This window comes from Bacteroides sp. AM32-11AC, assembly GCF_003603515.1.
Taxonomy (GTDB): domain Bacteria; phylum Bacteroidota; class Bacteroidia; order Bacteroidales; family Bacteroidaceae; genus Bacteroides; species Bacteroides uniformis.
Genome location: NZ_QTNH01000008.1, coordinates 7,470 through 230,821, shown reverse-complemented (window position 1 = coordinate 230,821; position 223,352 = coordinate 7,470). Strand labels below are relative to the sequence as shown.

Here is a 223,352-nt window from a genome sequence, read left to right as displayed (position 1 = left end):
ATTCGCTGCTGATGCAGCATGAAATTTAACGAAGTATTGTTGCAAAATACGGATAACTTATTAGTTCATAGTGATGAACACTTTGTTTCTGCAGTACAAAACACTTCGTTCATGTAGTATAAAACGTTTTGTTTGCACAACATAAAACAAGGTGTTTATATAGTATGAAACAAAGTGTTCACTATAATGGAACAAAGTGTTCGCCCTAATGAAACACATTGTTCTACACGTCGAAATAAACCGTTCTGTGTGTTGAAACAAGCGGTTATATTGGGGGAAACAAAAAGAAAGCTGTCTTTTCCTGATTTCACTAGACACTTTTTTTCTTTATAAACGTCATCAGTAGACGGTTCTTTCATTTGCATACTGATACAGTAGTCCCTTCTTCCGGACTTGCGAGCCTATGCTTACTTGTTCGATGCCTTGTTTCTACTGAGACAAAGTGAGAGCAAACTTTACCCTCACCTTTTTGAAATTGCCCTTACTCACCTCTGAAAGTCCGATGAATAAAGACTTTTAGGTAAGCAGTGAGGGCGGTGAGGGTAGAAATGCAAAATAAATATTTTCAGCCTTGAGCCGGGTTATATATTCTGTAGATAGTCGGTTAGGTCTTCTTCGGAAGAGAGGTTGAGGGATTTGCGCAGGCGGTATCGGTTCATATTGATGGTTTTGGGGGTGGTGCCGGTCAACATGGATATTTCTTTGGTAGACAGGTTCACCCTTAGCAGGGTGGCAAGATATTTCTCGCCTTGTGTCAGTTTGGGATGAATCGCTACCAGTCTTTGGAGGAATTCATTGCTTTTATCATCGATGTTTGTCAATAGGGCACTGTTGGTTTTGTCTCCGCTTTGGCTCTGGCTGATGAATGCGTTGATTTTCTTCAGGTGGGGCGTGATGGCTTGCGCGTCCATCTTATATCCTTCTTTCACCATTCCGCGTATTTTGTCCAGCAGTTCATTGCGGCTTTTCAGGAATACGGCGAAGCTGGTTGCCTCCTGCCGACTGGTAGCCAGGGCATTGTGTACATTTTGAAGTTCCAGCTCTTGCTGATGCATCTTCAGTTCGGCCACTTCTTTTTCGGACAGTTGCAATTGGTAGCGTGCTTCTATCAGTTGCAAATCTTTTCGGCGTTTATACCATTTATATAGAAAGATGCTGAAAGCTATTCCCAGAATAAGTACGCTGCCCAAAAGCCACAAATTGCGTTTCAGTAGCTCTATCTTGTAGGTTTGTTCCTGCATTTCAGTAGCATATTTTTGGTCTTGGTATCTTTTGTAGGAAATTTCCTGCTCGATGTTGCGTAGCTTGTTGCTACTTTGCAGTTCCTTGCCCAGGTGGTACCTCTTGTTCAGATACTTATAGGCTTGGGCATAGTCACCTATAGCTGCATATACCATGGACGAATATTCGTAATTGTCGCAAATCAGTTCGCGGGCTCCGATGTTGTGGGCATACTCGTAGGCTTTATGCAAGGCTTCCAAGGCTTTGGAGTATTGCTTGTCATAGTAATACTGTTTCCCCATGTTGTTGTAGTTTTCGCCAAGAGACCATTGGGCATCCAGATTCTTGTTGATGGTGATGGCTTCCTGGATGAAAGAAAGTTTCTCTTCCGTATTTCCCCGGTACAGACAGAGGTTGTTCAGGTTGGTTGCAATCTCTTTCAGGTTTCGTTGGGCACGGTTGATGGCCAGCGCACGCTGGAAGAAACGCTCGGCAACGGTAAATTCACTCATGAAGTGGTGCATTACTCCACGTTCGTTATAGCATCCGGCCACAGAGGTGGAATCGCCGATGGATTTGAAGATGGAGGTTGCTTTGTCGTTCAGTTCAATGGCTTTGTTGTAATCGCCTAGTTTGCTGTATACACGCCCCATCAAGGAGCAGAGTTGTGCCATTTGTTTTTTGTTGGTGGGATGGATATATTTTTGGGTGTCATAAAGATTCTTGATACTTAGGTCGAAGTTCCCCAACAATTGTTCGGCTTGACAGTAGAGAATCATAGCTTGTGCGCGGACCTCACTGGGCTCATCTTCGGGAAACAAGGCAGAAGCCTGAGCTGCATAGTAGGAAGCTTGTTTGGGGTTGTTGTACAGGTATTTCTGTGCTTGGTCAATCAATTTCTGTGCTTGCTGCATGTCTTGAGCTTGCAGTGGGGCAGCTGCTGACAGAAGACATACGAGTAGTAGACATAGGTTTTTCTTCATGGCATCGTCTTGTTTCTGCAAATTTAATTAATTCTTCTTAGAAGTCCGGTTTCCCTCCAAAAAGATTTATCTTTGTGCCTCAAAGATAGCGATATATATGTTATTACCTTATTTGAATAAAGATTTGATAGAGGCAGGATGCGATGAGGCCGGTCGCGGCTGTCTGGCCGGTGCGGTCTATGCCGCTGCTGTTATTCTGCCAACGGACTTTAAGAATGAACTTTTGAACGACTCCAAGCAGCTGACGGAAAAACAACGCTATGCCTTGCGTGAAGTGATTGAGAAAGAGGCTCTGGCATGGGCGGTGGGCGTCGTCTCTCCCGAAGAAATTGACAAAATCAATATTCTCAATGCCTCCTTTCTTGCCATGCATCGTGCTGTTGACCAACTGAATGTCCGTCCGCAACATCTGCTGATAGACGGCAACCGCTTTAAAAAATATCGGGACTTGCCGCATACTACCGTAGTGAAAGGAGACGGGAAGTACCTTTCCATCGCTGCCGCCTCCATTTTGGCAAAGACCTATCGTGATGACTACATGAACCGCCTTCACGAGGAATATCCGTATTATGACTGGAATCGTAACAAGGGGTATCCCACCAAGAAACATCGTGCCGCCATTGCTGAGCGGGGCACTACACCCTATCATCGCTTGACGTTCAATCTCTTGGGGGATGGGCAGTTGTCGCTGAACTTCGGACAATGATGCTGTTTAGAACCACTTAATCCTTCTGAACCATACGAATGTCACTGCTGATAATATTGCTGACAAAAGTATGATGAAAATAAACGCGTGCGGAAAACTCTCCAGGTGGATGTCCACATTCATGCCGTAGAAACTGGCTATCAACGTGGGAATCATCAGTGTAATGCTGAGGCTTGTCATACGTTTCATGATGGCATTCACATTGTTGGAGATGATGGAGGCGAAGGCGTCCATGGTTCCCGTCAGAATATCACTGTAGATGTTCACGGTATTGTATGCCTGCTTCAACTCGATGACCACGTCTTCCAATAATTCCAAATCCAGATAATTGGTGTCCTGAAAGATGTTTTTCAGCCGTCCTATCATCACTTCATTGCCACGGATGGAAGTGTTGAAGTAGACCAGCGTCTTCTGCAGCTTCATCAGTTGCAGGAGGTCTTCGTTGCGGATGCTTTTCTCCAGCTCTTTTTCGGCGGTGGCCACGTCGTTGTTTATCTGTTTCAGATACTTCAGGAACCAGACGGCAGAAGAGTAGATGATTCGCAGAATCAAATCCAGTTTATTGTTGACGACTATGTTCTTCCGGCGTGTGTGCTGGATGAAGTCCGGTATCAGCTCCGTGTGGTGATAGCAGACAGAAACGATGATTCCGTCATTGGTGATAATGCCGATGGGCACGGTGATGAACGGCACGCCGCGTTGGTTGCTCTGCATCGGGATGCGGAGGATGGTCAGCAGCCAGTTGTCTTCTGTTTCCGTACGCGGGCGCTCGTCCACGTCGGCTATGTCTTCCAAGAATGATTCGGGAACTTTCAGCTCTTCGGTAAGGAATTTGAAATCATCGTTGTCCGGGCATTCTACGTTGACCCAGCAGTTGGGTTGCCATTCGGCCTTTTCAGTGAAGCCGTTTTCACTGTAGAGATACTTTCTCATTGTTTGCCTCCTTTCAGGTTGGAACAGAGGCATTGCAGTCAACGTCTCCGTTCGTTTTATTGGTGAATACTATTGCACGTTCGTGGGTTTGAATCGTCCATATTTCTTGTTTTTTATTTTTTAAGCGTGGCAAAAGTACATAAATCATTTGAAACAGTACGCTTTAACAGCTGTTTTTTGTACCTTTGCAGCGCAAAAACAGGTTCCTACTATAAAGAACGTTTGTATCATACAAAAAGATTATACAATTAAATTCGATTAATATTATGAGTAAGAAAGCCCTTTTAATGATTCTTGATGGCTGGGGCATCGGCGATCAAGGCAAAGATGATGTGATTTTCAATACACCTACTCCGTATTGGGACAGTCTGTTGGCAGCTTATCCGCATTCCGAGCTTCAGGCAAGCGGTGAAAACGTTGGTTTGCCCGACGGACAGATGGGTAATTCTGAAGTAGGTCACCTCAATATCGGTGCCGGACGCATTGTTTACCAGGATTTGGTGAAGATTAACCGTGCTTGTGCCGATGGCAGCATCCTGAAGAACAAGGAAATTGTTTCTGCTTTCTCATATGCAAAGGAAAACGGCAAGAATATCCACTTTATGGGACTGACCAGCAACGGTGGCGTGCACAGCTCTTTTGACCATTTGTTCAAACTCTGCGATATTTCCAAGGAATACGGTATCGAGAATACCTTCATCCACTGTTTTATGGACGGTCGTGATACCGACCCGAAGAGCGGTAAATGCTTCATTGAGCAGCTGACTGCCCATTGCGAGAAGTCTGCCGGCAAGATTGCTTCCATCGTGGGACGTTTCTATGCCATGGACCGTGACAAACGTTGGGAACGTGTGAAGGTTGCCTACGATTTGTTGGTAAACGGTGAAGGGAAGGTCGCTACGGATATGGTCCAGGCTATGCAGGAGTCCTACGACGAAGGCGTTACGGATGAATTCATCAAGCCGATTGTGAACGGTGGCTTCGACGGTACCATCAAGGAAGGTGATGTTGTAATCTTCTTCAACTACCGTAACGACCGTGCCAAGGAATTGACCGTTGTCCTCACCCAGCAAGATATGCCCGAACAAGGCATGCAAACCATTCCGGGCCTGCAGTTCTACTGCATGACTCCGTATGACGCCAGCTTCAAGGGTGTACATATCCTTTTTGATAAGGAGAATGTACAGAACACATTGGGCGAATATCTTGCTGCCAATGGCAAGACCCAGCTGCACATTGCCGAAACAGAGAAGTATGCACACGTGACTTTCTTCTTCAACGGTGGCCGCGAGACTCCCTACGATGCTGAAGAGCGCATCCTGGTTCCTTCTCCGAAGGTTGCCACTTACGACTTGAAGCCTGAAATGAGTGCGTACGAGGTGAAGGACAAGTTGGTTGAAGCTATCAAGACCCAGAAGTTCGATTTCATCGTGGTGAACTACGCCAATGGTGATATGGTGGGACATACCGGTATCTACGAAGCTATCGAGAAGGCAGTGAAAGCCATCGACGAATGTGTGAAAGACACCGTTGAGGCTGCCAAGGCAAACGATTATGAAGTAATCATCATCGCCGACCACGGTAATGCCGACCATGCTCTGAATGAGGATGGTACTCCGAATACTGCCCACTCTCTGAACCCCGTTCCTTTCGTTTACGTTACTGCAAACAAGGACGCCAAGGTTGAGAACGGTGTATTGGCTGACGTAGCTCCTTCTATCCTGCATATCTTGGGTATGGAGCAGCCGGCCGAAATGACTGGTAAGGATTTGATTAAGTAAGGCGTCAAAGCCGTAACAATATTTAGACGCGGATTATACGGATTCCACGGATGCTCTTAAAGTTGAGTCTGTGCAATCCGGATAATCCGCGTCTTTTTTCAATAGAACGATTATGATACAGATTGGTGATGTTGTGGTTTCTTTCGATGTTTTGCGCGAGAAGTTCTTGTGTGACTTGGATGCCTGCCAGGGGATTTGCTGCATTGAGGGCGATGCCGGTGCTCCCGTAGAGCTGGACGAGGTGGAGAAACTGGAAGAGGTGCTTCCGCTGATTTGGGACGAGCTTTCTCCCGAAGCCCGTACCGTGATAGAGGAGCAAGGTGTGGTCTATACCGATTGTGAAGGTGACCTGGTGACTTCTATTGTAAACAACAAGGATTGCGTCTTTACCTGCTATGATGATAAAGGCTGTTGCTATTGTGCCATCGAAAAGGCTTACCGTGAGGGTAGGACCAACTTCTACAAACCTATATCCTGCCATCTCTATCCGATAAGGGTGGGGAACTACGGACTCTATAAGGCAGTGAACTATCATCGTTGGGATGTCTGCAAAGCCGCTATACTGTTGGGGCAAAAGGAAAATCTGCCCGTGTACAAGTTTCTGAAAGAGCCGCTTATCCGTAAGTTTGGTGAGGACTGGTATGCAGAGCTGGAATTGGTAGTGGAAGAGATGAAAAAACAAGGAATCCTATAGTTCTTCCGTGCGGAGACGGGCCTCTTCTTTGGAGGAGAAGAGGGATAAAGGAAAAGCCCCGGTCAGCAGGATTATCCTGCCCGTCCGGGGCTTCCTCGTTGTAAGATGTGAGGTTGGTTATTTATTATTTATTAAGCGTCAATATTTGCATACGTTGCATTCTTTTCGATGAAATCGCGGCGCGGGCCCACGTCTTCACCCATCAGCATGGAGAAGATATAGTCGGCTTCGGCTGCATTTTCAAGATGCACCTGCTTCAGCATGCGGTTTTCCGGATTCATGGTGGTTTCCCACAACTGTTCCGGGTTCATTTCACCCAAACCTTTGTAGCGTTGGGTGTGTACTGCGTTTTCCGAACCGCCGCCGTAAGTGTCGATGAACTTCTGGCGCTGCTGGTCTGTCCAGCAATACTCTTTCGCCTTGCCTTTGGTGCAAAGGTAAAGGGGAGGAGTGGCGATGTACAAGCAACCCTGCTGGATAACTTGCGGGAAGTAGCGGAAGAAAAGCGTCATAATCAGCGTGTCGATGTGAGAACCATCGACGTCGGCATCGGTCATGATGATAATCTTCTTGTAGCGCAGCTTGTCAATGTTCGCTTCTTTGCTGTCTTCACCGTCCACGCCGAAACGGATGCCCAGCGCCTGGATGATATTGTTTACTTCGTCGCTCTCGAATGCCTTGTGCCACATGGCCTTTTCCACATTCAGAATCTTACCGCGAAGCGGCAGGATAGCTTGGAACGCACGGTTACGGCCTTGCTTTGCTGAACCGCCTGCCGAGTCACCCTCGACGAGGAACAATTCGCATTCTTCTGGGTCCTTGCTGGAGCAGTCGGCCAACTTACCGGGCATGCCACCGCCGGACATCGGCGATTTGCGTTGTACGGATTCGCGTGCCTTACGTGCGGCGATACGTGCCTGGGCGGCAAGAATCACCTTGTCTACAATCAGCTTGGCTTCCTTCGGGTGTTCCTCCAAGTAGTAGGTGAGGGCTTCGCCCACAGCCTGGTCTACGGCACCCATCACTTCGTTGTTACCCAGCTTTGTCTTGGTCTGTCCTTCGAACTGAGGCTCTGCCACCTTGATGGAGATAACGGCAGTTAATCCTTCGCGGAAGTCGTCGCCTGCAATCTCTACCTTGGCTTTCTCCAGCATCTTGTTGTCTTCGGCGTATTTTTTCAATGTACGGGTCAGTGCACGGCGGAAACCTGCCAAGTGGGTACCCCCTTCAATGGTATTGATGTTGTTTACGTAAGAGTGTACATTTTCGTTATAAGAAGTGTTGTACATGATGGCTACTTCCACCGGTGTGCCTTGCTTCTCGGTGTTGATGTAGATTACATCGTTCATGAAGTGTTCGCGTGAGGAGTCCACGTAGCGCACAAATTCCTTCAGGCCTTCTTCCGAGTAGAAGATTTCCTTCTTGGCATTTCCCTCTTCGTCCTTTACGCGAAGGTCGGTCAGTGAAATCTTGATGCCTGCGTTCAGGTAAGCCAACTCGCGCATGCGGGTGGCAAGAATATCATAGTTGTAGACTGTTTCCGTAAAGATGGTATCGTCCGGCCAGAACTGCTGGCGTGTACCGGTAATGTCTGTTGTGCCCACTTCCTTGACGGAGTAGAGCGGATGTCCGCAGGAATATTCCTGCTGATAGATTTTTCCGTTACGGAAAACCTGGGTAGTCATGTGTGTAGACAAGGCGTTTACGCAAGATACACCTACACCATGCAGACCTCCCGATACCTTGTAGGAACCTTTGTCGAACTTACCTCCGGCATGCAGTACGGTCATTACAACTTCCAGTGCGGATTTCTTTTCCTTTTCGTGATAGTCTACCGGGATACCACGTCCGTTGTCTTGTACGGTGATGGAGTTGTCCTCGTTAATGGTGACTTCGATGTGGTCGCAATAGCCGGCAAGTGCCTCGTCGATGGAGTTGTCCACAACCTCGTACACCAGGTGGTGAAGCCCTTTGCTGCTAATGTCGCCAATATACATCGCGGGACGCTTTCTCACTGCTTCCAAACCTTCCAGTACCTGGATGTTTTCGGCAGAATAGCTCCCGTTATTGGAGTGAATCTGTTCTTCAGTCATAATCTTTTTTCCTTATTGTAATAACAGAGCAAATATAGTGAAAATCCTCGGGATATGGTGCTAAACAAACGGATAAATTCGGGTAGTTTACAGCTTTTTAGCACAGAAAAGAAACTTGTGTGGAAGCAGGTAAATAGAGAGGTATAAATGAGAAAGGCCGGACTAAAAAGTCCAGCCTTGTAATATCTTTTGTGTAACAGTCAACTTAAACCAGCTTGTTGATATAGATAGCCAATTTTGACTTCAGGTTGTTAGCCTTGTTCTTGTGGATTACATTAGTCTTAGCCAATTTATCCAACAGTTTTGTGATACCCGGATACATCGCTGTTGCTGCAGCTTTGTCTGTAGTAGCACGAAGCTTACGAACAGCGTTTCTCATGGTCTTGCCATAATATCTGTTGTGAAGTCTTCTTGTTTCTTCTTGTCTGATTCTCTTCAGTGATGATTTATGATTTGCCATCTCGACTAATCTTTTTTAATTCGTTTATTTTTTTATTTTGTAGCCCGTGGGGGAATCGAACCCCCCTTTCAAGAATGAAAATCTTGCGTCCTAACCGATAGACGAACGGGCCATCCTTTGGTGAGCGTTTCCGCTCTTGCAAAGAGCCTTTATTTCTCGTTTGCGGATGCAAAGGTAGAAACTATTTTTGAATTACCAAAACATTCGCAAGAAAAAAATATAGCTTTTTGTTGCTTTTTGTCTTAGGGTGGAATTTTATCTGCTGAAAATCAGTGTGGTATGTGCTTTTATTTTTTTACACTCCTTACCTTATTTTTTTATTCTTCTCCTTTTGTTTCTCTTCTTTCGGGCTTTTTTTGTAGCTTTGTTATCAGATTGAAACCAGATAAAGAAATCGGGAATGTTACAGAAAACACTGGGAATTGTGCTGCATACCTTGAAATATAAGGATACATCTCTCATTGCAGACATCTATACGGAGGTGGCTGGCAGGGCTTCCTTCATGGTGTCCATACCCCGTTCGCGCAAGGCGGCGGTGAAGCCGGTACTCTTCCAGCCGCTGGCATTGGTGGAACTTGAAGCCGATTTCCGTCCTAATGCCACTATATATAAGGTGAAGGAGGCGAAGTCTCTTTATCCTTTCGCCACGCTTCCCTACGATCCCTACAAATCTGCCATCGCTTTGTTTCTTTCGGAATTCCTTTATCGCGCCGTCCGGGAGGAGGCAGAGAACCGTCCGCTGTTTGCTTATCTGTATCATTCCGTCATCTGGCTGGATGAATGCAGGGAGGGGTTTGCCAATTTCCATCTGGTCTTCCTGATGCGCCTTTCCCGTTTTCTCGGTTTGTATCCCAACCTGGAGGATTATCATGCCGGAGATTACTTCGATTTGCAGAATGCTTGTTTCACTCCCTTGCGTCCGCAGCTCCATTCCAATTACATCGCTCCCGAGGAGGCGGCCCGCCTGACACAGCTGATGCGCATGAATTATGAAACGATGCATCTTTTCACCATGAACCGGTTGGAGCGTACCCGCTGCCTGAACATTATGAATGAATATTATCGTCTGCATCTGCCGGATTTCCCGGTATTGAAATCACTTGAGGTATTGAAGGAGCTTTTTGATTGATTATCGTCGGTGTAACGGCCCAATAAGTGTGCGCTGCCTTTATTATAGGAGTAGGGAGTTTTACTTACTGCTGTAAGGGTCGTTACGATAAGCTGTAACGGTCGTTACAATATAGGGTAACGACCGTTTCAATATAGGGTAACCGTCGTTACATCATTAGGTAACGGCTTTTACATCTTATGGTAAACGGTCGGTAAATATAATGCGTTGATAGATAGTGTATAATCTCTTGTGGGGGAGGATATGGATTGGTATGTAAAAAGCCGTGTTCAACAGACTTTGGACGCTGAGTCCCTCTGTTGAAGCACGGCTTATATGATAGGGGAAGTGTATTTCTTTATCCCAGCAACTCTTTTACTTTGGCTGAGATGGCGCGGCCTTCGGCAAGTCCGGCAAGTTTCTTGCTGGCTACACCCATCACCTTGCCCATGTCCTTGCCGCTGGTGGCGCCGACTTCGGCTATGATTTCCTTCAAGGCTGCCTCCAGTTCTTCGGCGCTCATCTGCTTGGGCAGATAGGTTTCAAGCACCTTTACTTGTGCCAGCTCATCGTCTGCCAAGTCCTGGCGACCTTGCTGTACATAGATTTCAGCGGCGTCTTTGCCTTGCTTGGTCAGTTTTTGGATAATCTTCAAAGCATCTGCATCGCTCAGGGTATCGTTGGCTCCGGGAGCGGTTTTGGCTTCAAGGAATACTTTCTTTACGTTTCTCAATGTTTCGAGAGCCACTTTGTCTTTGGCTTTCATGGCTGTTTTAATGTCTTCGCTGACTTTTTCAAATAAATCCATATTGTTATAGGTTTACTCCTGTTCCCCCGAAGGGGAGGAGGATGGTTTTACATATCGGGAACGGAAAAATCAGAAGGTGATGACTCCCCCTGCACCGCCTTCTGCCTCTTGCGCGGCTTCGGTGGCGAGCTGCCCTTCCTGCTCTGCCTTCATCTTGATGCTGTTCAGCGTGCTTTTGTCACGCAGATAGGTCGGAGAATTCTCTACCATGCTGATGATGTCGGCGTTGTCCATGTCTTCGGGATTGAAGAGATAGATATGGCGACGGCGGCTGCGCTGGGAACGGGCATTGGCATCCTTGCCATAGTACACTTCGCGGCGGTTGCGTCTCTGTTCCTCTTCCTCCTCCAGCTCGGCAAGGCGTTGCTGTTCTTCGGCGGTGCGCTGGGTGATGCGGTCGTCCATCTCCTTCATGTGGATGTCCTGGATACCGAAACCGGTGGCAAGCAGGGTGATTTTCACTTTCTGTTCCAGCTTGTCGTCAATGGCCATACCGAATTTGGTTTCGAAGTCGCGGCTGAAACGGTTCATGAACTCCTTCACCTCGTCCATCTCGCTCATCATCAGCTTGTATTGTGCACTGTAAGAGATGTTGAGGAGTACTTTCTTGGAGTTGAAGATGTCGTTGTTGTTCAGCAACGGCGAGTGCTGCGCGTTCTTGATGGCTTCGCTGACACGGTTGTCACCTTCGCCGTAGCCGGTACTCATGATGGCTACGCCGCCGTCCTTCAGCACTGTTTTCACGTCGTTGAAGTCGAGGTTCACCTTTCCATGCAGGGTGATGATTTCGGCAATACTCTTGGCGGCTACCGAAAGGGTGTCGTCGGCTTTGTCGAACGCGTCGTCCACGGACAACTCGCTGTATATCTCGCTCAGCTTTTCATTGTTGATGACCAGCAGGGCATCTACGTGCTTGCTGATTTCCTCTACGCCATCCAGTGCCTGGTCTATCTTCTTGTCGCCCTCCCAGCGGAAAGGGATGGTGACGATGCCGATGGTCAGGATGTCCATTTCCTTGGCGGTTTGTGCAATGATGGGTGCGGCACCCGTACCGGTACCACCGCCCATTCCGGCAGTGATGAATACCATCTTGGTGCCGTCGTTCAGCATATTCTTGATGTCTTCGATGCTCTCTTCTGCTGCCTTGCGGGCACGGGCAGGGCGGTTTCCGGCTCCCAGGCCTTCTTTTCCAAGCTGTAACTTCACGGGCACGGGAGAGTCCTTCAACGCTTGGTTGTCTGTGTTGCACAGTACGAACGTCACGTCGTGTATACCTTCCCGGTACATATGGTTCACGGCATTGCCGCCACCTCCGCCTACACCGATTACTTTAATGATTTTCGGTGAATCGGTCGGGAAATCGAATTGTACTATATCTTCCATAATAACTTAATTTTCTGGCACATTATCACATTATTACTTCATATCGTCGTCCGAGAAGATTTCGTTGGAAAGCTTGTTGAAAGTCTTTTCGAACCAGCTGGGGCCTTCTTTCTTTTTCTTCTTCTTTTCTTCCTTTTCGCGCAGTTCCCTTTCTTTGCGCTCACGCTCCTTGCGTTCTTTCTCTTCCTTCTCGCGCTGTGCCTTGGCGGCGCGTGCGGCGGCTTCCTGCTCTTTCAGCGCTTCGTCGTCAACGAATATGTCGACCGGTTTGGGAGGAACATTGGAGGCAGGCTGCTGCACCGGCTTCACCTCTTGCAGGCAGCAATTCTCGTTGCCGGCAGCCAGCAGGCCCAGCAGTGTGTTGTGCATGCCGTCCTTCTTGGGCTCGTCGCTGCGTGTGTGGACGGTGGTCTGTACGAACTTGGCGGTCTTTACCTTTTCAATCTTGCTTACTCTATGGAAGGCTTTCTCAAGATTCTTCAGATTGGCTCCTCCACCGGTGAATACAACACCGGAGAAAAGTTTGTCCTCGTAGCCGGAAAGTTGCAACTGGTTCCATACGTTGGCAAGAATTTCTTCTGCACGTGCTCCGATAATATTGTTCAGCAGGGCCAGTTCGAAGGTACGGCCGTCTTCCGACGTGCATACGGCAGGGGTCTCGGCGTCTTCTTCCTCCTCGTAGAGGGCATCACCGTATTGCAGTTTCAGCTTCTCGGCATCTTCCTCTTCCATTTGCAGGGAAGTGATGTCGTGGGTAATGTTGTTTCCACCCAGCGGCAGTACGCTGAGGTAGCGCAGGATATTGTTCTTATAGACCAGCACGGTGGTGGTGTCGGCACCGAAGTCCACCAGTGCACAGCCCGAACGCATCTCGTTTTCGGTCAGCACGGCTTTGGCCAACGCAGTGGGAGCCACGAGCAGGTCGTCGGCAATTTCCACTTTGGCTTGCTCGAAGCTGTGTTCGAGGTTCTTCTTCAGCGAGGCACGCGCTACGATGTTGAGGAACTGCCCGGTGATGTATCTTCCGGCAACTCCTACGGGCTCCACATGCAGCGTGTTGTCTATCTTGTATTCTTGCGGGGCTACATCCAGCACACTCATGTCTACCAAGGGTACATCACGGTTCTCGTCGCAAATCTCGTCTACCAGTTCTTGCGAAATGATGCTCTCTTCCTCCAGCGTACGGCTTACCGCATTCCTCACCGTGCGCAATGATTGTCCGCCGATGCCTACATATACTTTGGCGATGGAGTTGTTCAGCTGGCCTTCCAGCTTGTTGATGATGGAAGTCAGCGCTTGTGCGGCCTTGTCAATGTTGTAGATGGCCCCTTTGTGTATAAACGGGGATGCATCTTCGCGTGCATAAGCCAACACCTGGATACTTCCGTCACTGCTCTTCTTTCCTGCGATACCGGAAATCTTGGAAGAACTCAACTCGATAGCGGCGATGAAATCTGTTGTTGCCATATCTATTTATTTACTATTTTACTATTTACAATTTACTATTTGCTGCGCTTTGATAAAGAAGGACTATTAGTAAATCCCTTTCTCTACTCTCTCTTTGTGCAGATGATTTGATTATCAAATTCAACGCTGATACGGGAGTATTTGTTCCAACCCACCTGGTTCAATCCTCTTTCGTAGAATGCCTTTACACGTTTCAGCTTCTTCTCGAATCCGGCAATCTTGCCTAAATAGATAAGATGGTCGCCGACACGGGGCACTAACTCGATGTTCTTGCCGGGCAATACGTGAATTTGCTCTATCTGTGCATTCCAAAAAGAATTCTTTTGCAAAAATACACCAAACTTATATAAATCCCTCATGGCAAACGACTTTTCTACATTTCCGGTTACAACGGCGAGGTGTGCAACGCACTTTGCATCGGGGGGCATCACGGTACCTTTGTTGTCCAGATAGTAGTTTTCGCCGTTGGCGCTCATCACGCGCAGGATGGGGGTGCGCTGGGTCACTTCGATGCAGAGCTTGCCGCTCGGGGTTTTGTAGCACTCCACCTGGTCGATGAGGGGATGCTTGGCAAGTTCGCGCTCCAAGGTCTTGGTACGCACGCGTTCCAGGTCTTTCCCAATGGGGCTGATGCCTTTCTTTTCCAGCAGGGTAGCTACTTCCTTCTTCGTGATGAAGCCGGCATATACCGTGTCTTTTATCACCAGTTCCACGTCTTGGCACACCTGCGAGGTGGGCTTGCGGTTGAAAGCTGTGACAGCCACTACCAGGTAAGCAATGACAAGCAACAGAACGATAGAAAGTAGAATCCTTTTAACCATGATATTTTTCTGATAATAGTTGGGTGATTTGGGGCGCATAGTTGTCCAGGTCTCCGGCTCCCAGCACTACCAATACTTCGGTGTGCTTTTGGGCGAGGAGGCTGAGGACGTCTTCTTTCCTACAGATGCATTTCTCGATGCCGGGGCGGAGGTTGTCATAAATCAGCTGACTCGTCACGCCGGGAATCGGTTGCTCGCGGGCAGGGTATATCTCTGTCAGAATCACCTCGTCGGATAGGGAAAGGCTGTCTGCAAAGTCACGATAGAAGTCGCGAGTACGGGTGTACAAGTGGGGCTGGAAGATGACGGTTATCTTCTTGTCTTGGTACAACTCGCGGACGGACTTCACGCTTTGGGCTATTTCGGCAGGGTGGTGGGCGTAATCGCTGAGGAATACAATCCGGTCGTTCTTCAGCTTGAAGTCGAAGCGGCGGTCCACTCCGCGGAAGCTTGCCATGCCTTGCTTGATTTCTTCGTCGGTGGCACCGCTGAGATGGGCGAGTGCCATGGCGGCAACACCATTCTCGATGTTGATACTGACGGGAACCCCCAACTGAATATCGTTGATGCGGGTGTCAGGCGCCACGAAGTCGATGAAGATTTCACCGTTTCCGATGCGGATATTCTCGGCATGGAAGTCGCCTTCGTTGCGCGAGTAGGTATAGGTGGTGACGCCCGGTTGTACGTCGGCTTGCATTTCCAGTCCTTTGTGCAGAATCAGGGCGCCGCCCGGCTGGATAAGCGTGGTGTAGTGGCGGAAGCTTTCGAGATAGGCTTCTTTGGTGCCGTATATATCCAGGTGGTCGGGGTCGGTGGCAGTAATGACACTCATCCAGGGCGATAGCCAGTGGAAGGAGCGGTCGAACTCATCCGCTTCGATAACGGTATAAGGGCTGGTGGCGGAAAGCAGCAGATTCGTACCGTAGTTCTTCGAAATACCTCCGAGGAAGGCGATGCAGCCCACGTGTGACTGGTGCAGCAGGTGGGCAGCCATGGTGCTGGTGGTAGTCTTGCCATGCGTACCTGCCACGCACAGGCCTTTGCTGCTGCGGGTTATAATGCCTAATACTTGGGAGCGCTTATGTATGTCGAAACCGTTTTCACGGAAATAGGTCAGTTCTGCATGCTCTTGCGGCACGGCGGGGGTATAGACCACGAGCGTGCTTGCCTTGTCTTTGCACTCCTCCGGAATAAGGTTGATATCCTCTTCGTAGTGTATCTGTGCTCCTTCCGTAATCAGACGTTCTGTCAGTTCGCTCGACGTACGGTCGTAGCCCGCTACTGTCTTTCCTTTAGAGAGGAAATAGCGTATCAGAGCGCTCATGCCGATGCCGCCGGCACCGACGAAATAAACGGAGCGAATGGCTTCAAGCCTCACCCCCTGCCCCTCCCCCGTAGGGAGGGGAGATGAGTTACTATTGCTTATATTTTTATTCATATTCAAATTTTTTCTTCAAACTCTTCTTCCAAAAGTATGATATTATAAAAAGAACGATAGCAGTACTATCTATTCCCCCCTCCCTACGGGGGAGGGACAAGGGGAGAGGCTCTTCAATACCTCCTTCGCAATAATTGTCGCCGAGTCCGGCAACGCTAGCTTGGCGATATTCTTGCTCAAGTCTTGCAGCTTCTCGGGGTTAGCGATTGTCTCCAACGCCACCGGCAGCAGCTTCTCTTTCGCTTCCACATCCTTCACATAGATAGCTGCATCCTTATCCACCAGCGCCAGCGCATTCTTGGTCTGATGGTCTTCGGCCACATTGGGTGAGGGAACCAGGATGACCGGCTTGTGCAGCAGGCAGAACTCGGAGATGGAACCGGCTCCGGCACGTGAAATCACCAGATCGGCAGCGGCATAGGCGTTTGCCATATCCTTAATGAAGTCCGTCACATACAGATTCGGAATGGCACTGATATGCGGGTTACGTACGGCTTCTCCCGTAGTGGCTGTAATGGCTTCTCTGACTTGGTCAATGTATATCTTGCCAGTCTGCCAGATAAACTGTACGTCGGGGTGGGTACGAATGATATCCAGGCCGGCGGTCAGTGTCTGGTTGATGGTACGCGCTCCAAGACTACCGCCCAGAATGAGGATAGTCTTCTTTTCCGGGTTCAATCCGAAGTACTTTACGGCGTCTGCGTGCAGGATGGAATGTCCGAGCAGGTTCTGGCGCACCGGATTACCTGTCATGATTATCTTTTCTGCCGGGAAGAACTTTTCCATGCCTTCGTAGGCCACGCAAATCTTGCATGCCTTCTGTGCCAGCAGCTTGTTGGTGACACCGGCGTAGGAATTCTGTTCCTGTATCAGTGTGGGAATACCCATCATGCCCGCCATTTTCAGCGTAGGACCACTGGCATAGCCACCTACACCGACGGCCACTTGTGGGCGGAACTCCTTGATGATGCTCCGTGCTTTCCACTGGCTCCGTATCAGTTTCAGCAGTACGGAGAAGTTCTTCCACAGATGTTTACGGTCGAATCCGGCAACGGGTAAGCCTATAATCCGGTAGCCTGCATCGGGAACACGCTGCATCTCCATTCTTCCTTCGGCACCTACGAAGAGAATCTCTGCGTCGGGACACAACTCTTTTATGGCGTTAGCGATGGAGACGGCCGGAAAGATATGTCCTCCGGTACCGCCGCCGCTGATGATAAGCCTCACCCCCTGCCCCGTAGGGAGGGGGGTAGAGTTACTTCTGCTTGTATAATTGTTCACATCTTTGTTCATATTCTTGTTCTTCTTTATTTTTCTTATTGGTATCCTCTCCATTACTCAATCATTCTTTCCTTCCCTCCCTACGGAGGAGGGGTTGGGGGAGAGGCTGTTATTCAAACTCCGCATCACTGTTCAGCACCTTTGCCGTCGGCTCGGCGGCTGTTTGTGCCTCGCTGTCGACCGGTTGTTCCGGGCTCTCTGCATTTCCGGCATCCACCAGCATCGGCACTTGCGCATCATGCATCCGCTGTTCCTCCAGCTTGGCTGTATAGCGGCTGACACTCAGTATCATGCCGATGTAGGCACAGTTGATGAAAGTGGATGTACCACCCTTGCTGATGAGTGGAAGCGGTTGTCCCGTGACGGGTGCCAGACCTACGGCAACCATCATGTTGAACAGCGCCTGCGTGACGAGCAGCAAGGCTATTCCGGTAATGAGGAAAGCGGGGAAAGTGCGGTCGCATTTTTTGGCGATACGGCCCACTCGCACCAATAGGCAGACATAAAGGAACACAACGACTATTCCGCCTACCAGTCCCAGTTCCTCGATGATGATGGCATAGATGAAATCGGAGAATGCCTGGCTCAGAAAGTCACGCTGTACGGAGTTTCCCGGACCCTTGCCTACAACGTTGCTCGTAGCTACGGCAATACGGGCATGTGCCACTTGCCCGTCGCCGTCGATGTCGAATTTGGCGGCAGGAACTTCCTCCTTGTTGGTAAAGTCTGCAATACGGGATTTTACAGTGGTGAAGCGGTGCCCCATCGGTATATTTTCCAATGTCTTGTCTGGCGTGGCCAGCAGGAAGGCGACAAAGACTGTTACGAATGCCACAATTCCCCCTCCCAGTATCAGCAGTTTCCTGGCAGATACCCGTCCGATGAACATCATCAGGTAGACCGTTCCGAAGAGCAGCATTCCCGTCGAGTAGTTTTCTGGCAGGATAAGGCCACAGACAATGCAGGTAATAATCATGATGCGCTTAAAGGCTTTCGGACTTGCACCGTCTTCATCCTGCCCTTTCGAGAGGATAAAGGCGGTAACGATGACAACGGCCATCTTCGCTATTTCTGACGGCTGGAACTGAATGCCCATGAAGGTCATCCAGCGGGCTGCGCCGTTTACGCGGTCGCCGGTAATGAATCCCATCAGCATCACAAAAGCCAGCAGTCCGATGGATATCGGAAGCAGGAATACCGGGAACACCTGAAACCATTTATAGGGGATGTTGTGTACCAGTACTACAATGACGGCGCCTACCATCAGGAGGATGCTGTGTTGCGTAATCGGTCCCCAATGGTCGCCACTCTTGTAGGTCAGCGTACTGGCAGCACTGAATACCTCTGTGATGGAGATGAGGCAAAGGAAAAGGAAAATAATCCAAATCACTTTATCGCCTTTGAATATGCTCTTTAATAAATCCAATGCTTCGCAAATTAAAAATTAATAATTAAAGAATTACAAGTTGCCGTTCTTGTTACGGAATTCGTAATAGGACTGTTACGGCATCTGTATCTTATAGTGCTCTGACACATGCTTTGAACTGATCGCCGCGGTCCTCATAGCTCTTGAAGAGGTCGAAGGAGGCACAGCAAGGACTGAGCAACACGGTTTCACCTTTCTTTGCCAGCTTGAAGGCTGCTTCTACGGCATCCTGCATGCCGGTCTGCACGTCGGCTACGGGCAGTCCCAGACGGTCGAAGAAGGCGTGCAGCTTTTCGTTGTGCAATCCCAAATAGACCAGGGCAGAGCACTTTTCGCGTACGAGGTCTTCGATTTCCGTGTAATCGTTTCCTTTGTCTTTACCGCCGAGGATAAGTACGGTTTTGCCGGTCATGCTTTGTAGGGCATACCAGCAGGAATTTACGTTCGTAGCCTTGGAATCGTTGATGAAGCTCACGCCGCGTACGGTGGCTACTTTCTCCAACCGGTGTTCCACTCCCTTGAAGTCGGACAAGGCTTTGCGGATATATTCTTTCCGGATGCCGGCTAAATTGGCCGAGATGCCGGCGGCTAACGAATTGTATAGGTTGTGTGTGCCGTGCAGCGCCAGCTCCTCTTGCTCCATATTGAAGGCTATCGGTTCGTTGATTTCCACTTCACCGTCTTCCACGTATGCGATGGCCCCGTCTTCCTTGACGGCAGCGAACGGGTAGAGATGGGCGCGCAGGCCATGCTTGTCCAGCTCGCGCTTGATGATGGGGTCGTCGTTCCAGAAGATAAAAGCGTCTTCCGGTGTCTGGTTTTGGGTGATGCGGAATTTGGCGTCCACATATTTCTGCATACAGTGGTCGTAACGGTCCAAGTGGTCTGGTGTGATGTTCATCAGTACGGCAATGTTGGCACGGAAGTTATACATATTGTCCAGCTGGAAGGAACTCAGCTCAATGACGTAGTAATCATGCTGCTCCGTGGCTACCTGCAAGGCCAGGCTGTTGCCGATGTTGCCGGCGAGGCCGACGTTCAGGCCTGCACTCTTGAAGATGTGATAAATGAGCGAGGTGGTTGTAGTCTTTCCGTTCGAGCCGGTGATACAGACCATCTTTGCGTCAGTGTACCGTCCCGCAAACTCTATCTCAGAGATGATGGGCGTACCTTTTTCCTTTAATTTCATAATGAGCGGAGCGTCGTTGGGAATACCGGGGCTTTTCACTACTTCGTCAGCATTCAGAATCAGCTCTTCTGTGTGGTGTCCCTCTTCCCAGGCAATGCCGTATTTATCCAGCAGTTCCTTGTATTTGTCTTTGATGGCGGACATGTCGGAGACGAACGTGTCGAATCCTTTCACTTTGGCCAGTACGGCAGCGCCTGCGCCGCTTTCGCCAGCTCCTAATACTACAATTCTCATAATGTACTAATATGATTAATGTGCCAATGTGCTAATGAGCTGCGCTGTCGTGCCGCATGGCAATTAGCACATTGGCACATTAGCATATTGAATAATTATTATCTAATCTTTAATGTTATAATCGTTATCGCTGCCAATACAATCGTCACAATCCAGAAGCGGATGGTGATTTTGGATTCGTGGAACAGCTTGTCCGGTTTGGTGAATACTACGCTGCATCCCGGCTCTATCAGGCTCATGGAAGTGCGGAAGTGGTCGTGTATCGGTGTTCTTTTGAAGAGACGTTGTTTCACGCCTTTCCGCTTGCCTGCCTTGTAATAGAGGCGTTGCAGGATGACCGAAAGGTTCTCCACCAGGAAGATACCGCAAAGGATGGGTATCAGCAGTTCCTTGTGAATAATGATGGCGTATACTGCGATGATTCCTCCAATGGTCAGACTGCCCGTATCGCCCATGAATACCTGGGCCGGATAGGCATTGTACCACAAGAAGCCGATAAGTGCACCGATGAAGGCACAGATAAAGATTACCAGTTCTTCCGAGCCGGGAATGTACATGATATTCAGGTAGCCGGCATATTCAATGTGGCTCGATACGTAGGCGAGTATTCCCAAGGTCAGTCCGATAATGGCAGAGTTCCCTGCCGCCATTCCGTCCATTCCGTCATTCAGGTTGGCTCCGTTGCTGACGGCGGTAACTACGAAAATCGTGATAATCACAAACAGTATCCAACCTGCTGTCTGGGCATGTTCACCCATGAAGCCCACTAGGTCGGCATAGTCGAAGTTGTTGCTCTTGAAGAATGGGATGGTGGTCTGTGTTGCCTTGATTTCCTTGGCGGCATGCACCACTTCTATCTGTCCGTCCGGTTTCTCTATTTCTATGTTCTCGCGGATAACCACCTGCGGACTGAGGTAGAGAGTCAGTCCGACGATAAGTCCCAAGCCTACCTGACCGATGATTTTGAACTTACCGTGCAGGCCTTCCTTGTCCTTCTTGAATATCTTGATGTAGTCGTCGGCAAAGCCCAGCGACCCCAGCCAGATTGTGGTAATCAGCATCAATATCATATAAATATTGCTCAATTTGCCCAGTAGTAGGCAAGGAATGAGTATGGCAAAAATAATGATGACACCGCCCATGCTGGGTACTCCCACCTTGTTTACGCCGAACGGGTCGATGCTGGCATCACGTTGCGTTTCAGTAATCTGCTTGCGTTTCAGTAGATTGATGAACTTATCTCCCCAGATACTCGAAATGAGCAATGCCAGAATGATTGCCATCAACGAACGGAAGGATGTATAGCCAAACATGCCCGCACCGGGGAAGTCATATTTGTCTAACCATTGAAATAAATAGTATAACATGATGTTAATTATTTAATTGTTTAATGTGCCAATATGCTAATTGATAGTCTGGTATATCTGCTGGTAAAGGAATGAATATCCTACATGACGCATGGCAATTAGCACATTGGCATATCAGCACATTATCTCATTTAATATCTCTTTGTCGTCAAAATGGTGTTTCACGCCTTTAATCTCCTGATAATTCTCATGCCCCTTGCCTGCAACGAGAATCACGTCTCCCGGCTGTGCCAGCATGCAGGCTGTCTTGATGGCTTCGCGGCGGTCGGTGATGCTGATAGTTTTCTGCATGTCGTCTTTATCCAGTCCCGCCAGCATGTCGTTGATGATGTCCTGCGGCTCTTCAAAGCGCGGGTTATCGGAGGTGATGATGACCCGGTCGCTCAAGCGGGCGGATTCTTTGGCCATGATGGGACGCTTGCCTTTGTCGCGGTTGCCGCCGGCGCCCACAACGGTAATCACTTTCCCTTTTCCTTCCAGCACTCCGTGAATGGCGTTCAATACATTGACCAGGGCGTCTGGAGTATGCGCATAGTCCACAATGGCGGTGTAGCCTTTCGGTGAACGGATGGCATCGAAGCGGCCGGTTACCGGATGCAGCGTGCTGAGGGCAACCAGTACATCCTCTTCTTTCTTGCCAAGCAATACGGCAGTACCGAATACCGCCAGCAGGTTGTAGGCATTGAACTTTCCGATGAAACGTACTGCCAGTTCGTGATTGTTGAAGTCGAGCAACATTCCCTCGAAATGAGACTCCAAGACTTTGCCTTTGAAGTCGCTAAGACTACGCAAAGAGTAGGTGTATACCTTCGAACGGGTATTCTGCGTCATCACAAGTCCGTTCTTGTCATCCAGGTTGGTCAGGCTGAAAGCTCCTTTTGGCAGTTCGTCGAAGAACTTTTTCTTGGCTTTGAGGTAGTTCTCCACCGTTTTATGATAATCCAGATGGTCGCGGGTCAGATTAGTGAAAATACCGCCGGCAAACTTCAGACCGCTGATGCGCTTTTGGGCAATGGAATGGGAACTGACTTCCATGAAGGCATACTTGCAGCCGGAATCGGCCATTTCGCCAAGCAGGCGGTTCAGGGTTATCGGGTCTGGGGTGGTGTGTTCGGTCGGTACGGGCTGGTCGTCGATGTAATTGCATACAGTGGAAACCAGTCCGACCTTGTAGCCGAAATAGCGGAAAGTATTATATAATAAGGTGGCAACGGTTGTTTTTCCGTTGGTTCCGGTCACGCCGATGAGTTCCATCTTGGATGTAGGGTCACCATAGAAAGTGGTAGCCACTTTCCCTACGGCATCTTCACTGTCTTTCACCTGAATGTAGGTGATGCCGGCCTTAAGCTCTTCCGGCAATTCTTCACACAATACTGCAACAGCCCCTTTATCGATGGCAGCCGGAATATAGGCATGCCCGTCGGTCTGTGTACCACGCATGGCCATGAACAGATGTCCGGTTCCTATCAGGCGGGAATCTATATTCACCCCCGTTATCTCCATGCTTGTACTTCCGGCAATCCGGACCGGCTGTATTGTTTGCAACAAATCACTTAATCTCATACCTTATTATATATAATGTATATCCAAATCTTGTTTATTCTCATATTAACGTAGTGTCAGGGTTATGGTTTGTCCTTTCACTATCCGGCTGCCGCTTGCTATGGACTGGTTCCTTACCCGTCCCACTCCGTTTAGCCTTACTTTCAGTCCTTTACTCTCTAAAAGGTAGACAGCATCTTTCGCTCCCATACCGACCACACTGGGCACAGTGCCCGAGGCCGGTTCCTGGTCTTGCAGGATGACTGCCGACGGAGCTGCTTGTGTATGCCCCCACTGTTCCTTTTTCTTTTGTCCGGCGAACTGTTTCTGAACGGGCACTTTCAAATCGTTCAATACAAGGAGTGCTTCATTCATCTCGCCGGCTTTCACTGGAGGAATCACATTGGTGGTACTGTCTATGGCACTGCGTATGTCAAAACGCAGGTCTTTGGCATAAACTCTTTCTGCTATTTTCCCAAAGACACTACCTGCCATCAGACCGCCTGAAGCTGGTAACCCGGGCTTCTGGATGGAAACGATGCAACTGTATTTAGGTGCTTCCGAGGGGAAATATCCGCAGAAACTTACAAGGTAATTCACCCGTCCCGACTTATATCCGGCGGCTCCTTGAGAAATCTGTGCCGTACCCGTCTTGCCCGATACGGAGAACTGCTTGCTGCCGGCGGGTTTTGCCAATCCTTGCGATACCACTTTCCGAAGGATTTCGCGGATTTGTGTCAGGGTATGGTCGGAACATATCTTGGGATTGATTACTTCCGTAGGATATTCTTTCACTACCTCACCGTCCTTTACCGCTGCTTTCACAAATTTGGGGCGTACCATGACCCCATTGTTGGCTATGGCATTGTAGAAGGTCAGTATGTTCATAGGAGGTACCTGGGTCTCGTAGCCGATACTCATCCACGGCAAAGTCGTTTTGGCAAAATAACGCTCTTTAGGCCCTTTGATGTTGGGTTTCCCTTCACCAGGAATTTGCAGATGAAGCGGCTGGTCGATGCTCATGCGCTTCAAACCGTCCACGAACTTCTGCGGATTATCCTTGTAGTGCTTGTCGATGAGGTAGGAGACACCCACATTGGAAGAAACTTCCAGAATACGTGTTACATCTATCTTTCCGTAACCTCCCCGGTGCCAGTTGTGGTCCCTCATCTTGCTGCCGTACATATTCATAATACCGTTGCCCGTGTCTACCTCGGTATCCGGGGTTATCTTGCCGTCTTCCAGTGCCACCATAATGGAGGCTGTCTTGAAGGTGGAGCCCGGTTCCAACATATCGCTGATGGCATTACTGTTCATTTCGTAGTAATTGCCGTCTCCGGCTTTCATCATGTTGACAATGGCCTTTACTTCTCCGGTAGCCACTTCCATCAGTACGGCTACCCCGACATTGGCATTGATTTCCTTCAACTTGTCCACCAGGGCCTTCTCACAGATGTCCTGCATGCCTACGTCGAGGGTGGATATGATGTCACAACCGTCTACCGGGGGAAGGTCTACGATATTCAGGTATTTGTTCATCACCTTCTGACGGTGGGTAATACCGTTCCGTCCTTTCAGCAGGGTGTCGAAGGCCAGTTCAATGCCGTTACGGGCTCCCATGGCTGTATCGGCATAGAGACGGCCCAGGGTTTGGGCTGCCAAAGAACCGAACGGCTTTTTACGCTGGTTGTATATCTGTTCGTGGAACCCCCCTCTGTACTTGTTCATCTTGAATACGGGTAACCGCTTGGCTTCCTTATACTGAATGTAAGAGATGCGCCGGTTGCGGTTGGGAAGAATGTTGTAGTTCCGGCTCTTCATCTCCCGCCCCTTGCGCAGATGGCTTTTGAAGGTGGCGGCGCTGATGTCCGGAAAAATCTGATGAAGCCCGATACAGATGGAATCGAAATTGGCTTTCCAGATAGAATCCTTGCGCTGCTGATCCTTTTTGCGGCGCTTCTCGTCCCTTTCGCCGGACATGAAGTCCATATATATTTTATATTCCGGCAGCGAACTTGCCATCAGTTTGCCATCCGAGGACAGGATATTTCCCCGGTTGGGCTTCACCGTTACATTCTCTTTTACGAAGCGGTCGGCTACATCGTGCCAGTACTGTCGCTCGGCAAACATAATCATGGCACCTTTTACAACAATAGCTATCCCCACCAGCCCCATGAGTAGGACGACGAAGAAGTAACGGGTCATTATGTTTTTTTTATTTACAGCCAATGTTATTTACGATTTAACGATTTACGATGTACTATTGAAATTACTTTAATCCTCAATTCTCCATTATTTTAGTAAGTACGGTGGATTAGTGGAAGTCTGCAAATCGCTTTCTTTGGTGGCGATGTATTCCTCGATGCGCGATTGGCGGCTCCGCTCCATTAATTCCGAACTGCGTGTCAAGGCATCGTACTTGATGTCTATCAGCTCTTTTTTAAGATTGTCTATCTCTATCAGTTGCAGTTGGCATTCGTAACGGTTGTTGATGTAAATAATGATAAGCACCATGATAAGGAACAACAATCCGGCTTGGCGGCGGAAGAAGTCTGTGGCCAGAATGTCGCCTCCGATGATGTTCTTCAGTGAGGTGCGTTTTTTCACCTTTTCCGTATTCTTTTCTTCTTGCTTCTTTTCCATTGCTAGTCATTAATCATTCATTACTCTTTCTGCAATTCTCAGCTTGGCGCTGCGCGAACGCGGATTGCGCTCTATCTCTTCCTCGTCCGGTACAATCACTTTGTTGTTGACTAGCCGGAACGGGGTCAATACGTTCCCGAAAAAATCTTTTTCGGCCTTGCCTTCCACGTTGCCGGTTTTCATGATATTCTTCACCATACGGTCTTCCAGGGAGTGATAGGTTATCACCACCAGGCGGCCTCCCGGCTTTAGCGCTTCTGTTGCCGCATACAGCATTTCTTTCAGTGCTTCCATTTCCTGGTTTACCTCAATGCGCAATGCCTGGAATACTTTTGCCAGTTCTTTCTTCTCGCGTTCGCGGCCGAAGAGTGGCTTGACGATTTCCAGAAATTCGCCGATGGTGGCAATTCTCTGCGTAGCCCGTGCCTTAACGATGACAGATGCCAGTTTCCGGCTGTTCTTCAGCTCGCCGTACAGATAAAAAATATCGGCCAGCTTTTCTTCTTCGTAGGTATTCACGATGTCGGCAGCGGTTAGGCCGGCACGCTTGTTCATACGCATATCCAGTGCCCCGTCGAAGCGGAAGGAGAATCCCCGTTCGCTGTCATCAAAGTGATGGGAAGATACGCCGAGGTCGGCAAGTATGGCATCCACTTTTTCGATGCCGTGATAGCGTAGGAAGTTGTGCAGGTAGCGGAAGTTGCTGCGTACGAATGTAAAATGCGGGTTGTTCACAATGTTACGTTCCGCATCCTCGTCCTGGTCGAAGCTCAGCAGCCGGCCGCCGTCTTCCAGGCGGGACAGTATCTCGCGCGAATGTCCTCCTCCACCAAACGTTACGTCTATATACGTGCCGTCCGGACGGATGTTCATTGCATCTACGCTCGGCATCAGCAATACGGGGATGTGATATGTTGTTTCTTCTTTCATCATCTGTTGTTTATAGCTTATTTTCGTCACAACAAATATTTTCGTCTCCCAGCAGTTCTTCAAGAGCCTCGCTGAACTCGTCGGGGTTCATGAATGGTTGGTCGGCACGTTCCTTAGCCCAGATTTCTATTGTGTTGTCCACACCAATGAAGCGGACATCACTTTGTATACCCGCCATTTGCAGGTAACGTTTTGGGAGCAGGATGCGTCCGTTCCCGTCAGGGGTCATAACTTCCGCGTCACTTACGAACTGGCGGAAAATCATTTGTTGTTTGGCGTTCCATTTATTCAGCCGGCAGCGAAGTTGGTTTTGAGTGGCAAACCATACACTTTCCGGGTAGAGCACCAGGCAATCCTGATACACGTCCTTACGCAACACGAGTCTTTCTTCAGAAGCGGCTTGCAGCTGTTTCCGGAAGGTGGCCGGGATGAAAACTCTTCCTTTTGCATCCGCCTTAGCCTCGATATTACCTAAAAATTGTATCATTTCTCACCTTATTATAATAAGCGACGGTAAAAATACACATTTCCCCACAATTCCCCACAATCTTTTAACTAAAATCTTAGGAAGAAGTTTTCAACACCTTGTTGATAGCTTATTCATTTGATAATGAAGCTGCTTTTGAAACGCTTTGCTGGTGGGGGATTCGTGTAGTCTCTTTTGAAAAGATTCGGTTGAGGATGACGGTCTTTGGTTTGAAAGTCGCTTGTTGGTGGAATGGTGTCTTGGGTGGGAAACTTCTTTCCCAGCTTTGCGGATATCTAAACCAAGACTTGGTTTCTCTATCCCCAGGCTTGGTTTGGAAAAACCAAAGTTTGGGATAAAGCTCTTTCTTAACTCTTTCTTGTTTTAGTATTAACTTCTGAAACTTTTTTTGTTAACTTCCCGTCTATTTTGTGAACGTTACTACTTACCGGAAGATGATGGGAGGGAAGAGTGATAATATTCCCCCTGGAGTGGTTGATTATTACATTCATCCACAGAATCCAGGGGGGATAAATGTTTTTTTACTGTATGCTGTTCAGCAAGTCTAGCTTGCCCTCGTTCACCAGTTTTAGAATGAGTTCGCCAAACAATGTGTTTTGCCATGCAAACCAGGCGCGGGTGAACTTGGCGGGATTGTCTTTGTGGAAAGACTCGTGCATAAAGCCGGTTCCGGCTTCTGTATCCATCAACATCTTCACGCAAGTTTTAATCTCTTCATCGTTCTGGCTTGTGAAGGCTTTCATCATGATGCTCATCGGCCAAATCATGTCGTAGCCGATGTGCGGACCTCCAATGCCTTCGCCTGCCGTACCTTTGAAGAAGTATGGGTTATCCTCGCTCCATACGAAACGACGGGTGTTCTGGTAAATAGGATCGTTGATGTCCACATCGCCCAGATAGGGCAGTGCGATAAGGCTCGGTACATTGGCGTCGTCCATCAGAAGGTGGTTGCCGAAACCGTCTACCTCGAAGGCATAGATGGTGCCGTATTTGGGATGGTTGTAGGTAGCGTATTTTCGTAGGGCGGTTTCTACTTCTCCGGCCAGGTCGGTACATTCTTTTGCAAGCTCCGGGCGGTTATTGACTTCAGTCAGAATCTCGGCTGCCTTACGCAGCGAAGATACGGCGAAGAAGTTGGAGGGTATCAGGAATTGGAAGGTGGTGGCGTCATCGGAAGGGCGGAAAGAAGATGCAATCAGTCCGACCGGTTTCACCGGATTGCCCCAGCCGTCGTTGGTCATCGTGTCCAGTGCGCGTTCAGTTACCCGCTGGAAATGGTAGGAACCGCGTCCGTCACGGCGCTGTTGGTCGCGGAAGGTGGTCAGGATGTTTTGGATTGCTTTTATCCACTCGGCATCGAAGATGCTTGTATCACCGGTCGTTTTCCAGTAATGGTAGGCAAGGCGTAGCGGATAACACAGTGAATCGATTTCCCATTTACGCTCGTGCACCTCGTCGTTCATGTCGGTAAGGTCGGTTTTCCAGTGTCCGTCGGGGATGGGGCCGTCGTTGAAGGCGTTGGCAAACGGGTCTACATTAATCAGCTTGAATTGGCGGTTGATGACTCCTGCAAGCATCGTCTTCAGTTCCTTGTCTTCATTGGCCAGCTGTACGTAGGGCCACACCTGCGCACCTGAGTCGCGGAGCCACATGGCATGGATATCTCCGGTGTAGACAAATGTGTCGGGCTTCCCGTCTTTCTTGTCCTTGCGGAAATGGACGGTGGTGTCCAGTGTGTTGGGAAAGCAGTTAGTGAACATCCATGACAGCTTCTGATTTTTCAGCAGCTGCTGTATCCGTTGAATTTGTTCTTCTACGGCTTTGGAACGGAACAGTCGTTTTGATTCTACCGGTCGGTTGTCTTTCTTGATAGCGTCGGAGGCGCATACGTGGTTACTCATGGCCGGCTGTACGGCAAAAACGGCAGGAGTAGCCATTGTCATTGCTGCAAATGTGCAGGCTGTAATGATTGTCTGTTTCTTCATGTTGTTTATTAATTACTCGGTTTTTCTTTAGGTATCTTGGTTTGTGTCCCATGATTGCCCAAAGATAAGCATATTTACTTTTTTATCCGGCCAATTAATAAACAATTCTTAGGTTGCCGTATTCTCTTATCTGAAATCTTTCAGTTCCTGTTGCAGTTTCTGGCGGGTAAAGAAGATGCGGCTCTTTACTGTTCCAAGTGGGAGGTTCAGCTTTTCTGCGATTTCACGGTACTTGAAACCGGAGACATGCATGGAGAAAGGTATCTTGTACTCACGTGGCAAGGCATTGACAATGCGGTGCATTTCCTTCAGGTCGTAGACGCCTTCTGTGCTGTCGAGTGTGAGGTCGTGCGGCGTGTTCAGATGATAGAGATTGTCTGTGGTATCTACAAATGTCTGGTCACGTACCACTTTACGGTAATTGTTGATGAAAATATTACGCATGATGGTATATATCCATCCTTTAAAGTTGGTATCAGGTGTGTACTTCTCTTCATTGTCCAGAGCTTTCAGGGATGTCTCTTGAAGCAGGTCGTTGGCCTCTTCGCGGTCGGAGGTTAATTTATATGCAAAGCGTAATAAGTCGTTTTGAACTCCGAGTAGGTCTTGGGTAAATGTTCTATTATTCATAATGGATGTTTTTTAAATTATTGTTCGTTTTATTGATGATGCAAAGCTACGGATGATTTCTCTTTTTGATAGACGGAAATCAAACTCTCTTTGGGGTAAAATCTAACAATTGGCAGTTTTCGGGTGGCTTTGGTTAGCTTTCAGTGCCTCGGATAGGTGGAAAAGTGGGATGTAGCCAGAGATTGCTATCCTGATTTTTGTAAATAATATTGTCGCAAAGCGTAACGGCTTGAATGAGTTTGTGTACGAAATACAAGGGGCGAGACCATGAAAGGCAGACGCGGGATTGTCCCGGCCTGCCTTTCTCTCTTTTGATACAACTAAAATCTGTACTCTTCTTAATTTATGGAAATCACTGGTTTTATATGCTGAGTGCTTAAACAAAATCCTTCAAGTCTTGTTGTAGTTTTTGGCGGGTGAAGTAAATGCGGCTCTTTACCGTGCCTAAGGGCAACCCTAGCTTCTCTGCAATTTCGCGGTATTTGAAGCCGGAGACATGCATGGAGAAGGGAATCTTGTACTCCCGTGGAAGGGCGTTGACAATGCGGTGCATCTCTTTCAGGTCATATGCGCTTTCTGTGCTTTCAAAAGCGGCGTCGCGCGGCAGGTTCAGGTGATAGAGATTGTCCGTGGTATCCACGAAAGTCTGGTCACGCACCACTTTGCGGTAATTGTTGATGAAGATATTGCGCATGATGGTGTATATCCATCCTTTGAAATTAGTATCGGGCGTATACTTCTCTTCGTTATCCAGAGCTTTCAGGGATGTTTCCTGCAAGAGGTCGTTGGCTTCTTCACGGTCGGAAGTAAGTTTGTATGCAAAACGCAATAAATCGTCTTGAACTCCGAGCAGGTCTTTTTTAAATGTTATATTGTTCATATGTGCTATGTTTTTTTTCGTTAATCTTGATATTGCAAGTTTACGGAAGTTTTCTCTTTCAGGCAGACGGATTTCAAACACACTTTAGGGGAAAAACTATCAATTGACAGTTTTTAGGTGCTATTTGATAGATTTCGGGTGCAGTTTTCTGTCATTTTTTTGCGATTAATTAAAAAGATGAGTTAATTTTGCGCATTCATTTCATCAAAAGAAGAATGGCTGACGACTCTTTATTTTTGATTGACATAGACAAGATACTTCGGGAAAAGGCTCCGAAGAAGTCTAAGTATATCCCCAAGTTCGTGGTTTCTTATTTGAAGCATATCGTTCATCAAGAGGAATTGAATGTCTTTTTGCGGGAGTCGAAAGATAAAGTCGGTGTGGATTTTCTGAAAGCTTGTCTGGAGTTCCTTGATGCCAATATTGTGGTAAAGGGGGAGGAGAATCTGCCTAAAGAAGGGCTTTATACTTTTGTATCCAACCATCCCCTGGGTGGGCAGGACGGAGTGGCGTTGGGTTATGTCCTGGGCTCCTTTTATGGCGGCAAGGTGAAATATATGGTCAACGACCTGCTGATGAACCTGCACGGACTGGCACCGCTCTGTATCCCCATCAACAAGACGGGAAAGCAGGCCAAAGACTTCCCGAGAATGGTGGAGGCGGGATTTGCTTCGGACAATCAGCTCATCATGTTTCCCGCAGGTCTTTGTTCACGTAGGCAGAATGGGGTCATCCGTGACTTGGATTGGAAAAAGACCTTTATCGTGAAGAGTGTCGAAGCCCACCGTGATGTAGTTCCCATCCACTTCGAGGGGCGGAACTCCAACTTCTTTTATAATCTTGCCAATTTTTGTAAGATGTTGGGCATCAAGTTCAATATCGCCATGCTTTACCTGGCAGATGAAATGCTGAAGAATCGCCATAAAACATTTACCATCACCATAGGGAAGCCTATCCCCTGGCAAACTTTCGACAAATCGAAAAGCCCGGCCGGATGGGCGCAATATGTGAAGGATATTGTATATAAATTGTAGAGAGACCGTATTTATATAAAAGAAGAACTACTAACAGAGAAATATGGAAGATGTAATTGCACCGGTAAGCAAGGAGCTGTTGAAAGCGGAGTTGACTGAGGAGAAGCGCCTGCGCATGACCAATAGAAGTCATAACCAGATATATATCATTACTGCCCAAGACTCTCCGAATACCATGAAGGAGATCGGCCGTTTGCGCGAGATTGCGTTCCGCGCTGCGGGAGGAGGAACGGGCAAGTCTATGGATATTGACGAATATGACATCATGGACAATCCGTACAAGCAGTTGATTGTCTGGAATCCGGAAGCTGAAGAAATTTTGGGTGGATACCGTTATATCTTAGGTACGGATGTGCGTTTTGACGAACATGGTGCCCCTATTCTGGCAACTGCCCATATGTTTAACTTTTCGGATAAATTTTTGAAGGACTATCTTCCTACGACCATTGAGTTGGGACGTTCGTTCGTTACGTTGGAGTATCAGTCTACGCGTGCTGACAGCAAGGGGCTGTTCGCGTTGGATAATCTGTGGGATGGTTTGGGCGCACTGACCGTAGTCATGCCCAATGTGAAGTATTTCTTCGGAAAGGTGACTATGTATCCCAGCTATCATCGTCAGAGCCGTGATAAGATTCTTTATTTCCTTCGGAAACATTTTGCGGATAAGGACAACCTGATTACTCCGATGAAACCGTTGCTTCTGGAGTCGGACGAGAATGAATTGGATGCTCTATTCTGTAAAGACTCTTTTAAGGAAGACTATAAGATTTTGAATTGTGAAATCCGTAAGGCGGGGTACAATATTCCCCCGTTGGTGAATGCCTATATGAGTCTTAGCCCTACCATGCGTATGTTCGGTACAGCCATCAATTACGGTTTTGGAGATGTGGAGGAAACGGGTATCCTGATTGCCGTGGACGAGATTTTGGCAGAAAAGCGCATCCGTCACATCGAGTCGTTCATAGCGAGCGAACCGGAGTCGTGCAAGCTTACGTCGGGAGCAAATAAGGTTGTATCATAGGACTATCCGGAAGAATGCTTGTCGTCTGTTATACCGCTGGCAAGCTATTCCCGTTTATTTTCCTGTATAAATCGAGTGCAAATACATCCGTCATTCCGGAGATGTAATCCAATACCGCCTGTATTCTTTCATAGAGTGCAGGCGCTTTTATGTTGTACTGGCCCGATACGCGATTGATGAGCAGTTGCGAATATGCCTTTTCCGGAGAACACACGGCGTCAATCATTAGTTCGAGCAGGGTACTGATGATACGGAAACCGGCAAGTTCAATGTCCAGCACGTCGCGTGAGCGGTAAATCTTCTTCAGGGAGATGTCTGCACAGTGCTTGTAGGCATTGGCAGGTACTTCGGATATATGGTTGATGAGGCTTCCTTCAAATTCTCCTTTCAGAATCTTTTCTTCATTGTCTACAAAGGCTTGCACGCACTCGCCGATAAGCAGTCCGATAACGCTGGAACGCAGATAGGCTATTTGCTCGTTGGTGTCGCTTACTATCTCCATGGTTTTGAGCCGGTGTGCTCGGCGCTCTTTCGAGAAATAAGAGAGAAGTAGCTCTTTGGTTTCTTGTGTAGTCAGAATTTTCAGTTTATGGGCATCCTCGATATCCATCATCTGGTAGCAGATGTCATCGGCGGCTTCCACCAGGTAGACCAGCGGGTGGCGGGCATATTTCAACGGGGCATTGTTCTGCTTCTCCATACCCAGTTCTTCTGCTATGCGGCGAAAACTTTCTTCCTCTGTAATGAAGAAACCAAATTTTGACTTCTTGCCTGCGAGACTCGATGAAAAGGGATATTTCACGATGCTTGCCAGGGTGGAGTAGGTGAGTACAAATCCTCCCTGCCGCCTTCCCTCAAACTGGTGGGTAAGCAGACGGAACGCATTTGCATTCCCTTCAAAGTGAGTAAGGTCCTCCCATTGGGCAGGTGTCAGTTGGCCCTTCAGGGACATTCCTTTTCCCTCGGAAAAAAAGGTGGAAATGGCTCGTTCTCCCGAATGTCCGAAAGGAGGATTTCCCAAGTCGTGTGCCAGGCAGGCGGCCGAAACTATGGAGCCTATTTCGGTGAGGTAGCTGCCTTGCAGTTCCGGGTGGCGGGCAATGAGAACTTTCGATACATCGTTGCCTAATGAGCGGCCTACGCATGATACTTCCAAGCTGTGTGTCAATCGGTTGTGGACGAATACACTACCGGGAAGAGGGAATACCTGGGTTTTGTTCTGCAGACGGCGGAAGGGGGCAGAGAAGACAAGGCGGTCATAGTCACGTTGGAATTCCGAGCGGTTTTCATGGCGTTCCTGGTGAAACTCTTCCAGTCCGAAGCGTTTGGCAGATATGAGCGTATTCCAATTCATCATGATGTTATTTGAGATTTGACGATTTACTATTTACGATTGAAGTTACTATTATTTAACTGCAAATGTATCACTATTTTGTATAAAAAGCCGTATTTTCGCCCAAGTTTATAGTAAAAGGAAGATGAATTGCGAAACTTGAATTACTCGAATTGTAAGAATAGAAGTAGCCCCAATCGTAAATAGTAAATCGTCAAATCGTAAATAACATCATGTTGAACGTACAAATCATCAATAAATCAAAGCATCCGCTTCCGGCTTATGCCACTGAGCTGTCTGCAGGAATGGATATCCGTGCAAACCTTAATGAACCTATTTCGCTGGCTCCGATGCAGCGGTGTCTGGTGCCTACTGGCCTTTATATCGCTCTTCCTGAAGGATTTGAGGCGCAAGTGCGTCCGCGTAGCGGATTGGCCATTAAGAAGGGGATTACCGTGCTGAACTCCCCTGGAACGATTGATGCCGATTACCGTGGTGAAGTTTGTATTATTCTCGTCAACCTTTCTGCAGAAACCTTCGTCATCGAAGATGGGGAGAGGATTGCACAAATGGTGATAGCGCGTCACGAACAAGCTCTTTGGCGGGAAGTGGAAGTGCTGGATGAGACGGAGCGCGGTGCCGGTGGCTTCGGGCATACGGGTAAAAAATGAATGGATATTGTTCCGTTTTACGGGTTAAGAATTTATAATTAAATAGATGAGAATCAGAGTAAAAATAATACTTGCATTGTTGATAGGTACCTTCTGCTTTACTACGTACGGAGTGCAGGCTGCCAATGTTCAAGCTTCTAAGGAGAAAATGAGCGGGTACGGTCGGTCTGAAAAGGCACGGAAGGAATTGAAGAAACGGAAGAAGTCGAAGAAAGCCGACGTTTCGCCCGTAAAGGAGCTTACCCCCGAACAGCAGCGCCGTTACGACTACTTCTTTCTTGAAGCCGCCCGTCTGAAAGTCCAGAAAGACTATGATGCGGCTTTCGATGTCCTGCAACATTGCCTGACGATAAACCCGAACGCATCATCGGCTTTGTATGAGATGGCCCAGTATTATATGTACCTCAAGCAGGTGCCGTTGGGACAAGCCGCCTTGGAAAAGGCGGTGGAGAATGCTCCCCATAATTACTGGTATGCCCAGGGACTTGCCAATCTGTATATGCAGCAAAACGAAACGGAGAAAGCCGCTGCCTTGTTGGAAAATATGGCGGTACGTTTCTCGGATAAGCTGGACCCGCTATACAACTTGCTGGAGATTTACAACCGCCAGGAAGAGTATGACAAAGTTATCGGTATACTGAACAAGCTCGAGGAACGGATGGGCAAGAATGAACAGCTCAGTATGGAGAAGTTCCGCATCTATCTGCAAAAGAAGGACGACAAGAGCGCCTTTCATGAAATAGAAAGTCTGGTAGAAGAGTATCCCAACGATATGCGCTATCAGGTTGTGCTGGGGGATGTCTATATGCAGAACGGGAAAAAGCAGGAAGCTTATGAGATTTACAAGAAGGTGCTGGCCGAAGAGCCGGACAATGCAATGGCCATGTACTCATTGGCTTCTTACTACGAAGAGACCGGACAGAAGGAGCTGTATGAACAGCAATTGGACACGCTGTTGCTGAACAAGAAAGTGGCTTCGGACACCAAACTGAATGTGATGCGGCAGTTCATCGTGCAGAATGAGCAGGCAGGCAAGGACAGTACACGTGTCATTACGCTCTTCAACCGCATCATGGAGCAGGAGCCCGATGAGGCGCAATTACCTTTGCTGTATGCCCAATATCTTCTTTCCAAAGGAATGAACAAGGAGGCAGGGCCGGTTCTGCGCCAGGTTCTGGCGATAGACCCTACCAACACAGCGGCTCGTATGACATTGCTGGGGGAAGCTGTGCGCCAGGAGGATTACAAGGAAATAATGAATTTGTGCGAAGCCGGTGTGGAGTCCAATCCCGATATGTTGGAGTTCTATTTCTATCTGGCCATTGCCTACAACCAGGCGGAACGGACGGATGATGCCCTTGCCATCTGTCAAAAGGCTTTGTCGCACGTCAAGGACGACAGCAAGAAGGAGGTCGTATCAGATTTTTATGCCATTATCGGTGATGCTTATCACACCAAGAATCTGCATGCGGAAGCTTATGCGGCTTATGATTCCGCTTTGGTGTACAATCCTTCAAACATCGGTGCCTTGAATAACTACGCATATTATCTTTCCGTGGAGCGCCGCGACTTGGACAAGGCGGAAGAGATGAGCTACAAGACAGTGAAAGCCGAGCCGAACAATTCCACCTATCTCGATACATATGCATGGATATTGTTTGTTAAAGGTAATTATGCCGAGGCGCGTCTCTACATAGATGAGGCGATAAAGAATGATAAAGATAGCAGTGACGTGGTCTTGGAACATTGCGGAGATATCTATTACATGACTGGCGATGCGGAAGGTGCCTTGAAATACTGGAAGCAAGCCTGGGATAAGGGCAATCGCTCTGATACGTTGAAACAGAAAATACAAAAAAAGAAATATATATCAGATGAAACTAAACCTGCTGAATGATATGGCAAGGACGTGCCGCCTATTGTCCTTGCTGTTGTTGCTGGCTGTGGGGCTTGCCGGTTGCAAGACTTCGCGTCACTCAAGTCCTCTGTCCGGAGAATCTGCCTGCCTTTCCTCCAAAGTGCAGCTGACGGTACCCCATAAAGATGCCACCCTTACTGTGAACGGTACGATGAAGTTGAAGAAGGAAGAATGCATGCAGATTTCCTTTCTGATGCCGATACTTCGTACGGAGGTGGCACGTATGGAAGTCACCCCGGATGAGATTCTGTTGGTAGACCGTATGGGAAAACGTTATGTCCGTGCAACACGTAAGGAACTGAAGGATGTGCTGCCCAAGAAGGCGGATTTTGCCCATTTGGAGAAACTGCTTTATGCTGCTTCCAAACCCAATGGCAAGAAGGTGCTTACCGGCAAGGAACTCGGGATACCCTCTCTGGAAAAGGGAAAGATTGAACTTTCCAACTTCTCGGATAAGCCTTTTGCACTGACTCCTACCCAGCTCTCACAGAAATATAAAGAGGTGGAGCTGGAAGAACTGCTGGAAATGCTGATGGACCTTTGATTAGTTGATAATTGTCAGATAATCCCTCATAACTTATAACTCATAACTTATGAAGCTTCTCCTTCTCTTCTTTCTCCTCCTTTTGCCGGTTTCTCCGCTCCTTGCCCAGTCCAACAAGCTGATTAAGGAACTGGAAAGCAAGCGTGGTGCCTTGCAGAAACAGATAGCAGAGTCGGAAACGCTGTTGATAACCACCAAGAAGGATGTGGGAAGCCAGTTGAACGGTCTTGCTGCACTGACCGGACAGATAGAAGAGCGCAAACGCTATATTCTGACTATCAATAATGATGTGGAATCCATAGAGCGCGAGTTGTCTTCATTAGAACGTCAGTTGACCCGCCTGCAACGTGACCTAAGGGACAAGAAGAAGAAATACGAATCGTCCGTTCAATATTTGTATAAGAACCGCTCCATTGAAGAGAAGCTGATGTTCATTTTCTCTGCCAAGAGCCTGGCACAGACCTATCGACGCATGCGCTATGTACGTGAATATGCTACTTATCAGCGCCTGCAAGGCGAGGAAGTGTTGAAAAAGCAGGAGCAGGTGAACCGTAAGAAGACTGAGCTTCAGCAAGTGAAGGTTGCCAAAGAAGGATTGTTGAAAGAACGTGAAGAGGAGAAAGTCAAGCTGGAAGCGCAGGAGAAGGAACAAAAGTTGTTGGTAGCCAATCTGAAAAAGAAACAGCGGGGCTTACAGAACGAACTGAATAAGAAACGCCGTGAAGCCAATCAGCTCAATGCACGCATTGACCGTCTGATAGCGGAAGAAATAGAGAAAGCGCGTAAGCGTGCGGCAGAAGAAGCGCGCCGTGAGGCAGCCGCACGTAAAAAGGCTGGTGAAAAAACCGAAAAAACGGCAACTGCCTCTACGCCCGCAAAGCCGAAGGCACAGCCTTTGGAAACTTACTCCATGAGTAAGGCAGACCGTGAATTATCAGGGAACTTTGCTAATAATCGCGGTAAGTTGCCGATGCCCATCACCGGCGCGTATATCATTACCAGCCATTACGGCCAGTATTCTGTGGAAGGTTTGCGCAATGTCAAGCTGGACAATAAGGGCATTGATATACAAGGGAAACCGGGTGCCCAAGCCCGTGCCATCTTCAATGGTAAAGTGGCGGCTGTCTTTAAACTGAACGGACTGTTCAATATCCTTGTCCGTCACGGGAATTATATATCAGTCTATTGCAACTTGTCATCGGCCTCGGTGAAGCAGGGCGATGATGTCACCACCAAACAGCCCCTCGGACAAATCTTCTCGGATGGGGCCGACAATGGCCGTACGGTGCTACACTTCCAATTGAGGAAAGAGAAGGAAAAACTGAATCCGGAGCCGTGGCTGAACAGATAATGATAATTTAAATTTTTACTCCTTCCAGCAACTCCAGATACATCCCTATCGCCTCCTCTATCTCCTTGACAAAGATAAATTCATCGGCAGTGTGTGAACGGGCACTTTTCCCCGGCCCCATCTTTAGAGAAGGGAACGGCATCAGTGCCTGGTCGGACAAGGTCGGTGAGCCGAAAGGAGTACGTTTCATGGCAATGGCCTTTTGCACTACCGGATGCTCCGGAGCTACGTGTGAAGAGCTTAGCCGGAAGGAGCGGGCTTTGGCTTCACACGTGATGTGTTTCTGTATTTCATCGAATAGCTCATGATTGCTATAACACTCGTTGCTGCGAATGTCTACGACAAAAGTACAACGGTCGGGAATGACGTTATGCTGTGTACCGGCGTTTACCATGGTTACGCTCATTTTCACGGGACCCAGCAGGGAAGATTCTTTTGGAAAACGGTAATCACGAAACCAGGCAATATCATCCAATACCTTATATATAGCATTATCTCCCTCGCTTCGGGCAGCATGTCCCGATTTTCCGGTAGCAGTTACGTCCAGCACCATCAATCCTTTTTCTGCAATGGCAGGTTGCATCTCTGTCGGCTCGCCTACAATGGCAAACTGTATGGGAGGGAGTTCCGGCAATACGCATTCTATTCCCCCTTTGCCTGATACTTCCTCCTCACACGAGGCAAGATATATCAGATTGTAGGCCTGAGTGGTGCGGCACAATGTCAGGAATACTTGCAGCAGGCTGACTACACTGGCTCCGGCATCGTTGCTGCCCAGCCCGTAGAGCTTTCCATTACTTTCCAGCGTTGGTTTGAAAGGATCTTTCCGCCACCCGTTGACGGGTTTTACGGTGTCGATATGGGAATTCAGCAGCAAGGTCGGTTTCTTTAAGTCGAACATCGGGCTGAGGCACCATACATTGTTGCCTTTACGTCCTGTTGCCATGCCTTGCATTTCGATATAGTTCTGCAGATAATCTGCCGCCTTCTCCTCGTCGCGGCTCAAGGAAGGAATGGCTATCAGTGATTTGAGCAATCCGATTGCTTCGGAAGTTAAAGTCGGTATATCGTAAATCATATTCGGTAAATAAATAATCTGGCCGCAAACTTACGGATAAAAAATGAAAAGGACGCCAAACCGACGTCCTTTCTGTTTTTTCAATATTGTTTAGAAGAAGCAACTGAGTGATATCATCAAGTTGCGGTTTTTGTTGCCTGAATCTTTAATGTTCTCTACCAGTCCCCAGTCATAACCGATGGAAATCTGATATTTCTGACTGAATTCGACTCCGGCTTTTAATCCGAGACCGAAATCAAAACGCTTCATGGCATCATCCCCGAATACATTGGTGGAGTTATCATCAAACTCATATTCGTCAAGAATATCTCCTTCTGCCTTGGCTTTGCCAAAAAGACCGATGGCTAAATAAGGACCGGCATTGCCGAATATGGCAAAGTTCTCATTCACTGCATATTTATAGCCAATGTGTACAGGAATTTCCAGGTAGTAGGGATTGAACTTGATAGAAGCAGCAGAGCCTCCGTCTATTTTGGCTCCTTTCAGCGTAAGTAATGCACCCATATCGAGGTAGACTCCTTCTGAAATTTGAGGCAATCCTACTTCAGCCTTTACCCCAGCATGAAAGCCTATTTTACTGTCGAAACCGGTAATGGAGAAGTTACTGGAGTTCATGCCGACTGTTGCTCCCCATCTGAGGTTGTCTTGGGCATTGATGCTTGCTAAACCTATGGTCAGCATAGCCATTAAAAGCAATACTTTTTTCATGTTCATTGAATTTGATTTAGTTTGTATATCACCACAAATATATAGATATTTAATATATTTCTATTGTTTTAATGGTAAAGAAAGTTTCTTTTGTGGATAATTTGCTAACGGATGGTCGGATACTTTAAAGGTAAAGTTTGAATAATTACCCGCTAATATCAAATTAGTTTCAAATGAAACCACTACCTTTGTACCGTATTTACCAATATCAAAAGTTATGACTTATCATCATTTATCTGTCCTGGTGCATCGCCAGGCAGAGAAGTATGGAGACAAAATAGCCCTGAAATACAGGGACTATGAAACTGCACAATGGATACCCATCTCTTGGAAAGAGTTCTCACAGACTGTACGCCGGACTGCCAATGCAATGGTGGCTTTGGGAATAGAGCCACAAGAGAATATCGGTATCTTCTCGCAGAATAAACCCGAATGTCTCTTTACTGATTTCGGTGCATTCGCCAACCGGGCGGTGACTATACCTTTGTATGCTACCAGCTCACCGGCCCAGGCACAGTATATCATCAACGATGCACAGATACGTTATCTGTTTGTAGGCGAGCAGTTCCAGTACGATGCCGCTTTCAGCGTGTTCGGATTTTGCCAGTCTCTGCAGCAGCTCATCATCTTCGACCGTGCTGTGGTGAAAGATCCGCGCGACATGACTTCCATCTATTTTGATGAATTTATGGCAATGGATGAAGAGTTGCAGCACAATGCCATTGTAGAAGAACGTACAGCAGCTGCCTCAGATGATGACCTCGCCAATATCCTTTATACTTCCGGTACTACCGGTGAGCCGAAAGGTGTCATGCTCCATCATTTCAATTATAGAGAGGCTTTCCGCATTCATGATATCCGATTGCCTTTCATGACAGACCGGGATGTTTCCATGAACTTCCTTCCGCTGACCCATGTATTCGAAAAGGCATGGACCTACCTTTGTATACACCGGGGGGTGCAGGTCTGCATCAATCTCCGTCCACAAGATATCCAAACTACTATTAAAGAGATACGCCCTACACTGATGTGCAGTGTACCCCGTTTTTGGGAGAAAGTCTATGCCGGTGTGCAGGAGAAGATTTCCCAGGAAACCGGTCTGCGTAAAGCGATGATGTTGGATGCCATCAAGGTGGGCAGGACGCATAACATTGATTATTTGCGCCAAGGAAAGACTCCTCCGATGATGCTTCATCTGAAATACAAGTTCTACGAAAAGACCATTTATGCTCTGCTGAAGAAGACGATAGGTATTGAGAACGGTAATTTCTTCCCTACGGCAGGTGCTGCTGTGCCCGATGAAATCTGCGAGTTTGTGCATTCTGTAGGTATAAACATGGTGGTGGGCTATGGTCTGACGGAATCTACGGCTACCGTTTCCTGCTTCCTCAACGAAGGCTATGAGATTGGTTCCGTAGGTACGGTGATGCCTGATGTGGAGGTGAAGATTGGCGAGAACAACGAGATACTTCTTCGTGGTAAGACTATCACTACCGGCTATTACAAGAAACCGGAGGCAACGGCTGCTGCCATCGACCGTAACGGTTGGTTCCACACGGGTGATGCCGGTTATTTGAAGGATAGCCATCTGTATCTGACGGAGCGTATCAAAGACTTGTTCAAGACTTCCAACGGAAAATACATTTCGCCGCAGGCATTGGAAACGAAGCTGGCTATTGACCGTTACATTGACCAGATTGCTGTCATTGCCGATGAGCGTAAGTTTGTTTCCGCTTTGATAGTTCCCGTTTATGGCTTTGTGAAGGATTATGCCAAGGAGAAAGGCATTGCATACAACAATATGGATGAGTTACTGCAACATTCCAAGATACAAGCGTTGTTCCGTGCCCGTATCGATACCTTGCAGCAACAGTTCGCCCATTACGAGCAAGTGAAGCGCTTCACGCTCCTGACCGAACCGTTCAGCATGGAGCGTGGCGAGCTGACGAACACGCTGAAGCTGAAACGCTCTGTAGTGGCAAAGAACTACAAGGGGCTGATTGACAAGATGTACGAGGAATAAAACTTTGTTTTTTTGTTTATAACCGTCCGACCTGGGGTGAATCTTTTTCATTCCGGGCCGGACGGTCTGTTTTTTATCTCCTTCTTCTGAACAGAAAGAAACTACCCCCTGCACTGCGAGAAACTAATCATCTGTACACTGCTGACTGGCAGTTTTTATGCTTCTTATTATTCTTACAACAGCTGTTGTAAGAAAAGAACACAGCTGTTATAAGAAAAGAACACAGCTGTTGTAAGAAACTAACATGACTGTGATAAGAATAATGAGATGCGAGAAAATAGTTAGTTTGTCGCAGTGGAGAGGTTAATTTGTTGCGGTGCCGGGGGAGAGTTCTCTTGTAGATAATGAAAGCCTCACTCTTAGGCGAGGGAGAGAAGGGTGATGCCGTAATCTGCTTAAAACCATGCAATAAAGCACCGGTTCTGCCAGCAGCTTTTCTTCATTAACTTTTATTAGCAAACAAATCTTCCTTTTCCGATAGGGTTGTGGTTGTGCCCCCGGTTTTATATACGAGAGCTTAAAAGAAATCTGCAGAATAAAGACATTTGGATAAGCTTAAATATTAACCGTAACATACTAATAGCCTATGAAGCATACAAAGAAGAAGAAATGAGAGGAACAGCCAATCAGACTGGCCGATCGGGATAACAGATTTCCGAGAATCTGTTTATTAACTTAACACATATTTAATCTAATATTTATTTTCCGAAAAACAGCTTATGAAAAAAAGAATTATGCTGACCTTGGTTTGCCTGATGGCGGCCATTAGCTGGGTAGCAGCCCAAAATTCCCCCATTACCGGTATCGTTATTTCAGCTGAAGACAATGAACCGATTATCGGAGCTTCCGTATTGGTAAAAGGAAGTACTACCGGAGCCGTAACAGATTTAGACGGTAAATTCACTATTACAGATGCGCCCGCAGGTGCCACGACACTGCAAGTGTCTTTCGTAGGTATGATAACACAAGAAGTTCCCATCACTCCGGGAACGATAAGAGTCACATTAAAGAATGATGCCAAGCTACTGGATGAAGTGGTGGTAACGGCATTGGGTATCGCAAAGAAAGAAAAATCACTGACTTACTCTACTCAAGTGGTGAACGGCGACGAATTGGTTCGTGCCAAGGATCCCAACATGATGAATGCGCTGGCCGGTAAGACGGCAGGTGTGCAAATCAACAAGAGTTCTTCCGGTCTGGGTGGTTCTTCCAAGGTCATCATCCGTGGTAACCGTTCTGTAAGTGGTAATAATCAGCCTCTTTACGTGATAGACGGGGTGCCGTTTGGTTCCTCCACCAACGAAAATACTTCAACTACCATTGGTGGTGATAATGACAGTGGTAACTACGACCGTGGCGACGGTATCTCCAATTTGAATCCCGATGATATTGAGAGTATGAATATCTTGAAAGGTCCTGCGGCAGCCGCTTTGTATGGTAGCTCGGCTGCCAACGGTGTGGTAATCATCAATACCAAAAGAGGTAAAGAAGGTCGTGCCAGCATTTCTTTCAATACCAATACCACTTTTGATATGGCTGCCTATGGTATTCCCGAATTCCAGAATAATTATACCGGCCAAACGACCAGCTGGGGCGGTAAGATAAACGGTAGTCCCGACTATACTGACGATTTCTTCAAGACAGGTGTTACCACTATTAACTCTCTTTCTTTAAGTATGGGTTCAAAGGCTATGCAGACTTATTTCTCCTATGCCAATACTTACGGCAAGGGTGTGGTAGAAGGCAACCGTTTGGTGAAACATAACTTTAATTTCCGCGAAACAGCAAATTTCTTCAATAATAAGTTGACGGTCGATGCCAACGTCAATGCCATGTATCAGAAAGGAAATAACCGTACCACTTCAGGAGGTTATTATATGAATCCTTTGGTCGGTTTGTACCACTTCCCGCGTGGTGGTGTAGAGGGTGGTAAAGATTTTAACTACTACAAGGATAACTATCAAGTGTTGAATACCGGACGTAATATTATGGATCAAAACTGGTATAAGACTTCCGGAACCGATATGGAGCAAAATCCTTATTGGCTTATCAACAAAGTGCCTAATGAAGATACGAGGTACCGTACTTTGATAAACCTGAGTGTGAAATACCAGATTAACGATTATTTCAGTATCCAGGCTCGTGGTAGCGCCGACTATATAGTGGATAAAGACAATACCCGTATGTATGCAGGTACCAGCCCTATCCTCTGCGGTATGAATGCTGCCGGAACCGGAACCAATGGCCGTTACAGCTATAATGAGCAAAGTGAACTTTCTACTTATGGAGATGTCCTCTTTACGTATCAACAACAGTTCGAGAACTTCAGCTTTAATGCATCAGTCGGTGGCAGTATCAATGATTATAATGGCAATGGAACCGGTTTCGATTCCTATCCGGGTACACTCTCCATTCCCAATGTATTTACGATGCAGAATGTGACTCTCAATGCAGGCTCTTTGAGTGATTGGAGAAAACATACACAAAGCCAGAGCGTGTTCTTTACCGGTCAGATTGGTTTAAAAGACCAGCTTTTCCTTGACGTGACGGCACGTAATGACTGGACTTCTACCTTGGCCTATACCAAGTATAAGAACAAGGGCTTTTTCTATCCGTCAGTAGGTCTTACCTGGTTGCTCAACGAAACTTTGAAGTTGCCTTCCTGGATTAGTCTTGGGAAAATCCGTGGTGCATGGTCACAAGTAGGTAACGGTTTGGATACCTATCTCTCCAATCCACTTAATACGATTACAAAGAACGGCAGTATCAGCTTTAATACAACTTCTCCTTTTGATGAGTTGAAACCTGAAAAGACGACCTCTCTGGAATTTGGTACTGAATGGCGCTTCTTTGACAGCCGCTTGGAGTTTGACTTTACTTACTATAAGACGAATACAAAGAACCAGCTCTTCACCTTGCCTGCTCCTTCCGGTTCAGAGTACAATACCTATTATGTAAATGCAGGTGACATTCAGAACAGCGGTATAGAAATTATGATGAACGCCACTCCGGTGATGACCAATAGTTTCCGTTGGAAAACAGGTGTCAACTTTGCCACCAACAAGAACGAAGCCAAAGCATTGGCCGGTGAAGCATTGGGATATTTCCAATTTAGTGGCGGTGAGAGTAATAATGTATGGAGCCGTCTGGAAGTAGGAGGTTCGTTCGGCGACTTCTACGGAACAACTTTTGAACGTGACGATAACGGTAAAATCAAGTTTGGCGATGACGGTCTGCCATTGGTGAACAAATCCGATCCTAAAAAGCTGGGTAACTCAAATCCTGATTTCAATTTAGGATGGAGCAATACGCTTACCTGGAAAGACTTCTCGTTGTATTTCCTTATTGACGGACGCTTTGGTGGTAAAGTGATGTCACTGACAGAAGCCGACCTTGACCAGCAAGGTGTGAGCAAGGCTACCGGTGATGCACGTGACCGTGGATATGTGATGCTCGAAGGGCATAAGATATCCGGAGAGCAGGCTATACAAGATTTTTATAATCTGGTGGGCGGACGTGCCGGTGTGACAGAGTACTATACTTACAGTGCCACTAATATTCGTTTGCGCGAACTTTCCATAGGATACAATCTGCCCCAGGCATGGCTGACTAAGATTGGTGTTATCAAGAGTGCACAAATTTCGCTGGTGGGCCGTAACTTGTTCTTCTTCAAGAACAATGCTCCTTATGATCCCGATGGTATGCTGTCTACCAGCAACCGTTTGCAGGGTGTCGATGTGTTTGGTATGCCTACCAACCGTTCGATAGGTTTCAACTTGAAGGTTAACTTTTAAATAGACTTATAATTATGAAGAATATATTGAAATATACGGCAACTGCGTTGCTGGCAGCTTCCATGTTTACCGCATGTACCGGTGCATTCGATGACTTGAATACCAACCCGAAAGGAGTAAGTGACGAAGAATTGAAGCAGGACAACAACTATATAGGCATGCATTTTATTCCGATGATGCAGTCCATCTATTATAATAATGGCGGTGGTACTAATCCGTGGGAATATCAGCTGATACAGAATCTGAATGCGGATATGTGGTCGGGCTATGTAAGTACGGCTACTGCCTTTGCAGGTAATGTAAATAACATTACTTATGCGATGAATGCCGGATGGAATGATAACTGCTGGGATTATGCTTATAATCATGTGATGTCCCAGAGTCTTAAAATTACGCGCAAATGTGAGAAAGACATGGAGACATATTCCCATTTCGCAGCCATCAATACCATTTGTCGTGTGATAGCCATGTCTCGTTTGGCCGATCAATACGGGTGTATTATCTATACTCATTATGGTGAATCGGCTACAGGTGGTACTTATGATTCCGGGCAGGATGTTTACAAGAAGTTCTTTGAAGAACTGAGGGAGGCTGCTGATGAACTGCGTGCAGTGAAGGACAAAGATGTGGCTTCGTTCGCTCCGTTTGACTATGCTTATGGGGGTGACCTCAATAAATGGGCCAAATTGTGTAATACTATCCGTTTGCGTCTGGCCATGCGTATCGTGAAATACGACGCTGCATGGGCAAAGAGCGAGGCTGAGGCTGCCATGAATGATAGTAATGGGCTGATTGAAACCAATGATGCGAATTTTGGTATTGCTGGAAACGGTTATGTGAACCCGCTTTACGGCCTGGCCTTCAGCTATGGCGACTGTGTGCTCAATGCCAATATTCCCTCTCTGCTGGGAGGGATGAATGATGCCCGTTTGGAAAAGTATGCCACAACAAATGCTGACGGTGATTTCTTCGGTATCCGTAATGGTGTGAAAGGTTTGGAAGAGGGCAAGAACTCGGATAATTACAAGGCGATTGTGAGCAAACCTAATCTGGTTGCAACGTCTCCGGCTATTTTGGCTACTGCCGGTGAAACGATTCTTCTGGAAGCTGAAGCTGCCCTGCGTGGTTGGAATGTGAACGGTAAAGGTACTGCTAAGGATTTGTACGAGAAGGGAGTGAAGGCTTCGTTTGAACAATGGGGAGCTGCTGTAGGCGATTATTTGAGTGGCACTACTACTGCTGCTGCTTATGTGGATCCTATTATTCCGGCAGCCAGTATCGAAGGTCAAAGCAAGGTGACCGCTCAATGGGATGAGTCTTTGAGCAACGAGGAGAAATTTGCTAAGATTGCTACACAGCGCTGGATTGCTGTCTATCCCGAAGGTATGAACGGTTGGGCCGAGTTGCGTCGTACCGGTTATCCTAAACTATTCCCAGTGATGGTAAATTACAGCCAGGGTGAAATTGATACTGACCTTGGACCACGTCGTTTGCCTTTTACCATTAATGAAAAGGACAATAATCCTACCGGTTATGCCAAAGCTGTCGAAATGCTTGGTGGTCCTGATAATGCGGCAACCCGTGTATTCTGGGATGTGAACAAATCGAATTTCTGATATCCTTACTGAGTAAAAGGTATGCCGGAGACAGCTTCGGCATACCTCCTTAATCTCTTGAAAGGGAATCATTTTATTTTGATAGATTTCAAATATCTTCAGATAGAGTTTAAACCTCTGTCTGACTATTCTTGCTTAATATTGTAGCTTGATTTATGTTAGCTGAAAAGAACAAGTTTCGTGCGAAAAATTGAATTAAACTTATTTACTGTATATGAGGAATATCATTAAACCTCTCTGCTTGTTGACCGGTCTGCTTTGTACCCCGGCTGTTTGGCTTCATGCCCAAGTAGATGAAAAGTTGAAAGCCGACATCGTCAGTACGGGTTACGTGCACAGTCCGTTGCCGCTCGACGAGACAAAGGCTTTCGAGACATTCGGCTTGAAAAAGAAAGTGTTGGAAACTATGATGCTGTGTGATATGGAGGATTTCTCCAAATGGTCGCACAAGGGCATCGGTAAGATTGGTTTGACTGACGAACGGAGCAAGTCTGGCAAGCATAGCCTGCGTCTGGAAGCTCCTGTCCATCCGGAGGAGATTCTCGGCTGGGGGTTGGGACGCGGTACTTGCATGGCCTCTTATGATATAGGAGGTGTGAACTGGGAAGGTTACAACCGCCTGAAGTTCTATATCTATCCCACGTGCGAAGGAGCACGCAGCATTTACCTGAACCTCTATGTGGAAAATGACGGAGAAATAAAAGTACCCGACATTTACGGTCGGGAAGGATACCACGAAATCAACTTGAAAAACAACCAATGGAACGAATGTTTCGTCGAGATGTCCGGGCTGGCGCGCGACAAGGTGACCAAGATTTCATTTGCTATCGAAGTGTTCGGCAAGGAACGCACTATGGGAGATTCCCTCCGTTTCGATGTGGATGCCGTGGAATTGCAGAAAGTGGAGAATCCGGAAACCGTGAAAGGCTGGATGCCCGCACAAAACCGCATCATCTTCTCTACTACCGGTTATGGCATAGAGAGTCCCAAGAGCGCCATTGTCAATGTGGAAAAGCACGGCGGACAGTTCCAGTTGAAGGATGCCGCGACGCAGGCCATTGTCTATACCGGCCCCATCCGTAAGGAAAAGACCGGTCTGGGAGAGTTCGAGACGATAGACTTTTCCGACTTCAAGACGCAGGGACGTTACGTCATTCAGGTAGGGGATGTCACCACCTTGCCTTTCTATATCCATAAGGATGTGTGGGAGGATTCTGCCTGGCGGATGGTCAACTTCCTGTTTTGCGAACGTTGCGGTTATCCCGTTCCCGGAAAGCACGGGGCTTGTCATAATGACTTGCATGCCACTTACAACGGACATATTATTCCTATAAACGGAGGATGGCACGATGCTGCCGACATGTCCCAACAGACCTTACAGACGGGAGAAATAGCCTATTCCTTGCTCTTGATGGCCGAACGCGCCAAAGAAAAAGGCAATGTCGACTTGTACAACCGCCTGATGGAAGAGGCTTTGTGGGGAATGGACTATGTGATGAAGACCCGGCTGGGCGATGGTTACCGTGCACAGACATGGGGTACCAATCTATGGACTGACGGTGAGGTAGGCACCGACGACGATGCCGGCCGCCGTGAACTGCTTGTCCATAACGGAGCTTTGGAAAACTTCCTGCTTGCAGGAATTGAAGCGTATGCCTCCATGATGGTTGAGAAGGATGAAGCCCTCAGGAGCAATCTGAAAAAGATTGCAAAGGAAGACTTCGGTTATGCCATGAAACGCTTTAATGAGTTGGGCTTTGCCGAACTGATAAAGAAGGGTGGGGGACATGCCGCCATGGCATCCGAAAGCCAGTATCACGCCAATATTTCATGGGCAGCCAGCATGCTCTACAAGCTGACCGGCGAACAGCAGTATGCCGATGAGGCCGTGAAGGCTATCCGCTACACCTTGCAGTGCCAGCGCACCGAACCGCTGAAAGACAAAGACAAGACCTGCGGCTTCTTCTACCGTGATTTGGCCAGGAAGTCCATTGTACACTATACCCACCAGTCCCGCGACTATGCCTATATGGAAGCCCTTGCCGCCCTTTGCGAGACACAGTCCGGCCATGCCGAGTATGAGCAGTGGATTCGTGCCATGAAACTCTATGGCGGTTATCTGAAGAATATCATGAAGTATGTATATCCTTATGGAATGGTGCCCAGTGGCATCTATCACAAAGATGAAGTGAAGGATTCCGCCAACTTCTACGCCGTTCAGGTAGGGATTCGCAGCGGTGCCGATAAGGATTTCGAGGAACAACTCGAAAACGGTATCCGTCTGGATAAAGAGCATTATTTGCGCATATTCCCCGTCTGGTTCTCGTTTAAGGGAAATATTGCCGTACATTTGTCTACCGGTAAAGCTGCCGCTATCTGTGCCAGGGTACTGAAGGACAAGGAACTGAAAGACATTGCAGAACAGCAGCTCTTCTGGGTTGTAGGCCGGAATCCTTTCGGGCAGTCCATGATTTATGGGGAAGGCAGCAACTATCCGCAGCTCTACACGGCATTGCCCGGAGAAACGGTGGGAGAGATACCCGTAGGCATGCAGTCCTATTTCAATGAGGACGCGCCCTATTGGCCACAGTTCAATACGGCTACTTATAAAGAGGTGTGGGGCTCTTCGGCAGCCAGATGGCTGATGTTGGTTTCTGAATTCTAAAGCAAGATGATATGAGTGACAAGACTGTTTATTCACGGCGCAACCTGGCCATCGACATGCTGAGGGCATTGACCATGTTCATCATGATTTTCGTCAATGACTTCTGGAAAGTGCATGACGTACCCCATTGGCTGGAACATGCCGTCTATGGTGAGGATTTTATGGGACTGGCGGATATTGTATTCCCCTGCTTTTTGTTTGCAGTGGGAATGTCCATACCTTACGCCATTGAGCGCAGATATGCCAAGGGCTTCTCGGCAGAGTCCACCTTGGGGCATATCCTTTCCCGCACCTTTGCCTTGCTGGTGATGGGGGCGTTTATAACGAACTCGGAGTTCCGGCTTTCACCGGAAGCTCCCTATCCGATAGGAGTATACTGGTTCCTGATGGCCATAGGCTTTATCGGTGTGTGGAACCAATATCCAAAACCGGCTTCCGGCACTCAGAAGAACCTTTTCCGTGCTTTTAAAATAATCGGAGTATTGGTTCTCCTTTACCTTGCCTTCACGTTCCGCAATCCGCAGGGAGGTGTATTCGGTGCCTATTGGGGAATATTGGGCTCCATCGGCTGGACCTATCTGGTATGTGCCGTAATCTATATCTTCAGCCGTGACCGGTTGCAGTATCTGCTGCCTGCCTGGGGTGCCTTTATCCTGATATGCCTGCTGGGTACGCCTTTGCGCGAGGGCTTTGGTGGTGAGGCTATCCTTGCCTTTCCCGAACGCAACTTCTATCAGGGCATGTTGTCCATCCTGCATATCGGCAACGGGGCTTTGCCCGCATTTACAATGGGAGGTGTCATCCTTTCCATTCTCAGCGCCCGCTATGCCGGCAAGGGTGACGGCTGGAAACTCCGCAATGGGCTGACGGTTGCCGTTCTGCTTCTGCTGGTCGGAATTGGGACACACCATTTCTGGATTGTGGCCAAGATGGGTGGTACTCCTCCCTGGGTGTTCTATGTGACTGCCATTTCCGTGGGGCTCTACACACTGCTCGGCTATCTGGTCAGCCATCAGGTCACAGGTTGGTTCAACCTGATACGCCCTGCCGGAACGGCTACGCTGACCACTTATCTGGTACCTTATGTCTTCTATGGCTTTGCTGATGTGACCGGTGTTGTCCTGCCGGACTGGTTCACACATGGATTCATGGGGCTGGTCAACTGCCTTTGTTTTGCCTTTGTGGTAATCGGCGTTACGTGGGTGATGGAAAAACTGCATGTTAAACTTAAAATTTAGATAGAATGAAAAAGAGCTTTTTACCTGCATTCTTGCTGCTGTTCCTTGCGCTGGGCATGTTCTCGTGCCAGCAGGGAGCTAAGGAAACAACCAAGGAATATCCCATGTTCTGGACGTGGCTGGACTATCGTCCCGGCATGAACTTCGACTCCATCTGCCAAGTGATGAACGACATCGGCATGGATGGAATTATGCTGAATGCGCCGACTCCCGACGATTACCGGGCTGCCATACCGGTTGCCCATAAACACGGAATCGAAGTGTATGCCTGGTTATGGACCATGAATCTGGAACACGACCGTGACAAGATATTGAAGGAGCATCCCGAATGGTTCAGCGTGAATCGTAACGGCAAGAGCCTGGCAGACACTACCGCCTATGTAGGCTATTACAAGTTTCTCTGCCCGGCATTGCCCGAAGTCCGCGAGTTCATCAAGGAAAAAATCAAGGCCTACTGCGAAGTGGAAGGCTTGAATGGCATTGCCATCGACTATCATCGTTTTGTGGATGTGGTGCTTCCCACCACCTTGTGGCCCCATTATGGCATTGTGCAGGACCGTGAATACGCTGCGTGGGATTACGGTTACCATCCGGAAATGCTCAGGTTGTTCAAGGAGCAGCATGGTTATGACCCCCGCGAGCAGGAAGACCCTTCCCTCGATGTGAAGTGGCGCCAGTTCCGTTGCGACCAGATAACCGAAGTGGCCAATATGATTGCCGAAGTGGTGCACTCCTACGGCAAGACAATGGCTGCCTCCCCGTTCCCCACCCCGAAGATGGCTTCACGCATGGTGCGCCAGGACTGGGGCAAATGGAATCTCGACATCGTGTTCCCGATGGTTTACCATACCTTCTATACGGGCGATGCCAGCTTCATTTCCGACTGTACGGTTGAGAATGTACGCGACAAGAACGATATGACTACACTGTACTGCGGCATGACCGCCACCGACGGCCCGATGATGTTCGAATGCATGGATGCCGCTCTCAACAACGGCGCCCAGGGAATTGCCGTATTTACCATTCATGGACTGCGTTCTCCGGAGGTGAAGAGGCAGTTCAAGGCTTATACGGACAGTGTCAGAGTCGTGCGTGCCGCCAATGGCGGGGTGATAAAGGCTACCCATCCCGAAGTGGCGGATCCCGACCCCTTCAAGCATGAAGGCATTATGAAGCTGATGCAGGAACGCATGCAGCAAATCATAGCCAAGGCTGCCGGCAAGGAAGAGCCGGCTCCGCTGGCATTGGGCGAGTACAAGGAGGTGGATTCCTATGACGCGACACGCTGCTACCAAGTGGTGGATGAGAATAGCAAGACTACTTTTGACGTGACATTCTATCTTTACGGCGACGTTGTTTCCGGTTGGGATGTAGCAGTAGCAGACAAGGCTTCTACTAATAAGAAATGAAAGGACGTTTTATGATAGTGAGAGATTACGGGAGCAAACTCCTTCTGCTCTTGGTGTTTTCAATGGTAGGCATGGTTTGTTGCAATGCCCAGAGTGGAAAGAGCTTGTCCGTAAAGAAAGTAATGTGTACGGCTTCACCGGAAGGTGAGGCTGTGCCGTCCTTGCTGGACGAGAACGGGATAGAGTTTCAGCCCCTTGATGTGGTCAACTGGAAAGATTATCCCTACAAGCCGGAAGTGAGTTTCCGCATAGCCCATACGGGGCGCGAAATCCTGCTCCACTACAAAGTGAAGGAAGCCAGTGTGCGTGCAGTGGCCTCCGGAGACAATGGCCGGGTATGGGAAGATGCTTGTGTGGAATTCTTCGTATCTCCCGAAGGTGACGACCGCTATTACAATTTCGAATGTAACTGCGCCGGCAGGCTGCTGATTCAGGGAGGTGCAGTCAATGAGCGCCGTCCTACGGCGAGTCAGGAGGTGCTGGGCATGGTGAAACGTTGGAGCTCGTTGGCCGGCGAACCTTTCGAGGAACGTTTGGGCGAGTGCAGCTGGGAACTGGCCATGGTTATTCCCGTTTCCGCTTTCTTCCAGCATTCCGTCGGTTCTCTGGACGGAAAAACAATGAAAGGGAATTTCTACAAGTGTGGTGACAAACTCCAGACTCCCCACTTCCTTTCTTGGAGTCCTATCGGGCTGGAACGCCCCATGTTCCACTGTCCGGCCTTTTTCGGCACCTTGTCTTTTGAATAAATCTTTAGGGTGTTCTGGTGGAATCATTTGCCGTTAGCATTACTTATTGGATTGACAATTGCGGAATTATGTGTTTTTTTATACCTTTGCACTTCCTAAATTGTAAATGCATATATGATTACCGCAGAACAACTGAAAGATATCAAAGAACGTACCGAGGCGTTGAACCGCTATCTGGACATTGAAGGAAAGAAGATACAGGTGGAAGAAGAGCAGCTCCGCACCCAGGCTCCCGGTTTCTGGGACGACCAGAAGGCTGCCGAGGCTCAGATGAAGAAAGTGAAAGGCTTGCAGCAATGGATTTCCGGCTACAATGAGGTAAAGACCTTGGCCGATGAGGTACAACTGGCTTTCGACTTTTACAAAGACGAACTGGTGACTGAAGAGGAAGTGGACGATGCCTATGTCAAGGCAATCACTGCTGTCGAGGCTCTCGAACTCAAGAATATGCTTCGAGAGGAAGCCGACCAGATGGACTGTGTGCTGAAAATCAACTCAGGTGCCGGTGGTACGGAGAGCCAGGACTGGGCAAGCATGCTGATGCGTATGTATCTGCGCTATGCCGAGACTCACGGCTATAAGGCCACCATCGCCAACCTTCAGGAAGGAGATGAGGCAGGTATCAAGACTTGTACCATCGAGATTTCCGGCGATTATGCCTACGGCTACCTAAAAGGTGAGAACGGTGTACACCGCTTGGTGCGTGTTTCGCCCTACAATGCCCAAGGCAAGCGCATGACTTCTTTTGCATCCGTGTTCGTCACTCCCTTGGTAGATGATACCATCGAGGTGAACATCGAACCTGCCCGCATGTCATGGGATACCTTCCGAAGTGGTGGTGCCGGTGGACAGAACGTCAATAAGGTAGAGTCCGGTGTCCGTCTGCGCTATCAGTATAAGGACCCATATACGGGCGAAGAGGAAGAAATCCTGATTGAAAATACCGAGACACGAGACCAGCCCAAGAACCGCGAGAACGCTCTCCGCCTTCTCCGTTCCATGCTTTACGACAAGGAACTCCAACACCGCATGGCCGAGCAGGCAAAGGTGGAAGCCGGTAAGAAGAAAATCGAATGGGGTAGCCAGATTCGTAGCTACGTCTTCGACGACCGCCGCGTGAAGGACCACCGTACCAACTTCCAGACCAGTGATGTGAATGGTGTGATGGATGGAAAGATAGACGGCTTTATCAAAGCTTACCTGATGGAGTTTGCAGGAAGTGGCGAATAAATTTTCTCCCTTTCATTTGCATTCTTCCCGAATTTCTTCTTACTTTGTTCATCGTTGAACTTTAAACTATAAAACACACCATGGGAAAAAGTAAAAAGAAAGCAATGCACAGCCAGAAGGAAGAGCAACAAGCCAAGAAAGTGATGATGACGATGGGAGTAATAGCCATTGTATTGGTCATCGCCATGTTTGTGGCTTACTCTTACTGGGGCTGATAAAATCACTGGAAACGACATGCCGCAGGAGATAGAACGGAAATTCCTCGTGACGGGAGAATACAAGCCACAAGCGTATGCACACAGCCGTATCGTACAAGGATACATCAGCAGTGTACGTGGACGGACAGTACGGGTGCGCATCCGCGATGAACGGGGATTTCTCACCATCAAGGGTGCATCCAATGAATCGGGAACCAGCCGCTACGAGTGGGAAAAGGAAATTCCGCTGTGCGAAGCGCGGGAATTGCTGAAGCTGTGCGAACCGGGTATCATCGACAAGACCCGTTACCTGGTGCGCAGCGGACAGCACGTCTTTGAGGTGGATGAATTCTATGGCGAGAACGAGGGACTGACTGTGGCCGAGGTGGAACTCTCCTCGGAAGACGAGCCTTTCGTGAAACCTGCATTCATCGGACGGGAGGTGACGGGAGATGTCCGCTACTATAACTCGCAACTGATGAAACACCCTTTCACCACGTGGTAGCAAACCAATTGTATGCCGTACTTGTTTAATCGTCATGGAGAAACTTTACGACTACCTGCCAAGAGAACTGGTCACCTTCCTTTTGGTCACTGTATTCTCTTTACTCATCGGGCTTTCACAGCGTAAAATCAGCTTGAAGCGCGAAGGGGAAACTACGCTTTTCGGTACCGACCGCACCTTCACTTTTATAGGCATTCTGGGCTATCTGCTCTATATCCTCGACCCTACGGGCTATCGTCTGTTCATGGGAGGAGGAGCCATTCTGGGACTGCTGCTCGGACTGAACTATTATGTGAAGCAGTCACAGTACCATGTGTTCGGAGTAACCACCATCATTATTGCACTCATCACCTACTGTATTGCTCCCATTGTGGCCACGCAGCCGTCGTGGTTCTACGTCATGGTCATAGTGACCGTCCTGCTCTTCACCGAGCTGAAACACACCTTCACGGAACTGGCCCAGCGCATGAAGAACGACGAGATGATTACGCTTGCCAAGTTCCTTGCCATCAGCGGCATTATCCTGCCGATGCTGCCCAATGAGAATCTTATTCCCGGCATCAACCTGACGCCATACAGTATTTGGCTGGCCACGGTGGTTGTATCGGGCATTTCCTACCTTTCTTATCTGTTGAAGCGTTACGTTTTCCATGAGTCGGGCATTCTGGTTTCGGGTATCGTGGGAGGCTTGTACAGCAGCACGGCTACCATTTCCGTACTGGCGCGAAAGAGCCGTAAGGCTTCTGTGCAGGATGCTCCCGAATATGTGGCAGCCATGTTGTTGGCGGTCAGCATGATGTTCCTCCGTTTCTTGATATTGATAGGTATTTTCAGCCGGGAGACGCTACTGGCCATTTATCCCTACCTGCTGATAATGTCGGTGGTAACGGCAGCCGTGGCATGGTATCTGCATTCCAAGCGGAAACGGGTGGACGACGGCACGCAGACCACGGAGGACGAGGACAGCAGTAATCCGTTGGAGTTCAAGGTAGCGCTGATTTTTGCCATGCTGTTTGTGGTGTTCACTATCTTGACCCACTATACGCTGGTGTATGCCGGCACGGGTGGACTGAACTTGCTCTCTTTCATTTCGGGGTTCAGTGACATTACTCCTTTCATCCTGAACCTGCTTCAAGGAACGGGCAGTGTGGCGGTGCTGGTGATTACGGCTTGCAGCATGCAGGCTATTGTCAGCAATATAGCGGTAAACATGTGCTACGCGTTATTCTTTGCCGGTGGAAAAAGCCCTTTGCGGCCGTGGATATTGGGGGGATTCGGCTCTGTTATTGCCGCAAATATCTGTCTGTTACTTTTCTTCTATTTTCTCTAAATTGCTTTCTTTTTGCTTTTTTAACTCCGAAAGTCTCGTAAATGCATGAAAAAGGGGCTATTTTTGCCGAATTCATTGTGACAAAACTCGAACGGGAAACGTCTAATACCAAGACAATAAACATGAATAGTCACTAAATATAAAAACGCAATGAGAACAAAATGGACTGTGCTGCTATGGATGCTGATGATTTCGGGACTGCTTGCAGCGCAAAACACGGCAAACACTTCTTTCCAGGTTAAAGGAATTTTGCTCGACTCACTCACCCAGGAAGGTGAACCTTATGCTACCATTAAAATCGTGAAGAAAGAGGCCCCTGCAAAGGCGCTGAAAATGCTGGTAACGGACATGAAAGGCCAGTTCCAGGAGAAAGTACCCGGTACGGGCAACTTCGTGATGACCATCACTTCCGTGGGGCGTACCCCTATCGTGAAGGATTTCTCTGTGAAGGCTGGAGAGAACCTGGTGGACTTCGGCACACTCTACATCGTGGATGCTTCCAATGAGCTGGGACAAGTGGAAATTGTAGCTCAAAAGCCTTTGGTAAAGGCGGACATCGACAAGATAGAATATAATGTGCAGGATGACCCTGATGCCCAGTCGAACTCTGTGCTGGAGATGCTCCGCAAGGTACCGTTGGTGACGGTGGACGGCGAGGACAATATTCAGGTGAACGGGAGCAGCAGCTTCAAGGTGTACGTCAACGGAAAGCCCAACAACATGATGAGCAATAACCCGACCGAGGTACTGAAGAGTATGCCTGCCAACAGCATTAAGCATATCGAGGTGATTACCAATCCCGGCCCCAAGTATGATGCTGAAGGTGTGGGCGGTATTCTGAACATTGTCACCGTGGGTAGCGGACTCGAAGGCTATACGGCTACGTTCAGTGCCAACGTCAGCAACCGCGGTGCAGGCGGTGGAGCATTCGGTACGATAAAGAGCGGCAAGCTGACTGTCAGCGCCCGCTACAACTACAATTATAATGACCAGCCCCGCAACTACAGCAGCGGCAGCCAGCATGTGACGTCGGAAGCTGTTACGGAGAATTCTTCCAATCTGGACTATGACGGCAGTAACAAGGGCCACGGTTCCTTCCAGTCGGGCAGCATGGAGGCCAGCTACGAAATAGATACACTGCGCTTGGTCACTATGTCTTTCGGACTTTGGGGTGGCGGAAACAAGAGCAACGGCTCTACGGACTACATCGCCACCTTTCCGGAGAACATAAACGCCGCTCCCATTTATAGCTATTCGGCTTTCAACCGCAGCAAGTCTTCCTGGTATTCCATCGATGGAGGTGTCGACTACCAGCGTCTGTTCAAGGTGAAGGACCGCATGCTGACATTCTCCTACAAGATAAACACCCGTCCGCAAACGTCGGATTCCTACACGGAATATGAAATAGACAAAGGCTATAATCCCGATTGGGCTGATTATCTGAAACGTCTGAGAAATTTGCATAACGACGGCGAGCAGAACACCACCGAGCATACTTTCCAGGCCGACTATACCACGCCTATCGGCAAGCTGCATACGCTGGAGGCTGGTGCCAAGTACATTCTGCGCAACAACTCTTCGGAGGACGACCGTTTTGATGCAGACGATACCGGAAAGTATGAATACAACAAGGAGCAGAGCTCGCACTACAAGCATCTGAATGATATTATTGCCGCCTATCTGGGATATGGGCTGAAAGTGAAAAGGCTGTCCGGCCGTTTGGGAGTGCGCTACGAGCATACCATCCAGGATGTGAAGTATCTGGTGGGGCGTGGCGAGGACTTCACAAAGAACTTTGACGACGTAGTGCCTTCCGCCTCCATCGGCTACAAGCTGACGGATATGTCCAATCTGCGCTTGGGCTACAACATGCGTATCTATCGTCCGGGAATCTGGTACCTGAATCCGTATCTGAATGATACCGACCCCTCCTACATCAGTCAGGGTAATTCGGAACTGGACAGTGAGAAGAGCCATGCATTCAATTTGAGTTATAGTAATTTCACGCAGAAGTTCAATATTAACCTTTCAGCACGCTATTCATTCACCAACAACAGTATTGAGAATGTAACGAAGCTCATGCCCGATACGGAGATTGAGGGATTGAAGAACCCCACGGGAAAGGATGTGCTCTATTCTACCTACGCCAACATCGGTAAGACCCGCCGTGCCAGTGTGAGTGCTTACGTCAACTGGAACGCTACTCCCCGTACACGTATCTACATGAACATGAGCGGTGATTATTCTTACATGGAGGGCAGTGAGGGCATGCGTAACGACGGCTGGAGCCTCTTTGCCTACGGTGGTGCACAGCAGACGCTGCCCCACGATTGGCGCATCAGTCTGAATGTCTTCGGACAGACGCCGTGGATTATGCTGCAAGGTAAGGGTAGCAGCTTCTTCGATTATGGCTTGAGTGTCAACAAGTCATTCCTAAACAAGCGTCTCACTTTGTCCGCTTTTGCCAGCAACTTCTTCAAGAAGTATATGGACCAGAGCTCTACTACCGAAGGTGCCGGCTTTATACGCGAAAGCAGCTATAAGTATAGCCGCCAACGTTTCGGCATAAGCGTCAGCTACCGCATCGGCGAGCTGAAGGCAAGCGTGAAGAAGGCTGCACGCACCATCAGCAATGACGATGTGAAGAGTGGCGGTAGCGGTTCCGGTGGCGGCGGTGAATAGACTACTACGAATTCATTTACGGATATATCAGGCAGGTGACTGTTCCGTCCATTGTCATGACGATGAGACGGTGGTCACCTGCCTTCTTCAGTGAGGTGACCGCCGAATGGGATACTTTATGGCTCCAGGCTATCCCGCTTCCGTCTGTCCGCACGGCATGGACCACTCCGAATTCGGTAGGGATGAACACATACTCTTCCGTGGTTTCCATGCGGGTGGGGATGAAATTACCTTCATACGGCATCAATGTATTCCAAAGTGGAGTGTAGTTTCCTTTTGAGACATCTGCTGCCGTAATGTTGTTCTTGATTCCTTTTATGTACATGGTCTTTCCATCCGGAGAGAAACCGATTGATTCGCGTCCTTTCGCTTCATCCGATGCCCAGAGGATTTTTCCGTCTTCCGGGTTGAAGGCGCGTACAAAGTAGTCGGAACTGAGCACTATGACCTGTTCTGATGCTTTTCCATTCTTCCGGTAGGGCAGCACTGTGGGCCAGCAGGCTCCCGGAGAGAAGTATCTTCCGCGTTCGGTGTCGAATTCCCATACTTTTTTCCCGGTTTTCCGGTCGATGGCATAGAACATGGCTCCCCAGGTTCCGATATAGATGCGTTCGTGATCTATAGCCGGGCGGGACTCGATGTAGCCGTTCAGTCCGTCGGTAACCCAATTGAGCGTGCCGTTTGCCAGGCGGATGGAGTAGAATTTTCCGTTGCTGCTGCCTGTATAGACATTGCCGTTTGCTACTGTAGGGCAGGCTACAATGGGGTAATCCGTGTTGAATTTCCAACGGGCGGAACCTTGTTTTTTGTCCAGTGCATGAATAAACCCGTCGCAGGAAGTGACAACCACCAGTTGGGAAGTGATGAAGGGAGCCGAGAAAATCTTATTTCCTGTGGCATAAGTCCATACCGTTTCTCCGTTGCGGGCATTCAGAGCATGAACCATTCCTGCCGTATTGGTATAGATATACAGTTCTCCGTCAATGCTTCCTTGTGAGGCAACGTCGGTTACGTCTTTCTGCTTCCACACCTCACGAACGGCAGGATAGGTGCTGTTGATGCTGAAATCAGGGCGGTAGTAGACGGTATCTTTCTTTTCACCCGGAATGTTCGATGAAGCAATAGCTGTTGCATTCAGGCGGACAACATTCCATGCGGGACGGGTTTCCGTTTGGATGATGCGTTCGCAGAAGGTGATGGAATCTTCGTTGACTGTGACGAGATTATAGCCACCTATCGGGTCTTCCCTCCGCAGGGAGGAGCGCCCGATGACTGCCGGAATGCCTTCGGCGTCATAAGCGCGGTTGGTGTGCAGGTGTCCGGCAAGAGTCACCAGTACATTGCGTGTTTTGAGAATATCCGTCACTTCGTACCAGTTACTTAAATCCCGGTTCAGTGGGAAATGGTTGACGAAAATGACCGGCAGTTCTTTAGGGGTGGCCCGTACAATGGAGTCCAACCAGAGTATTTCCTCACGTGGAATGTGGGGAGGCCCCATGCGCAGGCTTGGTCCGGCACCACAACCGATGAAGCGTACTCCTTGCCAATCGTAGCAGAAGTGGGATGCTTGGAAAATCTTGTTGAACATGGTGCAGCCGTTTTCGCTCCAGTTCACGTCGTGGTTTCCCGGCAGCAGCAGATAAGGTTTCCTGAAGCCTTCCAGTATTTCCTGCAGCAGCAGGAACTCTTTTGTATCACCGAATTCGGTGACATCTCCACTGAGAATCGTGAAGTCCACGGCAGGATTGGCATTGATGTCTTCAATGGATTGCCGCAGGTCGTCTTCGGCATAAGCGAAGGAATTGAGGTGTACGTCACTGAGCCAGGCGAAAGTGAACGAGACGCGGTTACTTTGTCCGTAAGATAGTGCGGACATTGCCATCATGCAGATGGCCAATAAGATACGTTTCATGATGATGATTGGTTTGAATTTGCCCAAAGATAGTGATAATTCTTTTATTAATAAATAATATGTATTGGTTCTCAGGGGAATATTGTATTTTTGTTGATAAGGAATGAACGGAAAATATAGTAACCGGCATTGTAACATTTTCAAGTTCTTTGTATCTAAAGAGTGAATTAAAAAGTGTACAGTGATGGAAAAGTTATTTCTGACTTTAGTATTGTTTTGGTTTTCTGTCTGTTCTTTTGCAGAAGATTACTCTTTTTCGGTGATAAAATCGGGTATAGGAAAGAAGTCTGTCATTTTTATTCCCGGCTTTGCGAGTTCGGGAGACGTCTGGAAGGAGGCAGTGGCGGAATTGGGAACACATTATACCTGCTACGTGTTGACTATGGCTGGTTTTGCCGGTGTACCGCCGGAAAAAAATCCATCCTTCGAGGGCTGGAAAAACGAGATTGCGACATTCATTAAGGAAGAAAGGATTGACAGCCCCATACTCGTAGGGCACAGTATGGGAGGCGGACTGGCACTTGCTGTTGCAGCAGACTTTCCCACACTCGTTGGAAAGATTGTCATAGTGGATGCTTTGCCTTGTTTGATGGCTTTGACCCACCCAGACTTTAACCCCGTAGCGGATAAAGACTGTTCTGATATGATTACCCGGATAACTGCCATGAACCACGAGCAGTTTGTCCGGATGCAGCGAATGAGTGTGGCTAGTTTGACAACGGACTCTTTGAAGTTTGACGAAATCGTGGAATGGGGTGCAGCCTCTGACAGAAAGACGTATGCCGCGATGTATTGTGACTTTGCGAACACGGATTTGAGGGAGCGAATCAGAAGTATTGCCGTTCCGGTCCTGGTCTTGCTGGAACCGCATTTCAAGAATATAGCATCTATTGTAAATGAACAGTATAGGAATCTGCACGGAGTGCGGTTAAGGTATGCCGAGCAGGGATTGCATTTCATGATGTTTGATGATAAGGAGTGGTTTATGAATGAGCTAACCGGTTTTATAAAAGAGTGACGAGTGGAGTTTGAGGCTATATATAGGGAATATTGGAGTAAGGTGTTCCGTCTGTGTATGGGATATGTGAATGATTATGGTCTGGCCCAGGATATGGCTCAGGAGACATTTGTTGCCGTTTGGCAGAAACTGTCGTCATTCAGAAATGAGGCAGCAGTCGGTACTTGGATTTTTCGTATTGCCACCAATCGCTGTCTTCGTCAGTTGGAACGGCAGAGCCGCATGGTTCCGGTTACTCTCTCGACCGACCTGCCCGAAGAAGAAAGGACGGGTATCGGTCTGCGGCTTCGTCTGTTGTATAAACTCATTGCCGAACTTCCGGAGATGGACCGCATCCTCATTTCACTCGAATTGGAAGATGTCAGGCAGGCAGAGATTGCCCGAATCACTGGTCTGTCTGAAGGTAATGTCCGGGTGAGGATTCATCGAATCAAAGCATTGTTGACAAAGAAAATAAGAGCGTATGAAGAGTGACATAGATATAAAAGAATTGTGGCGGAAACAGGCTGTCCCATTTGCCGACTGTTCCGGATTATTCAAGGAGGTAAATCACTTCAAGAGAAAGAAGGTTCTTGAACTGATAGTGCTTAATGCGGTTTTATGGATGACCATCTGCTTTGTTGCGTTTGTCTGGATATACTTTAAGCCGCAATTGTTGGTTACGAAGATAGGGATTCTTTTGACAATCGTGGCTATGGGCACTGTTGCTGTGTTCACTCATAAGATGATTCCCTTGTATAGAATTGTGGATGAGGAGCAATCCAACCGGGAGTATCTGAATGAGTTACTTGCCGTGAGGCGTAAGGAGAACTTTATGCAAACCAAGCTGATGAACTTTTATTTCATCTCGTTGTCTGTAGGAATAGGACTTTATATGTACGAGCATATTCAGGAGAGTTCACTACAGTTCAGGGTCGTTGCCTATTCGGTTTTCCTTCTGTGGGTTGGTTTGAACTGGTTTGTTTTTCGTCCCCGAATTATCCGGAGGAACAGACAGAGACTTGATAGTTTGATTGTCCGGGTGGAGAGGATCAAGACGCAAATAGATGAACTTTAGGGTATTGAATTGCCCAAAAATCCCTTTTTGAAGCTTGCACTCTCTGCTGAATAGAGAAGTGCGGGTTTCGGGAGAGTGGAAATGGGCAATATTTTTCAGACAGAAGAACAAAAGAACATATTTATTTCCTCTCTTTTGTCTTTTTGTTCTTCTGTCTGAAAAATAAATCTGCATCATCTGCGTCTGAAAAATGGTGTATAGTCTGTTCCAATACACCCGTTTTTAGCATAAGATGTCATTTGGGAATCGTTGAGAATCCCAGTTTCTCCAGTCCTTTCTGCACATCCGGATGACTCATGAAGAGCTTCCACAGCAGCCCCGACCGGTAATTCTCAATCATCACGGCTATCGGGCCCTGGTCGATGGCGAGGTAGCGTCGGGGATACCAGTTGTCCGTCTGGCTGAAGGCATCATAGAAGCCATAGGGTCCGAAGACTTTATCGCCCATCTCGTAGAGATGCCGCATCACCTGCAGCGACTGTTCCGGGGTATAGACGATGGATGACAAGGCGGCAGTTGGAGAGATGACTCCCTGGTCGTCGCGTTCGTTGGGAGCGTGGGCGGCATATCCGTTGACGGAGTAGCTGGCTGTCAGTCCCCAGCAGTCGGGCCCGAAACCTTTGTAGTGCTTGGGGTTGCGGACACAGTAGGCACGGTTCACAAGCGTCAGGTTACGCATCTCGTCGAAGTAGTTGGCGCAGTATTCATCCTTCAGCCCGATGGGGTCGAGGCCGAGGAACGAGTATTGTGCCCAGAAGAGCGGTCCGGCTTCTGTGCCTTGATAGCGCAGATGCAACTCGATATTCTCCACTTTATGAGGGTCTACAATGGCCCCGTTCTGCGCCCAGCCCTCGTGATAGACTGCTGCAGGCACGCCGTGGGTAGGCGAGGCGGCGGCAAGGATATACATGATGAGGCATTCGTTGTAACCGTGTACGGGAAAGTTCATTTCCCAACCGTATTCCGGACTCCAGTGCCAATAGAGCACGTTCTGGCCGTTCTGGCGGTAGAAGTTCCAGTCCACTTCGCGCCACAGCTTGTCGATGCGGGCGGCGAGGGCTTGCTCGGCGGGCGAACCGTCGATGTAGTACTGGTGGACGGAGAGCAGCGCCTGCATGATGAAGGCTGTTTCTACCAGGTCGCCGCCATTGTCTTTCTGCCCGAAGGGTTTCACCTTGCCCGTATCGCCATACCACCAGTGTGGGTAGGCACCGTGGAAACGGTCAGCGGTTTCGAGGAAGGAGACGATTTTCTCCATTCGTTCCAGCCCTTCCTGGCGGGTGACATAGCCGCGGTCTATACCGGCAAGTATAGCCATGATGCCGAAGCCGCTTCCACCGGACGTGATTACGTTCTGGTCGTTCTCCGGATAGACACCGTCCATGTGGATGCGTTCGCGTGCCAGTCCGCTGTTGGGCTCGGCACCTTCCCAGAAGTAGTTGAAGGTACGGCGCTGTACGGTGTCCATCAAGGCATCGTCGCTCAGCCGGTCTTCTTTGGCGGCGGGGCTTTTGCATTGCGTGAAACCGAGCAACAGCAGGAACAATAATAAACAGTATTGTATTTTCATTGTACCAATGCTTACTTGTTTTTTTATCATTTACTTATCTATATTCATTGCACGGTCAATTCAACAAGTATAGGACAGTGGTCGGAAAGGTAGCTGTTCTCCGGTTTGTCTTGGATAACGCGGTAGCGGTCTATCTTTGCGCCTTTGGTCACGAAGACATAGTCCAGCAGTACGCGTTCCTCCACCGGCAGACGGCCGAAGTCATGGAAAGACCAGGACGGACCGTAGGTGACGGCAGCTGTCTTTGCGGCATTTTCCATTCCTCCCTTTTCCAGCGTTTGCAGAGGTTCTTCACCGGGCGTACAGTTAAAGTCACCAGTGATGATGGCGGGCATGTCCGGTGCTATCTCCTTGATTTTGTCGAGAATGAGTTGCACGCCCTCTTTGCGGGCTGTCTTTCCGTCGTTGTCCAGATGGGTGTTGAAATATACAAACTTTTGTCCGTTGTTCTTTTCCTGCAGTATCGCCCAGGTGGTGACACGGTTGTAGGAAGCGTCCCAGCCCTTGATGCCGATAGTTTCGGGTTGCTCGCTGAGGGAGAAATTGCCGTATTCCACCAGTGTAAACCGGTCGGTCCGGAAGAATATCGGGCAGTATTCGCCTGCTTCCTTGCCGTCGTCGCGCCCCACACCGAGTGCTGTGTATTGCGGCAGCCCGCGTTTTAGGTCTTCCATTTGGTTGTGAAGCACTTCCTGCATGCCCAGCAAGTCGGGGCTGTAGTAGGCTATCATACGGCAGGCGTCACCCTTGCGGTAATTCCAGTTGTTTACACTGTCCGAAGGAATATCCAGGCGGACATTGAACGTCATCACTTCCAGCGGCTGTCCGTTCTGTGCGGAGGGCTGGCTCTTGCAGCTGCCAAGGAGCAGAATGCTGCAAAAACAAAGGAGTAAAGTAGTATATCTCATGTTTTCTTGTTTTTAGAGTGCAATATTAAATATTTTATTTTATTTCAGTGTCAGTCGGGCTGTCTTTTCTGCCTGGCTGCTGCCACCTATCATCACATCGAAATCTCCCGGCTCGGCCACGTGGTTGAGGTCGTAGTCGTAGAAGCGGAGCAGCTCAGGGGTAATCTTGAAGGATACGGTCTTGCTTTCGCCCGCTTTCAGGAACACCTTTTCAAAGCCTTTCAGCTCGCGTACGGGGCGGGTAATGCTGCCTACGAGGTCGCGGATATAGAGCTGCACGACTTCTGCGCCGTCACGTTTGCCGGTATTGGTCACGGTGACTACGGCAGTGGTGGAGCCATTTTGTCCCATGACCGGGGTACTGAGGGCGATGTCGCTGTACTGGAAAGTGGTGTATGAGAGCCCGTAGCCGAAGGGATACAGCGGTTCATTGTCCACATCCAGATAGTTGCTGCGGAACTTCTCGAACCAATTGCCGGCAGCCAGCGGGCGACCGGTATTCTTGTGGTTGTAGAATAAAGGTATCTGCCCTACGTTCTTCGGGAAAGTCATGGTCAGCTTACCGCTTGGGTTCACGTCACCGAACAGTACGTCGCCGATGGCGTATGCCGCTTCACTGCCACCGAACCATACGTTCAAGATAGCGGGCACATGTTCCTGCTCCCAGGTGAGCGTCAGCGGCCGGCCGGTGAAGAGGGTTAGTACAACGGGCTTTCCGGTCTTCAGCAAGGCCTCCAGCAGGGTGCGTTGCACGTCGGGGATGCCGAGGTCGGTACGGCTCGAGCTTTCACCGCTCATTTCGGAAGACTCGCCCAGGGCGGCTACAATCACGTCGGCACCGGAGGCCACCTTCAAAGCTTCGTCCAGCAGTTCCTTATCCGTACGGTTGTCCCGGCTCAGCGATCGGCCGAATAGGGTGGCGCGTTCCTCGTAGGCTACATCACCGATGAGGTTGCTGCCTTTGGCGTAGGTGATGTTCACCCGGCCGGCTGTCATTTCTTTCAATCCTTCGTACAGAGAGGGATAGTCGTCCAGGCGTGCGGCAACACTCCAGGTACCGGGCATGTTGCTGCGGGTATTGCCCAGGGGGCCGATGACGGCGACGGTGCCTTGCTTCTCCAAAGGAAGGACGGGACGAGAAGACTTCTTGCCTTGTCCCTCAAAAGGTTCGTTTTTCAGCAGCACAAAGCTTTCGGCGGCAATCCGGCGTGCGGCGTCGCGGTGCTCGCGCGTGAAGATGTCGCGTGCGGGACGGCTGAGGTCGCAGTATTTGTAAGGGTCATCGAACAGCCCTAACTTGTATTTCGCTTCAAGGATGCGGCGGCAGGCTGCATCCAGCGTCTTCATGGTTATTTTGCCTTCGGTGAGCGACTTTTTCAACGTGCCCACGAAACCTTCGCTCACCATATCCATGTCCACACCGGCGTTGAGCGCACGAGCGGAAACGGTCTGCAGGTTGCCGATTCCGTGTTCCACCATTTCGGAGATACCGGTAAAGTCGGTCACCACAAAACCGTTGAAGCCCCATTGTTTGCGCAGCACGTTTGTCATCAGCCAGTGGTTGGCGGTGGCGGGCACGCCGTCCACTTCGTTGAAGGAGGCCATCACACTACCCACTCCGGCGCGGACGGCTGCTTCATAGGGGTACATGTATTCGTTGAACATGCGGTTGCGGCTCATGTCTACGGTGTTGTAGTCGCGTCCGGCTTCTCCGGCACCGTACAGTGCGAAGTGCTTGACGCATGCCATGATTTCGTCGTTCCGTGTCAGTTGGTCGTTCAGGTCTTTTCCCTGATACCCCAACACCATGGCACGGGCGATGGCGCCTCCGAGGAACGGGTCTTCGCCCGAACCTTCGGATACACGTCCCCAGCGCGGGTCACGGCTGATGTCTACCATCGGGCTGAAGGTCCATGAGATACCGTCGGCACTGGCTTCTGTAGCGGCTATGCGGGCAGACTGCTTGATGGCTGCCATATTCCACGTGCAGGAGAGGCCGAGGGGGATGGGGAAGATGGTCTCATAGCCATGTATCACATCCATGCCGAACAGCAGGGGGATGCCCAGGCGGGAGTTCTCTACGGCCAGTTTCTGTACGTCGCGTATCTTGGCCACTCCTTTCAGATTGAAAAGCCCTCCCACGAGCCCCTGCTCAATCTTCTTGGCCACGTCGCTGCTCTTTGCCTGACCGGTGGTGATTTCTCCGGTCACGGGCAGGTTGAGCTGGCCGATTTTCTCTTCCACAGTCATCCGGCCCATCAGTGCGTCGATGAAGCGGTCCATGTCCTGCGGAGATTTCTGCGCCTGCACGGTGGCGGTGCCACCTATTAAAGCGGTTGCGAGCAGCAGACTTGTTCTCTTGAAAATTTTCTTCATATTCATATTGAATTAATTGTTTGTAAGTATGTTCCCTTCATTGTTTTTAGATTGCCGTCACTCTATTGCAGTGGCGCTATGACTTCTTTGCAACGGTGCTGCAATATCTCTGCAGTGATACTGCAAACGGTTTGCAGCGCTACTGCAACTGCTTTGCAGCGACACTGCAACTGTTGTGCAGTGCTACTGCAACACCTTTGCAGTGCCACTGCAAAAAGTTTGCAGCTCTTTGCAGTAGCAATGCTTTGATTGCAAGTAAGTTATGAAACAGACCTTTTGCCATTGATTGGGCCGGCTGTTTCCTTTGGCCGGGTATCAATAGTCGGGGTTCTGCACCAGTACTCCGTTCGATTTGTCTATCTCTGTCTGGGGCAGAGGCAGCAGCGCATTCTTGTCTTGGTAATTCTTTCCGGCAGCTTGCAGCACTTCTTTGGCAATGCCCCAGCGCACGAGGTCGTAGAAGCGGTCGGGTTCCAGTGCCAGCTCTACGCGGCGTTCGTGGCGAATAGCGTCACGCAGCACAGACTGGCTGGCAGATTCTACCTTCGGAAGCACGTCTGCCAGTGTGCCGCGGGCATGGGCGCGTACTTGTTCCAGATACCCGGCGGCTTCGCCCGTTAGCCCTTTCTCGTTGGCGGCTTCGGCAGCCATCAGTAACACGTCCGGGTAGCGGATGAGGCGGATGTTTACCCAGAAACCCATGCGGGTGTACTTGCGGCGCAGTGTCGGGTCCGTGTAGGCCTTCTTGTTGAAGTAGGCACCCATGGCGGTGGATACGGGTGACTCGCCATAAGGCTGGTTGGTGTTCTCCGGTGTGATGGGCTCGTCCGTGCTGCGGCGGAAGTAGAGCAATGTGGCGTTCCGGCGCGGGTCGCCCGGTTCAAAAGCTTCTCCCATCAGTTTGGTGGCCATGTGCCAGCCCCATCCCAGGTCCCACTCGCCGGCTCCGCGCACCCCTTGCACCTGGCAGAACTGGCTGCCGATGCTGGCATCCTCTTTCATGGCATCGGTGGCTTCGCATTGCAGTTCGAAGATGCTCTCACCGCAATTCTCCCCTTCTACGGTGAAGACTTTGTCGACCGGTGTATTCAGGTTGTAGATGCCCGACTTTATCACTTCGGTGGAGGCTGTGTACATATTGTCCCAATCGTTCCGCATCATATAGGTGCGTGCGTGCAGGGAGCGTGCGGCGCCCCAGGTCAGCCGTCCCGTATAGTCGCTGTCCCACCGCAGGGGCAGGCATTCTTCGGCTTCGGTCAGGTCTTTGTCAATCTGTTCGTATATCTTTTCCGCCGTGGTCTTGGGCACGTTGGCATCGGAGGCTTCCACTACCTTGATGGTGACCAGCGGCACTTCGCCAAAGGCGCGTACCAGGTTGAAGTAGCACCAGGCACGGAAAAAGAGCGCTTCGCCACGGTTGCGGATGGCTTCGGTGTCGTCCTTGTGTCCGCTCTTCTCAATGTCGTCCAGGATTTCGTTGCACTGGTAGATGATTTTGTAGTTCTGTCCCCAATAGGCACTCAGAGGGCCGTTGGAGGCAGTGTATTCGAAGTCGTCCCACATGGCGGCCTCGTTGCTGCCGTCGCCGGCATCACTGCCTTTCTCGGAGTCCTCGCTGCGCACCATGTGCACCATAAAAGCAGGAATACCGGCAGTGATGTCGTACGAGCGCATCAGGTAGTAGACGTTGAATATCTTCCCGCCTACAAGGGCGTTAGGAGAGTCATCTTCCGTGAACTGCCCCAGCGGGTCGCGGTCCAGGAAGTCGTTGCAGGATGTCAGTGAGAGGGCTGTTGCACCCACCAGCAATGTAAATATGTATTTTATCAGTTTCATAAATTTATATTTTTCATTCCCCGTTTCCTTTGAAGGGGTCGGGGGAGGTTTGAAGTTACTCTTTCTTATTTAGGGGAGAGGCTTTTAGAACGTCAGATTAAATCCGAACGTATAAATCGCCGGCATCGGATAACTGCCGTCGTCCACCCCGAAAGCGATGGCCGATCCGCCCAGTTCCGGGGTATATCCGGTGTTGTGCTTCCAGGTCTTCAGGTTCTGTATGTTCACGTAGAGCTTCAGTGCCTGCATGCCTATCTTCGAAATCAGCGCCTTGTCGAAGTTGTATGCCAGCGACATGTTACGGATGCGGAAGAACGAGCCGTCCTCTATGTAATACTCGGAGTTCAGATTGTTGATGGTATGCTTGGTGTTCAGCAGTGGCTGGGTGTTGCTGGTACCCTCGCCGTGCCAGCGGTCCATGCGTTGCTCCATGAAGTTGAACTGGCTCCAGTTGTAGTTGTCCCACGTGCGGTAAATCTGATTGCCGCCCTGCCCCATCATGTCAACGGCAAGCTCCCAGTTCTTGTAGCCCAGGCCGAGCGTGAAGCCGTAGGTGACATCGGGTGTAGGATTACCAATCATCGTACGGTCTGCCGTGGTGATTTCACCGTCACCGTTCACGTCGCGGAATTTCAGGTCGCCCGGGGTGACGGTTGCCAGTGTGTTCTTGGGAGAGTGCTCAATCTCCTCCTGGGTCTGGTAGACGCCTTCCACCTTGTAGCCGTAGAAGTAGCCGATGGGGTATCCTGCCATTGTGTAGCTCTGCTGCTTGTCTCCGGCTATGATGGAGTAGCCTTCCTGCACGAGGCTCAGTACCTTGTTCTTGATGGTGGCAAGGTTCATACCGATGTTGTAGTTCCAGTCGCCTATCCGGTCGCGCCAGCTCAAGGCAAGCTCTACGCCCGAATTCTCGATGGAGCCGAGGTTTCCGATACCCGGTACGGTGCCCGAGATGCCCGGCACTTCGGCCAGCAGGTCTTTGGTTTTCTTCTTGTAGTACACCCCTTCAAAGTGCAGGCGGTTGCGGAGGAAGTTGGCTTCTGCACCGGCTTCCCAGGCTTCCACCTTCTCCCAGCGCAGTTTGGGGTTGGGCAGGTAGGCAAGCTGGTAGCCCGGATAGATGGCAGACGGGGTACCGAACACGGCGGAGTAGGCATTCGTCAGCAACGGTTCGGCGGGATAGGCACGATCCAGGTTCTGGTTGCCCAGTGTGCCCCATGAGCCTTTCAGTTTCAGCATGTCCAGCCAGGTGATGTCCTTCATCCATGCTTCCTCGCTCATCAGCCAGCCCAGGCCGACGGAGTAGAAGTTCTGCCACTGGTTGCCGGTGTAGGAGAAGGCGGAAGAACCGTCGCGGCGGTAGGAGCCGTTGAACAGGTACTTGCCCTTGTAGTTGTAGAGCACGCGTGCCAGCACGGACACGGTGGAGCGCTCCCACTGCGTACTGCCGTTGGTGGCGGTGGCTGCGTCACCGATACTTACGTACCATTTGTCGGGATTGTCCGGAATGACCAGGCCTACCCCTTGGGTACGGGCGCCGTTCAGATTCTCGAGCTTGTTGTAGTAGGTGGTGAAACCGGCTGTGGCCGTCACGCTGTGGTCTCCCCAGGAGTTGGTGTAGGTCAGCAGATAGTCGCTCTGTACCTTCATTTCCGTTTCTTTGGCTTGGGACACTCCGGTCTTGCCGTTGCCCAGCGTGGCTATGTCTCCCTCGACGCTTGCGTCATATACCTGGATAACCGGGGTGTATGTCCGTGTGCTGTTCGAGGCATAGTCCAGGGAGAACATGGCCTTGAACTGGAAGTGTTTCAGGAAATCCCATTGCCCGTACACGTTGCCCGAGCCACGGTAGTTCTCGGCTTTCGTGGTATTCGCCTTCAGGTCTACGTCCACCATCGGGTTGTTCATCTGTGCCTTCTGGAATCCGGGCAGTGAGGTGTAGAGGCCGTACTCGGAGTTGAATACATGCGCCACCGGAGCTGCGCGCAGGGCTGTAGCCACACTCTTCGTGTCGGCGGGCAGCATGCGTGCCCCGTTGAATTGGAAACCTACCTTGAGGTTGTCCGTCACTTTATAGTCGTTGCTGATGTTCAGCGTGATTTTGCTGTACTTCTCGTGCTTGATGTTGCCTTGCTCGTAAGCATAGCCCGCACCGAGATAGAAGCTGTTCTTGTCCGAGGCACCCGTGATGCTGATGTTGTTGTTGGTGATGAACCCAGTCTGGAAGATTTCATCCTGCCAGTTGGTGTTTCCCGTCCAGTCCGAGAAGTTGTATTCCGGGTTGCCTTCATTCCTCAACTGTTCGTTGTACAGCAGTTTGAAGCCTTCGGCATCCGTCAGTGCAATTTTGTCGGTGATGGACTTGAAACCGAACGAGCCGTTGATATTGACGCGTGTCTGTCCCTCTTTCGCCTTCTTGGTGGTGATGATAATCACGCCGTTGGCACCGCGCACACCGAAGATGGCGAGCGACGACGGGTCTTTCAGTATCTCCATGGATTCGATGTCCTGCGGATTCAGGAAGTTGATGTTGTCGTTGAACAGTCCGTCCACCACATAGAGTGGCTTGTAGCCGTTGATGGAGTTTGTTCCGCGTACACGGATTTCCGGGTCGGAGCCTGCCTTGCCGGAGTTTATCACCTGCACGCCGGCAATCTTTCCTTGCAGTGCGGATACGGGGTTGACCACCGGCTTGTTGGCGATTTCGTCGCCTTTAATGTTGGTGATGGAGCCCGTAAGGTCTCGCTTCTTGGCGCTGCCATAACCGATGACAACGGTTTCGGCCAGCATCTGCGAGTCGTCTTTCATCTGGACGTTGATTACCGACTGGCTGCCTACCTTGACAGCTTGCTTCACCATGCCTACATAGGAAAAATCCAATGTGTTCTCCGGGGTGGCCTGGATGGAGTACCGGCCGTCTATGTCGGTAATCACGCCATTGGAGGTTCCCTGCACCAATACGGTGGCACCAATCAGCGGGTCACCCAGGGCATCGGTCACGGTACCGGTTACTGTTTTCTCCTGCGCTGATGCGGCGACACTTGCCAGCAGGCACACCGTCAGAAATAGGTTTCTCAGTCTTCCGGTTTTCTTCTTGGGAAGGTTTAGGTTCTTCTTCATTACATTGATTTTTTAGTGGATAAATCATTCAGTTTCTCCTCTGAACAATCAAAATGCAAAAAAGATTTGGTGACGGTGTTAAAAAAGGGCAGCCCGGTTTTCGCGGACTGCCCTCTTACCTAAAAGCAAAACTATACCTATTTCAACTCAAAACTCGTAGTCTTTACATCGCGGCTGTTGGGTCCAATCATTACATGGAACTCGCCGGGTTCGTATACATACTGTATGTCGTAGTTGTAGAACTTCAGCAATTCGGGGGTAATGGTGAAGGTCACCTGCTTGCTTTCGCCTTTTTTCAGGTGGATGCGCTCGAAGCCTTTCAGCTCTTTCACGGGGCGGGTAATGCTGCCCACCAAGTCGCGGATATAGAGCTGTACGATTTCATCTGCATCGTAGTTACCCGTATTGGTTACGGTTACGGAAGCGGTCAGCTTGCCGTCCGCATTCAGTTGCTTGGAGCTGAGCGTGATGTCACTGTACTGGAAGGTGGTGTAGCTCAAGCCATAGCCGAAAGGATACAGCGGGTCGTTGCTCACATCCAGGTAGTTGCTGCGGAACTTCTCGAACCATTTGCCTTCTTTCAGAGGACGTCCGGTATTCTTGTGGTTGTATGCCATAGGCAACTGGCCTACATTCTGCGGGAAGGTGGTGGTCAGCTTACCGCTGGGGCAAACGTCTCCGAACACTACATCGGCAATGGCATCGGCAGCTTCGCTACCTCCGAACCATACATTCAGGATGGCGGGGACATGCTTATCCTCCCAAGTCAGCACTACGGGACGTCCGGAGAACAATACCAATACTACGGGCTTGCCCGTTTTCAGCAATGCTTCCAGCAGGTGTCGCTGTGCGTCCGGCATTTCCAGTTCGGAACGGCTGCTGCTCTCACCACTCATCTCGGAAGACTCGCCGAGAGCGGCTACGATGACATCGGCTTGTGCGGCTACTTTCAGGGCCTCGTCCAGCAGTTCTTGGTCATTGCCGCGGGGCAGTTCACGGCCGAACATCGTGGCGCGTGTCTGGTAGTCGGCATCGTACATCAAGTTGCTGCCTTGTGCATAGAGAATGTTGGCCTTGGAGCCGACAGCATTCTTGAAACCTTCCAATAGGGTGCTGTATCTGTCTGCCGTGGCTGCCACACTCCAAGTACCCGGCATGTTGGCGCGGGTGTTGGCAAGCGGGCCAATCAAGGCGATGTTGCCTTTGCGCTGCAAGGGCAGCAGGTTGTCCTGGTTCTTCAGCAGTACGAATGTCTCTGTGGCAATCTGGCGGGCGATGGAACGGTGTTCGGGAGTGAACACTTCTTTTTCGGCACGCTTCACGTCACAGTATTTGTACGGATTGGCAAACAATCCCAGCTTGTATTTGGCCTCCAGGATGCGTCGACAGGCTTTGTCAATGTCGGCTTCGGTCACTTTGCCTTCTTTCAGAGACTTTTCCAGTGTGCCGATAAATCCGTCGGCTACCATGTCCATGTCTGTTCCGGCGGTCAGGGCACGTGCGGATACTTCCTGCAGGTCGCCGATTCCGTGGTCTATCATTTCGGAGATGGCTGTATAGTCTGTCACCACGAAGCCGTCGAAGCCCCATTGGTTGCGCAGTACGTCGGTCAGCAGCCAGTGGTTGGCAGTGGCGGGTACTCCGTCAATTTCATTGAAGGAGGTCATTGCGCTACCCACACCGGCTTCTACGGCAGCCTTGTAGGGAGGGAAGTATTCGTTGAACATACGGTTGCGGCTCATATCCACCGTGTTGTAGTCGCGGCCGGCTTCTCCGGCGCCATACAGTGCGAAGTGCTTTACGCAAGCCATTATCTCGTTGTTGGCACTCATATCCTTGCCCTGATAACCGCGAATCATGGCTTGTGCAATGGCTGAACCCAGGAAGGGGTCTTCACCGTTGCCTTCTGATACACGTCCCCAACGGGCATCGCGGCAGATGTCCACCATCGGGCTGAACGTCCAGCAGATACCGTCTGCACTCGACTCAATGGCGGCGATACGGGCCGATTTCTCTATAGCCTCCATGTCCCAACTGCACGAGAGTGCCAAGGGGATGGGGAATACCGTTTCGTAACCGTGAATCACGTCCATACCGAACAGCAAGGGGATGCCCAGGCGGCTGTTCTCTACGGCAAGTTTCTGCACTTCGCGGATGTTCTTCACGCCTTTCAGGTTGAACAGACCTCCGACTTCACCGTTGCGGATTTTACCGGCAACGTCGCTGCTCTTGGCTTGTCCGGTGACGATGTTTCCCGTTACCGGCAGGTTGAGCTGACCGATTTTCTCGTGCAGCGTCATTTTGCCCATCAGCTCCGTAATGAATTTATCCATCTCCTGCGGATTGCCTTGGGATGTGTTTTCTTTGGGCGTTGCCGTCACGGTGAGGGCAGAGAAAGCCAAGGCTGCTAATAATGTGTATTTCTTCATATGATATAATTTTGATTATCCCCTCCGGCCCCCTGAAGGGGGAGGGGAATAGTGATATAGAAATTCAACTTAAGCTTAGCTGCTCCATCATGTCGCATACTAACTTCAATCGTAAATCCCTAAGCCTTAAATCCCAGCTTCTGCAATCCTTCCTGAACCTCGGGACAGCTCATGAAGAGTTTCCACAACAAGCCGGAACGATAGTTCTCAATCATCGGGGCAATGGTGCATTGGTCGATGGCAAGATAGCGGGGCACCGTCCAGTCACTTCCCTCGGAGAAGGCATCGTAGAATCCGTACTTGCCCCAAATCCAGTCGCCTTTGGAATAGAAATACTTCAGTGCACGCATGGATTCCTCCGGTGTGTAGGGAAAACTGGACAAGGCTGCTGTCGGTGTGATGACACCATGGTCGTTGTCGCCCGGGCAGTGGGCTGCATAGCCTTTGGTAGAGTAGCTGGCGGTCAGTCCCCAGCAGTCCTCGCCGTAACCTTTGTATTGTTTGGGATTCTCCACGCAGTAGCGGTAGTTGGAGAGGGCATGGTTGCGCACCACGTTCCAGTAGTTGGCATAGCGGTCGCTCAGGTTGCGCGGGTCCAGACCGATGTGCGAGTATTGTGCCCAGAACAAGGGACCGCCCAGTTTCTCGGCTCCGTTGTGTTTCAATTCCAAAGGCAGGCCGTAGGGGGCAGAGTCGGACTTGATGCCGCCGCCGCGTGCCCAGCCGTTGTGGTAGGCTGAAGCCGGAACGGGATAAGTGGGGGAGGAGGCTGCGAGCACATACACAATCAATGCTTCGTTGTAGCCTTCCAGCGGGAAGTTCATTTCCCAGTTGTATTCGGGAGACCAGTGCCAGTAGATGACATCCTTGCCATTCTGATACCAGCTGAACTCCATCTCTTTCCACAATTGGTCAATCTTCTCTACCAGCGCCTTTTCCTGCTCGTTGCCGTCGCGGAAGTATTGGCGTACGCAAAGCAAGCTTTGCATCAGGAAGCAGCTTTCCACCAAGTCTCCGCCGTTATCTTTTTGTCCGAAAGGTTTCACCTTGCCGGTAGGGCCGTACAACCAATGGGGCCATACGCCGTGGAAGCGGTCGGCGCGTTTCAGGTAATCGGCAATCTTGGTCAGGCGCTTCACGCCTTCTTCCCTGGGGATGAAGCCGCGTTCGATGCCTACCAGCAGTCCGGCTATACCAAATCCGCTGCCGCCGGTGGTGACAACATTCTGGTCCTTTTCGGGATAATCCCCATCCAGGTGGATGCGTTCGCGTGCCAGTCCGGAGGTCGGTTCCGCACCGTCCCACATGTAGTTCAAATGTACCTTCTGGATGTAATCAAGCATTTCGTCATCCGAAGCGAATGATTCGGGACGTACTTCCTCTGTGTCGGGCTTTTCCTCTTTTCCGTTCTCTTTCCCGTTTTCCTTCAAGTCGGAAGAGCAGGATGCACAGCCCGCCAATGTGGAAATCAGGAACAAAGCCAGCACATGTATCATTATTGGTTTTTTCATATCTTTATTTCTTGTGTTTAATTTTTTGTCGTCTTGCACAATGGCGAGCGGCCGTTTTCGTTCAGCGCCTCGATGGTGAAGTAATAGTCCGTGTCCGCATCCAGTCCGCGGAAGTCATATTCCGTCTGTCCCAGTACCGTGATGGCATTGTACATCTTGCCTTCGGCGGTGCCGTAGTAGATGTTGTAGCCATAGGCGCTTGCTTCGGGTTGCCAGGAGATAAGGGCATTCCGGCGGTCTTTCCTGTCACGTTTCACAGTCAGTCCTTTCACGGCTTGCGGGACATCGCCGTCACCGTTCCCGAAGACGCGGAAGCCGGACAAGGCGACATTTCCCGTAGGCATGTGCACATTCTCGTATTTCAGATAACGGGCACGCAACGGCTCGTTGAGCTCGATGTAGTCGTGCGGACAATCCTTGTCACTGTCGCTCTTGTCTATGACCAATGTCCATTCTTTTCCGTCTTCGGAAGCAAAAATACGGTATTGGTGATAAATATCCATGGCACGGTTGTATTGAACCGCTTTATGGTCGTAGAAGTTCAACTGCACGGCACGTACATTCTTTGTACTGCCCAGGTCTATCCCGGCCCATTCGCCGGGGTTGCCGGAACGGGCTGCCCAGTAGGTGCGCATACTTTCGTCCGTCAGGTTGGAAGCTGCATGGATGCTATCCGTAGATGATACCTCCACCGGTTTGCCGTAGGACAGAAGCATCCATCCCGTGAAACGCTCTGCAGGGTTCTTTACGTCCATCGGTGCTGCCCAGTTGGGATAATCGCCGAAGGCAGTGGACGAATACATGACACCATCCTTGTCGAAAGCCACCGGATAAAGACCGATGCGGCGTTCGAACTTGTACTTCAGGGAGAGCATGCAGGTGGCCACGTGCCAGTAATTGCCTTTCACGTCGCAGAACGTGCCTCCATGACCGGCACCTTGCACATAACCGCCCGGCTTGTAGCACATCGGGTTATGCTTCTGGTAGACAAACGGGCCCAGCGGGGAATCCGAAACATATACGCCATCGGCATAGACTTTGAATTCAGTGCCCGGAGCACCATATTGGAAATAATATTTGCCATTGTGTTTGGTCATGTAAGCGCCCTCTGTGAATGGGCGGAGTGTCACTTCATCGTCATTGTTCATGCCGAAACGTTCCCAGCCGTGTTCTTCGGGGCGGAGCATCATCACGTCGTGAATCTTGCTGATGGGATAGAAATCATTCCGGTCCAGTTCCACCGCCTTTAGCGGATATTCATTGCTGGAGCCATAATACATATACAGTCTGCCGTCATCGTCCAGAAACATGCAGGGGTCCCATGTGGGAAGCACATTCTTTTCGATGGCACGTTTGAAACGTCCCGTTTTGGGGTGTGTGCTGTACCACACGGCAAGGCCTTCGTAGGTGGAGCCGGTATAGAACAGCGTGTCACCGCTTACATAGGCTGCCGGTGCGCACTGGTCGTCGTCCGTAGGCTTGCGTTGGAAGCCGGCAGGAACGAAATCCCAATCCACCAGGTTCTTGGAATAGTGAAAACCGCCCTGGTTGGTGGAGAACAGAAAGTATTCTCCCTTGTATTCCACCGCCATCGGGTCGGCAGAGGAACGGAACGAACCGTTGGGACGCACATTGTTGTTGAAAGGCTCGAAATTGTAACTGATGTTCATCGGATTGCAGAAGGTGCGCGACAGAGGCGCCTGTGGGTCATACCACCGGGTCGCCTGGGCGGGACGGCGGATTGCGGTTGCCTTGTGTACCTCTTCTTCCATCACTACCTCAATATCGGTTTCATCCAGTGCCAGGATTCTGTTCACTATCTTTTTCCCGGGATAGTAGACATACAGGTGCACGTCGTTCTTCGCTCCTTTGATGGCAAAGCTGCCGTCGTGGGCAGTGGTATTGTGCATGGGACTTGCGAAGAACATGACTGTGGCGCCTGTGAGTGGCTGGCGGTTGGTGTCCAGTACGTGTCCTTTTACGATACGGTCTTGGGTTACAGTGATATAATAGTCACTGACTTGCCCCTTCACCACTTTGATGGAATCGTCAGGGGTTGCCTTTGCCGTCAGAGCGGCAAAGGCTATTCCACAACTGATTAGGAATCTTTTTACCATATTGGAGCGGATTTATTCGGCAATTCCGTCAATGGGTTCCAGCTTCAGGTCGGGAAGGTCGTCCAACTGGTTGGCTGGTATGGGCCAATAAGTCTTTTCTGCTGTCCATCCTTTGGGACCGAGTACGGTGGCGGCATCGCCGGTACGCACCAAGTCCACATAACGGGCACACCATTCGCCGCAAAGCTCCATCCGGCGTTCGTCCATCACGTCTTTCAGGGTAACACCGGTTTTGGTGCTCATGCCTGCACGCCGGCGCACTTCGTTGTAGCCTGCGTCTCCATCCTTGCCCAGTCTGACTTTGGCTTCGGAGTTCATCAGCAGCACTTCGGCATAGCGGATGATACGCACATTGTTGTTGGCTCCGTAGGTCGTACGTGGAAGAGTCATCTGATTGTAGGGAAGGTAACCTTTGCCGTTCCAACAGTCGGTCTTGGTGGCCGATGTGGGACCTACCTGCCAACCCTCGCGCGTCTTGCTCAGGGCTTTCAGGAAAGAAGTTTCGGCACGCACACCTTCGCCACGGGCTTCGGCCCATGCCACGAACTCGGGTTCATAGCCTATGAAATTCCAGCCGCCTATGGACTTGGTGCCTTCGGCTTGCTTGTAGCTGATGGTACCGTCTGCGTTCACTACTTCATCATACCTCTCTGCCATGTTCGGACCCTGGAAATTGAACCATTGGTCTACGCCCAGGTAATCGCCAGAACCATTGCCGTAGTCTGTTACCTGGCATTCGAACAAAGATTCGTCACACAACTTTCCGGGAATTTTGAACAGCTGGTAGAAGTCGTCGTAGAGACGGAATCCACCGTTCTTGATGATGTCATCGGTCAGTGTCTCCACTTGTGCATAGTCTCCTTTCAGCAGATAGATGCGGGCGGCCAATGCTTGGGCGGTAAAGGCTGTCACGGCTCCCTTGTGTTCCATCTGGTTGGGACGCATGCGGGGCAGTTTGTCGATGGCGTAGTTCAAATCTTCCAGCATATAATTATATACGGCCTCTACGGTAGAACGGCGAAAATCGGTCTGCAGGTTGTCACGGTAGATGACGGTGGGACCGAAATTGGTCACCAGACAATAGTAAGCCCATGCACGGATGGTACGTACTTCGCCGCAATAGGATTCGTAGGTTTTGTAATCTTCGCTTCCTGCAGCAAGATATTCGGCATAACCGTCGAGGCTTTGCAGGGCGGCATTGGTGATGCGGATGATGTCGTAGAAGTTCATCCATACCTGGTTCAGTGCCCAGAATGAGTTGTTGTAGTTGAACTTGCGTCCGAAGGCCACGGCATCGCCCTGGTCATCGGTACGGCCCGACCACACGTCACCGTCGCGGGTGAACATCAATAGTGCGTTGCACCAGTGCATGCCCTGTGTGCGTACTTTGGAGTAGGCACCCACTACGGGTTGGTACATATTGTTCTTGTTGGTAAAGTCCACGCCTTGTTCGGGAACTTTGTTCTCCGGATCGATTTCTATGAAATCGGTGCAAGCGGTAGCTCCTCCCAGTACCATCATGGCCGGAAGTATATATGCGAATGTTTTCTTTAAGAATTTCATTGTTTTACGTTTTAGGGTTTAGAAATCTATTTGCACTCCGAAAGTATAGGTTGAAGTCAGAGGGTATACTTCGGTATCCCAACCTTCGGCATCCGACACTTCAGGTGTGAAGCTGTTGGCCTTGAAGGTAGTGAAGGGGCGGTCGGCCGTCAATGAGAGGCGGAGTCCCGGCATCACGTAGCTGCCTATCTTCAAGTTCTTGAACGAGTAGCCCAGCGTGATGTTCTGGATGCGGAAGTAATCGGAGCTTTCTACGAAATAGGAAGCGTTGTTACTGTCTGATTTGTTCCAGGTTTTGAGAAGAGCCTTGGCCGACGGATGTTCGTTGGTAGAGCCTGCACCCGTCCAGCGGTTCTCATACTGTGCACGGTCAAAGTTATAGTAGTCGGCTGCATAGCGCAGGGCACGCTTACGGTTCCACAGTTCGCCGCCTGCTTGTCCGTAGGTAGTGAGGCTGAAGTCGAAGTTCTTATAAGAGAATCCGGCATTGAAGCCATAAGTAAAGCTGGGCACGTATGAGCCCAACACCTGCTTGTCGTTTCCGTCTATCACATGGTCGCCGTTCACGTCCTCGTAGATGAAGTCGCCGGGTTCCAGTCCGTTGGCCACGGCGATGGGGTCGGCAGCACATTGTTCAGGAGTCTGGTAGATGCCGATGACCTTGTAGCCATAGAATGAGTTCATCGTCTCGCCCACCATATTCACGGTCTTTCCGCCTTTGATGATTTTCATGTTTCCTTTTAGGCTTTTCACTTCGTTATGCAGATAAGAGAGATTGACGCCGATGTTGTAATTGAAGTCCTGGCCAATCTTGTCGTTCCAGTTCAAGGAGAGGTCGATACCGGTATTCAGAATCTGTCCGTTGTTGCCGGCCAGCAGCTCGCCACTCATCGGGAGCTTGGGTGAAATCACGGCGTTGTCAGTCAGACGGTAGTACCAGTCGATGTCGGCGTTCAAGCGGTTCTTCAGTGTACTGAAGTTGACGCCCACGTTGGTTTCGTTCACTACTTCCCAACCCAGCCAGCTGAAGTTGGTGGTGTTGATGAATCCGTCGATGGCGGTATTGGGACCGAATACGGACTGTACGTTCTGTATGCTTGCGAAGCCTGCACTGGCAGCAATCTTGTCGTTACCCAGCTTACCCCAGCTGGCACGCAGCTTCATGTAGTCGAAGATATTCTGGTTCTTCATAAACGGTTCTTGGGAGATGACCCATGCGGCACCGATGGAGGGGAAGTAGCCCCATTTGTCGTTGTACTTGGACGAGCCGTCGGCACGGAAGGTGAACATCAACATGTACTTGTCGTTGTAGTTGTAATTCAGTCGGGTGAAATAGGAGAGACCGCGGTATTTCCAGCCGTCGTCTTTCACCGTAGCGCCTTCCTTGTTGCCCAGTGCGATGTATTTCCACACGTCCTCACCTTCGGGCACGTTGGTGGCGGTACCTTCGAGCAGGCGGTATTGCTCTTGACGCATGGATGCACCCAGCATACCGGTAAAGGAGTGTTTGCCCCACTTGTCAGTATAAGTGGCCACGTTGTCCCATATATATTTGTAGTAGTTAGTGTTCTTTTTAGTGAGTTCGGTAACCTCTTTCTTCTGGTTGGTGCCTACATAGTAGGTAGGAGTGAACTCAGAACCGCGAATCATTGAGTAGTCGTAGCTGTAGCTACTGCGTATATTCAGCTTGTCGGGGATGAGGTTGAGCTGTGCATAGAAGTTGGTCAGCACTTGGTAGGTCTCGTTCCGGTTGTCGTAATAGTTGGCAGTGGCTACCGGATTGTTGAAGTTGTTGGTCAGGCCCACCTGCTCGGGCGATGTGTACTTCTTAGGGAACACGGCATCGTCGCGGCGGTCATCATACACCGGGATGATAGACGGTGTGTTGTATGCCTGTTGCCATGCGGCATTCTTGGGAAGCTGCTGCTGCGAGTTGCTGAATACGCCGTTGAAGCCTACTTTCAGCCATTTGCGGGCTTCGTAGTCAAGGGCGGCACGGAAGTTCAAGCGGCGGTAGTAGTTTTCCACGTCCATGATACCGTCTTGTGCCAGATAGCTCATGCCGGCAGAGTAGGTCGCTTTTTCCGTACCACCGGAGATATTCAAGCTGTGATTGGTCATCATGGCTGTGCGCAACAGTTCGTCATACCAGTTGGTATCGGCATTGAATTGCAGGTTTTCCATATTGCCTCCGAATTCGGCTACTGACTTTTCGAAAATCGACCGGTAAGCTTCCGGGTTGGCTTCCAACATCATGGTGGCATACTCGTGAGAGTTACACATCTCCAGCAGGTTGGTGGCTTTCTGAATACCTACATAACCGTTATAGGTAATCTTGGCATCCTGGTTGCGGCTTCCTTTCTTGGTGGTGATGATTACAACACCGTTGGCGGCGCGTACACCGTAGATGGCAGATGCGGATGCGTCTTTCAAGATGGTCATGTCCTGAATGTCGGAATTGTTCAGGAAGTTGATGTTGTCGTAGAACATTCCGTCCACTACATAGAGAGGAGAAGTGTCACCGAAGGAACCCATACCACGGATGGTCACTTTAGGACCTTCGCCCGGCGTTCCCGAATTGATGATGTTAACACCCGGTACCTTTCCCTGCAATGCTGCCATCGGGGAGGAGGTAGGAACATTGATAAGTTCTTTCTCTTTGACAACGTCAATCGGGGCCGTCAGGTCTTTCGCCTTGGCCGAACCGTAACCGATAACAACAACTTCTTCCAGTAGTTGTGCATCTTCACGTAGCTTTACATTAATGACGGATTGTCCCGCAGCGCTTATTTCCTGCGGCAACATGCCCAAATAGTTGAATACGAGAGTTGCGTCTTCGGGGACGCCGTTCAGTACATAGTTACCGTCGAGGTCGGTAGCTGCTCCAATAGTAGAGCCTTTTACTACAACCGTGGCTCCAATAATCGGTTCGTTGTTCTGATCAACAACAGTTCCTTTAACTGTCTTTGTTCCTTGTGCCAAAACTGTCAGTGGCAATGAGAACAAAATCATGAATAGAAGAAATAAAGTTTGCCTTCTCATAAACTAAATTTAAGAGTTAATAATTCTGCCGGCAAAGGAAGTAATTACGGTAAGTAAGGCAAAAAAAAACACTACCACGATAATACGTTTAGGGTAAAAATGGGTACCGTTTTACTACGTTTTCGTGTTACTTGTTTCTAATAATCAGTTTGTTATGATTGAATGATTTGTAGCCGCTTTATTTCAAGTCGATGAGAAAATCCACTAATCCCGTTCCGTCGGGGATATCCAGTTTCTTGCGCAAACGGTAGCGTGCTGCCTCTACTCCCCGGATAGTGAGGTTGGTCATTTGCGCAATGTCTTTCGTAGAAAGATTCAGGCGCAGCAGCGCACAAAAACGGAGGTCGGTAGCGGTAAGACTGGGATAACGTTCGCGCAAATTACGGAAGAATTTCTCATGAATCAGGTCGAAATTGTTCTGGAATACATCCCAAAATTCCTGTGTCTCGATGTTTTCGTTGATGAGCTTCAGCAGAGATTCGAGGTTCTTGCGTCCATATTGCCCTTTCACCAGGGACTCTTGTACGACAGTACGAAGTTTCTCCAGGACCTCGTTCTTGGCAAATACACCCAGTGCCATGCTGGCAAGGTCTTTACTCTTTGCCGACAACTCGGCTTCCAGCAATTGCTGTTGCTGCAGAGTTATCAGATGCTCCTGCTCGCGCATCTTGATGTTCTGCTGCACCTGCTCTGCCTCATACTCCTTCCGTTTCTTTTCCATGGCACGGTTGGCGCGCCACTTGGAGAAAAAGTAGACAAGCGCTGTGAGAACTATGAGATAGAGCGCAAAGGCATAATAGGAGAGGTAGAAAGGGCGGGCTATGGCAAAATGATATTCCACCTCACCGATTTTCTGTCCCAAATCATTATAGGCTTCTGCCTGGAATGTGTATTCTCCGTAATCCAGGCTACCGTAGCGGATTTCGGGCTCTTTCAGGTCCGATGTCAGCGCCATGCCTTGTCCTCCTTGCAGGACATAATGGAAATGTACGGACAATTTATTGTAATGCGGCAGGCTTACTGAGAACAGCAAATCCCGGTAATTGCTTTCCAGTTCGACATTTCCAGACAGAGGCAGGCGTTTCTCCTTTTTATCGGAAGAGGAAGCAGTGACCGAGCTCAGTGAGAGGGCGGACTCCAGAGTAGGACTGAGGCTGTCTGTGTTTTTGCTGTAACTGGCGATTCCGTTGTTCAGATTAAAATAGACAACGTCATTGTCGACGAACACATTGTTGTAGTTCTCTATGCATGGAGAATCAAACAGTTCGATGAGGATGCGCTGCTTCACGATGTACTCTCCTTCTGCGTACTCTACCAGTACGTACTCATGTGAACCGGACAGCCAGAAGCGGTCGTTCGTGACGGATACCACAGAATGAGCATTCCTGATGTAAGGCAGAATGGCATTCAGCTTTTGGAAGGGGATAATCTGCCGGGTGATGTCGTCATAGGTATAGAAGCCGTTGGGACTGGAAAAGACGATACGTCCTCGCATTTTCATTACTTGGATAGGGCCGATGATATATTCCGAGCCTAAATGGGAGATGTGCCGTACGCTTTTTACAGCCGACAAGTCATCGCTCAAGACTATTTTATAGACTCCCTGATACATGTGTGAAGCCCAGATGACACCGCTTTGGTCCACCTCCAAGTGCATGACCGGTGCAATGAAGCCGTCTATGACATGCGAAAAGGTCCATTGCCCGTTCTTCTTTTTATAGATACGCAAATTGGCGTAGGATGATTCCAACAGTATCTCTTCGCCATAGAGGGTGCACTTTATCAGACACGTACTGCTGTTGGTATTGCTTATGACGGAAACATTCCCTTTTTCGCCTATTAATAAGGTATGGGCATTGTTGCCTGCAAAGAGTTGCCCGTCAATGTCCTTCACATACCAGTTCTGTCCTTCAGTATGGGGAAGCAGGCGCAGATTCTCGGTAACCTGGTGGTATTCGTACAAGCCCTGGTTGGTGGCCAGATAGAAACAGTCGCCCCGGTGGGCTATGTCGTACACCATGCCCAGTTTGGTTTCATGGTTGGCAGGAGTCAGCAGCATGACGGGTGAGTTGTGGTGGATGTATGCGATGCCGTCGTCCAATGCTGCCCATACGTTGTTGTCTTTGTCACAGAACAAGCCCAGGACTGTGTTGTTGTCCAGACGGTTATCCAGATTGAAGTGCCAGAGGCAATGTCCTTTGCGGTCGATGGCGTATATGCCATTCAAGACTGTACCTATCATGAATATGGAATCATTGGTCATGACGGCGCGGTTCACTCGCTGTTTCTTCAGCTCTGCATCAATGTCTGTTTTCCAGGGGGTGATGTCACCGTTGTAGCGGAACAATCCGTTATTCTCTGTGACCATCAGGAAGCTGTCGTCCCCGTCGGGCAGTAATGCCACTACATTGTCATCGTTCACTTGGCTGCGGGGGAAGAGATGAAGGAAATCCTTGCCGTCGAATTCATAGAAGTCCTCATCAATCATCTGTGTGTAGATATGTCCGTTTTGGGTGTAGAAGTAGAGCGGCTGTTGCTGTCTGTTGCGGAAAGCGTGTACCATCTTCCCGTCGTAGGAGAACCAGGCGCTGAACGACTGGAAGTAGATGCGGCCGTCCAGCTCTACAATGTTCCATATCTCGTTGTTCTCCATGGGGAAATTTTTCAGGAATTTGCTCAAAGAATGGTACCGGAGAGTGCCTGCCTCCGAATACTTGAAATAGCCGAATTCCTCGAATGCCCCCACATAGATACGGTCTTCTTTCACATACACCGAACGGACAATATGGTTCCCCGGCACTTTGTGGAGAGTCCAGCGATAACCGTCATATACCAGGAGCCCCTGGCTGTTGCCGAAATACATTTCGCCGTTGCTGCCTTGCGCACATGCCCAGTTCTGATAACCGGCTTCATAGTCTTTGGCAAGATAGTTGGTGACGGCGGGCATGAAGGAAGAAGCCCTGGCCTGGATGAAGAGGATGAACAATAGAAGGCACACTACCCAATACTTGAAAAGCATCGGTCTTATCGTATTTTGTTTCATTTTTTCAGGTTAATCGAAGTGTTTCTTGGAAGCAAAGATACAATAAGTATTCTAAATATTGTGTTTTGATGAGATAAAAAAGGTACTTGAAGCGGTTAGGGAGGATGTTTCTTAATGAATATCCTCCCCTCTTAGTTGTTTGTCTTTTGAAATTTATTATAGGGATTGTGCGGATGATAGGACTCGAACCTACACGCCTCACGGCACCAGATCCTAAGTCTGGCGCGGCTGCCAATTACGCCACATCCGCGGAATAATTCCGATTAGCGGGAGCAAAGATAGAAAGAATTTTCGTTTTGGCAAATTGTTTTGTAGATAAAGTCGTTTTAGAAAGTCACTTTCAGTATTTTTCTTGCTTCCTCAATGATGGTGTCCAAGTCATTGTTCTCATCTTCTTTGCTCATATCCACTTTCTTGTCCGGGTCGATGCCGAACTCGATATGCTGTTTTTGGGCATCGAGGTGCGGGCTGGCAGAAAAGCGTACCCCCCATCCGTTGGGCAGTTCCGAAGAGAATGGCAGGCCCGACCCGCCGCCGGTTTTATCACCAACCAGGGTGACATTGGGAAAACAGCGCATGGAGTTGACAAAATCATTGGTTGCACTATAGGAATGACGGTTGGTCAGGACAATTACCTTTTTTTGCCAGCGGATACTGTTGGAAGGTTCCACATAAATGGGAGTCGGATCTGAAAAATCGCTATGGCCTTTGCCGGTCTTGTGCTGAATATATCCCGTCAGTACTTTTTCATTCGTGAAGCGTTGTGCCATTCGGGTGGCGTTTGTCAGGTTGCCGCCACCATTGTTGCGCACGTCGATAATCAGGCCGTTACAAGCGGAAAGGTATAACAGAATCTCATCCAGGTTGCCGTTTCCGATGCCGCTAGAGAAATCACCGTAATAGATATATCCTATGTTGTCCTCCAATATGGTATATTTGGCGCCTCCAGCAATGCGGTAGTCTCTTCCCAGGTACTTTTCAATGATACTTTCGTTGAAGTTACGAGGATAATCCAGATACCAGTCCCAGTAGCGCGCCATGTTGGAAGAAGAGTACAAGTTGACATGTCCGTCTTTTAACTCGGCAAGCATGTTACCTAATATTTCAAATAGACCGTCGTAGCTCATTCCCGGGGTAATGAGTGGCTGGTACTTGTCATGGATGGCATCCCAGTCTATTTGCTTGTAGTCCAAGAAGCAGTACTGTTCGTCTATTATTTTCCACAAGGCTTCGAAATTGCCTTGTGGGGTATTGTCGAACTCTTCCTCACGAATACATCCGTTCAATAGGGGCAATAACGTGAGTAGGATACTCCAAATTATTAAAATATATCTTCTTTTCATGCACATTATCCTTATCATTTTATCGTTTATCACCTTGTCACTTTTTACTTTCTCTTGTTAGGAAACAGATAGAGTTCCTTTACGAACCCCACCATGAATACATGCGAGTAAGTATGTGTCTTTATTTCATTTACTTTGGACTGTTGTGCGTCCCATATGTAAGCGAAACGCATCCGGGCACGTCCCACCGGAAAGTCTGCGGTCAGCATTTGTCTCAGAGAGGGCTGGTTGTGCAGGGAGGTGAAGTTCACTACTCCGTCCCAATGTCCTAACGTAAATATCTCGTAGTAGGACTGTCCATAGTTGGGCATGAACATGATACCTGCCAAGGGAAGATTTACCTGATAGCGTAGTGTGATGGGACGGTTCTTGATGCGCAAGTCCCAAATAGCCATTCCCGATGCGGCAAGGTTGATATAGGCACGTGCTTGGGCGGGGTTGTTTCCGTTGCGCAGATTATAGACAAAGCCACCGTTGAAGTCGCCGACTCCTCCGGCAAGCAGTTTGAAATTGCCCGTGATTGGAAAATTATAATGCAGGCCGTAGTTCCAGTTGGCCAGTCCGGAGAATGTATTGTTATTGTCTACTTTGTTGTGTGTATATCCCAAGTCTGCCTGGAAGAAAGTTTGCAGAGACACGTTGCCGTCCATCAACCGTGTCATCCGCATGCTTTCGCGGGAGATACGGAAATCGATTCCCTTATACTCCTGAGGTGAAAGATAAGTGTCGAACACGTTGGTGAAGCCGACACCATACATGGTGGCACGGGTGATAATACGGTTACGGTTGGTGGAGTCAGCCCGTAGCTTCCGGTCGATGCTGCATTGTGCTTCTTGTGCTTTCAGTCCGACACTTCCCAAGAGCAGTCCGCATAGGATTATTATCTTGTATATGTACATATTAAATTATCAATTACAAATTAGTAATCGTTAGCCACTAATACTTCATTTCCGTCCTTCATCAAAAGAGTTTCATCTGTCCTGTCATCTCGTCCAGTATGTCCCCTTCGCTTTTACCGTGGTCGGGGTCCAGAATTTCCGGTTCTTCATCCGTTTCCTGCTCTTCGGTTTTCTGCGAGGGTTCCGGTTGACGGGTAGGCTCCAGCTCGTTGATGGTTTCTATAGTATAGGTGGTCAGGCGCTTACCTTTTGCTTTGAAGCCTTTCACGGCGATGAATTCGTCGGCTTCCACCACCATCGGCTCTCGGAAATTGTCGTGGCCGCCAAACACCACCTCTAAACGCGGGTAGCACTCGTCTGTCAGCAGAATGAGGCTGCTGTTCTTGTTTTCTCCCAAGTAGTTTTGCTTGCGGGCGGTTGCCTCGAAGCAGAAACGCTTGATGTAAGGATAGTTCTGCTGGTCGGCATCGTAGAGTACGGCGGTCCATACTTTGTTCGGATCGTATTTCTCCAATACGCGTATGCCATCGTCATAGTGATTGTTCAAGTCGAAGTTGGTCGCATAGAAATCTCCGCTGTTCTGTACGACAAGGATGGTGTCTTCGCTCTGGAATTCTCCGAGATATTCTCCGCGCCCGTCGTAGTTGAGACGTAGCACATCACGGTCGAACCAGACTTTCCGTCCACCCAGCGTGGAGCCTCCACGTTGTTTCAAGGCTATCTTGTGTACGGGGAGTTTCGTGAGTATATTTCCCATCGCCTGCCGTCCCTTGATATTGATATTGCTAAAATCCTCCTCGAAGATAATACGGCGTACACGGGGATTGGGTTTCAGGGTTACCTTGATGATTTCAGCTTCTCCATTGGGATTGGCGGTGAAGTAGGTGATACGGGAGTCGGGAGTACCTTGCGTCACATCGTATTCGCGGTCACGCACCACGGAAGTGACGGCAAAACGCTTGATATAGCTTGTCCCCTCCTTGCCGTCACGGTAGCAGACATTGTAGATGGTACGTTTGTCGTTCTTCTTAAAAATGTTGGCATAAAGTATATTCTTGCCCACGAACTTCTTGTCGGCCACCGGTGTGATGATATATTTTCCATCGCGGAAGAAGATAATCACGTCATCTATGGGCGAGCAGTTGCCTATGAATTCGTCTTTCTTCAATCCAGTTCCGATGAAACCCTCTTCGCGGTTGATGTACAGCTTTTCGTTGGCTTCGATGACTTTGGTTGCTTCGATGGTGTCGAAGTTACGCAGTTCCGTGCGGCGGGGGAAGGCTTTGCCGTACTTGTCCTTCAACATACGGAACCAGTCGACGGTATATTCCACGATGTTTGCCAGATGGCAGTCTATCTCCTCTATGTCCTTTCGCATGCGTGCTATCAGTTCCTCTGCCTTGTCGGAGTTGAATTTGAGGATACGTGCCATCTTTATCTCCATCAGCCGGAGGATGTCTTCCTTGGTCACTTCGCGGATAAAAGTCGGGTAGTAGGGAGTCAGGCGCTCATCGATATGTTCGCAGGCGGCATCCATGTTTTTGGCTTGTTCAAACTCCTTATCCTTGTAAATACGTTCTTCAATGAATATCTTTTCGAGTGAAGCGAAATGCAGGCTTTCCAGTATCTCTCCCTTACGGATTTCCAGTTCCTGGCGTAGCAGTGCCAATGTGTTGTCGACTGATTTGCGCAATACATCACTCACGGTGAGGAAGTGGGGCTTTTGGTCGTCGATGACACAGCAGTTGGGAGAGATGCTCACTTCACAGTCGGTGAAGGCATAGAGGGCATCGATGGTCTTGTCGGATGATACACCCGGGGCTAGATGCACTAATATTTCCACACTGCCGGATGTTAGGTCCTCTACCTTACGTATCTTGATTTTTCCTTTTTCGCTGGCCTTTACGATGGAGTCGCATACACTGGCCACCGTTTTCCCGTAAGGAATTTCCTTAATGGCAAGTGTCTTGTTGTCTATCTTTTCTATTTTGGAGCGCACGCGTATCGCACCGCCACGTTCACCGTCGTTGTATTTGGATACATCGATACTGCCTCCCGTCTGGAAGTCGGGGTACAGCTTGAATTCTTCGTTGTGCAGATAGCTGATGGAAGCATCGCACAGCTCATTGAAGTTATGTGGTAATATTTTGGATGACAGGCCTACGGCAATACCTTCCACACCTTGTGCAAGCAGCAGTGGGAATTTTACCGGTAGTGTAACCGGTTCTTTGTTTCGCCCGTCATAAGAGAGTTTCCATTCGGTGGTCTTGGGGTTGAATACCACGTCCAGTGCGAACTTGGAGAGACGTGCTTCGATATAACGGGGGGCAGCGGCGCTGTCACCCGTCAGAATGTTACCCCAGTTTCCCTGGCAATCCACGAGCAAGTCCTTTTGTCCCAGTTGTACCAGAGCATCGCCGATAGAAGCATCACCGTGCGGATGGAACTGCATGGTATGTCCTACGATGTTCGCCACCTTGTTGTAGCGCCCGTCTTCCATGCGGCGCATGGAGTGGAGGATACGCCGCTGTACGGGTTTCAGACCATCCATGATATGGGGTACGGCACGTTCCAATATAACGTATGAGGCGTAGTCCAGAAACCAATTCTGGTACATGCCGCTCAGTTGGTGCTTTATATTGGCATCCTTTGCGTCCGCAGGTTTGTAATCCGAGTGTTCTTCGCTCCCGGCCGGGAGTTCCTTGTCCAAATCATCTTTCGGTGCTTCAAAATCTTCGCTCATATTTGTTCGGGAATTGTCTATTCTATGATATTACTGATTTTTCAGTTGCAGGCAAAAATACAATTTTTGTTCGATAAATGAGAATTTGCGCGGAACTATTGTGCCAAATCCTTCCCATTTTTTAAAACTTCTGCCCGTTAATGGAACCAATCTGTCTCTTTCCCGTTAGCGGAATTATATTGAGGACGTGCTTCCGCCTCTTTGCGGACAGCGATGTTGCTTTTGTCTTTCTTGCCGACAAGTTGGCAAGGTTTTGCCACCACATTGGCAAAGCTTTGCCAAAGGCATGGCAAAACTTTGCCAATATGGTGGCAAAACGCTGGCAAAGTAACTTGCTGGCTTGTTGTGTGTTGGCTCGAATTGTGCAGCGATATCATCACAAGGGTGAAGAGATACTGGGCAGATTCTGCCGACGGATTCATTATTTTGTGAATTTCCATTCGTCAAATAAGAACTTTCCGTTCCCGAATACGAAGTAAATGTCGTGTTTGCCTTTTATCCGTTTGTCCAACGGCTTTGTCAATGTTTGCCACGTATCGGTATCAAAGGTCAAGGTGGATAGGAGCGGACCGTCTGGACTGTCCATGTGTATTTCGATGGAGCCTTTCCCTTTTATCTTCATCTGTATGGCTTGAGGTGATTGCGGGAATTCCGCACCGCGGACACAGATGGCCTGTCCGCTCTTGTTTCCTACGGCAGACATGTTGCCTGTCTGTCCGGTAGGTTCAAAGGCAACGCCGCGTGTGGCGGCTGTGGTCTCGGCCTGTTGCTGCGCAAACGGGTCGAGAGGCTTGATTTGTGAAACGCCCTTGGCTGTGGCTGTGCCCATGTGGATAGTGAGGTCCTTTTCGTCCACCTCTATTTCTTCCACGCAGATACTGCGGACACCCACTTTGAGGTCGCGGCTGTCCTGCAAGCCCAGTGAGTGGTAGAAGAGATAGTACTTCCCTTGAAATTTTACCAGATGTGTATGGTTGTTGCTGTCGGACATGCCATAGTCGCCGGGATTTTTGAAGTAGTTGTCCCGATAGGTCCAGCTGTCTGTCTCAAGTGGCGTGCGACTCGTCATGTAGCTCATGCAGCACCGGCTCGGCTTGTCTATATCCTTGTGGGGCCATGCATCCCGGTTCTTCCAGTTGGTGTTGTAGGTGTAAATCCAAGTGCCGTTCAGATAGTTCAGTTCGTTTGCTTCAAAGTGGTATGGCGCTTTTATTTCAACTATTTCGCTGTCCAGCGTCTTCATGTCATTTGCCAGCCGCACGATGCGTGCGTCTCCGGGAATGTAGTCGTCGCTGTCGCCCCCGCCAAAGGAGAGCCAGCCGATGCCCTTGTCGTCGATGACTACTCCCGGATCGAAGGGAGCTTTACACTTGCCGAGTCCTGGAGTATTACCGTCTACCACACATTTGCCCAATGGGTCTGTCCAGGGCCCCACGGGGGAAGTGGCAGTCAGCATACCTACACCGGAACCGCTGTTGGAGTAGTACAGATAGAAGTGGGTTTTGCCGTCGGCCTCCTTGCGCGAAGCGATGGAAGGTGCCCACGAAGCCATTCCCCAGGGAGCCAGAGCCTTTACATTGATTACTCCGTGATAAGTCCAGTTCACCATGTCGTCAGAAGAGACCATAGTCAGCGAATGGATGTGCTGATAGGTGTTTTTCCCGTTACGGCCCACTACATCATATTGCTGGTGGTCGTTAGTGCCGTACACATAAATGCGGCCGTCGTGCACCACTGCTGTGGGGTCGGCCATGTATTGGAAGTCGAGAAGGGGATTGGCATTGCCGGTAGAGAACTTGGGCGAGAATTCAAAAGATTCTTCCAAAGCGCTGTCTGTAGAAACCGGAATGTTTTCAGAAGAGGCAATGCTGTCTGCCCGGAAGGGGGCTAAGGGGATGCCTTCCGTTGAAAAAAGGTTGCCTTGAGCAGCGTCACTGAAGCAGTAGCGAATGGAAACCGGGCTTTCGATTCCTTTTACCGGGACAATCAGCTTTCCCCCGTCTATCCTGGCCCGGGCCTCTTGCCATTCCTGGCCGGCTGCGGCCATCATCAGCCCCTCTATCCTTTTCCCGTGTACGGCCAGTCCGTTCTTTATGTCTTTGAAAGAGATTGTCACATGGTTGCCTTTGCGGCAGGCGCTTTCAAAGACCGGGCTTTTATAGGGGCCTGCATATATATGGTATGTATCGTCCAGTGCAAGATTGGCGAGACGTTTGCCTACGCTTCTTTTGTCACGTGGATGGATGTCCTGCACATTGTCCACCAAATCTGACACGGTAATCATCTTGACCTTGTCCAGCATTTCGGGCAACATGGCCTGCTGCTCGCGTAGCAGTGCCGGTCCGTTGTCTTTGGAGTGGTATTGGAAGGGGGCTATCTGGACCAGATAGAATGGGAATTCCTTGTTAAATCCGGTACGCCACGAGCCTATCAGCCGCTGCATCACCCGGGCGTAGGAGCTGGCACGGCCTTGGTTGGCTTCTCCCTGATACCAGATGCATCCGGCAATGCCGTAGGGCATCACGGGATAAATCATGCTGTTGTACAACGTGCCTGTTTCAGCCGGAAACCAAGGATTGGATTCATACGGATAGTCGCACAAGACCGGGTCGCTCATTACGCATTCGCGGGGCGTCCATGTCTCGGCGGTGGTTCCGCCCCATGCGGCTACGATGATTCCTACCGGCACGTCCAGCTCTTCCTGGATGTTGCGGCCGAAGAAGTAGGCCAGGGCACTCGTGCTGCGCATCGTTTCGGGCGTGCACTGTGTCCATTGCGAGAAACAGTTTTCTTGAGGGAACGGGGCGGCTATTCTGGCCACGTGAAAAATTCGGAGATTGGGACAATGGGCATTTGCCGTTTCCTCGTCTCCGTTCTTTATGCCGTGGTTGGCGCTCCATTCCATATTGGATTGTCCGCTGCACAGCCAAACTTCGCCTAGCATGACATCGGTCAAGGTTACTTCTGACGAGCCGCTGAAACGAATCTCATAAGGTCCGCCGGCTTCGCCGGAAGGTACACGGGCTGACCATTTCCCCGTATTATTGACTTGGGTTTTGATTATTTCTCCTTTCATCCATTCGGGGGCGATGGAAATTGTTTCTCCCGGAATACCCCATCCCCAGAAAGTAAGTTCTGAGTTACGTTGTAGCACCATATGGTTGGAAAATATGGCAGGGAGTTGTATCGCTGCCTGCAATTTCAGGATGCCGAGCAGCATAAACAAACTTAAAAGGGCAAGATAATGATGATATTTTTTCATACGAGTATTTATTTCCATAATGCAAATTAATAGCTGTTTTTAGAAACCATTACATTTTAACCGTTACTTTTTTCCCATTATAAGCCACTGCCTTTTTTGCGCCATCAGCGGTTACTATGTTGAATTTCCGTTCTTTCAACATACCGGAAAACTCTCCTTTCCGATTTTCAATAGTGAGCATGCGAGTACGGTCATTCCATTTCATCGTAATGGTGCTGTACATTCCTTTTTCATAATTGTAGTTGTCATTCTCGTCTTCGTAAAGTGTGAATTCGCCGTTACAACCGGGATACACTTTTATCTCCAAGTTGTCCCATGATTTTTCGGTGCTATACTGCACTTCGGGACCTATTGGCAGGATGGAACCTGCTTTCACATAAAGTGGTAAAATGTCAATAGGGGTATCTTTCACGATATATTGTCCGCCGGAGTGTTTCTGATTGGTCCAAAAATCATACCATTCCGTATTTTTAGGCAGATATATTCGCATAGACTTAACGGTACTGAAATCTTCTACACGGATGGTGTCCGAAACTGTTTGGGTATACATGGGTTGGGTTACAGGGCATACCAATAGGGATTTGCCAAACATATACTGATTGTGGATGTTCCACACGTTGCGATCGTGGGCAAAATCCATTGCCAAGGCACGCATGAAGCTGGACTGATTGGCAGTTACCTCCCAGGCAGTTGTGTAGATGTATGGTAACAAACTGTAGCGTAACCGAATGTATTTCTCAATCGCATCGTATATTGGCTCGCCTTTTTTGCCGAATTGATAGATTTCTCTGGGAGCACCTTCCCCATGTGATCGCATCATGGGACAGAATGTACCGAACTGTATCCAACGGGCATAAAGCTCGCGATAATCCGGGTCATCCAGCATCAAGGGATATTGCCATAGGAAGAATCCGCCGATATCGCTGTTCCAATGGGGAATGCCGCATAGTGAGAAGTTTAATCCCGCAGGTATTTGCTTCTCCAAAACTTCCCATGATGCTGTGATATCTCCTGTCCATGTATTGGCACCATAACGTTGCTGGCCGGCAAAGGCTGAGCGGGTAAGGATAAATACGCGTTTATCCGAAGTTACGGCACGCTGGTGGTCGTACACTCCACCTACACTCATTAAAGGGTAGGCATTGCGTACTTTACGGAATGACCCCAAATAGGTGGGCGTGTCAAAATCTTCAGGAATGGGGTGAAAATGGTCGGGTTCGGTAGAGTCCATCCACCAGCCGTCTATACCCACAGAACGTAGGTTCTCGTTCAGGTACTTCCAATAGATGTCGCGTGCTTGCGGATGGTAGGCATCGTACACGCGGGCACCGGATGGATAGTCCATATTGGGAGGCCACTTCTCGGAACCGGATTCGGGCCATGTGCGGAAGTTGAAGAGCATGTTCCCTTTGTCTAACTCGCGATAGGGTTTGGTATGTGGTCCGAAAGCTGACCAAATGGAGATAATAATGTGGGCGTTCATTCCGTGTATGTCTTCCATCATTTTTTTGGGGTCGGAGAATTCTTCGTTCAAAAAATCCATTGCGTTCCACAGGTAGTTGCTTCCCCAGTATCTCCAATCCTGGATAATTCCATCGAGGGGCACACCCAGTTCGCGGTATTTTTGCACTACGCCAACAATCTCTTTTTGGCTTTTGTAGCGTTCACGGCTTTGCCAGAATCCATATGTCCATAATGGAAACATGGGCACTTGTCCTGTGAGGTAGCGCATCTGGGCAACTACTCCATCGGCATTTTCGCCGTACATGAAATAGTAGTCAATGCAGTCGCCGACTTCAGAAAGGAAGGATGTCTCTTCTTGATTGTCTTTGAAGATGGTTGGCGAATAGTTGTCCCAAAAGAGACCGTAGCCTTTGACGGACTGGAAGAAGGGAATCACATCCTCAAGATTGTCTTGGATAAGGCGTTTGGTCTGGTTACGTTGCGACATTTTGCCGTTTTGCAATTGTCCCAATCCATAAATAGCTTCGTCTTTCTCTAAGGTGAACGATTGATAAACGCTGAAGGTTTTTGTGCCGGCATCGTTGAAATCATCAAAACGTGCACCTTTATTTTGTTCTTGCAACAGCGATTTTCCATCGGAAGAGGCAAAAGTTATTTGTCCGGTCTCTTCGTTGAGATGGACTGTAAGCTGATGGCTTTTGATAGTCAATATGCCCCCTTTCGAAGAGACGGATAGTTTTACTTTTTCCGGTTGCCCGATGACCGACAAGCTTTCTTTGGTATACTTCCAGCCGTCAGGCGATTTTAAGATTCTCACTGTGACAGGAGAGAAGAAGCTAATATCTATATTTATACCTTGCACAGTGCTTTTTATGCCTTGTGAGGTGCGTTGGTAGGTTTGTGCTCTGCCTTGTTCTGCTATGAAAAATGTCAGCATCAGCAGGACAAATAATCTTAAAAAAAATCCCTTTTTCATACAATATCAGCAGTTTAACGGTTAGTGATTTTCAGTACCAAAGAAATAGGATTGGGTGTCTTGTCTTTGGGAAGGTCAATAAGCAAGCCTTTGGAAGTTCTTCTGAACTTTGCCTTTCCGCCTCCTAATAATTCTACCTTTTCGATTTCTCCTTTGCAGTAGGGACTGCCGGTAGCCAGTGATTTTATCTGTATTTTTCCGTCTGAGGGCCATTTCATGATATGGGCATACAAGTATTTCCCTTTTTTCACAAACCGGATGTCGGCAGAAGTGTAGGGTGCGTTCTTGCCTTCGTTGAATCCTGCTCCGTCCAAAGGTATTGCTGTTTCTGTGGAGGGACCTTCACCATAAATACACCAGGGACGTGTGTCGAATATTCCTTCTCCGTTCACCTCCATCCAGGCGGCTATGTCTTCCAGAATTTTTTCTTCCTTGTCGTCGATGGTGCCGTTTCCTTTCATTGGTACGCTTAGTAATAGGTTGCCATTTTTACTGACGATGTCAATGAGCATGTGGATGACGGTCTCGGCTGATTTATACCAGTTGTCTTCGTAAGCAGAGCGGTTATAGTGCCAAGTACCGAGGCAACTACAGGTTTGCCACGCCTTGTCCTGGCATTCCGATGGAACCCCTTTTTCTACATCCCATACGATGGCCTCTTTATGTTTAGCTTCCAGCTTCTTTCCGAAGACTACAGCATTGAGATTGCCCTTGTGAAGCTTCATGTTCTGGTTATAGTAGTGCGACACGACTTTCAGCCCCGTATCGTTGATGGGCCAGAAGGGGAGTACGCTGTCGTCGAAATAGACCAGGTCGGGATGATATTTGTTTATCATGTCCACTGTGCGGTCGAAGAAGTTGTCGTAGTAACTCTGCGGGGGGACAGAGGTTCCTTCGGGCCAGTCCCATGCCACCCAAGCATGTCCGCTCAGGGCATGATTCTGTACGTATAGCTCTTGCGGGTCGTAGCCTTCCCACCATTTTCCCTTGCCGTCTTCCTTAGTCACTACGCGGGCATCGTAGGAGATTCCTGCGTATGGGCCTTTCTTGTCGGCTCCTTGTGCAGTTTCATACCATGTCCAAGCATGGGAGGAGTGGATGCTGACACCGAAGGGCAGTTTGTTTTTGCGGGCCGCTTTCTCCCATTCGCCCAGTACGTTTCGCTTGGGGCCCATGTTGACGGAGTTCCATGATTGGTATTTACTGTCCCACAAGTCCATGTTGTCGTGATGATTACCCATGGCAAAGAAATATCGGGCACCGGTTTTCTTGAAAAGGGCTACCAGCCTCTCCGGATTCCATTTCTCGGCTTTCCATTCGTTGATTACATCCTTGAAGCCGAATTCCGAAGGATGTCCGTAATGCTCCAAGTGCCACTTGTAGGCAGCACCGCCCTCTTCGTACATGCCACGACCGTACCAGTCGCCGGCTTCGGGTTGGCATTGCGGACCCCAGTGTGCCCATATGCCGAATTTGGCGTTGCGGAACCATTCGGGCACTTCGTATTGGGACAATGACTCCCAGGTGGGTGAGAACTTGCCCGGTTCTGCTTTCTCTTGTTGTGCCAATGCACTGCCCCCTTGCAGGATGCAGGCAGATAGGAGAATTGTTTTAAAGATGTTTCTTTTCATACCTTTATTGTTGTTTACAAAATGTTTATTTCCTTTTTGAATACATTGATGAACGGATTATTCTGTTTTGTCCATATACTCCATGATAAACCCATATCGGTAGGAGCGATTGCCGTCAATGGTGTATGGCTTCATGGTCTGTGCGCCCCATCCGTCGTTTCCACCTACTCCGTGTATGTTGGAGTCGATATTCAGGTTGATGAAGTCGCGTTCGGGCAGTTCGTGCGCATGTTCTTTCCCTTCTAGGTCTTCTTCCCCGTAGGGCCATATACGGAAACATAGGGGTTGCAGGCCTTTGACTTGTATTTTCCATCGCTCACTGTCTCCCAGCATGAACCAGCGTGTATCGCACCGGTTGGCATTGTCTTGCGGTACGATGTAGTTCGTGATAAATTCGTGTATGCCACACTCGTAGACTCCCAGGAAAGCGGAGCTCTTGCGGTCGGGATAGTTCTCGAACTTGCCGCGTCCGTACCAGGCTATCCGATTCAGCGCCGAGGGCATTCTCATGCGCATACCGAATTTGGGCATCAGCGGAATATCTTCCTTTTCAGGCTGATAGGTTGCTTCTACTTGTATGCGGCCTTTGCCGTCCACAGTGTAGCGGAGATGGTAACCGGCTCCTATCCGGGGGAGGGAGAGACTGGCATCCACTATCACCATACCATCGTTTACGGTTGCTTGGTATACCTTTACGATACGTTTTTGCTCTGCATTTTTCCAAGCGCTCAAACGTTCATTGTAGCCGTTGCGGACCTGAATGTCATTTGCCGGTTTCCAAAAATAGGGTTCCAAGGCACTGTGCAACAACTCTTCTCCCTTGACTCGCCAACTCACCAAAGCACCGGTACCTTTTTCTATGGTGAACAAGGCATCGGCGGCTATAATTTCCACCGCTTCGGGTGTCTCCTTAAATGTGGCCTTCCCGCCGTCATCCTTCAATTGTGGGAATTCATAGTCATGATACGTAAGTTGTTCCTTGGCAACTTTGAAGCCCTTCTCTGCCCACGTCGTGGATTCCTTCAACGTGGCATATACATTGAGGCAAAGTTCCCCACACTTATCCGGTCTTGAAGGTACCTCCAGCAGATTCCCTTCGGACAAGTGGAGGTCGCCGTTGCGTACAGCCTTTCCGTTACATATCCACTCATAGCTGTAATCGAATTCATCCAAATCGGAAAATGCATACCCGTTGGTCAATTTGATTTGCTGTGTTCCCTTCTTTTCAAACTTGATGTATTGATATACTTTTTGTACTTCATAGTAATGGGGGTGAGGCACCCGGTCGGGAGATACCAGCCCGTTAATGCCGGTGGGACCGTCGTTGGGATAGTCCCCGAAATCTCCTCCATACGCCCAGAATTCATCGGGCAGTAATGGGAGTGACGAGGGGCTCTCGCCGAAACTTAACGGTGCACCGTTCAGCTTTTTAGGAATGCCTTGGTCTACCCAGCACCAAATGGCAGCTCCGATAATACTCTCGTCCTTTTCAATCACATCCCAATACTCCTTGAGGTTGCCGATGGAATTTCCCATGGCGTAGGCATATTCTCTCATGAATACGGGGCGGTCGGTTATTTTCTTGCCAAGTTCCTTCAAAGCGTCGGGATGCAGATAGGCTTCGTCATAGACATCGGATACCGTGCGGTCTGTATCGTCGTATATCGGCCTGGTGGGGTCTAAGGCACGGACTGTGTCTGCCATGGCTCGCAAATTGGCTCCGCTTCCGCCCTCGTTGCCCAACGACCAGAATAGGATGCACGGATGGTTCTTGTCCCTTGCCACCACGGCCACTGCCCTGTCCACATGGGCCAGTGTCCATTGCGGGTTGTCCCCTAATGCTTTGTTCCCCAAACCGTAGGCGTGACTTTCGTGGTTCGCTTCGTCCATTACGTAGATTCCATACTTGTCACATAGTTCGTACAGCAATGGTAGATGTGGATAGTGGGACGTGCGTATCATGTTGATGTTGGCTTGTTTAATCAACCGGATATCTCTTTCCATCGTCTGGCTGTCGACAAAGAATCCCATACGGGGATGAAAGTCGTGACGGTTCACTCCTTTCAGCTTGACGGCTTTCCCGTTGACTTTGAAGACGTCTCCCGCGATTTCTATTTTCCGTATGCCCCAATGGTATTCGAACGATTCCAAAAGTTCATTCTTCCTGCGAAGCTTGATGTGGATGTCATATAGATGCGGTTTTTCGGCAGACCATAGTTGAGGCTCCCGGAGCATTTCGGACAGTGTGACGCTCGTTTCAGAAAAGGCCTGAATAGTACCTACGGGAGCCACCATTTTTTTGTCGAGTTTATTTCCTCTGTTGTCTTTCCCCACCAGGTTTATTTCTACGGTCAGGTCTTTTACTTTGCGGTCGGTCTGGTTTCTTATCCAAATTTCGGTTCCGAATGTAGCTGAACGCATGTCGTCCGACAAGTCGCTGCTGAACCTATAGTCCCGGATATTTGTCTGGGGACGTACCCATAGCTCTACCGGCCTGAGTATTCCACTAAGCCGCCACATGTCCTGGTCTTCCAGATAACTGCCGTCCGACCACCGATACACTTCCACTGCCAGACGATTGGTTCCGTTCTTCACAAATTCGGTTATGTCAAACTCGGCAGGCGACATCGAATTCTGGCTGTAGCCTACCCGCTCTCCGTTTACCCAGACATACATGGCCGATTTTACTCCTTCAAAGTGAAGGTATAGGCACTTGTCTTTCATATCGGGCGTCACTTCGAACGTGGTGACATAAGAGCCTGTGGGATTTCTGTGCCCGTAACTGTAATATTCGGCGGGAGGCTCGCTTGTCACTTTGGGTGCATCCTTCTGGAAGGGATAGTTTACGTTGGAATAGATAGGTTTCCCATAACCTTGCAATTGCCATGCTCCCGGTACTGTGATGGTATCCCATGTGTCGGTATTGAAATCATTCTTGTAGAAGTCGGCCGGGCGCTTTCCCGGGCCGGCAGACCATTGGAATCGCCACTTGCCGTTCAGGGATATGATTTCTTTGCAATCGGCTTTTTGCGAAGGCAATGTCAGTGTGGCATGATACGGCTCTTTGTTGATGCCGACTACAATAGGATTCTCCCAGTCTGGAACTTCTTGGGCGCCGGCATATAGGGCACTTAGCAATAGAAAGGCAAATATCTTTTTTCTCATTTTTTCTCATGTTTTCTGATGGTCAATAAACTTCCATGATGAGAACTCCCCAGGGGGGCAATGTTATATGGTCTCCTTCTTTTACAGTCTTGCCGGAAATCAGCTCTTTGGACGTCGGATAGTTATGAGTGATTTCTTTGCTCTCGCTGCTGTAATTGAAGAAGTAACGGATGGCTTTTCCGGCTTTGTTTATTCCCGAACGCTGTATGATGGGGAACACGTCGCTCTCTGAAGAGATGATACCGGCATGGATGGCTGCCTTTCGCACGATGGCATTCAGCAATTCCTGCGAAGGGTAGGCTCCTATGTAGGTCAGTTTGCCTTTGCCATACTTGTTTTCGGTGACAACGGGCCATTTGCCGAAGAACGGATGCTCTGCATAAGCCAACGGGGTGGCTGTCTCGGGAATCAGGAATTCATACCAGTCGCTTATCTGGTTCTTTCCCTCTAATTGAAAGGGGTTATCCTTTAATGATAAGTCACCGATAGTGGAGAATTCCTGGTAATGGAAGCCGCAGGCTTTGCGTAGCGGCCCGGGAGCCAAGGTGGCCCGAACTGCGGAGTGCTCATTGCAGTAACCGCTTTTGTGCATCATTACCACGTGTCCGCCGGACTGTACGAATTCATCAATGGCTAATAGCAATTGGTCGGTAGCCACATACAAAGGGGGAATGACAAGCATGTCATATCCGCTGAAATCGGTTGTCTTGTCACAAGGGATGATGTCCGTTTCTATGTTTTGGAAATAGAGGGCTTTATGCACCATATCAATGGGATAATTGCTCTTGTAAGTGTAGGGCATGAAGCCGAGAGCATGATAAGAATCATGACTGTAGAGGATAGCTGCCCGGTTTTTCTTTTTCAAGTTCACGATGTGGCTGCCTATTCTTTCCAACTCTTTGGCGGTGGTGGTGAATTCCTTGTATATGCGGTTGGGCTGGAGGTCATGGCCCAGCACGCCTCGCCAGTATGTCTCCTGCCCGTAGTGCAGGGTAGACCAGTGCCAGTATTCCACCATATTGGCTCCGGAAGCATAATGTGCGTACACATTCTGCCGCAACTGGTTGTCGTAGGGAGGAAACTGGGTGCGGGCATCCCAGCCGATGCCTTGTGCGTTGGTTTCCATGACGATGTAATTGTTGTCGGCCACGGTGCGCACGAAGTCACCGGCATAAGCGATGCGCTGGCCGTCTTGTTTATCCTGTACATCGTGATAGACATTGATGGCAGGATATTGCATCTGCCTGAAACTTTCCACTTGGTCTATATTATGGAAGTCGGGCATAAAGCAGTGGGTGACAAATTGGTCTTTACGCTTGTATTCATTTACAAGGTCGCACTGCCAATTCAGAAAATCGGCCACTTCCTTCCGGTTATAGCGTTCCCATTCATTCTTGTACGAGGGGCTTGTCACTCCATCGCGCGGATAGAACTCTTCCCAGGTGTTGATGTTCATTCCCCAGTAGTTCATTCCCCATTCCTTGGCAAGCAGATTCAGGTCATTGTTGAATTTCTGTTTGATGTAGTTCCTGAATCCGAAGAAATAGTCTCTGTTGTTTACTCCGCGCGCTTCTGTTTCGTTGTCCACTTGATACCCGATGACTGCCGGATGCTGTGCATATCTTTCCAGCATCTTGCGGATAATCCGTTCGCAATAGAATTGGTAGGTCGGGTTTGTAAAATCCATGTTCTGTCTGATTCCATAATAGGCTTTGTTTCCTTTGGCGTGTTCTGCCAGCACTTCCGGGTGTTTGTATGCCAGCCATGCAGGAATGGAATAGGTGGGAGTTCCCAAGATGACTTTGATTCCTGCTGCATGCATCTTGTCCAGAATGCGGTCCATCCATTCAAATTCAAAATTTCCTTCTTGCGGCTCAAATACTCCCCAGGCAGATTCTCCAACGCGCACTACTGTCAGGCCGGCTCTTTTCATCAGCCGGATATCTTCATCCAGTCGCTCATAGGGCATATATTCATGATAGTAGGCTGCACCATAAAGCACGTTGTCGAATGAATACTGCGCTTTTATTTGTAAAGCGCTTAAAAACAACACTAATAGAATAAAGTAATTTTTGTTTTTCATAATCTTACCAGTCCGATACAATATTTTTATTTCATCATAGGTCTTATGCTGATGGTTCTCCGATATTCCTGCGGCATCGCCTTGTAAGCACCGAATACACCGCGGGCCGTACAGCCGACCCCGGTAGTGGCATAATCGAGATTCAGGGTCATGCCTTTCTGCTTCTGCAATTGGTAGGTATACATCGCTTTCGTCAGATTGTCTGTGCTGTACGGATAAATGTTGAAGTTGAACCATTCGTTCATCTTGAATTGAAGGCCGATGCCTTTGTCCGTGGTCAGTTGCAGCCAGCGTACATCTGTCCGCAATCCGTAATCTTGTGGCATTAGATAGGGCTCGTACATAGCTTGTACGGTAGAGGCATATATCCCCGTCGGATAGCCGGTTTTCCGGTCCGGATAGTTCTCTTGCGGTCCTCGGCCGTACCATTTCACTTGGTCGAGCGCATCGCTTACGGTCAGCGTAAGTCCTATGCGAGGAAACCAAAGCGGCATTTTCCCTTCAGGCTTCAATACATGGCGTATCTCTATCGTCCCTTCACTATTGATAATATACTCATAGTGGTTGATGATGCCGTTGTTCTGTATTCCTTCGATGTAGAGGTCTTTTTTCTCTTTTTCTCCTTTGCCCATCAATTCCGCATCAATGATGTGTATATGTACGCCTTCGGTGGTTTCGGACACCGAAAAAGAGAGGGGCTGATGTGTCAGGCGGTCAATCCCTGCAGAATACATTTCTGTGGCTACCGTGTATCCGTAACCTTCTTTCCAGTTGGAGGAGCGGGCGCTGGAGGCATTCCAGTTGTCCAGCTCATTGGCCAGCGGGGCACGCCAAAGATTCAGCCGGAGCGGTGATTCCAGCAGTTCCATATCTTGAACAACCATCGACGTCAGTTGTCCGTCGGTACGGTTGAATACATATTTGAAGCCATCTCCGGAGACAACCAATTCTTTCTCCGAAAGTGAATAGGAAGGTACGCCTTGAGCCTTTTCTTCCGAAGAGCATGGCAGGCTCCAAGGCAGTTCAAGTTCTTCCCATGCCACCTCATGTCCGGCTTTTGCCCACAATTCATCTTTTTTCAGGACGGCATGAAGCATCAGGCGGTATTCTTTGCCGGGAATCAGGGCTGGCTTCTTATAAGGTATGTGCACCAGCTCTTGGCTAAGCGGCGCTGTTGAGAGTGCCAAGTCGCCCGATTGAATAACCTTGTCATCTTCTTTCAATTCCCATCGTATGGCATATCGGGAAGCATTTGTATAATGATTGCGATTCCATAACTCAACGACTCCCTCTGTCACATCCAACATGGAAAAAGAAAGAGGTTGTCCGGTTTTCTTCATTTGCCACATTTCGGGCTGTACGCTACGGTCGGGCCAGATGCTGCCGTACGTACGTGCACCGATACCGTAACTGTAGAATGTACCATTTTCCGTCTCTTGCTCAAAATCTAGCCACAGAGCGGCTTCTTCCGGGTGAAAAGAGGAAGTCAGTGCCTTGGCGAAAATGCCGACTTCGTCCATTTGAGCATCGCAGATGTAGACCGAAGTCTCTTGGCCGTGTGTTTCTGCATTCCGACCGATGTTGACGGGGTAGGGGAAGTTCCGGATATTGCCCGATGCTTGTGTGGAGGCCTTTTCTGCTCCGTCTATATAGATGGACATTTTCTGTCCGTCGTAGACGCACGTCACTTGATGCCAGTTGTATTCCCAGTCAGTAGGCAAGGAGGCGCATACGGAATGCTTTTTATCAGTATAGATATAAAATTCCAGTTTGTCTTTACCGCGTTGTTGCAGCCCGAACTGATAATTGCCTTTTGTGATGAATGAGCCGCAACTGCTTACTAGTTTCCGGGGGTAGATTCTGCAAGTGAGTGTCAGTTCATTACTGTTCAACTCCACATTGTCTGCACGATAGACCTCTACCCATTGGTCGTGACCGTTCAAGTCCAGCACCGTGTTCTTTCCTTCCTTCACTAAGCGGGCATTTCCCATCAGATGGGCGGGAGTATGGAAGGGCGAAAGGTCGTCCACTTGCCTTATCCGTTCGGTCAGTCCCGGACTTACAAAATCCCAGATGGCCCCTCCCATCAGGCGGGGATGTCGGTAGATGGCTTCCCAATAATCGTCCAGGGCACCGCCGGCATTGCCTGCAACCGATAAGTATTCATCCATAAACGATGGTCGGGAATCCTCTCCTATGCCTACCTGCATTTCCAGTTCCATAGGAGTAGGGTAACGGGGTCCGATAATATCTTCTGCCGGATGGGAGAATGCATTTCCGCCATACATCCAGAAGCGGGTGGGGTCCAGCGATTTCCCTTCTTCAATGGTGTGGGTAATGTTGATACCTTCACCGCTTTCGTTTCCTGCGCTCCAGAACAAGACGCAGGGATGGTTTCTGTCCCGTAACACCATTCTGCGGCATCGCTCGCGATACATCTCTTCGTATTCCGGGAGACTTGAAATCCATTCCGAGGCATGGGCTTCATCGCCCACCTCGTCTATGATATAAAGCCCGTATTCATTGGCCAGTTCCAAATACTTATTCACCGGAGGATAGTGAGAGGTACGTACGGCATTGAAATTAAACTGTTTCAACAATTCAAAATCCTTGCGTATGGTGGCTTCGTCCATGACATGTCCCTCTTCGGGATGCTGCATGTGCGAATTTTGTGCATTGACTTTCAGTGGGATACCGTTAAGATAAAAGACACCGTCTTTGATTTCCGTCTTTTTGAATCCGATGACCGTTTCTATCTTGTCTTTCTGCAGACCGGCCGGATTGGATAATTCCAGACCGAGCGTATAAAGCTCGGGTGTCTCGGCTGTCCATTTCCGGGGTTCTTGTACCAAGGTATGCAACTGTATTGTCTTTTCCGCAGCGTCCATTTCAAATGGAGCTGCGGAAAAGTTACAGATAATCTTGTCGTTTTTATCCTTTAAGTAAGCCTTCAATCCATAATTCCCGCTTTGCTTGTTCTGGTAGTCCTTGATTTTTACCTGAATACTTAACTGCGAATCGGTATACGTATTATCAAACTCTGTGATTACTTGCCAGTCGAATATCCTGACAGCAGGTGTGGCGTACAACCATACGTCGTCAAAGATTCCGGCCAGTCGCCAATAATCTTGTCCTTCCAGGTAATAGCCGTCCGAATACTTTAGTACACAGACAGCCAGCGTGTTTTCGCCCGGCTTCAAATAAGGAGTGATGTTGTATTCGGCAGGTTCTTGTGCTCCTTCATTGTAGCCCACTTCATGACCGTTGACCCATACAAAAGAAGCGGATGCCACTTTCTCGAACCTTAAAAATATCTGGTCTTTTGCCGCCCAACTTGCAGGTACCTTGAATGTTCGCCGGTATAGTCCGGTAGGGTTATACTCTTTGGGAGCATGTGGTGGATTCACCCCGAAGGGAGCAGATACATTTCTGAACAGCTTGTCACCATAACCTTGCATTTCCCAGTTTGAGGGAACTTTGATGTCGCCCCATTGCTTATCCGGGAATTCGGGGTTAAAAAAGTGTGCAGGTATCCCTTCCGGTGTATCGCACCAGAAAAACTTCCATGTCCCATTCAGTAGCATGCTCTTTTCGGGCATATGCCAAGCGTGTCCTTCCTCTTGTCCTTTTTCAAATACAGAAGGGTTGTCTATATACCAGAGCATATCCTTAAGGAAGGATTTGTCTTGTGCATAGGATTGCAGGCACAAGGCTACTGAACACAATGGCAGAAACAGTTTTCTCAGATTCATTTTTTTGTAATTCGTGCTGTCCATCCACCGCCGGGTGCCAGTTGTACATTGAGTTTGTCTTTGGCAGTGACGATGCGTACTTCTTTTTTATAGTCGGTAGCTTCACGGTCGGCATTGACGCCGTCGGCAAAGATTTCAGCTTCATAGTTTCCTTCGCCGAGGAAGGAGAGGTCGATGGTGCAGCTGCGCGGAGTCCAGTTGGTCATGCAACCTACAAACCAAGAGTTACCTTTTCGGCGTGCTATCGTGATGTATTCGGCTATTTTACCATCAAGGGCAATGGTTTCGTCGAAGGTAGTGGGAACCTTGGCGATGAAGTCGGTGCATTCCTGTTCCTTTATGTATTTGCTGGGACTGTCGGCAAGCATCTGCAAGGGTGCCTCGAAGACGGTGTACATAGCCATCTGGTGTACACGCGTACCTTGGCTCATGGGGTGATCGTTGACGGAGCGGAACAAGGAACGGGTGGCATTTACCATAGCTCCCGGCGTATAGTCCATCGGACCGACGAGTTGGCGCAGATAGGGAGCGGTAACGTCGTAGCGTGGAAAGTCATGCAAGGGCGCACCGTTCACGATGGGTTCCCACTTGCTGTTTTCCAGTCCTTTCACACCTTCAAAGTTGAGGATGTTGGGATAGGCACGCTGGATACCAAAGGGTTTCAGTCCGTGTAGGTCAAGCAACATGTGATGCTTGGCGGCGCATGCTGCGAGCTGTTCGGTAGAAGAGATGGCGATTTGATCGTCGCGGTCGAAGAAGTCAATTTTGAAACCTTTGATTCCCATTTGTGCGTAGTGGCTGATAACTTGTTCCACGGCAGGGGAGATGTCGCCTCCTCCCGTAAGATTGCGCCAGCTTGCCCAGAGGATGATGCCTATGCCCTTTTGGTTGCCGTATGCCACCAGTTCTTCGAGATTGATTTCGGGACTGATGTCTTCCATTAATGATTCCTTTCCGCTCCAACCTTCGTCGATGATGATATACTCCAGCTGGTTTTCGGCGGCAAAGTCGATGTATTTCTTATAGGTGGGCGTATTCATGCCTGCCTTGAAGTCCACGCCGGTCAGGTTACAAGTATTCCACCAGTCCCATGCCACTTTTCCGGGTTTAATCCAGGATGTGTCAGCGATGCGGCATTCGGGTGCGAGGCGTTGCATCATGTCGTTGTTGGCGAGTTGTGTGTCGTGGGTAACAACAAGCACGGCACGCCAAGGATAGGTCTGTTTCCCTGTGGGACGCCCGTTGGGGCAGAAGTAGGGGGCATTGTTGGGCTTGCTGATAACGTCGGCACGTTTGGTAGGGACGAGGTTCAAGCGGTCATAGCCTCCGATGACTGTTTCCTGTGGATAGGGGGCGAATTCTGCCTTCACTCCGTGGGGCATCTGTGGGTTGGCAGTGAGGAACATGCCGGGATAGTTGGACAATCCGGCTTCCATAATGACGGCTTTCTTTCCGTTCTCCAGTTCTACCATCAGCGGAGTAATGGCAAGCGAGTCTTTGTACATGCGAGAGAGGGGGGCCTCATCGTAGTAGGACTCGAAGGAGTAGCAGTAACGCTCGCCGGCGCGATTGTCGTTAATATAGGGCACGAAAGCGTGGTAATCGCGGTCGAAGTTGAACTCGGCAATCTCGTCCTTCACGCAGAAAGGTTTGCGCAGTTCGGAAACAAAACGATAGGCGGCTCCGTCGTCGTAGGCGCGGAACTGTATGCTATAGCCGTTACGGCATTTCAGCGTGAGTTGGTTATAAGTGTCCTTCACATTCGCCTTTTTGTAGAAAGGAGTGGGGAAGGAAGTGTCGACGGAAGTACGGGTAGCTTTGGTCACCTTCACATTTTTGCCGAAGGTGAAAGCAATGGGCTTTCCCTCAGCTTCGGTGCATTGCATGGCAATGTCTGAAGGCAAAAGAACGGTGGTACCGTCGTGGGCAATCGCCCAGTTGAGGGTTTGTCCGGCTTCGATGTTGACAATTAGTTTTCCGTCCGGTGAATTCAGTTGATATTGCTGTGCTTGTGCCGTCAATGCACAAGAAAGCAATAGGCTGGCGAAACAAGTGCTGATTCTGTTCATTTTTATTTGATTATTGATTATGAATATTTGTTTAATTCCGTGGATATTTAACCGGAATAGCCATCATTTCTTCTAAGAAGAGAGGGTCGTCGAACTGGCAAGTCTGTCGGTTGTATTGTCCCCCCGGAGTGTCCCATAGCATTGGGCACATGCCGCGCGAGTAGATGGCTTCGGTTACGGAAACACAGAAGAGTCTTATCACTTCCTTTGTTCTGTTTCTGGAGTCGGCGCAATATTCGCCTATGATGACGGGGATTCCTTTGTCTACGCAATTCTTCTTCAGTAGGTCCATATTGTCGTTCAGTTCCTTGAAGTCAGCTTCCGTTCCCCAGCTTTCCCGGCCTACACCCCAATCGACAACCTCGCCTCCACCCAGTATGGCAAAGTTTGCGGGAGTATAGTAATGCACTGTAAGAGCAAGTCGGTTTGCGGGATCATTCGGCATCTTGAACAAGGGGTCGTAAGCATACTCCAAGTTGGTGTTGTAGATTTCCACCAACAGATGACGTTTGGCGTTGTTGCCGCCACTGTTTCTTACTATGTCGACAAAGAGCTGGTTGAGGTCGTTCACGTATCCCAGTGCCTTTGCCTTGTCGGCTTCACTACCGCTCCACGGAGTCCAAATCTCATCGTATCCGATTTCATTCATTGGCTCGAACAGTAAGTGGTCACCGTACTTTTCGAAGCGTTCACATATCTGTTTCCAGATGGAAGTGAATTTTTCTTTTGCTTTGCTGTCGGTGGGTACTTGTTTAATCCATTCGTTTTCGTGGTGGATATTGATGATAGCCACCATGCCACAGTCGAGGGTCCAGTTTAGGATTTTCTCTACGCGGTCCATCAGGTCAGGATGCACTTTGAAGTCGTCGGACAGCAGATTGCCCCAGCTGACCGGTATGCGCAGAGATGAGTAGCCCGCTTTGGCATATCCTTCAATGATTTCTTGTGTGATAATAGGGCTTCCCCATGCTTGTTCGTAATTGAGAATGTTGCTTGGGTCTATCCAGTCGCCCACGGCATCCAGCGTGTTGCCTAGGTTGATGCCCAGTCCCATTTCGTTAATCAGTTGGTGGGTTGTGAGATTCTCGCGTACAGTGTATTTTTCCGGTTCATCGCTTTGGATATAGGCCGCCTGCTCCACGTTGATTTCTTGTACATGCTCCTTTACGCTGACGGTGATGATGGCGTTGCGCACGTCGGGCGTAGTGTTGGGTTCTACGGTTATGTTATAGATTGCCTGTACGGGAGTGCTGCTTTCCGAGGTTACTTTGCACCATGCTTCCGAACTTTGGAAAGTGGCTGGTTCATTGGGGGTGATACCGAATTTCTTGCTACCACCCGTTTGTTCAAAATGGAAGGAAGTAGGCTCTACGATGATTTTCAGTTCTTTTTTATCGTCAGAGCAAGCCGTCATCAGAAACAGAATCAGGCTGGTCAATAGGGTTTCCTTGAAGATTTGTACCATGATATTCATTGATTTTCTCTTTAATAATTGCGGTGTATTCATTTTTTAGACGCTGATTCAGCTGAATCAGCGTCTAAAAGTTTAAAAGAGCGGTGTCACTTTATGTTAATTCTGTGTCTGAATTCAATTTATTGAATTATTGTATCTTGACAATTCGGAAATTATCAAAATACATTTCGATGTTGTATGGACCATTACCGCTGGGGTTGGTCATCTGGAGTGCCAGCTCTTCGCCACTCCGGCTTTGGAATTTGCCCCAGGTAGCTTCATCCACGAGTGCAGAGAGCGGAATGCTGCATTGCATCCACTGGCCTACTTCGGTCTTTCCAGTGAAATCGCTCATAGGACGATAGTCCGTGTAGTTGTGTGCCTCGTTTCCTTTGAGGTAGATACGGAAGACAGGACCTTCGCCATATTCTTGCGCTACAAAACACTCGAACTGTAAAGCTAGTTCGGAAGTCGGTGTAGCGGCAGGCAAGAAGGCGGCATCAATATTCCATACAGCGGTGTTCTGCAATTGTCCCCACCACCAGTTCCATGCAGAAAGTTCACCGGCCAGCTGATAGCATTGCCCGTCGGAGAAGTAGGGGGGTACCGAACCGTCGGCTGTGATGGCTGTGGCAAATCCGCCCCATGAGAAGGAACCGATGTCATCGTAGTTGAGCACGATATTCTCCAGAGGATAGAAGCCCGGAACTTCGGCAGTGCCGCCCATTGTGGTGATGGCGAGTGAGCAAGTGCCTTGTGGTGGGCGCGGCATGGTGAAGGTAAGCACATCGTTGGCTTCGCTTATAGTAACAGTAGAGAGGTCTACGGAGCGGTTGCCCATTGTGATGGAGGCGATGTCCATGAAATTCTGTCCCAGTACGGTAACAGTAGTACCCGTGATAGGCATCATGGAACTTACCTTGTTGATGCTCGGTGGAAGAGCTGTACGGCGGAAGGGAGTGAATGCCGCTGCCGTATAGCATTCTACTACCAGACTTCCTTCATCAATCAGTCCTGCCGGTGCCTTGAAGGAAATTTCACTGAAATCTTTGTTTACTGTAAATTCTGTTATTTCTGTTGATACGGGAGCATCGGTAATGTCACCTTCGGCTGTGGTGAAGTAGATACGCTGGATTTCGTAGAAATTGCCTCCTATTACGCGTAATGGTGTTCCTACCTCTACGGGGAAAGTAGTGGCGATGCGGGTAATATAGGGTGCAGGCGAGAGCACGTGCATCGAGTAGATGGCTGTGCCGTGCGTAGTTTCTATACGTAGTTCATCCTTCAAATCGGGATTGGCGCCAACCAGCGGTAAATCTGCGGGAATGGTGAGGATGAGATTGGTAGATGTGCTGTAGTTACTGTTGAATGAAACTTCTTGTTGATTGATGAATACTTTTTTCACACCGTTCAAGTTTTCACCGATAGCCACAATCATGGTACCTGGATTTACGTCAGTAAAGGTACTGTCGGCTTTCTCGGGGTCTGTCAGGCGAATGTGGTGGATGACGGGGATACCGCCGCCTTCATCGTCGTTACAAGCGGTGAAGAGATTGCATGCCAGCATAATGGTCAGCAATATTAAGGGAAAATGGATATGTTTCATGTTATAATAGTAAAATTAGATAATGAATGTATCGTTTGACTTATTCACTGAACTCATAGGCTACCGGTTCTTCATTCAGCAGCGGGTTCTGGATGATGTCGCTTTCCGGATAGGGCATCATGATGTTGTTGTGGGTAATTTCGACATTTTCGCCCGGTTCCTGCCAATTTTCCACACCTTCGAGGAAGACATCACCGTCGTATTTACCGAAGTGCAGATAGCCGTCCTCATCTTTCACAATGTTGTCAACTGTATAACCTCGGTGCTGGTTCTGGAAATAATTGAGCATGTAGTCGGGTCTCCAATGATACCACGACACCATGTCATACCAGTTGCAATACTCCATAGAAAATTCGACGCGACGTTCACGGATAATGTCTTCAAAGGTGATGCTTTTCTTACGTGGAATACAGGCACGGTCGCGGACAAGATTCAATGCTTCCAGACCGGGGCCGCCGGTCAATTCTTCATTGTTGCCGAGACAAGCTTCGGCATAGGTGAGATAAACATCGGCCAAACGCAAGATGTAGGTGTTAAGCGGAGAATTCATTGACTGGATATAGCCATCGTTGTCATCATCGGGACCGCCGGGCACGCCTTTCTTGATGCTGGAGGTGTTGCCGTCGTAGGTGTATCCACCATTGGCAATACAAATATAGGGATAATATGTTCCCGGAGTGCAGAACGTTGCGTTGCGGCGTATGGTATCGCCTACTTCATATTGCTGAAGCATATCAATGCTGGCTTGGTAACTACTCCAGACGTTAATGCCACCAGTCATCGTGCTGTTACCCGCAAGGTCGGCAAGCAGGGTGTTGCATACTCCCCAATCACCTAACGGTACCCATTGCATGGCGATGAGTGATTCCGGATTGTTGTTATGTTTGTATTTGAAGAGGTCTTCGTAGCGGTCGTAAAGGGCGATTCCGCTGTTCTCTATCACGTCGGCTGCTATCTTTTTTGCCAGTTCCAGGTCTGTATTGTCTCGTGTACCTCCTTTCCATCCAGAACGGGCAAGGTAGGCTTTGGCCAACATTCCTTTGGCTCCCCAACTGCTGACGCGGCCTTTGGCCATCGGCACTTCGGGGAGGTTCTCAGCTGCGAAGGTCAGGTCGCGAATCACCAATTCAAACACATCCTCTTCGCGATGGAGGGGTTGGATGGGGTTGGCTACCACTTTGTCGTTATCTTCAATGATAATGACTGGTCCCCAAAGACGCACCATGTAGAAGTAGGCACAGGCACGCATCAGGCGCGCTTCGGCAATGGCGGTCAGTTTAGCCTGTTCGCTTACGTTGCTGCTGCATTTGGTCTTCACGTCACTGATGGCGGCGTTTGCCATGGTGATGACCGAATAGAATCCTTTCCAGGCAGCGGCAAGATTGTCGTTCAATGCCGTTACCTTGAAGTTGGTAAATTCTGGGGAACCCCAGCGGCTGAAGTTGTCGTTAGCCCGGTTACTGCCCAGCGGCACGATGGAACGCTGGTTGAGGTCGAACCAGGCACGATTGTAGAGCGGGGCTGTAGCCGCTTGTAAAGCTTTATCGGAAGTGTAGAAGGTTACATCCACGTAGTTGCCTTCGGGAGCACGTTCCAGAAAAGAGTCGCTGCACGCTGTGAGCAGGAGGAGCGACGATATAAGGGTGAGAAATCTGTATTTCATGTTATTTGTCTTTTTTAGTGATATTTGCCAAACTCATTAAAAATTAAAATTAAGTCCGAACGTATAGATACGCTGAGAGGGGTAACGGGCATCGTCCACACCCCGCAAGAGGACATTGTAATTCAATGCGCCTATTTCAGGGTCGTATCCTTTGTAGCCACTGATGGTGCAAAGGTTCTGAATATTGACGTAGAGCCGTATATTGTCTATTTGTAAATGGCGCAGCCACTTTCGGGGGAATGTATAACCCAATGAGATGTTCTTTATACGGAGATAAGAGGCATCTTCGATAAAACGGCTGGAGATACGGTTGTTGTCATTGGCGCTACTGGTGGTGACACGCTGTACTTTGGCTCGGTCGGCATTGACGATATAGACGTTGGAGAGCTCTTCATCGCCCACTTCGGGGTCGTGCATTCCAATCAAAGCAATGTCGGTGGCTTCTTTCAGCAAGTTGCTGTTTCGCATGGGGTCGGTAAACGTGCGGCGGATTAGGTTGACGGCTTTATTACCTACCGAACCGTTAAGGAAGATGTTGAGGTCGAATCCTTTATATGCGAAATAGTTGTTGAATCCGAAGGTGAACTTAGGAGCTGGATTACCCAAGAATGTACGGTCTTTTTCATCGATTACACCATCTTCGTGAAGGTCTTCGTAAATGTAGTCACCTACCCAGATACCATTTTTGCTTATTTGTTGACCCTTGGGAATTGCTATACGTATGCGATTGCCCGCTTCGTCGAGCTGGAAGTTGCCGTCAGCATCTTTCTTGTAGAAGTCGCTCTCTTCTTTGAACATACCGATGACTTTATAACCGTAGAACTGCCCGACCGGTTCGCCCACCATAGTGTAGGTCAGCGTTTCATTTCCGTTGATGCCCGAGATTGCCGATGACTCGGAGTAGAGTTTTGTTACTTCGTTGCGGTTGATGGAGAAGGTGAGTCCGGAAGTCCAGGTAAAGTCGTGGGTCAGGATGTTGCGTGTATTCAGTGTAAATTCCACACCCTTGTTGGTCATGGCACCGGCGTTGACCCACGGTGCACCGATGAGTCCACTTACATAGGTGGGCAATGAGGCTTGCATCAAGAGGTTGTCGGTCTTCTTGTAATAAGCGTCGGCAATCAATTCCACGCGGTTGTCGAAGAGGGCGAGGTCTAGGCCGATGTTATAGGAGTTGGTTTCTTCCCATTTCAAGCTACGGTTGGGGTAGTTTCCGGCATAGAATCCGGTTCCCCAGATGGAAGCTGCCGAAGCCATGGTTACACCGTAGGCATAAGAGCCTGCCCATTGGTTACCTACCACACCCCACCCTAAGCGAAGTTTTAGGGAGTTGATGGCTTCCACGTCTTTAAGGAAGGCTTCGTTGTTGACTTTCCATGCCAATGCTACAGAGGGAAACCAACCCCAGCGGCTTTCCTTGGCAAAGGATGAAGAACCATCGGCACGGAGGGTGGCGGTCAGCAAGTAGCGGTCGGCAAAGTTATAGTTCAGACGGCCGAAGTAAGACTCGATGGCGGATGAACCGCGTGAGCTGTTGGCTTTGGCGGTAGTGGCGTCTCCGGCATTCAATTCGTGAACCGAGTTGAAGAGGAAGTTGGTACGGCTTCCGTCCAAAGATTCCCAGTTGTTTTCTTGCGCTTCGTGACCGGCCATGACCGAAACGTTGTGCTTGCCGAAAGTACCATTGTAAGTAAGGTAGGTCTTCAAAGTCCAGTTACTTCCGTTACCTGCCGAGCGGCTTGCCGAAGATTGTTGTTTGAAGAATTCATAGTCGTAGGAAGGAGTGAACCGATAACCGGTGTTGTAGTTGTAGTTGGCTGCATACTCTGTGCGGAACACCAATCCTTTCCATAATTTGATGTCAGCAAAAGCATTGACGTAAACCTGTGTACTGCGGCTGTAGTTTTCGTTTTGGATAAGGTCGGAGAGGGGATTGGAGAAGTAAGTTCCATACATATTCTCCGTCTGCATACCGAAACTTCCGTCCGGATTGCGGGCGGGTACCTCGGGAAGCTGGTTCAGGGCATTATAGATGGCACCCGAACCGTCTACGCTGTTGGTTTGTTTGGTACGTGCCACTGAAGCACGCAAGCCGGTAGTGAGCCATTTGTTAATATCGTTGTCCATGTTGACACGGAAAGAGAAACGTTCGAAATCGGAACCGAACACGATACCGTCTTGTTGCAGGTAACCGCCCGATAAGGAGTATTTCATGTTTTGCGAACCGCCGGAAATGTTTATTTGATGGTTGTGCATCGGTGCTGTGCGGAAGATTTCGTCCTGCCAATTGGTTCCTTCACCAAGGAGTGTGGGATCTTTAAACTCCTCGCGTTCACCGAAACCGATTGTGGCAGCGCGGAGGTTCTGATAAACGGCATATTCGGGAAGCGACAATGTTTTCAACTTCTTGGGAAGTTGCTGGAGGGCATAGTAACCTTCGTAGGAAACTTTGGTCTTGCCCGTTTCGCCCTGACGGGTAGTGATAAGTACCACACCATTGGAGGCGCGGCTACCGTAGATGGCAGTGGCAGAAGCGTCCTTCAAAACCTCCATAGATACGATGTCCGATGGGTTGATGGAACTGAGTACACTACTGTTACCGTTATTGTTACCCGATATGGCTACACCGTCGATGACGTAGAGCGGTTCGTTGCCGTTCAGGGAGTTGATGCCACGGATACTGACGGAGATACCGCCACCCGGAGTACCGGAGTTCTGCGTTACTTGTACACCGGCGGCGCGTCCTTGCAAAGCTTGGTCGAGCGAGGTGACTACGGATTTTTTCAGTTCGTCACCCGTCACGCTGACCACGGAACCGGTCAAGTCACTGCGTTTCATCGTACCGTAACCTACAACTACTACTTCGTCCAACATTTCGTTGTCCTCTTGTAATTGCACGTCTATACGGCTGTTTTTTCCGACCTTTATTTCTTTGGAACGGTAGCCGATGTAGGAAACAATCAAAGTCTGCCCTTGTCCTGCTTGGACGGAATAACGTCCGTTGAGGTCGGTGGTACCACCGGCTTTGGTCTCTTTTACTATAACGGTGGCTCCTACAAGTGGTTCACCGTCCGATTCTGACTGAACGATACCGGAAATCATTTTACTTTGTCCGTACATGGAGATTGTACCCCAAAACATCAGCACAATGGCAAGCAATTGCTTTAATTTTGCCCATTGCCATTGTGGACGTACATTTGCGCGTAACTTCATAATACTTTAATTTAAGATTTAAAAATATAAGAAATGACTGATTTGAAAGTCACTGCAAATATGAACTGTTTTGGCAATAATGTAGGCTTGTTATGTTTTAAATAGTGTACCTTTATGTTTCAAGTTATCATTTTAGACTGCGGATGTAATCAGATGGTGATATTCCAAATTCATTCTTGAAGTTTACAGTGAACCTTTTTGGAGAACTGAATCCCACCTCATAGGCAATTTCTGCAATTTGTTTCTGGCTTTCCTTTAGAAGTTGCTTACTGCGCTTCAAACGGATAATCCGGATGAATTCTGCCGGACCTTTACCGGTGATACACATCAGCTTTTTGTAGAGATGGCTACGACTCAACCCCAATTCTGCTCCTAACATTTCCACAGAGAAGTCGGAATCACTCATGCGCTCTTCTACTATTTTGATAGCTTTTTCAATAAATTGTTCGTCTAGTGGAGTGATTGTTATTTCATTAGGTGTCACTTCTATTTTCTGACTGAATTTACGATGGCTTTTTTCTGTCCATTCAATAAATTTCCTGATGCGCAGCTTTAGTAATTTGAAGTCAAAAGGCTTTACGATATAGTCATCGGCTCCTTGCTCAAATCCTTCACTTTTGTATTCTTCTGCCATACGGGCTGTAAGCAATATAACGGGAATGTGGGACCATTGCATGTTTGTTTTGATTTGCCGACATAGCTCTGTTCCATTCATCACTGGCATCATGATGTCGCTTATTACAATATTGACACTGTTTTTTTCTAATATCTTCAATGCCTCTGCTCCATTGTAGGCAACCTGTATGGCGTATTCATCGGACAGGTATTCAGACATGAAACTACAGAAATCCTTGTTGTCGTCCACCAACAAGATGGTATACCGCAATTCTTCCGCATTTGGAACGGGAAGTTCATTCGGAGCTTTGTCATTGTTTAGCAGTTCCGGAAGTAATTCCTCCTTTTCACTGGCATATGTGACGATAGGCAATTTAACGGTAAATACGGAACCTTTAGGAAAATTGTCTGTAACGGAGATTGTTCCTTTGTGTAGATGTACATATTCGTTTGCAATATGCAGGCCGATTCCACTGCCGGTTTTTTCCGAAGTTTGTTGCACCTGATAAAAACGTTCGAAGATATGTTTCTTGTCTTTGTCTATGATACCTTGTCCGTTGTCTGCCACACAGATGCATACATTGTCATCTTCGCGATAAAGATGTACATTGATTTCTCCTTTATCAGGAGTGTATTTGAAGGCATTGGACAACAAGTTGTTCATTACTTTTTTTATTTTAACCGGATCGAAGGACATGTTCAGGTTTTCTACTTCGCACATGAAACAGAAGCTGATGGTATGGTCAAGAGCATACTCTTGAAAAGTACTGCAAATCTCGCGGATAAAGTTGACAATATCTCCCGATTTGTAATGAGCTGTCTCGGCTCCTACATCCAGTTTCCGGAAATCAAGCAGAGAGTTTATCGATGTAAGTAATTGTTGTGCATTTTTATTGATTGTATTTAGTTTTTTGCGTATTCCGTCATCCAGGGTTTCTGACAATAACATTTGTAACGGGCTAATGATAAGCGTCAGTGGTGTACGTAAATCATGGCTTATATTTGTAAAGAACTTTAGCTTCATCTCATTCAGGAGCAACTTTTGTTCTTGCTCCAGTTTTGCTCGTTGTTGCTCCAGTCTTATGTTGTGATGCTTTTTGAATCGGTATATTACATAGGATATTATACCAATGGCAAACAATATGTATAAGATGATAGCAACATTACATAAATATATTGGAGATGAAACGGTTATATTCAACTCACTAGCTTCGTCATTCCATATACCGTCACTGTTACAAGCTTTAATCAATAGTTTGTAATTGCCAGGAGGAAGGGTGGTGAAAGCTACTTTGTTCTCGTTTGTATAGTACCATTGGGTATTTAATCCTTCCAGTTTATAGGCATATCTTATTTTATCAGCATTCAGCAAATCGCCTGCGGCAAATTCGATGGAGATTAAATAATCGTCATATCTGACAGACAATGATGGGGTTCTGCCAAGTACAGTTGTTAATAGTTTACGCCCTTCATATATTGAGTCTACTTCTATATGTTGATTGCCAATGGTCAGATTTGTAAAATACACCTTTGCCAGCGGTCGGCTCTTTTCGGTCAGCTTGTTCGGATTTATAGATGTATAGCCACTGGTGCCTCCCAGCAGTAAATCTCCGCTGGACAATTTACAAGCGGAATGGGAGTTGAAATGATTTTCTGGCAATCCGTCTCTGGTAGAAAGATTCTTGAAAGAAAAGTCTACTCCTTCCTGGGTGTCTGGGGTTACTTCCAATATAGACAATCCGTTACTTGTTGCAAGCCACATGTTACCATGATTGTCTTGGGTTATACTGTTAATGAGATTGTCACACAATCCGTTGTTTACGTCGAACCAGTGTAGTGAATCATTTTTTAAGTCCCAGGCAGTCAATCCTTGTTTATGGGCTAACCACAATATATCTCTGTCGTCCTTGAATACAGTGGAAATGAAGAGCTGCTTGAATGGCTGTGTCTCTTTTCGATTGGCATAAATCATTTCGGGTTTTCTCGTCACGATGTCCATTACACAGAGTCCGTATGTAGTCCCGATATACATTTTGTCTCCATAGTCATAACAGATATTGAGTACATTGATATTATTCCCATCAGGTAGTAGATAACTTGTCGCAGTATTTGCGTCCGGATTAAAACAAACCAAAGTTTCCAGTACATAACCTATCCATAAGTTTCCATATCGGTCTTCCTTCATACTCCATACGCCACTGTATGGCAGTTGGCTGTTCTCTGGAGTAAAATGGCGAATACTGTTGTTCTCATAGCAGAACAATCCGTCTTGATAACTTCCTGCCCAAATCCGTCCTTTATGGTCTTCGAGAAGACTGATGATGGCTATGTCGGGGATGGATAGTTTGCGAATGGCAAATCCTTTTTGCTTTTCTTTTACATAAAGTCCGTTCCCATCTGTTCCCAGCCAAATGTTTCCGGCCTTATCCTCTAAAATGGAGGCTATATCACCGCATTCTTTATGCTGGGTATCAATAAATTCATGGAAGCTTTCGTGATAATAAGAAACTCCTTTTTTGAAATTTCCTAACCAAATGACGCCTGAATCATCACGGTAGATTGTATTTATTCTGTTGGAAGCAAGGGATGTGGAAGACATAGGGGTATTCAGGAGGTTGACAAGGTTATCATTTACGTAGTCATAAATGAATACTCCTTTATGGTCCGTTCCTATCCAGACATGTCCGTTCGAGTCATCCAGTATGCTCCTTACCGCATTACTTTTTGTCTCTATTTTGGAATGGAGATTGATTTGGTTCCATTCCGATTTTATGTTTTTCTTATAGAATATTTGTTCATCGGTATATGAATATAGCCAGATGCCTCCATGATAATCAATGTATATGTGCTTTTCGATAATAGAGTTGGAGGGTAAGCTGATGTTATCTACCCGTTTACATTTCTTTGCGTTGTTCTCTAGTTTCAATAAGGTCGAATTCCAAAGAAGATATAGGTTTTCACCATCATCGCTGATACTCAGTTCCGGAGTTTCTTCTGGAAAGTTTTCTATTTTGAATGTTTTAAGGGTTTTATGAAAAAAATTGAAGTAAAAAGCATTTTGGCCTTGCAGTACCCATAAATTGTGTCTTTTGTCAACATGTACTTTGTAGGTACCATTTATCTGGATGCCTATTTTAAGGAGGTATGAGGGAATATCGGTAATGAAGTTGTCTTTGTCTCGGTCGTATATACAATATCTTGCCTCGCTTCCAATCCACAAATTGCCCAAACCGTCTTCCTGTAAGTTCCAGATGTCGTTAGACAATAAAGAATGGATGTCTTTTTCTTTGGGTTGATACACTTTAAAGCTATATCCGTCGTATCGGTTCAATCCATTGGCGGTCCCTATCCATAAAAAGCCTTCACAGTCTTTCAATATGGTTTTTACGTTATTGTTTGAAAGCCCGTTTTCTACTTTCAGATGGCGAAATACATACGGAGTTTGTCCTGCTAACGGCAGATAAGCCAGTAACAGAATAATGAGGGGGAACACTAATTTGTGTAAATAGTTTGTAAAAGACATACTATATAATCTGAAATTGAATTCTCAAAGATAGCAATATCTTATTTAAATAAACGTAAATATGTTGCATTAATAGGTCTGTAATGTTGCATCGCGGTCGTATAAGTCTTAAACATGCCATCCGTTTGTTGTCTTGCGTGTCTTGAAGTGTTTTTCTCATTTATTATTCAACATTTATTTCATACCTTTGCAGGGAAGGACTGGTTCCTGCCAATATGATTAACCTTCTAATACTTTATCGAAAATGAACAGATTCATCATTTTATTTTTATTCTCTTTGGGAATATTGTCAACATGTGTATTTGCCGTAGAGGTGATTCCACTGAATGAAGGATGGAATTTCCACCGGGGTTTTCAGGCACCTGCTTCGGAAATAGTGAAGGTTACTTTGCCTCACACTTGGAATGCGGGCGATGGCATGTTTGGCAATGCCGATTATTATAGGGGATTATGCAATTACAGTCGTAAGTTGTCTGTTCCTGCCCATTATCGGGGCAAACGTTTTTTCTTGAAAGTGATGGCTGCACAGACGGTTGCCGACATTTTTATCGACCATCATTTTGTGATGCAACATAAGGGTGGTTATACGGCATTTGCGGCAGAATTGACTGATTTCCTGGTCCCGGGAACAGAAAGTGTATTGGAAATTCGTGTCAGCAATGCTCAGACTATGGATGTCGCTCCCATTTGCGGCGACTTCAATATGTTTGGTGGGTTGTATCGGGGGGTGGAACTGCTGGTGACGGAGGATGTCTGCATAGAACCTGCTTATTATGCCTCTTCAGGTGTATTCTTCACTCAGTCCGATGTATCGGAGAAAAAGGCCCATTTGAAAATTGAAGCACTGCTTTCGGCAAGGGAAACTACTGTGACCGGTTGCGAGGTGGAGTTTCGACTATATGACAAGGAAAAGTTGCTTTGCCGTGTTGCCAGTGCAGAGGTGGGTGAGGATAAAAAGGTGATGATGGACATAGTGCTTGAAAGGCCTCATTTGTGGGATGGAGTGAAGAATCCCTATTTATATAAAGGAGTGGTGATATTGCGTAAGGATGGAAAAGAGATAGACCGCCGCGAAGAAGAGATAGGTTTCCGCTACTTTCATGCCGATGCGGAGAAAGGTTTCTTCCTGAATGGAAAGCCTTATCGCTTGAATGGCGTGAACCGGCATCAGGATAGGGCAGAACGCGCTTCGGCATTTTATCCGCAAGACCATGATGAAGATTTGGACTTGATGCAGGAAATGGGATGCAATGCCGTGCGTCTTTGTCACTATCCGCAAGCCAAATACATGCATCAACAGATGGACAAGCGGGGACTGGTGGCATGGGCTGAGATTCCTTTTGTCAATGTTTATGTGAATAATCCTGCTTATGATGAAAACTTGCGCCTGCAATTGAAGGAACTGATTTTACAGAACTACAATCACCCCTGCATTTTGTTCTGGGGGCTGTTCAATGAGATAAATTCCGGTTGGCTGGACCGTCCTTCGCGTATGGCGGCAGAGCTTCATGCTTTGGCCCGTCAGTTGGACCCGAGCCGTCCCACTATGGGAGCCAGTAATCAGGATGACGACTTCAACGGATTCACCGACTTGATTGCTTTCAACAAGTATTTCGGCTGGTATGGCGACAACATGGATGACATGGGGCGCTGGATAGACCGCGAGCATGCAGCACATCCGGAGCGGAAGATGGGCATCAGCGAGTATGGTGCCGGGGCATGCGTATTCCAGCAGGAGGACTCGCTGAGGCATCCGGAACCGTGGGGGCAATGGCATCCCGAAAACTGGCAGACTTATTATCATGTGGAGAATTGGAAACAGCTTCAGGAACGCGAATTCTTGTGGTGCAACTTCATCTGGTGCATGTTCGACTTTTCGGCGGCAGGCCGTAGGGAGGGATCCATTATGGGACGCAACGATAAGGGGCTGGTGACTTACGACCGGAAAATAAAGAAAGATGCCTTTTACTTTTATAAGGCAAACTGGAATCAAGAAGATAAGTTTGTATATATCGCAGGAAAACGATTGGTAAACAGAACCCGCAAAACCGTTGATGTGCAAGTATTCAGCAATAGCGGAGCTGCCAAATTGTATATCAATGGCAAAGCATATGGGACTGCAAAACCTGATTCCGTAAATGTACTGGAATGGAAAGGCATTGTATTGGATACCGGTGAAAATAGAATTGAAGTTAGGAACAAATATGGAGCGGATTGTTGTGTATGGATATGTCCTTTTTAATTTTCATCAGGCGCGGAATGTATAGGAGAGCCACGGGGAATAATGAACCGTGAAATGCTGTACAGTCTGCGCCTGATAGCTTTAATATGTGATTTTCTGTAAATCCGTATTCGGTCCGTGGACTACCAGTTTCCCGTCTGGTTGGATGTCTATGAGGTCGATGAATACCATTCGTTCGTCACCAGTGGTTTCGGTGCGTCCATGATAGACACAGTAGAGGCGGTTGTGAATATCGATGAGCATACAATGCCCGGTTCCGGTCACGATGCCGCCTTGCTCTGTATCCTTTTGCAGCACCGGATTGTTGGCAGCTTTTGTGAATGGTCCTAAGGGGTTCTGGGAGGTAGCATAACCCACCGCATAATTTTTCCCTCCGAAAAAGTTTGCAGAGTACAGCATATAGTAAAGATTTTTGTGCTTCACGATATACGAACCTTCTGTCCAGCGTCTGTTGACTTCATGTGAAGTCACCGAGCGGTTCTCCCATTCCGCTTGAGGGTCGTCCATTGTCTGGGGCGGGCAAAGCAGTGCTACCGGTTCTCCGATGATACCGGAGAAATCTGGTTTCAGTTCCACGCCGTAAATCCAACTTTCCTCAATCTCGTCAAACCAGCCCTTTTCTTTAGCCCATGCTGAAACTTCGCTTTCAACGGCATGTTTGTAGCAGCAGCGGGAGTAGTAGAGGTAGGTCTTTCCGGAAGCATCGTCAAAGAGTATGTTTGCGTCGATGATAGGATAGCCGGGGTCGAATACCGGTTGGTTGAACAGGTCTTTGAAAGGACCGGTAGGCTTATCGGCTACGGCTACACCGATACGGAAGTTCTCTTGCTCCTTAGTGGGATTTTCCTTCCAGTTGGCGCTGAACCATAGGTAGTATTTGCCGTCCCGTTCATACACTTCGGGTGCCCAGAAACAGTCGGTGGCCCATGAGTCGGAGGTGCCGCCTTGATAGATGGGACCCTCGTCTGTCCATGTCACCAGGTCATCGGAGGAGTATACTTTAAAACCGTTCGATACTCCGCCCGTTCCGTACATATAGTATTTGCCGTCGGAAGCTTTCAGCAGGAATGGGTCTCCGAAGGCCATGGGCAGAGGATTCTGATATGCTACTTTCTTGTTTCCGCATGATATTGACAGCAAGGCCAGTAAAAACAGTGTCAATGTGAAAAAAGTGTGTTTCATCTTGTTATAATTTTAATGGTGAAGTAATGAAAAGTGTTTGTATCCGCAAAGTAAACATAATATAGGGAAAGCGGCAAGGAAATTAGATAGAATGCAATCTTTTCATTATTTTTGTGCATCATTCCAAATAATTCTTTGATGGAACAGTCATTTTCGGATATATCGCTATACCACGAGTACCGGTCGGCGAGGGAGACAGAACATTTGGTGTCGCAGAAAACCTGGGATGACCTCAATCTGGATGATTTTTTCGAATGGGCTGACCGTACTTCTTCTTGTGTGGGCCGACAGTACCTTTACGACGTGTTGCATTACAACCGTCTTTCGGAGATTTCGGAACAAGAGGAGGTGATTCGCAAGCTTTCTGCCGACAAGGAGTTGCGTGCAGGAATCCGGTCGGAGTTGCGGAAACTGGATACGCCGGATGCTTGTACCATTGCATCGCTGTTCTCCATTTCCCATCCCGTGTATTCCCGCCGCTTTTATCGTTTGCTGACTATCTTGCAATTCGCGCCTTTTGTTTTGTTGGGAATAGTTTACATTACGTCTTCGCTTTATGTTCTGGGGATTTTGTGCACATCGGTATTGGTGAACATGGTACTGCACTATCGCAGCAAGACGCGGATTCAGGGCTATTTCTTTTCCATTCCTCAGTTATGGCAATTGCTCAGGCAAGCGGAGAAGTTGGCACAGATTCCGTTGTGTGCATCCGTGCATCGGGATATCCAAAAGACTTTGCAGGCATTGCATCCGTTGCGAAAGAAACTTTCCACTTTCCGTTTCAGTATCAGACTGGAGAGCGACATCGCCATTTTCGCTTATTTCTTCACCGAGATAGTGAATGTGTTTTTTCTGCGGGAAGTTATTCCGGTTTCCAAGGCTTTCTTTCTATTGCAGGGTAGACAGGAACAGATTGAAGAGGTTTTCCGCTATTTCGGACTGGTGGATGTGCTTTGCTCTGTTTCCGAACTCCGGGATGGGCTGCCCTATTATGTTTTACCGGAAGCTTGCAGCGAGGGTGAAACATTTCATGCAGAAGGGCTTTATCATCCGCTTATAGAACGTTGTATCCCTAATGACATTACACTCTGTGGCAAATCTGTCCTTGTTACCGGCTCCAATATGTCCGGTAAGACAACTTTTATCCGTGCCATCGGACTTAATCTGCTTTCCGCACAAGTGCTCCATACTTGTTTTGCCCGCAGTTTCCGTTTTCCTATGGATGCTGCATTATATTCTGCTATCCATCTGGAGGATAGTCTGATGGAAGGAAAAAGTTTCTTTCTGCAGGAGGTGCAAATTGTTCGAGAGATGCTGGAAGCCGGAAAGGAGTGTTGGCGGTTTTTCCTGCTGGACGAGTTGTTCAAGGGGACGAATACGGTGGAACGGATAGCTATAGCCAAAGCTGTGCTGTCTGCTTTGGCGCACAAGAACAGTATTGTGTTTGCTTCCACTCACGATGTCGAACTGGCTTCCTTACTTGAGGACGAATATGAATTGTTTCATTTTTGTGAGTGTGTTGCCGACAATACATTGTCTTTTGATTATAAGTTGAAGCCGGGACCGGTGACGGAACGTAATGCCATCCGGATTATCGAGATGTGCGGCTATCCGCAGGAAGTGGTCAGGGAAGCATATCGGCTGGTTGGAAAGGGTGAAATGTAATATTTAATGTCTTCTTGTAGGTGGAAGTAATGAGGGTAAGTATTTTGCTTGTATCTATTTTCAAGTGTAGAAACGCTCGTATCCTACCAATAGGAAATTGTAATTTTATGCTTCGGTGCGTCCGTTCAAAAGGTGGAATAAGATAAATTAATACCCTCTGTGTCCTACTTACGATATAAATCCCTATCTTTGTGGCGCTTTTTAGCTGAAAATAAGATTCAAATTAATTTAGATACAACAGAAAATGGCACAAGAAGACGTTTTTAAGAAACTCGTATCACACTGTAAGGAATATGGTTTTGTGTTCCCTTCCAGCGAGATTTATGATGGACTGGGAGCTGTGTATGACTATGGTCAGATGGGTGTGGAACTGAAAAATAACATCAAGCAATACTGGTGGCAGAGTATGGTGCTACTGCACGAAAATATTGTCGGTATCGACTCAGCAATCTTTATGCACCCCACCATCTGGAAAGCCAGCGGACACGTAGATGCTTTCAATGACCCTTTGATTGACAACCGCGATTCCAAGAAACGTTATCGTGCCGATGTGTTGATAGAAGACCAGCTTGCTAAGTACGATGACAAGATAAACAAAGAAGTGGCCAAAGCTGCCAAGCGTTTTGGTGAGGCTTTCGATGAGGCTCAGTTCCGCAGTACCAACGGTCGTGTGCTGGAACACCAGGCCAAGCGTGATGCCTTGCATGAACGTTTTTCCAAGGCTTTGAACGATAATAATCTGGACGAACTCCGTCAGATTATCCTTGACGAAGAAATCGTTTGCCCTATCAGTGGCACAAAGAACTGGACAGAGGTACGCCAGTTCAATCTGATGTTCTCAACTGAAATGGGCTCTACCGCCGATGGTGCCATGAAGATATACCTTCGCCCGGAAACGGCACAAGGTATCTTCGTAAATTACCTTAATGTACAGAAAACCGGTCGCATGAAGATTCCTTTCGGTATCGCCCAGATTGGTAAGGCTTTCCGTAACGAAATTGTAGCCCGCCAGTTCATCTTCCGTATGCGCGAGTTCGAGCAGATGGAAATGCAGTTCTTTGTGAAGCCGGGTACAGAGCTTGACTGGTTCAAGAGTTGGAAGGCTACTCGCCTGAAATGGCACAAGGCGCTGGGCTTCGGTGATGACCATTACCGTTATCACGACCACGACAAACTGGCCCACTACGCTAATGCTGCTACAGACATTGAGTTCTTGATGCCTTTCGGTTTCAAGGAAGTAGAGGGTATTCACAGCCGTACAAATTTCGACTTGTCCCAGCATGAGAAGTTCTCCGGCAAGAACATCAAGTATTTCGATCCGGAAACCAACGAAAGCTATACCCCGTATGTCATCGAGACTAGTATCGGTGTAGACCGCATGTTCCTTAGCATCATGTCGGCTTCCTACTGTGAAGAGACGTTGGATAGCGGTGAATCCCGTGTTGTCTTGAAGTTGCCTGCTGCACTGGCACCGGTGAAACTGGCCGTAATGCCGTTGGTAAAGAAAGATGGTCTGCCCGAAAAAGCGCGCGAAATCATTGACAATCTGAAGTTCCACTTCCATTGTCAGTATGATGAGAAAGATTCTATTGGTAAGCGTTACCGCCGCCAGGATGCCATTGGTACTCCGTACTGTGTCACCGTGGATCATCAGACTTTGGAAGATAACTGTGTGACACTGCGTAATCGTGACACCATGCAGCAAGAGCGCGTGGCTATCTCTGAACTGAATAATATTATTGCAGACCGTGTAAGCATCACATCGTTGCTGAAAACCTTGCAATAAAGCGGTTATGGAATAGACCGGTGCGTGAACAAACTGAAATAGTAAATAGTAAAATAGTAAAATAGTAAATGAAAAAGTCCCTTTTGTTTTTGCCTTTCTTGCTGTTGCTGGTGGGTGCTTTTATCTCTTGTGAAGAAGTGGAAGAGGCTGGAAAGTATGATAATTGGAGAGAACGCGGCGAGGCTTTTGTTGACTCGATAAAAAGGCTGACTGGCGAGAATTATGTCGCCACAGCAGAGCAGGCCGATGCTATGGAACTCGGGAAACTATATGCCATACAGACGACTGCAAGCACTTCTGAAGGTGCTCAGTATGTCTATTGCAAGAAGCTTGTGAAGAATGAGACGGGTGAACGCCCGTTGTATACGGGGTATCATTCAAAGGTGAATGCTTATTATTATGGGACTTATGTGAACGGCGAAGAATTCGACGGTTGCTTTGACGGTTATAGTGCTATTGACCGCGATATACCTATTCCTCCGGTAAAAGAACCTACGGTTTTTGATTCATTCGTGGATTTTGAAGTTTCGGGTGTCGTTGCCGGTTGGACAGCTGCCTTGCAGCTTATGCGGATGGGTGAGCGGTGGATGTTGTATATTCCTTATCAAAGCGGATATGGTATAAATGATTATACTGCTCCTTATTCTACAAATACAATCCCCGGAGGCTCTCTGCTGACGTTTGACTTGCAACTGGTTAGCTTTGCCGAATGAGATAAAAGAGGGTGTGTGCCGAAACGCCCCGAATATAAGAATTCCCCCTGCTATAGATGTCTATGGCAGGGGGAATTTGATTAATGGAGGGATGTCTTTTTTAGCCTGTTGGTAGTGGCAGACGTTCGGAGGCTGGTTCGTTTTATATTTTCTTCTTAATGGCCTTTACCCAGATTTTGTATCCATCCTCATTCAAATGCAGTCCGTCGCCGGTCAACTCACTGCGTAGTACATTTGTTCCCTTCTCTGTAAATAGTGGAAAAAGATTGATATAGGCAATGCCTTCCTCTTTGGCAAACGCCTCCAGGCGGGAGTTGATTTCAGGAACCATATCTGTCTTTCCAGTCAGTTTTTTGTATCGGCCGAGACTTTCATTGAAAGGGAGTAGGCTTTGTAGGTAGAGTTTTGTGTCGGGAGATTCTTTCCGGATGCGTTCCACCGTCATGCGAATCATGTCTACAATACTGTCTGGTGCCAAGTCATGGGAAATGTCATTGACTCCGATAAGCAGGAACAGCTTGGCGGGATGTCCGGGAAGTATCTGATGCAGGCGGTCATAGATACCCATCACTTCATCACCGATGATGCCGCGATTACGTACATTCTTCTTACCAAGACGGGCAGACCAGTCACCGCCACCTTCAGTCAGGCTATTGCCAAGCATGACGATGTCCTTGCTTGTAATGGCAGGCTCATCCATAAACTGTAGGAAACGTTTGTAGTAATGGTCTGTATAAATACGCGGAATGGGGTAGATGGAAGCCGCTACAGCGTTGGCAACCAATGAACGCAGGCGAACTACGCTGTGTCCGTCTTCCGGATGTACGGCGTTGATAAGGAGTATGACGGAAGTGTCATTGTCCGGATCGATAATGATGGAGGTACCCGTGTAGCCGGTATGCCCATAGGTATTAGGACCAAACAAATCTCCATTGTTGGAGGCATAGGCTGTAAAATTATCCCAACCGAGAGTGCGTCCCAGACTGGCGGTAGTGCGTGGCACAGTACGCATGGCTTTTACACCCAGCGGACTCAGGATGCGGCGTCCGTTCCATTCACCTCCGTTTTGCAGGGCTGCGCAGAGTATGGCAATATCATCAGCACAAGAGAATACTCCTGCATTACCGCTGATACCTCCGTTCATGACACGTGCCAGCGGGTCATGAACTTGTCCGCAGAGAACTTGTCCATTAGGTTGCTTTTCAGTGGGGGCAATGTTATTCAATTGAGAATTGCGAATTGAAAATTGAGAATTGGCTACGTTGTTTTCCTTGTGTCCTTGTTTTCTCGTTCCTTTGTCAACTATCGTAATCCAGTTACCATCCTTATCACGTTGGCAAGGCAGATAGTCGGTATGCTCCATGCCGAGTACATCAAATAGGTTTTCACGTGCAAAGTCACGCAGGCTCTGTCCGCTTATAGTCTCGATAATGTGCTGCAAAGTGATGAAGTTGAGGCAACTGTATTGAAAATCAGTCTGCGGCTTGAAGTCGCGTTTACAAGTAGCAATATATTCCATAAGCCCATCAGGATTGGGAGAACCGTACTGCTTTTCTAGCTCGGCTACCGGTGCATAGGGAGGAAGACCGGAAGTGTGTGTCATCAAATCGGCAATGCGGATTACCTTTTTCTCTTTGCCGTCTTCGCTTTCCCAATTCTTGAAATGGGGTATGTAGAGGCTGACGGGGTCCAGCATACGGAGCTTGCCGCGTTCTGCCAGTATCATCGTACATACGGCGGTCGACATGGATTTGCTGCAAGATGCCATATCAAAGATAGTATTGGCAGTCATAGGCTCCACATTGGGATAAATACGCTTGTTGCCGTAAGCTTTCAGATAGGCCATCTTGCCGTTACGTACTACAGCAAGTACGGCACCGGGAATATCCTTGTTGGAGATGGCTGTTTCAATCGCTTCGTCAGCATACATCAACTTGCGTGAGTCCATTCCCACTTGTTCAGGGGCTACGCGTTGCAAGGGTTGCGCGGTGGCGGCTTGCAGACAAAGAGAAAAGAGAAAAAAATATATTGCTTTCATAATAAAGGAATTTAAGAGTGAGTAATAGCTAAATCCGGTACGCATCCACTGCCTTTTTCACCGAACCGTGCATCAACAGCAGCGCCTTGGCTTTGCCATAGTCCAGTCCGAGTTCCTCTACAATCATACGGGTACCACGGTCCACAAGCTTTTTGTTACTGAGTTGCATATTCACCATTTTGTTGCCTTTCACGCGTCCCAACTGTATCATGACGGAAGTGGTAATCATATTCAGTATCATTTTCTGTCCTGTTCCCGATTTCATGCGTGAGCTTCCCGTCACATATTCAGGTCCTACAATCATTTCGATGGCTACATCTGCCTCTGCTGCCATTGGAGAGTCCGGGTTGCTGGTGATACAGCCGGTCAGTATGCCGTGTTCGCGTGCCTCGTGCATGGCACCAATCACGTAGGGGGTGGTACCGGATGCAGCAATACCGATGACCGTATCCTTATCTGTAATATTGCGTTCCGTCAGTTCTTCCCAACCGCGGTGAATGTCATCTTCGGCATTCTCTACCGGATTTCTCAATGCAGTGTCACCACCGGCAATCAAGCCGATAACCAGCGTGGGGGGCATACCGAAAGTCGGTGGAATTTCCGAAGCGTCGAGTACGCCCAGACGTCCACTGGTACCCGCACCCATGTAGAAGATGCGTCCGCCTTGTTTCATGCGGGGCACAATCTGGGTTACCAACTTTTCTATTTGAGGGATTGCCCTCTGTACGGCAAGCGCCACTTTCTGGTCTTCGGTATTGATGTCTTCCAGAATTTCACGGACTGATTTCTTTTCCAAGTCATTGTAGAGCGATGGTTGCTCTGAGATTTTTACGAACATAAGGCTATTTACTATTTGACGATTTACGATTTGTCACTTTCAGTTGTGATATTTGATGAGTCCTTCCATGGGGCTCTTGATGATTGCACCCAGTTGGATACCCATTTCTTTGGCAGCTTCTGCCAGAACTTCCTTGTAATAGAAGGCTACGGAACCGATGAAATGTACTTTTTGATGCTGATAGTCTTCATATTGCATGACATTGCGTTTAAGGAATGCCTTAAAGCTGTTCAGTACCAGAGCGCGTACACAAGGTTCACCCAGATTCTGTGCAAGAAATGGTGACAAGCTTGCCAGGAAACGGTTGGGGAAAGGTTTACGGTAGACACGGTCGATGATATCAGCAGGTGTCAGGTCGAACTGTTTGAGGAATTTCTCTTTCAGCTCGGGTGTCATCTGATTTTTCAAGATATCGCCTACCAACAGTTTGCCCAAGCAGGCTCCGCTGCCTTCGTCTCCCAAGATGAATCCCAGAGGAGATACATTGGTGACAATGCTTTTTCCGTCATAATAACATGAGTTGGAGCCGGTCCCCATGATGCAGGCAATGCCTGAGTCATGTCCGCAGAGGCCACGTGCGGCAGCCAGCATATCGGTATTGACTTCCACTTCATTTTTCACACTGAGGTGTTTGGTTATGGCACGGTGCACCATACTTATCTTGTCGGGAAATCCGCATCCTGCACCATAAAAGTATACGGCATCCAGCTCACTTGTCTTCAGCTGAGGTAATAGCGCTGTTGCTATTTCATTACTGATTTCCTCTTCCGACTGAAAGAAAGGGTTCGTCCCTTTCGTGAATATCTGTTGGAGAAGTACTCCATTCTCTACAACACACCAATCGGTCTTTGTAGAGCCACTGTCTGCTATTAGAATCATATAAATAATGTTTAATGATTAGGGATTAGGGGTTAGTGATTAAGGATTAGTGATTAATGGTAGGTGATACTGTTTTTTAATTATAGGCAACGTATTAATCACTAATCCTTAATCACTAACCCCTAATCCTTATATTTTGATATATATTTTTCGTTTGTACAACTGGTAGCCGATACACCAGTTAATGGCGATAAACAGCAGGGCAAAGGCAAGGGAACCGGCGGTTTCACCGAAAACGGGCATGAGGACTATATTGTATAAGAATCCGTGTATGCTGATGCTGCTGTCTCCCCACGGGAAACTGATACTACCGAAAAGTATGCTAAGTACGCCGCCCAATACATACATGAACAGCGGATTCACACCGAATGCCTCGAAAAACATGCTCCACTTCTTATAGCCTTTCACATCAATAATCCAGATAAGCAATGCCAGAAAACTGGATGCCAGTCCGCAAGTGACGAGTACGTAGGTAGGAGACCATATTTTCTTGTTGATGGGGCAACCGTAGCTTAGCAGGAAACCGGAGAAAGTAAGGATAACACCTACCAGAAACAGTGTGATAAGCTGCGAATTGAGAAATGAGGCACGGTCTTCCGACTTGTTGCCATCCAGCATCAGCCGCCCTACACAGAAGCCCAGCAACACATGTGCAATGGCAGGAATGGTGCTTAACAAACCTTCGGGATCTATGCCGTTATCCTTGTACATGTGTGCAGGGGTCAGGATGGCACGGTCTACCACGGAAAGAATGTTTGTTTCATTATAGGCGAAACCGTTGCCGCACATCAACAGTATGAAGTAGCCTGTCAATAGGCCGGCTATCAGATAAGGTATATGTTTATGCTTCATGGTTAGTGCAATGATGGAGGCTGCTCCGTAGCAAAGGGCCAGCCGTTGCATGACACCCAGAATACGGATACGGTCGAATGTCCAGACGGAAGCCCATAGCTTCTCTCCGAAACTGAGGTCGTCCGGAGCGGAGGCCCAGTAATAGCAGAAACGCGAGAACCAGCCGATAGCCATGCCTATAAGGAAAATGACGATGGTGCGTTTCAGTATCTTCATGCCGGCGGCGTGGCTGAACTCGAAGTTGTATTTCTTCAGGGAAATGTATGTGGAAATTCCCATGATAAACATGAAGAAGGGAAAGACGAGGTCGGTGGGGGTCAGACCGTTCCACTCTGCATGCCGCAAGGGGGCATAGATATGTCCCCACGAACCGGGGTTGTTTACCATAATCATACCTGCGATGGTGACACCACGGAGAATGTCGAGTGCAAGGATGCGTTTACTTGCTTTTGTACTGTTCATTGTAATATTTGTGTGTTAAGTTAATTATCAATCCTAATTATCAGCTGCCTTTGTACATTCGTCTACCAGATAGGCAATGGATACATAGGGGATACCTGAGTTTGTTGTCAATCCGATTTCACAAGTACGGCTGTTAGAGTAGCCTATATTCACTCCGGACGCTTCTATTTGCGGGCGGAGTTTGCGTAGGGCGTACGAGTTCAGCTCAGGATAGGTGAATCCCCGGTCTCCGGCAAAACCGCAGCAACCTACTTCTTCCGGCACGATGACTTTACTGGAGCAAAGGCGTGCAAGGGCTATAATGGTATCTGCCAGTCCCATTTTCCGCATGGAGCAGGTGATGTGGATTGCTACGGGGCGGTTAATAGGTGTGAAAATCAGCTTCTCACGTAAGAATGTATAGATGAATTCTGCAGGTTCATACAGTTTCATCTTCTTGATACATTCGCGCATGCGGTGCAGACAAGGGCTTTGGTCACAGAGGACGGGGTATTTGCCTTGTTCGCTGGCTTCCCAAAGTGCGGCCTCCAGTTCGGCTGTCTTGCGATCGGCAATGTCCAGCATCCCTTTACTTTCCCAAATGGTGCCACAGCAAAGCTTGTCCATATCTTTCGGGAAGATGATTTCGTAACCGGCTTTTTGCAACAAGGACACCATTTTATTTACCAATGGCTGCTCTACGGGAGACTTCTTTGCCAGACCCATAGTCTGGTTGATGCAGCTGGGGAAGTAGACGACTTTGTAGTTACGAGTTACAGAGCTACGAGCTACAAGTGCTGCGCTATTATGCTGCATAGTGCTTGTAGCTTGTAACTCCGTAGCTTGTAACTGATAACTTTTCGGCATAGCCGGCGTCCATAGAGGTATGCCTAATGCATTGTGCAGCCCCTTGGTAATGCCGCTCATCGCCTTTGTCCCTAATAGTGAATGTCCGAAGTTGGCTAAGGACAATACGGGACGCAGTGCACTCTTGACACCAGCGAAATGATTGGCGACAAAGTCTCCGGCTTTGTATCCCAGACTGCCTTTGGGTAATGCTTCCTGGCGGATTATATGGGTAAGGTCGCCCGTATTGATACCCATCGGGCACGACATGGAGCAGAGGCCGTCTCCGGCACAAGTCTGGTTGCCGGGATAGCGGTATTGTTTTTCGAGCAGTGCAAGGCGTGTCGGGTCCTCGCCGCTTTGTTTCAGCCGGGATATTTCGCGCTGCAACACGATACGCTGGCGCGAGGAAAGGGTAAAGCCGCAGGAGAGACAGTTGACTTCGCAGAAACCGCACTCAATGCATTTGTCAGCTACGAGTGACGTAGCTTGTCTCTTGTCACTCATCACTAATAAAGGCAGCGGCTTGAAGTTCTTGATATGGCATTGCGGGTCATCATTGAAAATGACACCGGGGTTTAGCAATCCTTGTGGGTCAAACAGCTCTTTGACGGCTTTCATGGCTTTGTAGGCGTCATCTCCCCATTCATGGCAGACAAAGGGAGCCATATTCCGGCCCGTGCCATGCTCGGCTTTCAGGGAACCGTCATATTTATCTACTACCAAGGTCTTGATGTCATTCATCAAGTCTTCGTAGCGTTTCACTTCCGCTTGGGTACTGAAGGACTGGTTGATGATGAAGTGGTAGTTGCCTTCGAGAGCATGGCCGTAGATGCAGGCGTCATTATATCCGTGGCGGGCTATGAGCTGTTGCAGTTCTGCCGTTGCCTCCGGAAGGTCTTCAATGTGGAAGGCGATGTCTTCGATGAGGCAAGTGGTTCCCGGCTGGCGCGTACCTCCCACAGAGGGGAAGATGCCGGAACGGATGGCCCAGTATTTGGAATATTCCTCCGGACGGTCGGTGAAGCGTACCGGAATATAGGTGGTGAAGGCTTGCAGGCAAGCTTCAATGGCAGATATGTTCTGTTGCAGTTCTTCCGGGGTACGGGCTTTGGTTTCGGTCAGCACTGCTGTCAACCCGGTTTCGTCGCCGGGCTCCACGCCGGGGAGGGCAGAGGAGGCAACTTCGCCTTTGTATTTTAGGAATACGGGGTCGTTGACGGAAGAAAGGCTCTTATAGTCTAGCATTTCAGCCCCTTTTACTGTCCATTCGCCGGTTTCGTCGACCAGCTTCTTCATGGCTACCACAGCGCGGCTCGCTTCTTTGATGGTCTTGAAGTAGAGCATAGCGCTGGCCTTGTAGGGATAATCATATTCAGTCTTCATCGTCACTTCCGAAAGGAACGCCAGTGTACCTTCGGAACCTACCATGAGGTGGGCAATGATTTCGAATGGGTCGTCGAAACGGACGAAGGGCAACAGATTGAGCCCGGTTACATTTTTGATGGAATATTTGTAACGGATGCGTTCGGCCAGTTTTTCGTTGGTACGTATTTCATCGCGCAGTTCGCAGATGCGGCGAATGAAGTCACGGTGACTCACTTCGAAGGAGGCGCGGCTGACGGGATTTCCGGTATCCAGCAGGGTACCGTCCATTAGGATGATACGGGCGGAAACAAGCACCTTGTCGCTATTGGCGTGCGTACCGCAGTTCATGCCGGAAGCATTGTTCATGACAATACCGCCTACCATGGCGCTTTTCACCGAGGCGGGGTCCGGTGCAAACTTACGGCCGTAGGGAGCCAACAGTTCGTTCACACGTTGTCCGATGATGCCCGGTTGGAGGGTTATCTGTTCGTAGTCGGCGGATATGCTGTATTTTTCCCAATTCTTACCGGCTACGATGAGGATGGAGTCACTAATGGCTTGGCCCGACAAACTGGTCCCTGCCGCTCGGAAGGTGACGGGCAGCCCGTGGCGGCTCGCCAGTTTCAACAGTTGTGAAACTTCATCTTCGTCTTTCGAACGGATTACAATCTGGGGAATCAGTCGGTAAAAACCGGCATCCGTACCCCAAGCCAGCCGGCGAAGTTCGTCGGTGTAAATCCTTTCCTGCGGAATGAATTGTTTTGCTTCCTGCAGGAAAGCCATGTAACTATGCTCTTTCATGTTCACTTTTTTTTATTGCATCACTTCGCTTCAAAGTGCTCTGTAAACGTGTCTTACGAGGGGGTACATTCAGTCGTATACTGAATATATTTAAGTATACGACTGAATGTGGTTCTGTATACGACTGAAATAGTCTCCGTATCAGGCTCTTTTCCCTTCCTTATTTATCTGTAAATTTATTTATATAAATAATACTTTTTCGACAACTTACGGAAGTCTTCGGCATCTTTATACCAGTAGTCGCGTATGTCCTCCCAACGGTTCCGTTTCGAGAAGCGCTCGCGTATCTGCCGCGAACCGCTTACTTTGTCGAACATGTTGAAACGTCCCTTGTCGGCATGGTCAAACACGGCACGGTCAGGATAGAGGGCGGCGACTTCCTGCATGACCAGGAATTGCAGGTCGCTCAACGGTGCTTTGCCGAAATCCATGATGTGCACTTGCACACCTTGCAGCAACTCGCCTTTGCCTACACTATAGAACGGCTTTAGGTACATCGGTCTGAAGATGACCCCCGGTACGTTCAGACGGTTCAGGTTTCCGGCCAGCTTTTCCGCTTCCATCCATGGTGCGGCAAACATCTGGAACGGAATGGTATACCCCACGCCGATAGACATATATCCTAGTTCGCCCAGAATGCCGCTGACGGGGTAGAAGAATGCAGAATGAGGATGTGGAATGTGTGGAGAGGAGGGAACCCATTGCAGTCCGGTTTGGGTATAATCCATCTTGCGTTTCCAGCCTTTCATCTTCACTATGTGGAGATTACATTGTTCCCCATCCTTCAACATCTTCTCGCCATTGAGCATCAGTGCCAGCTCACCGCAAGTGAGGGCGTAAAGGTACGGAATTTTAAACTGGCTTACAAAAGAAATGCAATCATCTTCAACCAAGTTGCCTTCAATCTTCAATCCGCCTACGGGATTGGGCCGGTCCAGCACAATGAATTCCTTGCCGTTTTCGGCAGCGGCTTCCATGGCCAGTCCCATGGTGCTGATGTAGGTAAAGGAACGGCAACCGATGTCTTGGATATCATACACTAATACATCCACATCTTTCAGCATGTCCGGCGTGGCCTTGCGGGTCTTTCCGTAAAGCGAATAGACGGGCAGTCCGGTAGTCGCGTCTTTGATGTCCGTCACATGGTCGCCTGCGTGCACATCGCCGCGCACGCCGTGTTCGGGGCCGTAGAGTGCCACAAGGTTCACGTTGGGCGCCTCGTGCAGGATGTCAATGGTGGACCTCATCCGGTTGTCCACCCCCGTCGGGTTGGTAATCAATCCTACACGCTTACCTTCCAGGCATCGGAAATTCTGTTCTTTCAGTACCTCGATACCGGTCTTTATTCTGATCTTCTGTGCTTGCATCGCACCTCCGCAAAGGAGGCAGAGCAAGGATATAATAATAGTCCTCTTCATAACCAATCACTAAATATTACTCACAAAACATTAATCATTAACCATTAATCATTTTTTTCCATATTCCGGGTCTATCCTTCTGTCTGCAAAAATGGTGACAACAACCGTGGCGAAACAGCATATCATTACCAACCAGAAGAAGTCCGTATATCCGATAGCCTCCTGGATATATCCCGCAAACATACCTGGTATCATCATGCTTAGTGCCATGAATGCGGTACAGATGGCATAGTGGGATGTTTTGAATTCACCTTCGGAGAAGTACATCATGTAGAGCATGTAGGCCGTGAAACCGAAGCCGTAGCCAAATTGCTCGATGGCGATGGCGGTTGAGATAGCAAACAGATTGTCGGGCTGGGCAATGGCAAGATAGACAAACGTCAGGCATGGCAGAGTCATGCATCCTGCCATCCACCAGATGGATTTTTTCAAGCCAATGCGTGATGCGAACAATCCTCCGAGGATACCGCCCAGGGTGAGGAATATGACTCCGATGGTGCCGTATACGATACCTACTTCTGCTGTCGATAGTTCCAGACCTCCCGATTCTTTGGAGGCAACCAGGAAAGGCATACACATTTTGATGAGGAATGCTTCAGGCAGGCGGTACAGCAACATGAACACGATGGCCAGCAATGCGCCCGGTTTGGTAAAATAGGTGGCGAATGTTCGTCCGAATTCTCTGAATATAGCTCCTGCAGTGGCGGCATCGGCAGCCAGTGTTGACTTATCTGAGGTGGGTTTGGGGACTGCAAAGAGGTGATAGAACGTCACCAGGCTGAACAGAACGGCTGTAACCAGCATCGTGATGGTCCATGACAGCGGAATGTTTTCGGTTCTTAGTTCGATGGCGCCGGCAATGGCTACGAGCACGCCTTGTCCGAAGATAGAGGCGAGCCGGTAAAACGTGCTTCGGATGCCAACGAAGGCTGCCTGGTCACTCTGTTTCAGTGCCAGCATGTAGAAGCCGTCGGCGGCAATGTCGTGTGTGGCAGAGGCAAAAGCCGTGATGATGAACAGCATCAGCGTGATGCTGAACATGCTGATGGGGGTTGTTCCGGCCGCCATAGTCGCCTCGTCCGGCCGTGGAATGGACAGCGTCAGCAGGATGAATGCCACAGACATCAGAATCTGCATGGAAAGGGTCCACCATCTTTTGGTCTTGATGATGTCGACAAACGGGCTCCAGAAGGGTTTGATAGTCCATGGCAGATAGAGCAGGCTTGTGAACAAGGCCATTTCTCCGTTCGGTACGCCCATTTTGGTAAACATCATCACGGAGATGTTGTTTACGATAAAATATGGAATGCCTTGTGCAAAGTACAAGGTGGGTACCCATGCCCATGGCGATATGTTTTTTGTATGGTTCATGATATTGATTTATTGTGTTCTATTCGATTATTCATACAGCTTGTCAATGCTGGCACCTATATAGTAGTGCAGCAGTATTGCATCATACTTATACCCTTGCTCGCCCATCACGGCTGCACCTATTTGGCAAAGTCCCACACCATGCCCCCAACCGGCGCCGGTGAGGATGAAGCGTCCGGGAATGCCTTCGGCGGACAACTCCTCTTTGTCTACCACGAAGGCAGAGCTGTAGAGGTGTGAAGTGGAGAGCGTGCGGCGGATTTCCAGTTCCTTGCCGATGGTGAGTGTGCGTTTGGTTCCCACAATCTTCAGTTTCCAGAGGCGTCCGCTGGTTCCGCGGGCTATGGGGATAAGGTCGATGATTTGTCCGTAGTCAATGCCTGAACGTTTCAGAATGAGGGCTGAAAGCTCTTCCTGGGTATATTCCACTTTCCAGCGATAGAAGTCCGTAGTCTCCTGGTCATAGTTATTGAGTACCTGCGAGAGGATTTTCTTGTCGGTGGTGTTGCAGAATGCTTCGGGGGAGGTACGAATCCAGCGGTCCGCTTCGACTTCCTGCGTCAAATCGGGCAGTGTGGCGTGCGTTTTGCTGTCTCGCTGTTGGGCAAGATAGGGGTATTTGATGTCTTCCCAGCAGTATTGGAACTCCTCGAAAGCACCGCCGCAGCATTTGGAGAAACGGGCGTCGCAAATCTTACCATCAGATGTCAGTACCTGGCCGCGGGTAGCGGAGATGGCTTGTTTCACAATATCGGTAGAGGCACGTGTAATGCCCTGGTAGCGTTGACAATGGTCGTCGGCGCATACATCGAAACGTGTGTGGTCTTCTCGGTCGTACCAGCGAATCAGCTCTTCGTCGGTCTGCGTAAAGGCCGAGTAGTTAGCTTGGGCTTCGGTGATTTCCTTATTCTTTTGTATTTGTGCCAGTAGCCAGCTTCGGGAGATGACAGCGTGTGCCTTGAGCAGCTCCAGAGAAGCGGTGGCACTCATCTCGGAGGAGATGACGCTGGTCAGATAATCTTCTACATGGATGACGTTGATGCCGGTGAGCTTTCCATTCTCAACGATGATTTTGAGAGCACCCAGAAAACGCTGGTCTTCCTTGCGCTCCCAATGGAAATTGATGCCGATGGTAACGTCCAATAGTTCGAAGGCATCGGTCTGCTCGTGTTGCGGTTCAAACAGCAGTTCGTCATACCGGCGTCCATTCCAGAGAATCTTGCCTTCGTCGTAGGTCACTACCTGCTTGCCGCTGACTTCCGTTCCGTCCATGCGATACGGATTCAGCAAAACGAATTCTATCTGCGGTTCAAACAGAATGCCTACTTGTACTTTGGGCTCTTTCATAATGGTATTTCTTTAAAATTAGAGTTCTTGGATTTCAGAAGTCATATTTTTTCCCTGATACGCTGCCGTACCTTGTGGAAATCTGTGGCAGAGAGGCATACTTCACTTAATATCTGCGCCACGTCTTCCGCAGTGATTTTCAAGAAATCCTTTTCTACGGGGGTGATAAAGACACCTCCCAAGTCGACGGATGCCGGGCTGCTCAACAGATTGGCTTCTCCTTCGGCAGTATAGCAGGCGGGGCGGTGTTTCTCGCGCGGGAAGACAAAGACCACCCAACGGTCGGCCTCGTATAGGACCAGTACGTTCATCATCGGCTCGTCTTCTTCGGGTTTCACGTCCAGAGAACGGTAAATGATGTCGAACAAGTCTGCCGCGTCCTCTTTGGAGGTGGATTCAATCACAAGTGTGGCACGGGGAGCGTCGTCAAGATACCACAGTGCTGCTTTCCTATAATCGGCTATTTTCCCGGCAGTCTGTCCGCGCCAGTCCTTTTCAATAGGCATGAACCCTTTGTTTCCTGCCTGGAAATGAGCATGGTCGGGGGCGGAAGCACCACATTTGGGACCGTTGTAGAAGATGGTGTAATCCGTCAGCGCCTCGGCCAGCTCCAGCATGTCGGTGAAGCGGGTGGCTATGCGTTGAGGGGTATGTGCCAGTTCCGGTACTGTCAGGTGGCGGGGGAAGATGGGGAACGGATTCACCAGAATATTGTAGTGTCCTCCGAACGGGATACCTTTCTGTACCGGCGGCAAATTGGCCGGGCACAGAAAGCATTTCCGTTCCAGGATGGACTTGGCATCCACTTTGGCACCGGAGGAAACGATGCGTGCGGGGTTGAACTGTACCTTATAAAGTATCCCGTTTACATTCAGCTCTTTCACCCGCACACCGGAGAGGGCGGCATAGTTGTTGCGTGCCGTCTCCCAGGATGCCAATTGTCCAGTCAGAAGATGGTGTATCGTTTGATTCATATCACTTGTTTTTGTTCATCGCTATGCGTGCCTGAAGTTCCCAGGTACGGATGCGGTCTTTGTAGAGGTTGTGTCCGTTCATTTTCACGATGTCCAGTGAGGCATCGGAGTTGTCGTCCCAGCGGCGGCAGAGGTAGACCACGTCGTACACGCGTCCTATCTGGTACTGGCGGGAGAAGTTCAGTCCCAGTGCATAGTCTTCGCCATAGCTGGTATTGGGTACTTTCACTTCGCGCAGTACCGGGGTATAGAAGGCGCGCGGGGCACCCAGACCGTTGATGCGGAGGGCGTTGTTGCGTCCGTTTGCCGGAGTCCATTCCTTGTGGTCGATGATGCCCGGAGCAATCATGTTCATGTTGAAGTCCGTCATCATATAGGTGCCTACCACCATGGCGCAGTTCTGTTCGTAGAAGGCGCGTACCATGATGGCGAGTGTGTTTTCGTCTTTGTATACGTCATCGCTGTCCAGCTGCACGGCAAACTTGCCACACTTGGGGTGGTGTACACCTACATTCCAGCAACCGCCGATACCGAGGTCGTTGCGTTCGGGGACGATATGGATGAGGCGTTCGTCGTCCTTGAATTCGTCGATGGCCTCCGTTGTGCCGTCTGTGGAGTGGTTGTCGATGATGATAAGATTATATTTGAAGTCTGTCTTCTGCATCAGTACCGACTTGATGGCATCGCGGATGGTACGGATACGGTTGCGCACCGGAATGATGACGGAGGCCTCATATTCGAAGTTACCGGCAGAGAACTCAATCTTCTTGAACTCCGGTGCCAGATATCCCCCGATTTCTTTCAGATGTTCGGTACATGCCTGCTCCATCTCAATCTGGCGGTCACGGTTTTTGGGGTCTACATAGTCGAAAATCTTTTCGCCGCTCTTGCGGGTATCGTTTTCCACCTCGCTGTATAAGTATTCGTTGATATGTACCAAGTCTGAATGTTGGCTCAATTTCAAGCGCAGGTCGTAAAGTCCGGCGAAGTTGTAGTCAGACTTCATGTGTCCGGCGGCTTCCTTTAGTTTTTCGGTGTTGAAAAGGAGCAGGGAGCCAAAGTTGAAGTCATCCCTCAAGGAACCGAATTGGTAGTCGATTACCGGAGCGTTGCTCTGCTTGCCGTCTGCTATTTGGTAGTGGTCGGCATATACCATACCGGCGCTTGAATCTTCAAGGATGTGTATCATACGTTCCAGTGCAAACATACCCATTTCGAGCGTAGTCTCTTTGGTATAAAGCAATGTGTATTCTCCCTTGGCTGCATTAGCAATAGCTTTGAGAGTTGCACTGCTGTAGGGCATGTCAACAAACAATATTTCGCAGTCCGGGAGCGATTCCAGAGTGGCATCGGTCGTGATTAACCGGATTTCTTCTATAAGTCCTGTCGCCTGTAGGCTATTCACTGTTTTTTCTACTTGTTCTTTTCCTGCGTAGGGAAGAAAGCAACTGATTTTATTCATGATATATCTTTTAATTTTTAATTCTCAATTTTTAATTCTCAGAAGTCCCACTTCCCCGCTGGTTGCCGTGAATAGAACTTCGTGGCCGTTCAACGGAACTACGGTACTGATGAGTGAATTTCCTATTTTATGTTTCCACAGTACTTTGCCTGTTTTTCCTTCCAGTGCGAAGATAAGTCCTTCTTTGGTACTGCCAAACATTACCCCCTCTTTTTCCACTTGCATGGAGGGGGCATGCTCATAACCGAAACCTACATTGGTTGCCCACAACTCCCGCGGAGTATCTCCTTGAGCTGCATAGCAAACAATGCTGTCGTTCATCGTTTTGCTATAGATACGTTCACCGTCTTCGGAAAGTCCGATGGTCTCGCGCACCATGGACTGGAAGGTGCGCCACACGGTATTGCCCGTATGGATGTCTATAGCGGTCATGGCGCGTTGCGGGTCGGTAATGAATACTTTACCGTCGGCAGCTACCGGCCATACGGCGGCAGGAGAGAAGTGCATGCGGGTCAGTCCGCCCGTCCATTTCCACAACTCACGTCCGTCAGTCTTGTTCAAGGCATACAGTGTATTGTCCCATGCGCCGAAGATGACCTTGTCTTCCGTCACCAACGGCTTGGTTTCGATGTAGCCCTTCACGCCGGTGTAGGTCCAGATTACTTTTCCTGTATGGATGTCTGTGGCGCGGAAAGTGGCATCACTGGCACCGATGTAGGCGGTACCGTCTGCGATGGTCACGGCTCCGAGTACCGGTTCGGCAGCTCTTACCGTCCAGAGCAGGTTGCCGTCTTTGGCATTCAATCCGTAGATGTGGCGGTCGGCAGACCCGAATACAACGATACCTTCGCTTACGGCCGGAGTACCGACAATACGTTTGCCGGATTCAAAGCTCCATAGCTTTTTGCCGTTTTTCAGGGCGTAGGCTGTCAGCCGTCCCATATCGTCTCCTACGAACACTTTATCTTTTTCTACGGCGGGCGAGCAGTAAATGCCTGCACCCGTCTGTACCATCCATTGTTCCTTTACTTTCAGATATTCCTTGTTGACCGAGAAGTCGGGATATTTCTCCGCTTTTCCATTGCGGTCGTAATATTGCCCGGCCAGCGAGAAGGCAGCCCATTGCTTCTTAGGCTCGCCGATACGTTGCGTGTATACACGGATGGAGTCTTTGGTTACTTCGTAAATGCCATAACCCGGTTTTCCTTCTTTGTCGCGCAGGTTGCTGCGCATCAGTACGCCCGGAATGCCGTCATAACGTAAATCCCGGTTGCTGTGATAATGCCCGCCGATAAACAGGCGCACGTTGTAAGGGCGGACGGCATCCGTCACCTCATACCAGTTGTCCACATCCCCGTCCATTAGCGGGTAGTGGGTGACAAGTATCACCGGTTTGTCTTTGCCATTTTTCTCCATTTCCTCCGTCATCCAACGGATATCTTGCGGCACTACATGCCCGTAGGCCATACGCATCAGCGGACCGGAGTTGAAGCCGAGGAAAAGGAATCCCTTATGCTCGAACTCGAAGCGTTCGCCGCCAAAGATTTCTCCGAAAGCGGTGCAGCCGGAGTCGCTCCATTTCGTTTCATGGTTGCCAAGGGCTACGTGGTAGGGTACTTTCAGCAAGTCAAGGCACGATTTCACTTTTTCCATGGTGGCACGGTCGCCTTCTTCGGTCAGGTCGCCCGTCACCAGGACAAAGTCGATACTGTCGGTGGCATTAATCTGTGCTATGGAACGCAGCAAGTCCTCAGTGGGATTCGGATTGTTCGGGGTCAGATGAATGTCTGTCAGTTGGGCAAAACGGAATGTCCCTTGCTGTGCCTGCATCCCCAGGGGGAGCAGGCAAGCCATCAGGACAATTATTAACAGTCTTCTGTTCATAGATGATGATTGGTTGATATTATTTGTTGTCGTTGAAGAATGTCAGCACAGCATTCATGAGTGCCTCTCTTTCAGAATCAGTACGTATGGATTCAAAAGGGAATCCCAATACAAAAGTCTTGTAGTCGCCCTGGTAGGCCACACCGGCACTCAGGTTGTTTTCAGAATACCGCATTACGGTGTGTGCATCTTTGGTTGCCGGTTCAATGGCGTCCGGTGATTCCACCACATACGAATCGGCATTCAGCTCATTGTGATAGGTATAGTTTCCTGAAAGGGCGGGGAACGGAGAAGCTACGCTTTTCACCTTACCCATTGTAGCCGCTTGTCCCACACGCCACTTATATTTCAGTACTTCCATCGCAAATTTCTTGTCGGCTTCGTCGGCAGTTGCAAGGCGGTTGTCCCATAAATCCGTTCCTACAAAAGCGCCCGAAACAAAGATATTTCCACCTTGCTTACAATAAGCCACAATAGCCTCCTGCATCGGTTTGCTGAAAGTCTTGAACTCCAACGGTTTTACGCCTCCCCGTCCCATCTTGGTCTGGCATTGCTTCCCAAGTATCAAGTCCACATACCTATACTCCCTCATATCCACTGGAGTATTCTTCTCTCCCTTTCCTACGGGGGAGAGACTTTCATTACTAACCGATACAAACGAATATCCCGCTTTCAGGATAGCGGCACCATGTATGGCAGGATAATCGAACGTATTTCCTGCAATCACTTGAGTTTCGTAGTTCCCATAGCTGTCGCCGAAACCGGAGGCATCGTCGTCCATCCAGGGAATGGAACGGCGGTATTCCTTCATCTTGCCAATGTAGCTGATGTCCCGGATATAGGGGACCCCGTGGTCCTGCTCATCCAGAAATCCGGCAAGGAGGGTGTCGGCGGGGGTGGGTGCCGTAAAGTCGGCAGGGGCACTGATACGGTCGAATCCGTTTATCACCAATACGGTACCTTTGGAATTGAACGCCCGTCCGGCAGAAAGAATTTCGGAAGGGAAACTTTCACCGCCCTTGTTGACAGCGGTAACCTTGTAGCTGCACACCATGCCGGCGGGGAGTGTGGTGCGGTAACTGTTGCCGTCCACCAATACTCCGTTGTCGAAATCTCCGTCGCCGATGCGGGTATAGACAATGTATTTCTCTGCTATGGCAGTCGGTTCCAACGCATCCGCTACGGGTCGCCAGGTCAGTTCCACTTCATTTTCACCGGTCATGCGCAGGGCCATGTGGTCTACCGGTAGCGGTTGCACTACATAATCCATGTGGTATTGTGAGCAGAGGAACTGCAACATACCTTTATAGATGGCGCGGCTTACGGTGAAACGGAAACGTGGGTCCAGTCCGTAGCGCATGTCTGCAAAGTTTTGATGGGAAAGCAGTTCGAGCAGCATGGTAGGTACGCGGGGTACACGGGCCTCATAGTAAGATTGGTTCCATTTGCCACGGCGTGTCCATTGAGGTTCGTAGAGGGTACGCACGTCACGCACGATGTTGGACTGAATCAAGTCTGTCAGGTCGTGGCTCAGATAGCGTGATGCTCCGTTAGCGAACTTCTCATTGTAGGCGTTGGTATAGTAGATGCCGAGTGTCCCGATGATGGAATCGTTCAGTGTAGTTCCTGCATCGGAGTGGAAGGCGAAGGCCATGTTGACGGGGATGTTCAGCCCTCTCTCCGTCGGATTCACGGCAGAGCCTCCGGAAAGGTAGTTCACCCAGATACCACGGCATTTGTAGTCGTCGGTATAGTCGTTCTTTCCGTTGCTTTCTGAATATACGCTGTCCGGTATGCCTGCCCATTGCAGCCAGTAGCGGGCGGCTTCGCAGAAACGGGGATAGTTAGATAGTTGATAATTGATAGTGGACAATGGAGAATAGGTTACACGGTCTTGGATGTTGCCTGTATGGGTGTTTTGCAGGTTGCGGGTGTCGGAGCTTTTCAGGTTTTCCGTAGCGCCCTCGTTGGAGATGCGGCGGGCGATGTTCCCCATACCGCCGCCAATCTTCACGGCGTCGGCGGTGATGATTCTTCCTACTTTGGAGGAAAGGTTGCTCAGAACGACTTTGCATTCATTGTTCCGACCGGCATTGAAGCCGAAGGTGCCGAGGTAAATCCAGGTGCCGCCTCCCATTTGCTGGTTTACCTTGAACTGCGTGGTGCCGCCTTTGTGATAGACGGTGTAAAGGGCATCGTCCGCGCTGTTTGGCAAGGTTTGGTAAGAGACGTATACGGCGTATTGTCCGGTCGAAGGGATTTCGGGAATCCATTCGGCGGTGCTTGCGTTTCCTTTCTTGATGGTTTCTATAGCGCGGTAAGTGCCTTCCTTGAAAGGATTCTCAAAGTCTATGTATTGGGGGCGCAGGTGGGCGAAGCCTTGTCCTGCTCCCTGGCTCCAGAGCTTGTCACCGGAATTTTCTGTATAGACGGAACGGCCGGTCAGGCAACCGTCATTGTCTACGATGACTTCTGCCGTCTGGCAATCGCGTTCGCGGGGAAGCAGCACGTTGGCACCGGCATTTTCCAGCATCGGCACGAGGAAAGGCAATACGTAGCTTTGGGTGTAGAGGTCTTCCACGGTCTGGAAGATACGTGCACGCTGCCATTCCCAACGGTCGAGTTTCGGCTCGTAGTACCAGCCGTGGCTTTGCCATAGGGCGATGTGCCGGTTCTGCAAGCCGTTGGTAGGGGTGTAGGGGGCGGAAATGTCGGTAACTAAAGGCTTGGAAGCGACGGGATTGAATGTCTTCGTCTTTTTGTCTTTTTTACTACGCAGGACTTGGGGAACCAGTTCTTCGATGCTGCGCTTGTTGGTACGGATTTGCAGCTTGTATTTGGTAAACTCCGCCGGTAGCAGGGCACTTACGCCCTGGTATATTTCGGCTACATTGTCCTCGCGGAAAGGAATATAGGCACAGTTCATGTTGGCAAACAGTTGCAGCGTATTTCCTTCCACGGCCACTGAGTCGATGCTGATACGTCCTACGGAAACTTCTTTCCGTGCGGTGGTATCCAGGAATTTCCCGATTTCCTGGCGGACATCCGTCGGAAGTTCTTGCGCACCTCCCCATTGGGGGAAGAGGGAGGCGGCAAGCAAACTTAGTAAAAACTGACGTCTTACGTTCATAGATGATGTATTAAGTTAATTGTTCTTTTTATCTTTCCTAATCAACAGACAGAGACCGATGAAAGTGAACAGTGCATTGAAAATCAGCAACTCGTAGCTGAATTGATAACCTCCGAACCAGGCTTCGGAATTTTTCTGCAGAATGAAGCAGAGAACCGGGGAGGCGATGGCAACCAGCGGGATGTACTTGTCACGCACTTGTTGTTTCATGAAGATGCCGAAAGCAAACAGACCCAAGATAGGACCGTAGGTATAGCTTGCCAGGATATATACAGCATCGATGACACTGGTGTTGTTCAGAAGATTGAATACGAAAATGGTGATTCCCATAACAACCGCCATGCCGATGTGCACTTTCTTGCGCATCTTCACAACCGTCTCTTCCGACTTGCCTTTCGTTCCCAGAATGTCTACGGTGAAGGAAGTGGTCAGCGCGGTGAGTGCCGAGCCTGCGGCTGAATAGGCAGAAGAAATCAGGCCGATGATGAACAGTATGCCCACAATGGCAGGGAAATAGTTGCCGGTGGCAATCAGCGGGAACAGTTCGTCACTCTTCTCCACCGCAATCTGCTGGTTGGCGGCAAAGATGTAGAGCAGCACGCCCAGCATCAGGAAAAGCAGGATGACGAAGAACTGCGAAATGACACTGGTAATCATGTTCTTCTGTGAGTCCTTGAAGTTCTTGCAGCTCAGGTTGCGCTGCATCATGTCTTGATCCAGCCCGGTCATGGCAATCATGGTGAAGGCACCGGCGAGGAACTGCTTGAAGAAGTACTGCTTGCTGTTCACATCGTCGAAGAAGAAGATGCGGGACATGTCACTGTCGGCAATGGTGCTTACCATACCGGTAAATGACAGATTGAGGTCGGAAGCGATATACCAGATGCAGAGTACGACCGACACCACCAAGCAGAATGTCTTCAGAGAGTCTGTCCAGATAAGAGACTTTACGCCACCCTGGAAAGTGTACAACCAGACCAGTGCCACCGTGATGGCCACGTTCAGCAGGAAAGGCAGTCCGAAAGGTTCGAATACCAGCAGTTGCAGCGTCAGGCATACGAGGAACAGACGGACAGCGGCACCGAGCATTTTGGAGATGAAGAAGAACCAGGCACCCGTGCGGTAGGAAGACATGCCGAAACGGTTCTCCAGATATTCGTAGATGGATACCAGGTTCATTTTGTAGAATAGCGGTACCAGCAGATAGGCTATGATGAGCTGTCCGGCAATGAAGCCCAACACCATTTGCAGATAGCCGAAGCTGCTGGCGGCAACCATGCCGGGTACAGATACATAGGTCACACCTGAAATGGCGGAACCGACCATGGCGAACGCCACGACATACCAGGATGACTTGCGGTTACCTACAAAGAAGCCGGCGTTGTCTGCCTTCCTTCCTGCAATATAGGATACCGTGAACAGTATCGCGAAGTAGGCGGCTATGGTGATGATTACGGATAGTGGAGTCATGAGGTTATTTACGATTTTATGATTTACGATTTTATGATTTACGATTTACGATTGAAATTACTTCTTTTGATGATATGTACGACTTTGATTATCCTATGTACGCTCTGACGTTCTCTTCCAATTCACGTTCATTTTTTTATCGTAAATCGTAAATCGTCAAATCGTACATCCCTTTATTCTTCGTAGAGCAGATAGGGCTTGCGCTGTACCTTGAATTTCTCTACGTCGTCTTTCCATCTTGCCTTGATTTCTTCGGCGCTCTTCCCTTCCTTTATCATTTTGCGCACGTAGTCGGTGCCTATCAACAGTTCGAAGAAGGAACGGAAGAAGTGATCGTCCATGTTCAGATTCCGGTAAGCGTCTATCACGTAACTCAAGTCAATACCGCGTTTCCAGATTTCCTCGTCGCTCATGTTGCTCAGGTTCACGCCGTGGCAAAGCTTGCCCAGCTGGGGCGGATTCTTGGCTCCGGGAACACTGCGCGGGGTGAAGCTGTAGCTGTAGCCCGTCATGTTGGGATGCCCGTAGACCTGGAAGGGGAGGTCGGTTCCTCTTCCCAGACTGACCGGAGTGGCCTCGAAATAGCAGGTCGAGGGGTACAGATAGATGGACTTCATGTTCGGCAGATTGGGGGACGGGGGAATCGGCAGCTTGTATAGTGTCTGGTGCGTATAGTTCTTGCAGGGAATGACGGTCAGGTCGCAAGTGCGTGACGCCGGCAACCAGCGTTCGCCGTTTACCATCAGGCCCAGTTCGCCCAGCGTCATGCCGTGCACCACGGGAATCGGCAGCCAACCTACACCGGATTTATATTTCATGTCCAGTATCGGGCCGTCCACGTAGTGTCCGTTCGGATTGGGGCGGTCCAGTATCAGCACCTTGCGGTTGTATTCTGCACAAGCGTCCATCAGCCGGCACATAGAGGCATAATAAGTATAGAATCTCAGGCCTACATCCTGGATGTCTACCACAAGGATATCGAACTTGCGCATGGATGCTTCGCTTGGTTTTCCGGATTTCCCGTCGTACAGCGAGAGGATAGGTACTCCGGTCTTCTTGTCTACCGAGCTGGACACGTGTTCGCCTGCGTCGGCATCTCCTCTGAAACCGTGTTCAGGGGAGAAAATGGCTACTACATTGAACTTGTTTTCCAGCAGAATATCCAACAGATGCTTGTCTCCTATCATTCCTGTATGATTGGAGAATATGGCAATTCGTTTATCTTTTAGGATTGGAAAATACTCGGAAGTCTGTTCATCACCTAAAATAATTCGTTCTTCTTGTGCCCGGCACAGTAAAGAACTACATAGCACAAAGGCTAAAAGCAGCAGTTTCTTCATAATAGTATTATTAAGGAGGACGTTGTTTGCAACAAAGATACGTTTTATTTTAATATCAAAAACACTTATTTGGGTATTTTTAGTATTATCAATCATAATTTGCAAATAGTCAACTGTTCACCTTATTAATAATGGTTGAACTGCATCAACTGCGTACGGAAATACTTTTTATAAAAAGAGTGAGGGCCAAGTTTGCCCTCACTTTGGTACAATCGGTGGGAGTGCCGGCTCATTCTTCTATTCTTACCAGATGATAAAGTGTTCCCCGGTTCGATTTCTTGTTGAGGATGTCCAGCTTGCGGAGCGTGCGCCCGAAAGCTGCTATCCGGTTGATGGCCAACTTATCCCTCGTTTTCTGTTGCAGGTCGTTGAAAATCTGCATGGCTGTGAGCCATTCGCCTTCTTCGCTCTCCTCCGCGCCACGGAAATGGCAAAGGAAAAGTTCTTCCAATGGGTCTACCCGCTCGAATTCCCGGTTGTACTCCTTTACGATTGCTTCGTCAGTGTCGTCCAGCCAGTAGCGTTCACCCTTCATGATGTCGTGCATGGCTTGGGCATAGAGCTGGCGATAATTGATAGTGACGTTTGTCTGGATAGGGCCGGTCACTTCGATGCAAATGAAACGGCGGCTTCCCGACGGGTCGGTCAGCAGGTCTTTCAGATTGCTGGTCCCGATGAAGGAGGCATAGCGGCGCATTTCCTGAATAGTGCTACCGTAGGGCTTTCGCAGGTTGGCAACCGGTTTTTGCAGGAGGTGCTTCAAGAAGCCTTGCTGATTGGCGTTTATCTGGTCGAATTCGTCGATGTTAATCAGAAAAAAGCGGCCAAGGCTGCGCTCCGCTTCCTGCTTGCTCTTGAAGTCGATACTGTCGGTGTAGCCGAAACGCAGCTCCGGTGGCAATAGGATGCGGCAGAAAGTACTTTTGCGGTAACCTTGCGGACCTACGAGCAGGGGCGAGGTGTTGTTGCCGTGCTGTTTGTCGATTCCCCGCCAATGTGCCACCATGCCAAGAAACCACCGGTAGAACAGTTCCCTCCAGTGGGGATTGTGGCAGGGCACGAGGTCGGCCAATGCGCGGATGCGGTCTTTGCCGTCCCAGCGTCCGGTGTTATAGAGATATTCTTCGATGGGGTTGTATAGCGGCACGTAGTCCGAAGACAGGAAGCGGGTGATGTCGCGGTCCCACACACGTACTCCCTCTTTCAGTACCTTCATGGCGATGCTGCTGCGTACGCGCTGGTCGGCAGGCTGGAAGTAGAAGTGGATGGAGTCGCGCTGCCGGTATTCCAAGTCGCCAAGCACGGTGTTGTAGCGGAATTCGTAGCGGCGTTTCATGAACTCCTCCAGCCGGAAAGCAGTTTCCTGGTCTTTGTTCAGGCTGCTGCGGGTGCCGAAGCCTTTCAATTCCCCGTAAAGGTTATGCAGCGTCAGGCGTACAAGGGGTTCGTCTGCCTCCCGGTAGTAGTGCATCAGTGTCTGGCGCACCGCTTCTTCTTCAGGAATGCCGGCTTTGAAGCAATGTTCGGCAAGGCGGGACAGCAGCGGGCGCAGGTCGTCGCCCCGTCGCCAGTTGTCCAAATCGCGGAAGGCGCGGTCGAGGGCGGCCTCGAAGAGCAGGTTGCATGTGTCCGCCACTTCGTAGCCGGGAGTCATTCTCAGCAACGGATTGCTTTCCTGCTGTTTCCGTTGGCGGTAGTTGTCTTCCGAGGGCAGGGCGCAGGGCTGTTCCAGGCAGAAGGCCACGGCAGTGGGGCTATAATAGGGCTGTTCGTCCACGGTCATCCGGCAGCTTTGTAGGAGTGAAGGAGCCCGGAGGGTGATGGGGAAAGGGAGAAGGGGTTGGTAGCACTTCACTGCCAGGCGGTAGGCGTGGGCGTGGAATAAGGCGATATCGTCTTCATTCTTTGGAAGCCCTCCGTCGGGCAGGGTGAAGCGTACCCATATTTTGGCGCTTCGTCCGCTGGAGCCACAGAAGGCGGCAAAGGTTTGCGGCAGCAGGGCGGCTTGTTGTTTCACCAGTTCGGCTTCGGCCACCCCGGCCAGGTTGTTTACTTCCAGTAGTACCAGCCCGTTGTAAGTCTTTATCCGGTGTTCTCCTGCTTTGGTGCGGGTCATTTCTACGGCGGGATAGAGACGCGGCAGTCTGTCGATATGCTCATATCGGGCGTTGGTCCCTTTCAAATGCGGGATGATGCTACGCAGCTCCGTAATGTATCCGGTCTTGTTCTCGGTTTTCAGCTTTTCCATCAACATGTCCGTTTCTTGTGTGCTGACGGCCTCTTTTCCGCTTTCGCGTTCCTCTCTGATCAGTGTGATTTTCATTCTTTATCGTGTATGTAATATTCTTGTAAAGATACGCCGGGAAAGGGGTGGATACAAGCTTTTCAAGGATTATTTTCCGATTGGCTTCTTTTTTGGGGTGGAATGTCTATATGTTTCTTTTATAAAAGGTGTTCGTTTCTTTGCTTATCCCCATAGTTTTGTCTACTTTTACACCAGAGTTTATGAACAGTCCACTAAAGTGGTCTTTCTTGTTCATATTAGTGAACGGAGCAGCTCACTACAGTGAACGGTTCTGCTCACGGGCTGGGCTGTGATATAACCTTGGTACTTCAACAGACTGCGTACGTACTTCGCACGTGTTCCGTGCAGTGCTTTATCGTATAATGTAACCCTTTAACGCAGTTTGAACTATGGCTATTTTGTTTGATTGGTACGAGAATCCGGACTCGTACGACAAATCTCCGGAAGATAAAATCCTTCATCCCCGTCTCCGCCTAAATGGGAGCAGGTCTACCGATGAATTGCGGCGGGACATCCAGGCACGTTGCTCATTGACAGAAACCGATGTGACGGCTGTGCTTGATGCTGTGTCGCACGTCATGGGCAGGGAACTTGCCGAAGGAAGGCAGGTGCATCTCGACGGCATCGGCTACTTTCGCGTGTCGCTCACCACGATCGAACCGGTAGTGGCTGCTACCAAGCGTAAGTTGACGAAGGTGAAGATGGCGGGTGTGAAATTTCGTGCCGACCAAAAACTGAAAAATGAAATTGGTACCATCAAGGCAAAGGCTTTGAAGGCAAACGAGCATTCGGCTAAACTGACGGATAAAGAGATAGACCGTCGGCTGACCAACTATTTCGCCACTCGCCCTTTTATGACACGGAATGACTTTCAAAGCGTTTGCGGCATGATGCGTACTACTGCCATGCGGCATATCCGTCGGCTGCGCACCGAAGGAAAGTTGAAGAATGAGGGAACAATGCTGCAACCGATTTATGTACCCGTTTCAGGATATTACGGTAAGAATGAGTGACTTATAACTTTGAACGAAGAAATCTTGTGGTGAGGGCAAATTTTGCCCTCACTTTTTAAATTTGCTCTCACCCACCTCTTGAATGCCGATGAATAGGGCGATGCGTGCGAAAGGTGAGGGTGGTGAGGGTGGATGTGTGAAATTTAGTTTAGTTTGATGGGCGGCTGAATATGGGTATTCCCATACGGTGTATATGTTCCAAAAGGTCGGCATTCTTTAATTTGCCATAGATGGAAAGGTCTACGCTGTAAGGCAAAAGCAGGTCGTCTATTTCATCGGAAAGGCTGCTTAAAGTATTATACGTAAGTCTGTCTCCCATCAGCGTGATGTCTATGTCGGAAAAAGGCTTGAAATTTCCTTTGGCTCGTGAGCCGTACAAAACAGCCTGCTCTATTTCTTCATGTTTCCGGAAGAGATTGCATAGCTTTTCCAGTTCATTGTCGGTCAATCCGTACATAGCTCAATCGAATAAGGATGGTGTATTCAAGGATTGCATTTTCTCTTCAGAGACTACATCGTTGTCATGATTGTGCGATGTCAGATTTCGGGCTTCTATAGTCTCCGTCCATTGCTTGTCATCAATCAATCCCATTTCAAGGGCTTTGCGTATGGCATCACGGGAGCTGCGGATGTCGGTATACCCCTGATATTCTGCATAGTCCTTCATCACTTTCCAGGCCAGTTCGTGGGTATATTCAAAACGCTGTATCCATCGTATGTCTTGCTGTACCATGATAGCTGTCTGTTTTTAAGTAAGCAAATATAAGCTTCTTTTGTGTAACGAGCAAATGGATGGGGGCTTTTTCGTGAAAGCTGTCTGGGGCTATTTTGGAGAAAGGCTGTTTTTAGGTGTGGAATAAGTTCCTGAATTTGTTGAGCCGATGTCGAAATAGTTATATATGTATGTTCTGGTTCCACATGCATTTATGAAATCAACCGTTACGCAAACTCGTTCAATTTCATGACTGTTCCGACTGCTGAAAGTAGTGAAATAATATCCTTGCATGTCTACCTCCCAATCGCAGTCAACACTCCAATGAAAATCATGCGCACCTTCAGGAATAGGATTCAATCCGCATTCACCTCCGCTTTGTGACAGATAGCCATATATAATGTCATGGTCATTTTCTTGTATTCCTGATACATTGAAAGTAATTGGTTTGGAAAACTGAACAGTGTATTCCTTTGTGTGTACTATTGCGGTTAAGGTCGTATAAATGGAACTGCCTCCGGGTGTCCCTAAATTATTCAGGGTGATAGCAGGTGATGCCTGATTTAATTGCGAATATAAATCGTTGCCAACAATCCAATCCACTGTTGCTTTTGTGGGAAAATTCTTGATACTGAATGTCCCGTTGTCACAGATTACGTCAGGGCCAATCAGTTGCATTGATGTCTTAGATACACTCAAAGGTAGCTCATTGGTAAAATTATCGGTTTGATTTTTATATTTGTAGCTCACTTTGACACTTGCGTTACCGGGTTGTGTCGGTACGATTGTTACCGTAGAGCTGTTCTGACCACTTACTATCTTAATATTCTTCCCGGTCCAATAAAATGTATGTGCCTTGCTGTCATTGATGGAATATATGTATTCTTTATATTGTTCAATATTTCTGTAGCCATCTATTTGAGGACCCATATTGGGAAAACTGATATTGCTTTTCCGAGCCATGAAATACTCTTTTGCTCCGATAGAATTTATGTAGAAATCATGGACTTCTACTCCGACATCGCTGTTCTTGAAGGCTTGCTTTGATTTCAAATTTATTTGGAATCTACTTTGTGTAACAGATGCACTTTGAGAGATTTCAGCGAATAGATTTTTATCGTAAGTCCACTTTATGCCCGTATCTTTGTTTATGGGATAATTGCACCAAAGTGTTATCGTATCTCCCAATTCAAATGTTGAAGGGGCATTGATTGGCATAGGTTTCATTTTGACATTGATGTTTCTTAGATCTGCGGTAAGTTCGATTGTACTTTTTTCAGGACGTACCATCAGGGTAGAATTACTACCTGCTTTAGTCCATAATACATTTATTGGAAAATGGTTTTTTACTGCTGGAATTTGGGTTACCCATGTACTCTCGAATCGTTCTTGGTAGTTTGTTTTGAATCGTGCTTCTCCACCGACTGCTGAAATTCTTATACCTACAGATTGTTTTTGTATAGGAATACTTAAATCATAAGTGTAGTAACCATCACCAACATAGGGGTTCATTTCGCCCGTAATAGTACCGCTTATGTAGGAAGCACGTGTTGTGACATCAGAATAGAAATCCTTATCTTGTAACTCGTCTGTTTGTTCTTCTTTGTTGCAACTACTATTGATGAAGCAGATTAGTAGTACGAAAAATATGTTCTTCTTTTTCATGATATGTTTCTTGTTAGTATGTTATGAACGAAGGGAAAGTATATGATATTGATTTATGGTTCCTTTTAGAAGGTGCTATTCGTGTTTCTATACACCTTTTAAAGGGAATAACAAAAGCGTCCATACATTTGTATTTAGATACATGGAATGTATGAACGCTTTAATTAAATCCAAACGAGGTACAGCGCGATATGCTGTTTTTAGTTGATTACCAACCCGGATTCTGCTTCATGTTTTTATTCAGGGTCAACTGTGTAGTTGGAATCGGGTAGAAATAATGTTTGGCTTCATAAGTACGGATTTGTGCATCGGAGGCATCTATATATCCGTTCTTGGTCGCTTCTTCACAGTCAGGCACATTGCTTACGTTGGCGCCCAACATGGTGTTCGGGTACTTGGTTGAATCCAATTTGTCGAGCTGGTGCCAACGGATTAAATCCCAATATCGGTACCAGTTATCCATAATCAGTTCGCAACGGCGACAGCGGCGTATCTCCCAAATCAGATTGCTTACTCCCATATTATTGGCAGGATCGGCATCTGGAGTAGTTGTCATAGCCGGCAGGCCGGCACGAGCCTGAAGCTTGTTTATGGAGTTGTTGAGATCGTCTTGTGTGAGAGAACCCATTTCGGCTTTGGCTTCTGCAAAGTTCAGATAAATAACTGAAATCCAATAGAGCGGGCAGTCGGTGTATTGGTAGCCGATGTTGTTTCGGTCGCTAACACTCAATTCTTCGGGGTTATCATACTTGGCGATGCCATAACCGGTCGATGTGGTGAAGGCTGCTACACCGGCACGGCTGTAGGCGTGGCCTCTGAAAGAAAGTACCGGGTCAAGAATTTCGGACAGGCGCTTGTCGCGTACGGCCAAAACCTCTCTTATAGAGTAATTTTTGTCTGCATCCAATACGGCTGCATCGTCCTTGTTTTTCGAGGTTGTTGCCAACGGTTTTCCATCAAGGAAAAGGAAACTGTCGAATGCGTCCTTTGAAATGCCGTGCGTACCACTTGTATTGATTGTGTAGTCAATGGTGGAGTGCCTTAACGAACTTTGTGCATAAGGCTTGTAGAAAATCATTTCCGGATTGCTTGCCAGGCTGACAGAATTATAGTTGGCTTTGTAACTGTTACTTAGAGAGTAGTTTTTGGCCATAAGATATTCGCAGGCTGATACACATTCTTGCAAGTATTTGTTGGCGCGGCTCTCATCAGCGGCTTTGCCATTCTCAGCTTGAGTGCGATATTTGCAGTATGTACCTTCATATAAGGTGATGTCTGCTTTCATGGCATATGCCATGTCGGTGCTGAAACGTTGCCGATTGCTGTTTGCGGTAATGTGTTCGCACGCATAATTGATGTCTGCCAGCACATGGTCCATCACTTCATCCCGGTCGGTGCGTGGTCCGTAGAGGACTTCGTTGTCGGCTGGGTCGATAACTTTGTCTATCCATTGAACATCGCCGTACATACGGACCAACTGATAGTATTCCCACGCACGGTTCATGCGTGCAAGACCTTCATAGTGGGCCTTTGTTGCTTCATCAAGAGAGGAAGACTGTACACCGGCAATGATATAGTTGGCGCGTCGGATTTCTGTGAAAGGGGCTGACCAGTTTGTGGAAGATGCGACCACGTTAGTGTAAGTCCAGTTATGGCTTTCTGCATCTACCTGGTCATCGCTTATTGTTTTGAAGTAGAACCATCCTCCACTGGCTCCGTTGCCAAAGCCGGTAAAGTTGTTATAAAAAGTATTGCACTGATTATCCAAATTATCGGTGTTGCTCCAGTATGCCGGAGTATTCGTGAAGGTATCCAAGGGGGATTTGTCCAGCAAATCGTTGCAACCGGTTAACATCGCCAGCGCTGTGACCCCATATATAAATAATTTCTTCATTGTTCTTAAGTTTTTGAGGTTGTTATAATGTTACCTGGACTCCAAATGAGAATGTGCGTGTAATAGGAGCTATACGTCCCCATCCACCGGCTGTAAGTCCATTGCCTGTACTGATTTCGGGGTCGACTGGAAGGTCATTCCCTTTGTGGAGCAGAAAGAGGTTGCTGCCACTGAAGTAGATACGTGCTTTCTCAATGTAGGCTTTGCGTGTCCACTCTTTCGGAAGGGTATATCCCACAGTTACGTTCTTCAGACGAAGATAGGACATGTCTGTCAAATAGCGGGATTGGGGATAGTAGTTGTTGCAGCCGTTAGCTATACCGGATACGGTACCTCCACTATTATTTGTACCACGATAAAGACGTGGATAACGGTTGCCTTGATTTACCTCATAACCGGTAATGGCGGTATAGTCTGAATTCCAAAGCACTTTGTTATAGCTTGTTTGGTGGGAATAGATGGCTACGTCGGCATGTACCATGGCGGGAAGGTTTAGGGAAGAAGTCGTCCAGTCCTCACGTTTGCCTACACCTTGGAAGTAGAGGTCAAGGTCGATACCTTTCCACGCTCCGCCTAAATGGAAGCTGTATTCGTAGCGTGGCATAGAGTTTCCGATGACTTTCAAATCGCCGTGGTCGTCTGCTGTGCCTTTTCCACCGTCAATCTTGCCATTGCCGTCCAAATCCTTGAACTTGACGTCTCCCGGGCCGTAATGGAAATTACCGGATTCCAGTCCTGCCTGGCTTGCAATGCCGTTTGCATAATTCCATGAGCCGTCTGCATTTTGGCTGGTGAAGTCTTTTCCCTCGAAGTAACGGTCGGTTTCAAAACCGAAAATGTCACCGTAGGTTTTACCGGTGTAATAGGTGCTGAGCAGTTTGGAATCATTGTCCCACTTTGTTACTTTAGTCTTGGAGTCACCGATGTTGAAGTTGGCATATACGTCGAAGTCGCCGAAGGTATGGCGCCAGTTCAAGTTCAACTCCCATCCACGTGTACGTAAGGTACCGGCATTTTCATAAGGAGCAGAAGCACCCAGAGTGTTCGGCAATACTTGTGCCGGTGCCAGCATGTCACGATTCTCACGTTGGAACCAGTCGAAACCTATAGTCAGTTCGTCATTCAAGAGACCCAGGTCAAGACCTATATTGAGGGTGCGGATACGCTCCCAGGTCAAAGTACTTGATACCAAATCCGGCATGTTATACATGGTCAGGAGATTAGCGTTGGCATTATTGTTTTCAATCCAATAGATATAGCCGGTACTTTTATTGTTCAACCGTTGGCTTATTAATTGTTCGAACATGTAGTCGCCCACAGCCTCGTTGCCGATTTCGCCAAAAGAAGCACGCAACTTACCATTGCTGACAATATGTTTCAGTGGGGCGAAGTAGGCTTCTTCGGAGAAGCGGTAGCCGATGGATGCAGAAGGGAAGAAGGCCCACTGGTCGGTATGGGGGAAACGGGAAGAACCGTCGTAACGTCCGTTCAGTTCCAATAAATAAATGCCTTTGTAGTCATAATTGATACGGCCGAAATAACCGGCAGAAGCGCGGGATGTATGATTCCAACTCAAATCTTGTCCATCCTTGCCAGCCATATTCAGTTCGGGGTATCCCTCTTGATCGTACATCACATTGCGGGTACCATACAGATATTTGTATTCCTCTTCTTCTGCGTTGACACCTGCCATTACATTCAGATTGTGTTTTTTGGCAAATGTTTTGGTATAGTTTACGTATGCGTTGGCCGTCCATGTGTTCTGTTTGGAAAAGTCTCTCCAGATACCGCTATTGCCTTTAGTGACGATGTAAGAGGGTACCGGTTTCCCGCTCCAATTGATGCCGTAAACGGAGTTGTCCTGCGAACCGCTGTTCATATTCTGAATGGCATATGTAAAGTCTGCATTAAGGGTCAGTCCTTTAACGATTTCAGCTTTCAAGAAAGTGTTCATACGGGTCAGGTCTGTTGTCACTTCACGATCGGCAGCTTGCTTCTGCATGGCCATGACGCGTGTGTCATAGCCGTCGATTGTGCCCGAAGGAATGAAATAAGAACCCCAACGCCACAAATATTGGTAGGTGTTGGCCCATGTGTCCGGGCGTTTATAGTTCTTACGACTATAGTTGATGCGTGCACCCACCTGTAGCCAGTCGTAAACATTAGTGGTGACATTGACTGAGGCATTGTACTTTTTTAGTTCGTCCGGGTGAATCTTCATCTGTCCTTGCTTTTCGTTGTAGCCGAAAGATAGGTAGTAATTGGTCTTACCAGATGTTCCTTGTATAGAAACATTGTGGCTCATGGAAGGAGCAGCTTTGTTGAAGTAGATGTCCTGTACATCCCAGTCAGCATAATAAAAAGGAGTGCCGTCCAATACGATATAGTCACCCACGTTACTATCGCTTTGGTAGAGGTTCATAGGACGGTAGCCGGTCTTGCCGCCGTTCTGTTGCTGCCACTTTTCGGCGTAAGGTAACAATTTGTCGAAATACATACCGAACAATTCAGGCATACCGGCACCACCGTTCATACTGGCTTCGATACCCATCTTTAATTGTGTGGGTACATCGGGATAGTCCGGCAGGTAAGTAGCTTGATCCCATGCAAAATTGTTGCTGTAATTGATGGTAACCTTTTCGCTAGGCTTTGCGCTCTTGGTATTGATTAGAATCACACCGAAAGCGGCGCGCGTTCCATAAATGGAGGAAGCGGAAGCGTCCTTCAGTACGGAAATATTTTCGATGTCTTGCGTATCGAGGAAAGAAATGTCATCCATCGGAACGCCGTCCACTACAATGAGTGGATTGCTGACTTCTCCATTACTCAATGTCCCCAAACCACGTATACGCATGGAGGCTGTCTCGTCGATGGCACCACTTGTGGTGAGAATGCTTAGTCCCGGAACAGCCCCTTGCAATGCTTTGGCTACATCTTGTTGTGGACGACCTGCCATTGTCTTGTTTAAGTCCACTGTAGAAACTGCTCCTGTCAAGTTAGCCTTCTTTTGTACACCGTAGCCTACTACTACTACTTCATCCAGCATCTCGGTATCTTCTTTCAGAGTTATTCTCATCGTTTTGGCTGCCTTCACTTCTTGTGTCTGATAGCCCACAAATGATATTTTTAGTGTTGCTCCCGGTGTTACGGTCAATGTAAACTTACCGTTTAGGTCGGTAATTCCGCCGTTGGTAGTCCCTTTTTCTACTACGCTGGCACCGATAATCGGTTCGCCGGCTGCATCGACAACTAAACCGCTGATGGTGATAGCTTGTAATTGTTCTGTTACACCAAGCGATTTATCAGGATTGGCTTGTGCAGCCATCACGTTGCCGCTACTTAATAACAGTGAGCTGATTGCCACTGCTGTGAGGAGTTTGCTATGTGTTAGTCCTCGTTTTTTGTGATCTTCATTCATAAATGATTGATGATTTGTTGTTAATTAAATACTTCTTAAATTTAGGGTAAGGGTAATAAGGGCCGAATAGTGAGACTATTCAACTTGCAGGATTGTTTCTTTTTCCATAGGCATTTTCTCTTTTTAAAGGTTCATAACTTTATATTATCTCTTGTTTTCCTATTTGTTTGCTAAGTTCAGACGGAACTTAGTTATATATTATACAAGGTTAAAATCTTGTTAATTACTTAACTCTATTGGTTGTTTTAAGAGATAAAAAACTCGTTATTAACAAAGGTGAGAAATGATTCATTCATTTCGTCCTAACAAAGATACATTATTATTTAATATCAAGAACATTCCTTTGCATTTATTTAACTTTATATTTATACATTTGCAAAAAGGAAGTTATACACCTTATTATATAAAGAATTTAAGGTTCTTCTATATTTAAAGAATGGAATTCAATCAAGCCATTCATTGGTGTTTCTTCAATGATTTCCAGTTCGATGCCAAATTCACGGGCAACTTCCCGCAAAATGGCCGCGTAGCTGTAAGCCAATGAACCCACAAAACGAATAGGATAATTTTTGTAGTCATATTGGCAGACATTACGAGTAAAGAAATTTCTCAGATTACCGGTAATCAGCTCAAATACATAGTCATCATTGGTATAATCAGCCAAAAAATAAGATATAGTAGACAAAAAGCGATTGGGGAACGGGCGGTTATACACAGATTCCATAACCTCATTCGGACTTATACGGAACTTCTCAAAGAAATCCGCCGTTACATCTTTAGGAGCCAAACCTTTCAGTACATCAGACAAAAACATTTTGCCCAATACAGCACCACTACCCTCATCCCCCAGAATGTAACCTCCTGCCCGGACATTCTTTACAACGATTTTCCCATCATAAAAACATGAGTTTGAGCCGGTTCCCAAAATACAAGCAATGCCGGCCTCGCATTTGAACAAGCCACGTGCAGCTGCCAGCAAATCACTCTCTACCTGAATTGGAGTTTTGAATTGTGCTACCAATGAAGCTCCCAATACATTTTTCTTTTCATAAGAAGTACATCCGGCACCATAATAATAGACTTGTTCCAATTTCCTTTTGAAAAAATGCTCGGGTAATCCTAACCGCACACTTCGGCTAATCTCTCTTCTCGTTTGAAAGAAAGGATTTAAGCCCTCTGTGAAGGCTCGCTGTATCAGACGATTATCTTCAACCAGCGCCCATTCTGTTCTCGTAGAACCACTTTCTGCAATTAGTTTCATAGGTAGTTAGTTTTAGAATTGAATACAAATATATAGCTTTTTTTAATCTTTCCAAGGCTATTTCAAGAAAAAATCATTTTACTGGCCATACATCTCCCTTTTGCTCATATCCTCAATCATCCAACAAAGTATTCCCACTTTTCCAACGCAACCGCGTTTTAGTCAAAACAAGACGATAACAGACTAACAATAAGATACTATCTGACTGAATTCCAAGTTCCGTCTGGACTTGGTAAATAAATAGAAAAAAGAGAGATAATATAAAAATGTGAACCTTTAAATAAAGAAAACGCCTATGAGAAATTAAAGAAGCCTTCGGAAATAGTCTGACTAATCCGAACTATATGATTCCCTTACCCTAATTTTGAAAAACTGGTTTAATTAACAAAATCATCAATCACTTATGAATGAAGATCGCAAAAAACGAGGACTTGCCAATGGTAAGTTCTTTACGGCGGTGGCAATCTGTGCTCTGTTTTTAGGCAGTGGCAACGTGATGGCTGCCCAAACAGCATCCAACGACTCACAAGGAGTACAAGAACAGATGCAATCTATCTCTGTGACTGTCACAGTTGTAGATACAAAAGGTGAACCTATTATTGGCGCCAATGTCATTGAGAAAGGTACGACCAATGGTGGTATTACGGATTTGGATGGAGTTTCCAAATTAAATGTAAAGCCCGGTGCTATTCTGCAAGTATCATTTGTGGGATATACTACTCAAGAAGTCAAGGCAACTTCGGTAATGAAGGTTGTTTTGAAAGATGATACGGAATTGTTGGATGAAGTTGTCGTAGTAGGTTATGGTGCACAGAAAAAGGTGAACCTGACCGGTGCGGTGGCTTCCGTGGATGTGAACAAAACAATTGATAGCCGTCCTATCACGGATATAGGCCGTGCCTTGCAGGGGGCGGTACCGGGATTGACCATTACTACTAACTCCGGTGAGATAGGTGGTGCGCCTACTATCAAGATTCGTGGTAGTATCGGTTCTCCGAATGGTGACTCCAAACCGTTGATTCTGGTAGATAATGTGGAAGTAACGGATATTTCTATGGTGAATCCGGACGATATTGAAAGTATTTCTGTATTGAAAGACGCCGCTTCTGCTTCTATTTACGGTGCCCGTGGTGCATTTGGCGTATTGCTGATTACCACAAAATCAAGAAGTAAACATGAACGTCTCTCTGTAAAATATACCAATAACTTTGCATGGCGTACGCCGACCAAGACACCCGAACAACTTCCGGGATGGCAGCAGGCTGATATTAACTTGCAAGGTGTAATCAATCAGACTAAGGGGTCTACCGCATTTTATAACGTAGTGGGTAATATGCGTGTGGATGCTACACATGTGCAGAAAATGAAGGATTACTGGGACAAATATGGCTATGGTGACCAGTTTGGCCGTGAGATGGAATTGGGTCGTGACTTTGAGTTCCGCGATGGCGGTATGTTCTTTATCCGTACTTGGGACTGGTATGATGAATACATCAAGGACTGGGCTCCGCAGCAGAACCATAGCCTTTCTATCAACGGTGGCAACGGAAAGACTAATTACAATATCGCTTTGGGATATCTGAGCCAGGATGGTATGATGAAAGTCAATTCGGACAACTATAAGCGTTACAATGCCAATATCTCTTTGAACTCTGAATTAAACAAATATGTGTCTATCCGTACAGGTGTCATGTTCACCCGTTCTGACTACGACAAGCCATTCAACTATAATACTGATCTTTACGACCCGATGTACTATCTGTATCGTTGGCAGCCGATGATGCCTTACGGTACTTTTGAAGGCAAGGAGTTCCGTAACGCCTTGACCGAACAGAAAAGTGCTCCTATTACCACAAAAGAACGTGAGTATCTGCGTTTGACAGGTGGTGCAACTATCAAGCCTATCAAAGATTTAACACTGGATATAGATGTTGCTTATAGCAGCGTGGAAAATCGCTATAAGAAGTATGGTACACCGAGCTTGACCAGTGGTTATGAAATCTTCACTGCCCGTCCGTCTGTTGAGGCATTACGTGATTCTTATGGCAGTTATCTATCTGCTGCTACTTATGATTATGTATATCAGGAAACCGGACGCACGGAGAATCTGACAGCCAATTTCGTGGCAACTTATGCCAAACGCTGGGGAGATCATGATTTTAAGGCAATGGCAGGTTCCAGCCTTGAAAAGAGCGAATATGAATATTACTGGGCGCAACGCAAAGGTCTGCTCGACCCCGCAAAACCGGAATTGAATCTGGCTACAGGTGACCAGACTACAAGCTCCTCGCATACTTGGTGGTCTGTAGCAGGCTTCTTCGGACGTCTTAATTATTCTTATAAAGACCGATATATGTTGGAACTGAACGGCCGTTATGACGGTTCCTCCCGTTTCCCCTCTGGGAATCGTTTCGGTTTCTTCCCATCCATGTCTGCCGGTTACCGTATTTCTGAAGAACCGTTCATGCAGTCACTGAAGCCTTATCTGAGTACGTTGAAGATTCGCGGCTCTTGGGGTATGATTGGTAACCAGGATGTAGGTACCGACCGTTATATCTCCACTCTGTCCACTTCTGTAGACAGTTGGATTATCGATGGAAAGAAAGTACAGTCAACACAAAAACCGACTATTGTGTCTTCAACCCTTACTTGGGAGAAGGTTACTACACTTGACCTTGGCTTGGATGCCCGTTTCTTCAATGACGCTTTGGGAGTAACGTTTGATTGGTATAACCGTACTACCAGTGATATTTTGACTACTGCCAACCTACCTGCCACATTGGGTGCTGACGCTCCATATGAAAATATGGGTACTATCCAGACCAAAGGATGGGAACTTGCCATTGACTATCGCCATACCTTCAAGAATGGTCTGCACTTTGGCGTGACGGCTTCTGTTGCCGATGACAAGACTGAAGTAACCAAGTGGACGTATAATACAAAGATTCCTTCTTATGGAGCTACCGGCTGGTGGGATAAGAGTGCTTATAAAGAAGGTATGGTTTTGGGAGATATCTGGGGCTTGCAGTTCGACCGTTTCTTGACGGAAGATGACTTTAATGCTGACGGTTCTTTGAAAGCCGGTTTGCCCGACCAGACTAAAGTATTCCCTGCCGGTTATCAATTTGCTCCCGGTGATGTGCTTTATAAAGACCTCGACAACAACGGTGAAATCGTAAAACAGACCAATACAAATGACAAGGGTGACCTTAGTGTTATAGGTAACGCCCTGCCGCGTTTACAGTTTGGTTTGAATCTGGATGCTGCTTGGAAAGGCTTTGATATAAGCATGTTCTTCCAGGGGGTAGCCAAAAGAAAACTTTGGGCGGCAGGTAACCAGGTATTACCAGGCTTTACTACCGGTGAACCCTTCTACAAAGGTGCTGAGGATTATTGGACTCCCGAAAACACAGATGCTTTCTATCCCCGTCCGATGGATTACAAGCAGTCTGCTTCGGGTAACTATAGCGTGAATGACCGCTATTTGCTGAATATGGCTTATCTGCGTCTGAAGACGTTTACTGTAGGATATTCTCTTCCTAAGGTTTGGTTGAGTAAATTCAAAGTGCAAGGTTTGCGTGTTTATTTCACTGGTGAAAACCTTTTCACCATCGACGGTGTGAAACCTGCTATCGATCCGGAAATAGGAATACGTACGGCCAGTGGTAAGAGTGACCAGCGTAACTTTGGCCGTAGCTATCCATACCAGAAGACAGTGTCGTTCGGTATTCAGCTTAGTTTATAATCTAATAGTAATTGCAGTTATGAAAAAGAAAAATTTATTATACATCGTTTGTGCGTTGGCAATGGGCTCGCTCTGCGGTTGCGACGATTTTTTGAATAAAGACCCGCAGGACAAGCAGACCAATGACACTTATTGGCAGACTGAAACTTCTTTGCGTACTTATGCGCAAGACTTCTATTCTTCCTACTTTACAGGATATGGTACCGACTATACTGTTTTTGCCGGTTATTTCTCTGGAGATGACTATACGGATGATTTTATCAATCTGAATAATGCAAATACAAACGGTTCAGGATATATTTATTTCTCCACTTCTGCCACTACGGACTGGAATAGCCAGACAGGAACTTGGTCGGGCAATTATAGTGTTATTTATAAAGCCAATGTCATGCTTGAGAAGATTCCCGGAATGAATATTTCGGACGAAGCCAAGAGACACTGGGAAGGTATTGCACGCTATTTCCGTGCAATGGCCTATAGTACGCTGGCAAAGTATTATGGCGGTGTTCCTTACTACGATAAGGTGACAGACCCGGCAGACCCGGCTCTTTATAAAGACCGTGATTCTTATTTGTATGTAGCGCAGAAGATACAAGAGGATTTTCAATATGCATTGGATAATGTACGTACGGATGATACGAAGCGCCAAGTCAACAAATATGTGGTTGGTGCGTATATGTCACGCGAAATGCTGTATCATGCCACATGGCTGAAGTATCACGGTACTACTGTAGGTCCTACTTCAGAGAAGGTGGCGGATGGTGATATTAAGAACTTGCTGCAAGGTGCCATTAATGGTGCGGAGGCAGTAATGAACTCCGGTATCTATTCAATAGGCAATACCTATAATGCTTTGTTTACTACGGACGATTTGGCTAACAATCCGGAAGTCATCTGGTATCGTGAATATACAAGCGGTTTGCAGTGTAATGCTTTGATGTCCTACAATGGTCCGGAAGATCAGACTCAGGGTGGTGTTACGCAAGATGTAATCAACACTTATCTTTGTAGTGACGGTTTGCCGATAGGTCAGTCTCCGCTGTATCAAGGTAAGGAAGACCCGAGTATTCAGAAGTCATTTCAAGACCGTGACCCGCGTTTGTATCAAACAGTTGCCGACAGTCTTCGTATCATGAGCGCCATGGGGACAAATTATACCGAAGGTACATCACCAACGGGATATCCTACCAAAAAGTTCTTGAACGACGAGTGGTGGGTGGCTGGTCTGGATTATTGTACCGGTAGATTAAGTCCGGCTGATGCGCCGTGCATCCGCTATGCGGAAGTATTGCTGAACTATGTAGAGGCGCGTTATGAGATTGCCCAAGTGGGTGGTAACGCTTTCACTCAGAGTGACCTTGACAAGTCTATCAATGAACTCCGTGACCGTCAGCTGACGAAGTGGGGAGATACTGAAGCCAAGACTATGCCGAAAGTTCAACTGAATGGCGGCAACTTGAGTGTGAATGGGGTTATTATTAATGACCCTGCCCGTGACCCTGATGTCAATCCGGTTTTGTGGGAAATCCGTCGTGAGCGTCGTATTGAGTTGATTATGGAAGGCCGTCGTGGTGAAGACCTCCGTCGTTGGGCCAAGTTTGAATACTTAAACTCAGAAGATGCAAATGGTTATCCTACCATGTCTTTCCTAGGTGCTTATGTCAATATGGCCGATTATCCGGAAATATCTTCAAAAGATGATTCCGGCAAGAGAGTGCTCTATCTGTTCGATCCAGAGAATCCGGGTAATGAGGATACTGAAAAAGGGTATATTTATTATCTTCGTGAAAAGGAACTTCGTATATTCAAGGCTGGTGAATTGAATTCGGAACGCTACTATTTGCGTGCCATACCAGCTGCACAGTTGACTATTTATGAGAATAAAGGTCAGGTGTTGACTCAGAACCCAGGCTGGTAATATAGTATATTGTAATTTAATAATTGACAACCCTATTCTATTATATCTATGACATAAAAAGAGTAGGGTTGTTATGTTAATCTTGATACGTAATGAAAAATGAATATGTATTGTTGGTTATTACAATTTTATTGTTAAATAATAGTTGCTGTAAAGAAGAAAGTTCTGCTCAACTAATGTCCGATATCGATATGGAGGCTACAACTCGTGCAACTTATATTTCAGGAACAATTATAGGTGAAAAAAAACCGTATGTAGGTGATGGGGCTTATTCTTATAAATTGAGTCTCAATGGACAAAAAGATCCTATTAGGATAAGAATTTCTGCGGTTGGAGGTGGGGCTAAATTCAGAAGATCATCTAGTGATAAGTATGATACAGAGTTGATTTGCAGTATTCCCAAAGGAACTACTCAATATCCATTTGATGTACTATGGACTAAAGCGGAAAGTGGTGTAGTGTTAATGGTACGTCCGGAGAATAGTACAATAGAATTAAATGCGGACTTGCGGGATATTAATGTTAGAATGAAGCCAATGATAATCAATGGTCCTACAACATTTGAATTGGGAAGTACAATAAAGCTTTGGTGCAATTATCCGATTAATAAATATACGAATATAAAATGGACTTATGATAAAAATCTATTTTCTGAAATAGAACAAAGTGCATCTGTTGAAAAGCAAAGATTTCAGATCGATTTAAGGTCTGTTCAACCATTTGAGGAAAGTGCAATAAAAGTAGAAGTGCATGATTTCTTTATGCATACAATAGACGTTAGAGAATATTTTCTAGCAAGAAGTAGTAATTGTGTATTTAGAAATATAGGACCACAAATAGATGGATATAAATTTGTTGAACAATATAGAAAATATTCTTATTCTATTGATGACAGTAAAGCTCATTCTTTTTCATGGATAGGAGAGAATGTGAAAATTATCAGTGGGCAAGGTAGTTCAACAATAATTGCTATACCTTTAGCACAAGGAGCAGCGAAGGTCAGAGTATCCTATAGCTATAAGGATTGTATTGATGTTTTTACAAGTGAATATGTGTTGAATGTTTCTAAAACATCAATGGATTTAGTTGGACCAGATGTAATTTGTGATAGTGGGATTTTTACAATTAAAAATTTTCCTTCTGGGGCTAGTGTTGATTGGACTGTTGGTGGAGGATTGTATACTTCTCTGAATCAAACCACTCCAAATGTGACTTTGGGAAAAAGCATAGCATCTTCGGCAACAAGCTCGTTTCGTGCTACTTTAAAGGCTCTCGTACATGTATGTGACGGTGTGACTGCAGACTTGAGTCGTTCTGTTTTGTTTAATAAGTCTGGTGTCCAAAAAGATAATAGCATGCTTAATGGTGGTTTATCTGCATATGGTGGTGAATGTACTTTATTCCCCGTGCCTGAAGGTGCTTCTAACTTTCATTGGAGTGTAGATAATGGATGGATAGTGGAAATGCAAGGATATGACTTTGTTAATTTCATTAATGAAGGTGAGCCATTCAATGGGACAGTAGTTGTTTCTGTTGACTATATTGATGGGTGTGGAAACAAATCACTTATAGAAAAGAGGTTTGTTGTCGGAGAATAAAATGTGATTTTAAATAAAGTTTTAAGAGTATTTCATTTGAAATTTAAGACTATGAGAAAAATTGGCAGATAAAAAATGGAGTAGCGTTATATAAAAATAAAGCTACTCCATTTATGTAATATAATTTTCTCTTACAGTGCCTTTTCCTTAATCAAGTATTCTGCAATCTGCACCGCATTCAGTGCAGCCCCTTTTTTAATCTGGTCGCCCACAATCCAGAACGTCAATCCGTTTTCGTTGCTGAGGTCCTTACGGATACGGCCTACGTAAACCGGGTCTTTGCCGGCGAGGAACAACGGCATGGGGTATTCCTTTTCTGCCGGATTGTCCATCAGAACCAAGCCTTCGCCGTTGGCAAATGCTTCGCGGGCTTCTTCTATGGAGATGGGGCGCTCGGTCTCTACCCAGATACTTTCGGAGTGGGAGCGGAGAGCGGGAACACGTACGCAGGTAGCACTGACCTTTACGTCAGAGTGCATAATCTTGCGTGTCTCGTTGTACATCTTCATTTCCTCTTTGGTATAGCCGTTTTCGGTGAATACGTCGATTTGCGGAATGAGGTTGAATGCCAGCTGGTAAGCGAATTTCTCAACGGTTACGGGTTCGCCTGCCAATACCTGGCGGTATTGCTCGTATAACTCATCCATGGCAGCGGCGCCGGCACCACTGGCAGCCTGATAGGTAGAAACGTGTACGGTCTTTATATGGGAAAGCTGTTCGATGGCTTTCAGTGCCACTACCATTTGGATAGTAGTACAGTTGGGGTTGGCGATGATACCGAGAGGACGTTCTTTGGCGTCGGCGGCATTCACTTCGGGCACTACCAAAGGTACATTGTCGTCCATACGAAAAGCGCTGGAATTGTCAATCATCACTGCTCCGTACTTGGTAATGGTTTCGGCAAATTCTTTGGAGGTGCCTGCGCCTGCGGAAGTGAAAGCGATATCAACCCCTTTAAAGTCATCATTGTGTTGCAAGAGTTTCACCTCGATCTGTTTACCGCGGAAGGTATATTTGGTTCCGGCACTGCGTTTAGAACCGAACAATACTAACTCGTCCAACGGGAAATTTCTTTCATCGAGCACTCGCAGGAACTCTTGTCCCACGGCTCCGCTTGCTCCAACAATAGCTACTTTCATTTTTCTTTTGTTTTAAATTAAGTTTATAAAAAAGTGAAATACTATCTCTAAAAAGATAGAATTGGTCGCAAATTTATAACAAAATGCTGTATAACACCGCATAAAGTGAAAAGTTTTTCGTTATTTTGCATTCAAAACCTAAAACTTATAGCCTATGGATTGGTTTGACTTCAGCTTGAAACTTCCCATCACCGACCCTACATGGATATTCCTCCTTGTACTCCTCATTATATTGTTTGCTCCCATATTGTTGAATAAGCTTCGTATTCCGCACATTATCGGAATGATACTGGCGGGGCTTGTCATTGGGGAGCATGGTTTCAATATCTTGGTGCGTGACAGCAGTTTTGAGCTTTTCGGCAAAGTAGGCTTGTATTACATCATGTTCCTTGCCGGTCTGGAAATGAATATGGGGGACTTCAAACAGAACCGGGGCAAAGCGCTTGTTCTGGGGCTCTTGGCTTTTATTGTGCCCATAGGCATAGGCTTGGTAACGAATATAGCTTTGTTGAAGTACGGGGTACTGACCTCTGTCCTACTGGCAAGTATGTATGCATCGCATACACTGGTGGCCTATCCCATCGTGATTCGTTACGGTGTGTCGCGGCATCGCAGTGTGAGTATTGCAGTGGGAGGAACGGCGGTTACGGATACACTCACTTTGCTGGTTCTGGCCGTTGTGGGTGGTATGTTCAAGGGGGAGTCGGACGGCTTCTTCTGGGTATGGCTTGTCATAAAGGTTATCTTCCTGGGTATTTTGATTGTATATCTGTTTCCACGCATAGGCCGTTGGTTCTTCCGGAGGTACGATGACAATGTGATGCAGTTCATATTTGTGCTTGCCATGGTTTTCCTCGGAGCCGGATTGATGGAGTTTGTGGGGATGGAAGGCATCCTGGGTGCTTTCCTTGCAGGTTTGGTATTGAACCGGCTGATTCCGCATGTCTCTCCGCTGATGAACCATCTGGAGTTTGTGGGCAACGCCTTGTTTATTCCTTATTTCCTGATAGGCGTGGGTATGTTGATTGATGTGCATGTGATTTTCGGTCATGGCGATGCTCTGAAAGTAGCGGCTGTAATGATTGTGGTGGCATTGGCAGGTAAATGGATTGCCTGCTGGCTGACGCAGAAAATATATAAGATGGGAGGGATTGAACGGGAGCTGATGTACGGATTGAGCAATGCACAAGCAGCGGCAACGCTGGCGGCTGTGTTGGTGGGGTACAACATCATTCTGCCCAATGGGGAACGCTTGCTGAACGATGATGTTTTGAATGGTACCGTCCTGCTGATTCTTGTAACTTGCATTGTGAGCTCGTTCATTACGGAGCGTGCCGCACGGAAGATTGCCATGGAGGAGGCGCATCTGGAAGAAAACCGCTCCGTGGAAGCGGAGAAGATATTGATTCCGATAGCCAACCCCGATACGATTGAAGACCTGATAAATCTTTCTTTGGTGATACGCGACCCGAAACAACGGGATAATCTGTTGGCACTGAATGTCATCAACGACGATAGCAGTTCTGAAAGTGCCGAATTGCGTGGGAAACGCTATCTGGAAAAGGCTGCCATGATAACGGCCTCGGCAGATGTGCCGTTGAGGCAAATCACGCGTTACGACTTGAATATCGCTTCGGGCATTATCCATACAGCAAAAGAATATGCGGCAACGGATGTCATTATAGGTCTGCACCGTAAAGTCAATATTGTGGATTCATTCTTCGGTATGCTGACGGAGAATCTGCTGAAGGGCTTGCATCGCGAGGTGATGGTTTCCAAGTTCCTGATGCCCATTAACACAATTAGGCGGGTGATTGTGGCGGTACCTCCGAAAGCCGAGTATGAGGCGGGATTCCTGAAGTGGGTGGAACATTTCTGCCGGTTGGGGAGTACTTTGGGCTGTCGGGTGCATTTTTATGCCAATGAAGAGACTACCGCCCATCTTCAAGGGCTGGTGAAAGCCAAATATGGACAGACATTGACAGACTTTTCCCGCCTGGACGACTGGGGAGACCTGCTGATACTGACCGGACAAGTGAATTTCGACCATCTGCTGGTCATCATCAGCGCCCGCCGCGGCTCCATCTCCTATGACAGCTCCTTCGAGAAGCTACCGGCACAAATCAGCAAGTACTTTGCAAATAACAGCCTGATAGTACTCTATCCCGACCAACTGGGCGAGCCGCAGGATGCGGTATCCTTCTCCAACCCGCGTGGCAACAACGAGTCGCAGCACTACGAGAAGGTAGGCAAATGGTTCTATAAATGGTTCAAGAAGAATTGACGATTGACAATTGATAATTGACAAAAATCTGTGTAAATCCGTGTAATCTGTGGTGAAAATGGAAGATTGGCAACAACGAACGCAACTTTTATTAGGAGATGAAAAAATGGAACGCCTGCGCCGGGCACATGTACTTGTCGTAGGACTGGGTGGTGTAGGTGCTTATGCGGCCGAGATGATATGCCGTGCCGGAGTGGGGCGGATGACGATTGTCGATGCCGATACCGTGCAGCCTACGAATATAAACCGTCAGTTGCCGGCTCTGCATTCTACCCTGGGGCAAAAGAAGGCGGAGATATTGGCATCACGTTTCAGGGACATTAATCCGGCTCTGGAACTGAGAGTGTTGCCCGTATTCTTGAAAGATGAGAACATACCGGAACTGCTGGATGATGCGGCTTATGATTTTGTGGTGGATGCCATCGATACGCTTGCTCCAAAATGCCACTTGATAGCGGAAAGCATGAAGCGGCATATCAAGATAGTGTCCAGCATGGGGGCAGGAGCAAAGAGTGACATTTCGCAAGTGCGCTTTGCCGATATCTGGGATACCTATCATTGCGGGTTGAGCAAGGCTGTGCGTAAGCGTCTGCAAAAAATGGGCATAAAGCGGAAACTTCCAGTTGTTTTCAGCACCGAACAGGCTGATCCGAATGCCGTTTTGCTGACGGACGACGAGATGAACAAGAAGTCCACCTGTGGAACAGTGAGCTACATGCCCGCAGTTTTTGGCTGCTATTTGGCCGAATATGTAATTAAAAGACTATAGTAATAGCACTTGAAAGAAAACTATCAAATAGTAAATAGTAAATTGTCAAATTGTAAATAGCCTAGTGATTCATTTAGAGAATATAACGAAGAGTTTCGGTAACCTGCAAGTGTTGCGGGGTATTGACCTGGAGATAGAGAAAGGGGAGATTGTCAGCATTGTAGGCCCCAGTGGAGCGGGTAAAACTACCTTGCTGCAAATCATGGGTACGTTGGATATGCCGGATGGCGGTTCGGTGGTTATTGACGGTACACAAGTCAACCGTATGAGGGAGAAGGAACTTTCCGCATTCCGCAACCGCCATATCGGCTTTGTGTTCCAGTTCCATCAACTGCTGCCGGAGTTTACGGCTTTGGAGAATGTAATGATACCAGCCTTCATTGCCGGAAGAGGACAGCAGGAAGCCAAGGAGGCGGCTACGGAAATTCTTGAATTCATGGGGCTTGCCGAACGGGCCTCCCACAAGCCGAATGAGTTGTCGGGAGGTGAGAAGCAGCGTGTGGCGGTGGCCCGTGCTCTCATCAATCATCCAGCAGTGGTGCTGGCAGATGAACCTTCCGGCAGCTTGGATACCCATAATAAGGAAGAACTGCACCAGCTCTTTTTTGATTTACGTAACCGTTTCGGACAAACGTTTGTTATCGTAACCCATGATGAAGGACTGGCGCAGCTCACCGACCGGACGATACATCTGATTGACGGGGAAATCAATAAAATGGTCTGAGCCTATTTCCCCGTGCCCATTACTCCCGAGTCATTGTCACTGTTGTTTACCTTCCGCTGTGCTGTCTTGAAACTGCGGCCGAACGAGAAGTTGTAGGAAAAGTTCACCAGGAACATGCGGGAGCTTTCTTTTATATAATTATTTGTCTTGTAGGATGCGAATTTATTCCAGTTTTCGCTTTGTACTTTATAGTTGTCGGTGAAAGGATTGAATGCACCGACTCCTACCCGAAGATTCTTATGCTTGTAATATACAGCTAACATCTGGATGTTTTCTCCTCCCGAGAGGGTTTCTCCCCAGAAATTGTTCCAATTGGTGTTTATCTGCCAGAACAGAGAGAACTGTTTGTAGTTTAATGAGGCTTCTGCCTCACAAAACCAGTTGGTGTAGGTATGTGAGTAGTGATTGCCATGGCTCATGTAATGGTTGACACCGCCCGTAAAAGAAAATTGCAGAATGTCGCGGATGGGTCCTACGCGGAGCATGGCACGTCCGGAGAGTTTCTGCCAATCCTTCTGATTGTCCCAAGTCTGCACTATTTTGTTGCCTTCTTGAATCTTCTCGTCCATAATGGCATTGGGACGATAGTCATAGGCTCCCCATAGATTGGTATAAAAGATGCCTTTTTTCCATTCGTAAGTCAGTTCCGTATGATAGCACATATATGATTTCAGATGCGGGTTGCCACGACGTATCTGGAATGAGTCCACTGCTTGCTCCACATCGCTGAGGTCGCCCAATGAAGGAGAAGCGTTATAGATGTTTCCCTTCCAGCGGAGGTAGGAGTTGTCTGACATGGCATAGTGCAGAACGATACTCGGGTTGAAACTGTAGTTCTCGGTAGATTTGTCCTTGCCGCTCTGATTATAGTAGAAACGAGTCATGGCCACTCCCAGCCGGTAGTTTAGTTTGTCTATCTTTCCACGGTATTCTCCGAATATGTATGTGTTTCCTTGGTGCATATTGGTTTCATAATAATGCCCGTTTCTGTATTCATTGTTAGAGTAGGACTGTGTATGGCTCAGACCGAAGCTCAATGCGTTCCCCTTGGAATATTGCTTCTCATAAATGGCCTCGGCAATCAGGGAGTATTTGTTGCCTCGGATATTGTTGTCAATATCGGTCAATATGTTCCCCGGGGTGCTTTCTTGGTAGAGCCGCTGCGATTTTTCCCGATTGTAGGTGCCTACTACATTGAATACCAGGGTTTGCTTGTTTTTCAGATTCTGTTGGTAGTACAAATCCAGTGAGGGACGTGTCCAGCTCTGGTCGGTACGGTCGGTCATGTCTACCACGTCCGTTTCATCATTGGCATTATAGAGAGTTCCTTTATAATCCCAGTGTGGCTGATTGTTTCCTCGAAGGCGGAAGGTGGCGCTGAAAAGGGAATTCTCAGAAGCCTGCAAACTATAATTTACGTTTAGGTTGTGCTGGCACATGGTTGCCTTGCTGGGCTCTCCTTTCTCCAGGCGTCTGAGTGTAGTGCCGTCTGCCAGGTGGAATTCTTCTTCATTGTCGCGGTACATGCCGTTAAAATCCCGCGGTCCCATGTAATAGGAGAAGCCGAATTCTGATTTTTTGTGGTTTACTTTGCCGTACAGATTATAGTTTCCCCACATCGTGTTCAACCCTTGGGAAATGTCGGCACCGAAGTTTCCGCCCGTTTTAGGTCGGCGCACTATGTAGTCCAAAACGACTTCGGCATTACCGTAGCGCAGTCCCGGATTGTCATGGTACTCTATACGTATAATGTCGGCAGGGCGAATGGCTTTTATCTCGTCTATTTCGGCTTTGACTCCATTGATGCGTAATTGCAGTTCTCCACCGCCGGACAATCCAATCTCATTGTTCATGGGGTTGACCAGAATACGTGGCAGCATCAGTTCCTGCAACAGATTCACTCCGTTTGTGGAAGTTTTCATTTGTCTTTCGGATGGGAAAACCAGTTTGCGGTCTGCACGGCTGATTTGGCTGGAGCCGGTGATAGTCACTCCTTCCAGTGCGATAGAAGCACTGTCTAATACGATTGGTCCAAGGTCGGTATGGCGCTTTACTCCATTGAGGGTGATGTATCCGGTATTATACCCGATGCTGGAAAGAACAAGTCTGTAATCTCCGGTAGCCGTGTTCTTGAAGATGAATTCTCCTTCTGGACTTGTGGTCACACCGGCGACAAAAGTAGAGTCGATGGTCTGTAATACCACATTGACATACTCTATACTCTTGTCGGAAGCATCGCGGACGGTTCCTTTTATTTCTATTTTTTGAGCAAAAGCATTCTGTGCCATACTGCCCAGCAGCATGGTTATAATCATTAATTTTTTCATATTGATACGATGGTTCTAATCCTTATTGCAGTAGGCCTTCCTGTTTTTAGGGTGTTTCTGCTTGTTAGACGAAATGACTGGTGAAAAGGTTGCATCAGACATTGAAAAATGTTGCATGATGCTGTTATTCAAAGCAAACGTAGTGACTGATTTTCTCCAAATCGGTATCGGAGAATTCCTCGTAAAGTGCAAAAGGTTTCAGACTATGAAGGTCGCCTTTCTTCTTCCGGTATTCTACAAAGGCCTTTGCCTGGTAGAAGTTGATGTAAGGATGGTGGCGCAGCCTCTCTATGCTACTACGGTTCAGGTTGATGAGGTGGATGGCCCGGGTGTCGATGGAAAACCAGGACTGCAATTGGGTGGTGTCCAAATGGATTTCTTGTAATTGCGTGATGTTGTAGAATCCTCCCAAGCGTTGCCGATAACCGATGATTAGACGGGCAATGCCACTACCGATGCCTGGTATTTTCTTCAGTTCTGTGGTGTCGGCGCGGTTCAGGTCGACAAGGGTCCCAGACGGATATTTTTCCGGTGCAATTCGGAAAGTAACGGCGCTGTCATTGCTTGCAGGAGAGCTGTATAACTGGACGGTTCTTGTTTCTGTGTCTTCCGGAGTGATGTGGATATAGGGTAGGAGTGTCTGATATTGTTTTTCTGTCATTCCATATATTTTCCGGAAATCTTCTGCCTTATGGAACTTCCCTCCTTTACTACGGTAGCGGAGTATGTTCCGCGCCATCCATCCGGGCAGTCCCAGTCGGCAAAAAATGACGGAGTCGGCGATATTGGGATTGAAACGGGCCAAGGAGACGGTTGTCGGTTGTTTTTGGGAGGAAGGTTTAAGTCTGTTGTCCCATTTTTGTTCCTTTTCTTGTATGGATGCGATGAACGATTCGTATTCTGCCATGGCAGTGGCCTGCCGCCGGATTACTTCATCGGAGAGGGGGCGGTTCTCTCTTTGGTATATATAAATATACCCGGAGAGAAAGACGAGAATAATGCCGGTAATCAAAACCAGTATTCCGCGCCTTTCTCCCCGGGAGAAATAAAGGAATTCTTTAAAGGGGTTCTGCATGATGGCCTATTTCAGAAAACCCAGTTCATTGATAAAAATCAGTGCAATTCCTATCGGAGCAATATATTTCAGGATGAATATCAATAGCTTGTAGACGGATACTTTCAGAGTGCCATTGTTGCTGACTTCTTCCCATACGATTTTCTTGTCCAGATACCAGCCTATGAAGATGGAAATGAAGAAACCGCCTAACGGTAGCATTAGCTTGGCCGTTACAAAGTCGAACAAATCGAATAGGTTTAGCCCGAATACGGTATAGCTTTTGCCGATACCGAGAGACAGTGAGCAGAATACTCCTAAGAAAATACAGCCCGCTGTCACGTATCTGGCTGCCTTGCTGCGTGAGAACTTGAACTCTTCATGTAGATAGGCAGTTACCACTTCGTGCAGGGAAATGGTGGAAGTAAGTGCTGCCAATGCCAGTAGGATATAGAACATCAGAGACAGCAGTATCGCCAGCCAGGGAATATTGCCGAACGCTTGCTGAAAGACATTAGGTAAGGTGATGAATAGCAGACTGGGACCCGCATCCGGTTTGATGCCTACAGAGAAGGCGGCAGGGAAGATGATGAATCCTGCCAAAATGGCTACCATGGTGTCGATAGCCGCCACGTTGAGTGCCGTTTTGGGCAGGTTCGTATCATTGCGGAAGTAAGAAGCGTATGTACAGAGACATCCCATCCCCAAGCTCAAGGAGAAAAATGCCTGGCCCATGGCTCCAAGGAACACATTGCCGTCCACTTTGCTGAAGTCCGGTTTCAACAGGAATTCAATGCCTGCTCCTGCTCCGGGCAGGGATATGGAGCAGATGGCAAGGATTATCAATAGGACAAATAGCATTGGCATCATGATTTTGGCTGATTTTTCAATACCTTTTTCCACTCCTTTGACAATGATGAGATGGGTGGCCAGCAGGAACAGCACCAGCCAGATGACCGGACGCCAGGGGTTGCTGACAAAGCTGTTGAAGGATGCGATGAAATCGGCTGCCGACTTCCCGGCAAAACTGTTGGTAGCCGCTTCGCCGATAAACTCAAGCGTCCATCCTGCCACAACGGAGTAATATCCCAGAATAAGGAATCCGGCCAGTACGCCCATACGTCCTACCCAGCGCCAATGCGTGCCGGGTGCCAATTTCTGATAAGCCCTTGCCGTATTGGCACGCGAGCGCCTGCCGATGAGGAATTCTGCAATCATGATGGGGATGCCGAGAATGAGCACGCAAACCAAGTATACAAGGATAAATGCCGCACCTCCGTGATTCCCGGTCTCAAACGGGAAACGCCAGATATTGCCTAAACCGACTGCGGAGCCTGCCGAGGCAAGTATGACGCCTAATTTGCTTCCGAAGTTGGCTCTGTCACTTTTTGTCATAAAACGTAGATTTTTCTTTCAATTCGTTATTAATACCAGCTAAAACATGCAAATATAGAAAATGTTCTGTACTTTTGCGCACAGTTCGTTGATAATTTGGTATATGCTATATTATATTAAGAAATATCCGGTGTCGCTTTTTATTATTCTGACGGTGATTTATCTTTCATTCTTTAAACCGCCTTCTACAGAAATAAGCAAGATTCCCAATATAGACAAGGTGGTGCATATCTGTATGTATTTCGGCATGTCAGGAATGCTGTGGCTGGAGTTTCTTCGCGCTCACCGGAGAGACAACGCCCCTTTATGGCATGCATGGGCAGGGGCGTTTGTCTGTCCCGTTTTGTTCAGCGGAATGGTGGAGTTGCTGCAAGAATACTGCACGACATACCGTGGCGGAGACTGGCTGGATTTTGCGGCCAATACCACGGGAGCGGTGCTTGCATCAATGGTCGGCTATTTTATTTTAAGGCCAAGGATGAAATAGGATTATAAGTATTCAACTGTGGAACTTAGCTTGATGCCGTTCGACCCTTTTATCAGAATAGTTTTCCCACAAGGTTTCTCCCTTTGCAGCTCTGCGATGAGTGCGGTCACATCGGGATAACTCTGATAAGGGTGGCGTGTGGCGGCAAACAATTCCCCTACAAGAACTACATCCTTGAATCCGCATTCTTCCAGATAGTCTGCAATCTTCTGGTGCTCGTCGGCACTGTCTTTACCCAACTCCCGCATATCTCCCAATATCAGCATTTTGTTTTCGGCCTGCATGTTCCGGAAGTTGCTGATGGAAGCCATCATGCTTGTGGGATTGGCATTATAGGCATCGATAATCAGTGTGTTGTCCGCTGTTTTTTTCAGTTGTGAACGGTTGTTTTGCGGGGTATATCCGGCCAGTGCCTTGTCTATTTTCTCCGGTTCCACACCAAAAAAATGTCCGATGGTGACAGCTGCCAGAGCATTGGGGAAGTTATATTCACCGATAAGCCGGGTTTGTACTTCGTGATATTTGCTTTCGTTGTCCGTTTTCCACTCGAAGGTGAGGTAAGGAGAATTGCCGGTGACGTGTCCGTTGATGTACAGCCCGTCCTCACTGCCGTAGGCAATCTGGTGGAGTCCGTAGGCTATCTTTTTCAAGTAGGGGTTGTCGTTATGGATAAAGATGGTAGCTTCTTTCCGCGTCCGCAGATAGTCGTACATCTCTCCTTTGGTCTTGATGATTCCTTCAAAAGAGCCGAATCCCTCCAGATGGGCTTTTCCTACGTTGGTAATGATCCCGTAGTCAGGTTCGGCTATCTCTACCAGCTCCTTGATGTCTCCCGGGTGGCTGGCACCCATTTCCACCACGGCAAGGTCGTGTTCAGGGCGCAGGCGAAGCAAGGTGAGGGGAACACCGATGTGATTGTTCAAATTTCCCAAGGTATAGAGCACGTTGTGAGTTTGCGAAAGTACGGTGGACATCAGTTCCTTGGTAGTAGTCTTTCCGTTTGTACCCGTAATGCCGATGATGGGTGTACGCATCTGCCGACGGTGGTAATTGGCAAGTTGTTGCAAGGTCTTCAAGCTGTTTTCCACCACGATGTATCGTGTATCGCCTGCGGGGGCATAGGCTTCTTCATCTACTATGGCATAAGCACTTCCGCTTTCCAGCGCTCGGGCGGCAAAGGCATTTCCGTTGAACGACTCGCCTTTCAGCGCAATGAATAAAGAGCCTTGGGGGCAGTTACGGCTGTCAGTAGTGACACTGGTGCATGTTAGGAATATCTGATGTATAGCTGTTATATCCATGACTTTATAATTAAATCAATCTGTGTGAATCTGTGTAATCTGTGGTAAACCATCGTGCAAAGATATAGTTTTAATCCTCTCCCTTCCCGGGTACAAGCAAAAAACTTATCAGTTTTATGAGTTTATGTATTTTGAAACCACTTTTTTGTTTACATTTGCAGGTACTATATAGAACAGACTGCCTATGGAAATTACAACTGCCCGATATATAAATGTCAACGGTTCGCTGCTCGACCTCTCTCAACCCCGTGTCATGGGCATACTGAACGTTACTCCCGATTCCTTTTATGCCGGTAGCCGCACACAGACAGAGGTAGAAATAGCACGCCGGGTGAAACAGATAGTTTCGGAGGGAGCGGCCATTATTGACATAGGCGCTTACTCTTCCCGTCCCAATGCCGACAATGTCTCTGCCAGGGAAGAGATGGAACGGTTGCGTATGGGCCTGAAAATACTTTTTGAGATACAGCCGGATGCTGTGGTGTCGGTAGACACTTTTAGGGCGGATGTGGCAAGAATGTGTGTGGAAGAGTATGGTGTTGCCATCATCAATGATATTGCGGCCGGTGAGATGGATGCGAATATGTTCCATACCGTTGCGGCATTGAACGTACCTTATATTATGATGCACATGCAAGGCACTCCGCAAAGTATGCAGCAGCATCCTCATTACGACAATCTTCTGAAAGAGGTTTTCTTGTATTTTGCGCGCAAGGTGCAGCAATTACGTGACTTAGGTGTAAAAGACATCATTCTGGACCCCGGTTTCGGCTTTGGAAAGACAATGGAGCATAACTATGAATTGCTGTCCCATCTGGAAGAGTTCCGTATTTTTGAGTTGCCTTTGCTGGTAGGCGTTTCACGTAAATCGATGATATACCGCTTGTTGGACATTACTCCTCAGGAGGCGCTGAATGGTACTACGGTGCTCGATACCATCTGTTTGCTGAAAGGTGCTGACATCCTCCGCGTACACGACGTGAAAGAAGCCGTGGAAACCGTACGGATTGTGCAAGCCATGCGAAATAATTCCTAATCCCTAACCCCTAATCATTCAATATCGTGTTTTTTGAATTTGGAATAAAAGATTTTATAGATATTCTGTTAGTGGCTTTCTTGCTGTACTATACGTATAAGCTGATGAAAGCCTCCGGCTCTATCAATGTGTTTACGGGTATCCTGGTGTTTATCCTGATATGGCTGGTGGTGTCGCAGGTGCTGGAGATGAAATTGCTCGGCTCCATCTTCGACAAGCTGGTCAGTGTGGGCGTGCTGGCGCTTATCATTTTGTTTCAGGACGAGATACGGCGCTTCTTGCTGACACTCGGCTCGCATCAGCATGCCAGTGCGCTGGTACGCTTCTTCACCGGCAATAAGAAAGAGAAGTTGGAACATGACGACATCATGCCGGTGGTAATGGCATGTATCAGCATGGGGAAGCAGAAGGTTGGTGCCTTGATTGTCATTGAACATAATTTGCCTTTGGATGATGTGGTGCGTACGGGAGAAATTATCAATGCCGATATAAACCAGCGTCTGATTGAGAATATTTTCTTTAAGAACAGTCCGTTGCACGATGGAGCGATGGTTATCAGTAAGAAACGTATCAAAGCGGCGGGATGTATCCTGCCTGTTTCCCATAATCTGGACATTCCTAAGGAACTGGGGCTGAGGCATCGTGCTGCCATGGGAATTTCCCAGGTGTCTGATGCGCATGCTATCATTGTATCGGAGGAGACCGGAGGTATTTCAGTGGCTTATAAAGGACAATTCTATCTGCGCCTAAATGCTGAGGAATTGGAAAGTTTGTTAACAAAGGAAAGCTGAGGTGTGACAAAATCCCCTATTTTTACGTCATATAACTATGATATAAAATAAAAACAATATCTTATAACTAATAACTGAAAAGGATGGATAGACGAAATTTCTTACGGACGGGAAGTCTGGCGATGTTAGGCTCGCTGGCAGTACCCTCGTTGGCTATGCCTGCGTCAGTACGCGGAGCTTTGGGAGGAGCAGATAATCAGTCTGCCGTAGCTTCGGCAATGGCTCACTTTGGCGTGACGGAAGCTGACTTGAAGAAAGTGATGGCTGCCGCTCTGGAAAAAGGCGGAGATTATGCCGACCTCTATTTTGAGCACACGTTTAATAATAGTGTGGTTCTGATGGACGGTAAAGTAAACAATTGTGGAGCCAACATTGACTTCGGTATGGGCGTGCGCGTATTAGCAGGCGACCAGACTGGCTATGCCTATGTAGAAGGCGTGACCGTAGAAGAAATGCTGCGTGCTGCCCGTACGGCTGCCCGTATAGCTTCTTCGGGTAAGGCCGGAAAGCCTGTGGGGCTGACGGAGAAGACGATTGCCAAAAGCCGTTATGCCGTCACCGAACCTTGGGAAGACGTGAGCCTTAAGGCAAAGATTCCTTATCTGGAGAAACTGAACGAAAAGATTTTTTCTCTGGACAACCGGGTGCGCAAGGTCCAGGCGTCTCTTGTAGACAGTACTTCTCATGTCTTATTCTGTAACTCAGAGGGCGTGAGCTACTATGATTACCGCCCAATGGTCTCTTTCATGGCCGTGTGTATTATGGAAGAGAATGGAAAAATGGAGAACGGTTATGCCGGTCGTTCTTACCGCAAAGGGTTTGAATTCATGACGGACGATATTGTGGATACCCTTGCGCGTGAAGCTGTGGATAAGACCTCCATCTTGTTCAAGGCAGTGAAGCCCAAAGGCGGTGAAATGCCTGTCGTGATGGGAGCGGGTGGTTCGGGCATCTTGTTACACGAAGCCATAGGACATGCTTTTGAGGCTGACTTTAACCGTAAGCGTACTTCCATCTTCTGCGACTTGTTTGGCAAGAAGGTGTGCAACGAGCATATCAATGTGGTGGATGATGGTACCATTGCCTTCAACCGCGGAGCCGTGAACTTTGACGATGAGGGTGTGGAAGGCCAGAAGACCTATATTGTGAAAGAAGGTATCCTGACCAGCTATCTGCACGACCGCATCAGTGCCAAGCATTACGGGGTGGCTCCTACCGGAAACGGACGTCGCGATACTTTCCGTAATACTCCTATCCCCCGTATGCGTGCCACTTATATGGAAGCCGGCAATATGAAGGAAGCGGACATTATCTCCACCGTGAAGAAAGGTATCTATTGTGACCAGTTTACCAATGGCCAGGTGCAAATCGGTGCCGGAGACTTTACCTTCTTTGTGAAGTCGGGTTACTTGATTGAGGATGGCAAGCTGACGCAGCCCGTCAAGGATATAAATATCATCGGTAATGGTCCGAAAGCATTGGCTGACATCACGATGGTGGCAAATAACGATAAGATTGACAACGGTACTTGGACTTGTGGTAAAGACGGTCAGTCTTGTCCCGTTACCTGCGGTATGCCATCGGCACTAGTCAGCAAGCTGACTGTAGGAGGAGAAAGTTAATTATCAACTATCAATTAAAGACATGATTACAGACGACAATAAGAAATTGGCACAATGGGCAATGGAATATGCCTTGAAGAACGGTTGCCAGGCAGCCAAACTGGTGCTATATACAAATTCTAATTCTTCTTTTGAACTGCGTGACGGCAAAATGGACCGTTTGCAGCAGTCTACGGAGAATGGTTTGGGATTGAATCTTTATGTGGACGGACGTTTCGGCTCTTTTTCCACCAATCGGCTGGATAAGAAAGAATTGGAAACTCTTATCACGAATGGTATAGAGTCTACCCGCTATCTGGCGGTGGATGAGTCGCGTATGCTGGCCGACCCTGCACGCTACTATAAAGGAGGCAAGCCTGACTTGCAGCTTTTTGATAAGAAACTCTATGAAGTCAACCCGGATGATAAAGTGGCGATTGCCCGTGCTGCTGCAGAGGAGGTATTGGGCAAGGATGAGCGTATCATTTCGGTTGATTCTTCTTATAGTGATGGCGAGGGTTCTTCCTATCGTTTGATAAGCAACGGATTTGAAGGCGAGTCGAAGAGTACCTGGTTCTCTGTCTCAGCCAGTGTATCCATTAAGGGAGAAGGCGAAGCTCGCCCTCAGGATTACTGGTACGACTCGGCTCTGTTCTATGATAAATTGACGAAGACGGGAATCGGTGCCAAGGCATTGGAACGCGTATTGCGCAAGCTGGGACAGAAGAAAGCAAAGTCGGGTAAATATACAATGGTGGTTGACCCTATGAATGTGGGAAACCTGCTCAGTCCGATGCTAAGTGCATTGTATGGCAGTGCTTTGCAACAAAAGAACTCCTTCCTGATGGATAAGCTGGATACGAAAGTGGCTTCCGACCTCTTCACGTTGCGTGACGAGCCGCATGCTATCGGTGCAAACGGTTCACGCTATTTCGATAATGAGGGTGTGGCTACCGAACCCCGCACTGTTTTTGACAAAGGCGTGCTGAAAACTTATTTCATCGATACCTACAATGGTAAGAAGATGGATATAGCTCCTACTATCAGTGCACCTTCACGTCTAATTCTGACACCGGGCGATAAGGACCTGAACGGATTGGTTGCAGATATTAAACAAGGCATCTTGGTTACGGGCTTCAATGGCGGTAACAGCAATAGCAGTACCGGTGACTTCTCTTATGGTATAGAGGGTTTCCTTATTGAAGACGGCAAGCTGACACAGCCCGTCAACGAAATGAATGTGACGGGTAACATGGTTACTTTATGGAATTCCTTGGTTGCTGTGGGCAATGACCCTCAACCGAACCGTTCATGGCAGATTCCTTCGCTGGTATTTGAGGGAGTCGACTTCAGCGGATTGTAATGCTAGTTCAACATCAGGCTCATATATGGGCTTGATGTTGCAAATATTTTTTCGGTGAGTTCACCGATTGTAAGTGCCAAGTGGCTGCCCGGCAGACGCTTGGCACTATTCATATATTTACCATTGTTCAGGTAGTAGTAGCCGTTATTGGCACTGACCTGCTCATCGGTGAGATGAATGCTGAGTTCCAGTTCCGGATGGGCCGTAGCATAGAGTTGCAGCATGGTTTTGGCATTGATGATGCGTGCCATACCCAAAAGTTGGCTTTCACCGGTAGCGGGAGGAGTGAGAACCCGGATGGACGGGAGATTCAGGCTTTGGCAGATATGTTGAAGCAGTAAAGTTTTTGTTGTGGGAGTATCCGACACGATTTCTCCAATGCGCCAGTTGGCTTTCCCTATCGGATAGGTAATGGCCAAAGCCGTGATTTCCTCCCCATTGCTCAATGTGCAAACGAAGCCCTGTCCCAGTTGTAAATCGGCAATGATAACCTGGAAATCCTCTTCCGTATGCTGGATGCAGCAAGGGCGCTCCCGCAATTTCCGGTCGAGATATTCATATCTTTTTTCAGTATATTCGGCAGACATTTCCAAAGTAAGGCCCATATCGGCTGTCGGTGTACCGGAAGCGATAAAGGTCTCTTCGGCATAGCGGAATACGGGGGCATAACCGCTGCGGCCATAGTAGTCGAACAGCCACGGTTCTGCCGGTATCAGGGTGGATAAGGCGACATTATTGTGTAGCATCCGTGCAAAGGCTTGTGATAACAGCTCGTGCATTACGCCCCGGTTACGGTAATCAGGGTGTGTGCAGGCGCCGGATATATAGGCCGTATGAATATCTTCTCCTTCGAACGTCATAGGATAAGGCAACATCTGTAGGGCGGCAATCACTTCTTCGCCGCTTTGGATGGCAATATTGATATCATTGTTGTAGCGGAGCCGAAAATACAGTTCAGTAAATTCCTCGCTATCATTGAAACAGAGCTTCCATAAGTTCTTTACCTTTTCCCGTATCATCAATCCCTTATCCTTTTAATCCTTAATCTCTAATCCTTACTCTCACCATTTGATAGCTTCCACCGGTTCATCTTTCAGGCATGCCACGTATTTTTCCAGAATAATGGCAGGCTGGTACGAAAGTTTGGCCTTGCGCAATCCTTCAATACCCAAATCCTCTTCACGGTTGAGGTAGACATATTGTTCGGGGATATGGTTGGCAAATTCATAGTTAATCATTGCGTACGCTCCGTCTATGCTGGTGTCGGCCTTTTCCACATGTACTCCGAAGGTATCTTGGTTGATGGGCATTCCGAAAGTGAAGGCGGCAATTTTGCCGTCTACATGCAGGATGCCTCCGGTCAATCCCAGTTCTTCAAAATTGTGGAGGGCGTAGACCAGTGCGCGACGTTCGTTGCCCGTTCCTTCATGCTGGTCGCAATTGTTGGCCTTACACCATTCGGCTTCCAGGTCCAGACATTCCTGGATGCGGTCGGGAGTGATGGGAGTATATTCGTAATTATAGGTGCGTTTGAATTTGTTGACATGATTCCGTTTGGACTGGAATTTCTTTCCGGCAAGCGTGGCGAGGTCTGTACGCAGATAGAGGTAATCGGCATAGTCCCGGTCTGCTGTGAACTGGAATTCTCCGGGCATGAAGGCTTCCAGTTCCGAGCACATGCCCGAACATATTCCCAGCAGGCAGAAAGGTTCCCCTTCCCGGTGTGCGTCTTCGACCAGTGCGTCCAGTACTTTTGTCAAATCTCCGTTACCTATCGGCATCATGTACACCAGTTCATCGTTTGCCCAGAATTTCAGCAGGAGGAAGCCGTCCATGATGGCAAACTTTGTATTGTATAGAAAACGCCAGCTGCATAGGTTGGAGAATGAGAGGTCACAATTCCGTCGCGGACTGTTCTGTGTATAGGAAGTAATCAGTTCTTTGTCTTGTAATTCGATATCTTTAAATGAAATCATACGTTGTTTTTAGTTGGTTATGATTATAGATAACAAAAATAAGAAGATTTTGTTAGAGTAGCCCTAATAATCGCAGAATAGTTGGGGTCAGCAATGCAGTGAAAATACCGTTCAGGGTCAGGCCGAGGCTGGCGAATGCGCCGTATTTGCGGCTGATGTCCATGGCTGTGGAAGTTCCTACCGCGTGGGCGGCGGCTCCCAAGGAAAGGCCTTGTGCCATAGGACTGCCGATGTGGGTCAGTTTCATGGTCTTGAAGCCCAGTATTCCTCCCAGCAAGCCTACACAGACCACTACGGCGGCGGTAAGTGAGGGAATGCCGCCCAGCGACTTAGTTACTTCCATGGCTATCGGCGTAGTGACCGACTTGGGCGCCAGGGAGTAGATAATCTCGTCGGAAGCCCCCATCAATTTAGCTATCAGCACGACAGAGATAACTCCCACAATGCAGCCGGCAAGTTGTGACAGCATGATGGGGAGCAGCTGTTTCTTAATCGTTTCCAATTGGAGGTATAGGGGGACTCCCAGGGCTACAACAGCGGGTTTCAGCCAGAATTCTATCAGATGTCCTCCTTCATTGTAGGTCTCATAACTGATATGTGTCATCTTCAGGAAGACAATGAGGATGGCAATTGTCAGCAGGATGGGGTTCAGCAACATGATGCCGGTCTTTTTCTGCAGGAGTTTGGCCAGAAAGAAAATCCCGAAGGTGACAGCCAATAGGAAAAATTCGTTTTCTAAAAAGTTCATTTGATTTTACGTGTTAGTTGATGAACCCATCCGGTGACTACAATCACCAGCAGGGTGCTGATTATGGAAGCGGTCACTATCGGCCAGAACTCGGAGGCGATGACATCGAAGTAAAGCATGAGAGCTACACCGGGCGGTACGAAGAAGAAGCCCAGGTTGGCAACCAGGAAGTCGGACATACCCTGCACCCAGTGCAGTTTAATCCAACCCAATTTCAAGAATAGGGTGAGCAACAGCATACCGATGATGCTGGAAGGTAACTTGATACCCGTAAAGAAAACAATCAGTTCACCCAAAGCTAAGCATCCGAAAAGGATGGCGCATTGACGAATCATATTATTATAATACCTATTGTTATACGTTGAAAACGCTGCAAAGGTAGGTATTCTATGTATTGCTTGTTATCGTTGTATCCTGATTTTTTTTATGTCGTTTGTAGAGTCGGGCGGGTTGTTCCTGCCGGACGGGTAATTGTTTGTTGCAGAGGGGCACGTGTGCGTACACATGAATGCTGGGAATACCTAATGTTAAATATTATAATAATTATGGTCTGAACGGTAAAAAGACCGATGTTTGCAATGTAGATATTGCAAAATTGTGTACTTTTGCGGCGTGAATAACACATACTGCCGATTCTTAATAGACAATTAAAATATCATGCAAAGATTAATTAACGAAATTGTTGAGCGTGCCAAAGCAAACCGCCAACGAATTGTTCTTCCCGAGGGTACGGAAGAGCGTACACTGAAAGCTGCCAATCAAATCCTGACTGACGGAGTAGCCGACTTGATTATCCTTGGAAAACCTGCCGAGATAGAGGCTTGTGCCAAAGAGTGGGGGCTGGGAAATATAAACAAAGCTACCATTATCGACCCGGAAGACCATCCTAAGAAAGAAGAATATGCCCAACTGCTTTGCGAGCTCCGCAAAAAGAAAGGCATGACCATCGAAGAGGCTCGCAAGTTGGTTGTCGATCCGCTTTATCTGGGCTGCCTGATTATAAAGAACGGCGACGCTGACGGCCAGTTGGCAGGTGCACGCAACACTACGGGTAATGTACTTCGCCCTGCTTTGCAGATTATCAAGACTTCCCCGGGCATCACTTGCGTTTCGGGTGCCATGCTGCTGCTGACACATGCTCCTGAATATGGAAAGAACGGTATCCTGGTGATGGGTGACGTGGCTGTGACTCCGGTGCCCGATGCAGAACAATTGGCACAGATTGCCGTATGTACGGCACGTACAGCCCAGGCAGTTGCCGGTCTCGACCCGAAAGTTGCCATGCTGAGCTTCTCTACCAAGGGCTCTGCCAAGCACGAAGTGGTGGATAAAGTGGTTGAGGCATTGAAGATTGCCAAGGAGATGGCTCCCGATATTGCCATCGACGGTGAGTTGCAGGCCGATGCAGCTTTGGTGCCGGAAGTAGGTGCAAGCAAGGCTCCGGGTTCTTCTATCGCCGGACATGCTAACGTATTGGTTGTCCCCAGCCTCGAAGTGGGCAACATCTCCTACAAACTGGTGCAACGTCTGGGACATGCTGATGCCGTAGGACCTATCCTACAAGGTATCGCCCGTCCGGTGAACGACCTTTCACGCGGTTGCTCCATCGAGGATGTGTATCGCATGATTGCCATCACTGCCAATCAGGCCATTGCTGCCAAAAAGAATGCTGAATAACTTTTAAATCTGATATATAGTATGAAAATCTTAGTATTGAACTGCGGTAGCTCGTCCATCAAATACAAATTGTTTGATATGGACCGGAAAGAAGTTATCGCCCAGGGTGGTATCGAAAAAATTGGTTTGAAGGACTCTTTCCTGAAGTTCACCTTGCCCAGTGGCGAGAAGAAAGTTCTTGAGAGGGACATTCCAGAGCATACCGTAGGTGTGGAATTTATCCTGAACACTTTGACAAGCCCTGAATATGGAGCCATCAAGTCTTTGGACGAAATCAATGCCGTAGGTCACCGTATGGTGCATGGAGGCGAAAAGTTCAGCGAGTCTGTACGGCTGACGCCGGAAGTGCTTGCCGCCTTCACTGCCTGCAACGACCTGGCTCCGCTCCACAATCCTGCTAACCTGAAGGGGGTAAATGCAATATCTGCCATTCTGCCTAATGTTCCGCAGATTGGTGTGTTCGATACGGCTTTCCATCAGACCATGCCGAAGCATGCCTATCTGTATGCCGTGCCTTACGAACTTTATGAAAAGTACGGCGTACGCCGTTATGGTTTCCACGGAACCTCACACCGCTACGTATCGCAGCGCGTCTGCGAGTTCCTAGGTGTAGAGCCGGAAGGAAAGAAAATCATCACTTGCCACATTGGCAACGGTGGTTCCATTACTGCCATCAAGGACGGTAAGTGTGTAGACACCAGCATGGGCTTGACCCCGCTGGAAGGTCTGATGATGGGTACCCGCAGTGGTGATATTGATGCCGGTGCCGTTTCCTTCATCATGGAGAAAGAGGGTCTGGATGCCAACGGCATCTCCAACCTGCTGAACAAGAAGAGCGGTGTGCTGGGTATCTTCGGTGAATCCAGTGACATGCGCGACCTGGAAAATGCCGTAGCTGCCGGCAATCCGAAGGCTGTTCTGGCTGAAGAAATGTACTTCTACCGCATCAAGAAATATATCGGTGCCTATGCCGCTGCTTTGGGTGGTGTGGATATCGTGGTATTTACCGGTGGTGTCGGCGAGAATCAGGCAAGTGCCCGCTGGGGTGCATGTGAAGGCCTGGAATTCATGGGCATAAAGCTGGATGCCGAGAAGAACAAAGTACGCGGTGAAGAAATGGTTATCTCTACCGAAGATTCTCAGGTGAAGGTGGTGGTAATCCCCACTGACGAGGAACTGATGATTGCTTCGGACACGATGGATATTCTGAAGAAGTAATATCGCTGTAATATTTCCCGGTTCCGGCTTCCCGGAGTCCGGATGTGGTTTCGCCCCTGCAAATATGTAATGTATTTGTAGGGGCGAAATGTTTTCCGAATCCTTTAAAATACCTATCTTTGTTACTCGGTTAAAAACAATAAAGGCAATTTTCCGAATAACTTTAAATAAGAACTGCTTATGAAACGATTAATGTATGTGTTGTTCTTTGTACTGCTGACCAGCGGCATGGCCTATGCCCAGCAGGCGAAGTACGTGTTTTATTTCATCGGTGATGGAATGGGTGTGAACCAGGTGAACGGTACGGAGATGTATCTGGCCGAACAAGAAGGGCGCATCGGTGTAAAGCCTTTGCTGTTCACTTCTTTCCCGGTTGCCAGCATGGCAACTACCTTTTCTGCCACCAACTCGGTGACTGACTCTTCTGCTGCCGGAACAGCCCTGGCTACCGGTGCAAAGACCTATAACGGCGCCATTGGTATGGACGATAACAAGAGTGTGCTTCAGAGTGTGGCCGAGAGAGCCAAAAAGTCCGGTAAGAAAGTTGGGGTAACTACCAGCGTCAGTGTAGACCATGCTACTCCCGCTGCATTCTATGCCCACCAGCCGGACCGTGGTATGTATTACGAGATAGCCCTCGACCTGCCGAAAGCCGGTTTCGACTTCTATGCAGGCGGTGGTTTCTTGAAACCGACTACTACTGCCGACAAGAAAGAGGCTCCGAGCATCTTCCCTATCTTTGAAGAAGCCGGCTATACCGTTGCAAGAGGCCTTGACGAATACAAGTCGAAGTCTGCCCAGGCGGACAAGATGATTCTTATCCAGAAAGAAGGGGCAGAGCCTTCTTGTCTGCCCTATGCCATCGACCGCCAGGAAGGCGACCTGACACTGGCCGAAATTACCGAAAGCGCCATCTCTTTCTTGACCAAAGGCAGTAACAAGGGTTTCTTCCTGATGGTTGAAGGTGGAAAGATTGACTGGGCCTGCCACGGAAACGACCCCGCCACAGTCTTTGAGGAAGTGGTGGATATGGACAACGCCATCAAGGTGGCTTACGACTTCTATAAGAAGCATCCCAAAGAAACGCTGATTGTGGTAACTGCCGACCATGAAACCGGCGGTCTGGGTCTGGGTACCGGTAAGTACGAGCTTCAACTGAAAGCCCTTGCCAAGCAGAAGCAGTCTCAGGATATCCTTTCGCGTTCCATCACGGACTTACGCAAGATGCGCAAGGTTATCAACTGGCCGGAAATGAAGGAATTCCTGGCAGAAAAGATGGGTTTCTGGAAAGAACTGCCGGTGAGCTGGGAGCAGGAGAAGATGCTGCGTGATGCTTACGAAGAATCATTCGTGAACAAGCATGTAGTGTTTGAGGAAAGTCTTTATGCCAAGACTGAGCCCCTGGCCGTTGCCGCCAAGAAGGTGATGAGCCAGATTGCCATGGTAGGCTGGACCAGCGGTGGCCATACAGCCGGATATGTGCCGGTATTCGCAGTAGGTGCAGGCTCCAAGCTGTTCGTGGGTAAGATGGACAACACGGAAATCCCGAAACGCATAGCCAAGGCTGGCGGATACAAATAATAGAAAGTCACCACAGATTACACGGATTCTCACAGATTGGAAGCTCTGAAATCAAGTATAAGAGACTAATCTGTGAGAATCTGTGCTATCTGTGGTGATTATTCCTTAAGGTCCTTCTTTATAATTTCATCCATCTCCCGGATACGTTTCTCCCGTTCCTTGGCGGATTTTACTTTCTGGTCCTTGTATCCGGTATCTGTCCGTTCGGAGACCTCTTCGCTCCATTCCTCGAATTCATCCGTTGCCGGACGTCCGTGCGGGTCTATGTTCTCTTCGGCAATCGGGTCGTTTCTGTAAATCATATCATCCATAACGCTAATGTTTTTAATGTTATGATGTTACTACAACCATGCCGGGAAAAAGTTCCGGTAACCTTCACTTTTTCGTAATCATTTATAAGAATAAACGTTTTATAGCGCGGGCAGCAGGTACTTCCATATTAGATTCAGCTCTGCCTGCATGTCGGGGATGTTGGCGGTGACGGCAATGACGGCATCCTTGTCCGGCAACACCAGTATGTATTGTCCGTTGGCACCATCGGCACGGTAGGCGTTGTGGCGGCAGCGCCACATCTGGTAGCCGTAGCCCTGCAGCCAGTCGCTTGTCTTGGCGCTCATCTTCGCTTTCTTCAGCATCTCCGGTTTCATGCCGGCGGGCAGTGAGGGCACTTGGCAGGCAGATGCCTCCTTTACCCATTCTTCGGGCAGAATCTGCTGTCCGTTCCAGTTTCCTTTCTGCAGGAATAGTTGTCCTATCTTGGCAAGGTCTTCCGTTTTGAGGTACAACCCCCAGCCTCCGGTATTGATGCCTTGCGAGCTTTCCTGCCACCGGGCGTTGACGATGCCAAGCGGGCGGAACAGACGGGGATAGAGATAATCCGCCACTTTCTCGCCCGTCACTTTCTGTACGATGGCTGAGAGCATGTAGGTTCCCAGGCTGTTGTAGGTGTAGAAGGTACCGGGCTTGTGCTCCACGGGGAAGGCAAGGAACTCCTGCACCCAATCGGCGTCCACCTTTTTGCGTACCGTTCCGGTGGGGTCGGTGTCGTGCCCGCAGTTCATGGTCAGCAGGTCGCGTACGGTCATGGCTGCCAGATTTTCGCTGACGGTTGCCGGAAGCTTGTCGGGGAAGAAGGAGATGACCTTGTCCGTCAGCTTCAGCCTGCCTTCGGAGGCGGCAAGTCCCACGGCGGTGGCGGTGAATGTCTTGCTGACGGAGTTCAGGATGTGAGGCTCATCCTCTTTCCCTTCGCCCATCCATTCTTCGGCAATGACATTGCCGTGTTGCACAATCATGATACTGTGCAGGTCTTGTCCGGCTTTCTTTACGGCATCCAGATATCTGTTCATGGCCTTGTCCAGCTTCGGAGTAGCGGCGGCGCGGGGCAGGCCCTTGGTCAGTTGGTTGATGGAAATCAGCTTTATGCCTTTGTCCTCAATGGCTTTCCGGACGCGGGGGCTTGTCAGCAGGTCGGTCACTCCCTGGCGGTCCAGCGCCACGTCCTCATATCCGATGTGGAAGACGGTTTTCATTTCATCGTTGTCCAGTGCCGGGTGGTCTAAGAAAAGGTAGCGCTGGCCCGGCTGCAACTTCTCCAATGCTTTGATGAAGCTGGCCTCCTTTTCTTCGGCGGTTCTTTTGGGGCCGTCGTATCCGATGTAGGTAAACCGGTAGTCCTTGGAGGAGTCCATGCGGTCGATGGACGGCAGGTTGTATTCTTTGGCGAGCCGTTGCACCAGCTCGTTCACTTCTTTGCTGAAACCGGTGGAGAGCATGTGTCCGGACAGATGGCTGAGTTGCGGAATGCTTTTCAGCGTCGTCTCTATCTGTGCGCGGAACTCCTGCTCTATCTCCTTGATGTCCCATTTCTGCTCCATGATGGACTGTCCCGGATAGGCGGGGTTAGGGAACATCATCGGGTAGAAATAGCCGTTCTCGTCCGTCAGGCTGGGGCAGTGGGTCAGCGGACGCCACTTCACGTTCTCCCACTCGCTGGTGATGACGAGGTGCAGGCCGACGTCCAGTCCCGGATTTTCTTTCAGCATCTTGATGGCTTCCGGATACCAGGCTGCTACGGGCATCACTTCCACGCTGCGGGCAATACCCGAGCGGTAGGTCTGGATGCAGGCTTCGTTGACGGAATGCAGGGCACCGAGATCGTCAATGCGGATGACAAGTGTCGGGGCGCCGGATTGTCCCCATACCGGCAATGCTCCTGCTGCGAGCAGGCATCCGGCAATCATGTTTTTCAGTCTTAAAGGTTTCATGGGTGGTAATGGTATGATGGTTAACAGTTTGGAAATGCGGGTTATAGCTTCGTCTCTCCCTCCACAAAATTCTCAAGGAAGAGGTTCTCGCCGTCAAAGACGGCGTACGAGAAGTAGTTTATCCAGTCGCCGAGGATGAGGATGCGGGCGGTACTGCTCAGCATCAGGTCCAGTTCGATGTGGCGGTGACCGTAGATGAAGTAGTTGATGTTGGGATGGCTTTTCAGGTATTCCTTGGTGTAGAGCACCAGGTATTCGTTGTTTTCTCCCATGTATGCGGGTTCTTTCCCGTCTATGCGTTTCAAGCGGCTGTGCTTGGCCCAGTTCAGTCCCAGCTCCATGCTCCAGCGGGGGTGCAGGGCAGAGAACAGCGTCTGTAGGGTACGGCTGCGGAACATGGCGCGCAGCATCTTGAACTTCTTGTCCGGGTCGCCTAGCCCGTCACCGTGGGCAAGGTAGAACTCTTTTCCGAAGATTTCGGTGGTCAGCGGTTCGCGGTGTATCATGACGCCGCACTCCTTGGTCAGATAGTCGCCGCACCAAAGGTCATGGTTTCCCGTGAAAAAGTGGACTTCCACTCCCAGGTCGGTCAGTTCGGACAGCTTGCCCAGAAAGCGGGTGTATCCTTTGGGCACTACGGTACGGAATTCGTACCAGAAGTCGAACATGTCTCCCAGCAGGTATACGGCCGATGCCTTGTGCTTGATGCTGTCCAAGAAGTTGACCAGCCTCCGTTCTTGGGTTCGTCCGTGTTCGATGGCTCGTGAGCCCAGGTGAGCATCCGAGAGGAAATATACATTCTTCATTTTCAACTTTCCATTTTCAACTTTGAACTTTCAACTGATTTAAAGGAATCCCAGCTCCAGTTTCGCTTCTTCGCTCATCATGTCCTTGTCCCACTCGGGTTCGAAGACGAGATTGATGGTGGCGGAGGTTACGCCGTCGATGGATTCCACCTTCTGGCGCACATCTTCCATGATGAAGTCGGCTGCCGGACAGTTGGGGGCAGTCAGCGTCATGTCGATGGAGGCTTCTCCCTGGTCGGAGACGTCTATTTTGTAAATCAGTCCCAGGTCGTATACATTTACCGGTATTTCCGGGTCGAATACGGTCTTGAGCATGGAGACTATTTTCTCTTCTATTTCAAATTTGGTCATATTCGTAGGGTTTTATATATAGGTTTTCAAAGAACAAAGCTATGGAATTTAATTGAAAATGCAAAGGAACGCCCTCCTTTTCATTACTTCAGAAAGGGTTTGACGGTGGGGAAACACGCTTCACCCTCTGGGGGAACTCCCTTTACCCCTAGGGAAACTCCTTTTACAATAGGCGGTAAAGGTCTTTACAATATGGGGTAAAGGGCGTTACAATATAAGGTAACGGCTTTTACATACCGCGGTAACGGCTTTTACATTAGCTGGTAAATAGCAGGTAAATACAATGTGCTGATAGTTAGTGTTATGACCGCTTTTGTCTTTCGTATAGTATGTCCGTAACTTGGATTATTTATAGCAATCCTTCGTCGTTGAAGCTGTAATGGCTTCCGTCCGTGACGATGACGTGGTCGGTCAGGTGTATGTTCATGGTTTGGGCGGCTTTCCTCACGAGTTCCGTCAGCCGCTGGTCGTCGTTGCTGGGGTGCGGGTTGCCGGAGGGATGGTTGTGGATAAGGGCTATCTGTGTGGCGCGTTGCAGCAGGGCTTCGCGCAGGATGCTGCGCACGTCGGCGGTGGTCTGGTCGATGCCGCCGCGGCTGATGCGTACCTTGTCTATCACTTTGGCGGCGTGGTTCATAAGCAGTACCCAGAATTCTTCTGTGGCAAGGTCGCAGAGCAGGGGATGGAACAGCTCGTAGATGTCGGCGGAAGAGCGGATGGCGGTACGTCCGGAGCGTTCCTGCAGCTTGCGGCGTTTGCCCAGTTCCAGGGATGCCATGACGGTGATGCTTTTGGCGGGGCCCATGCCTTTGAATCGGGAGAAGTCCCGCACCTCCCATTTGCCCAGGCGGTTGAGGTCGTTGCCGCAGGCGGCGAGTATGCGCTGCATCAGTGTCACGGCGGTTTCTTCCGTATTACCGGAGCCGATGAGGATGGCTAGCAGTTCGGCATCGCTCAAGGCTTCCGCCCCTTTCTGCATCATCTTTTCCCGCGGGCGGTCCTCTGCAGCCCACTGGTTGATATTCAGTTTCTCCATATCATCCCTAATCCTTAACCCCTAATCCTCCTTATTTGTAAAAGTTCTTTTTGAACGCCTCGAACTCGTCCTTGCCAAGTATGCAGCGGTTCCACCAGGCGCGCAGGAACCCCGTCCCGTATCCGATGAGCTGGATGAAGGAGGCGGCAACGGAGTAGAGCCCGATGCTGAGGCTACGGTTCCGGATAGTGGAATCGATGCATACCAGAAGCGCATAAAGAGCGATGGGCAGCAGGCTGTACGGACAGAAGAGCGTTCCCAGCAGGAATATGGCCACTCCCAGGGTAAATGCAGCCGGCAGCAGGTGGACGAGCTTCAGCGATTCCGGATACTTCTTGTACAGATTGATGCGGGCAATCCCGGAATTGTGTACCTGCTTGAAGAATTTTCGGAAGTCTGTCCGTCGCTTGTGGTATACCCAGGCACCGGGGAACAGCCGGCATGTATATCCTCCCTTGAAGATTCGGATGCTGAAGTCGATGTCCTCCCCGAAGCGCATCCGCGAGAATCCGCCCAGGGCTTGGTACACTTCCTGCCGCACACCCATGTTGAAGCTGCGCGGATAGAACTTGTCCATCTTCTTCTTCCCCCCACGGATACCGCCGGTGGTGAAGAAGGAGGTCATGGAGTAGTTGATGGCTTTCTGTATGTTTGTGAATGATTCGTGCGCGCGGTCGGGGCCTCCGAAGGCATCGGCGGCTTCGTGCTGCAGCTCTTCTTCCACAGCAAGGAAATAACCTTCGGGCAGGATGCAGTCCGAATCCAGTATTATCAGGTATTCGCCCTTGCTTCGTTCCACCCCGTAGTTACGGGTCTGCCCGGGGCCGGAGTTGGGCTTGTCATAGTAATGTACGTCCAATAGTTCCTGATACTTCTCTGTGACCGGCTTGCAGGGGATGGAGGAGCCGTCCTCCACCACAATCACTTCAAAATCCTTGAAACTTTGCTGCGTCAGGCTTTGCAGCAGTTCATCCACCTCATCGGGGCGGTTGTATACGGGGATGATGACGGAGTATCTCATGGGTATGGCTTTATGTTTTGGTTGTCTCCGCAAAGATATATCATTTAAGCTTTGTAGATGAATAAATGGAAAGAAAAATCCCCGGATGCCAAGTGGAGCACCGGGGATGATATGAAAAGGGCATTTGCCTGATTTCCAAAAGGGCTTATGCTTTTACGCGGCTTACGTAAGAACCGTCGCGCGTATCGATTTCGATAGTCTCGCCTTCGTTGATGAACAAGGGGACGCGGACTGTGGCGCCGGATTCTACTGTGGCGGGCTTCAGCGTGTTGGTGGCTGTGTCGCCTTTCAGTCCCGGTTCCGTATAGGTAATCTTCTGCTGAACCTTGATGGGCACGTCGGCATAGAGCACGGTTTCTGTGGAAGCGTCTGATACCACGTCTACTATCATTCCTTCGAGCAAGAAGTCAACACCGTTGATGAGGTCGTGGGCGATGGGAATTTGGTCAAAAGTCTCCTGGTTCATGAATTGGTAGTTGTCACCGTCATGATAGAGGTATTGGTGGGGACGACGTTCTACACGCACGTCTTCCAGTTTCTCACCGATGTTGAAACGACGTTCCAGAACGTAGCCGTTCACCACGTCTTTCAGCTTGGTACGCATGAAGGTATTACCTTTTCCCGGCTTTACATGCAGGAAGTCGATGCAGAAATACAGCTTGCCGTCCATGCGGATGCAAGTTCCGATTTTAATGTCTTGGGCATTAATCATACTTATAGTCTTTAATATTATTATATTGGTATTTACTTCTTTAGTGCTGGTTTGCGGGTGCAAAAGTAATGGAATTCGGTAAAAAACACAAAAACTTTTGAGAGAAAATGAGTTATCTCTTGGTTTATTTGAAAAAAGTACCTATTTTTGCAGCCCGAATTCGTGAGAATAATAACATAAAACAAGATACAGTAATGAAAAGAACATTTCAACCCTCGAACAGAAAGAGAAAGAACAAACACGGTTTCCGTGAGAGAATGGCTACAGCAAACGGCCGCAGAGTATTGGCAGCACGTCGTGCTAAAGGCAGAAAGAAACTGACTGTTTCTGACGAATACAACGGAGTAAAGGCATAATAGGCCGTTCTCGTTCGTATTAAAGAAATAAGGGAGCTGCAAAAGACTGATTCTGGTCTTTTGCAGCTTTTCTTATGTATTGTGCCCGGTTCTCCGGAAAAAACTATTGCCAACTCCGTGTACTATGTGGTGAAAATTGTATCTTTGTCCCAAATAATGCATTATCGATTATGACAATAAAAGATTTTTTCTCTTTCCGGCAGAACCGGTTCTTCTGGGCGAACATCCTTGCGATGGCCGTTGTGGTAGTGGGATTGCTGTTCGGAGTGCTGAAAGGACTGGATATATATACCCGCCACGGCGAGGCTGTGATAGTGCCCGATGTGAAGGGTATGGGAGTGGAGGAAGCCGAGAAAATGTTCCGTAACCGCGGCTTGGTCTGCATCGTTTCGGATTCCAGTTATGTCAAGACTCTTCCTGCCGGCTGCATCCTCGAATATAATCCGGCAGCCGGACAAAAGGTAAAGGAAGGACGTACCATCTATCTTACAATCAATACGATTGAAGTCCCTCTGCACATAGTGCCCGATGTGGCGGACAACAGTTCGCTGCGGCAGGCGGAAGCGCGTATTCTGGCTTCGGGCTTCAAGCTGGCCGAGATACAGTATATTCCGGGTGAGAAGGACTGGGTGTATGGCGTGAAGTATAAGGGGCGTCAGCTTTCCATCGGCGAGAAAGTGCCCACCGGCGCAGTGCTGACGCTGATGGTGGGAGATGGAGGCGCCTTGAAGGCAGACTCCCTGGGAGTGGATGCCGTGGGAGGTACCGTTGAACCCGTGTTGTCCGAAGACTCCGCGGCAGATGAGTCCTGGTTCTGATAAACATCTGACTCCAATCGTAAATTGTAAATAGTCAAATTGTAAATGCCGTGATGATAGAAGAATTGCCGGATGATATAGATAATGATGAGCTGGACGACGTAGAGCCGGTGGGTGACGAGGCGCAACTCTATGAACACTTCCGTGTGGTGGTGGACAAGGGGCAGGAGATGGTGCGGGTGGACAAGTATCTGTTCGACCGCTTGACGAACTCCTCGCGTAATCGCATCCAGAAGGCTGCCGATGCAGGCTTCGTGATGGCGAACGGCAAGGCTGTGAAAAGCAGCTATAAGGTGAAGCCGATGGATGTAATCACTGTGATGATGGACCGTCCACGCTATGAGAATGAAGTCATCCCCGAAGACATCCCCCTTGATATAGTATATGAGGACAAGTATCTGATGGTAGTGAACAAACCTGCCGGTCTGGTGGTGCACCCCGGTCATGGCAACTATCACGGTACGCTTGTCAACGCCATAGCCTGGCATATGAAGGATAATCCCGATTATGATGCCAATGACCCGCATGTGGGACTGGTGCACCGCATCGACAAGGACACCTCCGGCCTGCTGGTGATAGCCAAGACTCCGGATGCCAAGACGAATCTCGGCAACCAGTTCTTCAACAAGACGACAAAACGCCGTTACCGGGCGCTGGTCTGGGGAAATGTAGAGCAGGATGAAGGGACCGTTGTCGGCAATATCGGTCGTAATCCCAGAGACCGCATGCAGATGACCGTCCTCCCCGACGACCAGGGAAAGCATGCCGTCACCCATTACCGGGTGCTCGAACGTTTGGGATACGTCACACTGGTGGAATGTATCCTTGAAACGGGACGCACCCATCAAATCCGTGTGCACATGAAGCACATCGGACACATACTTTTCAACGACGAACGTTACGGTGGACACGAAATCCTGAAAGGAACCCACTTCGCTAAATACAAACAATTTGTAAACAACTGCTTCGACACTTGTCCGCGGCAGGCATTGCATGCCATGACGCTGGGGTTTGTGCATCCCGTCACCGGAGAAGAAATGTACTTCACTTCGGAATTGCCCGATGACATGACCCGGCTGATAGACAAATGGAGAGGCTATATCAGTAACAGAGAATTAGAATGAAACGCACGATTGCTATTGTAGCCGGAGGAGATACCTCCGAATTCCACGTCTCCCTGCGTAGTGCACAGGGGATTTACTCCTTCATCGACAAGGAGAAGTATACCTTATATATTGTAGAAATGCACGGACTGGACTGGCATGTACAGCTGCCCGACGGCGCTAAGACTCCGGTAGACCGCAATGACTTCAGCTTCGTGCTGGATGGCGAGAAAGTGACATTCGACTTTGCCTATATCACCATCCACGGAACTCCGGGTGAGGACGGCCGTCTGCAGGGCTATTTTGATATGCTCCACATCCCTTATTCGTGTTGCGGAGTACTGGCAGCGTCGCTCACGTACGATAAGTTTGCCTGCAACCAGTATCTGAAAGGTTTCGGTGTGCGCATTGCCGAATCGTTGTTGCTGCGCGGCGGACAGTCGGTAACGGATGAAGATGTGATGGAGAAAATCGGTCTGCCTTGCTTCATTAAGCCCAGCTTGGGAGGTTCCAGCTTCGGCGTGACCAAGGTGACGGCGAAAGAGCAGATACAACCTGCCATAGCCAAGGCATTTGCGGAAGCGCAGGAAGTACTGGTGGAGGCCTTTATGGACGGAACCGAGATTACCTGCGGCTGTTACAAAACAAAAGACAAGTCCGTAGTGTTCCCCATTACGGAGGTGGTGAGCCACAACGAGTACTTCGATTATGAAGCTAAGTATAATGGTGCGTCTGACGAGATTACTCCCGCCCGCATCTCGGACGATTTGACCCGCCGGGTGCAGACGCTGACTTCTGCCATTTATGATATACTCGGGGCCTATGGCATTATCCGCGTGGACTATATCATTACCGAAGGGGAAAAAATCAATCTGCTGGAGGTGAATACCACCCCCGGAATGACTGCCACCAGCTTTATTCCCCAGCAGGTTCGTGCTGCCGGAATGGAGATGAAGGATGTAATGACAGATATTATAGAAAACAAGTTTAAGGATTAATCATTATTCATTATGAATGCGAACGTGGAATTTGATGAAATCCGTCCTTATCATGATGAGGAACTTCCTCAAGTCTATGAGGAACTGATTGCCGATGCGGCGTTCCGGCAGGCAGTGGATACTGTGATGCCTGGTGTACCTTTTGAAGTCTGGTCGCAGAAAATGCGCGCGTGTAAAACCAAGCTGGAATTTCAGAAGACCTTCTGCTATGGGCTTCTGTGGAAATTGGCGAAGGAGGCTACGGATGGATTGACTTTGGACCATACCGCGTTGCCGGCAGACAAGTCGGCGGCGTATACCTATATCTCCAATCATCGCGACATTATTCTCGATTCCGGTTTCTTGTCCATTCTTTTGGTAGACCAGGGTATGGATACGGTAGAGATAGCCATTGGCGACAACCTGCTTGTCTATCCGTGGATTAAGAAATTCGTGCGTGTCAACAAGTCCTTCATCGTGCTGCGTGCGTTGACCATGCGCCAGATGCTGGAGGCTTCCGCACGCATGTCCCGCTATATGCATTATACCATCAGTGAGAAGAAACAGTCTATCTGGATTGCACAACGTGAAGGGCGTGCCAAGGATTCCAACGACCGCACGCAGGACAGTGTGCTGAAGATGCTGGCAATAGGCGGTGAAGGCGACGTCATTGACCGCTTAATGGAAATGAATATAGCTCCGCTTGCCATTTCCTATGAATACGACCCTTGCGACTTCCTGAAAGCGCAGGAGTTCCAACTGAAACGGGACATTGAAGGCTATAAGAAAACGACGGCTGACGACTTGCTGAATATGCAGACCGGACTGTTCGGCTATAAAGGGCGGGTACATTTCCAGACGGGTGCCTGCATGAATGATGAATTGGCGAAGATGGACCGTTCACTTCCGAAGCCCGAACTCTTTGCACGCATGTCTGCACTGATAGACAAACGCATTCATGCCAGTTACCGGATGTATCCCAATAATTATGTGGCACACGACCTTCTCGAGGGGAAGGAGGATTTTTCCGACCATTACACTGCCGAGGATAAGCAGCGCTTCACGGCCTATATAGAACAACAGTTGGAGCGTATCTCCATTCCTAATAAGGACGTGGACTTTCTGCGCGGAAAAATGCTGCTGATGTATGCCAACCCGTTGAAGAATTATCTGGCGGCTATAAAAGAATGAATACATGAAGAAGTACTGTGATTGGTGGCTTTTGCCTTTATTGGCCTGTCTGTTGGCTGGTTGTGGCGATGATGATTATCATTATCCTTCCGTGAAGCTGGAATTCTTGACTGCCTTTTCGGGGGCTGACGGCTATCTGCGGTCTGTTGTGACGGATGAAGGGGAAACCTTGCCGGTAGTGGAGGACAAGACAAAGACGAAAATAGAGGCAAACGCTTCGGTACGTGTCATCAGTAATTATGCTTCGGAGGTAACTGCCGATGGAACTGCCGGTGCGGTGCTGTATGCCTTGAGCGGTGTTCTTTCTGTCGTTCCCCAAACGGTCGACAAGTTCGAGGAGGGCGTCAAGACAGACCCTACTGATGTACTGGGTATCTGGATGGGACTCGACTATCTCAATATGACACTGATAGTCAATGAGAATGGTGAACATAAGTTCCATTTTATTGAGGATGAAGTGATTGTGGATACTGCTACCGGGTGTAGTGAAGTATATCTGACGCTGTATCATGACGCAAAGGAGGAGGTGGTGTCTTATACCAGGCGTGCCTACGCTTCCGTACCTTTGCGGCAGTATGCGGCAGAGGATATACAGAAGGTTATGGTTCATTTCAGTGTGCACACTTATTCCGGTGACATCAAGACTTACGATTTTGTTTATAACCCTGACTAAAATGAAATATTCGATGAAGACATTGTTCGCGGGCCTTTGCCTCGTTTTTACCACCCTCTTTTCCTGCCAGCAGAAGGAGGGACAGTTCAAGTCTGTTTCGGTAGATGACTTTTCCACATTGATAGCCAATCCGGAGGTGCAGCTTCTGGATGTGCGTACTGTTGCCGAATACTCGGAAGGACACGTGCCCCATAGTATCAATATCAATGTGCTGGATGAGTCGTTTGAAACGATGGCCGACTCCACTTTGCAGAAGGACAAACCGGTTGCAGTATATTGTCGTAGTGGTAAGCGTAGTAAAAAGGCCGCTGCCATACTGAGCAAAAAAGGATATATAATCTATGACCTTGACAAAGGTTTCATCGGTTGGGAAGAAGCGGGCAAAGAAGTGGAAAAGTAATAGCGGTGTAGCTGAAATGCATTTGCTATAATTTCTTTTTAGGCGAGGATTACGCGGATTTCACGGAAAAAATTTAAGAAAAGAATCCGCGTTTTCCGCGTAATCCGCGCCTAAAAAGAATAAAGTAGTCTTGTCCTCTGGTTAGAGGCTTTCAAGCAGTCTCTTTAGCACCACTGTTGCTGAAATCTCCCGGTTGGCCGCTTCGGGGATTACGATGGACTGCGGGCTTTCTATCACATCATCCGTCACAATCATGTTGCGTCGAACCGGCAGGCAGTGCATGAAGTAGGCATTGTTGGTAACGGCCATCTGGCGCTCGCCTACTGTCCAGGTGCGGTCTTTGCTCAATATTTGTCCGTAGTTGTCGCCTGTATAGGCCGCCCAGTTCTTGGCATAGACAAAATCGGCTCCTTCAAAAGCTTTCATCTGGTCATATTCTACGCGGGCATTTCCTACGAACTTGGGGTCGAGTTCATAACCTTCGGGATGTGTAATCACAAAGTCATAATCAGTTGCATTCATCCATTCGGCAAAGGAGTTGGGGACAGCCTGGGGCAATGGACGCGGATGTGGAGCCCATGTCATCACTACTTTGGGGCGTGCCGTCTTCTTATATTCCTCAATGGTTATCAGGTCGGCAAAACTCTGCAGCGGATGGCGTGTGGCAGCCTCCATGGAGAATACCGGCCGGCCGGAATGCTTGATGAACTGCTCCAGTATCACTTCGTTGTAATCGTCTTCCTTATTTTCGAAGCGTGCAAAAGAACGTACGCCGATGACGTCGCAATAGCAGCCCATCACGGGAATGGCTTCCAGTAAGTGTTCCGGTTTGTCACCGTCCATGATGACACCACGCTCTGTCTCCAGTTTCCAGGCTCCCTGGTTGATGTCCAGTACAATTACGTTCATGCCCAGATTCAATGCAGCCTTCTGTGTACTGAGGCGGGTACGCAGGCTGGAGTTGAAGAAAATCATCATCAGCGTTTTGTTACGTCCCAGTTCCACATATTTGAAACGGTCTTTTTTAATCTCGAATGCTTCGTCCAGTGCAGACTTCAGGTTACCGATGTCCTGCACGCAAGTAAAGTTCTTCATATTTACAGTCTTTTTAGTGTATCTATATCTTTGTTATTCGGCTGTCAAGGTCTGGTCTGTCCGGAACCTTCGACAATCCATTTGTATGTGGTGATTTCTTCCAGAGCCATCGGACCGCGGGCGTGTAGCTTCTGGGTGCTGATGCCAATCTCGGCACCGAGTCCGAATTGTGCGCCGTCGGTGAAAGAGGTCGGTGCATTGACGTATACGCAAGCGGCGTCCACTTCCCGGCAGAACCATTCGGCACGTGTCTTGTCGTCCGTAATGATGCATTCGCTATGTTTGGAACCGTACTTCCGGATATGTGCCAATGCTTCCTGGAAAGAATTCACGGTTTTAATGGCCATCTTGTAGTCCAGAAACTCTCTGCCGTAGCAGTCTTCAGTGGCAAGTCTCAACAGCTCGACGGGATATTTGTCACGCAGACTGTGGTAGGCGGGTTCATCGGCAAATATCTCTACATTGCTTGATTGCAGCGGCAGGCATAGGTCGGGCAAATTAGCCAGGCTGTCGGCTTCGATAATCAGGCAATCCAAAGCGTTGCATACACTGACCCGGCGTGTCTTTGCATTGGCAATGATAGATGGACCTATGCTTATATCGCCATAGCGGTCGAAGAACGTATGGCATACGCCGGCACCTGTCTCTATAACCGGTACTGTGGCATTCTGGCGTACGAAGTTTATCAGGCTGCTGCTGCCGCGCGGAATTATCAAATCTACATAATCGTTGGCATGCAGTAGTTCGGCAGTCGCCTCTCTGTCGGCAGGAAGCAGTTCCACGATATGTGTATCTACGTTGAAATGCTCCAGTACCTCGTGTATCACGCTGATTATGGCACGGTTGGAATAGTCTGCATCGCTTCCGCCTTTCAGAATACAGGCATTGCCGCTTTTAAGGCAGAGTGAGAATACATCGAAACTGACGTTGGGACGGGCTTCGTAGATAATGCCTATGACACCGAAAGGTACACTGACCCTTTTTATCTTCAATCCGTTGGGTAATACGTTCTCTTTAAGGACTTTTCCCAAAGGAGAAGGGAGGGCGGCTACGTTGCGGATGTCCGCAGCGATGTCCTGCAAACGGCTTTTTGTCAGTTTCAGGCGGTCGTATTTAGGGTCGGTAGAAGGCATACGCTCCAAATCCTTCTGGTTTTCACTCAGAATGAAGTCTGTTTTGTTTATGGCAGCGTCTGCAACAGCCAGTAATATTTGGTTGATTTCTTTGTCGCTCAACGCTAGCATGTTACGGCTGGCATCTTGTACGGCGACAAAAGTTTTGTTTAAGTTCATTTTCTTACTGAGTATAGAGTGATAAATATGCAAGTATGAATATCGTGGATAGTATCCGTCTGTGTCCTATTCTATATATAGGTAGTCGTAGTGCACTACGGGTTTCTTTCCATGTTTTCCCATTGTTTCCCGTGCCTGGCTGGAGTCACAGTTGGCTTTTCCCACACCGATGGGTTTACCGCCGAAGTCGATAATCCGTACGATGTCGTCCTTCTCGAACTCGCCTATAACGTCAGTGATGCCTACCGGTAGGATGCTTACTGCTTTGTCCGAGAAGAGCAGTTCGGTGGCACAATGATTGATGTGCAGTTCGCCTTTGGCAAACCCTTCGCTGTGCGCAATCCATTTCTTGATGCTCGATACCGGTTCCGGAGACGGAATGAAACGGGTATAGTTTAATTCTTCATTATTCATTATTTTCACAAGGATGTTGTCCCGCTTCCCGTTGGCTATGATTACTGTGATGCCCTCATCCGCCACTTTGCGGGCAATGTTGGTTTTTGTCAGCATGCCGCCGCGTCCGAAGCTGGACTTGGAAGTTTGTATGTAGGAGGAGAGGTCTTTGCCTTGTTCTATTTCACGGATGACTTGAGACTCCGGGTCGGCGGGTGAACCGTTGTAGATACCGTCTATATTGCTGAGAATGATTAGTGCCTGGGCATCCATCATGGAGGCTATCAGGCCGGACAGCTCATCGTTGTCGGTGAACATCAGTTCGCTCACGGAGATGGTGTCGTTCTCATTGACAATAGGAATGACGCCGTTCTCCAGCATTACGGTCATACAGTTTTTCTGGTTGAGGTAATGGCGGCGGGTGGAAAAGTTCTCTTTCATTGTGAGCACTTGTCCCACGGGGATGCCATGCTCCCGGAACAGCTCGTAGTAGCGGTTGATGAGTTTGGCCTGCCCTACAGCGGAAAAGAGCTGGCGCTGGTCTACGCTGTCCAACTTCTTGGTGGGGCGCACTTCACTACGTCCCGAAGCAACGGCTCCGGAAGAAACAAGTATTATTTCTATGCCGGCCTTGTGCAGCTCGGCTATCTGGTCCACCAAAGCGGACATGCGGGTGACGTCGAGAGTGCCGTCACGACGTGTTAAAACATTGCTGCCTACCTTGACAGCAATTCTATTGAAATCAATCTCCATTTTCTCTCTTTTCGTATTCACGGACTACTTCCATGGCGGCTTCGTAGTCCTTCTCATTGACGAGAACGGAAACATCTACCGCAGTGGCAGGCAGTACAACGTTTACTACCATTCCGTCTTTTGTTACAGCTTCAATATCACTATTTCCCAGCAGGCTCTTTACGAGTTCTGCTTCCCACGGTGAACCGGTGAACACCTCAACGAGTTTGCTTTTGTCTTCTTCTTTCATGATGGTATGAATTTAGAGGTTTCTGTCTTACAAATATAACAAATGTTTTTGTTTTAATGTTTAATGCTGACGAATTTATAGTTCAATCCTCTCAACTCTTATCGATTCATTCAGGAAAGTAGAAGCCGATTCTGTGAATTTCTCCTCCGATTCCGTGGTGCGGTAGACGCATCTTCCACCTTTGGTACATTTTTTGTCCATTTCCGGATGGCGGTGAAGATAGTCTTTCAGGCTGTCTGCTACCAGTTCCCCCTGGGTGACGGTCGTGATGCCGTCGGGCATGTATTGCTGTATCTTGGGCAGCAGCAACGGGAAGTGCGTGCAGCCCAGAATGACGGTGTCTATCTGCGTGTCTTTGGCCAGCAGGTTGCCGATGTTTTTGCGTATGAAGTAGTCAGTACCCTCACCTTGTGCCTCATTGTTTTCTACGAGGGATACCCATAGAGGGCAGGCTTCACCGCTCACTTTGATGTCGGGGAAGAGTTTATGCACTTCCAGCGGATAGGATTCAGACTTGATGGTTCCTGCCGTGGCAAGCACTCCCACATGGCGGCTTTGGGTTATGTTCCCTATGCATTCTACGGTTGGGCGGATTACTCCCAACACACGGCGCATAGGGTCGAGGCGAGGCAAATCATTCATTTGTATGTTGCGCAGAGCTTTTGCCGAAGCTGTATTGCATGCCAGAATGACGAGGTGACAACCCATCTCGAACAGTTTGGTGACTGCCTGCAAGGTGAACTCATAGACAATCTCGAACGAACGGGTTCCGTAAGGCGCGCGCGCGTTGTCGCCCAGATAAATGTAATCATATTGGGGAAGGGCTTCCCGTATCTTGCTCAGGATGGTCAGTCCGCCATATCCGGAATCGAATATTCCGATGGGACCGGCTGCAGAAGGTAATGTCTGTTTCATGCGTTCTAAAGGCTATGTACCATGCAAAGATAATTCAAATTTCTCAGTAATGTATAAAAAATAAGCGCGGATAAAACTATCCGCGCTTGCTTTATCATAAATAATTCTATTATTTAATGCCCAATTGTGTTTTAACTTTGGCAGTTACATCAACGCTCTGTGCTCCTACGAATGGTATCGGGGTACGGGCCAAGTCGAAAATGTAGACAACACCTTCAGTTTTGCCGACAGCTTGGATAGCTTCGTCCAGTTTCTTATAGATAGGAGCCATAGCATCCTGCTGTGCTTTCTGCATACTTTGATAAGCTTCTTGTTGGAATTGTTCTTGGCGTTGGGCCATATCGTTTAATTCTTTCTGGCGTCTTTCAGCGATGTTTTTGGGCAAAGAATCTTGTTGAACAAGATATTCCTGATACTTCTTTTGGAATTCTTCGTTAGTGCGCTGCATTTCATCCTGATATTTCTTAGACATAGCATCAAGGTCAGCTTGAGCTTTGGTAAATTCAGGCATAACAGTGATTACTTCCTGAGAATTCATGTGAGCGAATTTAGCTTGCGCCATAGCTCCCAGCGGGAGGGCGAACATAACTACGAGTAGTGCGATTTTTTTAAGCATAATGTTTATTATTTATTTGAATGATTATTCGTCGGGGACAAATATAGCGCAAACTGAACGCAATACAAAATAAGCTCGCTTATTTTTAATCCAGAATGCAGTCTATATTCTGAAACAAATGTATGAAATTAATTTGAATATCCCAGTTTTGCAAGTACCTCATTGCTGACGTCAATACTCGGTGAGGCAAAAATGATACTTGATGCGGAAGCGCGGTCTACAACTGCTGCATATCCGTTTTGTGTAGCAATTTCCTTTACAGCATTGTATATTTCGTCTTGAATGGGTTGCATCAGACTTTCACGTTTTTTATACAGTTCGCCTTCCGGACCGAAGTATTTGCGGCGCAGTTCGGCTGCTGATTTCTCTTTAGCGACAATCTCTTCTTCCTTTTTACCTCTCTGTGTTTCAGAAAGGGAAGCAATCTGAGACTGATAGTTCTTGTACAGAGTCTTGGCTTCTTCGGAAATCTTTTCGACCTCACTCTGCCATTGTCTGGAGGATTGCTCCAGTTGTTCATTGGCACGTTCGTAAGCAGGAATATTTTCCAGGATATATTCCATGTCAATCAAGGCGAACTTCTGTGCACCGGCTGTTATGCTTACTGCAAACAGCGTAAAAAGGATCAATAAACTCTTCTTCATAACGATACTGCATTAATTGTCAATTATCAATTGTCCATTGCTTAGAATTCCTGTCCCAGGATGAAGTGGAACTGGCTACCGCCATATTGCGAGGAACCCATTATTTTGTCGAAACCGTAAGCCCAGTCGATACCCATCATACCGATCATCGGGAGGAAGATGCGGACACCGACACCGGCTGAACGCTTCAATTCGAATGGGTTGAACTTATTGACATCATGCCATGCATTACCGGCTTCCACAAACGTTAACGCATAAATACTGGTACTTGTTTCGAGCATCAAAGGATATCTTAATTCCAGTCCGAGACGTGTATAGGCATAACCTTCAGAGCCGTATGGAGTCAATGAGCTGTTCTCATAACCACGGAGGGCGATGCTTTCTGTAGCATAGCTGGAGTAGCCGGTCATACCGTCACCACCCACGTCAAACGTTTCGAACGGAGACTTCTTGTATTTGTTGTAATGTCCCAGCAAACCGAATTCTACACGTCCCATCAATACCGGAGTACGTTTGACGGTAATCGGGTCCATCAACGGGATATAGATTTTGGATTTGAATTTCCACTTGTGGTATTCAATCCACTTGTGCATCTTGTTCATGTCTTCCTGGTTGCTGGTGCTGTACTTGCTGTAATCGGTACCGTCGAACAGAGAGAAAGGCGGTGTGATTTGTGCAGACAACGAGAACTCGGAACCTTGGCGCGGATAAATCGGGTTGTCGATAGAGCTACGGGACAAGGTCAGGTTGAGGCTGAGGTTATTACACTTACCGTTGGTAACCGGGAAGTACTGCCAGTCACTCAGAACATAGCGTTGGTAAGACAACTCGGCTGTGAACTGGAAGTAGTCATCCGGCCACTTCAAACGCTTACCGAACATCACTGCAAGACCATACATCTGGATAGATTTGTCCGGGTCGTAATAATTCTCGTAGTTGTTGTAATTGCCGTAGTTGTACATACCGTAGCCATACATACCGCTATAATAGCTGTTGTAATAGCTGTTCATGTAGGCTGAATTGTAATAACGGCTACTGATGTCGGTCTGGCGGGAATAGAAAGCCGATACGGAGAATGCATTCGGGCGTTTACCGCCAAACCACGGGTCGTAGAATGAAACGCTGTATGACTGATAGTATTTGGCATTGGTCTGGCCGCTGATGGTCAATGTCTGACCATCGCCTTGCGGGAGGATACCGCGGTAGTTCTCACCCGGATGCAGCAGGTTGGACAGAGAGAAGTTGGTGAACTTCAGACTTAACTTACCGATAATACCCGTTTGTCCCCAACCGGCGGAGAACTCTACCTGGTCGTTGGCTTTGGATACAAGGTCATAACCGATGTCTACCGTGCCGTCTTCCGGTCTCGGCTGGATGTCGGGCTGGATTTGTTCGGGGTCGAAGTGTCCCATCTGCTGGATTTCACGCATGGAACGCATCAGGTCTTCACGGCTGAAGAGTTCGCCCGGACGGGTACGGAGTTCACGGCGTACTACGTTTTCATACAAACGGTCGTTACCGTTGATGCTGACTTTATTGATGGTAGCCTGGCGGCCTTCGTAGATACGCATTTCCAAGTCGATGGAGTCGCCCACGATGTTTACTTCCACCGGTTCGAGGCTGTAGAACAGATAACCGTTGTTGTAGTAGAGGTTGCCGATGGCATCGTCATCGGTCATTGTACGTTCTTCAAGTAACTTTTGGTTGTAGACGTCACCCTTCTTCATCTGGAGGAGGAAGTTCAGTTGTTCGGAAGGATACAGTGTGTTACCTACCCAGGTTACATTGCGGAGGTAGTATTTCTGCCCTTCATCAATTTGCATAAAGATGTCTACAGTACGGTCATCGTAGGGCTTGATACTGTCTGTCACGATGATGGCGTCACGATAACCCAGTTCGTTGTATTTGTCGATAATCAGCTGTTTGTCCGCTTCGTAGTTGTCCTCAATGAATTTCTTGGTGCGGAACAGATTGAGCAGCTTGCCCTTTTCGTTTGTTTTCTTCATCACACGCTTCAGCTTCTTGGTCGTGAGGGCCTCGTTGCCTACAATGGTGATTTGATGTACTTTCACTTTCTCCTTCTTGTCGATGTCGATGTTGACAATCACTTCATTCTTCTTTTCCGGATCATCACGTTGGGTGATGATTACATCTGCATTCTTGAAGCCCTTGTCGTCAAAATAGCGCTTTATCAAGGTCTTGGCGCGGTCCACCAGATTAGGTGTAATCTGACCGCCCTTTATCATGCCGATTCTGCTTTCCAGGTCTTCACGCTCTGACTTCTTCACACCGTTGTAGCGTATGTCGGAAACACGCGGACGCATGGTCAGATGAATGGTCAGCCAAATTTGGTCGCCTTCAATCTTGTCTGCTGTAATTTCCACGTCAGAGAACAGACCGTGGCGCCAGTAGCGCTTACAAGCTTGTGTAATCTCGTCACCCGGCACGGTGATAGTCTGCCCTTTGGATAGTCCGGACAATCCGACAATTACATAATCCTCATAGTTCTGGGCTCCTTCGACCTTAATGTCGGCTATTTCATACTTCTTGGGTGTTCCCGAATAGAGTATAACCGGCTTTTCGGTTTCATCGGTGTTGTTTACGTCCTGTGCTGCTGTTGTCAGTGCGCAGCCGAAAAGGCAGACAAACGTTACGAGTATGGAGAAAATACGATAGTGCATCTTTTTATTTACTATTTTACAATTTACTATTTACTATTTGTGTGTCCGGTGATTAATTGATTTGCTCGCTGGTCTTGCCGAACCTGCGTTCGCGTTTCTGATAGTCACATATGGCTTTGCGTAGTTCTTCTTCACGGAAGTCGGGCCAATAGGTATCACAGAAATAAAGTTCCGAATAGGCGCATTGCCAGAGCATGTAGTTACTAAGGCGGAGCTCTCCTCCGGTACGTATCAGCAGGTCGGGGTCGGGCATGAAGTGGGTTGTCAGATGATGGGATATGAGCTCACTGTCGATTTGTTCGGGTTTCAGCTCACCTTTCTGTACCAGGTCGGCTATTTGCCGGGCAGCTTCCGTTATTTCCCAGCGGGAAGAGTAGCTCAATGCCAGTATCAGGCACATTCCCGTGTTGTGGGAGGTGTGTGCCACGCAAGTGTTGAGCCGTTGCTGTACGTTGGCAGGCAGTTTTTCAATATCTCCTATTACCCGGAAACTGATATTGTTCTTCATGAACGTCTCTTCCTCTATGGAGTCGAAGAGCAATCCCATCAAGGCGGCTACCTCGTCCGACGGACGATTCCAGTTCTCGGTAGAGAACGTATATAAAGTAAGGTATCTGACTCCTAATTTAGCGGCTTCCTCTGCAATGACGTGCACAGTCTCTGCGCCGGCCTGATGTCCATAGCTGCGTTCGTGTCCACGCTGCTTGGCCCACCGTCCGTTACCGTCCATGATAATCGCCACGTGCTGGGGTATCCGGTTTAGATCGATTTCTTCCTTATATGACATCATTATTATTGTATTTCGAAGCCCAATCTGTTAAGACGTCCGCGCCATACCTCATTCTTGGTGCCGTTGCCGCCGAATATCACCCAAATGAAGTCCCGTTTGTCTGCCGGGTCCACAGTTTTGTCTTTCGTCGGTTCCACTATAATGGAGTACGCGCCTTTCCCTTTGAATTCCTGGGGTAGCAGGAATTTGGTTTCTGTCTTGCTCCACGCAATGCCTGTGATGGAGTTGTAGATGGCGTCAAGTTCTCCTCCAAAGCAATAGAACATGTCGCCATAGTACATAATGGCAGGGTTGACCATGCCGGGACAAGATGTGTCGTACACCGTGTTAGCCAGGCTTGCCCAGCCTTTGCCGTCCAATGAGAACCAGGGTATTGTCTCTTGTTCGTTGGCCAGCGGCATTCCTGCCAGAACCACCTTCTCTACACCATTGCCGGTGTTGGTCTGGGTGGTGGATATGTTTTCGGTAGGGAATCCTGCCGGGACTTCCTCAAGGGTAAGGTTGTCAGCCGTGTTTTCCGTTTCCCAATTCTTTCCGTCTTTACAGATGTTGAAATATTGCTTTCCATTGATTTCCACAATACCCGAGAGCCGGTCGGAGAAACCATTGATGAGGACTATGACATTGTCTCCCAATGTAGTGACTTCTGTCCAGGCGCCGCCGTTGGTGGAGCTGAATACTCTCTTGCTTTTTGTAACCATGTAGAGTGCATTGTTATACTCTACGGCAGATGTCAGCTTTACGTCTGAGGGGAGGTTGCTGACATTGACTTTACTCCAGTTGTATTTATCGGGCGCAGTCGATGTCTTGTAAGCGGTAGTGTTGGAAGTGTAGACAAACAACTCGTCTCCAAGTATAACCGCTTTTTGCTGGCCTAAATTGATGGTATTGGAGAATACATTCCCTCTTTTCTGCATGTCTGTCCAGACGAGTGAGTCCGGGTCTTGCAGATGTACATTAACTTTCAGTTTATATTCGCGGACTGTAACACCGTCGGCGGCATGTGCTTTGAACAGCATGCCGGCATCGTTGTTCATGGCGGGTCTCAAATCCACGGAGTCCGACATGACGAATACCGTGTCGGTAGGCGAGCCTGAAGTTATCCAACCGGTAACGGTCATAGTATCAATCAGAATACGGTCAATGATGGTATCTGAACCTACGGGCAATGAATCTCTGTTATAGATGAGTCTATTGAGCTGGTCAATTGTAAATTTGTAATGTTTGCCATGTATGGTATCGATACCAAAAGCATGTATAGTAGCATCGGAGCTGAATTCATAATTGTCGTCAGAGTCAAGGCATGAACTTAGAGCAAATGACACAATAAGAAAACTCACAATTACTGATCGAAACTTTATTCTCATTTTGAAAGTTAGTGTTTATTTACAAGTTGCAAAAATAGGAACATTTTTTTCTATAAACAGCTTTACGAGGAAGTTTTATATAAAATTATAGATAATATCCCCCTTTTTCTCGATAAAAAAGCCCTGAAATGAGGCTATTGACTGTTTCTTGAGGCAGTATAATGGCGAAAACTCCTGCCGAAAGAATGCTCTGTTGCAAATGGATATCCGTCACTGATTTCGGGTGCTTTGACGCCGGAATGAAGAAGGTACGGAGTTTCTTCCACAAAGATTTCGTCCCACAATCCGGCAGCGATGAAGGATTGGAGAGTTTGGCTGCCACCCTCTACCAAAAGGGATTGTAATCCGCGTGTATACAGCGTTTCCATGATTTCGGGGAGTACATTCCGCCGGTAGTCGCTGACTGGCAGATACTCTACATTCGGTAGCGGAGCGTGCGGGGCTTCTGTAAAAACGAGGGTCGGCACGCTACCGTCAAATAGGTGAAGGCTGGGGGATAGCTTTTGTTGCCGGTCCAGCACGATACGTACCGGTGAACGACCATACCAATGGCGGACATTCAGGCCGGGATTGTCCAGTTCAGCCGTACGGGTACCTACTAATATGGCACTGTGCTCTGCCCGTTTCTTGTGTACCAGCATCGAAGTCAGCGGGCTGGAGAGGATAACCGGTTTACCGTCCGTGCGGGAGTAATCGATATATCTGTCAGAAGATTCCGCCCATTTTAGGGTGATGTAGGGGCGTCGCAAAGTATGGAAAGTGATGAACCTGCGGATGAGCTGCCGACATTCTGTTTCCAGCACTCCGACAATAACTTCACGTCCGGCATCCTTCAGTTTCTGTATGCCCCGGCCCGCAACCTTAGAGAAAGGGTCCCGGCACCCGATGACGATGCGTGGAATCTGCTTCTCGATGATGAGGTCTGCACAAGGAGGAGTTTTGCCATAGTGCGAACACGGTTCCAGGCTGACATAGATGGTGGAACGTTTCAGCAGGGACGTGTCTTTCACGGAACGGATGGCGTTGACCTCAGCGTGGGCTTCTCCACAGCGCACATGGTATCCCTCGCCTATGATTTTCCCGTCACATACTATTACCGCTCCCACCATCGGGTTGGGTGCTGTATTGCAAAGTCCGTTTTGTGCCAGTTGGATGCATCGCAGCATATATTTCTCTTCTTCTGAATTCATATCCTTGCTTGTCTTTTGGTTGAATAATCAAAATTAATGATTACTTTTGCAGCCCGAATAAAACCGGACCCCGAATGAATGTAACCGTTTCACATATCCGCAGTGCTTTGCAGGAATGCTACCCTCCCCGGGAGGCGGCCAATCTTTCCCGTATTGTCTGCTGTGAAATGTTTGGTCAGAGTCATATTGACTATTACCTGGGCAAAGATATGATTTTATCTCCAAACGATGAAAGGGAATTGGAAAGCATTCTTTCCCGTCTGTGTAATTTTGAGCCCATACAGTATGTGCAGGGTACTGCCCGTTTCCTGGGACGTACTTTTCGGGTGGCTCCGGGGGTACTTATTCCCCGCCCCGAAACGGAAGAGCTGGTGGAGGGGATGCTGAAGGAAGTCGCTCCGGTTTCCCGTATTCTCGACATTGGCACCGGAAGTGGGTGTATTGCCGTCACTTTGTCTAAGGAGTTGCCGGAAGCGGAAGTAACTGCTTGGGACATTTCCGAAGAAGCTCTTGCCATAGCCGGCGACAATAACCACCTTTTGCAGGCTTCCGTGCTATTTGTACAGCGTGATGTCCTGACGTATCAACCGGTTGAGGGTGAATGTTTTGATGTAATCGTCAGTAATCCGCCTTATGTTACGGAAATAGAAAAGCGGGATATGGAACCAAACGTCTTGAACTGGGAACCCTCACGGGCTTTGTTTGTTCCGGATAGCGACCCGCTCCGTTTCTATCGGCGTATAGGTGAACTGGGACGGAGCATGCTGACGGCCGGCGGCCGACTCTATTTTGAAATCAACCGGGCATTTGGAGAGGCTGTCGCTTCGATGCTTCGCAAGCAAGGCTATACGAATGTCCGTATCCGAAAAGATATTTCCGGCAACGACCGGTACGTAATTGCAGAACGATGATAGAAATAACTGAAACTGAAGCTTTGAACAGAGTGGCGGCATATTGCTCCACTGCCGAGCATTGCCGGGCGGAGATTGCGGAGAAACTGCAACGCTGGGGCATTGCCTATGATGCCATAGACCGTATCATCAACCGTCTGGAACAAGAGAAGTACATTGATGAAGAGCGCTTCTGCCGTGCTTTCATCAACGACAAATACCGTTTTGCCAAATGGGGCAAGATGAAGATAGGGCAGGCGCTCCAGTTGAAAAAGATATCTTCATCTGTCTATTGGCCCTATTTGAACGAGATTGATGAGGAGGAATACCACGCCGTCTTGCAGAAACTGCTGGCGGCAAAGCGTAAAAGCGTCCGTGCCGAAAGTGAGTATGAGTTGAATGGCAAACTGGTGCGTTTTGCCTTGAGCAGGGGGTTCGAAATGAAGGATATATGTCGTTGCATAGAGGTTTCTGAGGAAAATGACTACTCCGAATGAAAATTATCGGCTTTCTCTTTTTTATTCTCATTCTGTTTCCGTATTTTTGTGCCATATTTATCATATATAGATTAGTTTTGCTATGAAAACTTTAGAAAGATTGTTTGCAGAGAAGTTGCTGAAGATAAAAGCGATTAAACTACAACCGGCTAACCCGTTCACTTGGGCATCCGGATGGAAGTCTCCGTTTTATTGTGATAACCGCAAAACCCTTTCTTATCCTTCTCTCCGTAATTTCGTAAAGATTGAAATTACGCGTCTGATTTTGGAACGTTTCGGACAGGTGGATGCCATTGCCGGTGTGGCAACGGGAGCTATCCCGCAAGGTGCCTTGGTGGCCGATGCATTGAACTTGCCGTTTGTATATGTACGCTCCACTCCGAAAGACCATGGACTGGAGAATTTGATTGAAGGTGAACTTCGTCCCGGTATGAAGGTGGTAGTCGTGGAAGATTTGATTTCTACGGGTGGAAGCAGTTTAAAGGCTGTAGAAGCTATCCGCCGTGACGGATGTGAGGTCATCGGTATGGTGGCTGCCTATACTTATGGTTTCCCGGTTGCCGAAAAGGCTTTCAAGGATGCCAAGGTGCCTTTGGTGACGCTGACCAATTACGAGGCTGTGATGGAAGTGGCACTGCGTACGGGCTATATCGAGGAAGAAGATGTGGAGACTCTGAATGAATGGCGTAAAGACCCTGCACATTGGGAATCTGGTAAATAAGAACTTATTTGTAAAAATGTTAATATGGATAAAAGAGCCATTCGGATAGATTCTGTCCGGATAGTTCTTTTTTCTTTTTGAATACGATTGATTATGACGAAATTTGAGAGTGGAGTGAAAGTTGTACCGGCTTCACAAGAAGCTGTTTATGAAAAGCTTTCCGACCTGAGCAATCTGGAGAAGGTGAAAGACCGTTTGCCTGAAGACAAAGTGAAGAACTTGAGTTTTGATGCGGAGAGCATGACGATAGAGGTGGCTCCCGTAGGAAAGATTACGTTGCAGATTGTGGAGAAGGAACCTTGCAAGTGTATCAAGTTTGCAACAACCACTTCACCGCTGCCCTTCAATCTGTGGATACAGATTGTACCCGTCACCGAAACCGAATGTAAAATGAAACTGACCATCGGCATGGATATAAATCCGTTTATGAAGACCATGGTGCAGAAACCCTTGCAGGAAGGATTGGAGAAGATAGCAGATATGTTGGCGATGATACAATATTAATCACTAACCATTAATCATTAGAAACAACGTGGCTCAGAAACTTTGGGAAAAATCCGTTCAGGTAAATAAGGATATCGAACGCTTCACGGTAGGCCGTGACCGTGAAATGGACCTTTATTTGGCAAAGCACGATGTGCTGGGTTCCATGGCGCACATCACGATGCTCGAAAGCATTGGCTTGTTGACGAAGGAAGAACTGCGGCAATTGCTGGCCGAATTGAAGGAAATCTATGCGATGGCCGAGCGTGGAGAATTTGTGATAGAAGAGGGAGTGGAAGACGTTCACTCACAAGTGGAACTTATGCTGACGCGCAACTTGGGTGATATAGGTAAGAAAATACACAGCGGACGTTCGCGCAACGACCAGGTGTTGCTCGATTTGAAGCTCTTTACCCGTGCAGAGATAAAGGAGGTGGCGGAAGCTGTGGAGCAATTGTTCCATGTGCTGGTTATGCAGAGCGAACGCTACAAGGATGTACTGATGCCGGGTTATACACACTTGCAGATAGCCATGCCGTCTTCTTTCGGACTTTGGTTTGGGGCATACGCCGAGAGCCTGGTGGACGATATGATGTTCCTTCAGGCAGCTTTCAAGATGTGCAACCGCAATCCTTTGGGTTCTGCTGCGGGATACGGTTCCTCGTTCCCGCTGAACCGTACGATGACTACCCGTCTTTTGGGATTTGATTCCCTCAACTACAACGTAGTGTATGCCCAGATGGGGCGTGGCAAGATGGAGCGTAATGTTGCTTTCGCCCTTGCCAGTGTGGCCGGAACCATATCGAAATTGGCTTTTGACGCATGTATGTTCAACAGTCAGAACTTCGGTTTTGTGAAGCTGCCGGACGATTGCACTACCGGCTCCAGCATCATGCCTCACAAGAAGAACCCGGACGTCTTTGAACTGACGCGTGCCAAGTGCAACAAACTGCAATCCCTTCCCCAGCAGATTATGATGATAGCCAACAATCTTCCTTCCGGCTATTTCCGTGACTTGCAGATTATCAAAGAGGTCTTCCTGCCTGCTTTTCAGGAACTGAAAGACTGTCTGCAGATGACGACTTACATTATGAATGAAATCAAGGTGAACGAACATATTCTTGATGATGACAAGTATCTGCTTATTTTCAGTGTGGAGGAAGTCAACCGCTTGGCACGTGAAGGGATGCCTTTCCGCGATGCCTACAAGAAGGTGGGACTGGATATTGAAGCCGGAAACTTCTCGCACAGCAAAGAGGTGCATCATACCCATGAAGGCAGTATCGGAAACCTTTGCAACGATGAAGTCTCTGCCCTGATGCAGAAAGTGGTAGATGGTTTCAATTTTGAGACCATGCAAGCTGCAGAGAAAGAGTTGCTGGGCAGGTAAAAGGTTCTGCGGGTTCAAGTCCCGCTGCGAGTACTGTACTTTTATAAAAAAAAATTTGGCAGAAACGGGAAAACTGTTTATCTTTGCACCCGTTCTCCAA

Annotated in this window: 157 protein-coding genes and 2 tRNA genes; 56 read left to right on the top strand and 103 right to left on the bottom strand. The window is 48.4% G+C overall.

Annotation, left to right across the window (positions count from 1 at the left end):
* Positions 1-581 precede the first annotated feature (581 nt).
* A complete protein-coding gene (locus DW800_RS10870) occupies positions 582-2,204 on the bottom strand; it encodes a tetratricopeptide repeat protein (RefSeq protein WP_005834536.1) in 1,623 nt (540 codons plus the stop codon).
* A 97-nt stretch (positions 2,205-2,301) separates the two neighbouring features.
* Here DW800_RS10870 and DW800_RS10865 point away from each other — a divergent pair, with 97 nt between their 5' ends.
* Entirely contained in the window at positions 2,302-2,910 is a 609-nt protein-coding gene (locus tag DW800_RS10865; RefSeq protein WP_005834538.1) for a ribonuclease HII, read from the top strand.
* 6 nt (positions 2,911-2,916) lie between these two features.
* Here DW800_RS10865 and DW800_RS10860 read toward each other — a convergent pair whose 3' ends face one another.
* Positions 2,917-3,843: a magnesium transporter CorA family protein gene (locus tag DW800_RS10860; protein WP_005834540.1), complete on the bottom strand. Its 927-nt coding sequence runs from the start codon at positions 3,841-3,843 to the stop codon at positions 2,917-2,919.
* 266 nt (positions 3,844-4,109) lie between these two features.
* Here DW800_RS10860 and gpmI point away from each other — a divergent pair, with 266 nt between their 5' ends.
* Positions 4,110-5,624: a 2,3-bisphosphoglycerate-independent phosphoglycerate mutase gene (gene gpmI, locus DW800_RS10855; protein WP_117680932.1), complete on the top strand. Its 1,515-nt coding sequence runs from the start codon at positions 4,110-4,112 to the stop codon at positions 5,622-5,624.
* Between the two features lie 112 nt (positions 5,625-5,736).
* A complete protein-coding gene (locus DW800_RS10850) occupies positions 5,737-6,318 on the top strand; it encodes a DUF3109 family protein (RefSeq protein WP_119958052.1) in 582 nt (193 codons plus the stop codon).
* A 131-nt stretch (positions 6,319-6,449) separates the two neighbouring features.
* Here DW800_RS10850 and gyrB read toward each other — a convergent pair whose 3' ends face one another.
* The 3 genes from gyrB to DW800_RS10835 all read right to left on the bottom strand — a co-directional run bounded on the left by gyrB (position 6,450) and on the right by DW800_RS10835 (position 8,983).
* The gene (gene gyrB / locus DW800_RS10845) at positions 6,450-8,411 is read right to left on the bottom strand and encodes a DNA topoisomerase (ATP-hydrolyzing) subunit B (RefSeq protein WP_005830422.1); all 1,962 of its coding nucleotides are present in this window, start codon (positions 8,409-8,411) and stop codon (positions 6,450-6,452) included.
* 205 nt (positions 8,412-8,616) lie between these two features.
* A complete protein-coding gene (gene rpsT / locus DW800_RS10840; RefSeq protein WP_016272441.1) occupies positions 8,617-8,871 on the bottom strand; it encodes a 30S ribosomal protein S20 in 255 nt (84 codons plus the stop codon).
* 40 nt (positions 8,872-8,911) lie between these two features.
* A tRNA-Glu gene (locus tag DW800_RS10835) sits at positions 8,912-8,983 on the bottom strand.
* Between the two features lie 288 nt (positions 8,984-9,271).
* Here DW800_RS10835 and recO point away from each other — a divergent pair.
* Positions 9,272-10,000, top strand: a complete 729-nt coding sequence (gene recO, locus DW800_RS10830; RefSeq protein WP_005834546.1) for a DNA repair protein RecO — start codon at positions 9,272-9,274, stop codon at positions 9,998-10,000.
* A gap of 337 nt (positions 10,001-10,337) precedes the next feature.
* Here recO and DW800_RS10825 read toward each other — a convergent pair whose 3' ends face one another.
* From DW800_RS10825 to DW800_RS10740, 17 genes are all read right to left on the bottom strand, one after another.
* On the bottom strand, positions 10,338-10,787 hold the full coding sequence (locus tag DW800_RS10825; protein WP_005830410.1) for a GatB/YqeY domain-containing protein: 450 nt from the start codon (positions 10,785-10,787) through the stop codon (positions 10,338-10,340).
* 69 nt (positions 10,788-10,856) lie between these two features.
* Positions 10,857-12,170 carry a cell division protein FtsZ gene (gene ftsZ, locus DW800_RS10820; RefSeq protein WP_005830408.1) on the bottom strand — a complete coding sequence of 438 codons (1,314 nt, stop codon included), beginning with the start codon at positions 12,168-12,170 and terminating at the stop codon, positions 10,857-10,859.
* Between the two features lie 33 nt (positions 12,171-12,203).
* A complete protein-coding gene (ftsA, locus tag DW800_RS10815; protein ID WP_008662688.1) occupies positions 12,204-13,637 on the bottom strand; it encodes a cell division protein FtsA in 1,434 nt (477 codons plus the stop codon).
* Between the two features lie 83 nt (positions 13,638-13,720).
* Positions 13,721-14,458, bottom strand: coding sequence for a cell division protein FtsQ/DivIB (locus DW800_RS10810; protein WP_005830403.1), 738 nt, complete (start codon positions 14,456-14,458; stop codon positions 13,721-13,723).
* Positions 14,451-15,896 (bottom strand): UDP-N-acetylmuramate--L-alanine ligase, encoded by a 1,446-nt coding sequence (gene murC / locus DW800_RS10805; protein ID WP_227224327.1) that lies wholly within the window; start codon positions 15,894-15,896, stop codon positions 14,451-14,453. The genes DW800_RS10810 and murC overlap by 8 nt, the downstream gene beginning before the upstream one ends.
* Before the next feature lie 69 nt (positions 15,897-15,965).
* On the bottom strand, positions 15,966-17,189 hold the full coding sequence (murG, locus tag DW800_RS10800; RefSeq protein WP_119958051.1) for an undecaprenyldiphospho-muramoylpentapeptide beta-N-acetylglucosaminyltransferase: 1,224 nt from the start codon (positions 17,187-17,189) through the stop codon (positions 15,966-15,968).
* A gap of 97 nt (positions 17,190-17,286) precedes the next feature.
* A complete protein-coding gene (locus DW800_RS10795; RefSeq protein ID WP_119958050.1) occupies positions 17,287-18,603 on the bottom strand; it encodes an FtsW/RodA/SpoVE family cell cycle protein in 1,317 nt (438 codons plus the stop codon).
* Between the two features lie 91 nt (positions 18,604-18,694).
* Positions 18,695-20,029: a UDP-N-acetylmuramoyl-L-alanine--D-glutamate ligase gene (gene murD / locus DW800_RS10790; RefSeq protein WP_035457556.1), complete on the bottom strand. Its 1,335-nt coding sequence runs from the start codon at positions 20,027-20,029 to the stop codon at positions 18,695-18,697.
* Positions 20,030-20,124: 95 nt separating this feature from the next.
* Positions 20,125-21,393 carry a phospho-N-acetylmuramoyl-pentapeptide-transferase gene (gene mraY / locus DW800_RS10785; protein ID WP_005830392.1) on the bottom strand — a complete coding sequence of 423 codons (1,269 nt, stop codon included), beginning with the start codon at positions 21,391-21,393 and terminating at the stop codon, positions 20,125-20,127.
* Between the two features lie 114 nt (positions 21,394-21,507).
* Positions 21,508-22,956, bottom strand: coding sequence for a UDP-N-acetylmuramoyl-L-alanyl-D-glutamate--2,6-diaminopimelate ligase (locus DW800_RS10780; RefSeq protein ID WP_087332306.1), 1,449 nt, complete (start codon positions 22,954-22,956; stop codon positions 21,508-21,510).
* Positions 22,957-23,001: 45 nt separating this feature from the next.
* Positions 23,002-25,140 (bottom strand): penicillin-binding protein, encoded by a 2,139-nt coding sequence (locus tag DW800_RS10775; RefSeq protein ID WP_119958049.1) that lies wholly within the window; start codon positions 25,138-25,140, stop codon positions 23,002-23,004.
* An 87-nt stretch (positions 25,141-25,227) separates the two neighbouring features.
* On the bottom strand, positions 25,228-25,578 hold the full coding sequence (locus DW800_RS10770) for an FtsL-like putative cell division protein (protein ID WP_005830386.1): 351 nt from the start codon (positions 25,576-25,578) through the stop codon (positions 25,228-25,230).
* 9 nt (positions 25,579-25,587) lie between these two features.
* The gene (gene rsmH / locus DW800_RS10765) at positions 25,588-26,508 is read right to left on the bottom strand and encodes a 16S rRNA (cytosine(1402)-N(4))-methyltransferase RsmH (protein ID WP_119958056.1); all 921 of its coding nucleotides are present in this window, start codon (positions 26,506-26,508) and stop codon (positions 25,588-25,590) included.
* Between the two features lie 10 nt (positions 26,509-26,518).
* Positions 26,519-26,995, bottom strand: a complete 477-nt coding sequence (gene mraZ / locus DW800_RS10760; RefSeq protein WP_005834563.1) for a division/cell wall cluster transcriptional repressor MraZ — start codon at positions 26,993-26,995, stop codon at positions 26,519-26,521.
* A gap of 521 nt (positions 26,996-27,516) precedes the next feature.
* Positions 27,517-28,938, bottom strand: coding sequence for a glycoside hydrolase family 125 protein (locus DW800_RS10750; protein WP_085931532.1), 1,422 nt, complete (start codon positions 28,936-28,938; stop codon positions 27,517-27,519).
* A 168-nt stretch (positions 28,939-29,106) separates the two neighbouring features.
* Positions 29,107-29,610, bottom strand: coding sequence for an RNA polymerase sigma factor (locus DW800_RS10745; protein ID WP_117922854.1), 504 nt, complete (start codon positions 29,608-29,610; stop codon positions 29,107-29,109).
* Between the two features lie 376 nt (positions 29,611-29,986).
* A complete protein-coding gene (locus DW800_RS10740) occupies positions 29,987-30,490 on the bottom strand; it encodes an RNA polymerase sigma factor (protein ID WP_008662699.1) in 504 nt (167 codons plus the stop codon).
* A 215-nt stretch (positions 30,491-30,705) separates the two neighbouring features.
* Here DW800_RS10740 and DW800_RS10735 point away from each other — a divergent pair, with 215 nt between their 5' ends.
* Positions 30,706-31,524, top strand: coding sequence for a 1-acyl-sn-glycerol-3-phosphate acyltransferase (locus DW800_RS10735; RefSeq protein ID WP_119958048.1), 819 nt, complete (start codon positions 30,706-30,708; stop codon positions 31,522-31,524).
* A 43-nt stretch (positions 31,525-31,567) separates the two neighbouring features.
* On the top strand, positions 31,568-32,545 hold the full coding sequence (locus DW800_RS10730) for a GNAT family N-acetyltransferase (RefSeq protein ID WP_119958047.1): 978 nt from the start codon (positions 31,568-31,570) through the stop codon (positions 32,543-32,545).
* Between the two features lie 28 nt (positions 32,546-32,573).
* Here the strand turns inward: DW800_RS10730 and DW800_RS10725 are convergent, their stop codons facing one another.
* Positions 32,574-33,902 carry a deoxyguanosinetriphosphate triphosphohydrolase gene (locus DW800_RS10725; protein WP_008662705.1) on the bottom strand — a complete coding sequence of 443 codons (1,329 nt, stop codon included), beginning with the start codon at positions 33,900-33,902 and terminating at the stop codon, positions 32,574-32,576.
* A gap of 212 nt (positions 33,903-34,114) precedes the next feature.
* On the opposite strand from DW800_RS10725, the gene dut reads away from it, so the two are divergent.
* Genes dut through DW800_RS10705 form a run of 4 tightly spaced genes read left to right on the top strand, consistent with a single transcriptional unit; the run spans position 34,115 to position 38,362 of the window.
* Entirely contained in the window at positions 34,115-34,549 is a 435-nt protein-coding gene (gene dut / locus DW800_RS10720) for a dUTP diphosphatase (RefSeq protein ID WP_034532753.1), read from the top strand.
* Between the two features lie 46 nt (positions 34,550-34,595).
* Positions 34,596-36,446 carry a tetratricopeptide repeat protein gene (locus tag DW800_RS10715; protein ID WP_080782308.1) on the top strand — a complete coding sequence of 617 codons (1,851 nt, stop codon included), beginning with the start codon at positions 34,596-34,598 and terminating at the stop codon, positions 36,444-36,446.
* Positions 36,424-37,011: a DUF4292 domain-containing protein gene (locus DW800_RS10710; protein WP_057086959.1), complete on the top strand. Its 588-nt coding sequence runs from the start codon at positions 36,424-36,426 to the stop codon at positions 37,009-37,011. Before DW800_RS10715 ends, DW800_RS10710 begins: the two co-directional genes overlap by 23 nt.
* 49 nt (positions 37,012-37,060) lie before the next feature.
* On the top strand, positions 37,061-38,362 hold the full coding sequence (locus DW800_RS10705) for a murein hydrolase activator EnvC family protein (protein WP_044468528.1): 1,302 nt from the start codon (positions 37,061-37,063) through the stop codon (positions 38,360-38,362).
* 7 nt (positions 38,363-38,369) lie between these two features.
* Here DW800_RS10705 and DW800_RS10700 read toward each other — a convergent pair whose 3' ends face one another.
* Positions 38,370-39,440, bottom strand: a complete 1,071-nt coding sequence (locus DW800_RS10700) for a M20 family metallo-hydrolase (protein ID WP_061411066.1) — start codon at positions 39,438-39,440, stop codon at positions 38,370-38,372.
* A gap of 90 nt (positions 39,441-39,530) precedes the next feature.
* On the bottom strand, positions 39,531-40,148 hold the full coding sequence (locus DW800_RS10695) for a porin family protein (protein WP_005834577.1): 618 nt from the start codon (positions 40,146-40,148) through the stop codon (positions 39,531-39,533).
* Between the two features lie 217 nt (positions 40,149-40,365).
* On the opposite strand from DW800_RS10695, the gene DW800_RS10690 reads away from it, so the two are divergent.
* The 12 genes from DW800_RS10690 to DW800_RS10640 all read left to right on the top strand — a co-directional run bounded on the left by DW800_RS10690 (position 40,366) and on the right by DW800_RS10640 (position 59,586).
* On the top strand, positions 40,366-42,171 hold the full coding sequence (locus DW800_RS10690; protein WP_009037703.1) for an AMP-dependent synthetase/ligase: 1,806 nt from the start codon (positions 40,366-40,368) through the stop codon (positions 42,169-42,171).
* A 719-nt stretch (positions 42,172-42,890) separates the two neighbouring features.
* Entirely contained in the window at positions 42,891-45,965 is a 3,075-nt protein-coding gene (locus DW800_RS10685) for a SusC/RagA family TonB-linked outer membrane protein (protein ID WP_119958046.1), read from the top strand.
* 14 nt (positions 45,966-45,979) lie between these two features.
* Positions 45,980-47,581, top strand: a complete 1,602-nt coding sequence (locus tag DW800_RS10680; protein ID WP_016272451.1) for a SusD/RagB family nutrient-binding outer membrane lipoprotein — start codon at positions 45,980-45,982, stop codon at positions 47,579-47,581.
* 214 nt (positions 47,582-47,795) lie between these two features.
* Positions 47,796-50,246 (top strand): glycoside hydrolase family 9 protein, encoded by a 2,451-nt coding sequence (locus tag DW800_RS10675; RefSeq protein WP_119958045.1) that lies wholly within the window; start codon positions 47,796-47,798, stop codon positions 50,244-50,246.
* An 11-nt stretch (positions 50,247-50,257) separates the two neighbouring features.
* The gene (locus DW800_RS10670) at positions 50,258-51,484 is read left to right on the top strand and encodes a DUF5009 domain-containing protein (protein ID WP_009037709.1); all 1,227 of its coding nucleotides are present in this window, start codon (positions 50,258-50,260) and stop codon (positions 51,482-51,484) included.
* Positions 51,485-51,489: 5 nt separating this feature from the next.
* Positions 51,490-52,893 (top strand): family 10 glycosylhydrolase, encoded by a 1,404-nt coding sequence (locus tag DW800_RS10665; protein WP_034529265.1) that lies wholly within the window; start codon positions 51,490-51,492, stop codon positions 52,891-52,893.
* On the top strand, positions 52,890-53,642 hold the full coding sequence (locus DW800_RS10660) for a carbohydrate-binding family 9-like protein (protein ID WP_009037711.1): 753 nt from the start codon (positions 52,890-52,892) through the stop codon (positions 53,640-53,642). Before DW800_RS10665 ends, DW800_RS10660 begins: the two co-directional genes overlap by 4 nt.
* A gap of 114 nt (positions 53,643-53,756) precedes the next feature.
* Positions 53,757-54,872, top strand: a complete 1,116-nt coding sequence (gene prfB / locus DW800_RS10655) for a peptide chain release factor 2 (RefSeq protein WP_117713767.1) — start codon at positions 53,757-53,759, stop codon at positions 54,870-54,872.
* Positions 54,873-54,952: 80 nt separating this feature from the next.
* On the top strand, positions 54,953-55,087 hold the full coding sequence (locus tag DW800_RS20050) for a hypothetical protein (protein WP_005830349.1): 135 nt from the start codon (positions 54,953-54,955) through the stop codon (positions 55,085-55,087).
* Positions 55,088-55,106: 19 nt separating this feature from the next.
* The gene (locus DW800_RS10650) at positions 55,107-55,574 is read left to right on the top strand and encodes a CYTH domain-containing protein (RefSeq protein WP_005834595.1); all 468 of its coding nucleotides are present in this window, start codon (positions 55,107-55,109) and stop codon (positions 55,572-55,574) included.
* 34 nt (positions 55,575-55,608) lie between these two features.
* Positions 55,609-56,904, top strand: a complete 1,296-nt coding sequence (locus tag DW800_RS10645) for an MgtC/SapB family protein (RefSeq protein ID WP_005830344.1) — start codon at positions 55,609-55,611, stop codon at positions 56,902-56,904.
* Between the two features lie 150 nt (positions 56,905-57,054).
* Entirely contained in the window at positions 57,055-59,586 is a 2,532-nt protein-coding gene (locus DW800_RS10640) for a TonB-dependent receptor domain-containing protein (protein ID WP_034529267.1), read from the top strand.
* Between the two features lie 16 nt (positions 59,587-59,602).
* Here the strand turns inward: DW800_RS10640 and DW800_RS10635 are convergent, their stop codons facing one another.
* Positions 59,603-61,498, bottom strand: a complete 1,896-nt coding sequence (locus DW800_RS10635; RefSeq protein ID WP_171029007.1) for a PQQ-binding-like beta-propeller repeat protein — start codon at positions 61,496-61,498, stop codon at positions 59,603-59,605.
* A gap of 184 nt (positions 61,499-61,682) precedes the next feature.
* Between DW800_RS10635 and DW800_RS10630 the strand changes: the two genes are divergently transcribed.
* From DW800_RS10630 to DW800_RS10620, 3 genes are read left to right on the top strand one after another with little or no spacing between them, the layout of a single operon-like run.
* Entirely contained in the window at positions 61,683-62,516 is an 834-nt protein-coding gene (locus DW800_RS10630) for an alpha/beta fold hydrolase (RefSeq protein WP_016272457.1), read from the top strand.
* A gap of 3 nt (positions 62,517-62,519) precedes the next feature.
* A complete protein-coding gene (locus DW800_RS10625) occupies positions 62,520-62,990 on the top strand; it encodes an RNA polymerase sigma factor (protein WP_009037716.1) in 471 nt (156 codons plus the stop codon).
* Positions 62,980-63,573 carry a hypothetical protein gene (locus DW800_RS10620; RefSeq protein ID WP_009037717.1) on the top strand — a complete coding sequence of 198 codons (594 nt, stop codon included), beginning with the start codon at positions 62,980-62,982 and terminating at the stop codon, positions 63,571-63,573. Before DW800_RS10625 ends, DW800_RS10620 begins: the two co-directional genes overlap by 11 nt.
* Positions 63,574-63,808: 235 nt before the next feature.
* Here the strand turns inward: DW800_RS10620 and DW800_RS10615 are convergent, their stop codons facing one another.
* From DW800_RS10615 to DW800_RS10475, 28 genes are all read right to left on the bottom strand, one after another.
* Positions 63,809-65,143: a glucoamylase family protein gene (locus DW800_RS10615; RefSeq protein WP_117713771.1), complete on the bottom strand. Its 1,335-nt coding sequence runs from the start codon at positions 65,141-65,143 to the stop codon at positions 63,809-63,811.
* A 44-nt stretch (positions 65,144-65,187) separates the two neighbouring features.
* Complete coding sequence (locus DW800_RS10610; RefSeq protein WP_008662722.1) at positions 65,188-66,051, bottom strand: endonuclease/exonuclease/phosphatase family protein; 864 nt, start codon at positions 66,049-66,051, stop codon at positions 65,188-65,190.
* A 39-nt stretch (positions 66,052-66,090) separates the two neighbouring features.
* On the bottom strand, positions 66,091-68,427 hold the full coding sequence (gene bglX, locus DW800_RS10605; protein ID WP_119958055.1) for a beta-glucosidase BglX: 2,337 nt from the start codon (positions 68,425-68,427) through the stop codon (positions 66,091-66,093).
* Between the two features lie 315 nt (positions 68,428-68,742).
* The gene (locus DW800_RS10595) at positions 68,743-70,263 is read right to left on the bottom strand and encodes a RagB/SusD family nutrient uptake outer membrane protein (RefSeq protein ID WP_009037721.1); all 1,521 of its coding nucleotides are present in this window, start codon (positions 70,261-70,263) and stop codon (positions 68,743-68,745) included.
* 84 nt (positions 70,264-70,347) lie between these two features.
* Positions 70,348-73,383: a SusC/RagA family TonB-linked outer membrane protein gene (locus tag DW800_RS10590; protein ID WP_119958043.1), complete on the bottom strand. Its 3,036-nt coding sequence runs from the start codon at positions 73,381-73,383 to the stop codon at positions 70,348-70,350.
* 137 nt (positions 73,384-73,520) lie between these two features.
* A complete protein-coding gene (bglX, locus tag DW800_RS10585; protein WP_117713850.1) occupies positions 73,521-75,812 on the bottom strand; it encodes a beta-glucosidase BglX in 2,292 nt (763 codons plus the stop codon).
* Between the two features lie 119 nt (positions 75,813-75,931).
* Positions 75,932-77,323, bottom strand: a complete 1,392-nt coding sequence (locus DW800_RS10580) for a glucoamylase family protein (RefSeq protein ID WP_034529406.1) — start codon at positions 77,321-77,323, stop codon at positions 75,932-75,934.
* A 17-nt stretch (positions 77,324-77,340) separates the two neighbouring features.
* Positions 77,341-79,440 (bottom strand): family 43 glycosylhydrolase, encoded by a 2,100-nt coding sequence (locus DW800_RS10575; protein WP_119958042.1) that lies wholly within the window; start codon positions 79,438-79,440, stop codon positions 77,341-77,343.
* A gap of 12 nt (positions 79,441-79,452) precedes the next feature.
* Positions 79,453-81,003, bottom strand: coding sequence for a RagB/SusD family nutrient uptake outer membrane protein (locus tag DW800_RS10570; RefSeq protein WP_005830324.1), 1,551 nt, complete (start codon positions 81,001-81,003; stop codon positions 79,453-79,455).
* Between the two features lie 18 nt (positions 81,004-81,021).
* Positions 81,022-84,045: a SusC/RagA family TonB-linked outer membrane protein gene (locus DW800_RS10565; protein WP_005830322.1), complete on the bottom strand. Its 3,024-nt coding sequence runs from the start codon at positions 84,043-84,045 to the stop codon at positions 81,022-81,024.
* A 178-nt stretch (positions 84,046-84,223) separates the two neighbouring features.
* On the bottom strand, positions 84,224-87,088 hold the full coding sequence (locus tag DW800_RS10560) for a hypothetical protein (RefSeq protein ID WP_005830320.1): 2,865 nt from the start codon (positions 87,086-87,088) through the stop codon (positions 84,224-84,226).
* Between the two features lie 168 nt (positions 87,089-87,256).
* Positions 87,257-87,338 (bottom strand) — tRNA-Leu (locus DW800_RS10555).
* Positions 87,339-87,414: 76 nt separating this feature from the next.
* On the bottom strand, positions 87,415-88,431 hold the full coding sequence (locus tag DW800_RS10550; RefSeq protein WP_085931088.1) for a S41 family peptidase: 1,017 nt from the start codon (positions 88,429-88,431) through the stop codon (positions 87,415-87,417).
* Between the two features lie 44 nt (positions 88,432-88,475).
* Complete coding sequence (locus DW800_RS10545; protein ID WP_005830316.1) at positions 88,476-89,330, bottom strand: DUF3316 domain-containing protein; 855 nt, start codon at positions 89,328-89,330, stop codon at positions 88,476-88,478.
* Positions 89,331-89,391: 61 nt separating this feature from the next.
* Positions 89,392-92,073, bottom strand: coding sequence for a DNA gyrase/topoisomerase IV subunit A (locus DW800_RS10540; RefSeq protein WP_119958041.1), 2,682 nt, complete (start codon positions 92,071-92,073; stop codon positions 89,392-89,394).
* A 137-nt stretch (positions 92,074-92,210) separates the two neighbouring features.
* The gene (locus DW800_RS19805) at positions 92,211-92,495 is read right to left on the bottom strand and encodes a hypothetical protein (RefSeq protein ID WP_070100546.1); all 285 of its coding nucleotides are present in this window, start codon (positions 92,493-92,495) and stop codon (positions 92,211-92,213) included.
* Entirely contained in the window at positions 92,495-95,335 is a 2,841-nt protein-coding gene (locus DW800_RS10530; protein WP_227224326.1) for a family 43 glycosylhydrolase, read from the bottom strand. The genes DW800_RS19805 and DW800_RS10530 overlap by 1 nt, the downstream gene beginning before the upstream one ends.
* 49 nt (positions 95,336-95,384) lie before the next feature.
* The gene (locus tag DW800_RS10525) at positions 95,385-97,775 is read right to left on the bottom strand and encodes a TIM-barrel domain-containing protein (RefSeq protein ID WP_005830303.1); all 2,391 of its coding nucleotides are present in this window, start codon (positions 97,773-97,775) and stop codon (positions 95,385-95,387) included.
* A gap of 14 nt (positions 97,776-97,789) precedes the next feature.
* The gene (locus DW800_RS10520; RefSeq protein WP_035447050.1) at positions 97,790-99,406 is read right to left on the bottom strand and encodes an alpha-L-fucosidase; all 1,617 of its coding nucleotides are present in this window, start codon (positions 99,404-99,406) and stop codon (positions 97,790-97,792) included.
* A gap of 57 nt (positions 99,407-99,463) precedes the next feature.
* Entirely contained in the window at positions 99,464-102,571 is a 3,108-nt protein-coding gene (locus tag DW800_RS10515; RefSeq protein ID WP_117703863.1) for a glycoside hydrolase family 2 TIM barrel-domain containing protein, read from the bottom strand.
* A 22-nt stretch (positions 102,572-102,593) separates the two neighbouring features.
* Complete coding sequence (locus DW800_RS10510; RefSeq protein ID WP_044467951.1) at positions 102,594-104,654, bottom strand: beta-galactosidase; 2,061 nt, start codon at positions 104,652-104,654, stop codon at positions 102,594-102,596.
* Positions 104,655-104,680: 26 nt separating this feature from the next.
* A complete protein-coding gene (locus DW800_RS10505) occupies positions 104,681-108,406 on the bottom strand; it encodes a glycoside hydrolase family 2 TIM barrel-domain containing protein (RefSeq protein ID WP_227224546.1) in 3,726 nt (1,241 codons plus the stop codon).
* The gene (locus DW800_RS10500) at positions 108,403-110,475 is read right to left on the bottom strand and encodes a glycoside hydrolase family 97 protein (protein ID WP_117703865.1); all 2,073 of its coding nucleotides are present in this window, start codon (positions 110,473-110,475) and stop codon (positions 108,403-108,405) included. The genes DW800_RS10505 and DW800_RS10500 overlap by 4 nt, the downstream gene beginning before the upstream one ends.
* Positions 110,476-110,506: 31 nt before the next feature.
* Positions 110,507-111,949 carry a cellulase family glycosylhydrolase gene (locus tag DW800_RS10495; RefSeq protein WP_227224547.1) on the bottom strand — a complete coding sequence of 481 codons (1,443 nt, stop codon included), beginning with the start codon at positions 111,947-111,949 and terminating at the stop codon, positions 110,507-110,509.
* A 127-nt stretch (positions 111,950-112,076) separates the two neighbouring features.
* On the bottom strand, positions 112,077-113,534 hold the full coding sequence (locus DW800_RS10490; protein WP_035447037.1) for a glycan-binding surface protein: 1,458 nt from the start codon (positions 113,532-113,534) through the stop codon (positions 112,077-112,079).
* A gap of 40 nt (positions 113,535-113,574) precedes the next feature.
* Positions 113,575-115,197 carry a RagB/SusD family nutrient uptake outer membrane protein gene (locus DW800_RS10485; protein WP_035447034.1) on the bottom strand — a complete coding sequence of 541 codons (1,623 nt, stop codon included), beginning with the start codon at positions 115,195-115,197 and terminating at the stop codon, positions 113,575-113,577.
* Positions 115,198-115,233: 36 nt separating this feature from the next.
* Positions 115,234-118,410 (bottom strand): SusC/RagA family TonB-linked outer membrane protein, encoded by a 3,177-nt coding sequence (locus DW800_RS10480; protein WP_035447031.1) that lies wholly within the window; start codon positions 118,408-118,410, stop codon positions 115,234-115,236.
* 127 nt (positions 118,411-118,537) lie between these two features.
* On the bottom strand, positions 118,538-122,548 hold the full coding sequence (locus DW800_RS10475) for a hybrid sensor histidine kinase/response regulator transcription factor (RefSeq protein ID WP_119958040.1): 4,011 nt from the start codon (positions 122,546-122,548) through the stop codon (positions 118,538-118,540).
* Between the two features lie 244 nt (positions 122,549-122,792).
* On the opposite strand from DW800_RS10475, the gene DW800_RS10470 reads away from it, so the two are divergent.
* Positions 122,793-124,790 carry a glycoside hydrolase family 2 protein gene (locus DW800_RS10470; protein ID WP_119958039.1) on the top strand — a complete coding sequence of 666 codons (1,998 nt, stop codon included), beginning with the start codon at positions 122,793-122,795 and terminating at the stop codon, positions 124,788-124,790.
* Positions 124,791-124,871: 81 nt separating this feature from the next.
* On the opposite strand, the gene DW800_RS10465 is transcribed toward DW800_RS10470, so the two are convergent.
* Positions 124,872-125,972, bottom strand: coding sequence for a glycoside hydrolase family 43 protein (locus DW800_RS10465; RefSeq protein WP_119958038.1), 1,101 nt, complete (start codon positions 125,970-125,972; stop codon positions 124,872-124,874).
* Between the two features lie 138 nt (positions 125,973-126,110).
* Between DW800_RS10465 and DW800_RS10460 the strand changes: the two genes are divergently transcribed.
* The 3 genes from DW800_RS10460 (at position 126,111) to DW800_RS10450 (ending at position 130,136) form a co-directional block, all read left to right on the top strand.
* Positions 126,111-127,637 (top strand): MutS-related protein, encoded by a 1,527-nt coding sequence (locus DW800_RS10460; protein ID WP_119958037.1) that lies wholly within the window; start codon positions 126,111-126,113, stop codon positions 127,635-127,637.
* A 244-nt stretch (positions 127,638-127,881) separates the two neighbouring features.
* Positions 127,882-129,423 carry a glycine--tRNA ligase gene (locus DW800_RS10455; protein ID WP_005824984.1) on the top strand — a complete coding sequence of 514 codons (1,542 nt, stop codon included), beginning with the start codon at positions 127,882-127,884 and terminating at the stop codon, positions 129,421-129,423.
* A 68-nt stretch (positions 129,424-129,491) separates the two neighbouring features.
* Positions 129,492-130,136: an FKBP-type peptidyl-prolyl cis-trans isomerase gene (locus DW800_RS10450; RefSeq protein WP_044469135.1), complete on the top strand. Its 645-nt coding sequence runs from the start codon at positions 129,492-129,494 to the stop codon at positions 130,134-130,136.
* A 142-nt stretch (positions 130,137-130,278) separates the two neighbouring features.
* On the opposite strand, the gene DW800_RS10445 is transcribed toward DW800_RS10450, so the two are convergent.
* The 15 genes from DW800_RS10445 to DW800_RS10370 all read right to left on the bottom strand — a co-directional run bounded on the left by DW800_RS10445 (position 130,279) and on the right by DW800_RS10370 (position 154,918).
* Positions 130,279-132,174: a serine hydrolase gene (locus DW800_RS10445; protein ID WP_117703871.1), complete on the bottom strand. Its 1,896-nt coding sequence runs from the start codon at positions 132,172-132,174 to the stop codon at positions 130,279-130,281.
* A gap of 28 nt (positions 132,175-132,202) precedes the next feature.
* The gene (gene murQ, locus DW800_RS10440; protein WP_005824981.1) at positions 132,203-133,012 is read right to left on the bottom strand and encodes an N-acetylmuramic acid 6-phosphate etherase; all 810 of its coding nucleotides are present in this window, start codon (positions 133,010-133,012) and stop codon (positions 132,203-132,205) included.
* Positions 133,013-133,051: 39 nt separating this feature from the next.
* A complete protein-coding gene (locus DW800_RS10435; RefSeq protein WP_005824980.1) occupies positions 133,052-133,891 on the bottom strand; it encodes a BadF/BadG/BcrA/BcrD ATPase family protein in 840 nt (279 codons plus the stop codon).
* Between the two features lie 129 nt (positions 133,892-134,020).
* Positions 134,021-135,205 (bottom strand): acyltransferase family protein, encoded by a 1,185-nt coding sequence (locus tag DW800_RS10430; RefSeq protein ID WP_119958036.1) that lies wholly within the window; start codon positions 135,203-135,205, stop codon positions 134,021-134,023.
* A gap of 33 nt (positions 135,206-135,238) precedes the next feature.
* A complete protein-coding gene (locus DW800_RS10425; protein ID WP_119958035.1) occupies positions 135,239-138,199 on the bottom strand; it encodes an FAD-binding and (Fe-S)-binding domain-containing protein in 2,961 nt (986 codons plus the stop codon).
* Between the two features lie 176 nt (positions 138,200-138,375).
* A complete protein-coding gene (locus DW800_RS10420) occupies positions 138,376-139,617 on the bottom strand; it encodes an exo-beta-N-acetylmuramidase NamZ domain-containing protein (protein WP_005834674.1) in 1,242 nt (413 codons plus the stop codon).
* Positions 139,618-139,665: 48 nt separating this feature from the next.
* Positions 139,666-140,988, bottom strand: a complete 1,323-nt coding sequence (locus tag DW800_RS10415; RefSeq protein WP_005824972.1) for an MFS transporter — start codon at positions 140,986-140,988, stop codon at positions 139,666-139,668.
* A gap of 27 nt (positions 140,989-141,015) precedes the next feature.
* Positions 141,016-142,335: a SpoIID/LytB domain-containing protein gene (locus DW800_RS10410; protein ID WP_005834675.1), complete on the bottom strand. Its 1,320-nt coding sequence runs from the start codon at positions 142,333-142,335 to the stop codon at positions 141,016-141,018.
* A 41-nt stretch (positions 142,336-142,376) separates the two neighbouring features.
* The gene (locus DW800_RS10405; protein ID WP_005824968.1) at positions 142,377-143,309 is read right to left on the bottom strand and encodes a DUF4922 domain-containing protein; all 933 of its coding nucleotides are present in this window, start codon (positions 143,307-143,309) and stop codon (positions 142,377-142,379) included.
* Between the two features lies 1 nt (position 143,310).
* Complete coding sequence (locus DW800_RS10400) at positions 143,311-144,771, bottom strand: glycosyltransferase family 2 protein (protein WP_009037755.1); 1,461 nt, start codon at positions 144,769-144,771, stop codon at positions 143,311-143,313.
* Between the two features lie 24 nt (positions 144,772-144,795).
* Entirely contained in the window at positions 144,796-146,655 is a 1,860-nt protein-coding gene (locus tag DW800_RS10395) for a PQQ-binding-like beta-propeller repeat protein (protein WP_008662787.1), read from the bottom strand.
* 19 nt (positions 146,656-146,674) lie between these two features.
* A complete protein-coding gene (locus DW800_RS10390) occupies positions 146,675-149,785 on the bottom strand; it encodes a xanthan lyase (RefSeq protein WP_008662789.1) in 3,111 nt (1,036 codons plus the stop codon).
* Between the two features lie 15 nt (positions 149,786-149,800).
* On the bottom strand, positions 149,801-151,255 hold the full coding sequence (locus DW800_RS10385; RefSeq protein ID WP_008662791.1) for a sodium:solute symporter: 1,455 nt from the start codon (positions 151,253-151,255) through the stop codon (positions 149,801-149,803).
* Positions 151,256-151,428: 173 nt separating this feature from the next.
* Complete coding sequence (locus DW800_RS10380; protein WP_117600247.1) at positions 151,429-152,595, bottom strand: exo-beta-N-acetylmuramidase NamZ domain-containing protein; 1,167 nt, start codon at positions 152,593-152,595, stop codon at positions 151,429-151,431.
* Positions 152,596-152,824: 229 nt separating this feature from the next.
* Positions 152,825-154,918 (bottom strand): BT4734/BF3469 family protein, encoded by a 2,094-nt coding sequence (locus tag DW800_RS10370; protein WP_117600248.1) that lies wholly within the window; start codon positions 154,916-154,918, stop codon positions 152,825-152,827.
* 371 nt (positions 154,919-155,289) lie between these two features.
* Here DW800_RS10370 and DW800_RS10365 point away from each other — a divergent pair, with 371 nt between their 5' ends.
* Positions 155,290-155,913, top strand: a complete 624-nt coding sequence (locus tag DW800_RS10365; RefSeq protein ID WP_005824951.1) for an HU family DNA-binding protein — start codon at positions 155,290-155,292, stop codon at positions 155,911-155,913.
* Positions 155,914-156,061: 148 nt separating this feature from the next.
* On the opposite strand, the gene DW800_RS10360 is transcribed toward DW800_RS10365, so the two are convergent.
* The 6 genes from DW800_RS10360 to DW800_RS10335 form a co-directional block, all read right to left on the bottom strand.
* Positions 156,062-156,370, bottom strand: a complete 309-nt coding sequence (locus DW800_RS10360; protein ID WP_005824948.1) for a nucleotidyltransferase domain-containing protein — start codon at positions 156,368-156,370, stop codon at positions 156,062-156,064.
* A gap of 3 nt (positions 156,371-156,373) precedes the next feature.
* Positions 156,374-156,646: an HI0074 family nucleotidyltransferase substrate-binding subunit gene (locus tag DW800_RS10355; RefSeq protein ID WP_005824947.1), complete on the bottom strand. Its 273-nt coding sequence runs from the start codon at positions 156,644-156,646 to the stop codon at positions 156,374-156,376.
* A 90-nt stretch (positions 156,647-156,736) separates the two neighbouring features.
* A complete protein-coding gene (locus DW800_RS10350) occupies positions 156,737-158,290 on the bottom strand; it encodes a hypothetical protein (protein ID WP_119958034.1) in 1,554 nt (517 codons plus the stop codon).
* Between the two features lie 208 nt (positions 158,291-158,498).
* On the bottom strand, positions 158,499-160,184 hold the full coding sequence (locus DW800_RS10345; protein ID WP_118274553.1) for a RagB/SusD family nutrient uptake outer membrane protein: 1,686 nt from the start codon (positions 160,182-160,184) through the stop codon (positions 158,499-158,501).
* A 22-nt stretch (positions 160,185-160,206) separates the two neighbouring features.
* Positions 160,207-163,602, bottom strand: a complete 3,396-nt coding sequence (locus DW800_RS10340; protein ID WP_117703873.1) for a SusC/RagA family TonB-linked outer membrane protein — start codon at positions 163,600-163,602, stop codon at positions 160,207-160,209.
* Positions 163,603-164,014: 412 nt separating this feature from the next.
* Positions 164,015-164,863 (bottom strand): hypothetical protein, encoded by an 849-nt coding sequence (locus tag DW800_RS10335; RefSeq protein WP_008662810.1) that lies wholly within the window; start codon positions 164,861-164,863, stop codon positions 164,015-164,017.
* 403 nt (positions 164,864-165,266) lie between these two features.
* Here DW800_RS10335 and DW800_RS10330 point away from each other — a divergent pair, with 403 nt between their 5' ends.
* From DW800_RS10330 to DW800_RS19800, 3 genes are all read left to right on the top strand, one after another.
* A complete protein-coding gene (locus DW800_RS10330; protein WP_008662812.1) occupies positions 165,267-168,608 on the top strand; it encodes a SusC/RagA family TonB-linked outer membrane protein in 3,342 nt (1,113 codons plus the stop codon).
* Positions 168,609-168,627: 19 nt separating this feature from the next.
* Positions 168,628-170,526: a RagB/SusD family nutrient uptake outer membrane protein gene (locus tag DW800_RS10325; protein ID WP_117704001.1), complete on the top strand. Its 1,899-nt coding sequence runs from the start codon at positions 168,628-168,630 to the stop codon at positions 170,524-170,526.
* 92 nt (positions 170,527-170,618) lie between these two features.
* Positions 170,619-172,124, top strand: a complete 1,506-nt coding sequence (locus DW800_RS19800; RefSeq protein WP_181979451.1) for a hypothetical protein — start codon at positions 170,619-170,621, stop codon at positions 172,122-172,124.
* A gap of 131 nt (positions 172,125-172,255) precedes the next feature.
* Here the strand turns inward: DW800_RS19800 and DW800_RS10315 are convergent, their stop codons facing one another.
* Complete coding sequence (locus DW800_RS10315; RefSeq protein WP_119958033.1) at positions 172,256-173,263, bottom strand: aspartate-semialdehyde dehydrogenase; 1,008 nt, start codon at positions 173,261-173,263, stop codon at positions 172,256-172,258.
* Between the two features lie 154 nt (positions 173,264-173,417).
* Between DW800_RS10315 and DW800_RS10310 the strand changes: the two genes are divergently transcribed.
* From DW800_RS10310 to DW800_RS10300, 3 genes are all read left to right on the top strand, one after another.
* Positions 173,418-175,547 (top strand): cation:proton antiporter, encoded by a 2,130-nt coding sequence (locus DW800_RS10310; protein ID WP_022401080.1) that lies wholly within the window; start codon positions 173,418-173,420, stop codon positions 175,545-175,547.
* A 58-nt stretch (positions 175,548-175,605) separates the two neighbouring features.
* On the top strand, positions 175,606-176,316 hold the full coding sequence (locus DW800_RS10305) for a ThiF family adenylyltransferase (protein WP_005834703.1): 711 nt from the start codon (positions 175,606-175,608) through the stop codon (positions 176,314-176,316).
* Between the two features lie 64 nt (positions 176,317-176,380).
* Positions 176,381-177,040 (top strand): ABC transporter ATP-binding protein, encoded by a 660-nt coding sequence (locus tag DW800_RS10300; protein ID WP_008662818.1) that lies wholly within the window; start codon positions 176,381-176,383, stop codon positions 177,038-177,040.
* 2 nt (positions 177,041-177,042) lie between these two features.
* Here DW800_RS10300 and DW800_RS10295 read toward each other — a convergent pair whose 3' ends face one another.
* The 3 genes from DW800_RS10295 to DW800_RS10285 form a co-directional block, all read right to left on the bottom strand.
* Positions 177,043-179,367: a TonB-dependent receptor gene (locus DW800_RS10295; RefSeq protein WP_117588711.1), complete on the bottom strand. Its 2,325-nt coding sequence runs from the start codon at positions 179,365-179,367 to the stop codon at positions 177,043-177,045.
* Between the two features lie 124 nt (positions 179,368-179,491).
* A complete protein-coding gene (locus DW800_RS10290) occupies positions 179,492-180,442 on the bottom strand; it encodes a helix-hairpin-helix domain-containing protein (RefSeq protein ID WP_008662822.1) in 951 nt (316 codons plus the stop codon).
* A 6-nt stretch (positions 180,443-180,448) separates the two neighbouring features.
* Positions 180,449-181,816 carry a sodium-dependent transporter gene (locus tag DW800_RS10285; protein ID WP_005834711.1) on the bottom strand — a complete coding sequence of 456 codons (1,368 nt, stop codon included), beginning with the start codon at positions 181,814-181,816 and terminating at the stop codon, positions 180,449-180,451.
* Between the two features lie 103 nt (positions 181,817-181,919).
* Between DW800_RS10285 and DW800_RS10280 the strand changes: the two genes are divergently transcribed.
* The gene (locus DW800_RS10280; RefSeq protein ID WP_005824913.1) at positions 181,920-182,303 is read left to right on the top strand and encodes a VanZ family protein; all 384 of its coding nucleotides are present in this window, start codon (positions 181,920-181,922) and stop codon (positions 182,301-182,303) included.
* Between the two features lie 2 nt (positions 182,304-182,305).
* Here DW800_RS10280 and DW800_RS10275 read toward each other — a convergent pair whose 3' ends face one another.
* A complete protein-coding gene (locus DW800_RS10275; protein WP_008662826.1) occupies positions 182,306-183,604 on the bottom strand; it encodes a UDP-N-acetylmuramoyl-tripeptide--D-alanyl-D-alanine ligase in 1,299 nt (432 codons plus the stop codon).
* Positions 183,605-183,788: 184 nt separating this feature from the next.
* Here DW800_RS10275 and folP point away from each other — a divergent pair, with 184 nt between their 5' ends.
* The 4 genes from folP (at position 183,789) to DW800_RS10255 (ending at position 188,395) form a co-directional block, all read left to right on the top strand.
* On the top strand, positions 183,789-184,640 hold the full coding sequence (gene folP, locus DW800_RS10270) for a dihydropteroate synthase (RefSeq protein ID WP_005824910.1): 852 nt from the start codon (positions 183,789-183,791) through the stop codon (positions 184,638-184,640).
* 26 nt (positions 184,641-184,666) lie between these two features.
* Positions 184,667-185,431 carry a diadenylate cyclase CdaA gene (gene cdaA / locus DW800_RS10265; protein WP_005824908.1) on the top strand — a complete coding sequence of 255 codons (765 nt, stop codon included), beginning with the start codon at positions 184,667-184,669 and terminating at the stop codon, positions 185,429-185,431.
* A gap of 83 nt (positions 185,432-185,514) precedes the next feature.
* Positions 185,515-187,053: a TldD/PmbA family protein gene (locus DW800_RS10260; protein WP_009037767.1), complete on the top strand. Its 1,539-nt coding sequence runs from the start codon at positions 185,515-185,517 to the stop codon at positions 187,051-187,053.
* Positions 187,054-187,075: 22 nt separating this feature from the next.
* A complete protein-coding gene (locus tag DW800_RS10255) occupies positions 187,076-188,395 on the top strand; it encodes a TldD/PmbA family protein (protein WP_005834721.1) in 1,320 nt (439 codons plus the stop codon).
* Positions 188,396-188,397: 2 nt separating this feature from the next.
* Here DW800_RS10255 and DW800_RS10250 read toward each other — a convergent pair whose 3' ends face one another.
* The 4 genes from DW800_RS10250 to DW800_RS10235 are packed head-to-tail and all read right to left on the bottom strand — an operon-like array spanning position 188,398 to position 191,454.
* Positions 188,398-189,414 carry a GNAT family N-acetyltransferase gene (locus DW800_RS10250; protein WP_117703999.1) on the bottom strand — a complete coding sequence of 339 codons (1,017 nt, stop codon included), beginning with the start codon at positions 189,412-189,414 and terminating at the stop codon, positions 188,398-188,400.
* Between the two features lie 42 nt (positions 189,415-189,456).
* On the bottom strand, positions 189,457-190,371 hold the full coding sequence (locus tag DW800_RS10245; RefSeq protein WP_117703998.1) for a DUF2156 domain-containing protein: 915 nt from the start codon (positions 190,369-190,371) through the stop codon (positions 189,457-189,459).
* 52 nt (positions 190,372-190,423) lie between these two features.
* Positions 190,424-191,119, bottom strand: a complete 696-nt coding sequence (locus tag DW800_RS10240; RefSeq protein WP_005824898.1) for an LrgB family protein — start codon at positions 191,117-191,119, stop codon at positions 190,424-190,426.
* The gene (locus DW800_RS10235) at positions 191,116-191,454 is read right to left on the bottom strand and encodes a CidA/LrgA family protein (protein WP_005824896.1); all 339 of its coding nucleotides are present in this window, start codon (positions 191,452-191,454) and stop codon (positions 191,116-191,118) included. The genes DW800_RS10240 and DW800_RS10235 overlap by 4 nt, the downstream gene beginning before the upstream one ends.
* A 322-nt stretch (positions 191,455-191,776) precedes the next feature.
* Between DW800_RS10235 and pta the strand changes: the two genes are divergently transcribed.
* The 3 genes from pta to DW800_RS10215 all read left to right on the top strand — a co-directional run bounded on the left by pta (position 191,777) and on the right by DW800_RS10215 (position 195,595).
* Positions 191,777-192,796 carry a phosphate acetyltransferase gene (gene pta / locus DW800_RS10225; RefSeq protein ID WP_005824889.1) on the top strand — a complete coding sequence of 340 codons (1,020 nt, stop codon included), beginning with the start codon at positions 191,777-191,779 and terminating at the stop codon, positions 192,794-192,796.
* 21 nt (positions 192,797-192,817) lie between these two features.
* Positions 192,818-194,014 carry an acetate/propionate family kinase gene (locus tag DW800_RS10220; protein ID WP_022401075.1) on the top strand — a complete coding sequence of 399 codons (1,197 nt, stop codon included), beginning with the start codon at positions 192,818-192,820 and terminating at the stop codon, positions 194,012-194,014.
* Between the two features lie 180 nt (positions 194,015-194,194).
* The gene (locus DW800_RS10215; protein ID WP_057086992.1) at positions 194,195-195,595 is read left to right on the top strand and encodes an alkaline phosphatase; all 1,401 of its coding nucleotides are present in this window, start codon (positions 194,195-194,197) and stop codon (positions 195,593-195,595) included.
* A gap of 98 nt (positions 195,596-195,693) precedes the next feature.
* On the opposite strand, the gene DW800_RS10210 is transcribed toward DW800_RS10215, so the two are convergent.
* The 7 genes from DW800_RS10210 to efp form a co-directional block, all read right to left on the bottom strand.
* Entirely contained in the window at positions 195,694-195,906 is a 213-nt protein-coding gene (locus DW800_RS10210) for a hypothetical protein (protein WP_005824882.1), read from the bottom strand.
* A 99-nt stretch (positions 195,907-196,005) separates the two neighbouring features.
* The gene (locus DW800_RS10205; RefSeq protein WP_119958032.1) at positions 196,006-197,862 is read right to left on the bottom strand and encodes a ChbG/HpnK family deacetylase; all 1,857 of its coding nucleotides are present in this window, start codon (positions 197,860-197,862) and stop codon (positions 196,006-196,008) included.
* Positions 197,863-197,903: 41 nt separating this feature from the next.
* A complete protein-coding gene (locus tag DW800_RS10200) occupies positions 197,904-198,668 on the bottom strand; it encodes a UDP-2,3-diacylglucosamine diphosphatase (RefSeq protein WP_005824878.1) in 765 nt (254 codons plus the stop codon).
* Between the two features lie 39 nt (positions 198,669-198,707).
* The gene (locus DW800_RS10195) at positions 198,708-199,019 is read right to left on the bottom strand and encodes a metal-sulfur cluster assembly factor (protein WP_005824875.1); all 312 of its coding nucleotides are present in this window, start codon (positions 199,017-199,019) and stop codon (positions 198,708-198,710) included.
* Positions 199,020-199,368: 349 nt separating this feature from the next.
* Positions 199,369-200,055 (bottom strand): RadC family protein, encoded by a 687-nt coding sequence (gene radC / locus DW800_RS10190; RefSeq protein ID WP_005825180.1) that lies wholly within the window; start codon positions 200,053-200,055, stop codon positions 199,369-199,371.
* A 31-nt stretch (positions 200,056-200,086) separates the two neighbouring features.
* The gene (locus DW800_RS10185; RefSeq protein WP_117688964.1) at positions 200,087-201,076 is read right to left on the bottom strand and encodes a glycosyltransferase; all 990 of its coding nucleotides are present in this window, start codon (positions 201,074-201,076) and stop codon (positions 200,087-200,089) included.
* Positions 201,077-201,221: 145 nt separating this feature from the next.
* On the bottom strand, positions 201,222-201,788 hold the full coding sequence (gene efp / locus DW800_RS10180) for an elongation factor P (protein WP_005825176.1): 567 nt from the start codon (positions 201,786-201,788) through the stop codon (positions 201,222-201,224).
* Between the two features lie 194 nt (positions 201,789-201,982).
* On the opposite strand from efp, the gene rpmH reads away from it, so the two are divergent.
* From rpmH to DW800_RS10145, 7 genes are all read left to right on the top strand, one after another.
* The gene (gene rpmH, locus DW800_RS10175; protein WP_004292199.1) at positions 201,983-202,144 is read left to right on the top strand and encodes a 50S ribosomal protein L34; all 162 of its coding nucleotides are present in this window, start codon (positions 201,983-201,985) and stop codon (positions 202,142-202,144) included.
* Positions 202,145-202,314: 170 nt separating this feature from the next.
* Positions 202,315-202,962: a PASTA domain-containing protein gene (locus DW800_RS10170; RefSeq protein WP_005825170.1), complete on the top strand. Its 648-nt coding sequence runs from the start codon at positions 202,315-202,317 to the stop codon at positions 202,960-202,962.
* A gap of 53 nt (positions 202,963-203,015) precedes the next feature.
* Complete coding sequence (locus DW800_RS10165; RefSeq protein WP_005825168.1) at positions 203,016-204,086, top strand: RluA family pseudouridine synthase; 1,071 nt, start codon at positions 203,016-203,018, stop codon at positions 204,084-204,086.
* Positions 204,083-205,063: a D-alanine--D-alanine ligase gene (locus DW800_RS10160; protein ID WP_005825166.1), complete on the top strand. Its 981-nt coding sequence runs from the start codon at positions 204,083-204,085 to the stop codon at positions 205,061-205,063. Before DW800_RS10165 ends, DW800_RS10160 begins: the two co-directional genes overlap by 4 nt.
* Positions 205,064-205,075: 12 nt before the next feature.
* Positions 205,076-206,233, top strand: coding sequence for a hypothetical protein (locus DW800_RS10155; protein ID WP_005825164.1), 1,158 nt, complete (start codon positions 205,076-205,078; stop codon positions 206,231-206,233).
* A 4-nt stretch (positions 206,234-206,237) separates the two neighbouring features.
* Complete coding sequence (locus tag DW800_RS10150; RefSeq protein ID WP_005825161.1) at positions 206,238-206,906, top strand: hypothetical protein; 669 nt, start codon at positions 206,238-206,240, stop codon at positions 206,904-206,906.
* A 13-nt stretch (positions 206,907-206,919) separates the two neighbouring features.
* Positions 206,920-207,306 carry a rhodanese-like domain-containing protein gene (locus DW800_RS10145; protein WP_008662859.1) on the top strand — a complete coding sequence of 129 codons (387 nt, stop codon included), beginning with the start codon at positions 206,920-206,922 and terminating at the stop codon, positions 207,304-207,306.
* A 141-nt stretch (positions 207,307-207,447) separates the two neighbouring features.
* Here DW800_RS10145 and DW800_RS10140 read toward each other — a convergent pair whose 3' ends face one another.
* The 11 genes from DW800_RS10140 to ribD form a co-directional block, all read right to left on the bottom strand.
* Complete coding sequence (locus DW800_RS10140; protein ID WP_005825157.1) at positions 207,448-208,401, bottom strand: acetylornithine carbamoyltransferase; 954 nt, start codon at positions 208,399-208,401, stop codon at positions 207,448-207,450.
* A 44-nt stretch (positions 208,402-208,445) separates the two neighbouring features.
* Positions 208,446-209,693, bottom strand: a complete 1,248-nt coding sequence (locus tag DW800_RS10135) for a glutamate-5-semialdehyde dehydrogenase (RefSeq protein WP_005825156.1) — start codon at positions 209,691-209,693, stop codon at positions 208,446-208,448.
* A gap of 66 nt (positions 209,694-209,759) precedes the next feature.
* The gene (gene proB, locus DW800_RS10130) at positions 209,760-210,839 is read right to left on the bottom strand and encodes a glutamate 5-kinase (protein WP_035449862.1); all 1,080 of its coding nucleotides are present in this window, start codon (positions 210,837-210,839) and stop codon (positions 209,760-209,762) included.
* Positions 210,829-211,068: a DUF2007-related protein gene (locus tag DW800_RS10125; RefSeq protein WP_005825154.1), complete on the bottom strand. Its 240-nt coding sequence runs from the start codon at positions 211,066-211,068 to the stop codon at positions 210,829-210,831. Before DW800_RS10125 ends, proB begins: the two co-directional genes overlap by 11 nt.
* A 75-nt stretch (positions 211,069-211,143) precedes the next feature.
* Positions 211,144-211,983: a glutamate racemase gene (gene murI / locus DW800_RS10120; RefSeq protein WP_005825152.1), complete on the bottom strand. Its 840-nt coding sequence runs from the start codon at positions 211,981-211,983 to the stop codon at positions 211,144-211,146.
* Positions 211,984-212,092: 109 nt separating this feature from the next.
* A complete protein-coding gene (locus DW800_RS10115; protein WP_008662872.1) occupies positions 212,093-212,599 on the bottom strand; it encodes an OmpH family outer membrane protein in 507 nt (168 codons plus the stop codon).
* Between the two features lie 128 nt (positions 212,600-212,727).
* Positions 212,728-213,243, bottom strand: coding sequence for an OmpH family outer membrane protein (locus DW800_RS10110; protein WP_035449860.1), 516 nt, complete (start codon positions 213,241-213,243; stop codon positions 212,728-212,730).
* Between the two features lie 41 nt (positions 213,244-213,284).
* Positions 213,285-215,924, bottom strand: a complete 2,640-nt coding sequence (gene bamA / locus DW800_RS10105; RefSeq protein WP_117703994.1) for an outer membrane protein assembly factor BamA — start codon at positions 215,922-215,924, stop codon at positions 213,285-213,287.
* A 52-nt stretch (positions 215,925-215,976) separates the two neighbouring features.
* Complete coding sequence (locus tag DW800_RS10100; RefSeq protein WP_117704003.1) at positions 215,977-216,711, bottom strand: isoprenyl transferase; 735 nt, start codon at positions 216,709-216,711, stop codon at positions 215,977-215,979.
* A gap of 5 nt (positions 216,712-216,716) precedes the next feature.
* Positions 216,717-218,081, bottom strand: a complete 1,365-nt coding sequence (locus DW800_RS10095; RefSeq protein WP_119958031.1) for a DUF6242 domain-containing protein — start codon at positions 218,079-218,081, stop codon at positions 216,717-216,719.
* A gap of 134 nt (positions 218,082-218,215) precedes the next feature.
* Positions 218,216-219,271 carry a bifunctional diaminohydroxyphosphoribosylaminopyrimidine deaminase/5-amino-6-(5-phosphoribosylamino)uracil reductase RibD gene (gene ribD / locus DW800_RS10090; protein ID WP_117952290.1) on the bottom strand — a complete coding sequence of 352 codons (1,056 nt, stop codon included), beginning with the start codon at positions 219,269-219,271 and terminating at the stop codon, positions 218,216-218,218.
* Between the two features lie 74 nt (positions 219,272-219,345).
* On the opposite strand from ribD, the gene prmC reads away from it, so the two are divergent.
* The 5 genes from prmC (at position 219,346) to argH (ending at position 223,252) form a co-directional block, all read left to right on the top strand.
* A complete protein-coding gene (gene prmC, locus DW800_RS10085) occupies positions 219,346-220,182 on the top strand; it encodes a peptide chain release factor N(5)-glutamine methyltransferase (protein WP_057086998.1) in 837 nt (278 codons plus the stop codon).
* Positions 220,179-220,658, top strand: a complete 480-nt coding sequence (locus tag DW800_RS10080; protein WP_005825143.1) for a regulatory protein RecX — start codon at positions 220,179-220,181, stop codon at positions 220,656-220,658. Before prmC ends, DW800_RS10080 begins: the two co-directional genes overlap by 4 nt.
* 82 nt (positions 220,659-220,740) lie before the next feature.
* Positions 220,741-221,379: an orotate phosphoribosyltransferase gene (pyrE, locus tag DW800_RS10075; protein WP_005825142.1), complete on the top strand. Its 639-nt coding sequence runs from the start codon at positions 220,741-220,743 to the stop codon at positions 221,377-221,379.
* 93 nt (positions 221,380-221,472) lie between these two features.
* Positions 221,473-221,883 (top strand): SRPBCC family protein, encoded by a 411-nt coding sequence (locus DW800_RS10070; protein ID WP_057087000.1) that lies wholly within the window; start codon positions 221,473-221,475, stop codon positions 221,881-221,883.
* Positions 221,884-221,911: 28 nt separating this feature from the next.
* A complete protein-coding gene (gene argH, locus DW800_RS10065) occupies positions 221,912-223,252 on the top strand; it encodes an argininosuccinate lyase (RefSeq protein ID WP_009037779.1) in 1,341 nt (446 codons plus the stop codon).
* Positions 223,253-223,352 lie beyond the last annotated feature (100 nt).

Excerpts from the sequence above, each read along its gene's own strand:
- DW800_RS10525 (WP_005830303.1), bottom strand. The coding sequence starts at position 97,775 with ATGAAAAAGGGATTTTTTTTAAGATTATTTGTCCTGCTGATGCTGACA.
- DW800_RS10475 (WP_119958040.1), bottom strand. The coding sequence starts at position 122,548 with ATGTCTTTTACAAACTATTTACACAAATTAGTGTTCCCCCTCATTATT.
- DW800_RS10665 (WP_034529265.1), top strand. The coding sequence starts at position 51,490 with ATGAAAAAGAGCTTTTTACCTGCATTCTTGCTGCTGTTCCTTGCGCTG.
- pyrE (WP_005825142.1), top strand. The coding sequence starts at position 220,741 with ATGAAAACTTTAGAAAGATTGTTTGCAGAGAAGTTGCTGAAGATAAAA.
- DW800_RS10430 (WP_119958036.1), bottom strand. The coding sequence starts at position 135,205 with ATGAACAGTACAAAAGCAAGTAAACGCATCCTTGCACTCGACATTCTC.
- DW800_RS10310 (WP_022401080.1), top strand. The coding sequence starts at position 173,418 with ATGGATTGGTTTGACTTCAGCTTGAAACTTCCCATCACCGACCCTACA.
- DW800_RS10510 (WP_044467951.1), bottom strand. The coding sequence starts at position 104,654 with ATGAAAAACAAAAATTACTTTATTCTATTAGTGTTGTTTTTAAGCGCT.
- DW800_RS10770 (WP_005830386.1), bottom strand. The coding sequence starts at position 25,578 with ATGGAAAAGAAGCAAGAAGAAAAGAATACGGAAAAGGTGAAAAAACGC.
- DW800_RS10215 (WP_057086992.1), top strand. The coding sequence starts at position 194,195 with ATGAAACGATTAATGTATGTGTTGTTCTTTGTACTGCTGACCAGCGGC.
- DW800_RS10725 (WP_008662705.1), bottom strand. The coding sequence starts at position 33,902 with ATGATGAATTGGAATACGCTCATATCTGCCAAACGCTTCGGACTGGAA.
- rsmH (WP_119958056.1), bottom strand. The coding sequence starts at position 26,508 with ATGAAAGAAGAAACAACATATCACATCCCCGTATTGCTGATGCCGAGC.
- DW800_RS10810 (WP_005830403.1), bottom strand. The coding sequence starts at position 14,458 with ATGGTTAAAAGGATTCTACTTTCTATCGTTCTGTTGCTTGTCATTGCT.
- DW800_RS10155 (WP_005825164.1), top strand. The coding sequence starts at position 205,076 with ATGAATGCGAACGTGGAATTTGATGAAATCCGTCCTTATCATGATGAG.
- bglX (WP_117713850.1), bottom strand. The coding sequence starts at position 75,812 with ATGAAGAAATACACATTATTAGCAGCCTTGGCTTTCTCTGCCCTCACC.
- DW800_RS10645 (WP_005830344.1), top strand. The coding sequence starts at position 55,609 with ATGGAGAAACTTTACGACTACCTGCCAAGAGAACTGGTCACCTTCCTT.
- DW800_RS10355 (WP_005824947.1), bottom strand. The coding sequence starts at position 156,646 with ATGGTACAGCAAGACATACGATGGATACAGCGTTTTGAATATACCCAC.
- DW800_RS10400 (WP_009037755.1), bottom strand. The coding sequence starts at position 144,771 with ATGAATAAAATCAGTTGCTTTCTTCCCTACGCAGGAAAAGAACAAGTA.
- DW800_RS10670 (WP_009037709.1), top strand. The coding sequence starts at position 50,258 with ATGAGTGACAAGACTGTTTATTCACGGCGCAACCTGGCCATCGACATG.
- DW800_RS10705 (WP_044468528.1), top strand. The coding sequence starts at position 37,061 with ATGAAGCTTCTCCTTCTCTTCTTTCTCCTCCTTTTGCCGGTTTCTCCG.
- DW800_RS10540 (WP_119958041.1), bottom strand. The coding sequence starts at position 92,073 with ATGAGCGAAGATTTTGAAGCACCGAAAGATGATTTGGACAAGGAACTC.
- DW800_RS10450 (WP_044469135.1), top strand. The coding sequence starts at position 129,492 with ATGAAAAAGTCCCTTTTGTTTTTGCCTTTCTTGCTGTTGCTGGTGGGT.
- bamA (WP_117703994.1), bottom strand. The coding sequence starts at position 215,924 with ATGCACTATCGTATTTTCTCCATACTCGTAACGTTTGTCTGCCTTTTC.
- gyrB (WP_005830422.1), bottom strand. The coding sequence starts at position 8,411 with ATGACTGAAGAACAGATTCACTCCAATAACGGGAGCTATTCTGCCGAA.
- DW800_RS10745 (WP_117922854.1), bottom strand. The coding sequence starts at position 29,610 with ATGAATAATAGAACATTTACCCAAGACCTACTCGGAGTTCAAAACGAC.
- DW800_RS10690 (WP_009037703.1), top strand. The coding sequence starts at position 40,366 with ATGACTTATCATCATTTATCTGTCCTGGTGCATCGCCAGGCAGAGAAG.
- DW800_RS10365 (WP_005824951.1), top strand. The coding sequence starts at position 155,290 with ATGGCTATTTTGTTTGATTGGTACGAGAATCCGGACTCGTACGACAAA.
- DW800_RS10070 (WP_057087000.1), top strand. The coding sequence starts at position 221,473 with ATGACGAAATTTGAGAGTGGAGTGAAAGTTGTACCGGCTTCACAAGAA.
- DW800_RS10740 (WP_008662699.1), bottom strand. The coding sequence starts at position 30,490 with ATGAACAATATAACATTTAAAAAAGACCTGCTCGGAGTTCAAGACGAT.
- mraY (WP_005830392.1), bottom strand. The coding sequence starts at position 21,393 with ATGTTATACTATTTATTTCAATGGTTAGACAAATATGACTTCCCCGGT.
- DW800_RS10615 (WP_117713771.1), bottom strand. The coding sequence starts at position 65,143 with ATGAAAATACAATACTGTTTATTATTGTTCCTGCTGTTGCTCGGTTTC.
- DW800_RS10280 (WP_005824913.1), top strand. The coding sequence starts at position 181,920 with ATGCTATATTATATTAAGAAATATCCGGTGTCGCTTTTTATTATTCTG.
- DW800_RS10115 (WP_008662872.1), bottom strand. The coding sequence starts at position 212,599 with ATGCTTAAAAAAATCGCACTACTCGTAGTTATGTTCGCCCTCCCGCTG.
- DW800_RS10675 (WP_119958045.1), top strand. The coding sequence starts at position 47,796 with ATGAGGAATATCATTAAACCTCTCTGCTTGTTGACCGGTCTGCTTTGT.
- DW800_RS10345 (WP_118274553.1), bottom strand. The coding sequence starts at position 160,184 with ATGAAGAAATTATTTATATATGGGGTCACAGCGCTGGCGATGTTAACC.
- DW800_RS10095 (WP_119958031.1), bottom strand. The coding sequence starts at position 218,081 with ATGAGAATAAAGTTTCGATCAGTAATTGTGAGTTTTCTTATTGTGTCA.
- DW800_RS10780 (WP_087332306.1), bottom strand. The coding sequence starts at position 22,956 with ATGAGATTAAGTGATTTGTTGCAAACAATACAGCCGGTCCGGATTGCC.
- DW800_RS10100 (WP_117704003.1), bottom strand. The coding sequence starts at position 216,711 with ATGTCATATAAGGAAGAAATCGATCTAAACCGGATACCCCAGCACGTG.
- DW800_RS10870 (WP_005834536.1), bottom strand. The coding sequence starts at position 2,204 with ATGAAGAAAAACCTATGTCTACTACTCGTATGTCTTCTGTCAGCAGCT.
- murQ (WP_005824981.1), bottom strand. The coding sequence starts at position 133,012 with ATGTTCGTAAAAATCTCAGAGCAACCATCGCTCTACAATGACTTGGAA.
- DW800_RS10350 (WP_119958034.1), bottom strand. The coding sequence starts at position 158,290 with ATGAAAAAGAAGAACATATTTTTCGTACTACTAATCTGCTTCATCAAT.
- DW800_RS10170 (WP_005825170.1), top strand. The coding sequence starts at position 202,315 with ATGACAATAAAAGATTTTTTCTCTTTCCGGCAGAACCGGTTCTTCTGG.
- DW800_RS10455 (WP_005824984.1), top strand. The coding sequence starts at position 127,882 with ATGGCACAAGAAGACGTTTTTAAGAAACTCGTATCACACTGTAAGGAA.
- DW800_RS10640 (WP_034529267.1), top strand. The coding sequence starts at position 57,055 with ATGAGAACAAAATGGACTGTGCTGCTATGGATGCTGATGATTTCGGGA.
- DW800_RS10165 (WP_005825168.1), top strand. The coding sequence starts at position 203,016 with ATGATAGAAGAATTGCCGGATGATATAGATAATGATGAGCTGGACGAC.
- DW800_RS10470 (WP_119958039.1), top strand. The coding sequence starts at position 122,793 with ATGAACAGATTCATCATTTTATTTTTATTCTCTTTGGGAATATTGTCA.
- bglX (WP_119958055.1), bottom strand. The coding sequence starts at position 68,427 with ATGAAGAAAATTTTCAAGAGAACAAGTCTGCTGCTCGCAACCGCTTTA.
- DW800_RS10505 (WP_227224546.1), bottom strand. The coding sequence starts at position 108,406 with ATGAATCTGAGAAAACTGTTTCTGCCATTGTGTTCAGTAGCCTTGTGC.
- DW800_RS10240 (WP_005824898.1), bottom strand. The coding sequence starts at position 191,119 with ATGAACTTTTTAGAAAACGAATTTTTCCTATTGGCTGTCACCTTCGGG.
- DW800_RS10825 (WP_005830410.1), bottom strand. The coding sequence starts at position 10,787 with ATGGATTTATTTGAAAAAGTCAGCGAAGACATTAAAACAGCCATGAAA.
- DW800_RS10110 (WP_035449860.1), bottom strand. The coding sequence starts at position 213,243 with ATGAAGAAGAGTTTATTGATCCTTTTTACGCTGTTTGCAGTAAGCATA.
- DW800_RS10295 (WP_117588711.1), bottom strand. The coding sequence starts at position 179,367 with ATGAAAAAATTAATGATTATAACCATGCTGCTGGGCAGTATGGCACAG.
- DW800_RS10395 (WP_008662787.1), bottom strand. The coding sequence starts at position 146,655 with ATGAACAGAAGACTGTTAATAATTGTCCTGATGGCTTGCCTGCTCCCC.
- DW800_RS10490 (WP_035447037.1), bottom strand. The coding sequence starts at position 113,534 with ATGAAACATATCCATTTTCCCTTAATATTGCTGACCATTATGCTGGCA.
- DW800_RS10750 (WP_085931532.1), bottom strand. The coding sequence starts at position 28,938 with ATGACAATGGCTACTCCTGCCGTTTTTGCCGTACAGCCGGCCATGAGT.
- DW800_RS10530 (WP_227224326.1), bottom strand. The coding sequence starts at position 95,335 with ATGAAAAAATATCATCATTATCTTGCCCTTTTAAGTTTGTTTATGCTG.
- proB (WP_035449862.1), bottom strand. The coding sequence starts at position 210,839 with ATGGAGATTGATTTCAATAGAATTGCTGTCAAGGTAGGCAGCAATGTT.
- DW800_RS19805 (WP_070100546.1), bottom strand. The coding sequence starts at position 92,495 with ATGAATCCGTCGGCAGAATCTGCCCAGTATCTCTTCACCCTTGTGATG.
- DW800_RS10735 (WP_119958048.1), top strand. The coding sequence starts at position 30,706 with ATGGCTGACGACTCTTTATTTTTGATTGACATAGACAAGATACTTCGG.
- DW800_RS10290 (WP_008662822.1), bottom strand. The coding sequence starts at position 180,442 with ATGCAGAACCCCTTTAAAGAATTCCTTTATTTCTCCCGGGGAGAAAGG.
- DW800_RS10370 (WP_117600248.1), bottom strand. The coding sequence starts at position 154,918 with ATGAAAATCACACTGATCAGAGAGGAACGCGAAAGCGGAAAAGAGGCC.
- DW800_RS10140 (WP_005825157.1), bottom strand. The coding sequence starts at position 208,401 with ATGAAGAACTTTACTTGCGTGCAGGACATCGGTAACCTGAAGTCTGCA.
- DW800_RS10635 (WP_171029007.1), bottom strand. The coding sequence starts at position 61,498 with ATGAAACGTATCTTATTGGCCATCTGCATGATGGCAATGTCCGCACTA.
- DW800_RS10685 (WP_119958046.1), top strand. The coding sequence starts at position 42,891 with ATGAAAAAAAGAATTATGCTGACCTTGGTTTGCCTGATGGCGGCCATT.
- DW800_RS10465 (WP_119958038.1), bottom strand. The coding sequence starts at position 125,972 with ATGAAACACACTTTTTTCACATTGACACTGTTTTTACTGGCCTTGCTG.
- DW800_RS10420 (WP_005834674.1), bottom strand. The coding sequence starts at position 139,617 with ATGAAGAGGACTATTATTATATCCTTGCTCTGCCTCCTTTGCGGAGGT.
- DW800_RS10425 (WP_119958035.1), bottom strand. The coding sequence starts at position 138,199 with ATGAAAGAGCATAGTTACATGGCTTTCCTGCAGGAAGCAAAACAATTC.
- DW800_RS20050 (WP_005830349.1), top strand. The coding sequence starts at position 54,953 with ATGGGAAAAAGTAAAAAGAAAGCAATGCACAGCCAGAAGGAAGAGCAA.
- DW800_RS10865 (WP_005834538.1), top strand. The coding sequence starts at position 2,302 with ATGTTATTACCTTATTTGAATAAAGATTTGATAGAGGCAGGATGCGAT.
- DW800_RS10305 (WP_005834703.1), top strand. The coding sequence starts at position 175,606 with ATGGAAGATTGGCAACAACGAACGCAACTTTTATTAGGAGATGAAAAA.
- prfB (WP_117713767.1), top strand. The coding sequence starts at position 53,757 with ATGATTACCGCAGAACAACTGAAAGATATCAAAGAACGTACCGAGGCG.
- ribD (WP_117952290.1), bottom strand. The coding sequence starts at position 219,271 with ATGAATTCAGAAGAAGAGAAATATATGCTGCGATGCATCCAACTGGCA.
- DW800_RS10550 (WP_085931088.1), bottom strand. The coding sequence starts at position 88,431 with ATGAAAAGAAGATATATTTTAATAATTTGGAGTATCCTACTCACGTTA.
- DW800_RS10285 (WP_005834711.1), bottom strand. The coding sequence starts at position 181,816 with ATGACAAAAAGTGACAGAGCCAACTTCGGAAGCAAATTAGGCGTCATA.
- DW800_RS10695 (WP_005834577.1), bottom strand. The coding sequence starts at position 40,148 with ATGAAAAAAGTATTGCTTTTAATGGCTATGCTGACCATAGGTTTAGCA.
- DW800_RS10330 (WP_008662812.1), top strand. The coding sequence starts at position 165,267 with ATGAATGAAGATCGCAAAAAACGAGGACTTGCCAATGGTAAGTTCTTT.
- ftsZ (WP_005830408.1), bottom strand. The coding sequence starts at position 12,170 with ATGGAAGATATAGTACAATTCGATTTCCCGACCGATTCACCGAAAATC.
- DW800_RS10630 (WP_016272457.1), top strand. The coding sequence starts at position 61,683 with ATGGAAAAGTTATTTCTGACTTTAGTATTGTTTTGGTTTTCTGTCTGT.
- DW800_RS10275 (WP_008662826.1), bottom strand. The coding sequence starts at position 183,604 with ATGGATATAACAGCTATACATCAGATATTCCTAACATGCACCAGTGTC.
- DW800_RS10850 (WP_119958052.1), top strand. The coding sequence starts at position 5,737 with ATGATACAGATTGGTGATGTTGTGGTTTCTTTCGATGTTTTGCGCGAG.
- DW800_RS10500 (WP_117703865.1), bottom strand. The coding sequence starts at position 110,475 with ATGAACAGAATCAGCACTTGTTTCGCCAGCCTATTGCTTTCTTGTGCA.
- DW800_RS10405 (WP_005824968.1), bottom strand. The coding sequence starts at position 143,309 with ATGAATCAAACGATACACCATCTTCTGACTGGACAATTGGCATCCTGG.
- murI (WP_005825152.1), bottom strand. The coding sequence starts at position 211,983 with ATGAAACAGACATTACCTTCTGCAGCCGGTCCCATCGGAATATTCGAT.
- DW800_RS10200 (WP_005824878.1), bottom strand. The coding sequence starts at position 198,668 with ATGAAGAATGTATATTTCCTCTCGGATGCTCACCTGGGCTCACGAGCC.
- DW800_RS10565 (WP_005830322.1), bottom strand. The coding sequence starts at position 84,045 with ATGAGAAGGCAAACTTTATTTCTTCTATTCATGATTTTGTTCTCATTG.
- DW800_RS10680 (WP_016272451.1), top strand. The coding sequence starts at position 45,980 with ATGAAGAATATATTGAAATATACGGCAACTGCGTTGCTGGCAGCTTCC.
- DW800_RS10185 (WP_117688964.1), bottom strand. The coding sequence starts at position 201,076 with ATGAGATACTCCGTCATCATCCCCGTATACAACCGCCCCGATGAGGTG.
- DW800_RS10570 (WP_005830324.1), bottom strand. The coding sequence starts at position 81,003 with ATGAAATTCTTAAAGAAAACATTCGCATATATACTTCCGGCCATGATG.
- DW800_RS10620 (WP_009037717.1), top strand. The coding sequence starts at position 62,980 with ATGAAGAGTGACATAGATATAAAAGAATTGTGGCGGAAACAGGCTGTC.
- DW800_RS10715 (WP_080782308.1), top strand. The coding sequence starts at position 34,596 with ATGAGAATCAGAGTAAAAATAATACTTGCATTGTTGATAGGTACCTTC.
- DW800_RS10080 (WP_005825143.1), top strand. The coding sequence starts at position 220,179 with ATGATAGAAATAACTGAAACTGAAGCTTTGAACAGAGTGGCGGCATAT.
- folP (WP_005824910.1), top strand. The coding sequence starts at position 183,789 with ATGGAAATTACAACTGCCCGATATATAAATGTCAACGGTTCGCTGCTC.
- DW800_RS10660 (WP_009037711.1), top strand. The coding sequence starts at position 52,890 with ATGAAAGGACGTTTTATGATAGTGAGAGATTACGGGAGCAAACTCCTT.
- murC (WP_227224327.1), bottom strand. The coding sequence starts at position 15,896 with ATGAATAAAAATATAAGCAATAGTAACTCATCTCCCCTCCCTACGGGG.
- mraZ (WP_005834563.1), bottom strand. The coding sequence starts at position 26,995 with ATGATACAATTTTTAGGTAATATCGAGGCTAAGGCGGATGCAAAAGGA.
- DW800_RS10700 (WP_061411066.1), bottom strand. The coding sequence starts at position 39,440 with ATGATTTACGATATACCGACTTTAACTTCCGAAGCAATCGGATTGCTC.
- DW800_RS10235 (WP_005824896.1), bottom strand. The coding sequence starts at position 191,454 with ATGATTCGTCAATGCGCCATCCTTTTCGGATGCTTAGCTTTGGGTGAA.
- DW800_RS10860 (WP_005834540.1), bottom strand. The coding sequence starts at position 3,843 with ATGAGAAAGTATCTCTACAGTGAAAACGGCTTCACTGAAAAGGCCGAA.
- DW800_RS10545 (WP_005830316.1), bottom strand. The coding sequence starts at position 89,330 with ATGTACATATACAAGATAATAATCCTATGCGGACTGCTCTTGGGAAGT.
- DW800_RS10595 (WP_009037721.1), bottom strand. The coding sequence starts at position 70,263 with ATGAAACTGATAAAATACATATTTACATTGCTGGTGGGTGCAACAGCC.
- DW800_RS10260 (WP_009037767.1), top strand. The coding sequence starts at position 185,515 with ATGGATAGACGAAATTTCTTACGGACGGGAAGTCTGGCGATGTTAGGC.
- DW800_RS10210 (WP_005824882.1), bottom strand. The coding sequence starts at position 195,906 with ATGGATGATATGATTTACAGAAACGACCCGATTGCCGAAGAGAACATA.
- DW800_RS10580 (WP_034529406.1), bottom strand. The coding sequence starts at position 77,323 with ATGAAAAAACCAATAATGATACATGTGCTGGCTTTGTTCCTGATTTCC.
- DW800_RS10560 (WP_005830320.1), bottom strand. The coding sequence starts at position 87,088 with ATGAAACAAAATACGATAAGACCGATGCTTTTCAAGTATTGGGTAGTG.
- DW800_RS10650 (WP_005834595.1), top strand. The coding sequence starts at position 55,107 with ATGCCGCAGGAGATAGAACGGAAATTCCTCGTGACGGGAGAATACAAG.
- DW800_RS10495 (WP_227224547.1), bottom strand. The coding sequence starts at position 111,949 with ATGAATATCATGGTACAAATCTTCAAGGAAACCCTATTGACCAGCCTG.
- rpsT (WP_016272441.1), bottom strand. The coding sequence starts at position 8,871 with ATGGCAAATCATAAATCATCACTGAAGAGAATCAGACAAGAAGAAACA.
- DW800_RS10195 (WP_005824875.1), bottom strand. The coding sequence starts at position 199,019 with ATGACCAAATTTGAAATAGAAGAGAAAATAGTCTCCATGCTCAAGACC.
- DW800_RS10575 (WP_119958042.1), bottom strand. The coding sequence starts at position 79,440 with ATGGTAAAAAGATTCCTAATCAGTTGTGGAATAGCCTTTGCCGCTCTG.
- DW800_RS10385 (WP_008662791.1), bottom strand. The coding sequence starts at position 151,255 with ATGACTCCACTATCCGTAATCATCACCATAGCCGCCTACTTCGCGATA.
- DW800_RS10390 (WP_008662789.1), bottom strand. The coding sequence starts at position 149,785 with ATGAACGTAAGACGTCAGTTTTTACTAAGTTTGCTTGCCGCCTCCCTC.
- radC (WP_005825180.1), bottom strand. The coding sequence starts at position 200,055 with ATGGAGAAACTGAATATCAACCAGTGGGCTGCAGAGGACCGCCCGCGG.
- efp (WP_005825176.1), bottom strand. The coding sequence starts at position 201,788 with ATGATTAATGCCCAAGACATTAAAATCGGAACTTGCATCCGCATGGAC.
- DW800_RS10435 (WP_005824980.1), bottom strand. The coding sequence starts at position 133,891 with ATGATTCTAATAGCAGACAGTGGCTCTACAAAGACCGATTGGTGTGTT.
- DW800_RS10485 (WP_035447034.1), bottom strand. The coding sequence starts at position 115,197 with ATGAAATACAGATTTCTCACCCTTATATCGTCGCTCCTCCTGCTCACA.
- DW800_RS10415 (WP_005824972.1), bottom strand. The coding sequence starts at position 140,988 with ATGAACCATACAAAAAACATATCGCCATGGGCATGGGTACCCACCTTG.
- DW800_RS10610 (WP_008662722.1), bottom strand. The coding sequence starts at position 66,051 with ATGAGATATACTACTTTACTCCTTTGTTTTTGCAGCATTCTGCTCCTT.
- prmC (WP_057086998.1), top strand. The coding sequence starts at position 219,346 with ATGAATGTAACCGTTTCACATATCCGCAGTGCTTTGCAGGAATGCTAC.
- DW800_RS10135 (WP_005825156.1), bottom strand. The coding sequence starts at position 209,693 with ATGAACTTAAACAAAACTTTTGTCGCCGTACAAGATGCCAGCCGTAAC.
- DW800_RS10360 (WP_005824948.1), bottom strand. The coding sequence starts at position 156,370 with ATGTACGGATTGACCGACAATGAACTGGAAAAGCTATGCAATCTCTTC.
- rpmH (WP_004292199.1), top strand. The coding sequence starts at position 201,983 with ATGAAAAGAACATTTCAACCCTCGAACAGAAAGAGAAAGAACAAACAC.
- DW800_RS10250 (WP_117703999.1), bottom strand. The coding sequence starts at position 189,414 with ATGATACGGGAAAAGGTAAAGAACTTATGGAAGCTCTGTTTCAATGAT.
- DW800_RS10710 (WP_057086959.1), top strand. The coding sequence starts at position 36,424 with ATGAAACTAAACCTGCTGAATGATATGGCAAGGACGTGCCGCCTATTG.
- DW800_RS19800 (WP_181979451.1), top strand. The coding sequence starts at position 170,619 with ATGAAAAATGAATATGTATTGTTGGTTATTACAATTTTATTGTTAAAT.
- DW800_RS10145 (WP_008662859.1), top strand. The coding sequence starts at position 206,920 with ATGAAGACATTGTTCGCGGGCCTTTGCCTCGTTTTTACCACCCTCTTT.
- DW800_RS10160 (WP_005825166.1), top strand. The coding sequence starts at position 204,083 with ATGAAACGCACGATTGCTATTGTAGCCGGAGGAGATACCTCCGAATTC.
- pta (WP_005824889.1), top strand. The coding sequence starts at position 191,777 with ATGCAAAGATTAATTAACGAAATTGTTGAGCGTGCCAAAGCAAACCGC.
- DW800_RS10245 (WP_117703998.1), bottom strand. The coding sequence starts at position 190,371 with ATGATTTCATTTAAAGATATCGAATTACAAGACAAAGAACTGATTACT.
- DW800_RS10325 (WP_117704001.1), top strand. The coding sequence starts at position 168,628 with ATGAAAAAGAAAAATTTATTATACATCGTTTGTGCGTTGGCAATGGGC.
- DW800_RS10590 (WP_119958043.1), bottom strand. The coding sequence starts at position 73,383 with ATGAAGAAGAACCTAAACCTTCCCAAGAAGAAAACCGGAAGACTGAGA.
- recO (WP_005834546.1), top strand. The coding sequence starts at position 9,272 with ATGTTACAGAAAACACTGGGAATTGTGCTGCATACCTTGAAATATAAG.
- DW800_RS10520 (WP_035447050.1), bottom strand. The coding sequence starts at position 99,406 with ATGAAAAGAAACATCTTTAAAACAATTCTCCTATCTGCCTGCATCCTG.
- murG (WP_119958051.1), bottom strand. The coding sequence starts at position 17,189 with ATGAACAAAGATGTGAACAATTATACAAGCAGAAGTAACTCTACCCCC.
- DW800_RS10340 (WP_117703873.1), bottom strand. The coding sequence starts at position 163,602 with ATGAATGAAGATCACAAAAAACGAGGACTAACACATAGCAAACTCCTC.
- DW800_RS10480 (WP_035447031.1), bottom strand. The coding sequence starts at position 118,410 with ATGAAGTTACGCGCAAATGTACGTCCACAATGGCAATGGGCAAAATTA.
- DW800_RS10515 (WP_117703863.1), bottom strand. The coding sequence starts at position 102,571 with ATGAGAAAAAAGATATTTGCCTTTCTATTGCTAAGTGCCCTATATGCC.
- DW800_RS10730 (WP_119958047.1), top strand. The coding sequence starts at position 31,568 with ATGGAAGATGTAATTGCACCGGTAAGCAAGGAGCTGTTGAAAGCGGAG.
- DW800_RS10445 (WP_117703871.1), bottom strand. The coding sequence starts at position 132,174 with ATGAAAGCAATATATTTTTTTCTCTTTTCTCTTTGTCTGCAAGCCGCC.
- DW800_RS10460 (WP_119958037.1), top strand. The coding sequence starts at position 126,111 with ATGGAACAGTCATTTTCGGATATATCGCTATACCACGAGTACCGGTCG.
- DW800_RS10150 (WP_005825161.1), top strand. The coding sequence starts at position 206,238 with ATGAAGAAGTACTGTGATTGGTGGCTTTTGCCTTTATTGGCCTGTCTG.
- DW800_RS10410 (WP_005834675.1), bottom strand. The coding sequence starts at position 142,335 with ATGAAAGAGCCCAAAGTACAAGTAGGCATTCTGTTTGAACCGCAGATA.
- DW800_RS10775 (WP_119958049.1), bottom strand. The coding sequence starts at position 25,140 with ATGACCCGTTACTTCTTCGTCGTCCTACTCATGGGGCTGGTGGGGATA.
- DW800_RS10125 (WP_005825154.1), bottom strand. The coding sequence starts at position 211,068 with ATGAAAGAAGAAGACAAAAGCAAACTCGTTGAGGTGTTCACCGGTTCA.
- DW800_RS10220 (WP_022401075.1), top strand. The coding sequence starts at position 192,818 with ATGAAAATCTTAGTATTGAACTGCGGTAGCTCGTCCATCAAATACAAA.
- gpmI (WP_117680932.1), top strand. The coding sequence starts at position 4,110 with ATGAGTAAGAAAGCCCTTTTAATGATTCTTGATGGCTGGGGCATCGGC.
- DW800_RS10380 (WP_117600247.1), bottom strand. The coding sequence starts at position 152,595 with ATGAAGAAACTGCTGCTTTTAGCCTTTGTGCTATGTAGTTCTTTACTG.
- DW800_RS10315 (WP_119958033.1), bottom strand. The coding sequence starts at position 173,263 with ATGAAAGTAGCTATTGTTGGAGCAAGCGGAGCCGTGGGACAAGAGTTC.
- DW800_RS10205 (WP_119958032.1), bottom strand. The coding sequence starts at position 197,862 with ATGAAACCTTTAAGACTGAAAAACATGATTGCCGGATGCCTGCTCGCA.
- ftsA (WP_008662688.1), bottom strand. The coding sequence starts at position 13,637 with ATGGCAACAACAGATTTCATCGCCGCTATCGAGTTGAGTTCTTCCAAG.
- DW800_RS10335 (WP_008662810.1), bottom strand. The coding sequence starts at position 164,863 with ATGAAACTAATTGCAGAAAGTGGTTCTACGAGAACAGAATGGGCGCTG.
- DW800_RS10255 (WP_005834721.1), top strand. The coding sequence starts at position 187,076 with ATGATTACAGACGACAATAAGAAATTGGCACAATGGGCAATGGAATAT.